We start from the raw sequence: 177,047 nt of genomic DNA on the forward strand, positions 1-177,047 counted from the left end.
AGATGTCCTCCAATGCCCAGTACACCCGCCGGGAGGACTCGCTGACCGTGACGAAAAGCCGGCAGTTGGTGGTCCGGCCCGGTGGCGACACCAGCAGGAGCGGGGTCCACGCCGTTCGCACCTGAGCGCAGATGATCTGCCCCTGGTCCAGCCGGGCGACGTCGGAGAGGTATTCGGCGTACCGGCCGGCGATGCGCCGGGCCTGCACCGGCGTGAGCTGGCGGGACGACCGCAGATCGGTCAGCGCCTCGGTCAGCGCCGGTGACTGGTAGCGGCGTAGCGTCGGGCGCAGCAGGTTCTCCGGGTACAGGTGGACGAGCATCGCCGACCGCCAGGTGGCGTAGGACCCGATCCAGCGCCAGTCCTCGTCGAACGTCGGCGCTTCCAGGGCCAGGTCGGGGTATGCGTCGTGCGCCTGCCCGGTGCGCACCGACCAGAGCAGGGTCAGCAGCGTGTCGATGGCGTGTGCGACCCGGGTGGTCCGGCGGATGCCGGACTCGGCCGTGTCGACCAGCAGGTGGTCGGTGACCCACCGCGCCCCGGCGCCGAGCCCGGGTTGGGTCGCCGGCACCGGCAAGGCCGCGAGCAACTCGTCGCGGTAGCCGGGCAGCGTGGCCTGTTCGGTCCGCGCCACCGCGTCCAGCACCGCGGCGAGCACGGCGTCGTGCTGGTCGGTCCTGGCCCGCACGGTTGCCCGCCACGACCGCCTTTCCGTGTCGCGGACCCGCCAGGACCGCGGGGACGTCGGCGTCCAGGTCTCGTCCGGCAGGACGAAGCTATCCGGTCCGAGACGGACCCGGTCGGCAGCGGCGGTGTCCTGCTCGCCGGCCTGCCAGGCGCCGAAGCGGCGCTCTTTCACGCAGCGCAGGAGGATGTCGATCAGGTCGTCGATCTCGGTGTCGAGCAGCGGGCTGCCCGCGGCGGCCAGGTCTCTGACTGCGAGCAGCCGTCGCCACGCGGCGAGATCCAGGCGTACCGGGGCGATCACGTCTCGCACCCGGAGCCCGAGCAGATCCGCGAGTCGCTCGGCTCGGGTGACCGGGCCGAGCAACCAAGCCGCGGCCAGGGTGGCGTCGAGGACTGCTAGCTGGGCGGGACTGGCCTGGTCTGGCGCCGCCATCAGCTCGGCCAGTTCCCGGAACGCGGACTCGGTCGAGAACCCCAGCTCGCCGGATATCACTTCGCGTGCCGCCGCGGCTGCCGGTCCGGTGGCGTCCAGGTCGGCCTGCAGCGTGGCGATCCGGCCCGCGTCCGGGCCGAACACCTCCTTGACCACGGTCGGCGCCGAGGTCGCGGCCCGCCGGGCGGCCAGATCGGCCCGCACGGCGGCCCGCTCGGCGTCCGTCCACAACCCGGCCAGCAGGGTCGCGTCGACCCGCTGCAGCCATCCGGAGCCGGTGTGATCTGCCAGGACCGCCCGCAGGGCGTCCTGGTGTGCGGTGAGCTCGCCCACCCGCTCGGCATGGCGCCGTTCGGCCGCGCAGCCGGGCCCGGGTGCGTTGCCGGTGCGGATGCTCTCCACCGGCACCAGATCGGGATCCACAGCCGGCGGCCGGCAACGGACCTCGAGCCCAATGAGCCAGGCCTGACGGTCCTCGACCGGTGACAGCCAGCGGGTCTGTGCGAGGCGCAGCACCTTCCAGAACGGCATCGGCCGCCCCGGCGGGTTCTCCTGGGCCAGCCAGACCGGGTAGAGCACGGCGGACTTCCGCGCGGTGGCGAGTGTGCGCTCGGCGTCCGCCCACCCGGGTCCGGTCGGAGTCAGGCCGTCACCGAAGACGGCGGTGACCTCCGCGAGCCGGCGGAACGCCGCCACGCCCACGTCGCCGAACGTCGCGCTGATCGCAGTGACGGCGGCGGCCACGGTGTCCGGATCCTGGTCGTCGAGCTCGCCCGACCGGGCCAGCACCCAGGCGGACCAGGTCAGCGCTCCGCCGGGGACCACCGAGCCGAGAGCGACGCGCAGCTGCTTCTCCCAGCCGTCGGGGCGCGCCCCGGTGACGGTGTCCGCGTTGCCGGCGAGTTCCTCGGCGCGGCGGGCCCACAGCACCCGGGCCTCGTCGCCGGCGACCGAGCGAGGCAGGTCGTCTGCGGCCACCCTTTCCGGGTCCACCAGTGGTAGCGGGGTGCCGGGCTCCGGGGGCCAGGCGCCCTCGGTGACCGGACGCGGGGTGACGACGAAGGTCGCGGCGTCCAACCGCACCGAGGCGGCGGCCTCCTCGGCCAGCCAGGCCGGGAAGGAGGACCGCCGGTGGGCCAGAGCCAGGATCCACCGGAACTCGGCCTGGTCGGCGGCGGTGAGCGGAGGCGCGGTGTCGCGCAGTGCGAGCAGGCGCAGGAACGCGTCGACGGGCAGGTGCAGTTCGTCCCGGACCGTAGCGGTAGCCGCGGCGCGTTCGGTAGCCGGTCCGGTGAGGATCGAGTCGGCGAGGGCGTCGAGGTCTGCGGTGGCCCCGGCCCATGGCGTTGCCAGATGCTGGGGATTGGACGTCCGCATCGACGTCAGGAGGTCGCCGGTGTCCGGGCCGATCTGCCGCAGGCCGGCCAGAACGCCGTCCAGCCAGGCCCGGCGGCGGATCCAGAGGTCGAATACGCCGTCCGGTGCCGCCTGGCCCGGGGTGGGCACGGGGAGCCGGAAGTCGTCGGGGCCGATCACGGCAGGGTCCACGATCGGCCGGCGGATCTCGCCACCGGAGGCAGCGCCAGGCCGGAACGGGTCGTCGGGTACATCCGCGGCGTCCCACTGCTCGCGCAGCCGACGCCATCTGTCCACCACGAGGGTCGGGAAGATCCGGACCTGTACGTCGGCGTCGGCGACGGCCTCCGGTAGCCCGAGGAGGACGCTGCCGGTAAGTCCGCTGTCGAGCACCTCGCGGAGCACGACGGGCCCGTCTGTGGGTCCTTCGCCCAGGGCGACGTCCTCGGTCCAGGCGGGGTCCCGGCAGGCGCGCACCTCCGCCTGCCCCGGCGTGGTGCGGCTCGCCCGCAGGTGGAGGACACCGTCGGGATCGGTGTTCGCGCAAGCCGGATCGGCCGACCAGCGCGCGCCGTTCACCCGCCAGCGACGCACCTGGCCGGCGCCGGTGCCCTCGACCAGGCCCTGGGACAGCCGATCGCGCCGGGTCGACGCGAGCCCGAACAGTGTCTCCAGCGCGGCCATGTCGACGGTGGCGGGATCGAGCAGCATGCGATCCAGCACGTCGGGCCGGCCGCCGGCCAGGCTCACACCGAGCCGTTCGGCCAAGGCCGCGCGTTCCGCGGCATCGGCACCCGCGGCCAAGCGCAGATCGTCGAACGACGCCCCCGCCTCCAGGAGGAGGGCCCGGTAGGCCGCGAACGCATACCGGGAACCGATCCCGGCTGGGACGACCGGGCTGAGATGCTGCCACCGGCCGGCGTCCGGGTCGTAGTCGAGGACCCAGATCGTGTTGGCCTCACCGATCGAGAGCACGAGTTCGTCCCGGTCGTCACCGTCGACGTCCGCCGCGACGACCGACCAGGCCGGCCACCGCCCGTCGGGCGTCCACTCGATGTCCGCGCCCAGCGGATGCCCGGGGATCGGCGAGAGGTGCGTCCACACGCTGTTGTCGTCACGGTGCATCACCCAGCCGGCGTCCCGGCGGTCCAGGCCCAGCCTCCGGTGGGTGAGCACGACGAGTTCGTCCCGGCCGTCCCCGTCGACGTCGGCGAGAACCGCGAGGTCGGCCGGCAACTGTTCGGGGCTGACGTCGGCGGCCGGACCGTCGGCGAAGTAGGGGTTCTGGTCGAACTGCGCCGGCGGGGTGTAACGCCACTCAATGAAACGGGTGGGTTCCGCGGCCGAGGCCGTCACCAGGTCCGGCCGGTTACTCGCGCTGACGCTGCCCACCAGCGCGTGCGCGGTCGGGCCCGGCAGGATCTGAACCACGTCGGCTTCCAGTGGCTGACCCGACGGTGCGACATGCGCCCACTGGCCGGGCGTCCCGCCGTACCGGAGTACCGCGATGAAACGGCTGTCCGGATCCTGCGGCACCGCGATGATCTCCTCGCGACCGTCGAGGTCGACGTCGCCTGCCGTCGCACGCCCGATCCGGGCGCGCGAGGGATTCCCGGGGGCAGAAAAGCAGGTGAAGGCCACGCCGGCCGCGTCACCGGGCGCCGTCAGCGAGACCCAGGCGTCCCCGACGAGGTCGTACACCCAGAAAGCGTCGAGGCGATCGCCGACGCCCCCGACGTCCGGCGGAGCGGTACCGAAGGCCACGAACTCGTCCAGCCCGTCACCGTCGACATCAGCCGCCAGTGCCCCGGTCACCGATCCGACGGGCAGCACGAGGTCGGCACCGGGACCAACACCCGGTCCGGGCCCCACCCGGATCCACGGGTCCTGCCCCGGCGCGACGCCCGGGTCGAACTGCAACACCCAGTACGCCGCACCCGCCGATCCGTCGATCGTGACCGCGACAGCCAGCTGGTCCCGGCCCAGCGAGTCGGCCCGGAACCGGCCGGCGAAACCGGCGATCGCGTGCGTCCCGAAGGGCAGCAGCAGGGCGGCCCGCCTGGCGTCCCCACCGGGCCGCAGGTGCTGCCAACGCCGCACCGCCTGGTCGTAGTGAAGAACCCACAGACCCGACCGCGCCGGCTCCCCCTGCGTCACCCACTCCTCGTCGAAGCCGAGCACGAGTTCGTCCCGCCCATCTCCGTCGACGTCCGCAGCGACGACGAAGGTGACCCGGTGGCTCAGCGGCGAGACCGCAGCATCCGGCGCTCCCGGTAGCTCGCGGCCGATCAGCTCCTCCATGCTCTCGACGACCAGCCTGACCTGGGAGACCTCTTCCTCCGTGGCGGGGCAGTCCAGGGGCAGATCCGGCAGCGGCTGGCACAACATCCGAGACAGGCCACCGAGCGTCTGCTGGATTCCGGTGTGCGTCATCCGGCCGCTGAGGTATCCGACCAGGTCCGCAAGGTACGCCGACGGGCTGGTGGCAGCCCGGCAATCCTCACAGCCACACTCCTCGACCTCCACCGGCGGAGCAACCAGCCCCGGTGGCACCGGCGCACCGTTGGCCGCCGTGACTCGCGCCCCCGCCACGAGTGCGGACGCGATCCTTTCCTGGACGCCCTCGCCCCTTCGCGTCTCCTGCTCCAGACGCGCTGATTGCTCCTGCGTGTCTTCCGCGACGACGGTCACCATCGCCGGCCCATCGCCAGCCGACGGCACCTGCCGCCCACCGTCGTGCGCCACCAGCCCCACGGCGGCGACACCCCCCGGCCGAAGGCCCGGGACACCCACACGAAACGCTTCAGCGCCCGGTATGCCGGAATCTGCGGGTCGTGCCTCGACATCGTTGACGGCCTCACCGTCAACGGTCACCACCGCATCGAGAAAAGACCCACCACCACCACCGACCACGAGTACGAGAAGGTCGAAGGGTGCACCCGGCGAGGGAACCGGTGCCTCGCACATCATTCGCAAACCATCGGATTCCGCGTACACGTCGCCCCCCGGAGTCTCTCCGTCGGCTGGAAGGCCGCACGCTCCATAGTGGTACAACCAACCGACGCTGGAAACTGTTCATGACCTTCCGTGGAAAGGCGCGTGAAAGCAAACCGGGCAAGCGCACGCATAGTCGCCGACCTCCATGCCGCCCGCCGTCGAACTCCGCATCATCGACGGCGACCGTCCAACGCCCCCATCCCGGGGTGCGAAGTACCACCTGTGCAGGTCGTCGGAAGCGAACGTCAAGGTCAGCCCTCGGATCTGAGCAGCTCAATGGCCTGAAGAACGTCGATGCGGTGCGCAGAGTTCTCTCCAGCCAGGGGCACGTCACAGAACTGTGCAGTGCCAGTAGGCACGCTGATCATCGAAGCCACGGTTCCGCTGGCGCCGCCGCGAAGTCGGCGATGATAAAAGCAAAGGTAGCGTCTCCGCAGCACCTACCGGCGTAAGCATATCCACCTCAGGCGGGCGCTGCTGGGCCGACGACCAGCAGCAAGCAGGACGGGGCTACGGCGGATCACCGGCGACGTCGACCTCGGGTATGCCGACCGTCGGCAGCCAGTCAGCCGCGAGGCGCGTGCATAATGACGGCGACCTCGGGCAAGGCAGATGAGGTCGTAGCGGTCGGGCCGGAACTTTGTCTACCAGCATTGCCCAGCCGAGCGATCCGGCGACGAACGCTCAGCCCGTAGGCAGCAAGGTCCGGCTAAATCCAAACAATCCGGCTGGAAAGTGGCGACGAATCCGTGGGCGCCGACTGCGGCGATGGCGACGCCGATCCATCACAAGCCTTTGTGTTCGCGGACGCCCCGCCAGTGCCGCAACTCCGACCTATGATCTCGCAACTGCTCGTGGGAGTATCCCGCCCGGTTCACAAGGCTTATCGCCGTCCTCTATGCCGCACCTCGCGGTCTTCGAGGCGCAGCAGGCCCGCAATCTGCTGATGGACCTCGACGACCAGGTCCACCGGTTCCGGTTCTTGATCCGCGACCGCGACACGAAGTTCACCACGGCGTTCGACGCCGTGTTCGCTGCGGCCGGCATTGAGGTGGTGAAGATCCCGCCACGGGCGCCGAAGGCCAACGCCTATGCCGAACGGTGGGTCCGCACCGTGCGCGGCGAGTGTCTGGATTGGACGTTGATCTGGAACGAGCGGCAGCTGCACCGGGTGCTGACCGAATACCTGCGGCACTACAACGGGGTGCAGCCACACCGTGCCCTCGACCTGCAGCCGCCCGTCCCAGTCCGCGTGGTGACCACCATCGGTCCCGCTCCCGCGCCGGCGGCTGTCCGGCGGGTCGACGTGCTCGGCGGGCTGATCCACGAATACCAGCGTGCCGCCTGAGCCTGTCGCTCGCTGGGGCTGCAGCTGGTCCGTTCCCGGCCCCGGCGGCCTGGCAAAGCCGGTGGTTATCCATGGGCCTGTACGCGAGCATCGCGCCGCGGCGCGCAGACCCAGCCGACGCTACGTTTCCGAGGGCGACCCATGCCGCCTCGCCATGCACCTCACGATCGATTCGCGAACTGGCACCCCACAAGCTGTGTACACCGCTGTAGACGCCCTTGTTGTAGTTCGCGATCCGCTCCTCGGCGAGCCGTGATCACCTTCCTTCCCCACGACGTCTTGCCGGCGACGTTCGTCGGCCCGTTGGTGATCTCCTGGTTGTCGCCTGCCTCGAAGATGAGAGTCTTGTCGTTGACCATTCCTTGGAGCGTCGCCCCGGTGAGGCAGTCTGCCTGTAGCTCGTAGCGCATGTCTTAAAGCTGGGTTTGCAGCTGGCCTTGGACCTTTGTGAAGTAGCTAGGGCACTCGGCTGAGTGCGTAGCTCACTGGCCGGCACGCGAGGGGAGGATCGGCGCCACTTCCTTCATGACCTTGGGAAGATCCTCGGGTCTGGCGCGCTTCACGATCATCGACACGAGGATGATCCGCTCGGCTGCATGGATTGCCACGGCGACGATGCGCACGGCGAGAAAGGCACCCGCGATCCACGGGCTGACCTGGAAAAGTGGCTCAAGCTCCGCGAGCCGCATCGATCTACTCCCTCACTCGGTCTGGCCGAGTGAGGCGCGTAGGTCTCAGCCCGACCAGCACGCATCCACGTAACTGGCGAAGCTGAGGTCCCGCGCCCGACTTTTCTGCAAGATCTCAGTGGTGCGAGTGGCGTGATGAGGATCCACGCCACGTGGAGCTGGGCGGCTCCCTGCTGATCAAGCAGGTACCCCGCCTGAGGGGAGGAATCGCAGACTTTCGCAGTCGGGTCACGAAAGCCCACAGGTAGTCCCTTAAGCAAGGCGACCACCATCTTGCCGAAGCCGCCGTCCTGGTGGCTCCTGGCAAAGACACGATGAGGATAGCGTCCGATCGAGTGTTCTCGCCAGCACCCCTAGACGAGTAAGTCGTAATGGGTTTAGTGGTCGTAGGCGATGAGTGACCTGGTCACGGGCTGGCTGGTTGCGCGGTTGTGCCAGATGGCAGCGGTCATCGCGAGCAGGCGCTGAGCGATGCGGGCACCGACACCTTCGATTGAGCGTCCGCCGTGTAGTTCGAGGTCGAGTTGGCCTTTCAACGTGTTGTTGACCGATTCGATCAGCTGCCGGACCGGTTTGAGCAGGTGTTCGTCCGGTCGTGGGGTCCGGTTGCGATACGAGGGTCGCAGCAGCCGGATCCCACGTTCGGCCAGCCACCGGTCAAGTTCGGCGGAGATGTATCCCTTGTCCGCGATGATCAACTGCCCGGTCCGGGCGGAGAACAGGGCAGGGTTCTCTTCCAAGATTGCGGTCAGGGCCTGACGGTCGTCGACCCTCGGGCTGGCCAGGCTCCAGGCGATCGGCAGACCGGACGGGGTGCACACCAGATGCAGGCGCAGGCCCCAGAACCAGCGGGAGTGCGACGCGCAGTAGCCGTATCCGGCCCAGCCGGCCAGGTCCGAGCGTTGCGCGGTCGGTCTGGAGCGGCCGCACTCGACCGGCGTGGAGTCGGTGACCCATACATCGTCGTGCCACAGATCGGTGTCCGCCGCGACGACCCGAATAGCTCGCTTGAGAAGTGGTAACGCCGCCCGTAGCCGTTTGTTGTAGCCGGACTGGCCCGGCAGGTAGGGGAACGCACCGGGCAGATGCGCGGGTAGGAACCGCAGCCATCGCGCCTCGGAACGGACCCCGAGCAACGCTTGGGCCACCGCGATCGTCAGCAGTTCGGCATCCGAGAGCCTCGCAGGGCGACCCACCCGCCGTGGACGCCCGAGCCAGTCATCGATCTTCACGTACAGTGCGGTCAGAAGGGTGTTGATGTCTGTCTTCACAAACGGATCATCGACACCCTTCACCACGCCCACAACTCAGGGGTAGTTAGGACTTACTCGTCTAGACGGACGACCAGTAGACGCCAGCGTGCGGCGCCGTGCTGCTACGCTCTCGCTCGTAGCGATCCGCTGGGAGGAACCCCGGGCAGAGCACTGGAGTTTCTATGGAGATGGCGCTCGTTACGGTGTCGCTCGTCTTGACGAGCGGGACCATCGCGGCTACCGCACTGTTCGCCGTGCTGACGAAGGACGGTGAACGGAGGGCAGCCGCGATAAGAGTGCTCGGGATGCTGCTGCGAACGCAGCGGCGCCAGTAGGTGAGGCGGGGACGGCTGAAGCTGGCCGTCCCTTCTCATTGCGAGACTGTGGTTGAAACGCCCGAAAGATGCAAATCCTGCAGCGGGGTCAGTCGGCCAATGGGCGACAAATGCACAAGGGGTCACTGCAAGATAGGTTACTGTCTATATGAGTGCAACACGCGTCTACCCGCGCACTCCCTACCACATATATGACATGTGTGCGCGAGCTTCCTGCGGTGGTAGTGCTGCCGCAGCGGGGTGTCTTCGTGGGCAGCAGTGACGATCCGGCGCCAAGGGTCGAGCACCGCTACGTCTTGGTCGAGGATTCGTTTACGCAGGTTACCTGCCGGTACGAGGGCTCCGTCGAGTTGCCCGCGGGCTGAGCCCGATCACTGACACCCTCGGTGTACAGGTGTCCTGGCCGCGCCATCGGCGGGAGGGCGCGGCGCGTCATCCGGCCTGCGTGGCCTGCGCCCCGCGTTGGAGCATTGGCGGTACACAGGTGGGCACAAACTCCGGCTGGTATCGACGACAGTAGGTTGATGAGCCAGCGACGTGGCCGTTCAGCCGCAAACGCGGCCACGTCGCCGTCAACGCACGGATTTGCCGAGTTGAGTGCACTCGATCTGCATATAGGATATTTCGGCACTGCGCGGGCGTAGTCCTCGATCGAGTTCTTTGGAACGTATGGCGTCTGGTCGCGCGGTCAGTGCCCGAAGCGGCCGACAATAAGGCGAAGACCGACTTTCCGGGCAGGTGCATCAGGTCCGGCTAGCGGAGGCATGCGGCGCCTAACATGGTCCACAATGACTGCATGAGTCGATCGGGGCGACGCGTCATCACGGAGCGCTGCTTGTCGGCGGCCTAATAGTAGGTGCTCTCGGCGTGGCGTTTGCTGCTTGCCGCAGAGGGCGAGAGGAAATGGGCAACAATGGACTCCGGTTCGCTCTTACCTGGCCGTCACGATGGTTCGGCGCACCCGACTAATCGCCGTCCCTCTTCACAACCTTGGCGGCTATTGCGACCTTTCCGCCCGTGACAGTGTGAGGCCTTTGCGCCACCTCGCGAGGTGACCTTCGTTCTCTACTCACCGACAGTCCACTCTCGATGGACGACGATAGTCGATGCCTGCAAATTAGAGACGTGACGCGGCGGCAGATAAGGGCGGCAAACTATCCGCGCCAGCTATCGACACCGGCGCGTCCTATGTGGAGTAACGAAGGACCTTTGTCGTGCCCGTCTCCGTCGTGTAACGGCCCACGAAACGAGTCACATCAGCGCTGCGTGAACCTCTTCGAGGAAACGAGGTTCACACTCTAGGTGAGAGAGTCGGCACGGTACGTGTTGTGCGACACGCGAGAGCGAGGCGCTTGCGCAACGAGGGCCTATCGGGTAAAAAATACCTCGTTGGGAGGTCTGGGCGGGCATACATCAGTGGTTCCCGGCCATCTCTATGTGGCTGGAGCGTGATGGCAATGCTTGGCGCAGGCAAGCAAAACTCATGGGCGACGATCGTTCGGCGTTTGGGAGTTTCGCCTCGGGAGCGATGCAATACCGATGTGACTTGTCCCGATATTTTTGAGCTTGGGGACGGCACATTCGCTGTCATTGGCACGGATGTAACGGAAAGGTTATCCGGCTGCCTACCGCCAGACGCGGCACGAGGCCCCCATGAACGCATAGTCGCCATCACCCGTGAAACGCTGGTGATGGCGCGGTCTGACATTCCTGAGAAATAGTCCATTAGGCCACGTCGGTTAGCGTTTCTGGCTTCAACTGTTCCCACTCGTTGGCAGGTTGGTCGTTGGAGGATCCCGACCGCCACAGATTCGCTTGTTCCAGCACGGCTTCGTACTCATCGCAGATCTCGCCAGCAAGTCTTGCGAACATGAACTCTGATCCACCGGGAACCAGCACCGAGTTGCGCGCCCTAGCGGTCGTCTTCCAGAAGTCTCGCATTAGAGGGCTTCTAAAGACGTACCTAAGTGCGCCGCGCACCTCGTCGTCACTATAGACGCTAATAGACCATTGCAGCCGAATGTGCTGCAGAATCAGATTCGCATAGATGTATTGGCGACGGCGCTTCAGTGGGGCATCGGTTCCATATATTGGCCATACTTCGGCCAGGTCTGGATCGTCGAGGGCAATCTTCTGCAGATCAACATGAAGACGGCGAAGGTTAGCCTCTGTACTTCGATGTAGTTCCGCCTGTGTCAGGCTAAGTGATTCTCGCTGGGAGGCGAGTTCGACCCGCTGGCCTTTGAGCTCATGGAATTGCATCCAAAATGTGACGACAAGGGCTGCGCATGCGAAGCCAGAAAATATGGTATTCAATACTCCAAACGACTCGCCAATGCTGCCCCAAACTGCCCAGGTTGTGGCAGCTTCGTCGCCTTCCAACTTTGCAACCAGTCCGAGGCCCGCCAGTACGATCGCGCCAGCCAATGCGGCGACGGCTGAGGTCCAGAGAAAGGCGCGGATCAAGGACCAGCCTGGCCGTCTTCTGCGTTTTGTGGCGGTCATGAAGCTACTCCCTTCTCCGCCCGAAGTTGATCGGTATGCGCACTATGCCCCAGCCGCAAGGTTTGATCACCCTCACAATGATCCCGAAATTGCGTATCGCAATTTGCGCGGATCGCAACCGTTGCGGGTCGACTCTGGGCAATACACGCCGACCGCGACAATCCACGGGCAGTCTCCATACCTAATGATGCCATCAGCCCAGCTGTGCGACCTACGGCTGCTAGACATAGGAGCATGAATGAGTGGGAAATTGGCAGGCCAACTGCAGCCATATCGCAGAGCGCCATAACGCGGTGAGGAGGTTTGCCAATCGACTCCTGTCGCCGACCTTACGATCTCTATGAGTTGATCCTATGATCTCGACTTGGTGACCTCGTCGGAAGACAGATCCTTGAGGCATGTCGACAGCAAGGATGGTCGGCGTTCTGATCTGCCGCGATCAGGGCGGTGTGGGATGTTGGGACGCGAGGGTGGTGCGGGCTGTGCTTGTGCTGCCGGTGCTTGGTCGTGACCCGGCTCTCGCTGACGGCCGGGTCACGGCCACGTGGAGTAGGCGCCTTCGACCGTGGGTGTGGCGGTGGTGATGGTCGTGTGGCGGTTGGGCGAGCGGTGACCGAGCCGAGTTCGGTCGGCCAGTTCGTGTTCGCAGCGGCCGGGTGAGCGATCTCCGGCCTGCCATTCGGCGCCGATCGCGAGGCTGATGGTCGGCGTGCTCTCGTAGCACGGATCGTTGAGTTGATCGTCCGATCAGATGCCTGGAGGGCAGGCGTCAGGGTGGCGGCTCGGCCGTCCGCCGCCTTGACGGTGCGCTGGGACTGGGTCGGCGAGCGTTGGGACTGGCCTTTCACGCGGCTGGCCGGCTCTGCGTGGCTGGCCGTTGTTTCGGGACATTGTGGGAAGTCGGTGGGTGCTGCTATTGGTGATGGGGGTACCGGGATCGGGATAGTGTTCGCGGAAATCGTTGTGTGTGGAGGTGTGGGTCGTGGCGCGGCAGGTTATCGAGACTTTGATTGACGACCTCGACGGCAAGGCTGCCGAAGAGACGGTGAGGTTCGGTATCGACGGGGTGGACTACTCCATCGATCTGTCGGGCCGCAACGCGAGCAAGCTCCGGTCGCTGCTGTCTACCTATCAGGACGCCGGTACCCGTTTGGGTCGGTCGACGGTGTCGGGTCACGGGCGGCGTGAACCGGTTGGTGGCCGGCGGGCCGGTGGCCGCGAGGAGAACCGGGCCATCCGGGAGTGGGCTGCCAAGCAGGGCAAAGAGCTGTCGGAGCGTGGCAGGATCCCCGCCGCCATCGTTGAGGAGTATCGGGCCGCTAGCCGCTAGGTGGCTACGTGTGGATTAGGTCCGACTTCGCAGGGACCGTGCCGCGGTGCGGCAGGCTGCGTCGAGTACGGCAGTTCAACGCGGGATCTGGCCTCTAGGTGGAAGGCCAGGTCTCGTCCACTCGGTCTGTCCGCGGTCGCTGTTCCCGTCGCCGGTAAGATCATCATTGTGGCCCGGCGATTTGGCCCAGGCGAGTCGCCCAAAGCAGCGGCTGTGGTCCGTTGCCCCTTGCTCGGTACGAGTGGCGGGTGTACGCCGAGAGGGTTGACTACTGCACGCAGGAAGACGCCTGTCGTGCGTTGCTCGGCAGCCGGTTGACGAACTCCTTCTTCGTCGGGTTCGCTCCGGTGAACACGACGACCAGGTAGCACTTGGACGGGTTTCGGTCTACCGGCTTGCTGTGGAACCTGTACGGGCTCGGGTGGCCGGTGAACTCTTCGAGGGCGTAGTAGTTCGTCGTCTCGTGCTCACCGACGCCGGTGAGCCGCACGAAGACCCAGGGACGGTCGGTGTCTGGGGCACGGCAGCCGTAGGACGCCACGACATCGAACGCCTCCTGCGTCGGCTCGATCCTCACCTCCGCCTGGAACAATCCAGAACAGATCTTCAACGGGGGCGGCGGCCCGACGCTGGCAGAAGGCGTTGTCGAAGGTGACGACGGCGGCGGCTCGGACGTCGATGTCGGCGACGTCGACGGCGCCGCGGACGTCGGTGCCGCAGGTGTCTGGTTCTGCGGTCCAACGGTGGGTGACCAGGACGTACCCGTGCCCGAGCCGGATTGCGACTTGACGGGTCGGCTGTCGAGCATCCATCGGGCTCCTGCGGTGCCACCGGCGCCCAGGAGGAGCGCCCCCAAGATCAAGGCTGCGAGTAGGCGAAACGACAGAGAGGCGATCTGCCGTCCGCGGCTCGTCGTCCACCAAACGCCGAACACGACCAGCCCGACGGCTAGGACGATGAGCAGCGTCACGAGCAGCGTTTGCCACGTCGACGAGACCAACTGGGCAACGCTGGCGATGGCACCGAACACGGCGAAGGCAGCGCTCAGAAACGCGGCCTGTCTCTGCGTCACCCTCCGGCGCGCGGGTGGACTGGTGCCGCTGGCGTCAGTGTGGTCGGGAGCTCCGTCGCCAAGACCCTGATCCGCGCTCAAGGGTTCTCCAACACATCGATCCGCAAGGCCTGGCCGACAGGATGAATCGCTGTAGCACAAATCCTGCGGACAGCGTGTGCGCCGCCATCCACCTCGACCTCAACGGTCCGAGCCTGAGGTGTCCAAGATCAGAGGGCAGTCCCACGATCGGCACCCGCCGATTGGGTCAGGCCGCCAGAGTGTATGGGGGACCGCCGCCCCGTATGGCGCCTCAACGCTCGGTGTCACGAGTCATCCGCAGCATCCGCTCATGCCGAGAACCGCGCACCCGATTTTGGTGAGAGCGGTTCCTATGATCATGCAGTGATTAGCGTACGGGCGATCGTGTGTCACTAAACTGTCAATACTCCTGACGTCAATTTGTCAAGTGCGACCATCTGTCGAGCGTCGTTGCATGTTGTAGTGTCAACCTGAACGCTTCGTTGCCGACGCTGCCGCTAGGCTGATCGAAGCGAATGGCCTTGCATCCACTCAGCTAGACCTCTTGTTCCATCGCTTACCGAGAGTGAGATGTCATGTATCGCAAGAGGAGTCCGGTTCCTGGAGCACTTCTTCCAGTAGCTCTTGTCGTCGCCATTGTCATCCTGCTAGTGGCGCTCCTCTTCTAGCGTGAGAGGTCGAGGAGATATTCGAATCTGGGCGACGCCGACCCTCTTGGCGATCTTCCTGTCGCTCGCCGTGGCATACGCATATAAAAATGGAGTCTTTACCGGGGCTTGGCTTCGCGCCAACAAGGACTCGGTCACGTCGTTCGGCGTTCTCGCCAGTACCTGCACTGTGGTCGCGGGTGGCATGCTGTCGTACATCAGGTTTTTTCGAGGGCGGACTCTCGTACGGCGCGCAGAACTTTCTGTGGATGTACGTGTTCTCGAATCGCCTGATGGAGCTCTTTTTCACTTTGTAACCGTCACCGCTAAGAATATCGGTACTGTAGCCTTGATAGACCCGAGATTGTCATTGCAGACGGAAGCATGGTTGAGTGACAATAGTATTGCTCACTCCGAGATTGGGTTCGACGGTTGGTTCGAAGTGTCAGATCATGGGCTCTCGCGAGGTAATAGATTTGCCGCGGTTGACACTGGTGAGGTTGCAGAATTCTCTCTGGAAAAGACTTTCGAATCCTCCGTCTGGGCGGTTCGCTACGTTGCCATCTTGGAGGTAGGAAGGCTTTCTTGGTCGAAGCATGAAGTCGTCGAGAATGTGAAGAAGACGGGGTAGGCCCCTGTTCGAGAAGCTTTGCGCCTATGCGCACATCTGCCGCGATCGGGGCGCCGGGTGTCCTGCGTAGGCTGCCAACCGGGCGGCGGCCAGGACAGCGAGAAGCAACGCGGCTAGGAGCCCGGCCGCCAAGTCGGTGCAGGCTGCGCGTCCACCGCTGGTACTCGCACCTATCGACGGATGCCCGATCCGGACCAGGTTATGGGCGTCGACCATCAAACCAGTTCGGTTGCCGTGGTCGCCGAGCACGTGGACGTTCGCCGTCATGCAGTCGCGGGGCTGGACATGCGTGCGCACGCTCGGACGTGCCAATCGCCCGCCAGTAGCGAACAGGCCGGCCTAATGTATGTGTCCGCCTTGGCTGTGTGGTCGGAGGATTAGATCATGGGGACCGACCTGGTAGTTGGCGGTGGCCGTCTTGACCGCTGTCTCGTGGACGCCGACAAACTGCTCTGTGACTATCGAACCGACGACGGCCTGCGGTATCTGGACTGGAGGCCGACCACGGATCCGGATCGGCTGATGCCGGAGGATCTCGCTGTTACGATCCTGATCAACTCGCGGGTCGGGCCTGCGGCTTTCAAGAGCGTTCAGGATCGAGGCGTCGACCTGGATCTTGAAGGGCTTCCCGACATGCCGCTGGCCCAGACCTCCCTGGAAGTCCGCGGCAGGGTCGCGCGTCTGATTGCCGACGTCGCGCAGTGGAAGGGATTCGCTGCGTCGGTTGCCACGAAGGTCCTACACAAGAAGCGGCCTCAACTCATACCGATCCTCGACAACCAGGCGATCTTTGGCGCCTACATGAATCCGCGATGGCCTGAAAGGCGGTCGTTAGTGGACAGCGTGTACGCCGAGAGTCGTATCGCCGAGGCGCTGGAGTGGATCTGGACGGATCTGACGCGGCGGGAGAACGCGGACGCTTGGACTCTCTTGTCCGCGCTTGAACCGGGGCGATCAAGGATCGAATTGTTCGACATGATCTGGTGGGTGAATTTTCGGCGTATAGAACCGGTGCGTCCAGCGTCCCCAGTGTGAGCTGTTGTTCGAGTGCGGGTGAGGCGATTCGACGACTTCCGGCATGATCTTGGCGTCCTCATCTGCCGCGATCCGCTCGCTACTGAACGTAGCGGCGGCTGGCTGCACGACGCCGCGCTGTCCGACACCGAGGCCGGGCTGCGCAAGCTGTTCGACTTTCTCGGTTCGCGTCGACCGCCTCTATAACATCGTCAAGATCTACGGCATGCAGCATGACGGTCTGAAGAGCGCCTATCGAGCGATTCCAGAGCACGCGTGCTTGGATCATGAGTACACGGCGCGTACCGCGTCGACGAAGTCCTGCCCGCGTGTTGACGGCGGTCCGTCCTTGGTGGGAAACAGGTCGGTGCGTAGCGTGTAGGTGAGTTCGAGTTGGACGCCGGCGCTGTCGGCGTCCTTGTTGACGAAGTTGTCGATCGAGGTGCCGGCGATGTCGGCGGGTGCGGGCTGGACGACGGTGAAGTCGGCGGCGCGCAGAGCGGTGGCCAGTTCGGCGCCGGTGGCGGTGTCCCGCCCGCCGATGTAGACGGTCGAGCCGGCCTTGGAGGTGCCGTGCACGGACAGCGCGTGGGTGCGCTGGGCGATCAGGATCAGGCACTGCTCGACGTCCCAGTTTTCGCTCGTGACGTGCAGCCGAGGGTGGTTCTGACCGGCTGGCAGTTTGCCCTTGAACTGGCACTGGGTGTGCTCGGCGCCGGCGATCGCCGCGGCGATCTCACTCGTTCGCGGCTCGATCGCGCCACCGTGTGGTGCGACGACGATCAGCGGCGAGCCGGTGATCGTCCAGGTGAGGTCGTACGCGACGCCTTCCTGCTCGACCTTGCGTAACGCCGTCATGGACGGGTACTCCGCGACGCTGCCCGTCGCGGCGGTGTGCCGGGTTGGCGCACGCTCTGCCTGGGCGCCGCTGGAGCCGTTGAGCAGCACGAGCAGGCCCGCGAGGACGCAGGGGATCCATCGCGCGGGTTGGTTCATGGTCATGGTGACCTCCGTGGTGCTCGGACGGGACGGCCGTCTTACCGGCAGACGTCGACGTATGGTTCGCCTGCGGCGTGTATGTCCCATTCCTCGGGGGTGAGGCCGCCGGGTTGGCTGCACAGGCTCCGGATTGGTTCGGTGTAGAGGGTGGGGTCCCACAGCTGTACCGTGCCGTCGCGGCTGCCGGTGGCGAGTTGCTGGCCGTCTGGGCTGAATGCCACCGCGTAAATCGCTCCCTTGTGGCGGGTCAAGGGTGCGCCGACGGGTCTGCCAGTGGCCGGATCCCATAGCCTCAGGGTCTCGTCCTCGCTGCCAGTGGCCAATAGGCGCCCGTCGGGGCTCAGCGCGATGGTGTACGCCGGCCATGGGTGCCCGGCCAAGGGCGCGCCCACCGGTCTGGCCGTGGCTGGGTCCCACAGCCGTACCGTTCCGTTGTGGCTGGTGGTGGCGAGTAGTCGCCCGTCCGGGCTCAGCGCGACTTCGTAAATCGGTCCGTCGGGGCTGGCGATGGGTGCGCCGATGGGTTGGCCGGTGTGGGTATCCCAAAGCCGGACCGTGCTGTCGGCTTCGATGCCAGCGGTTACCAGGCGCCCGTCGGGGTTGAACGCGACGGCGCTGATGGACCGTGCGGGGCCTTGGAGGGCAGTAGCGACGGGTTTACCCGTGCTGGGATTCCGCAGCCGCACTGTCCCGTTGCCGTGTCCGGTGGCCATGAGCTGTCCGTCCGGGCTGAACGCCACCCCGAAGGCGTCGGAGGCCTCATTGCCGTGGGGCCCGACGGGTTCGCCGTTTGCGGGGTTCCACACCCACATTTCCCCGTGCGGGCCGCCGGTGGCGAGGAGGCGTCCGTCCGGGCTGAACGCCGCGGCACGGACCGGACCGCTGTGGCGGGTCAAGGGTGCGCCGGCGGGTTCATGGGTGGTCGGATTCCACAGCCGTACCGTCCCGTCTTCGCTGCCGGTTGCGAGCAGGCGTCCGTCCGGGCTGAATGCCACGGCGCGCACACGCCCGGTGTGGCCTCTCATCGGTTCGCCGACAGGAAGGTCATTGGTTGGGTTCCAGAGCAGCGCACGGTCGGCGTCGCCGACAGCCAGGAGGCGCCCGTCCGGGCTGAATGCCAATGCGGGTGCCCAGCCGTCGGTGCTGCCCGTGGGCTGGCCGACGGCTTCGGCGGTGGCCAAATTCCATAGCCGCATCGACCCGTTGCTGCTTCCGGTGGCCATGAGCTGCCCATCCGGGCTGAACGCCATCGCGTTGACCTGTGTGGCGTGCCCGGTCGGGGGCGTATCGACGAGTCTTCCGGTCACCGGATTCCATAGCCGGATCGTGCCTGCCTCGCTGCCGGTGGCCAGCAGCCGTCCGTCCGGGCTGAACGCGATCGCGTGTACCCGCCGGGGGTGTCCAGCGTTGGGTGCACCGACGGGTTTTCCGGTGGTCGGGTTCCAGAGTATGGTTCCTGCCTCGCCGCCGGTGGCCAGCAGCCGGCCGTTTGGGCTGAAGGCGAGCGTGCGGACCCATCCGTTGCCGGTCAGTGGGTTGCCGACGGGTTGGCCGGTTGCGGGGTTCCAGAGTCGCGCGGTGCCGTCGCTGCTGCCTGTTGCCAGCAGGTCTCCGTCTGGGCTGAAGTCGACCGCGTCGACTTGTTTGGTGTGACCGGTCAGGGGTTTGCCGACGGGTCTACCGGTGGCGGGGTTCCAGAGTCGTACCGTGCCGTCGCTGCTGCCGGTGGCCAGCAGGCGTCCATCTGGGCTGAACGCCAGCGACTGCACCGGGCTTCGGTGGCCGAGGACGCTGCGGTAGTTGGCCAGGGCGGCAGTAGCCGCGTCTGCCGCTTCCGGCGTGGGTGCCACGCGTAGGGCGGCGGCCGCCAGCTTCTGGGATCTCACCTGGTCCACACCGCTCATGGACAGGCTCTGCGCGGCGAGTTGGCGAGACAGGGCCAGTGCGTGCTGCTCGTTGGCACGGGCCTCGTTTCTGTTGGCGATGAACGCGGCGCTCGCGGTCAGGACCATCAGCACGGTCATGGCGGCCGCGATGGCACTTGAGATATGGCGGCGACGGCGGCTGCGGCGTTCGCTGGCCGTGAGGAACTCGACCGCCAGTGGGTCGACGCAGAGATGGCCGGTCGGGTCGCTGCTCCAGCGATTGACGGCCTCGCGGACGGCGAGAAGTTGACTGCCGCGGTACAGGTAGGACGGGTCGCTTCGGCGGTTGTCCCAGGCGTGCACGTCATCGACGAGCGCACGGTGCAGAGCCTGGTCGGTAAGGCTGGGTTGGAGCCATTCCCGCAGTCTGGTCCAGGAGCGCAGCAACTCCTCATGGGCGATGGCGACAAGGTCGTCGTCAATGCGGGTGATCAGCCGCTGCGCGATGAACGCCTCCAGCACGGTGTCCAGGTCGGTATCGGTGCAGGCGGCAGCGATCCGCAGCGCCGCGCGGGTGCTTGGCCGGCGGGTGAGCCGCCCGCCCGCCGCGTTGGTGAGGTGGGTGAACACCCTGCGCGCAACCTCGCGATGGTGTGCCGTCAGCGCGTGAAAGACGCGCTCGGCGCTGGTCTGCACGATGGCGGCCACCCCGCCGGTGCGGCGGTAGCCGGTCACGGTCAAGTCTTCGGCCTGATCGCAGGGCCACATGACGAACATGACCTGGGACAGCAGCGGCAGCGCGCCGTTGTCGAAGCCGGTCGGCAGGCTCCGGTCGCGCAGGTCGTCAAGCAGGATGGAGGTCAATTCTTCGGGAACGCGCCGGTCGGCTTCGGCGGCCGGGCCGGTGATCGCCTCACGGAGCTCGGCCTCGTTCATCGGACCGACGGTGAACGGGCCGGCCTCGACCGCTTCCCGCAGCGGTGCGAATGCCAGGGCCTGGTCGAGGAAGTCGCCGCGGAGCCCGGCGACGACGAGCGCGGCCGGTTTGCCGTCCGGTAGGGCCGGGGCGGTGGCCATGGCGTGCACGGCGCTCAGGAATACGTTCTGCTGGACGGGATCGATGTCGAGAGTGAACAACTCCTCCAGCTGGTCGATCACCAGCACCAGCCTGGGTGGCTCACCGGCGGCGTCAGCTGTTGACGAGGCTTGGCCGGCCAGCAGGTGGGCCTGTTCGGGATGCTTGGCGAGGCTCTGGTAGACGGTGATGGCGTCGGTGCTGGTGAGGTCGGCCAGGTGGGTGGCCAACTCGCGCACCGGGTCGGCCGTCGGCGTCATAATCCGTCGCGGCCAGGAGCGACAGCCGGGTACCACCCGGTCGTCGGCGAGGGCCGCCAGCAGCCCGGCTCGCAGCAGCGAGGACTTGCCCGCACCGGAACACCCCAGAACGACCAGCACCCCGGCATCGGCCGACTGTTTGGCAAGGCGTTCCACCAGGCGGGCGGTCAGTGCGCGCCGGCCGTAGAACACCGCGGCATGACGTTCCTCGAACGGCAACAAGCCACGGTACGGGCAGCCGTCCCAATGCGGGGCGCCACCCGTTTCGGATGTCTCAGCTGAGGACGTGGGGCGGGGTGGGAGGTCGTTATGGGCGTCCAGTTCGCCCCGGAGGATCGCTTGATGAAGGTGCTGCAACTGCGACCCCGGGTCCACGCCGAGCTCATCGACGAGACGGCGGCGAATCGAGGTGTAGTGCGCCAGAGCATCGGCGGTGCGGCCCAGGGCGCAGTGGGCCCGCATGAGGGCTGCGGCGAATGGCTCGACGAGTGGATATGCGCTGCTCAGCTCGGTCAACAGGCTGATGACCGCGCTCGGGTTGCCGACGGACAGCTCGGCTTGCGCCCAAACCAGCACGGCGTCCAGGTACTGCTGTTGCCACGCGTCACGGACCGATGCCGTCCATTGCCCTGGGATGCCGGCAAGGGGGTCGCCGCGCCAGAGGTCACAAGCCTGCCGTAGTGCCTCGACCCGTTCGTGATCTGCCCGGTCGGGCTGGCGGGCCCACGCCACTTTGTCAAAGAAGCGGATCACGTCCACCTGCGAAGGTTCGACGTCGAGCACGTAGCCGCCCGAGCGGTACACGATCGGCGTCCGTGTCGAATCCCCTTCTTGCAGGACCCGGCGCAGCCGACTGATCAACACGTTCAAGGTGTGCCGGGCTCCTCGGGGCGCCTCGTCCCACACCCGGTCGATCAGCGTCTGCACGGTCACCATCCGTCCGGCATCCACGGCCAACGCCGCTAGCAGCCGCTGCTGCTGAGGAGGCCCGACCGGTGTAACCCGCTCTTGGGCACACACCTCCACCGGACCCAATAACCGGATCTCTACCGCTTGACCGATCATCCGGAACCGATCTCCCATTGATTGGCCGTTAAGAATGCATTGATTGTCCGGCCTAGCTCGGGCCGCAGCCTTCTAAGTGTCGACGAATCGACAATTCTCGCGTCAATCCATCGGTCGTGTCCAGTCATGACCACGGAATGTGGCAGCGATCGTTCGGCGGGCCATTCGGCGAATGTCTGGATTAGGAGGATCAATGAATCGCAGGAGATCTGTATGGGGGGCGAGGTCCCGGATTCCTCGCGTGCCACGTAGCCGCGGAGGCAGGGTACTCGCGGCTGGATTGTCCGTGGTCCTGGCGGTGACGATGGCGGACTGGGTGGCCAGGTCGGCAGCCGCAGCTCCGAAGCCACCTATCGCGCCTGCGCCGGCCGAACTGCCGCCGTTGGAACGGGCGGACGAGGCGGCGGCATTGGTGACCGCGCGGTTGACGAAAAGGACGGTCCGGATCGCGGGGATGACCTCTGAGACCTCCGAGTTCTGGGCGCACCCGGACGGCCGTGTGGAAGCCAAAATCCACCTGGGGCCGGTGCGGATACGGGACGAGCAGACCGGCGGCTGGAAGCAGGTCGACTTTTCGTTAGCGTCCCGGGCCGACGGGTCCGTGACGGCGAAGGCGCATCCGGCGGGCCTGCGCCTGTCCGGTCAGGCAGGCGATGGTGAGCATGATCTGGTGACGGTGACCGGCGACGGCGGGACGGTCTCGCTGGGCTGGTCAGGTCGGCTGCCGGCGCCGGTCCTGGCGGGCACGACTGCGACCTATCCAGAGGTGCGCCCAGGTGTGGACCTGGTTGTCGAGTCGACTCGTACGGGTTTTGAGCAGTACGTGGTGGTCAAGAACCGGGCGGCTGCCGCCGAGGTTCGCAACCTCTCGCTGCCCTTGCGGAGCTCCGGGCTCACCCTGGTGGACGACCGCCGTGGGGGCTTCGGGATCCGCAGCCGCGCCGGCACGACGGTGGGGGTGTCACCGCCGCCGCTGATGTGGGACGCGCGGGTCGATCCACGCTCCGGTGAGCGCGTGCGCCGGGCGGCGGTCGCGAAGAAGGTCAGCTCGGCTCGAGCGGGTTCGGTCGCCGTGACGCTGACTCCGGACCAGAAGTGGTTGGCCGACCCGGAAACGGTGTTTCCGGTGACTATCGACCCGGCAGTCACCCTCAATCCAGACTTCGACGCGTTCGTGCAGTCGGACTACACATCGGACCAATCCGCGGCAACCGAACTGAAGGCTGGCACCTTCGACGGTGGTACGACCAAGGCCAGGTCGTTCGTTCGGTTCACCGGGTTGGACTGGTTGAAGGGCAAGCAGGTGCAGGCCGCGACGATCTACCTGTGGGAGCACCATTCGTGGTCCTGTACGCCGGCGCGGTGGGAAACCTGGGAAGCGGCGTACGTCAACTCGTCGGCACGGTGGACCAACCAGCCGCAGTGGCGCAAACTGCTCGGCTACACCACAAGCACGAGAGGGTACAACTCGTCCTGCGCCGACGGCTGGGTCAACTCGTCGGTGACCGGCGCGTTCGCCGACCACGCCACCGGAGCGACCTGCTGCACCGTGAACATCGGCATCCGGGCTACCTCCGAGACCAGCAACCTCGGCTGGAAAAGGTTCAACTCCTCCGAAGGCGCGAAAGCCCCGTACGTGAGGCTGACCTACCAGTCGCCGCCGACGGTCACGGCCCGGGCGACGGTGCCTTCGCTTCCGTGCGCGTTGAACCCGAACACGCCCTACGTCAACACCAAGACACCGCAACTGCGGGCGCGGATCACCGACGCCGAGGGCTCCCCGGTACGGGCCGAATTCAAGTGGCTGACCGGCGGAGGCACTCCCATCGGCAGCGCCATCGTCGGCCCCGGCGCCTCCGGCTCCTGGCTTTCCACGACCGTGCCGGCCGGCGCATTCGCCGAAAACGGCACCTACTCCTGGCATGTACGCGGCAACGACGGCCTCGCCGACGGCGCCTGGACCGGCTACTGCGCGATGAGAATCGACACGATCGCCCCGTCCGCGGCACCGACGGTCTCGTCCACGACCTATCCAGCCGATCAATGGTCAGCGGCCGCGGGAACGGCAGGCACATTCACCTTCGGCGCCGCTGGGGTAACCGACGTTGCGGCCTACGAGTACGGACTGAACGTCAACCCGCCGAACCAGACGGTCAACGCATCCACTCTGGGCGGGGACGCGACCGTCTCGATCACGCCGGCCGCGGACGGCCCGCAGACGCTCTACGTGCGGTCCCGCGACCGGGCCGGAAACCAATCGGCGATCCAGGAGTACGCGTTCAGCGTGGGTTCCGGTGCGGTGACGGCGCCGAAGGAAGGTGACATCACCGCGGCGAAAACCGCGATCACCGGTGTCAGCCAGGCGACCGCGACCGGGGTGACGTACCAGTGGCGCCGTGGCGACGCCGACACCTGGCTGAACCTGCCCGCCTCGCACCTCACCGTCGCCGAGGGCGGTGGCCCGGTCACCTGGCCGGTGCCGACCAGCGGAGCCGGCACGTTCCCGAAGCTGAACTGGGACATCGAGGCAACCTTGGCCGCCACCGATCCGTACTCCATCCCCCGCGACGGACCCCTGCAACTACGCGGCGTCTTCACTGGCGGAACGGGCGGCACGTCCAGTCCGGTGAAGATCACCTTCGACCGGAACCAGGCGTCGGCTGCCTCGGAGGAGATCGGGCCTGGTTCGGTCAACCTGATCACCGGGAACTACACCGTGTCCGACACCGACGTGTCAGTCGACTCCTTCGGCAGCGACCTGACGGTCACCCGCTCCTACAACACCCGACGGGCCGCCGAAACGGACGCGGCGAACATGTTCGGTCCGGGCTGGGTTTCCGGCGCGCTGGTGGAGGAGGCGGAGTCGCCGTACACCTCATTGACGGTGTTCGGATCGCTGGTACAGGTCGGGCTGCCGGACGGTGAGACGATCGGTTTCACCAAGCGCACCACGACCGTCTTCGACCCCGAGGTCGGGATGGAGTTCCTGAACCTGACCTACACCAGCGGCAGCGACTCCTACACGCTGACCGACGAAGACGGCAACACCGTTCTGTTCACCCGGATCACCGGCACCACTGCCGGCAAATACTTCCCGGCCTCGGTGACCGTACCCGGCAGCAACCAGACCACCACCCTGAGCTGGGAGAAGGCGACCGTCGACGGTAAGGAGGTGGTCCGCCCGACTCGGATGCTGGCGCCTGTGGCGGACGGGGTGAACTGCGCGACCTTGACCCGGGGCTGCCGGGCGCTGAGCTTCGCCTACGCCACGGTGACGACGGCGACCGGCACCGACGAGTCGGCGTGGGGTGACCACCTAGGTCGGGTGAAGGAGATCTCCTTCACCGCGTGGGATCCGGACCTGGCCACCCCGGCGATGCGGACCGTGTCGATGATCCGGTACGCGTACGACAACGCCGGCCGGCTGCGGGCGAGCTGGGACCCACGCCTTGACTGGAACGACGCCGGCACTATGCGGCAGCTGCGGGAAACCTACGACTACACCAGCGACGGGATCCTCATTGTCGTCAAGCCGGTCGCCGAGGAACCGTGGCAGTTCAGCTACACCACCATCCCGGGTGACCCGGGAGCGGGCCGGCTGTACAAGGTGACCCGGTCGGCGCTGGCCGCCGGCACCGCCACCCAGACTGTGGTCTACAAGGTCCCGGTCGCCGGCGCGGGCGCGCCGTACGATCTGTCGTCGACGCAGACCAACCGGTGGTCGCAGCCGGAGGGGCCGACGGACGCCACGGCCGTCTTCCAAGCCAACCAGGTGCCGACCGGCGATCCGGGCGCAGGCATTCTGCCGTCGTCGTATGAGCGGGCCACAGTCACCTACCTGGACGCGAACGCCCGGGAGGTGAACGCGGCGACGCCGGGCGGTCACATCACCGCCACCTGGTACGACCAATGGGGCAACACGGTACGGACGCTGACCGCTGGCAACCGTGCCGACGCGTTGAACGCCAGCCCGATCGACGATGTGGCGGCCGAAAGCATGCTCGCCCGCAGCCGCTCCACGCTCAGCACCTACTCGGCTGACGGGCAGAGGCTCACGAGCACGATGGAGCCGGAGCACGACGTCGTACTTCCCACAGGCGTCACCGTACGCGGCCGCCAGCGCACGGTGAACATCTACGACGAGGGGGCACCAACCACCGGTGGGCCATACAACCTGATCACCAAACAAAGCGTGAGCGTCCAAACCTGGGACGCGGGCGGTGTCGAAAGTGACCACGACACGCGGACCACTACCACCATGTACGACTGGGGTCTGCGCCTGCCGACGGTGGTGACCGTGGACCCGGGCGGGCTGGCTCAGGCGACCCGGACCTCGTACGAAGCGATCACCGGCTTGGCCACCTCGACGACCGCGCCAGCTGGTGGCACCAGCACCACCACACCGGCCACCCGCAAGACGGTCTACTACCGGGCGACCTCCGGATCCGGCTACGCCGAATGTGACCTGAAGCCAGAATGGGCGAACCTGCCCTGCCGGGTCCAGCCGGGTGGGCAGGCCGCGTCCGGGCCGGAACTGCCGGTCACGGTCACCACGTACGACATGTTCAACCAATCCCGGGTCGAGACCGAGAAGACCAGCGCTGGCACGCTACGGACCACCACCACGACGTACGACGGCGCCGGTCGGGCGTACGAGACGAGCGTGTCGGTGGCGTCTGGGCTGGGCACAGCGGTGCCGATCACCCGGAACGTGTACGAGCAGGCGACCGGGCGGCTGCTGCGGGTGCAGTCGGTGGTCAGCGGTCTGGCGACGGCGCAGGTCATCAAGGCGTACGACACCCTGGGCCGGCAGACGTCGTACACCGACTCCGACGGGGTCACCTCGACCACCACGTACGACCTGCTCGGCCGGGTGGCGACCAGTAACGACGGGAAAGCCACCCGGACGTACACCTACGACGGCGGCACCGAGCGGCGAGGCCTACTGACCTCGGTGAACGACTCGCAGGCGGGAGCCTTCTCCGGTAGCTACGACGCCAACGGTCACATGTTGTCGGAGTCGTGGCCCAACGGCGTGCAGGTCACCACGGAGATCGACGAGACCGGTACGCAGGTCGGGATGACCTACGTCAAACCCGACTGTGGGGCCGCGGACTGCACGCTCTACACCGAGTCGGTGGTCGAATCAGCGCACGGCCAATGGCGTAAACGGTCGTCCAGCCTGTCGGAGCAGGAATACAGCTATGACCAGGCGGGACGGCTCACCTCAATCCGGGACACGATCGGCGGCCAGTGCACCACCCGGTCGTACGGGTTGAGTACCTCGTCGAACCATGCCAGCCTCACGGAGTACGATCCGGCGGCCGATGGCGCCTGCCAGACGGCGACCGTGGCCGCGTCGCGAACCTGGACCTACGACACTGCAAACCGGGTGGACACGTCTGGCTACGTGTACGACGCCCTGGGCCGGACGACCACTGTCCCGGCGGCCGACACGGCAAGTTCCGGCGGTGGAAACGTCACGGTCGCCTACCACTCGACGGATCTCGTGGACACGATCACCCAGGGAGGCCGGACCACCGACTACACCCTCGATGTGACGGGCGAGCGGGTGCGATCCTGGACCGACAACGCCTCAGGCACCGCTGTGCAGTCCGTGCATCACTACGACGGGAACGAGGACAGTCCGTCGTGGACACAAGAAACGGCAAACCGGTACACCCGGCCGGTCACGGGCGTGTCGGGGATGACGGGCATCTTCGACAGCGAGAGCGGACAGGTGGAGTGGCAGGTCGCAAACCTGCACGGTGATCTGGTGGCGGCGATCCATGCCGATGACGAGGGCCTGTCCCGCACCACCGAGGCCACCGAGTACGGCACGCCACGCGAAGCCGAGGACGTCGGCGCGCAGCGATACGGATGGCTCGGCGCCAAACAACGCGCCGCTGACACCCCATCCGGCATCATCCTGATGGGCGTACGCCTCTACAACACGGCCACCGGCCGCTTCCTACAAACCGACCCAGTCCCTGGCGGAAGCTGCAACCGGTACGAATACACCTGCGCAGATCCGCCTAACAAATTTGATCTGGACGGCAAGCGATGGTGCAGCGACTGGCGATGGGTCTGCCGGAAGTACAGCAGTTACAAGACGAAGTATAACCGGTATCGCGCTGGAGCCCGATACGGACACAAAAGGTTTCGATCTGATTTTCGACACAATCCCGGCTGCTATTTCGGTACGTCAGGGGTTGGTTGCCCTCGTGTTCAGCTTGCGAGGTACATTCTCGCAATTGCACTGAGCAGGGCGGAATATCGGGTTTGCAAGATCTACGCCAATGGTCCGTCGTTGCTTATATCCGGGTCGGCATCCGGATATGGCGCCGCAGCGATGAGATGGGGCTGGAGGGGAGCCCGGTTTGCCGGGCGGGCCGGATGGGTCGGCTGGACAGCGGAAGCGTACTGTTTCCTAAAGATCAAATATGGAAGACGCTGATGAGGGTCAGGCTTGGGCCAGGCTCTTCCTGGTCGTCATCGTTCTGTGGGCCCTTTCGCTGAATCTAGAACTATGGCTAGTTGGGTGGATGCCATTGGATACCAGCCTGTTCCTGGATCGACGCCTGTTCTTCCTGGTTGACGTACCTTAGCCTTAAACTCGCCCAAATGATGAACCTTCTGGGCAGTAGCAACGAACGCTTTGGGGCCAGAACCGACAATTGTCGATCTGGCCCAAGGGTTCACCGGCTCCGGAGCCTGCGCCGGCGGGTTGGCGGGCCCGGTTCGGGCAGGTAGAGCAGAGTGCTCTAGCGAGGATGCTCACGACGTCGTGGTCGTCCGGTCCGCGGGAAGCGTTGTGGCTGTCATCGCGTTTGCTCCTTGCTCCACAATGGTCGGACGCAAACCGGGCCGCGGGCGGTTCAACGATCTGAGATCCTGCGTGGCACAGAACATTCCGGTAGCGCCGATCAGCCAACGACCGCCACTTTCGAGCAAAAGGCGACCGCGCTCTTTGAACAGCCTTCCAGCCATCGGCCAGGTGATCCCACACAACCTCGGGCCTTGACCTAAATAGTCGACGTCTCATTACAACGCCGCGACTAATCCGAATTGCGTCGGTTGAAATGCCCCGTTTCTGCATGAATTCCGCAAGCTCGAGTAACTCTCCACGCAACCCTAAAAGATTCTTCGATGGCCTTCGCTCGTTCCTTGTCCGCGGCCGACGCCTGCGCCGCAATACTCGATCTTGCATCGTCCTCAAGTCCCATGCGACAACAAAGGGCGAATTTGTTCGGGATCGTCAGCGGAAATGACAGATACTTGACTAGCAACGCACTCCTCTGCCGCGATCCGGGCGCGGATCGGCCGGTTGTTCCCGCTGGTAGGACAGAAGGTCAGGGTGTTCTAACTCCAGCAGCGTGACCGGTCTAGCCCGCTGCGGATACCTCGGACTTGTCTCTGCGATCTACTAGGTAGGCCGCCAACGGTGACCACTTCTAGGACGCTCTTGCTATCCGTGCGCCCTCGGTTCGCCAACGCCATTCTGTCCGGCGTCAAGACAGTGGAGCTGCGTCGCCGCCCGGTCAACGCCCGGCCGGACACGCCGATCATCCTGTACGCCGGCAGCCCCACCATGGCGATCGTCGGCACCGCCCGCCTCCGCGAGATCCAGACCTCAAGCCCGAGACCGCGTGGCGGCACCACCGCCACGCGCTCAGCCTGGACCGGTCGGAGTTCGACGACTACCTCGAAGGAGCCGAACACGCCCATCTGCTCCTGCTTCACTCCTTCTCCACCGCGTCTGCGCCCTCGACCAGCCACTGCCGCTGCACGAGCTGCGGCAGCAAGGCCAGTTCCGACCACCCCCAGAGCTTCCGCTACCTCGCCCACGCCGACCCCAGCCCACTCCGCACCCTCGTCGCCGCGACCAGCCGGGCCAGGGGAGACCGTGGGGAGACCATCCGTCCCGACACGGTGCGGAAGCCGGTGACACACCGCAACACACCACCGGCCACCCCACCAGCCACAACGACACGGGGCAGAATCAAGCGTCATACCGCGATATCGAAGATCGTGGACTCTTAATCCGCGGGTGCCGACTACGGACGTCGCCTCCCTCGTCGGTGTCCGCGGCGAGGCCGATACCGACGAGGCCGTTGGCCTCGGCCGCCGGGCGGTCGCCGCCGCTCAACTGCGCATTTGCGCTGGTACGCGTCTGGCCGTGAGTGGGAGGGGTCGGTGGTAGCTGTTGCGGTAAAATCTGCGGCTTTTCAGGCGAGGGCCGCGACCGCGCGGATCGCGCAACGGCAAGGCGACGCCGCATGGCGGCCAGACGTCCGAGGAGCCCTTGAGGCCCGCCGAAGGCTAACTCTCATAGCCGAAGAAAGTGCTTCGATCCCTGAAACGGCTTGTTAAGAGGGGATAAAGGTGCCTGTCCAACCATTCGGCGGGGACTCACGTGTACGCCGCCGGCTCAGGCTTCTCCGGTGCAGTGGCCACTATGGTTCGCCGGGTTCCCAGGCGCACCAGGCCTCTGCCAAACGCAGCGTTTCCGGGTCTGCCCGCGACGCGTGCGGACCGGAAACGTCAGTGGCCACCCACTAGCGAGCATGTCCCAGTTGATGCGGCCCGCAACGTTTCGTAGTGGTCAGATTGCCTTGAGTGACATAATGCCCGATGTCGTCCGAGGCGGTTGGGACGAAGAGACAGGAAGGTGACAGTTGGTAAGCTCCAGCGGCTTCTTGCCGGGGCGAGGTACCCTCCGTAGGTGCAGCCTTTTCCGACCTTCGCTGCAGCATTGCAGCAGGTAACACGGGATGTCCTCAAGGAGGGCAGGCTCGTGAACGGCGTCACCGATCCGTTGTCGGTCGGTTCGTCCTTCAGGCGAGCCCCTCGCCCGTTTCGGGAGATCCAAGCCTACTCCTTTACGCTAGACCATCCTGAGCAAGTTTTGTTTGCGTCGGCGGTTCGGCCGCTCTCGTTGCCCTATGCTCTGGCAAATATTCTATGGACCGTCACTGGCGACGATACCGTTGCTGGTATCAGATTTTGGAACGATCGAGCCGCCGCCTTTACTGATGACGGGGTGCGCGTTAGAAGCGCACTGGGTCCGCGTCTGTTCGGCGCTGCCCAACAATTTGCGGTTACACTTCAGCGTCTGCGCGCAGATCGTGCGACGCGACGTGCCTTGGTGCTAATGGTTGAGTCAAAGGACTTGACGACTCCGACGCGCGACGTGCCGTGTATGATGGGCCTGCAATTGCTCCTTCGAGACGACAGGCTCGACGCGGTTGCTACGATGCGCTCTCAGTCGGCGCTCATGGTTATGCCATATGACGTGGCGCTGCTAACCACAATTCAAAGACTGCTCGCGGCCGAACTCGGGATCGCGCCAGGTAGGTACATGCACTTCGCTGCTTCAATGCACATCTATGAAGACGAACTCGACGTCGCGACGAGCGTAGCGGAGGAAGATCTCACGCCGAAAGTGCTTCCACACCCTGGATCTCTCCAAGAGTTGCAATCCATCGGGGCTGTGAAGAACGAGATCGAACGTGAGTCGGTTGAAGAACTAATACGTAGATCCAAACAGATCGGCGGAAGGGTTCATGACGAAGATACGCTCGGCGGAATGGCCGAGTCTGTTCTGCTCGGCCATGCATTGCTAAAGTGCGGACGGGTGGGTGACGCCCTGGTCGCGTGGGGGCGAGCCGGCGATCTTGGCCGGCTTTGCGCGATGCGCGTAGACCTGAAGGAGCGGGATGCGGCGCATAAGATCTCAGAACCCGAGGATGATAGACGCGGGCCTACTGGGTAAGTCAGAAATACTTAAGCGGCTTGAGGCCGATCAGATCATCCGCCACGGTACGTGGGATCGGTCCCAATTGAAGGGCGCCGGATACGACGTTCGAATGGCCTCTGACCTTCTATTCATCACGGACCCAGACGGCGAGCCGGTCAAGTACGCTGTGGGTGAGCATCGCATCGATCCGGTGATCCTGCAGCCTTCGTCGGTCGCATTAGTGTCAACAAAAGAGAGGTTTGCATTTCCTTCCGACATCGGAGCGCACGTAAGCGTCAAGTGGAGTTGGGCTAGAAAGGGAGTGCTGGTACTAACTGGAGGCTTCGTAAATCCGGGATTTGGCTTCGAGTGGATTGGCAGTCGCTTGGAGAAGTCGCCAGACGAGCGACTTCACTTTTTGATAGTTAATGTCGGCTCTGAGCCTCAGACGTTGATACCAGGCATCACTGCACTTGCGTCGTTGCAGTTTGCAACTATTGTTGGAGAGTCGGGCAATTTTCCGGCTGACTCGACTCAAGAACTAATTAGCACAAAATATGCGGCAGATGCCCCAAATAGGGCACTATCTCTGTTTCCGCAGTTGGTCGAGCAGAATGAACGCTTGAATAGACTGTCTCACAGACTCGAACGCGTCGAACACGGTACCGCCCCGCTAGTGACATTCGGCGTTTATCTGCTTGCCGTGACGTTTCTTGGAGTATTGCTTAACGCGGGGATTACGTTCGCTTCGGACGAACGAGTAGTGAAGCTGTCCGAAGAAATACCGAGAACTTGGCCGTTCGCGTTGGTTGCAATATGCGCGATGGGAACCGTCGCCTTGATCGTTAAAAAGATCTTAGATGTAGTCATCGCGGCGCTGAATGCCTACTCCCGCTCGCCCCGCAGAAGCCGTTAGTAGGATCTCCTCGCCGTCCCTGTCGCATCATGCGCCAACGGCAGCAATTTCTGTCGATAGCTGAATACCGCTACCTACCTGCACAGCGTCCGGAGTCAACCATGGGCAGGCTACGGTGCACCGGGCGCTGGTCCGCAACGGCCTGGTGCGGGAGGGGAGCAGCACCATCCGTGCAAGCACAGCCGTGGCAGCGGGAAACCCGATGCACCTGTGGCAGCTGGACACACCAGGCCAGCCAACGCGTCACCGCTCGCCTCCACGGACACCTCGTGCACGTCATCGCCGGCGGTGTCCTGGCCAAGACGCTGCCCCACCCATTCCCGTTTGACCAACGCGGGCAATCTGCGCGGCGCCCGCATCGCCACCACCGAACTCGCCGCACCACCGGCCGGACCGGTCCAAGTCGAACGCCGCGTCCTGACCGACGGCATCGTGATGGTCACCCGCCAACGCATCCGTGTCGGGCGCACCCAGGCCGGCAAGCTCCTCACCATCCTCGTCGAGGACACCCACCTGCGCGTCCTGCACAACGGCGAAGATCTCGCCCTACACCCACGGCTCGAATACCGACCCCGTCACCCGGTTCAGGGCCTACCAAACCGACTCAGCCACCAGCTGATCATGTCAATCATGTCCCGCAACCAATCTGTCCAGCATCTCGCGAAACCGCACACGGCACGTACAACCTCCAGCACAAGCCGGGTCGGACGATGTTCACAGTCACCGCCCTAATTTGGACGAAGCGCTTCGAGGCTCCGACGAGCCGTCGTTGCGCTGGACACCTCATCCTCTCCCGTCCCGAGGCTCCATCCTGTGTGGCTCCGCGTCGCCCCGAAACGAGGTGATCTTGGCGTCCTGGTCTGTTGCCGGCGTGCTGGCGTTCCGGGCGTGCTTCGGCTGAGGGCTCTGCCCGGCCATCGCAGAGCCTCCTCTCGTTCTGTCAGTTGTCCGGGTCGAGCCCGTGCCGCCGTATCCGCTCGGCGATGTCGCCCTTTCCCTGCTTCGCGAGAACCGTGATCCAGGCATTCGCGGCGTGAGGTGTGCCCGCGTCAACCTCGGCGCGCAGGTCATCCGCGCTGCGCTGCTCGAGTAGGAGGTCGACCAGCCGCCATGCCGCGTCGCCGTCGCCGGCATCGGCACGGGCACGCAGAAGCTCGATCGCCTCGCCGGTGCGATCTCGCTCCATCAGCAGGTCAGCCAGGCGCCTCGCCGCTGAGCTGTCGCCGGCTTCGGCCCGAACGCGTAACTCGTCGGCGCGGCCCTGCTTTGCGAGGAGGTCAGCCAACTGCCACTCAGCGTCGCTGTAGCGTGCATCGGCCGGGGTGCGCAGAACCTCGATTGCATCGTCGATGCGGTCCTGCTCGAGTAGGAGCTCGCCAAGCCAGCTTCGCGCGTAGCTGTCGCCTGCACCGGCACGGGCACGCAGTTCGTCGACGCGGTCCTGCCCGACCAGCAGGTCTATCAACTGGCGCAGAGCCCACCAGTCGCCAGAGTCAGCCCAGGCTCGGAGTACCTCGATCGCTTCGGCAGTGCGATCTTGCTCCACCAGGAGGTCGGCTAGCTTCAACGCGGCGTTGCGGTCGCCGGCATCGGCACGGGCACGCAGAAGCTTGATCGCCTCGGCAGTGCGATCTCGTTCCACCAACAGGTCGGCCAGCCGCCCTGTGGCTAAGCTGTCGCCGGCCTCGACCGCGGTGTGCAGAACCTCGATCGCCTTGCCTGTGCGGCCCTGTAGGACCAGCAGTCTAGCCAGCCGCCGGGCAGCCGAGCTGTCCCCGGCCTTGGCCCATGCGCGCGCGCTTTCGATCGCCTCGCCAGAGCGGCCCTGCATGACCAGCAGGTCGACCAGCCGCCACGCAGCGAAGCTGTCGCTAGCATCGGCACGTGCACGCAGTTCGTCGATGTGGCCCTGCACGCTCAGCAGGCCGGCGAGCCTCTGGGCAGCGGAGGGGTCGCCTGAGTCGGCTGCGGTGCGCAGAACCTTGATCGCCTCGTCGAGGCTGCCCTGCTGGACGAGCGGGTCAGCCAGCCACTGGGCCGCGAAGCCGTCGCCGGCATCGGCACGCGCACGCAGTTCGTCGACGCCGCCCTGCTCGACGAGCAGCTCAGCCAGCCGCTGGGCAGCGAGTCTTTCGCCACCATCGGGGCTGTCGTCTGAGTCGGCTGCGATACGCAGAACCTTGATTGCCTCGTTGACGTCGCCCTGCTCGAGGAGCAGCTCAGTCAGCCGCTGGGCAGCGAGGCTGTCGCCGGAGTCGACTGCGGTGCGCAGAACCTTGATCGCTTCGTCGACGTTGCTCTGCTCGACGAGCAGCTCAGCCAGCTGCCCAGCAGCGTTGGTGGCGGCGTGGAGCCCGAGATTGATTAGGCGCTGGTAAATAGAGGTGGCGTGGATCAAAAGCAGCCGGTCAGTGGCGCTTTGCTCTAGGCCCATGAGGTCACCGAGATGATTGGTGTTTTCGATGAGGGCTTCCCAAGTGATTCGAGGCAGAGGTTCGGTGCGTCGCTGCCGGTTCAGCCGCTGGAGGAGGTAGTCGGTGACGGTGTAGCCGATTACGGTTCGCCGGTCGGGGCTGTTGATCGGGACGAGGGGTGCGGTCGCCTTGTCTTGACGGCGCTCCTGGCTGGTGAGCTCGTCGAGGTCTGCTGGGAACCACGTGTCATCGGGGTGGACGGTGGTCAGGTAGCCGCGGGCGGCGGCGCAGAGCAGCGGCTCGGTGAGCGGCGTTTGGATGCCGACCCGGCGGGCATCGGCGGCGGCGTGCAGGATGGCCCGCTGGGTGGTGGTGGCGCGCTGGTAGCGGCCTATGAGTTCTCGGGCGCCGGCGAGGGCTTCGGTCACGTTGTAGTCCGGGTCGGCGACGGCCTCGGCGAGCCGAGGGTCCTGGACGGCCAGGCGGGCGGCCTCGGTCTGTTCGTGGGGGAGAAGGGGTCCAACCGGATTTCGTGGAGCCGCTGGTCGGTGAGGATGTCCACGGCTTCGGGTAGCGGGGGCGCCGCTGGCCTGTGGCGTCCGCGTCGTCGTCACGCAGCACAGTGGCGTATTGCGGCCAGAGGGTGCCCAGGATGACGACCGGCGTTGGGGCGTCCAGCAACTGCCGCACGGCGGCGGCCGTGATCGGGGTGCCGCTGTTGATGAGGTATGGGCCGGGTAGGAAGCGCTGCAGCTCGTCGAGCCACACGATTAGCTTCGGGAGTTTGAAGGTGGCCTCGGCGATCGTGTTGACCAGTTCGCCGTTACCAAGGTCGGGGGCCAGTACGGCGAAGTCTGGCAACTCTTCGCGGGCGGTTTCGTACAGCAGCCGGGTCTTGCCCACGCAGGAATCGCCGACAAGGATCAGGAATCCGCCGCCGCTGCGGGCCTGGCGCATCCGGTCATGGAGCTGTTCACCCTTGTCACGCTTTATGAAGGTCGGCAGGTCTGGATGCAGGCCCCGGTCGCCCGTCCACCGGCCGACCAGACGCCGCCACCACGGATGAACAGCGGCGGCGGGTGGGGTGTCGATCGCGGGATGCACCCGCAGAGCCAGCGCTGCGGTCCGGCGGTCGCCGATCCGCGCAAGGCCCTCCCGTCGGCCCAGAAAACGGCGCAACTGGTCGGCGGCCCGCCGCTGTCGCAGCACCCACGGCAGGAGCAGCGCCGAATCCTGGCGGCTCTGCCGCAACTGCGCTATGCCGAGTACGAAAAAGATCAGCAGCGAAGCACCGCCCACCAGCATGCTAACGACGCTGCTGATCTGATCCTTGGCTTCAAGATCGGCGTCGAGGAACCGACCGACCGCCCGCGCCGCCTCCGGCGCCCACCACCAGCCAGATACGCCAAGCACGCCTACGCCGACCGCCAGCCATAGCGGCCACCGACGGCGCGGGCGCACGCCACGCGGGAGCTCAGACACCGCTGGCCGCCGGTGCCGAGTCAGACAGGCGGTGCCTGCTGGACAATTCCAGCCGCCTATCTCTGCACGGCAGCACAGACGGCAAGAACAGCGGGATCCGTACATACCGGCACGCGCCGGCGAGCACGACCGTCCGGCCAGCGTCGGGCACCTCTTGCCACATCAACGGGTTGACGGACAAGAGCGGGCTGCGCAGCGCCGGCAACAAGGCACTTTCGCTCACCAAGGGCAGCGTTCCACCGGTCTGGGCGACATCCGAGAAATAGATGGTCCGGTGTCGGGCCGCCCCGAGCTGCGGGCACGCGCCTTTTGTTTGCAAGATCATCAGTGCCGGCCAAGGGTCGCACTCGGCTTCGAAAAGCCACCCGGGGGCGTGCAGCGCTGCGTCGACCGTGGTGGCGAACATCGGCTCGACGGATGGCGGGAGCGCGGCACGGGAAGTTCGCCGCATGCCGCCATCGTCCGGCCATGGCCCCTTACGAGATGTGCGAATTCAGCGAGACGAATCGGCCGGAATCAGGTCTCGGCTTGCGGCGGAGGCCTTCGTTGGTCACTCGCCGCAGGTTCGCACCGCTTCCCTCTCAGTGCGTCGTCCGCATTCAGCGCGCCGCCTCGGCAGCGTCCGTGGCGTTCGATGTGGGTCTGGCGGGCACTTTGGCGGCATCCGTGCCTGTGGGGGTGTTCACCAACGTGGTGACGGGCTGGCTACGGGTGTGAGATACCCTGCACCGGGGTCTGCATCGACTGGGTCCAATTCTCGTGTCAATGGCCCGCTGCCAGTGGGACGGTGGATCAAGGGGTGGTCGTGATGACCGAGGTAGTCGCACGGTGCCCGGATTGCGGTGAGTCGGTGCGGGAGGTCAGGGCCGGCGAGACCGCGCTCGCGAACCATGGCTACATGCCAGACGCTCCAGCGTATGACCCGGATCAGGTAGTTGCTTATGAGTGCCTCGACGATGGGATGTTGGCGCCGGCTGCGGTTGTTTGGTCGTGAAGGACCTCGGGGGACGACGAGCCGGAGGGGACCGTGGCCCGCTCTTAACCCGCGGTTCGGGTTCGAGTCCCTGGCGGCGCACCACCTCTACCAGCAAAGACGCCCCTTGCGGAGTCATTTCAAATAGCCCGAGGTCGGGCCTGGGCGAGCGCGGCTGCGTCGTTGACCCCGTCGCCGACATCGCGACGCCCTTGCAATCGTCCTGCAGGCGCTTGACCACGTCGACCTTGCCGGCCGGCAGCACGCCGGCGACCACCTGGTCGATGCCCACTTCGGCCGCTACGGCCTTGGCGACCGTCGGGTTGTCGCCGGTGAGCAGCACGGGGTGAGGCCGAGCCGGCGCAGCGCTGCCACCGCCGCGCGGCTGGTGGGTTTGACCGCGTCAGCGACGGCCAGGACCCACGGGCGCGGCCGTCCCACGCCGACGGCGATGCCGCGCCTCGACCGTACCCCGCACCCCGGACGCGCTGCCGGATCGATCAGAATGCTTGCCGCCGTGGCCCAGCCGGTGAGGGACCGCTACCCGCGCCGCCCGGTCGCGTCCGGATAGGTGCCTTCGAGAAGCGATGGCTATCGCGTATCAGCCTCGTGGGGGCGCCGACCTGGGGTATCTCGCCGTCACGGTATGTGTTCAACGGCGCCTGTGCAGGCGCTAACAATGACGTCGTGAGATGTCAGTGACGGTCGGGCAGCGTCGCGATGTGACGTCGCGTCCTACGGACAAATCACGGACAAATGATCAAGGGCTTGATCGCCAAGCTCAGTGATCAAGCCCTCTAGCTGCGGAAACTTGGTGGGCGATACTGGGTTTGAACCAGTGACCTCTTCCGTGTCAAGGAAGCGCGCTCCCACTGCGCCAATCGCCCGTATGTGATGCGAGGTGGAGACGGGATTTGAACCCGTGTACACGGCTTTGCAGGCCGTTGCCTCGCCTCTCGGCCACTCCACCGAGGTGACCCCCGACGTCTTGTCGCGGCCTCACTCCGAGCGGACGACGGGACTCGAACCCGCGACCCTCACCTTGGCAAGGTGATGCGCTACCAACTGCGCTACGTCCGCACTGCCAGCCGGGATGTTTCCCGGTGACGGATGAGAACTTTAGCCCAGTCCGGAACCAACTGCCAACTCGGTTCCCCCTCGGCGCGTCGCACCTCAGGGGCGGGTGCCCAGCGCGTACCGGAACGCGTTCACCAGCCGGTACCGGCCTGCCGCGTCGCGGTACGGGCGGGCGGCGGCCAGCACCACCGGGGCGCGGGCGGCCATCGTGGCCCCGTCCTCGCCCAGCAGGACGCCGCGGACCAGCGTGTCGCCGTCGTGGGCGTGCCAGGGCATCCGCACGAGGCCGGCGGCCACCACCCGCAGGCCGCCCTCGGTGAGCAGGGCTTCCAGGCCGCCCTCGCGCCGCAGCTCGCCGTCGGGCAGTGGCTCTTCGTCGTCGGCGCGAGCTACCGCCTCCTCGATCACGTTCAGGTCGTTTTGTGAACCTTCCGCCCAGTTCGCGACTGCCACGTAACCGGACAGGCGGGTGACGCGGGTCATCTCGGTGAGGGCGTCCAGCGTGTCGTCGGCGAACTGGAGCGCGTTGACCGACACCGTCACGTCGAAGGTGCCGTCCGGCCAGGGCAGCCGCTCGGCTCCGCCGCGGCGGAGGTCGGCGGCGGGCAGCCGCGCGCGGGCGTACTCGACCATTCCGGGCGCGGGATCCACGCCGGCGATGTCGAGGCCGCGGCCGGCCGCGTACGCCAGCAGGTCGCCGGCGCCGCAGCCCACGTCGAGCAGGCGGGTGCCCGGGCCGGCGCCGGCCGCGTCGAGGATCGCCCGCCAGGCCGGCTCGGGGTACCCGCCCCACAGCTCCGCCCAGCCCTGCGCGACCGTCGACCACCGCTGTGGATCAGCTCCATCCATGCCGCCAAGACTGCCAGCGGCTCAAAGAGGGCGCTTCCCAGACGGCGCCGCCGGTCATATGATTGCACTGTGAGTGCAAATACATGGGAGGCGGCCGAGCTGCGGTCCCTCGCCAAGGAGCTGGTGGCCCGGCATCCGGTCGACGGTGACCCGCTCGCGTTCCTGCGCGCCCGCTTCGACGCCGGGCTGGCCTGGGTGCACTTCCCGGTCGGCCTCGGCGGCCTGGGCGCGCCCCGCGCGCTGCAGTCGGCGGTCGACGAGGAGCTCGCCGCCGCGGGCGCGCCGGACAACGACCCGGGCCGGATCGGCATCGGCCTCGGCATGGCCGCGCCGACCATCCTGCGGCACGGCACGCCGGCACAGCAGCGGCGCTTCCTGCGTCCACTCTGGACCGGGCAGGAGGTGTGGTGCCAGCTGTTCAGCGAGCCCGGCGCCGGGTCCGACCTGGCCGCCGTCGGCACCCGCGCGGTCCGCGACGGTGACGCCTGGGTGGTCAGCGGGCAGAAGGTCTGGACCTCCCTCGCGCACAAGGCGCGCTGGGCGATCCTGCTGGCCCGCACCGACCCGGACGCCCCCAAGCACCAGGGCATGACCTACTTCGTCTGCGACATGACCGCGCCCGGCGTCGAGGTGCGTCCGCTGCGGCAGATCACCGGCGAGGCCGAGTTCAACGAGGTCTTCCTGACCGACGTGCGGCTCCCGGACGACCTGCGGCTCGGCGCACCCGGCGAGGGCTGGGCGGTCGCTCGCACCACGTTGATGAACGAGCGGGTGGCGATCGGCGGCACCCCCGTGCCCCGCGAGGGCGGGCCTATCGAGCCGCTCGTGCGGGCCTGGCGCGAGTGGCCCGAGGTGCGCACCGCGGGCCTGCACGACGAGCTGATGCGGCTGTGGGTGCGCGCCGAGGCGGCCCGGCTGACCGGCGCCCGCCTGCGCCAGCAGCTCGCCGCGGGCGAGCCCGGGCCGGAGGGTTCGGCGGTCAAGCTCACGCACGCCATGCTCACCCAGCGGATCACCGGCCTGGAGCTGGAGGTGCTGGGCGAGGCCGGCCTGCGGCACGACGACTGGACGCTGCGCCGGCCCGAGCGCACCGACGTGCTCGACCGGGCCGCCACCCATCGATACCTACGGGCCAAGGGCAACTCGATCGAAGGCGGCACCTCCGAGGTGCTGCGCGGCATCATCGCCGAGCGCGTGCTGGGACTGCCCGCCGAGCCGCGCACCGACACCACCGTCGCCTGGAAGGACCTGCCGCGATGACGGCGATGCCCGACCTGCTCTACGACGAGTCCGAAGAGGACCTGCGGGCCAGCCTGCGCGCGCTGCTGTCCGATGTGGACCGCTGGCCGGCCGCGCTGGCCCGGATCGACGGCGGCGAGCCGTACGACGCGAAGCTGTGGCGGGTGCTCGCCGGCGAGATGGGACTGGCCGGGCTGCTCGTGCCCGAGGGGCACGGCGGCGCCGGGGCGGGGCACCGGGTCGCCGCGCTGGTGCTGGAGGAGTTGGGCAGGGCGGTCGCGCCGGTGCCGTACCTGGGCAGCGCCGTCGTCGCGACCACCGCCCTGCTCACCTGCGGCGCCACCGACCTGCTCCGGCCGCTGGCCGAGGGCGACGCGGTCGCGGCGCTGGCCGTGCCGTTCTCGCGGTCGCCCTACGACCGGGCGCTCTACGACCGGGTCGCGGAGCGCGACGGCGGCCTGCACGGCACGATCACCAGCGTCGCCGACGCGCTGCCCGCCGACATCCTTCTGGTACCGGCGGCGGACGGGCTCTGGGCCGTCGACGCCGAGGCGCCGGGAGTGACCCGCACGCCGGTGGTCTCGCTCGACGCCACCCGCCAGCTGTGCGACATCACGCTGGCCGGGGCGTCCGGGCAGCGCATCGCGGGCGCCGAGACCGGCCGCGTCGCGGTGCGCGCAGCGTTGACCACGGGCGCCGCCCTGCTCGCCTCCGAGCAGCTGGGCGTCGCGTCCTGGTGCCTCGAGACCACCGTGGCGTACGTGAAGGAGCGGCGCCAGTTCGGCCGCCCGGTCGGCTCGTTCCAGGCGGTCAAGCATCGCCTCGCGGACGTCTGGGTGGACGTGACGCAGGCCCGGGCGGTGGCCCGCTACGCCGCTGCCAGCGCCGGTGAGCCCGGTGGCGAGGCGGAGGTCGCGGCCGCGCTGGCACAGGCGCACTGCGCGCCGGTGGCCGTGCACGCCGCGGAGGAGTGCGTGCAGCTGCACGGCGGGATCGGCTTCACCTGGGAGTACCCGGCACACCTGTACCTGAAGCGGGCCAAGGCGGCGGCTATCGCCTTCGGCACGCCGGATCGGCACCGCGCGGCCCTCGGGCAGCTGGTCGACCTGCCCGCCGCGTAACGAGCGCGTAACAGGGGATTGGACGACCCGATCCAAGAAACTACACTCCTTGTGTAATTACCTGGTGAGGTGAGCAATGGCGCTGGCGTTGCACGGCATCACCGCACGCTTCGGCGGCCTTGTCGCGCTCGACGACGTTTCGATGCGGGTCGAGCCCGGCCGGATCGTCGGTGTGATCGGGCCCAACGGCGCCGGCAAGACCACGCTCTTCAATGTCGTGTGCGGGTTTGTGACGCCGTCCTCCGGCTCGCTGACGCTCGACGGCGCGCCCCTGCGGCCCCGGCCGCACCGGCTCACCGCGCATGGCATCGCCCGCACCCTGCAGGGCGTCGGGCTCTTCGACGGCCTGACCGTGCTGGAAAACGTGATGGCGGGCGCGAGCCACACGGCCCGGGCCGGCTTCGTCCCGGCGCTGCTCGGCCTGCCGCGCAGTGACCGGGACGAGCGCCGCCTGCGCGAGCTGGCGATGCGGTGCCTTACCGAGGTGGGCGCCGCGGAGCACGCGGCCGCCGCGCCGGCCACCTTGCCGTACGCGGTGCGCAAGCGGGTCGCGCTGGCCCGCGCCCTCGCCGCCCGACCGCGGCTGCTGCTGCTCGACGAGCCGGCCGGCGGCCTCGGCGCCGAGGAGGTCGAGGAGCTGGGCCAGCTCATCCGGTCGCTGCCCCGGCAGAGCGGTGGGGAGTGTGCCGTCGTGCTGGTGGAGCACCACATGGATTTGGTGATGGCGGTCTGCGACGAGATCGTCGTGCTCGACTTCGGCCGTGTGGTGGCCGCCGGCACTCCGGACGAGGTCCGGGACAACCCGGCGGTGGCCGAGGCATACCTGGGCGCCGATGTGAGCACAGTGGACGCGGAGGCACCGGCGTGAGCGAGACGTCCATGTTGGAGGTTCGCGGGCTTGTCGCCGGCTACGGTGCCGCGCCCGTCCTCAGGGAGGTCGACCTGACCATCCCCCGCGGCGCCATCACCGCGGTGCTGGGTGCCAACGGGGCGGGCAAGACCACCCTGTTGCGTACCCTGTCGGGGCTCCTGAAACCCACCGCGGGCCGGATCGTCTTCGACGGCCAGGACCTGCGCGGGGCCAAAGTGGAGCATCTCGTGCGGCGCGGGCTCGCCCACGTGCCGCAGGGCCGGGGCGTCGTCGCCGAGCTGACCGTCGAGGAAAACCTGCGCCTCGGCGGGCTGTGGCGCGGTGACGCCGCCGGGCTGCGCCGGGACGTCGCCGAGGCGTACGAGACTTTTCCGGCCCTGGCCCGCCGGCGAAAGCACAGTGGACACCAGCTCTCCGGCGGCGAGCGGCAGATGCTCGCGCTGGCCCGCGCGCTCGTCGGCCGGCCCCGGCTGCTCCTGCTCGACGAGCCGTCGCTGGGCCTCGCTCCGCGGGTGACCGCCCAGATCATGGCGCTGCTGCGGCGCCTGCGCGACGCCAGCGGCCTGACCGTTCTGCTGGTCGAGCAAAACGTGCGCGGTGCCCTTTCGGTCGCCGACGACGGCGTGGTCATGTCGCTGGGCCGGATCGCCGTCACCGCCTCCGCCGAGCGGCTGCGCGACGACGCCGCCCTCCGCCACGCGTACCTCGGATTCTGAAGGGAGGGAGCCGGGTGGACCGGTTCGTGTTCCTCACGTTCGACGGGCTGTCCCGCGGCGCGGTGTACTCCGCGTTCGCGCTCGCGCTCGTGCTCATCTGGCGCGGCGCCCGGATCGTCAACTTCGCCCAGGGCGCGATGGCCATCGCCACCGTGTACGCGGCGTACAGCGTCACCTCGGCGACCGGCTCGTACTGGCTCGGCTTCGGCGCCGCTCTCCTTTGTGGACTGGCGCTGGGCGCCGTGGTGGAGCGGGGCGTGATGCGCTTCGTCGGGCACGCCTCGCCGCTCAACGCGGTCATCGTCGCGCTGGGGCTCGTGCTGGTCATCCAGGCGGTGCTCGGAATGCTGTACGGCAACGAGTACCGCCCCGCCGAGGCGCCGTTCAGCCGCACCGCGTTCACCGTGGGCGGCCTCGCCTTCCTGTCCCGGTACGACCTGTTCGTCTTCGCCGCCGTGGTGGTGTTGATGGTGGGGCTCGCGCTGCTGTTCACCCGCACCCCGGTCGGCCTGCGGCTGCGGGCCGCCGCCTTCGCGCCGGAGGTCTCCCGCCTGCTCGGTGTCAACGTGGCCGGCATGCGGACGCTGGCCTGGGCGCTCGCCTCGGCGGTCGGTGCCCTTGCCGCCATGCTCATCGTGCCGACCGGACTCGGCCTGCACCCCACGTCGATGGACCTGGTCTTCGTCACCGCGTTCACCGCGGCGGTGGTGGGCGGCCTGGAAAGCCCGCTGGGCGCCGTCGCCGGCGGGCTCGCCGTCGGGCTGCTGCTTTCCTACGTCAGCGGGTACGCGGGCGCCGAGATGAGTCCCGTCGCGGTGCTGCTGCTCCTGCTGGCGGTGCTGCTGGTGCGCCCCTCCGGGCTCTTCTCGACGGTGGCGGCGAGGCGGGTATGAAGTCCACAGTGGTGCGCCACCTGGCGCTGACGATCGCGGCCGCGGCCGCGCTGCTCGCCCTCACCTACGGGCTGGAGCCGTTCCGCAACTACCAGCTCGCCACCGCCGCGGCGTACCTGTGCGCGACGGCGGGCCTGACCGTCCTCACCGGACTGAGCGGGCAGCTCTCCCTCGGCCACGGCGCGCTGATGGCCACCGGCGCCTACCCGGTCGCCCTCGCGCAGAACGAGTTCCGCGACCGGGACATCAGCGGTGGCTGGGTGCTGCCGGTCTCGCTGTCGATCGGCGTGGCCACCGCGCTCGTCGCCGGGCTGGTGGTCGGCCTCGCCGCGGCGCGGCTGCGCGGGCCGTACCTGGCCGGTGTCACGCTCGCCGTCGCGGTCATCGTGCCGGCGCTCACCACCGCGTTCGACAGCGTCTTCAACGGCGACCAGGGCTTGTCCGTCTACGTCGCACCGCCGCCGATGTCGCTCGGCTACGACTTCCCCTACGAGCGGTGGCAGGCCTGGATCGCGCTGACCGGCGCGCTGCTGGTCATGTTCCTGCTCGCCAACCTGCTGCGCAGCCGCTACGGCCGGCACTTCCGGGCGGTCCGCGACGACGAGGTGGCGGCCCGGCTGGCCGGCATCAACGTGGCCCGTACCCAGGTGCTCGCGTTTGTGGTGAGCGCCGCCTGCGCAGGGCTCGGCGGCGGGCTGCTGGCCGTGCTGGCGCAGAGCGTGTCACCCGGCGCGTTCTCGCTGACGCTGTCGCTGTTCCTCGTCATGGCCGTCGTGATCGGCGGCCTCGGCCGCCTTGCCGGCGCGGCCTGGGGTGCGGTCCTGCTCGTCCTGCTCCCGGAGGCCAGCCACTCGGTCACCGAGGCGCTGTCGCTCTCGCCGTCGGCCGCCCAGCGGCTCGACGGCAACCTTCCACTGGCGATCTTCGGCATCACGCTGGTCGCCGTCATGCTCCTCGCGCCCGGCGGCGTGCAGGGCCTGCTGTCCCGCGCCGCCGGACTGCGCCGCAGGACCCGGGGTTGGTCCGACCCGGGCGCGGAGCGACAACACAGCGCCGGGCGGTGAGCCCCGCCGCCGGCGAATTACGCCGTGTGACCACAGAGAGGTGGGTACCGATGCAGCTCAAGCAGGTTCTGGCCGCCGGCGCGTCCGTCGCGCTGGTGCTTGCCGTCGCGGCGTGCGGCGGCGACGACGGAGGCGGTGGGGGTGGCGCGGCGGTGCCGGGTGTCACCGACACCGAGGTCGTGGTCGGCACGCACATGCCGCTCACCGGCCCGGCTTCGGCCGGGTACTCGAAGATCGCCCCCGCGACGAAGGCCTACTTCGACCATGTCAACGCCAACGGCGGCGTGCACGGTCGCAAGATCACATACAAGATCATGGACGATGGGTACAACCCGGCGAACACCCAGCAGGTCGTCCGCCAGCTCGTCCTGCAGGACAAGGTCTTCGCCATCCTCAACGGGCTGGGCACCGGCACGCACACCGGCGTGCTCGACTTCCTCGCCAGCAACCGGGTGCCCGACCTGTTCGTCGCCTCCGGCAGCCGCAGTTGGGACCAGCCGGACAAGTACCCGGGGACGTTCGGCTTCAACCCGGACTACACGGTCGAGGGCAAGATCCTGGCCACCTACATCCAGAAGAACTTCCCCGGCCAGAAGGTCTGCTTCCTCGGCCAGGACGACGACTTCGGGCGGGACAGCCTGCTCGGCATCGAGAAGATCCTGGGCGCGACCGGTGTGGCGGTGAAGCAGAAGTACGTCACCACGGAGCCCAACGTCGCCCCGCAGGTCGGCGCGCTCAAGGCAGGCGCCTGCCAGGTCGTGATGCTGGCGACCGTGCCACCGTTCACCGCGCTCACGCTCGGCACCGCGGCCCGGCTCAGCTTCCGTCCACAGTGGGTGGTGTCCAACGTCGGCGCCGACTACACCACAGTGGCCGGCCGGCTCGGCGAGGCCAAGGGCCTGCTGGAAGGCATGCTCGCGGTCAACTACCTGCCGTCGCAGTTCGACCTGGACGACCCGTGGACAGCGCTCTTCAAGAAGATCAATGACCAGTACAACGGCAGCGCCGAGTTCGACGGCAACATCGTGTACGGCATGGCGGTCGGCTACCTGTTCGTGCAGGCGCTGCAGGCCGCCGGCAAGGACCTCACCCGCGAGGGCATCATCGAGGCCGTGGAGAAGGGCGGGTTCCGCGGGCCGGGGCTCGCGCCGCTGCGCTTCTCCGGAGACGATCACTCCGGGTACGGTGGGCAGCGGATGACCAAGGTCACCGGGACCACGCAGGAGTACTTCGGCCCCATCTACGAGACGGACGAGGCCGACGGACCGGTCAAGGAGTACGCCGACCAGCCGCCGGCCCCACCGGCCAACGGCATCCCAGCGGCGTAGCGGCCGGGGCGGCGCCCGCGCGGTCCGCTCCCGCAGCGCGGGCGTCGCCAGACCAACCTCAAGGAGTACACAGTGGATGGAGCGGGCTTGCGGCTCGCCGGCGCCGTCACGGTCGTGACCGGCGGTGGCTCGGGCATCGGTGCGGCCCTGGCGCGCCGCTTCGCCGAGCGGGGCGCGGTGGTGGTCGTCAACGACGTCGACGCCGACGCCGCCCGCGCGGTCGCCGAGCGGGTGGGCGGTGTCGCGCTGCCCGGCGACGCGGGCGACCCGGCGGCGGTGGCACAGCTCGTGGCGACCGTGTGGGAGCGGTACGGCGGGCTCGACCTCTTCTGCGCGAACGCGGGCGTGGCCGCCGACGACAGCATCGGCGACCCGGACGCCGCGTGGGAGCTGTCCTGGCGGGTCAATGTGATGGCACACGTGTACGCCGCCCGCGCGCTGCTGCCCCGCTGGCTGGACGCCGGGCGGGGGCGGCTGCTTGTCACCGCGTCGGCGGCCGGACTGCTGACCATGCTCGGCGGCGCGCCGTACGCGGTCACCAAACACGCGGCGATCGGCTACGCGGAGTGGCTGCGCGCGACGTACCACCACCGGGGCGTCACCGTGCAGGCGCTGTGCCCGCAGGGTGTCCGCACACCGATGCTGGACCGCGCCGGCCGGGCCGGCGCCGCGCTGCTGGAACCGGACGCGATCGGCGCCGACGACGTGGCCGACCGGGTGGAGGAGGCCCTGGCCGGCGACCGCTTCCTGGTGCTGCCGCACGCCGAGGTGGCCGAGCACTACCGGCGCCGGGCCACCGACACCGACCGCTGGCTGCGCGCCATGAACGGCATCCAGCGTTCACTCGAGGCACCCGACCAGAAGGGCGACCCAGGCCCTGTTTGAACAGGATTGTCGAGGCCGCCTGGGCCCGGTGCAGCCCGGCAGGGACTTTCCAAACAGGGCCTAGACTCGGGCACATGACGGAGGCGCGGGTGGACGGCCGGACCGCGCGCGCGGAGCGCACCCGGCGGGCGATCGTGGAGGCCCACCTCGCCCTCATCTCCGAGGGCGACCTGCGGCCCACCGGCGAGCGGATCGCCGAGCGGGCGGGCGTCTCCCTGCGCACCCTGTGGATCAACTTCAAGGACATGGAGACGCTGTTCGAGGCGAGCGGCATCCAGGTGCTGGAGCGGCAGGACGCCGAGTTCATTCCGGTGCCGGCGGACCTGCCGCTGCGGCAGCGGGTCGACGCGTACTGCCGCCAGCGGGCCCACCTCATGCAGATGTTCGCGCCGATCTTCAAGGCCGCGGCCATGCGCGAGCCGACCTCACCCCAGCTGCGCCGCAACCGGGCCAAGCACATCGGCCGGGTGCGGCGCGAGGTGGAGGATCTGTTCGCCCCGGAGCTGGAGCTCGCCGGCCCCGGAGCGAGCGAGCTTGTCGACGCCCTCGTCGCGTCCAGCATGTGGCCGGCGTGGTCGATGTTCCGCGACGGGCTGGGGCTGGACGTCGAGGGGCGCGGCGGGCGATGACCCGCACGGTCTCCGCTCTGCTGGTCACCGCGATAGCGGCGAGCGTCGGCTGAGCCGGCGGGCCCGCCCGGCGGTCAGCTCATCCGCGAGCGGAGCATCTGCTTGCCCTGCTCGGCACCCTTGCGGCTCTCGCCCTGCGCGCGCCGGAAGAAGTCGGCGAGCTCGGTGTCGCCGTCACGCTCCGCGTCCTGGATGTACGTTTCCAGCCGCAGCGCGTTGCTCAGGCACGCCTCGGTGAACCAGATGATGTTGTAGTCCTTGTCCTTCGTACCGGTAGCTTGGCCGGTCTCCTGAATCGTCGCCATACCTACGCCCTACCCCGGCAAGGCCGATCTATGCGTCAGAGCCCTTCGAAGGGCGCCGCGTACGTGAACGGTCCGCGCAGGCGTGACTGGTACGCACCCAGCGGGCGGGCCTGGAAGTGCTCGCCCCACTCCGCGACCGGCGGCGTGATGCCCAGCGCGGCGGCCGGCCGAAACCCGAAGCGCGGGTAGTAGTCCTTGTGGCCGAGCAGCACCACGAGCGGCTCGTCCAGCGCGTCGGCGGCACCGAGCACGGCGTGCATGAGCGCCGAACCCACGCCGCTGCGCTGCTGGGACGGCACGACGCCGAGCGGGCCGAGGCCGAGCGCCACCGGCTCGCCGGCGATGCTCGCCCGGGTGCAGACGACGTGCCCGGCAAGCTCGCCGCTCGGGTCGGTGCAGACCAGTGACAGCGCGGGCAGCCAGGCGTCGCTCGCCCGGAGGGCGTCGACGAGGTCAGCCTCCACCGGCGGGCGGTCGGGCTGCTCCGGGTGCCCGAAGGCCGCGGCGTGGACGGCCCGGATCGCGGTCGCGTCGTCAGGGGTCTCGCGTCGGATGAACATCGGCGTCACGGTAGCGCCCCACGGGCTGGGGCGCAGCCGGTTTGACAGGGCGGCGAAAGCGATCTGAAAGGGGCCTGTCCGACACTTCATGACCGCGGGAAAACCCGATGGGAGGGCGGTCAAGGTACGGGCCACACGGGTCACCCAGTCGTCTTCGTGGCCGGCACGATGGGCCTGGACCCGGCCGGAGCGGCTGGTTCCACACTGGAGGAGCAGCTCAGGCTCGTCTGGGGCACCTCCGCGCGATCCTCGCGGACGCGGATCGAAATCGAGGTCATCGCCGCGGCCTGATTTGTGCAACGCTGCTCCCCGCTCGCGCGTCTTTGGTGCGGGAGGGTCGTCCGACGGGGGAGCGGAGACGGTGATGCGGCTGCCTGGACCGCTGGTGCGCATCGCGCCGGCGGTGGGTGTGTACATAGGACTGCACGTCGCCGGCCTGGTGGTGCTCGCCCTCGTCCAGGACAAGGGCCCGACCGACCTGCTCTCCGTGCTGGGGCACCGCTACGACTCCCTGTGGTACGAGCGGATCGCCAACGACGGGTACGGGCCGACCGCGCCCAAGTCGTACGCCATGTTTCCGCTGTTCCCCGCCATGATCGCGGTACTGGCCCCGGTGACGCCCGGTCCAACGTGGACGGCGGGGCTGGTGATCTCGTGGATCGCCGGCATCGTCGCCGCCGGCGGCCTCTTCCAGCTCGGCAAGCATCTGCGCGACGCCCGCACCGGCCTGCTGCTGGTCGCGCTGTGGGCCGTGGTGCCGCACGCGGTCATCGAGGTGACGGGGTACACGGAGAGCCTGTTCACCGCCTTCGCCGCCTGGGCCTTGTACGCGCTGCTGAGCCAGCGATGGGTGACCGCCGGCGTGCTGACGCTGCTCGCGGGGCTGACCCGCCCTTCGGCCTCCGCGCTGGTGGTCGCGGTCGGGCTGGCCGCCGGCGTGGCGGTCCTGCGCCGCTGGGACGGCTGGCGGCCGTGGGCGTGTGGCGTGATCGCGCCGGTCGGCTTCGTCGGGTACATCGCCTGGGTCGGCCTGCGCACCGGCCGGCCGGACGGCTACTTCTGGGTGCAGCGGCACCGGTGGGGCGCCAAGTTCGACGGCGGCGTCTACACCGCACAGGCCGTGTGGGGCTACCTGAGCCGCAAGTCCGACCTCGCCTTCTACGCCTGCGCCTTCGTCCTGCTGGTCGCGCTCGTGCTGATGGTCGTCCAGCTCGCCGAGCGGTGGCCGTGGCCCTTGGTCGTGTACAGCGCGGTGCTGCTCGTCACCGTCATCGGCACGGCCGGTTACTTCCACTCCAAGGGCCGGCTGCTGCTGCCCGCGTTCACGCTGCTGCTTCCGGTGGCCGCGGGCCTGGCCAAGGTGCGCAACCGCAACGTGTTCCTGATCGTCGGTGCGCTCGCGTGCAGCTCGGCCTGGTACGGCTCGTACCTCATGCTGATGTGGCGCTACTCGCCCTAGCGCCAGCTCCGTTCTCGACATCCTCGCAGGATCTTTCGCCGGGAGCCGCGACGGCAATGACTCTTGACATTGTTAGTCAACTTTACTTACCGTTCTCCATCGATACCCCTCGCATCGACGGAGGAGACTATGGCGAAGGTGCGCATCCTGTTGGCGGCGCTCCTGGCGCTGGGCGTAGGCGCCACCGGCATCGTGCTGGCCGCGCCGGCACAGGCCGCCGCGGTGACCGCTACGTTCAGCAAGGTGCAGGACTGGGGCTCCGGGTACGAAGCCAAGATGACCATCACGAACGGCACGGGCTCGACGGTCAACGGATGGACGGTCGCCTTCGACCTACCGGCGGGATCGGGTGTCGGCAGCTACTGGGACGCGTTGTTGACCAGCTCGGGCAACCGGCACACGTTCCGCAACCGGGAGTACAACGGGACGCTGGCGGCGGGGGCGAGCACGACGTTCGGCTGGATCGGGCGCGGCTCGGGCGTGCCGGCCGGCTGCACGGTCAACGGCGCGCCGTGTGGCGGCGGCCCGGCGCCCACCACGCCACCACCCACCTCGGTGCCGCCCACGTCGGCACCGCCGACCTCGGCTCCGCCCACGACCCCGCCGCCCACCGGCGGGACACCGGTGGCCACCAACGGCCAGCTGCGCGTCTGCGGCACCAAGCTGTGCAACCAGCGGGGCACCCCGGTCCAGCTGCGGGGGATGAGCACGCACGGCATCCAGTGGTTCCCCAACTGCTACAGCAGCGCCGCGTTCGACGCGCTGGCCACCGACTGGCGGGCCGACGTGGTGCGGATCAGCATGTACGTGCAGGAGGGCGGCTACGAGACCAACCCGCGCCTGTTCACCGACCGGGTGCACAGCTACATCGAGCAGGTCAGCGCCCGCGGCATGTACGTCATCGTGGACTGGCACATGCTCGACCCCGGTGACCCCAACTACAACCTGTCCCGCGCCCGCACGTTCTTCACCGAGATCGCGCAGCGGCACGCCGGCAAGCCCAACATCATCTACGAGGTGGCGAACGAGCCGAGCGGCGTGAGCTGGTCGTCCATCAAGTCGTACGCCGAGCAGATCATCCCGGTGATCCGCGCGCAGGACCCGGACGGCGTCGTGCTGGTGGGAACGCGGGCCTGGTCGTCGCTGGGCGTCTCGGAGGGCTCCAACGAGAACGAGGTCGCGAACAACCAGGTAAACGCCACCAACATCATGTACACGTTCCACTTCTACGCCGCCTCGCACGGCCAGAACTATCTGGACACCCTGTCGCGCGCGGCCGACCGCATCCCGATGTTCGTCACGGAGTTCGGCACCCAGACGTCGAGCGGTGACGGGACGAACGACTTCAACCGCGCCCAGCAGTACCTGAACCTGATGGCCACGAAACAGATCAGCTGGGTCAACTGGAACTTCTCCGACGACTCCCGCACCGGCGCCGTCTTCACCACGGGCACCTGCCCGAACGGCCCGTACGCCGGCACGAGCCGCCTCAAGCCGGCGGGCACCTGGATCCGGGACCGGATCCGCAACCGCTGAACAGGCATAACGGCGGGCGGGAGCCGGTTTCCCGCCCGCCAAAGCGGGGATGTCACAACTTCGGGTGCCGCAGAGTCTTGGGCTGAGGACATGCGTGCCGCGCGGAGGGAGAAGCTCATGCGGGTCTTTGTGACGGGAGCGACCGGGGCGCTCGGCCGGCATCTCGTGCCGGGGCTTGTCGCGGCGGGCCACCAGGTCACCGCCACCACGAGGTCACCCGGCAAGGTCGCGCAGCTGCGCGCGGCCGGCGCCGAGCCCGTGATCGTCGACGGGCTCGACCGCGAGGCGGTGATCACGGCGGTGCTCGCCGCCGAGCCGGACGTGATCGTGCACCAGATGACCGCGCTCGCGCAGATGCGCGGCCTCAGGAACGTCGACCGGGTGTTCGCCGCCACCAACGAGCTGCGCACCCGGGGCACCGACAACCTGCTGGCGGCCGCGGCGCGGGCGGGCACCCGCCGGGTCGTCGCGCAGGGCCACAACTTCGTGTACGAGCGTTCCGGCGGCCCGATCAAGACCGAGGAGGACCCGGTCGTCGCGCGGCCGATCCGGTCGGCGGAGCGGACCATCGCCGCGATCAAGTACGTGGACCGGACCGTGCCGCAGACCGCCGAAGAGGGGATCGTGCTGCGCTACGGCACCTTCTACGGCCCGGGCGCCTCGGATCCCATGGTTGAGGCCGTGCGGAAGCGCCAGCTGCCGATCATCGGCGGCGGGACCGGGATCTGGTCGTTCATCCATACCGCCGACGCCGCGGCCGCCACGCTCGCCGCGATCGAGCGCGGTACCCCCGGCGTCTACAACGTCGTCGACGACGAGCCGGCGCCGGTCGCGCAGTGGCTGCCGTACCTCGCCGAGGTCGCCGGCGCGAAACCGCCCGTGCGCCTGCCCGCCTGGGTCGGGCGGCTGCTCGCCGGCGAGTTCGTGGTCGCGCAGATGACCGAGGTGCGCGGCGCCTCGAACGAGAAGGCGAAGAAGGAGCTGGGCTGGGAGCCGCGCTTTGCGAGCTGGCGGGAAGGCTTCCGCGACTGGGTCAAATGATCGCGCGGTGGGCGCCCCGCCCGGTGCCCACCGTGTCCCCTGAGCCCCGCGCCGCACGTGTGGCGCGGGGCTCGCTTGTGCGCGCCTCTTAACACGAGTCCCAGCACATACGCCGCTGGTTGAGCTGGAGTTCTCAAATGATGTTCTGTTGACACCAACATTGCGACGGTGTTCCAATGGCAACACTTAGCCGGCGGGTAGGGACGTCCTCCCCTCCTCGCCACCCTCCCTAGGGAGTCGCTCGATGAAGACTCGAACCCTCGCAGCCGGCGCCTGCGCCGTACTGCTCGCCGCCACCCTGGCCGCGTGCTCCGACAGCGGCTCCGACACAGGCGGCGGGTCTGGTGTCACCCTCACCTACTGGGCCAGCAACCAGGGCGCCAGCCTCGACAACGACAAGGAGATCCTGACGCCGGAGCTGGAGAAGTTCACCCAGCAGACCGGCATCAAGGTCAAGCTCGAGGTGGTCCCCTGGTCCGACCTCACCAACAACACGCTCTCGGCCGCGGTCAGCGGCCAGGGCCCCGATGTGCTCAACATCGGCAATACGAACGCGGTGACCTTCCAGTCCACCGGCGCCTTCTACCCCTTCGACGACGCGGCGCTGCAGAAGATCGGCGGCAAGGACCACTTCGTCAGCTCCGCCTTCGCCACCGCGGGCGCGGCCGGGAAGCCGCCCACCTCGATCCCGCTGTACAGCCAGGTCTACGCGCTGTACTACAACAAGAAGCTCTTCGCCGACGCCGGCCTCACGCCCCCAAGACCTGGGAGGAGCTGATCGCGGCCGCGCAGAAGCTGACCAACCCGGCGCAGAAGAAGTGGGGCATCGTGATCCCCGGCGCCACGGTCAACTCGAGCATGCACTTCTCGTTCATCTTCAGCGAGCAGAACGGCGGCTCCGCGTTCGACGCCTCCGGCAAGCCGACGTTCACGTCGCAGGGGATGGTCGACGGCGTCCGGCAGTACGTCGACCTGGTCAGCAAGTACAAGGTCGTCAACCCCAGCGCCGCGCAGTACAGCGAGACCGCGCAGGCGGCCGGTGACTTCGCGCGGGGCGACGCGGCCATGTACATGGCGCAGACCTCCGGCATCAACGTGCTGCAGCAGAACGGCATGACGCCCGACCAGTACGGCATCGTGCCCATCCCGGCGCCGGCCGGCAAGCAGCAGATCGGCAGCTTCGTCGCCGGCTCCAACATCTCCATCTTCAAGAACACCAAGCACCTCGACGAAGCGATCGAGTTCGTGAAGTTCATGACCAGCGCCGAGGAGCAGCAGATCCTCAACAAGGCGTACACGTCGCTGCCCGCGGTCAACGGCGTGCCGGCCGCGTTCACCGACGACAAGGAAAAGCTGGACGCGTTCACGAACATCCTGGCCGACCACTCCAAGCCGCTGCCGCTGATCTCGGGCGTGCAGGCATTCCAGGCGAACGTGGGCGGCGCGGTCGTCGGCCTGATCGGCAAGGCGGCCACCGGCGCGACCATCTCCGACCAGGACATCCGGAGCGCGCTGGAGCAGGCCCAGCAGAAGATGGCCACGACGAAGTGAGCCGGCGATGGCCATGACGCACACCGGGCGGCCCACCCAGACACCCATGGGTGGGCCGGCCCCGGCCGTTTCCGCGGCGAAAACCCGCCGGAAGTGGTTCACGTGGCGCAAGAGCACGCCGTACCTGCTGATCCTGCCGGCCGTGCTGCTGGAGCTGCTGATCCACGTCATCCCGATGGTGGTCGGGATCTGGATGAGCTTCATCGAGCTGACCCAGTTCTTCATCACCAACTGGGGCGAGGCGCCCTTCAGCGGCCTGGACAACTACAAGATCGCGCTCGACTTCTCCGGCCCGCTGGGCTGGCAGATGCTCCGCTCGTTCGGGCTCACGCTCGCGTTCACAGTGCTGACGGTCGGCATCTCGTTCGGCTTCGGCCTCGCGGCGGCGCTCGCGCTGCAGCGCTTCGGCCGGGGGCGCGGCCTGCTCCGCACGCTCTTCCTGATCCCGTACGCGCTGCCCGCGTACGCCGGCATCATCACCTGGAAGTTCGTCCTGCAGCGGGACAACGGCCTGCTCAACGAGCTGCTCGCCAGCCTGCACATCACCGGCGACCGGCCGTTCTGGCTGATCGGCAGCAACGCGTTCGTCTCGGTGGTCATCGTCTCGATCTGGCAGCAGTGGCCGTTCGCGTTCCTCATGATCATGGCGGGCATGCAGGTCATCCCGACGACGTCTACGAGGCGGCGGCCATCGACGGCGCCGACACCTGGCAGCAGGTACGGCACATCACGCTCGGCATGATGCGGCCGATCAACGCGGTGCTCGTGCTGCTGCTGTTCCTCTGGACGTTCCGGGAGTTCAACACCCCGTTCGTCCTCTTCGGACCGACCCCGCCCGAGTCGGCCGACCTGCTGACCGTGCACATCTACAACAGCTCGTTCATCACCTGGAACTTCGGCCTCGGCTCGGCCATGTCGGTCCTGCTGATGCTCTTCCTGATCCTGGTGGCCGGGCTGTGGGCGCTGTGGAACCGGAGGGTGAACCGCGATGCGTGAGCAGCTGTCTTTCCGGATCTTCCGCTGGGTGGTGCTGATCCCGCTCGGCCTGTTCACGCTGATGCCGCTCTACGTGATGGTCACCTCGGCGCTCAAGCCGCTGCAGGACGTGCAGGGCGCGTTCGAGTGGTGGCCGTCCAACCTCACGCTGCGGCCGTTCGTCGACATCTGGTCCACGGTGCCGCTCGCGCAGTACTTCGTGAACAGCCTCATCGTGACCACCGCGGCCACCGTCTTCAGCGTGATCATCGCGGTCTTCGCGTCGTACGCGATCTCCCGCTACCGCTTCCGCGGGCGCGGCGCGTTCTCCGGCGTGGTGCTGTCCACGCAGATGTTTCCCGGCGTGCTCTTCCTGCTACCGCTCTTCCTCGTCTTCGTCAACATCGACAAGACGCTGGGCTTCACGTTCCTGTACCAGACCCGGCTCGGCCTGATCGTCACCTATCTGACCTTCACGCTGCCGTTCTCGATCTGGATGCTGGCCAGCTACCTCAACGGCATCCCGCGCGACCTCGACGAGTCCGCGCAGGTCGACGGCGCGTCGGCGCTCGGCGCGCTCTTCCGGATCATCCTGCCGAGCGCGCGGCCCGGCATCATCGCCGTCGCGGTGTACGCGTTCATGACCGCGTGGGGCGAGATCCTCTTCGCCTCGCAGCTGACAAACAGCGACTCCCGCACGCTCTCGATCGGCCTGCAGAACTACGCCACCGAGACGAACGTGTACTGGAACCAGGTCATGGCCGCCGCCCTCGTGGTGAGCGTGCCGATCGTCGCCGGCTTCCTCATCCTCCAGCGGTACCTGGTCGCCGGCCTGACGGCGGGCGCGGTGAAGTAGATGTCTCCCGAGGTCATCTGCGTCGGCGCCGTCACCGTCGACACGATCGCCGTGGTCGACCGGGCACCGGGCCCGGACGGCCGGGTCGTCGCCGAGCCGTTCACGGTGGCTGGCGGCGGTCCGGCGGCGACCGCGGCGGTCACCCTGGCCCGGCTGGGCGTGCCCGTTGGTTTCTGCGGCGTAGTGGGCGACGACGCGGAAGGCGCGCTCAGCCGGGCTCTCCTCGAGCAGGCCGGTGTGGACACGACCTGGCTTGCCACCCGTCCCGGCGTACCCACCGCGCGAAGCATGATCGTGGTGTCCCGGGAGCAGGGCACCCGCATGATCGTCACGACCCCGTCCGCGCCGGTCGACGTGCCGCCGGGTGCGGCGCCGTGGCTGCACGCCGACCAGGCCGGGTACCCGGCCGTCCGCGGCCACACCGGCGCGCGGCGGAGCCTCGACGGCGGCAACCCCGTCCCGGGCCTTGTCGCGTCCGGCCTCGACCTCTACGCCCCGTCGGTCGAGGCACTCACCGCGGCGTTCCCCGCACCGACCCTCGCGGACAGCATGCGCGCGGCCGGCGCCCGCCAGGTCGTGGCCACCGCCGGCGCCGACGGCTGCTACGTCCTCGTGGACGGCGAGGCGCGGCACGTGCCGCCGGTCGCCGCACCGTCCCTGGTGTCCACGATGGGCGCCGGCGACGTCTTCCACGGCGCGCTGCTGGCCGGCCTGGTCCAGGGGCGTTCGCTGCTGGAGGCGGCGTGGCGGGCCAACGCGGTGGCGGCGCTGTCCTGCCGCGCCCTCGACGGCCGCACCGGCATCCCGGACGCGGACGAGACCGAGCGCTTCCTGTCCAAGGTGGAGACATGACGAGTAACCAAGTGATCGCCAATCCCGCGGCGGGCGAGCTGCTCGACCCGCTGCGTGCGGCCGAGGGCGGGTTCGCCATGCTCGCGCTCGACCAGCGCGAGTCGCTGCGCCGGATGTTTCCGCTGGTGGACGGCGCGGAGGCGGGTGACGACGCCCTGCGCCGCTTCAAGGCGACGGCGGCGCGCGTGCTGTCGCCGTTCGCCTCGGCGGTGCTGCTCGACCGGCCGTACGCGGTCACCGACAGCCGGCCCGACACGCTCAGCCCGGCGTGCGGCTTCATCCTCGCCGCCGACGACCTCGTGCAGCCGCCGGGCGAGGCGGTCGTGGACACGCACCTGGACGCCTCGATCACCCCCGAGTTCGTCAAGCAGGTCGGTGCGAACGCGCTGAAGCTGCTGGTCGTCTGGCGCGCGGACGGCCGCGAGCGTGAGCGGGCCGAGCTGGTGGGCGCGTTCGTGACCCTGGCCCGCGAGGCGGGCGTCGCGAGCCTCGTCGAGGCGATCGCCCGCCCGGCCGACGGCGAGGCGTGGGCCAGCCAGGCGCAGCGGCACGAGGCGATCCTCGACGCGGCGCGCGAGATCGCCCCGCTGGGCGGCCTGATCTACAAGGCCGAGGTGCCGGGCTACTCGCCGGGTGACGTTTCCCAGGTGCGGGAGCACGCCGAGCGGATGACCGATATCGTGCCGGTGCCCTGGGTGGTGCTCTCGAACGGCGTCGCGCAGCCCGACTTCGCAGGCGCGCTGCGCGAGGCGTGCCACGGCGGGGCGAGCGGCTTTCTCGCCGGCCGCGCGGTCTGGGCCGACACGGTGGCCGACCCGGACACCGACGGGGCGCTGGCCGGTCGATCGGTCGAGCGGCTGCGCGCCTTGAGCGCGATCGTGGCGGAGGTGCGGGGATCGTAGTGTCACGGGTGAATGACAGCGAAACTGGGGAGTGCAGGCGATGAGCACAGTGGAAGAGAGCTTCCGGTACACCTCCGCGCCCGAGCGGCGCGAACGGCTCGTGCAGTTCATCGCGGAACACGGCTACTGCACGATCACCGAGCTGTCCAAGGCGTTCGACGTCTCCGAGATGACCATCCGCCGGGACGTGCTGCGCCTCGTCGAGCAGGGCAAGGTGCGCGGGTTCCGCGGCGGGGTCGGCTCGCTGTCCCGGCAGGAGATGGAGGGCAGCGACTACCGGCTGCGCGACATGAAGATGGCCGAGGCCAAGCAGGCCATCGCGCGCCGGGCGATCGAGATGGTCAACCCGGGCTCGGTCATCGCGATCGACGCCGGTACCACCGGCCACCAGGTCGCCGAGCTGCTGCCGAACGACCGCGGGCTGACCGTGGTGACCCACTCGTTTCCGGTCGTCTCCAGCCTGATCGGCAACTCCGGCACCGAGGTGATGTGCCTGGGCGGGCTGCTGCACGCGGAGTCGCTCTCGTTCGACGGGCCGTCCACGCTGGCCGCGATCTCCAACCTCCAGGTGGAGACGCTCTTCCTGGCCGCGAGCGGCATCGGCGACCGCGGCGCCTTCTGCGGCAACGGGTTCGACGCGATCACCAAGCGGGCGCTGATCGAGGTCGCCGACCAGGTGGTGCTGCTCGCCGACTCGTCCAAGTTCTCCACCTCGGCGATGGTGAAGATCTGCGGGTGGGCGGCGATCGGCACGATCGTCATCGACGACGGCATCACCGAGGAACACCAGCGCATGCTCGAAGCACAGGACGTAGAAGTGATCACGGTGTCCACCAAGGAGGCACCGTCGGTGGCGGCGGCCTCGTGACGGCACGGCACCGGATCGCGGTCATCGCCGGCGACGGCATCGGCCAGGAGGTCGTACCGGCCGCCGTGCGATGCCTGGACGCGGTGGCCGAGCGGCACGACATCGCGTTCGACTGGCACCACCTCGACTGGGGCTCCGACCACTACCGCGCGCACGGGCGCATGATGCCCGTCGACGGCCTCGACATCCTCGCCGGCCACGACGCCATCTTCCTCGGGGCGGTCGGCGTCCCGGACATCCCCGACGTACACACGCTGTGGGGCCTGCTCATCCCGATCCGCCGCGCGTTCGCCCAGTACATCAACCTCCGCCCGGTCCGCACCCTCCCGGGCGTACCCTCGCCGGTCTTCTCCCGCGACCCCATCGACCTGGTGATCGTGCGGGAAAACAACGAGGGCGAGTACTCCGAGGTCGGCGGCCGCGTCTACCAGGGCTCCGCCGACGAGATCGCCATCCAGGAGTCGGTCTTCACCCGCCGCGGCGTCGAACGCGTCGCCCGCTACGCGGCGGCCCTCGCCGCCGGCCGCCGCGGCCACCTCACCTCGGCCACCAAGAGCAACGGCATCGTGCACACCATGCCCTTCTGGGACGAGGTGGTGCGCGACGTGCTCGCCGACTTTCCCGACGTGACCGCGCGCCAGGAGCTCGTCGACGCGCTGGCCGCCAGCCTGGTGCTGCACCCCGAGCGGTACGACGTGATCGTCGCCTCCAACCTCTTCGGCGACATCCTCTCCGACCTGGCCGGCGCGGTGGCGGGCTCGATAGGCTGCGCGCCGAGCGCCAACCTCAACCCGCCGGGCGAGCACCCGTCGATGTTCGAGCCGGTGCACGGCTCCGCTCCGGACATCGCCGGCCAGGGCATAGCCAACCCGATCGGCCAGATCTGGAGCGGCGCCATGATGCTGGACGCGCTCGGCCACGCCGCCGCGGCCGCCCAGCTCATCACCGCCTTCGAGGCGGCACTCGCTTCCGGCACGCGCACCCGCGACATCGGCGGCACGGCCACAACCGCCGAGGTGGCCGCCGCCGTGGTCGCCCACCTCGGCCCCAGCTGACGCCCCGCCGTCCTTCCTCAAGCACACGGGCCCCGGCCCGCGCCACCTGCGGACCGCGCCGACGCCCCGGCCGTCCTCGCTCAGGCAGACGTTCCCCGGCCCGCGTCACCTGCGGACCGCATGCTCCCGCGGGCACCGCTGCGGCCGGCGGCTCGCTCGGCGCTCGCCGAAACCCCGGCCTCCGCTGCCGGGTCCGCGCGCCAAGCCCACCAGCGACTCATCCGAGCGGGATGCGGCTGCCTCAGAGGCGGTGCGAGGAAACAAAATCAGGGATGGTGCTGGGATCTTGACGCCTAGTCCTGGGTGAAGGCGGTGTCGAAGCGGGCGTGCGGCGGGTCCCACAGCAGCGACCGCACGAAGGACAAGGCCCTCGGGGCGCCGTCCAGGCGGCTCATGCGGGCGTCCTCCCACTCGATCGAGATCGGGCCCTCGTAGCCGATCGCGGCGAGGGCGCGGAACGCGTCCTCGAAAGGGACGTCGCCCTGGCCGGCCGAGACGAAGTCCCAGCCGCGCCGGGGGCTGCCCCACGGGAGGTGCGAGCCCAGGCGGCCGGCGCGGCCGTCCTTGGCGCGGATTCTCGTGTCCTTGCAGTCGACATGGTAGATGCGGTCGGCGAAGTCGACGATGAAGTTGGCCGGGTCGACGTCCTGCCACATCATGTGGCTGGGGTCCCAGTTCAGGCCGAACGCGGCGCGGCGGTCGATCGCCGCAAGTGTGCGCGCGGTCGTCCAGTAGTCGTACGCGATCTCGCTGGGGTGCACCTCCAGCGCGAAGCGCACGCCCTCGCTGTCGAAGACGTCCATGATGGGGTTCCACCGGCGGGCGAAGTCGGCGTAGCCGTCGTCGATGACCTCTTCGGGGACCGGCGGGTACATGGCGACGTACCGCCAGATCTTGGAGCCGGTGAAGCCGGTGACCACGCCGGCGCCCAGCTTGCGGGCCAGGATCGCGGTCTTCTTGACCTGCTCGGACGCGCGGGCGCGCACACCCTCGGCGTCGCCGTCGCCCCAGGTGCGGGAGCCGGCGATGTTCTGGTGGCGGAAGTCCAGCGGGTCGTCGCAGACGAGCTGGCCCTGCGCGTGGTTGGACAGCGCCCACACGCCGAGGCCGTGGCGGTCGAGGATCTCCTTGCGGCCGCGCAGGTACGCCTCGTCGGACAGCGCCCGGTCGACGTCGAGGTGCTGTGACTTGCAGGCGATCTCCAGGCCGTCGAAGCCCCAGCCGGCCGCCAGCTCGCACACCTCCTCGAACGGCAGGTCGGCCCATTGGGCGGTGAAGAGGGTGACGGGGCGGGTCATGAGACGGGAGTCTCGTGTACGCGGGCTATCGCGTCGCCCAGGATCCGCGGGAGGTCGCCCTCCGGGATCGTGAACGAGGTCTCGTCGTCGATCGCCAGCGGTGCGCCGAACACCACCACACCGGCGCCGATCCGCGGGCAGCCGACCGCCTGCTCGATGGAGAGGCCACCGACGGCCTGTACGGGCAGGGTGGTCGCGGCCACGATGCCGGGCAGGTCGGTGAGCGGGGAGAGCTTGAGCTCGCGGTGCATGTTGCGGTGGTCGTGGCCGATGTGGTGCAGCACCATGCCGACGCCCAGCTCCTCCAGGCGGCGCGCCTCGGCGACGCGGTCGGGTGCGGCCATGTCGTCGCCCATGACCAGCAGGCCGTACGCCTCGCCGGCCTCGCAGACCCGCTGCACGGTGGCGTCGTGCGCGCGGCCCATCACCACGACGGCGTCCGCGCCGGCCTCGGCGTACATGGCCGCCTCGCCGTAGCCGCCGTCCATGATCTTGAGGTCGGCGACGAGCGGGTGGTCGGGGTACTCCTTGCGCAGCGCACGCACCGCCCGCGTGCCCTCGGCGAGCACGAGCGGCGTGCCGATCTCCAGCCAGTCGGCGCCGGCCTCGACAGCGATGGCGGCCATCCGCAGCGCGTCGTCGAGCGTCTTGAGGTCGAGGGAGACCTGCACGATCCCATGGGTGAGATCGGAGCGCTTGAGCCCCCGGATGGACGTGGTCATCGGTAAGCCTCCAGAGCCCGCACCCGGACCTCGGTCGAGCCGCCGAACCAGCGGTCCCGCGCCTCGCGCAGGAACGCGGCCGAGGCGGCCAGCTCGTCCAGGCCGTTGACGCCGTCTTCGATGCTGATCCAGCCGTCGTACCCGGCGTCGACGAGGATCGAGAAGATCTTGTCGTAGTCGTTGAGCCCCTGCCCGATCACGCCGTGCTTGAGCGAGGCGTAGTCGGCCGGCGCTGAGCTTGCCGCGCTCGCTTCGCTCGCTGAGGCCCCCGGGCGGCCGGCGCCATCCGGCCTCGTCGCTGCGCTCCTCGGACCGGATCCCGCCAGCCCCGGCGGCGCGGGCTCCCGGTAGCGGTCGGACGCCTGCATGGTGATCACGCGGTCGACCACGCTGCGCAGGAAGTCGGGCGGGTCGGCGCCGGCCACCAGCGCGTTGGACGGGTCGAACTGCACGCCGAAGTGCTCGCGGTCGGGGATCCGGGCGAGCAGCGCGCGGAAGACGTCGGGCGCCTGTGCGAACTCCACGTACGCCCAGCCGGTCGCCTTGTAGTGGTTTTCGATCGCGAGCCGGATGCCCAGCTCGGCGGCGAGCGGGAGCAGTGAGGTGATCGCCTCGGCGGCCCAGTCGAGGCCCTGCTCCAGCGCGACCTCCGGATGTGCCTGGCCGCTCAGCACCCGGCACACCGCGCCCGGCCCGCCCAGCCGCGCGGTCGCCCGCATGTGTGAGGCGTGCCGCTCCACCTCGCGGGCCCGCTCGTCCCGGTCCGGGTGTGTGAAGTCGGGGGAGGCGCACATCATCGGCATCGCGAAGCCGGCGTCGGTGATCGCCTCGCCGACCCGGTCCAGGTACGCCCCGCCGCTGTCCCACAGGAAGCCGGTGTGCAGCTCCAGCCCGTCGACGCCGAGCGTGCGCGCCTCCTCGATCCACTCGAAGACCGGCTTGGTGCGGCGGACCACCATCTCGTGCAGGTCGCCCTTGGGGAAGGCCGCGATCCTCATGAGGTGAGACCCTAACACCAAAAGATGAGAGGAAGCGTACAGACTTTGAGTCGATTCTGAACTATTGTTGGGCCGAGTCGAGCATTCTGGAAGGCTGTGCCCATGAAGGCGTTGGTCAAGTACGCGGCCGCCGACGGTGCCTTGGAGGTGCGTGACCTGCCCGAGCCGGTCGCAGGCCCGGGCACCGTGCTGGTCCGGGTGCACACGGTGGGCGTGTGCGGCTCTGACATCCACATGTGGCACAACACGCAGAGCAAGAGCTCGGTGGGCGTACTCCCGGTGACGCTCGGACACGAGTCGGCCGGCGTGATCGCGGCCGTGGGCGACGGCGTGACCGGCTGGGCCGCCGGCGACCGCGTGGTGTGCGAGACCGCCGCCTCGATCTGCGGCGTGTGCGCGCTGTGCCGCTCCGGCCGGTACAACCTGTGCCCCTGGCGCGAGGGGTACGGGCTGAAGCGGGACGGGGCGATGGCCGAGTACATGGTGGCCGAGCCGCGCGTGCTGCACCGCATTCCGGAGAGCGTGAGCTTCGGCGCGGCGGCGATGACCGAGCCGTACGCGGTGGCGTACAACGCGGTGGTCGAGCGCGCCGAGATCAACCCCGGCGACCTCGTCGTCATCCAGGGCGCGGGCGCGATCGGGGTGCTCGCGCTGGAGGTCGCGATCCTGCGCGGCGCCGGCACCACAGTGGTGCTCGGCACCGACATCGACGCGGAGCGGCTCGACAAGGCCAAGGCGCTCGGCGCCGACCACGTCCTCGACATCACCCGCGAAGACCCTGTCGCGCTGGTCGCCTCGCTGCACGACGGGCTCGGCGCCGACCTCGTGGTGGACGCGACCGGCGTGAGCGTCGCGCTGGAGCAGGGCATGCGGATGGTCCGCCCGGGCGGCGCGATCGCCAAGGTCGGGTGGGGGCCGCAGCCGCTCGGCTTCACCATCGACCCGCTGGTGAAGAAGGCGGCCACGCTGTACGGCTGCTACTCGCACACCTGGCGCACCTGGGAAAACGTGCTCCGCCTCTTCGCCGACGGGCGCCTCCACCCCGAGCGGGTGCTCGGCGGGGTGTACCCGATCGAGGAGTGGGAAGAGGCGTTCTCCGCCATGCAGCGTGGCCAGCACGTGAAGTCGGCGCTGCGCATGCCGTGGGCGGCGCGGTGAACCCCCTCCGGCTCGGTATCGTCGGCCTCGGTGCGGTCGCCCAGGCGGTGCACCTGCCGCTGCTGGCCAAGCGACCCGACCTCTTCACGATCGCGTCGATCTGCGACCTGTCACCCGAGGTGACCGAGGTGCTCGGCAGCCGTGTCGGAGTGCCCCGGTCGCGGCGATTTCACGTACTCGATGAAATGCTGGACCACGGTGGCCTGGACGCGCTGATGGTGCTCGCCCGCGGGTCGCACACCGCGCAGGTTTTGGCGGGTTTCGAGCGGCGGCTGCCGGTCTTCTGCGAAAAGCCGCTGGCCTACACCACCGCGGAGGTCGACCGCATCATCGCGGCCGAGCCCCACCTGGGCGTGCCGGCGATCCTGCTGGGCTACATGAAGCAGTACGACCCGGCGGTGATCGAGGCGGCCCGCATCCTGGCCGACGTCGACGACATCCGCAGCATCGAGGCGTCGGTGCTGCACCCGACCGGCGCCTCCCAGCTCGCGCTGGCCCGCGTGGTGGGGCCGAGCGCGCCGGTCGCCAACCCGGCCGGCGCCGCCGAAGACGCCGAGCTGTGGCGCGCGGCCGTGGGCGAGGCGGACGAGGGCACGTGGCGGGCGTACCGCGGTGCGCTTGTCAGCAGCCTCGCGCACGACCTGTCGATCATGCGGAGCTTCGGCGCGCCGCCCGCCACGATCGAGTACGTGGACATCTGGCGCCAGTCGTCCCGCCACGCCGTCCGCGACGTGGGACGCGACCGCAAGTCGTTCGGCGAGCACCCGCCCTCGATCTCGGCGGTGGGCACGCTGGCCGGCGGTGGGAGGTTCAGCCTGGCCTGGCACTACCTGCCCGACTTCCCCGCGTACCGCGAGACGGTGCGCGTGGTGCATGGCGCCGGCACGGTCGAGCTCGTCTTCCCCTCGCCTTACCTGTTGCACGCGCCGACGGAGCTGACCGTGACTACGCTGGACGGCGACGCCGAGCGGCGGGTGGTCCGCCGCAGCACGACGGAGGCGTTCGAGACGCAGCTGGAGGCGTTCCACGCCATGGTCCGTGAGGGCACACCGCCGCGGTCCGGCCTCGCCGCCGGCCGCGCCGACGTCCTGGACTGCCAGCGCATCCTGGCGGCCTTCGCGGGCCGCACCGGCGCCGTCGTGGGCGGCGAGGTCGGCAAGCTGGTAGGGGAGTTGGTTCGGTGAGTGACCGGATTCGAGCGGCGATCATCGGGTACGGGCTGGCCGGGCGCGTCTTCCACGCGCCGCTGATCAGCGCCGACCCGGCCTACGAGCTGGCCGGCATCGTGACCGCCAACCCCGACCGCTCCTCCGCCGCCGCCACCCTCTATCCACAGGCGCGGATATTCTCCACAGTGGACGACCTGCTCGCCGCCGACGACATCGACCTCGTCGTGGTGGGCGCGCCGACGCCGGACCACGCGGCCGTCGCGACCCGCACGGTCGAGTGCGGCCTCGCCACCGTGGTCGACAAGCCGCTCGCGGTCAGGAGCCTGGAGGCGGCCGAGCTCATCGAGCTGGCATCGCTGCGGGGCGTGCCGCTCACCGTCTTCCAGAACCGGCGCTGGGACGGCGACTTCCTCACCGTGCGCAAGCTGCTGTCGCAGGGCGCGCTCGGCGACGTGTGGCGCTTCGAGTCACGCTTCGAGTGGAACAGCACCCGCCCCCGTCCACAGTGGAAGCAGGAGACGCCCGGCGTCGACGGCGGCGGCGTGGCGTACGACCTGGGCGCCCACCTCATCGACCAGGCCGTCCAGCTCTTCGGCCCGGTCGCCTCGTACTACGGCGAGCTCGACCGCCACCGCCCCGGCGCTGTCAACGACGACGACAGCTTCATCGCGCTCACCCACACCTCCGGCGTACGCTCCCACCTGGCGATGAGCAGCATGGTCGCCCAGCGCGGCTTCCGCTTCCGGGTGCTGGGCTCGACCGCCGCGTACACGAAGTGGGGCCTGGACCCCCAGGAGCCCCAGCTGGCCGGCGGAATGTCCCCACTGGACGAGGCCTTCGGCGTGGAGCCCGAAGACGCGTGGGGCAAGCTCGGCCGCGACGCCGACGCCACGCCGCTCCCGACCGAGCGCGGCGCGTACCGCGAGTTCTACGCCCAGCTCGCGGCCTCGTTGCGCGGCGGGGGCCCGCTGCCGGTCGACCCGCGCGACGCCCTCGTGGCGATCGGTATCATCGAGTCCCTGCACACCCAGCAGCCCTGATCGCCAGAGGAATATTTGCCCGCGTCCGCGTCAGCTGTGGACCGCATGCTCCCGCGGGCACCGCTGCGGTCGGCGGCTCGCTGGCGCTCGCCGAGTGCTCCGACCTCCGCTGCCAGGTCCGCGCGACAAGCCCACCACAGAGCCGCCGCCGTCTACCGCGCTGGCCTTGTCCTCATCGCGTCCGTCAAGCGGCACCGCAATCGAGATCTTGGTGGGTTGGTGCGCCTCGACATTCGGAGTTTCGTCGTCTGGAGTCACCGCCTCACCCTCCGCGGTCGCCCAGGAGCCCGATCCGGTAGATCTTGGCAAGTTAGCGTCGAAATGGCGCGCTAACTCACCAAGATCTGGAAGCTCACACCGCCTCCACCTGATCGGCAGTCACTGACCGCGACGACGGTGCCAAACCGCGGGCGGACTCGCGCACTCCCGCCTCGAAAGATCTGCAGAAGCACGCCCGCGGAGGGTGAGGCCGCGGGAGCAACGGTCCGGACCACGACGGGCGTCGCGGTAGCTCGCGTCTGGTTTTGGTCTCTAGATCGTGCGGGCGTACGGGTCGTAGTCCTCGGGGATCGGCTCGGTCCTGGGGGCGCGGCTGCGCACCGCGACCGGGGCACCGCGCTCGATGGACTCGGTGATCGCGGCCATCGTGTCGAGTACGTGGTAGGCGAGCTCGCCCGACGCCCTGTGCGGCACGCCGGCGCGGGCCGCGCGGGCGATGTCGAGGGTGCCCAGGCCTCGGCCGGCGATCGGGCCCGTGGCCGGGACAAGCGTGGGTTCGCTGTCGCTCTTGCGGCGGATCGTGAGGTCGCCGTCGAAGTGGTTGGGGTCGGGGATGGTCAGCGTGCCCTCGGTGCCCACGATCTCCACGTGCCCCACCCGGCGGTGCGGCGAGTCCCAGCTCAGCACGCTCGTCGACGCGCCGCCCTCGACGAACTCGGCCAGGAACGTCACGTGCGTCGGCACCGCCGCGGTGATCTGCTCGCCGGTCCTGGCGCCGGTCAGCAGGGTGCGGACCGGGCGGGCGGTGCGGCCCAGCGCCACCACCGAGCGGAACGAGCCGAGGGACTGGGTGAGCGCGGTCAGGTAGTACGGGCCCATGTCCCACAGCGGGCCGGCGCCGCGGGACAGCAGCACCTCGAGGTTGGGGTGGTCGTCGACCGGGCCGGGGACCTCAAAGAGGGTGAGGCCGGTCAGCGGCTGCCCGATGTCGCCGCGGTCGATGATGCGCCGCGCGGTCTGCAGGCCAGCCCCGAGGAACGTGTCCGGCGCGCACCCGATCCGCCGGCCGGTCGCCGCCGCGGTCTCCAGCAGCTCGCGGCCGCTCGCGCGGTCCAGCGCGAGCGGCTTCTCCGACCACACGTGCTTGCCGGCCCGCATGGCGGCGAGCGACACCTCGGCGTGGGCGGCCGGGATCGTCAGGTTGACGATGATGTCGACGTCGGGGTGGGCGAGTGCGCGCTCGGGCGGGCCCCATTCGGCCACGCCGTACGCCTTGGCCTGCTCGGCCGCCTTGTCCTCGAAAAGGTCGGCGATGATGCGCACCTCGAGGTCGGGAAAGCTGGTGAGGTTGTCGAGGTACTGGCCGCTGATCCGCCCGGCGCCGATGACGCCGACGCCCGTGGGTCCGCTCATGCCGCGGTCCTCGGGCGCAGGTAGTCGAAGCTGGCCGCGATGCCCTCGAAGATGTCGCCGGCGTACTCGTCGAACTCGACCGCGCCCGCCTCCACCTGAGGCGTGGTGGCGATGATCTCGTCGATCGGCAGCTTGCCGCGGCCGGCGGGGAGCTGCTGGGTGTTGTCGCGGCTGATCGGACCGTCCTTGAGGTGCAGGAAGCGCACCCGGTCGCCGAGGCGGTCGAGCAGCGCGAGCACGTCCTCGCCGCCGACTGCGACCCAGTACACGTCGATCTCCAGCACGACCTCGGGGCGCAGGTCGTCGGCGAGGACCTCCAGCGCGGTACGCCCGTCGAACCGCCGCTCCAGCTCCCACCAGTGGTTGTGGTACCCCACGCGCAGCCCGTGCTCGGCGGCCGCGTTGAGGCCGGCGGCGATCGTCGCGACGTCCGCGCGGGAGGTCCAGTGCTCCTCCGGGATGTACGTGTCGATCACGGCGGTGGCGCCCAGCTCGCGTGCGGCGGCGAACACCTCCTCGACGTCCGGCACCTCGCGCCCGGGCAGCGCGACGAGCGGCGACGTGAAGGTCGGCACGCCGAACCCGTGCTCGCGCACCGCCCGGGCCAGCTCCGGCCCGCGCGCGTAGAGCTTGTGCGAGGCCTCGACCTGCCGGTAGCCGATCTCGGCCACGCGGGCGAGCGTGCCCGGGAGATCATCGTCGAGGGCATGGCGGACGCTGTAGAGCTGCAGCGAGAGCGATTGCAGAGCCATGTTCGGAGGCTAACAGATATGTGTGCTGGCAGCACCATGTCATGTTACGAAGCGAGCACCTCGGTGAGCTTGCCCGTCCGCACGTCGTACACGAACCCGCGCACCTTGTCCTTGTGCGGGATGAACGGGTCGGCCTGGATGCGGCGGATCGACTGCCGCACGTCCTCCTCCAGGTCGCCGAACGCCTCCGCCGACCAGTCCGGCTTGAGCCCGGTCTCGGCTTCGATCGAGGCTTTGAAGCCGTCGTCGGTGAACGTGAGCATCCCGCAGTCGGTGTGGTGGATCAGGATGATCTCGGTGGTGCCGAGCAGGCGCTGGCTGATCGCGAGGCTGCGGCGCTCGTCGGCGGTGACCACGCCGCCCGCGTTGCGGATGACGTGCGCGTCGCCCTCGGTGAGCCCGAGCAGGCCGTACGGGTTGAGACGCGCGTCCATGCACGCCAGCACCGCGACGCCGCGGGCAGGTGGGAGTGGCAGGTCGCCCTTGTCGAAGGACTGTGCGTAGCGCTCGGCGTTGGCGAGCAGCTCGTCGGTGACCGTCATGCAATTACTCTACTGACTCGATAGGAGTAGTGGGTAGATCGATATATACATTTAGGTTTATCAATGTTACGGTGAGCCATGGCCACCACCACGCCCTGGCTGCCGGGGTGGCCGGCGGTCCGGCCGCGCCGACGCGCGGCAGGTGCCCGCGCCATCCCGGCCCCACCCGGCCCACTTCTGGCGCGCGGCGAGCGCGTGCTGTTCGACCGTGGCGGTGTGATCGCCACGGACCGCGCTCTCTACTGCGGCGCCGCTGTCGACGACGGCCCGGTCGGCGACACGCGCGGCCCGGACCGCGCCCTCGCCACCGTGGCCGGCGCCCCGTTCCCGGACGGCGTTCTGCGGGTGGGCGGCACGAGCCCGGCCGGCGGTGCGGGGGAGTGGACGCGCCTCGGGTGGGAGCGGATCGCCCGCGCCGACCGCCACGAGCGCGGCCTCGTCCTGACCGCCTGGGCACCCGGCCTGCCGCCACGCACGATCATCGACGTCGCGCGGGCGACCCGCCTGCTCGCGCTCGCCCGCGAGCGGATCGCCTGGACGACGCTGATCGCCACCCGCGTCGAGATCGCCGGCCGCCCGGCCCGGATCGCCGCCCGCCGGGCCCCCGCAACGGACGAGGTCCTGTGGCTCGTCGCGCTCGACCCGGCGGTCGGCTCGACCGCGGACGTCCGGGCCGAGTTGGAGGAGGCGCTGGCCCGCCTGCGCCGCGAGTTCGCCGGCCGCTAGGCCAGCGCTCGGGGTCCGCGGCGGGGCGCGCTCACGACCGCGGAGGTCCGGGGCGAGTTGGAGGAGGCGCTGGCTCGCCTGCGCCGCGAGTTCGCGGCGGGGCGCGCTCACGACCGCAGTGGCGACGGGTCGTCCCGCACGCGGCTGTAGAGGTATCCGTCGCACCAGCGGCCGTCCCGGAACTCGCAGGCGCGTACCACGCCCTCCAGCGCGAAGCCCGCCTTCACCAGCGATTTCTGCTCCGCGATGTTTTCCGGGTGGGTGCCGGCCTGGATCCGCTGGACCGGCGTGTGCGTGAACAGGTAGTCGCACAGCATCGCCTGCGCCCGCCAGCCGATCCCGCGCCCCCGCCACTCGGGCAGCAGGGCGATGCCGATCTCCCAGTGCTTCGTCGGGCCGCCGAAGTCGCGCAGCGCCCAGCTCACGAACCCGGCCGCGACCCGCTCCCGCTCCACCTCGACCATGAGCCGGCTGCTCTCCGCGCCGAGGAAGCCGTCGACCGCGAAACGCCGCACCGGCGCCTGCGGATCCTTGAAGCCCGTCCAGTCCAGACCGATCAGCCCCGGCTCGGTCGCAAACCGCTGGAACATCACCAGGTCTTCCTCGGCCACCGGCCGCAGCCGTATGGAGACCTCGTCCATCTCCCCATCAGACCGCAATGTCCGGTGCGAGGCCAACCCCGACGGCGCCTCAGGTGAGCGTCGCGCGGGCCAGGTCGCCGGGCTCGGTGCCGGCCTGGGCGACCACCTCGCCGGCCGGGCTCACGACGGACGACCGGCCGGCCGTGGTGTCGAAGCCGCCGCCGGTCGGGCCGGCGAAGCTGGCCACCGCGACCCACACGCCGTGCGTGGTGGCCGCGCGGTGCGCGCGTTCGGCCAGCACGCCCGCGTCGTCCTCGGCGACGCCCGCCACGTAGGCGTCGATGCCGAGCGCGGCCGTGTCCGCCGCGTGCTGCGGCACGCCGGTGTCCTTGCAGATCGCGAGGCCCAGGCGCCACCCGTCGATGTCGATCGCGGCCGGCTTGTCGCCGCGGACGAACCGGGCGGGCTCCGCGCCGGCCAGGTTGATCTTCCGGTACGCCACCGACACGCCGCGGCCGTCCACCGCCAGCATCGCGATGTGCGGGCCGTCTACCGGGGCGCCGGCGAGTGCCAGCGTGCCCGACGCGGCGCACGCCTCGACCAGTGGGGCGAGCCGCGGATCGGTGATGTCCACAGTGGAGGCTTCAAGCTCGTACCCGGTGAGGGACAGCTCGGGAAAGACCACCACGCGCGTGCCCGCGGCCCGGACCACCGCGGCGTGGGTGGCCACGTTCGCGGCGACGTCGTGCGAGACGATGTGCGGCTGCGCGACGGTGATGGTCAGCGGCTCTCTCATGCGAGCAGGCTAGCCACTCAACATTTCCGCCAGCGCCGGGTTTTCGATGCCGGCGGCGAGCAGGCGGGCGGAGCCGAGCGCGTTCGGGTCGCCGAGGCGGTGCCGGTGCAGGTGTGCGCGCACGACGAGCTCGCCCAGGTCGCACCGGGCGGCAAGCGATGACAGCGAGCCGACGAGGGCCTCGGCGCGTTCGCGTTCGCCGTGCTCGATGGCGGTGGCGGCGGCCGCGTCCAGCACGTAACCGTGCACCCACTGGTAGCGGTCCGGCACCGCGGAGCAGCGCCGCCGCGCCTCGCCCATCCACTGCGCCGCGCCCGCCCGGTCGCCGCGCGCGGCGTGCAGCCGGCCGAGCCCGCGTGCGGCCATGCCTTCCCAGCACGGGTCGTCGACCTGCAGGGCGAGCGTCCAGGCCCGTTCCAGCGTGTCGGCCGCGGCGTCGGCGTGGCCGGCGGCCAGGTCCAGCTCGGCGTGCAGCGCCTGCGGCCAGGGCAGGAACGCCATCCACCGCTGCTCGTGGATCAGCGCCAGCGACAGGTCCAGCGCGGCGGTCGCCTGGCTGCGTTCACCGCGCAGCACATGGGCGCGGGCGAGCACCGACAGCGACCACGCCTGCTGCCGCTGGTCGCCGGCGCTCGCCGCACGCTCCGCCGACTCGCCGAGCTGGGCGAGCGCGGTGGGGTAGTCGCCGCGGTCGGAGGCGTTCATCCCCCGTACGCCGAGGATCGCGGCGAGCTCCGCGTCGGTCTCGGCGAGCGCGGCCGCGCGGGCCAGCCAGGTCTCGCCGGTACGCCGCCGCCCCGCCTGCACCTCCACGAAGCCGAGCTGCCGGTGCGCGGTGACCGCGGTGGCGCGGTCACCGGCCCGGCCGGCCAGCTGGATGGCCTCTTCCAGGACAACGGCCCCTTCGTTGTCCCGCCCCCGTACCGCGTGCACAAGCGCACCCCGAGCGCGCACAGCGCCTGCCCTTGCACCGCGGCGTCGCCGGACCGCGCCGCCTCGGTGACCGCGCGACGCAGGCACTGCAACCCCGCGTCCACGGCACCGGCGGCGATCGCCGCCCGGCCGGCCTCCAGCTGGCTGAGCGCGGCGGCCCGGCCCCTGAGCGGGGAGACCATCGCCGACTCCGGCCCCACGTCGGCGGCCTCACGCAGTGCCGCCGACGCCTCCTGTCCCAGCTCCCGGCGCAGCAGGTCCTCACCGACCGCGATCTGCCGCAGTGCCGCGGCCCGGTCGCCGGCCACGGCGAGGCTGCGTACCAGCAGCTCGTGGTTGCCCTCTTCGAGCGGGTTGCGGGCAACGGCCCGGGCCGCGTACCCGACCGCCTCGTCCGCCGCCCCGCCGGCCAGCAGTGCGACCGCCGCCTGGCGCAGCCGCGCCTCGACCGCGGCGGAAACCCGGTGCCGCTCGACCAGCAGCCACGACTCGAACTCAAGGCAGGCCGGCAGGCTCACCCCTTCGAGCAGCTCACCGCCGAGGTCGAGCAGCGGGGACGGGTCGCCGTCCGGATCCGCCAGCAGGTGTACGTCCACCGCGATCCCGCCATCGAGAGCGGTGGAGACCGGATCTCCCACGAACGCGGCGGTGCCCCCAGCGACCGCCGCAGCTCGGCGAGTGTCCACCGCAGCGCCCCCAGCGGGTCGTCGGCGTCGGCGAAAAGCAGCTCGGCCAGGTGCCGCCGGCTGGGCGGGCGCTCGGCGAGCAGCAGGTAGCTCAGGAGCGCCCACGCCTTGCGGCCGCGCGGCGAGCGGGCCGGGCTGCCGTCCACGTCGATGGACGGCGGTCCGAGCAACCTGACGATGTACACGACCGGATTATCCGCGCACGACGCCGACGGATTCGAGGTAATCGGCCGGCGCCGCGACCGTGCCGTCGTTGGCCCGGTTGAAGCGGACGGCCACCTCGGCCAGGTCGATCGCGAACCGCTCCCGGTCCTGCTCCGGCAGCGTGCCGGCGAGCCGCGTGATCGGGCCGTAGAACTCCCGGAACCACTGCGAGAAGTGCTCGGGGGAGTGGTACCGGAACGTGTAGGTCCGGCCGGTCAGCGCGGTCCACTCCACCCGGTCGCCGAAGAGGGCGGCCAGGTGCTCGGGCGTACCCCACAGCGTCGGCGGGCGGACGCCGGCCGGCGGCGGTGCCCACTTCGCGACGGTCTTGAAGAGGTCGCCGATCATGCCGGTCGGCGTCCAGCAGGCCAGCGCGATCTTGCCGCCCGGCTTGGTGACGCGGACAAGCTCGTCGGCCGCCCGCTGGTGGTCCGGCGCGAACATCACGCCGACCGTGCTCGCCACCAGGTCGAACGCGCGGTCCGGCACCGGCAGGGCCTCGGCGTCACCCTCCTTGAACATCACGTCCAGGTGCTCGGCGGCCGCCCGCTCCCGGCCCTGCTCCAGCAGGTTGGCCGCGTAGTCGACGCCGGTGGCATCGGCGAAGCGGCGGGCGGCGGCCATCGCGGCGTTTCCCTGGCCGCAGGCGACGTCGAGCACCTTCTGGCCGGCACGCACGTCGGCCGCCTCCACGAGCAGCTCGGCGATGATCTGCAGGGTGTTGCCGACCCGCGGGTAGTCGCCGGTCTCCCAGCCCGCCCGCTGGTTCTTCTTGATCGTCTCGAAGTCGATGGTTGTGCTTGTCACGGTGTTCTCCTTGCGTGATCTTTCCACTGCGTGATCTTTCGACTCAAGGAGACCGGCCGACCGTGTGACGGGGCGTGTGACGGCTCTTACGGGTATCCGACAGCGCGTGCCGGCGCCTCGACCGTGAGCACGCGACCGGCGCGCGAGCCGTCCTGCGGCGGCGGCCACGGCGCGGTGGTGACGAAGAGCGTGGTGCCTTCCGGCCCGCCCAGGATGCAGGCGAACGCGCCCTGGTCGAATGTGACGGTCCGCAGCACCTCGCCGCCCTCGCGCAGGCGCACGCAGCGCTGGCCGGGCACGTCCGCGTACCAGAGCGCGCCGTCGGCGTCGAGGCAGATGCCGTCCGGGAAGCCGCCGGGCAGGTCCGCCCACACCCGCCGGTTGGCGAGCCCGCCGCCGTCCAGGATGTCGAACGCGGTGAGCCGGTTGCCGTACGACTCGGCGACGATCAGCGTGCGGTTGTCCGGCGTGACCGCGATCCCGTTGGCGAACTCGAACCCGTCCGCCACCTCGCGCACCTGCCCGTCCGGCGTGACGAGCGCGACGATTCCGGGCGCCGGCTCACCGACGCCGAACTCGAACCCGATGTTGCCGACGTAGGCGTTGCCCCGCCCGTCGACGGCCATGTCGCTCCACGGAAACGGCGACAGGGGAGCAAGGTCCGCGTGGGTCACCCACGAGCCGTCCGGCTCGCGGCGCAGCAGCTTGCCATCCAGCGACGAGACGACGAGGAACCGCCCGTCCGGCAGCCAGCCCAGACCCATCGGCATTCCCGGTACGGAGACGACGACTTCGCTCTTGCCGTCGAGATCCACGCGAACGACCTCGTTGGCGCCCATGTCGGACAGCCACAGCCACCCGTCGTACCAGCGCGGCGACTCGCCCATCGCGAGCCCGGTCAGCAGGGTGTTCATCGGTTCCTCCCGTGTGTTTGGGCCTTCTCTCACCCGGGACGTAGAAGCCGGCTCCCGCTTTTCGACACCTACCGGCCGACGAAATGTGTGGGGACCCGGCCGTGCCAGGGTGCCGCCTGCTCGAGCTGGGCGGCCACGCGGAGGAGGAGGCCCTCGCGCCCGTAGCCGGCCACGAGCTGCACGCCGATCGGCAGGCCCTCGCGGCTCTGGCCGATCGGGAGGCTGATCGCCGGGTGGCCGGAGATGTTGAAGGCGGCGGTGAACGGGCCGTACTCGAAGATGCGCCGCAGCCACGAGCGGGCCGTGTAGTCCGGGTTGTCGTAGTCGAGCGTGCCGTGCGGTGCGGGCAGCTGGGCGAGCGTGGGGGTGACCAGCAGGTCGTACCGGTTGAGGAAGAGGCCGACCGGGCGGGTGACGCGGTGCTGGGCGTCGATCGCGCGGATGAGGTCGAGCGCGCTCGCCGCCTCGGTCTCGGCGATCACGCGGCGGGACACGGCCTCCAGCAGCGCGGTGTCGGGGCGGCGGGGTGCGCTCAGCATCGCGCCGCCGGTGCCGTAGACGCCCAGCATCGCGGCCTCGACAAGCGCGTCGGGGTCCACGGTCGGGCTCGCCTGCGTGACCTCGTGGCCGAGCAGCTCCAGCAGCTTGGCGGCGGTCTCGGCGACGCCGGCGACCTGCGGGTCCACCGGCGTGCCGGACCAGGCCGCCGTCGTCAGCGCCACCCGCAGCCGGCCCGGGGCGGCGCCCACCTCCTCGGCGAACGGGCGGGGCGGTGGCGGCGCGAAGTACTTGTCGGCGACCGCGGGTGCGCTGACCGCGTCGAGCAGGTGGGCGGCGTCGCGGACGGTGCGGGTGAGGGCGAACTCGACGATCAGGCCGAAGCCGACCTCGCCCGCCGCCGGGCCGGAAGGCGTGCGGCCGCGACTGGGCTTGAGGCCGACCAGGCCGCAGCAGGCGGCCGGGATGCGGATGGAGCCGCCGCCGTCGTTGCCGTGTGCCAGCGGCACCGCGCCGGCCGCCACCAGCGCGGCCGCGCCGCCGCTCGAGCCGCCGACGCCGCGGGCCGGGTCCCAGGGGTTGCGGGTGACGCCGTAGCGCAGGGACTCGGTGGCGAACGTGAGGCCAAGCTCGGGAGCGGTGGTCTGGCCGAGCGTGACCAGGCCGGCCGCGCGGAAGCGGGACATGAGGTCGTGGTCGACCATCGCGGTGGCGCCGCGGATCGCGCGGCTACCCAGCGTGAACGGCACGCCTCGGGCGACCGGCCCGCTGTCCTTGACGAGAAACGGCACGCCGCCCAGCGGGCCGCCCGGCTCGTGGTCCAGCGCGGGCGCGAAGAGGGGGAGGGTGAGCGCGTTGAGCTCGGCGTTCGCCTCGTCGATGGCCTCACGGGCCACGTCCTCGACCTCCGCGGCGGTCACGTCGCCCGAGCGGATCAGCGCGCGGAGGCCGACCGCGTCGAGCGTCGCGTACTCCCGCGGGTTCACGGTGCGTAGGCAGCCGCGAGCTTGTCCATCGCCGCGTCGAAGCGGGGGTCGACCCGACGGCGGGCCGGGTCTTCGTCGTGCCAGGCCACGATCTCGCGGGCGCCCTGGTGGAACGGGATCGTCGCGACGAAGCCCGGCACAAGGCCGCGCAGCTTCGCGTTGTCGAACACCATCGAGTGGGCCTTGTCGCCGAGCAGGCCCGCGCCCCAGTCCGGGTCTTCGGCCGCGATCGCGTCGGAGGGCACGTGCACGATCCGCGGCTCGACGCCCGCCGCGGCGGCCAGCTCGTACGCGATCTGGTCCCAGGTCAGCACGTCGTCCGAGGTGATGTGTACGGCCTCGCCGACCGCCCGCGGGTGCCCGAGCAGCGGCACGAACCCGCGCGCGAAGTCTTCGTGATGGGTGAGCGTCCACAGTGAGGTGCCGTCGCCGTGCACGACGACCGGCTTGCCCTGCCGCATCCGCTCGACGATCGTCCAGCCGCCGTCGAAGGGGACGAGCGTGCGGTCGTACGTGTGCGAGGGGCGCACGATCGTGGCCGGGAAGCCGCTGTCCCGGTACGCCGCGACGAGCAGGTCCTCACACGCGATCTTGTTGCGGGAGTACAGCCAGAATGGGTTGCGCAGCGGCGTCGACTCCACGACCGGCACCCGCGCGGGCGGGGTCTGGTATGCCGAGGCCGAGCTGATGAAGACGTACTGTCGGGTGCGGCCGGCGAACGCGGTGAGGTCGGCCCGCACGTGCTCGGGCGTGAACGCCACCCAGTTGACCACCGCGTCGAAGTCGAGGTCGCCGAGCGCGGCCGCCACCGAGGCGGGGTCGCGCACGTCCGCGCGGAGGACCGTGGCCTCGGGCGGGAGCGGGCGGTGGGTGGTGGTGCCGCGGTTGAGGACGTAGAGGTCGATGCCGCTCGCCACGGCCAGACGCGATGACGCGGAGCTGATGATGCCGCTGCCGCCGATGAAGAGCACCCGGAGATCACCCACGCCGCCACCTTAACGCTGATCCCCATGCCGAGTGCGAGGAAATATCATGTCCCGGATCTTGATCGCGAACGGTCCACTGTAGAGAGGAACCCCTGATGGGTGTCACCCGCAAGGATGCGTTGCGAATTCTCGGCGGTACCGGCGTGGCCGCGGCGGCTGCCGCGCTCGCCCCCGGCTCCGCCGCCGCGGCGTCCGGCGTGATCCGCCGTGACGTCTGTGTGATCGGTGGTGGCGCGAGCGGCGCGTACGCGGCGGTCCGCCTGCGCGACCTCGGCCACAGCGTGGCGGTGGTGGAGCGGGCCGGGCGGCTGGGCGGCCACACCGAGACCTACCACGACCCGCTGAGCGGCGGCAGCACCGACATCGGCGTGCTGATCTACCACGACATCCCGCTGGTCCGCGAGTTCTTCGGCCGCTTCGACGTGCCGCTGGTGCGGTACACGGGCCAGGGCGGGACGGCCAACCACTACGTCGACTTCCGCACCGGTCTCGTGGTGCCGGGGTACACGCCGCCGGCGCCGGCCGCGCTGCCCGCCTACATCGCGCTGCTGCAGCGGTACCCGTACCTCGACGCGGGCTTCGAGCTGCCCGATCCGGTGCCGGCGGACCTGTTGCTGCCGTTCGGTGAGTTCGCGGTCAAGCACGGGCTCGAGTCGATACTGCAGCTGCTCAACGGGTACGCGCAGGGCCTGGGCGACATCCTGCGCATCCCGGCGGTCTACGTGCTCAAGAACGTGAGCCTCAGCGTGATCAACAGTGTGCTCACCGGCTCGCTCCTGATCACCGAGCGGCGCGACAACAGCGAGCTGTACGAGAAGATCACCGCCCACCTCGGCGCGGACGTGCTCCTCGGCGCGCGCGTAACGCAGGTGCACCGCGGCACGCACGGCATCCAGGTGCGGGTGGCCACGCCGCACGGCCAGCGGGTGATCCAGTGCCGCAAGCTGCTGGTCACCGCCCCGCCGCTGCTGTCCACTTTCGACGGTTTCGACCTGGACGCCACCGAACGGGGCATCTTCGGCCGCTTCCGCCACCACCACTACTGGACCGCGGTGGCCCGCCTGTCGGGCATGCCGCCGGGCGTCTCGCTCGTGAACGTCGGCGCGGACACCCCGTACAACCTCGCGCCCCTGCCCGGCTGGTACGGCCTCACCGTGACCGGCGTGCCCAACCTGTGGGGCGTCAAGTACGGCAGCGCCGCGCCGGTGAGCGACCGCGCGGTACGGGACGCGATCGTGGCGGACATCCGGCGGCTGCGCACGGCCGGCTCGTACCCGGTGGAGCTGGCGGGCCTGGAGATCTTCAAGGCGCACAACCCGTTCGAGCTGGTGGTGGGCGCCGGCGACGTCGCGGGTGGCTTCTACCGCCGGCTGTACGGGCTGCAGGGACGGAACGGCACGTTCTACACGGGTGCCGCGTTCCACACGCACGACTCGTCGCTGTTGTGGCGGTTTACCGAGGCGCTGCTGCCCCGCATCGCCAGCCATTGACGGCTCGCTTTTTCTTTTAGTAAGGTTTCCTTCTAGTTCTTGGGCGGCGCGTTCGCTCATTGTCGGCACGGCCCCGTTGGAGCATTCATGAAGATGCGCAAGCTCGGCCCGATGCTCATCGCCACCGTCCTGACCACCGCCGGCCTGGTCGCCGTCACGCCAGCGGCCGCGCTGGCCGCCCCGACCGACTGCACGATCTCGTTCAACGCCAGCCCGCGCAGCGTGCAGAGCTACTGCGCGAGCGGCACCGGCGAGCACCGCATCCACATCGTCGTGCGCCACTTCCTGCCCGAGGTCGGCCGCATCCCGGCCGCGGGCGAGTGGGCCCCGGTGGGCGGCATCTCGATCACCGGCTACCCGCCGCACACGATCGAAAGTGTCTGGATCGAGACGCGCGGCTGATCCCGGACCGTCCCCACGGCCCACCGCCGCCACCTCGTTTCAGGTGGACACCGGCCCGCCCGACGACGCGCGGGCCGGTGTTCGCACGCAACCGCCGCGACGACCGTCCGGCGCCGCCGGCGGCAGGCTTCGAAAACACGAGACTTCGGGCTACCGCGACGGGCATCGCGGTAGCCCGCGTCTGGGTTGGGTTTGGATTTGTTGAAGGCTAGGCCGGCGAGTTGTGCTGCACGGACTCGATGATGCCGGTCAGGCGGTCGTACCGGTAGACGGTGACCGGCGACGTGGCGCCCAGCACGGTCGTGACGAGGCCGCCGAGGCGGGCGGCGTCGTGGTGGGCGATCCAGCGCCACGCGCGGCCGTCGCGGTAGACGCGGACCGCGCGGTCGAAGCGGTCGTCGTCGGCGACGATCGAGTAGCGCGGGCCGCCCGGCGCTTGGATGTCGAGGCCGCCGCCGGGGCGGATGGTGAGCGTGACGACGAGGTCGCCGGCGGCGTCGTGGATGCGCGCCGGCGCGCCGGTGGCGAACGTGCTGCGCCCCTGCCCCTGGATGTCCATTCCGTTTTGGGTGATGCGGCCCTGCTCGTCGAGCAGGAGGTGCGGCACGTGGGCCTTGGGTGCGCCGAATGTGCGGCCCGGGTAGTACGACAGGTGCCAGTGCGGCGGGTTGTCGGGGTGCAGCAGGTTGTTTGTCTCGAAGCCCATCAGCGCGAAGAAATGCCCGCGCCGGCGCGCGGCGGCGGCCAGTCCCGAGTCCTGGAGGATCGCCTCGGCGGCCACCATGAAGTTGGTCGCCGCCTTGACCTCGGCGGCCGGCCACTTGACGCGGGCCCAGTAGCCGGCGGCGCGGTCGGGGTCGTTGTGCTCGATCCGCCAGTACACGCCGCTGGCGGTCTTGCCGCTCGGGTGGCTGAAGACCTGGAGCGTGGCCTGGGCGGCACCCGCCGAGGAGGCGGTCACCGCCAGCGTGAACGTGATCCGCCACGGGTCGTCCGGATCCACGGCGACCGCGAGCCGCCTGTTTCCGGCGACGACCGCCGCCACCGGCACGCCCGGCCACCGCACCGAGACCTTGACGCGCGCGCTGCGTGGACCCTTCACAAAGGCGTAGAACTCCGCCCGGCTGGCCACCTGGTGCTGCGAGCCGGCGACCCGCGTGTAACCCCTCGGCAGCGCGATCTGCGGCGCGCCGGGTGTGCCCGGCGTGGCCCTGACCACCCGGAACGAGGCATACGTCATCGGTGCGGCAGCGATGGCCGGCGCCGGTGTGGAGGCGATCACCAGCAGCGCGGCGAAGAACAGGACGCGCAACCCCCGCGGTCTTGACGCCACTCGATGAATATAGCGGCTCGCGGCACCTGCTGGTGTCCACCGTGGACATTTCGCCGGCCACGGTGGACACCAGCGGGTGGATCAGGGGCGGGTGCGGAGCACGTGTGCGGTGACGGCGGCGGCCCAGGTCCAGATCACGGCGCCACCGGCCAGCATCCAGCGGTAGTCGTCGACCGCGAACGTTACGCCCGTCAGGGCGAGGTCCGCGACGACAGCGCCGATCGAGTACGCGGCCCAGCCGCGACGGCCCTCGGCGGCGAACCGGCGGGCGAAGACGAACGCGGCGGCGATCAGCGCGATGGCGGCCACGGCCGGCGCGATGCCGTGCAGCACGCCGTGCCAGCTGAGCTGCTCGGGCGCGCCGTCGGGGGTGCCGACCGGGAAGCCGTACGCCGGGTCGGCACTGAAGACGCCACCCCAGACGAGGCCCACGCCGTACGTGCCGATCAGGATCGGGCCCCACGTGCCGGCCCGGGTGCCGCGCAGGGCCCGACGGAGCCCGAACGCGGAGGCGAACGCCAGCACGCCGCAGGCCACGAAGTTGGTGATCTGGATCCAGCCGAGGTCACCGAGGGCGAGCAGGCTCAGCGGGTGCCGTCTCGGGTCGAAGCCGTCGCGCGTCAACGCCTGCGCCAGGACCGTGACGACGAAGACGGGCCCGGCGAGCACGCCGGCGGTGAGCAGCGCGTTCGTCCGGCTGGGCGTGGCTACGGCGGCGGGGGTGGTGGCGATCTGGGTCATGTCCGGTTCCTCTCTCGCAATGTTCTGTGCCGGGGTAGACCGGCCGCGTCGCCGTAACTCATCGCGAGATCCATGCTGATTTTGGATAAGTCGTTGTCGGAGGTCTCGGGTAGGTTGGGGCCGAATACGGCCGATGGGGGGTTCACCATGGGTGAGGCCACGAGTGTGGTGGGCGTCGAGTCGCGCCTGGAGGAGTACCGGACGGAGCTCAACGGCTACTGCTACCGCATGCTCGGCTCGGCGTTCGAGGCCGAGGACGCGGTCCAGGAGACGATGGTGCGCGCCTGGAAGGCGTATGACCGGTTCGAGGGGCGTTCGGCGCTGCGTTCCTGGCTGTACCGGATTGCCACCAATGTCTGCATGGACATGCTCGGCAGCGCCCAGCGCCGCGCCCGCCCGATGGAGCTCGGCCCGTCCGCCAAAACCCGCGAGGTCACCGAGGTCGTGACTTTGCCCGAGCAGGTGTGGGTGGGCCCCGTGCCGGACAGCCGCGTCGTGCCCGACCGCAGCGACCCCGCCGACGTGGCCGTGGCCCGCGACTCGATCCGCCTGGCGTTCGTCGCCGCGCTCCAGCACCTGCCGCCCAAGCAGCGCGCGGTGCTGATCCTCCGCGAGGTGCTCGCCTGGTCCGCGCAGGAGACCGGCGAGCTGCTCGGCCTCACCGTCGCCTCGGTCAACAGCGCGCTCCAGCGGGCCCGGGCGACCATCTCGTCCGTCGACATGACCGGCGACCGGCTCGAGCCGCTCGACAAGGACCAGAGCGACCTGCTCTCCCGCTACGTGCAGGCGTTCGAGGCGTATGACATGGCCTCGCTCGCCTCGCTGCTGCACGAGGACGCGACGCTCTCGATGCCGCCGATCCCGCTCTGGTTCCAGGGCCACGACGAGATCGCCCAGTGGATGCTCGGCCCCGGCGCGCCGTGCCGCGGCTCGCGGCTCATCCCCACCGTGGCCAATGGCCTGCCCGCGTTCGGGCAGTACCGGCCCAGTGGGCCCAACGGCGAGCACCGGCCGTGGGCGCTCATCGTCCTGGAGATCTCAGGCGGAAAGATCGCCGGGATCAACTCGTTCCTGGACGTCGAGCGCGTCTTCCCGCTCTTCGGCCTCCCGGCCAGCCTCGACGAGCTCGACTGACAGCACCGGCAGCACCTCGCTCAGGCCGGTGAGCAGCAGCAGGTCGCGCAGCCGAGGGTGCACGCCGTAGAGCCGGATGCCGCACCCGAGGCGCCGTGCCATCAGCTGCAGCCGGGCGAGCACGTCGATCGTGCCCGCGTCGGGGCTGGTTATCTGGCGCACGTCGCAGACGACAACGTCCGCCGGGCTGTCCCGCACGATCGACGCCAGGTGCTCGCAGAGCACCGGTACATCGGCGCGGCAGGCCGACGGGCCCACCACGAACACGGGCGCGCTCATGACGGACCTCCAGTCGCCGGGATGCGGGTACATACGTTGAGACCGTCCGGCACGCGGAAAATCATCGCGCCGAAGAAAACTGGCGCGCGGCGATGAGTTCGGCCGGCCCCGGCCGTCTGACCCCCTGACAGAGCGATCAACGATCAAGGGGAACGCCAATGAACCCGCAGGCCCTTCGGCAGCGGTTCGCCGGTCAGGTGCACCTGCCCGGCGAGCCCGGATACGACGAGAACCGCCGCTCCCTCAACCCCGCCGTCGACGCCCGCCCGGCGGTCATCGTGGAAGCCGCGAACACCACCGACGTGCGTACCGCGCTGGTCACCTCCCGCGCCCTCGACGTGCCGTTCTCGGTGCAGGCCACCGGCCACGGCACCCACACGGCAAACGACGGCGGCATCCTGGTCCGCACCGGCGGCCTGGCCACCGCGCTTGTCGACCCGGACCGCCGGATCGCCCGGGTCGGCGCCGGCACGCGGTGGGGCGCCGTGCTCGCCGCCGCCGCCCCGTTCGGCCTGGCCCCGCTGTCAGGTTCGTCGCCGGACGTCGGCGTCACCGGGTACACCCTCGGTGGCGGCGTGGGCTGGCTCGGCCGCCGCCACGGCTTCGCCGCCGACAGCGTCGTGCGCGCCGAGGTCGTGACCGCCGACGGCCGTACCGTGACCGCGAGCGCCGACCGCAACCCCGACCTCTTCTGGGCGCTGCGCGGCGGTGGCGGCAACTTCGGCGTGGTGACCGCGCTGGAGTTCCGGCTCTACCCGGTCGCGCGGGTGTTCGCCGGCGCCGCGTACTTCGCCGCCGACAACGCCGCCGAGACGCTGGCCTGGTACCGCGACTGGGCCGCCACCGCGCCCGACGAGCTGAGCACCGCCGCGCTGCTGCGCCGCATGCCCGATTCACCCGAGGTCCCCGAGGCGGTGCGCGGCCGCCGAGTGGTCATGATCAAGGCGATGTACGCCGGTGACGCCGACCAGGCCCGCTGCCTGCTGCGTCCACTGTGGAACGCGGCCGGTCCCGTGCTGCACGACGACATGCGCACCATGCGGTACGCCGACGCCGCGATGGGCGGTACCCCGGCCCGCTACCTGGACCTCTTCCCGACCCTGCCCGACCCGGTGCTGCGCGTGCTGGCCGGCGCGCACGAGGACGGCCTCGCGTCCACCGTGGAGATCCGCCACTGGGGCGGCGCGATGGCGGCCCCCGGTGCAGACGCGGGGCCGGTGGGGCACCGCGACATGCCGTTCTCGGTGATCGTCGACGCGTCGGTGCCGGCGCTGACCTCGGCCCTGCGCCCGTACGGCAGCGGCGCCTCGTTCCTCAACTTCCTCGCCGACCCGGGGCGCACCGCGAGCGCGTACACCCCGGCGAACCTGCGGCGCCTGCGCAGCGTGAAGGCCGCCTACGACCCGGACAACGTGTTCCGGACCGGCCACAACATCACCCCAGACGTTCACCCGGCGGCCCGCCTGGCGGCACGCTGACAGCCGTACCGTGGCGGTCGTGGCCCAGGCCGCGGCCGCCCGACGGTGCCCGCTGATCGGGCCCTTGAGTGGACAGCCGAAATCTAGCTATATAGAGTTTGGGCATGACGCGTTCCCGGCGCCCTTCGGCGCAGACGGTCGCGGTGCTGCTCGCGCTCGCGGAAGAGCCCTCCGCCTGGCGCTACGGCTACGAGCTGTGCCAGCAGGTGGGGCTCAAGGCCGGCTCGATGTACCCGATCCTCATCCGCCTTGCCGACCGCGGCCTGCTCGACACCACCTGGGAGACCTCCCCGCCGCCCGGCCGCCCGCCCCGCCACCTCTACCGGCTGACCGGGCCTGGCCTCGACCTCGCCGCGGAGCTGGCCGCGGAGACGCCCGAGCCGCGCGCCCAGCCCCGCACCCTCCGCCTCCGCCCCGAAGGCGCGTGACCGGCGGATCGGCGCTTGAGCATTGTCCCGAAACCCGCGCGACACGCCGTGCGGAGCGCGGTTTTCGGGACAACGATCATGCTCGACGGGGCCAGCCGGCGGAGGCCGAGCGGCTCGCAATGACGCCACGATGACGGGCCGGTGCGACGCTGCCCGCGGTCGCTCGAACGGGCGGCCGTCGGTCCGGAGGGGAGCGTCATGAGAGCACGCGCGAGGGCGGCACTGTGGGTGGTCGCTGGTCTGATCGCGGCCGGTACCGCGTCGGCGGTCGGTGCGCCGGCGCAGGCGGTGGACGTCTGCGACGTCGACTTCGGCCTGTACATCGCGGGCACGGAAAGCGCCGACTACCTTGTCGGCACCAGCGGCCCGGACCTGATCCGCGGCTACGGCGGCGACGACGTCATCGAGGGGGGCGGCGGCAACGACACGATCATCGGCGGGCCCGGCAACGACCTGCTGATCGGCGGGCCCTGCGACGACACCATCAAGGGCAACGAGGACAACGACCAGCTCGTCGGCTTCGACGGTGACGACGAGATCAACGGCAACCTCGGCGACGACCTGATTCTCGGCGGGCCCGGCGCCGACACGATCGACGGCGGGCAGGGCAACGACGAGTGCTCGGACGAGCCGTCCACCGACGTCAGCTACATCATCTACCTGATCAACTACGTGCCGACCTATCCATGCTGAGCCGGGCGGCCGGCGACAGCCGGCCTGCCCCGGTGAGCCGGGGCCGCCCACCCGACTGCCGTCCGACGACGTCGCGGCGGAGGCCCGCCCGGCGCGCAGGATCGTCGCCGTCGGCACCGGGGCGTCGATCGAGCGCATCGCGCCGGCCCACCGCGCGAACGCCCGCTGCGCCTCGCCGTGCCGCCCGGCCACGCGCAGCACCTCGACAAGCGCGCGGTGTGCCGGCTCGTCGTACGGGTCGGCCACCAGCAGGCGCACAAGCGTCGTCGCCGCCTGGTCCAGGTCGCCCGCCCGGCGGCACAGCTCGGCAAGCTCGCGCAGCGCGCGCAGCCACACCGCGCGGGCCTCCTCGCGCAGGCCGTCCGCCCACGTCTCGTACGGCTCGTCGTCGAACGCGTCGCCGCGGTAGGCCGCGTCCACCTCCGCGAGGATCTCGCGGGCCCGCTCGGCGTGCCCCTCGCGGGCCAGGCGCAGGCCGTGCGCGGCGTCGCGGAGCAGGTCCTCCACGTCGAGGGTCACCCGCCCGACGTCGAAGCAGACCCCGGCGGGATCGGCGCGCAGGTAGTGGTCCGCCGGCCGCTGCCGGCTCGGGTCGAGCACGTTGCGGACCGCGGACAGCAGTACCGACAGCCGGTGTGCCGTCCGTGCCGCGTCGTCGTCCGGCCACAGCAGCTCGCACAGCTCGCCCCGCGGCACCGGCCGACCGCGGCGGGCGATGAGGATCTTGAGTAGCGTGCGGGCCTGCCGCGAACGCCACGCCGGCAGCGGCACCGGCTGCCCACCGACCACCACGTCGAAGCGTCCCAGCACGCACACCCGGACCGGCGCCGCCTCGACCGGCAGCAGCGGCGCGCCATCCACGGCCGGCACACCGAGGGCGACCAGGCGTTTCGCCGCCTCCCGCGCCGCCCACCGCTGCGGGCCGTCGGCGCCGGGCAGCCGGCCGAGGAGTACCCGCACGCGGTCGGCCGCCGGCTGCGCGCCCGCCCGGCACCAGATCGCCTCCGCCTCGGCGAGCGCCGTGCGTGCCGGCCCCGCCTCGCCACCGACCGCGGCCGCCAGTTCGAGCGCCTCGGCGAGCACGTCCGCCTGGCGGCACTCCCGCGCCGCCGCGACGGCTCGCGTGGCACACCGTCCCGCCTCGGCCGCGTCGCCGCACGCCAGCGCCACCCATCCGTGCGCGAGGTGCGCCTGCGCCGCGAAGCCCGGCCCGGTCGCCATCCGGTTGTCCGCCGCCGCGCTGGCCGACGAGGCCGCCTCGCGCGCCGCGTCCGGCTCGCCGCAGTCGACGAGCACCCGGGCGAGGCCGACCAGCGCGGGCACGAGGATCTGCAGCTCGGCGTGGCCGCGGGCCAGCTCGGCCGCCTCCTCGAACGCGATCCGCGCCTGCTGCCGCCGCCCGAGCAGGCGGTTGACCTCGCCGAGCCCGTACAGCCCGGGTGCCGTGCGGCTCAACCCCGCGCGGTGGGAGACCTGGATGGACCGTTCGAAGTGGAGGGTCGCCTCGTCGTACCGCCCCAGCCTGGTCAGCGCCTCGCCGGCGTTGTGCAGGGCCGTCACCAGTACACCCGGCGGCCCGCCCACCTCGGCGGCGCGCACCGCCCGGGCCGCCACGCGCAGCGCCTGCGGGTACCGGGCGTCGCGCAGCAGGCAGTCCGCCTGGTTGGCGAGCAGGCGGGCCTGGCGCACCACGTCGCCGGCCCGCTCGGCGGCGGCGAGGGCGCGGGCCAGGTGCTCGTCACGGCGTACGCCCACGGCGATGTGCGCGGCCGCCAGATGCGCCGCCGCCCACGCCCGGTCGTCACCGGCCAGCTCCGCGGCGGCCAGCGCCTCGGCGGCGACCGTGGCCGCCCGCTCGGTCTCGCCGAGCACCACGAGGACGGTCGCGCGGCCGGCCAGCACCTGGACGCCGTCGCCGCACGTACCACCGGCGACGCGGTCGAGGATGTCGAGCGCGCCGCGGTAGTCGCCGCGCATGTAGTGCAGCATCGCGGCCCGCCAGGCGAGTGCGGCGGGCCAGCGCCCGTCGCGCTCCGCCTCGGCCACCAGCGGTGCGAACGCGCGGGTCGCGCCGGCCACGTCACCGGCCATCCGCAGGGCGTCGGCGCGCAGCAGGCGCAGCCGCGGGGTACGGCGGGCGGGCGGCAGCGCGTCGACAAGCCGGGCCACTTCGGGGCCGCCACCGGCCGCCAGCATCTCGTCGCCGCGCGCCTCGACAAGCGCAGCCGCGCGCTCGTCGTCGCCGTCCGCCGCGAAGGTCTGCGCCGCCGCAAGGGGGTGGCCGTTGTCCCGGTACCACCGCGCGGCCTCGGCCCGCCGCCCGCGCCGCGCTGTCCCGGCCCGGTGCGCGACGACCGCGCGGATCACCGGCACGACCCGGAGCGCGCCGGGGCTGCGGTCCGGCACGACCACCCCGGCGGCCGCCAGTCCGCGCAGCGCGGCGGCCATCGCGCCGGCACCGTCCTCAGTGGATCGTTCGAGTGCCGCGCACAGCGGCTCGGACAGCGGGCCGAGGTCGGCGACCGTGTCGAGGAAGTGCCCGGCCGGAGCCGGCAGCTCGGCGAGCACCTGGTCGCGCACCCACGAAGCGCCCGCCGTGCCCGGCTCGGAGAGCGCGGCCAGCAGGTCGTGCCGCCCCGCGCCGGCCCGGTCGAGAGCTGTGCCGGCGAGGTGCACGAGGGCCGGCCAGCCGGCGGTCAGCTCGTACGCCAGGTAGGCGAGGTCGGCGTCACCCACCCCGTGCTCGTCGCGGAGCGTGCGGAGCACCTGGTCACGGGAGAGCGCGAGGTCCGCGGGGCCGCGCTCGGTGACCGGGCCGGGGAGCGCGGCCACCGCCTCCGGCGCCAGTGGGCGGCGAGCGGCCAGCGACACCCGCACGCGGTCGCCGAGGCCGGCCGCCCAGCGGGCCAGCCGCACCTGCTCCGCGGCGCTGAGCCGGCAGACGTCGTCGACGCCGATGTCGAGAGTGGACACTTCGGAGAACGCGGGCACCACAGCGCACGCGCTCTCCAGCGCCGTCGTCTTGCCGTATCCGGCGGCGGCGACCATGACGAGACAGCCGGGGGGTGCCACGCAATCACTATCGACGGCCATGCACCGGTCGGCCGTGGGGCTGTCGCGTAGCCGACGCGACGTATCTGAGCCGTACCCCCGCTTCTCGCGCGCTCCCCGGACCCCGTGCCCCGGGGAACGCGCGAACCCCCGACCCGTAGAGGCTCCCGACCACCCCTCAGCACCGGGTCAGCATGGCGTCATCGTTTGCTCCCGCGCCCGGCGGCCGGCGATGATGCGCCCATGGACACGGGGGAGATCGCCATGCTGCGGCTCGTCGCGCAGCGTGTGGCCGGGCCGGGCCACACCGGCGCCTCGGCCGCCGTGCGCTGGCTGGCCGCCGCGCAGGCGCAGGACCACGGCGGCGCGATCACCTCGGTCGCCCTCCGCACCGCCGGCGGCACGCGCGCCGGCGTGGAGGCGGCCTTCGACCGGGGCGAGGTGGTCAAGTCGTGGCCGCTGCGCGGCACACTCCACCTTGTCGCGGCCGAGGACCTGCCGTGGATCCTCACCCTCGGGGCGCCGCGTGTGATCGCCAAGACCGCCGCCCGCCGCGCCGGGCTCGCACTCGACGACAAGACGATGGGGTACGCGAGAGAGCTCACACAGGCGTCGTTGCGTGGGCGCCGCTCGGTGCGCCGGGACGAGCTGCTCGCCGTGTGGGAGGCGGCCGGCATCTCCACCGCCGGCCAGCGGGGCTACCACATCCTGCGCCACCTCGCGATGACCGGCCTGGTGTGCTTCGGGCCGGTGGGCGGCGGCGAGCAGCTTGTCGTGCTCGTCGACGACTGGGTGCCCCGGCCGCGCCGGCTCGACCGGGAGGAGGCGCTCGGCGAGCTGGCCCTGCGGTACTTCCGCGGGCACGGGCCGGCCACCGTCAAGGACTACGCCCGCTGGGCCGGCCTCACCGTCGCCGACGTCAAGGCGGGTCTCGCGCTCGCCCGTCCCGAGCTTGCCGCGACCCGGGCCGGCGATGTCGAGTACCTCATGGATCCCGCCACCCCCGACCTGCTCGCCGCCCACCGCGCGGAGGCCCGGGCGGTGCACCTCCTGCCCGGCTTCGACGAGTACATGCTCGGCTACGCCGACCGTTCAGCCGCCCTCCCCGCCGCGTACGCCGACCGCATCGTGCCCGGTGGCAACGGCGTCTTCCAGCCCACGGTCGTCAGCGGCGGCCAGGTCGTCGGCACCTGGCGCGCGGCGGGAAAGGCGGGGCGGCGGGAGGTGGCGGTGACCCCGTTCACGGCGTTCACGGCGGCGGTGGCGTCGGCCATCCCCAAGCGGTACGCGGACGGTCCCTTCCCGCGGTGATATCCTGAGCCGGTGAACGCGTTCTCAGCCCAGGTGATGATGCCCCGCTAGCGGGGAGACTCCGAGCTGGACGCACGAGGCCCCCGAGTCGGGGCCTCTCTTCATGTGCGCGGGGCCCCGGTCCTCTTCCCAGGAGGTTCCGATGACCGCTCCGACCTACTACGTGACGACCACGATCCCGTACGTGAACGCCCGGCCGCACCTCGGCTTCGCCCTGGAGCTGGTGCAGGCCGACGTGCTCGCGCGGCACCGGCGCCAGCGCGGCGACGCGGTCCGCTTCCTGTCCGGCACCGACGACAACTCGCTCAAGAACGTGCTCGCCGCCGCGGCGGAGGGAGTGTCCACACAGGAGCTGGTGGACCGCAACGCGGGCGCGTTCGAGGCGCTGCGCGATCCGCTGGGCCTGTCGTTCGACGACTTCATCCGGACCAGCCGCGACCCCCGACACCGCCCCGGCGTGGAGCGGCTGTGGCGGGCCTGCGCCGAGGCCGGCGACCTGTACCGCAAGCACTACGAGGGCCTGTACTGCGTGGGGTGCGAGCAGTACTACACGCCGGCCGAACTCGACGGCGGCCGCTGTCCCGAGCACGGCACCGAGCCGCAGCGGGTGGCCGAGGAAAACTGGTTCTTCCGCCTGTCCCGCTACCAGGACAGCCTCCTCGCGCTCATCCGCGACGGGCGGCTGCGCATCGAACCGGCCGCGCGGCGCAACGAGGTGCTCGCCTTCGTCGAGGCGGGGCTGGAGGACTTCAGCATCTCCCGCTCGCACACCCGCGCCCGCGGCTGGGGCATCCCGGTGCCCGGCGACGAAAGCCAGGTCATCTACGTGTGGTGGGACGCGCTGGGCAACTACGTCACGTCGCTCGACTACGGCGGCGCGGGCGAGGACTACGAGCGCTGGTGGGCGCGCGGCGACCGGCGGGTGCACCTGGTCGGCAAGGGAGTGTTGCGCTTCCACGCCGTGTACTGGCCGGCGATGCTGCTGTCGGCCGGCGAGCCGCTGCCCACGGACGTGCTGGTGCACGACTACCTGACCGCCGAGGGCAAGAAGATCAGTAAGTCCTCCGGCGCGGTCGTGGATCCGGTCGCCCTGGTGGAGGGCTACGGCGCGGACGCGGTCCGCTGGTGGCTGCTGCGCGAGGTCCCGAGGGTCGGCGACGCGGACTTCACGGTGGCGCGGCTGACCGCCCGCTACGAACGGGACCTCGCCAACGACCTCGGCAACCTGGTCAACAGGGTCGTGAGCATGGTCCACCGTTATCGCGGCGGTGCCCCTGGCCGGTACCACCTGAATGAGGCCGACCCCCTGGTGGCCGCGTGGCGCGCGGCCCCCGGGCGAGTGGACGCGGCGCTGGCGGATTTTGACTTTCGGCTGGCGGCGGCGGGGGTGTGGCGCGTGGTGGAGGAGGCCAACCGCTACGTCGAGGAGACCCGGCCGTGGCAGCTCGCGCGCACGGACGGCGAGGCGCTGGACCAGGCCCTCGGCGTGCTGCTGGCCGCGTGCCAGGCGGTCGGCGAGCTGCTCGCGCCGTTTCTGCCGGACGCGGCCGCGCGGATCACCGCCCAGTGCACCCCCGTCGACGGCCGCCTGCCCGAGCCACGACATTTGTTTCCGCGGCTGTCCTCTTGAGGCGGCCCCGTTCGTCGTAGGGCAAGGGAGCAAGCGACGAAGGAGGAACCATGCGGTACATGATGCTGGTGACGGCCGACGAGTCGGTGGAGCTGGGCGAGGAGGCCGGCAACGCGGTCACCGAGGCGGCGATGAAGTGGGTCGCGGAGATGGACGGGCGCGGGGTGCGCGTGCAGGGCAACCGCCTCCGCCCGACCGGCGACGCCACGACGGTGCGCGTGCGCGACGGCGAGGTGCGCCTGGTCGACGGGCCTTTCGCCGAGACCGCGGAGCAGGTCGCGGGGTACGACATCATCGAGTGTGCCGACCTCGACGAGGCGATCGAGGTGGCGTCGAAGCACCCCGTGGCGAGGTACGGGGCGATCGAGGTGCGGCCGTTCTGGGACTGACGCCGGGACGGCTCAGGTGGCGCGGCGGTAACCGTACGTCTCGTGCTTCTTCGTGAAGCCCAGCGACTCGTACAGCCGCCGCGCCGCCTCGTTGTCCGCGTTGTGGTTGACCGTCACCGTCGCGATGCCGGCGCCCGCCATCCTGGCCATCGCCTCCACCATCACCGCGCGGGCGAGGCCGCGGCGCTGGAACGCCGAGTGCGTGCCCACCGGCTCGAAGTGGCCGATCCGGTTGCGACCGTCCACCCAGTACACGGTGAAGGCCGCGATCCGCCCGTCCGGCGCCACCGCCACGATCTCGCGCGCCGGGTCGTAGCCGGGGCGGGCCATCACCTCGTCGCGGTAGAGCGCGCCGGTCCAGTCTTCGCCGAAGGACGCGTTGCGCGCCTCGGCCAGCCCGTCCGCGTCCTCGACCGTCGCCGAGCGCACCGTGAAGCCAGGCGCCGCGGCCTCGGGGAGGGCCCCACCGAGCGGCCGCTCCCGCACGTCGTCCCAGACCCGGAAACGCGCGAAGCCGAGCCGCTCCAGGAGCGCGATGCGCGCGGTGTCGCAGTCGAAGACATCCGTGCCCACGTACGCCCGCGCGCTCACCCCGGCGGTCGTCTCCGCCGCGACGCGCAGCATCTGCTCCTCGGCCGCCGAGCCGCGCAGCGCCGGCGCCGCGAACACATCGAACGCCTCGCCGAACCGCCCGCTGATGCCCAGCCCCACGATGCCCGGCCCGTCTTCCCACACCTGGACCAGCTCACCGACGGGGCGGCGGCCGCGCAGATTCTCGTATATACGGTGGGGCAGCTCGCCGATGTGGTCATATCCGCACCGCCCGACCTCAGCGATCCACGCGGCGACGGTCTCCTGCAGCGGTAGCAGGTCGGCATCACGGTATGGGCGCATCCGCACGCTTCGGAGCCTAAATACCACCGGCCCGCCGGTCATGCCGTTTTCCGGCCGCGCCGCTCGCGCGCTTCCGCGCTCCGCGCTCCGCGCCCGCCACTCAAGATCCCAGCAAAATCCCTGATTTTGTCGTCAACTCGCGCGCGGCGGCAGTGCTCATCATTCGAAGAGGGAGTAGTGGCGGTTGGGGTCGGCGCGGTGGCGGATGCGGATGCGGCGGACGACGACCGCGATGTCGATCACAGCGACCACCGCGAGCGCGGCGGTGATGATCGCCAGCACCGGCTGGCCGGCCAGTGCCAGCAGCACGGTGAAGACGATCATGATGACGGCGCCGGCAGTGGCGAGAAGAAGTCGCAGGTTGAGGGCGCTGTACGCGTGTCCGACCGTCCCCCGCCGGCCGCGGGGCTGCCCGGGTTGTGTGGCCATGTTTTCCCGATACCCGATCCTATGGGTTCCACACTTGATAAATGATTTTGCACGGCCGCTACCTGCGATTACGTAGAAGATCGGAGTGAGGGATTGACAGGGGTAAGGTGCTCGCCGAGAATCTTGAGGGACTGCAGCGCCGCTGTCCAAATTGCCGATTTGAGTTTGGCCTGCGTCGTCCATTTCTCGTCGCCTGAAACCTTCTCCGAAGGGCGGGGACGCCGTGCGTGGTGGCCTATTGTGCTTGCCTTATCCTGCACTGTTACCGACGACAAGAGCGCAGGTCGCGGACGTGACACGCGATCTGTCGTATTCGGGGGTAATTGAAGCGCTCTTCGATCCCGGTCTATGGGATGGCGAGTGGTCGGACATTGTGGCCACCGAAGGTGACGACCCCGAGTTTGTTGAGCATGACCGTTATTTCCGGGTCACCCGTGCGAAACATAGACCAGCCTTCGCGTTTGTGCGAGGTCTCCTTCAAACGCATTCTTGGGTACACGAAAACGGCCTGGCCATGGGCCTTTCGATCGTTGATCCGGTGGAGTGGCAGGAGATGTTCGCGGGGCTGGACGCCCTGCTGAGGTACGCGGCAGGCGACCGCCTCAAAGAAGGCGTGCCGGTCGTCCTGCGCCCCGCTCCGCGCCACACCGCGACCGACTACGACCCCGAGCGGCGGTGGCTGATCGGCCACCAGTTCTTCTTCGCGCTGCTGCAGGGCGTGGTGGTCGGGCTCAACTGCTACCTGGAGGCCAGCGCGTCCGGCGACGGCGACCCGGACGGCGAGGCGGCCGCCGACGCCGACGCGGCGGTGCGGGTGGCGGCGGCGTTCATGCGCAGCTCGGCGGCGGCGATCAAGTTCACCTCCGACTTCGGCCCCCTCGACTACGACACGCTCGTCCGCCCGGCGATGAGCCCGCCCAGCGTGCGTGAGGGCTTCAGCGGGTTGCAGACGCGCGACCACGCCCACCTGATCAGCCTCTTCGCGCGGATGCGGGCGAGCGCGGCGGCGCACGGCGAAGGGCCGGCGAGCGAGGCGTTCGAGCAGTTCGTCGACGCGACCGTCACGGCGTACGAAGCCCACAAGTTCATCTGCGCCCGCTTCGGCGGCGACGTCCTGCCCAGCCTGCGGATGGCCGCCGCCTCCCGCGGCCGTACCACCCAGGCCGGCCTCACCGCACTGCGCCAGCTGATGCGGGCCCGCCTGTTCGCGCTGACCCCCGAGGGCACGCCGGCCCGCGCGGCCGTACCCACGTCGGTCCTCGGGTCCGAGCGTCCCGCCTCGATCGATCGGAGCCAACGTCGATGACAACCACCCAGGTCGGCATCGTCGGCGCGGGACCCGCCGGGATGCTCGTCGCCACTCTGCTGCGCCGGGCCGGCGTCGACTGCGTGGTCGTCGAGCAGCGCGACCGGGCGTACGTGGAGCAGCGTTCCCGCGGCGGCACCGTCGAGCACCGCGTGGTAGACCTGCTGCGCCGCCACGACCTCGCCGGCGGGCTGCTGAGCACCGGACAGGTGGAAAACAAGATCGAGTTCCGCATGGGCGGGCGGCGCTACCCCCTGCGGTACGACCCGATCGCGCAGGGGCGCAGCCACTACATCTACCCGCAGCAGTTTCTCGTGCGCGACCTCGTCGAGGCGTACCTGGCCGACGGCGGCGACCTCCGCTTCGAGACCCCGCCCGCGTGATCACCGGCATCGAGGGCAGCCACCCGCGGATCGAGGTGGAGAGCCCGGCCGGCGGCACCGAGGTCATCGAGTGCGAGGTGGTCGTCGGCGCCGACGGCGAGTACGGCGTCGCCCGCCGCACCGTGCCCGCCGGCGCGCTGCACACCTACGAGCACCAGTACGAGTACGCCTGGCTGGCCGTCCTCGCGCAGGCGCCGCCCTCCAGCGACTGCGTCATCAACGCCATCCACGAGTCGGGCTCGTGCGTGCACGTGCGCCGTACCCCCGAGGTGAGCCGCTTCTACCTGCAGTGCGAGCGCGACGACACGACGGAAGACTGGCCGGAGGAGCGCATCTGGAAGGAGATCCGGCTGCGCCTCGCGCTGGACGAGCCGTGGACCCTCCACGAAGGACCGATCCTCTCCACCGGCATGGTGCGCATGCGGAGCCTCGTCTGCGCGCCGATGCGGCACGGTTCGCTCTTCCTGGCCGGCGACGCGGCACACGTGGTGCCTCCGGTCGGCGGCAAGGGCTTCAACGTGGCGCTGGCCGACGCGGAGGAGCTCGCGCTCGCGCTGATGGACCGCTTCATCCGCCACGACCACGAGCGCCTCGACGGCTACTCCGAGACGCGGCTGGCGCGCATCTGGCGCATCCAGGAGTTTGTGCACTGGATGATGGACCTGGTCAACACGCCTGGCCTGGGCACGCCGACCGCGCCCTTCCTGCACCGGGTGCAGATGGCCCGGCTGGAGCGGATCATCGCCTCGCCGTCGTACGGCACGGCCTTCCTGGAGGACTACATCGGCTACTGGTGAGCCGCCCGTCGCGGTGGTTTGCCGGATCGACCCTGGCAAACCGCACGGTCAGCGCAGCACGTTCGTCGCGCGCCACTCGTCGCCGGTCGACAGCACCACCTCGTCGCCGGCCGCCACCGTGCGGGGTGTCGCGAGTGGACTGAACGCCTCCGTCGTCCACACCGAGTGCCCACCGCAGAGCAGCTCCTGCGTCCAGATCACGCCGCTGAGCCGGCCGGGCGTGGCGACCGTGAGCCGCACCTCGGGCGGAAAGCCGGTGAAGGCCGGCCCCGTGTAGTCGAACGTCGCGAAGTCGTGGCTCCCGGTCAGCACCCGCACGTCTTTGCGCGGGAAGCGGAGCGAACCCATCGTGGTGGGGGAGCGCCACTGTGGACGCACCGCGCTCTCCGGCCGGCTCGCCGACCGCGCGACGCCCTGCTTGGCGGCGTCGACCAGCGGCTGGAAGTCAAGCCCGTACGCCCCGCGCAGGCTGCCGGCTGCCTCGTCGAGGTCGGCCAGCTCGGTGGGCAGGTCCCAGTCGAGGCGGTCGCACCCCACCGCGCGGTAGCGCACGGCCTCGGGCAGCACTGTGGCGTCGTCGGCGCAGAACCGGTCACGGACCTCGTACACCATACGGGCGCGGTCCTCGTCGACCAGCGGGTTGTTGACGTGGATGAACGCGAGCAGCAGGTCGAAGCGGCGGCTCAGGTCGACGCCGGACAGCTCAAGCTGGGACAGGTCGCCCTCGACCACCGTCATCCGGTCGGTCAACCCGTTGTGCGCGGCCAGCGCCCGCGCCATCTCCACGTGGTGGCGGTCGACCGCCACCACCTCGCCCGCACCCGCGGACAGGGCCACAAAGGACAGCAGCCCACTGCCGGTGCCGGCGTCGAGCACCCGGGCGCCGGGCCGCACCGCGGCGGCCACCGCCCGCTGCACGGCGTGGCCGCGGTCGAGGCTGAGCAGCAGTCGCATGTGGAGGTCGACGGTGAACGGAATGTCGCCGGGCTTGGCCACGGATCCTCCATGATGGACGAACGAGGGTTCGCGTCGGTCAATGCTACCGTTGGCCCGGTGCGCGTGCTCTTCGCGGTCTCCCCGGGCATCGGCCACCTCTTCCCGACCGTCCCACTCGCCTGGGCACTCCGCGCTGCCGGCCACGACGTGCTGGTCGCCACCGCGGCCGAGAGCGTCGAGGCGGCGGCGCACGCCGGGCTCGCGACCGTCGACACCGCACCGGCCGGCGCCATCGCGGCGATCTTCGGCGCGGCCACCGGCCCACCCGACGAGCGCGCCCGCCGGATGAGCGAGCGCGGGCGGCGCATCGCCGAGGCCGGGCACGAGGTGCACGAGCTGCTGCTGCGCACGTTCGGCCAGGTCTCCGCGGTGACGGCCGCCGCGACCGTCGAAGCGGCCCGGCGGTGGCGGCCCGACCTCGTGGTCCACTCCCGGCTCCAGGGCGCCGGCCTGGCGGCCGCCCGCGCGCTGGGCGTGCCCGCCGTCGAGCACGGCTTCAGCCTCCAGAGCGAGCCCGACCTCGCGGCCCGCTTCCTGCCCCACCTCGCCGAGGCGTACGAGCGGGCCGGCACGCCACTCGCCCTCCCAGCCCGCCGCGCGGTCATCCACGTCGCCCCGCCGGAGATGATGCTGGGCCCGCGGGGCGAGGCCTGGTCTATGCGGTACGTGCCCTACAACGCCGGCGGCGGGCTCCCGGAGTGGCTGTGGCGGCCGCCCGAGCGCCCGCGCGTGCTGATCACGATGGGCACGGTGGTGCCGCGCCTGCAGGGCGTGGGCGGCCTCGCCCGGATGCTTGCCGCCGCCCCCGACGTCGACGCCGACTTCGTGCTCGCGCTGGGCGGCGATGCCGACCTGGCCCCGCTCGGCAAGCTCCCGCCCAACGTGCGCCCGGTCGGCTGGGTCCCCCTCCACCACCTGCTGCCCGGCACCGCCGCGGTGGTCCACCACGGCGGCTCGGGCACGACGATGGCCGCGCTGGCCGCCGGCGTGCCCCAGCTGATCCTGCCGCACGGCGCCGACCAGTTCATCAACGCGAGCGCCGCCGCCGACCTGGGCCTGGGCACCTGGTGCCCGCCGGCCGAGGTCGACGCCGGCACGGTCTCGAAGCTGCTGGCCGACGCCACGACCGCGGCGTCCGCGCGTGCGGCGGCCGCCCGGATGGCCGAGCTGCCGACCCCGGCCGACCTGGTCACCCGCCTGGCCGCCCTCGCGCGGGCGAGCGACGCCTGACGATCAGCGGATGACCGCCTCCACCTCCACCTCGACGAGCCAGCCCGCCACCGGCAGGCTGGCCACCTCGATCGTGGTGCGGGACGGCCTGGCGCGGTTGGGGACGTGCGGCGGCGCCGGCGGCGCGGTGCCTAGCGGCACCGGCACCACGGCGCCGCTGACGAGGTCGATGTTGGCGAAAAACTGGCGGTACGCGCGGTTCCACCCCGCATAGTCGGCCGACGGTGAGCCCGGCGCGTTGTCCAGGAAGACGCGCATCGAGATGACGTCGCCGACGTCGAGCTTTACCGAGGCCAGGTTTTCGGCGATGCGGGCCAGCGCGTTCCAGCTCTGCGCCTCGGTGATCGTGACGCCGGCCGGCAGCGCGGCGCCGGGAAACTGGGCCGGGTCGATGTACGCCTCCGGCGTCCCGGCCGGCGCACCGGTGTTGCGGGCTGCCGGGCCGGTGCCGCTGCTGCGGTAGAGCGCGACGAGGCCGCCGACGCTCACACCGTTCGCGATGAGGGGGTTGCTCTGCCCGGCGGGCAGGTTGGGCTCGACCTCGGTCGGCCGCAGCCGGGAGCGGCCGCCGTGTGCGGACGCGGGGGCGGCCACCGTGGCGGAGACCGCGGCGGTGGGAAGGGTGACGGCCAGGAGCCGGCGGGACATGCGCATGGTTGACCCCTTAGCTGGACAGGACGCGGGTGTGCAGGTCGGTGACGACCTTGCGGGCGGACTCGAAGGCGCCTGCCTGCCAGGCGATGTAGTAGCTGAGGTGGTCTCCGGCGAAGTAGACGTTGCCGTCCGGCTCCAGCAGCCGTCCATAGTGGCCGCTCGTGCGGGAGGGCCACGAGACCCAGCCGCCCTCGCTGTACCGCGTGCGCCGCCACGCCACCGAGAACGCCGTCTCCAGCTCGGTGCGGTACTTCTCGCCGTGGATCTTCACGCCCTGCTCGATCGCGCGGGCCTGGCGCTCGGCAGGCGTGAGCGCGCTGTACGCGTCCGCGTTGCCGCCGAAGTTGTAGTAGCCGACCACGATGCCCTTGGCGCCGTGGTAGCCGTACGACGGATACCAGATCGTCGAGAGGTCCAGGTTGGTGTTGGTGATGCCGGAGTAGATCTTGTCGTCCTCCTCCCACCACCGCCGGCCGTACTGAAGCCCGATCTTGCCGGTGCTCACCGGCTGCGCGTAGGCGAGCGCGTCCTTGACCGCCGGCGTGAGGTTGGACGGGATCTTCACGAGCACCTGCGGCGGGATCGTGCAGACGCAGAAGTCCGCCGACGCGACGCTCAGCCGCCCGCCGGGTCCGGTGTAGACGACCTCCACCCCCGAGCCCTTGTCGGTGATCGAGCGCACCTCCGCCCCGTACGTGATGCGCTCGCCGCCGACCGCGTCCTCCAGCGCGTACGCGATGCGGTCCATGCCACCCACCGGCTGAAACATCAGCATGGCCTGGTCCCAGCCGAACTCGAACGAAAAGTACTGGCCCACCCCGCTGGCCAGCACGTCGGAGAGGGCGTACGGGGGCAGGTTGGGCGTGCCGGCCTCGGTGCCGGCGCCCGGGTCGACGAGGTAGCCGCGCCGCGTGCTGCCGGTGTACTTCCAGCCGTCCGCCCGCCCGCCGATCGACCCGAAGTTACGCAGGAACGCGAGCAGCCGTTCCTTGTCGTCGCTCGTGAGCTGGCCGTCCAGCGCGCCCTGGTCGGTGGCCTTGGCGAGCAGTTCCGAGACGTACCCGTAGACGTCGGCCTTCGCGGTGCGGTGGCGGATCGGGGTGGCGGACAGCGCGCCCACGCCCTCGTTGTAGTAGTAGCCGTCCGCGTTCTGGTTGCCGAACATCTCGATCGGCACACCCAGCTCGCGGCAGTAGTCGAGCGTGACCATGTGCTGGGCGATGCGGGCCGGCCCCGCGTTCAGGTACTGGCCCTTGGCGTAGCGGGCGCGCTGGGTGTGGCCGTCGAGGTCGGTTTCGACGGTGCCTCCGCGCACCGTCCAGTTCCGGCCGCCGGGCCGCTTGCGCGCCTCCAGGATGCGTACCTTGTAGCCGGCCTTGCGCAGCTCGTACGCCGTGGCCAGGCCGGCGATGCCGGCGCCGAGGATCAGGACCGACCGGTGCGCGCGGCCCGTGAGCGTGAAGTCGGACTCGCGTGGCGCGCGGAAGGGCGGCGACGCGTGCGCGGGCGCCAGGCCGAGCGCGCCCATCGTGCTGTAGAGGACACCCGCTCCGCCGGTCACTCCGACGGCTTGGAGAAACTGTCTGCGGGTCTGTGGAATGGCCACCATGTCTCCTCTCGATCGGAGGCCCATCGACGGGCCTCATGATCAACGAGGAAACATTCGCAACGATCTGTTTCAAGAGCGTTAGTACGTCGTAACGACTGCCTGCCTTGTCCGGTCCTGTCGTGGCAGGACCGGACCTTGTCGTTACCTGCGTTGTGGCGCGCGGTCCAGGAGTGGGTCGACGTCCGCACGGGGAAGCATGTACGGAGCGGTCAACGTGTCCACCCCGGTGCCACGGGCGCTGTTTGGCCGGTAGGTCACCGTGGCGGCTCTGGGGAGACCGTCTCGACGACGCCGGCTCGCCACGTGCCACCGCGGTAGACCCACACACGGTCCGCAGGACTGTAACTGTCCGTAGGGGCCACGGCTTTCGGATCGCGCTTGGTTGGATCGATGGTTGGGGCGGGCATGATCTACTCCCAGCAGGTGGTTTTGGCTTCGTGATGGCGATTGGGACAGAGGGGTGTGCCCCGCGAACCGGTGGCGGCCCGCGCTTCCGTCACAAAACGTGAACGACCTTGCACTAGTAGCACAGAGTTATCATGCCTATTGGCCCTTGCAGACGCAAGGGCCGATGCACGTGCAGATGATCTGATCGAACCCTGGTGGCCGGGCCCCAAGCCCGTACCCAGGCCGATGAGAAAGACGTCGATGAGCCAGATTGTCAACGGCACACCTGCCGGCCAACTGCCGACTGTCGTGTGGCGCAAGAGCGGCCGCAGCAACCCCAGTGGAAACTGCGTTGAGGTGGCCGAGCTCCCCGGCGGGGCCGGGATCGCGATCCGCAACTCGCGCGATCCGGAGGGGCCCGCGTTGATCTACACCATGGAGGAGGTCGCCGCGTTCATCCTCGGCGCGAGAGATGGGGACTTCGACCACCTCCTGACCTGAGGGGAGTCGGGTGGTCCACTGACCGTAGGGGGTGGCCGCGGCCACGGCCAGCCCCTTGGGCAAGACTCGCCAATGATGAACGAAACGGGGATCCTCGTCGCCAGACGGTCATGGCATGCTTACCCCCGGCAGCGAGTGAGTCGCGGGAGGGCAGCGTGACGACAGGGCCGGAGGCCGGGGCCGGCGGGCCGACCGTGCTGCGGATCCTGCTCGGTTCACAGCTGCGGAAGCTCCGCGAGGCCAACGGCGTGACCCGCGAAGCCGCCGGGTGGGAGATCCGGGCATCCGAGTCCAAGATCAGCCGGATGGAGCTCGGCCGGGTCGGGTTCAAGGAGCGGGACGTGGCCGACCTCCTCACGCTTTACGGCGTAAACGACAAGACCGAGCGCGATGCCCTTCTGGCCCTCGCACGCCAGGCAAACGCGCAGGGTTGGTGGCAGCGCTTCAGCGACGTGCTGCCCAACTGGTTCCAGGCCTACCTCGGGCTGGAGTCCAGCGCCGCGATGATCCGGACCTACGAGGTGCAGTTCGTGCCCGGCCTGCTGCAGAGCCGCGAGTACGCGAGGGCCGTCGTGATGATCGGCCACGGCGCCGCCGGCCTCGACGAGATCGACCGCCGCGTCGACGTGCGCATGGCCCGCCAGCAGCTGCTCACCCGCCCCGGCGCGCCCCACCTGTGGGCCGTGCTGGACGAGGCCGTGCTACGCCGCCCGATCGGCGGCCGCACCGTCATGCGCACCCAGATCTCCGCGCTGATCGACGCCACCAAGCTGTCCAACGTGACCATCCAGGTGGTCCCCTTCAGCGCCGGCGGCCACGCGGCGGCCGGCGGCGCCTTCTCGATCCTGCGCTTCCCCGACGCCGAGCTGCCCGACGTGGTCTACATGGAGCAGCTCACCAGCTCGCTCTACCTGGACAAGCGCGACGACGTCGACCAGTACGCGGCGGCCATGGAGCGCCTCTGCGTCGAGGCCGAGCCGCCTGACCGCAGCATCGCGCTGCTCGAGCGCATCCTCCACGAGTACGACCGCGACGTGTAGCCCATCCCTCTTAGATGTGAGCTACCGCGACGTCCGCGGTGGTCCGGACCGTTGCTCCCGCGGCCTCACCCTCCGCGGTCGCCCAGCTCACCCCAAAAGCTTTGATAGCGCGGCTCGCCGCGCAATCCGCAGATCGTGGTACGGATCCGCCTCCACAGGGGCAAATGCCTACCACGCTCACCGCAGCCCCACCCAACGCCGAATGGTCACCCACGGTGACGAATCCCGGCGACTGCGAAGGCTCGGCGAACGACCCGCCTCGCCGGCGTTCGTGTGCCGAGCGGGCGCGGCATGCCCAACCCGACCGGGCACCGTGCCCGCGCCTGGGCAAGCTGCGCAGGGATCCTTGATCATTCGGCCGAGGCCGGAGCCCAGGGTGCTCTCGGGGCCGCATGATTACCCGACCTCGGCGGCGAGTGTGCAGCACTGTGGACGGACGCCTATGGGCACCCCTGTGGTTGCCGGCGAGCTCCGGCACTCGCCGCCAACCGGTCGCCGCCGCTGCGCCCGCGCTGCGAGCCGGACCCGTGCGGGTGCTGAGCGGACCGGGTGGCCGAGGCCCCGCGCTAGGAGCCCGACACCGTGGCGAGCTGAGTGGTCCCGGGGCCGCGCGGAGCCCGAGCGCGTGCGCGAGTTGAGTGGCCGGGTGGCCGGGCCTGCGCTACGAGCGGGGCCGTGCGCGAGCCGAGCAGGCCGGGGCTGCGCGGCGAGATCGACCGCGGGCGCGAGCCGAGCGGCCGGGTGGCCGGGGCCGCGAGACGGGCCCGGCCCCGGTCCTGGCCGCGGCGGGGTGAGCTCGCGCACCGCGGAGGGTGAGGCTGCGGGAGCAACGGTCCGGACCACGACGGGCATCGCGGCAGCTCTCTAAATGGGCACAAGTTCGACGCAGGAGATCGACGGCATCGGCAGGTCGAAGGCGACGGCGGCCGTGCGGTCCTTGACCTTCAGCACGCGCGACGGCTCGGCCGTCTCCACGCGGTCGGCCTCGCGGAGGGCGGCCCACTGCCGCTCGTCCGGCCAGTCGCGGCCCTCGCTGATCGTGCGCCACAGGGCCGCGATGTTCGAGTGGCGGGCGTCGACCCGCCAGTGCGTCATCCGGTACGCGGCCGCTGGCAGGCCGGTCACGTCGATCGTGACGGCCCGGTCAAGCTCCGGATCGCCGTCGGCCTTGGTGTGGTCGAGGGTCGCGTTCCAGAGCAGCACCGTGACCACGCCGTCGCCCGACCTTGCCGCCCACGCCTCCACCAGGCCACCCGCGCCGTCGCCGGAGAGGGCGACCGGCAGCTCCGTGTCGCCGAGGCGCTGGGCTAGCGCGAGCGCCCAGTACTTCGGCTTGGCCAGGTTGCCGACCGTGAGCAGCCCGAACCCGCCGTGTGTCAGCCGCGGCGGCCGGCCCAGCTCCTCGAAGTGGTCGGAGGCTACCCACGGGGCGAGCGCGTCCACCCGCCCGGCCGCCGAGCGCATGCCGCGGAGGAGGAAGGTCGCCGCGAAGACGGTGTCGTTCACCTCGCTGCCGTGCGTGGCGGTCACGCCCCACTCCGTCCACAGTAGAGGGCGGTCGCCGGCGAGCGGGCGGAGGTCTAGCGGCGGGCTGCCGTACGTGTGGGTGGAGACGAAGTCGACCGGCGACTCGCGGGCCAGCTGGTCCTCGATCCACCCGACCGCGGCCGAGGCCGGGCCGCCCACGTGCAGCCCCGGGTCGACGGCCTTCACGGCGCGGGCGCTCTCGTCGTACAGCCGCCAGAACTCGGCCGGCGTGCCGGACCAGAAGACCGACAGGTTGGCCTCGTTCCACACCTCGAACCACCAGTTGTCGCGCACCTCGTCCAAGCCGTACCGCTCGACGAGATGGGCGGTCAGCTCACGCACCAGCCACGACCACTGGTCCCAGTCGCGCGGTGGCGAGATGATCGCCTGGTACGCGAAGACGGTCCGCGACGGGTCGCTGGCCAGGTCGCGCGGCATGAACGACAGCTCGACCACCGGCCGCATGCCCAGCTCCAGTACGGCGTCGTAGACCCGGTCCACGCCGCTGAAGTCCAGCCGCGGCCGCCCGTCGACGAGCCGGTACACGCCGAGGTCGTCGCAGAGGATGGCGTGAGCGCGTACCTGCTGGACGCCCAACTCGTCGCGGACCCGGCGCAGCGCCTCGCGCAGCTCCGCGCCGATCGGCCGGCCGCCGCTCGTGTCCGCGCAGAGCAGGTGGCTCAGGTGCTCCGAGCCGACCATCGCCCGCCACGGCCGGTGCAGCGGCCCGGCGTCCCCGTCGGCGGTCACCTCGACCCGCACCGCCGCGTCCCCGCCGGTGTGCGCGGCAGCGGAGGCGGGCACGCTGAGCGGACCCATCGAGGTCACCGTGCCGAGCGGCGCGACCGCGTACCAGTACTCGCGGAACGGCTCGCCGGTGGTGTCCGCGTACGGGCCGTGCGGCACCGCGAGCACGTCACCGCCGCCGTGGTCCACCGGCTCGTACGGGCCGGTTGAGGCGGTGGCGCGGTGCACCGCGTACCCGATCGCGCCCGGCACCGGCTCCCATGCGAGCGTCACGTGGCCGCGCCCACCGGTGGCGACGAGCCCCGCCGGCGCGGGCAGGTCCGCCGGCACGATCTCGCCCGGTGCCCGGTCCTGCGCGCCACCCGCCCCCATCAGCTGCGCCCACCGCTCCCGGGCGACATCTTCGACCGTCATGCTGCCTCCTGGTTCGCTCGCTCGTGCGGCGCTGAAGGCGGCGTCTTCCTCCGCCGGCCCGAAACCCCGACTTCGTCGGCGGGCCGGCTCCGTCCAGACGCCGCCGCGCCAACTCGCTCGCTCACTGGGGCCTCACGTTGAAGGTTTCCATGGCCATCAGCGGGCGCAGCGCGCGCTCGATCTGCGGCGTCACGAACGCGCGGTGGATCGAGCCGTTCCCCAGCTCGTTGCCGATCGCGCCGAGGATCATCGCCTGGTCGAGCGCCAGGTACCGCTTCGCGACCGTGCCGCTGCGCACCGCGACCGCGTCGTAGAAGCCGCCCGGGCCGTACGCGCCGAGGTTGGCCCGCATCTTCGCCAGGTTGTCGAGCACCGCGCGCTTGGCGTACGGCAGCGCGAGGAACGCCGCGTGCGGGGTCACCACGCCGTCACCGTAGGTCGGTGCCGGTCCGGCGGGGCGGCAGTCGCCGAAGCCGCCGTCGTAGTTGGACGACTCCACGTCGGACGGGTAGCCGCCAGGGTCCATGCCCATCGCGTCAACGCCCCACACCCGGTAGCCGCCGAACGGGTCGGAGGCGGGGGAGAAGCCCCAGTAGCCGTACTTCGCGTCGCGCAGGCCGTGCTCGATCTGCCCCGCCACGGTGGCCGGGTGGTTGCGACCCCAGCTGCGCGGCCCCCACTTCGCCTCGGGCACGAACAGGTCCGGCATCAGGGCCTCGAACATGTCCCCGCCCCAGCTCGGCACGAACTGGATGCCCCGGTACGTGTACGAGCCCTCGAAGACCGGAACGCCGAGGTGCGTGGTCTGGAAGCCGGTGGGCTGCTGCTCCAGCCAGTCCCAGTCGCACGTGGCCGGGAACGTGCGCTGCGTGGCGAAGTAGTGCGCGGGCGGGATCTGCCCGAACGCGATGCCGAGGTAGCTGGCGATCCGCGGCTCGGTCACCGCGATGTCGTAGTGGTTGCACGTGTACCAGACGTCGGGCCCCCGGTCGCGGTAGTTGCCGACCACTGAACATTCGGTCGGCGGGGTGTCCCAGAAGCCGCCGCGGATGAGCCCCGCCGGGAAGTCCTCGCCGCGCGCGTCCGGGTTGTAGTAGAAGCCGAAGTCCATCGGCGCGAGCAGGCGGCCGGCGAGCGCCCGGTGCTCGGGAAAGGCGTTGCGCGCCACCACGAGCGCCGCCGCCAGCCAGCCGTTGTCCACGCTGGACAGAAATGGCGTGCGCGGGGTGCCGTCCTCCGGCCACGTGGTGATGACCGTGCCGGTGCGCGGGTCGTACCAGTTGTAGAACATGCCGGAGTCGTCGTGCCGGTCCAGCCGCGACAGCCCGCGCAGCGCGGCGCCGACCACGGTGGAGGCCTCCCGGCGCGAGATCACGCCGACGTCCCGGGCGGCGACGGCCGACCACATCAGGCCACCGATGTTCGTCGGCGACGTGTACGCCGAGCGGCTTCCCGGAGCCAGGTCGCCGCCGATGTTGTCGGCCGGCAGGCCGGTGGCCGGTTCCACCATGGCGACCATCGAGCGCCAGGTGTCCTTCGCATAGGTGTGCAACACGTTCGGTGCGGCGGCCGCGGGAGCGGCGGGTAGGAGGAGAAGAGCCAGGACAACGGCGAGAAGTCGTCGCATGGAAAGCCTCACTTGAGTCCGGTCGTCGCGATGCCCCGCAGGAAGTGCCGCTGGAGCAGGACGAACACGATGACCACGGGCAGCAGGACGGCGACCGCACCGGCGAGCACGAGCCCGAAGTCGATGCGGTTCTGGCCCACGCTGTAGAGCGCGAGCGCGACGGGGAGCGTGTACTTGTCCTCGGTGGTGGCCACGACAAGCGGCCACAGGAAGTTGTTCCAGGAGGCGAGGAACGTGAGGATCGTGAGCGTGGCCAGCGCCGGGCCGCACAGTGGCAGCACGATCCGCGCGAAGATGCGCAGCTCGCCGGCACCGTCCACTCTGGCCGCCTCGATCAGCTCGTCCGGAATGGACAGCAGGTACTGCCGCATCAGGAAGACGCCGAACGGGGTGGCCAGGAAGGGCAGGATCAGGCCGCCGTACGAGTTGACCAGCCCGAGGTTGCTGACCATCACGAACTGCGGCACGAACGTCACCATGCTCGGCACCATCAGCGTGCCGAGCACGACGACGAAGAGCGCCCGCTTGCCGGGGAAGCGCAGCTTGGCCAGCGCGTAACCGAGCAGCGAGCAGAAGACGAGGTTGCCGAGGGTGGTCAGCACCGCGACGATCGCCGAGTTGGCGAACGCCTGCGGAAAGTCCAGCCTGGACAGCAGCTCGCGGTAGTTGTCGAGGGTGAAGACCTCCGGCCACCAGGTGGCCGGGATGCGGCGGATCTCCGACTCCGGCTTCACCGACGACAGCGCCGCCCACAGGAACGGGCCGACGACCACCAGGATCCCCGCGCCGAGGATTGTGTACAGCGCGGCGCGCGCGACCAGATCTTTGCGTCGCATGTCAGTCCCTCGATCCCAGGAGCCGGAACTGGAGCACGGACAGGCCCACGATGGCGGCGAAGAGCACGTAGCTGACCGCCGCGGCGTAGCCGTAGTTGCCGAAGCCGAACTGGTTGTAGATGTGGTACGAGACGGACAGCGTCGAGTCGAGCGGCCCACCCCGCGTCATCACCAGCGGCTCCTCGAAGAGCTGCAGGTAGCCGATGCTGGTGACCACGCCGCCGAACAGCAGCGTGGGACGCAGCAGCGGCACGGTGATGTGGCGAAACTGCGCCCACCGCCCGGCACCGTCCAGCTTGGACGACTCGTACAGCTCGGCGGGGATCGCCTGCAGCCCGGCCAGGAAAATCACCATGAGAAAGCCGAAGTTGCGCCAGACCGCCATCGCGATGATCGACGGCAGCGCGAGGTCGGGGTCGCCGAGCCAGTTGGGCCCCTCGACGCCGACCAGGCGTAGCGCGTTGTTGACCAGGCCGGCCTCCGGGTCGAGCAGGAAGCGCCAGACCACGGCGAGCGCCACGATGCTGGTCACCACCGGCAGGTAGAAACCGACCCTGAAGACCGTGCGGAAGCGGACCAGGCCGGAGTTGAGCGCACTGGCCGCGGCCAGCCCGACCGCCATCGTGAGCGGCACACCGACGACCACGAAGACCGCCGTGTTCAGCGCGGCCCGGCGAAACTGCGCGTCCTCCAGCAGGCGGGTGTAGTTGTCAACGCCGACGAACTCCACCGCGAACGGCGTCCGCAGGTCGGTCGAGCGCAGGTCGGTCACGCTCATCACCAGCGACGCCACCACCGGTACCGCCATGAAGAGCAGAAAGAGCAGCGTGAACGGGGTGGCGAAGGCCCAGCCGGCCAGCCCCTGGCGGATCCGGTAGGGGCGGCCGGCACCGGCAGCGGCATCCGCCCTGGCCGGTGCCGGTGCCGGTGCTGTCGCGGTGGCCACGGTCAGGCTCCGGTGCCGATGCCGCTGGCCTTCTGCTGCATCGCCTTGGCGGCCTGCGCCGGATCCTCACCCGCTTTGGCGACCTTCTCCACCTCGCCGTCGATCACCGCGGCCACCTGCTCCCAGGTGGGAATCGCCGGCGGTGACTTGGCGTCCTTGAGCTGCTCACCGAAGGTGGACAGGAACGGGTCGCCGGCGAGGCTCTGGTCGTTCCAGGCGCTCTGCACCGCGGGCAGGTCGGAGACCGCCTGGTACCACTTGATCTGCACCTCGGGCCGGCTCAGCCAGGAGACGAACTTCCAGGCCGCGTCACGGTTCTTGGCGTCCTTGAAGACGGCGAGGTTGCTGCCGCCGACGAACGAGGTGGCGGACTGCTTGCGCGGCATCGCGGTCACCGCGAACTTGTCCTTGAACCCGGCCCCGCCCTGCTCGTTGAGCAGTCCGATGTGCCACGGCCCGGAGATGAACGCGGCCAGCGAGCCGTTGATGAAGCTCTGCTCCAGCGCGCCCTGCAGCGACAGGTCCGTCGGCGGCGAGAGCTTGTCGGTGAAGAAGGACTGGTAGTACGCCAGCGCCTCGGTCATCTGTGGACTGTCCAGTGTGAACCTGTCCCCGTCGGCGAGCGTGGCGCCGTTGGACCAGGCGAACGGCATGAGGCTCTGCCAGCTCCCGGTGCCGCCGGGCTGCAGGTTCATGCCCCATTTCGCGCCGCCCTTGTCCCGCATGGCCGTGGCGAAGGACTTCAGCTCGTCCCAGGTGGTCGGCGCGGTCACGCCGGCCTTGGCGGCAAGGTCCTTGCGGTAGTAGATGAGCCGGGTCTCGACGTACCAGGGCACGCCGTACGACGTGTCGTCGACGACCGTGGTGTCCCAGGCGCCGGGGAAGAACGCGCCCTTGTCGGCGGCGCCCTCCGGCGTCGGGTCGAGCGCGCCGGTCTTGGCGAACTCGCCCATCCACGTCGAGCCGAGCATCGACACGTCCGGCGTCTGCTTGCCGGCGATCGCGCTGGCGATCTTCTGGTGCGCGGCGTCCCACGGTACGGCCGTCACGTTGACCTTCGCGTCCGGGTTTTCCGCCATGAAGTCCTGGGCGAACGCGCCGAGCTTCTCGCCCTCGGTGCCCATCGCCCATACCGTGATCTCGCCGGTCGCCTTGCCCTCGGCCACCGGCGCGGCGGCGTCCTCGCCGCCGCCGGAGTCGCGGCCGCAGGCGCCGACCAGCAGCGCGGCGACCAGCACCGCGGCGGTGCCCAACCGCCGATGCGTTGTCATCTTTCACTACCTCCCGGGGGTGGGGTGGGTACCGCAGCTGCGGCGGACCGTGAGCTGCGTGGGAAGGACCTGGCTGCGCACCGCGAGGCGCGAGCGCGGCCGGTCCGAGGCTCGCTCGGTGATGCGGTCGTGCAGCCAGCGCGCCGCGGTGGCACCCAGCTCCCGCATCGGTTGGCGGACGGTGGTCAGCCCGGCGAACCGGGCCGCCATCACGTCGTCCCAGCCGGTGACCGCGAGGTCGTCCGGCACGTTCAGGCCGGCGTCGGTCGCCGCCGTGTGCACGCCGAGGGCCACCTCGTCGTTGGCGCAGACCACGGCCTGCGGCGGGGTGCGCCGCCGCAGCAGTGCCTCGGCCGCGGTACGGCCGGCCTCGATGTCGAAAGAGCAGCGCACGGGGGCCGGCACGGCCACGCCCGCGGCACGCAGCCCGGCGGCGAAGCCGGCGTACCGGCCGGCGACGTCGGGGGAGTCGTCCGGGTCGCCGACGAAGGCGAACCGCCGGTGGCCGTGTGCGAGCAGGTGCTCGGCCAGCTCGCGCGCGCTGCGCTCGTTGTCGGTGCGGATGGTGTCCACTGTGGAGACGGGGTCGCGGGCGACCAGCACGAGCGGCGGCCCGCTCGCGGCGATGCGCTCCACGACGTCGTCGCCGACGGTACGGCCCATGACGACCATGCCGTCGACCCGGTTGGCGAGCTCCAGCACCTGCGCCGCCGCGTCCCGCCGGCCGTGCGTGGCCAGGATCAGCACGCTGCGGCCGAGGTCTGCGGCGACCTCCTCGTAGCCGAGGACGACCTCGGCGTAGTACGGGCCGACGAGGTCGGGGAACACGATGCCGTTGGCCGCGTGCTGCCCCTCCGCGAGGGAACGCCCCAGGCGGCTCGGCGTGAACCCGAGCTCCTCGACGGCGGCGAGCACGCGGGCGCGGGTCTCGGGCGTGACGAGATTGGAGTCCCGCATCGTCCGCGACACGGTCGCGATGGAGACACCGGCCCGCTGCGCCACCTCGTAAATGGTGACCCCGGTGCGCCGCTTTGAAAGCGCTTTCATCGCCACGCGTCGGCCAGTACCCCGGGTCAACGGGTGTCAAACCTCAGCCGAGAAGATTTATCCGGTCCAGCCTCGGCGCCCAGCCGTCCGGGTTGCTGAAGGTCAGGTTGTTCCGGCCGCCGACGAGCGAGATCGTGAACGTCCGCGACGCGACGACGTCCCAGCCGCCGCTCGACGGGAACGACAGCTTGAAATGCGTCTCGGTGTTGATCGAGAGGATCGCGAACCGGTCCTCGCCGCTGACGTAGTCGACGGTCAGCGCGTACCGGTTGGTGGCGGGCACGTCCACCTCGGTGAACGAGACGAGCCCCGCCCGCCGGTCCGGCCCGCTGCCGATGTTGCGGACGATCCGGCCACCGGAGGCCGCGCGCAGCGACAGCACCTCGGCGCCGCCGATCAGCGCGGCGTCCTCCGCTTCGTAGGAGCGGGTGAACGGCCCGGGTGCCGCCGGCGCCTTCTTCGCCCGGGACGGGGTCGGCGACGGGGCGGCCGCCCCGATCTCCTGGTCCCCGCTCGGCGGCGGCTCCTGTGGCGGCGCGGTCGGCAACGCCAGCCCTTGCCCGCCAGCCGGCGGCCTGCCGCCGTCGGGGGAAAGCATGGCCACCGCCGCGACCGCGAGCGCCAGCAGCCCGACCGCCGCCAGCCCGAGCCACGCCCGCTGGCGTGCCTGGCCGGGCGCGACCAGCTCGCCGAAGCGGAGCCGTCCCGCGTGGACGTACCGTCCGACCCCCGCCACCACGTCCACGCCGGCGCTGGCGGCCCGCCTGCGTGGACGTGGCGGTGGCACCGGTGCGGACACCGGCGCGTCGAGGTCGACCGCCGGCGCCTCGTAAGCCGCGGGCGACTCCGGCGCCGCGTGCGCCGGACCCGCGCGCCGTCTCCGCGCCGGTGCCGTCCCCTGACCGGCCCCGATACGAGCGGGCGGCAGCCATCCACCGACCCGCAGCCGGTCCATACCCTCGCGATCCGCAGTCATATCCGCACCTCGCCTGGTCCCCAAAGGTCAGATACGGTGCGCGGCGATTATCGGATCAAATCGCGTCAGGTATAAATTCCCGGCGGCGGATCCCAGCCGGACAGGACGTTGGCGCCGATCTCGATGTGCTTCCAGTCCACCGGGTCGTGGAGTGCCAGCGTGCGGGCATCCCGCCAGTACCTGTCGAACCCGGTGCCGGTGCGCGTCGCGCTGGTCCCCATCAGGGCAAACGCATCGGTCGACGCGGCCAGCGCCGCCTTGGTGGCGGCCGACTTCGCCGCGAAGATCGGCACGGCCAGCTCGGTCCGGCTGATCTCACCCCGCTCGAACGCGTCCAGCAGGTCACCCGCCGACATCGTCAGCGCGTACGCCGCCGCGAGGCCCGCGGCCAGCTCGCCCGCCAGCCGCCGCACGACCGGGTCCTCGGCGGCACTGTCCACACCGGCCGGCGGCCACGGCCGGGCCCGCGACGCGACGAAAGGTGCGGCCGCGCTCAGCGCGCCGATCCCGATCCCGACGAGTACCGCGGCGAACCCGGCCTGGTAGCGCAGTGAGTTCTGCGGCAGTGGGGCGCGGCCGGGCAGGCTCGCCCGCAGCGCCGGATCGGTGCGAACTTGGCGGAACGTCACCGTCCCCGAGTCGGTGGCGCGCTGGCCGAGCATGTCCCAGTCGCGGTGGACCGTGACCCCGGCGGCGTCGCGCGGCACGAGGTTGAGCTGGAGCCCGAGAAGGAAGTCCTCCGCCACGCCCTCAGCCGCCGGGTTGAACGCCCACACCGCGATCAGGTCCGCCTCGGCCGCGCCGGTCGTGTAGATCTTCTCGCCGTCCACAGTGAACCCGCCGTCGGGGTGGGGCGTGGCGATCGTGCGCCACGGGTCGTCCACCTTGCGGCCCGACTCCGCGACCGCCAGGCCGAGGATCGCACCGTCGCGGATCCGCGCGGACAGCAGCGGCCGCAGCTCGTCCGGACAGTAGACGAATATCTCCCGGGTCAGCTCGTCGTGCACCTTGAAGATCTGCGCGACCGACGAGTCGGCGGCGGCGATCCGCACCTGTGCCTCCAGCGACGCGCGATGGGAAGCGCCGAGCCCGCCCCAGTCCTCCGGGAGTCCACTCTGGAGGATGCCGCTGCGCTTGAGCGCGGCCACCGACTCCGAGGGGTACCGCCCGGCGGCATCAGCCGCGGCGGCGGCCGGCGCGACGTCGGCGTCGAGGACCTCCTGCAGCGCGGCCAGCGCCGCGAGCTCGTCTGGCCGGAAGTGCGCGCCCGTGGGCGCGGGGATCGCCGCGCCGAGCAGGCCGCGGAGCGTCTTGGCGGTGGTCACGCCGCCCAACCCTACCCGTGTTGATCGCGGCGGTTTCGAAGCTTCGACAACCCCCAAGGGTTTCGCGTTTTTTGAATCTATTGACTTGGAAATTGGGGAGGATCACTCTTCCGACCAGACACGGGGTTTCATCCGGGGAGGAAATGATGCGGAAGAGACCTTATCTTCGCGCGCCCATATTTGTTGGGCTGGTCGTCCTTACCACCGTCGCGGCTCCGGTCGTGACCCCGTTCGCCGCGGCGGACGTGTCCACATTGGCCGTACCGTTCGCGGTACAGAGCCTCGACGGTTCCGGCAACAACGTGGCCAACCCCACGTGGGGGCAGGCCAACCAGCCGTACTCGCGGGTCGCCGCCGCCCGGTACGCGGACGGGCGCAGCCAGCCCGTGAGCGGCCCGAACTCCCGTTACATCAGCAACCGCGTATTCAACGACGTGGCCCAGAATGTGTTCTCCGAACGCCAGGTAACGGCCTGGGGATGGACCTGGGGTCAGATTCTCGACCACACCTTCGGGCTCCGTCTGGGACGGGCGCCCGGCGATCCGGCAGGGGAGACGGCAAACATTCCCTTCAATGCCAACGACCCGCTGGAAGAGTTTGAGAACACGCTCGGATTCATTCCGTTCGTACGCTCCGATCCGGCTCCCGGCACCGGCGTGACAAACCCCCGCCAGCAGGTGAACACCAACCCGTCGTACATCAACGGCTTCCCGATCTACGGCGGCACCAGCGCGCGGCTGGACTGGCTGCGCGAAGGCTCGAACGACGGAAACCCCGCCAACAACAACGCCCGCCTGCTGATGCAGGGCAACTACCTGCCGCGCGCGAACGCACGGGGCAGCGCGTCGACCGCACCGCCGATGGAGGTCGACGGGATCCTGCGGGCAAACCCGGCCAGCGCGATGGTCGCCGGCGACGTACGCGCCAACGAGAACCTGTTCCTGACCGCGACGCACACGCTCCTGGCCCGCGAGCACAACCGGATCGTCGGCCTGCTGCCGGCGTCGCTGTCCGAAGAGGACAGGTTCCAGATCGCGCGGCGGGTGGTGATGGCCGAGCAGCAGTACATCACGTACACCGAGTGGCTGCCCGCGATGGGCATCAGCCTGCCCGCGTACTCCGGGTACAACCCGGGCATCAACACGGCGCTGTCCAACGAGTTCGCCACCGTCGGCTACCGCGTGCACAGCCAGATCCACGGCGAGATGGAGATCGCGACGGACGCGAGCCGGTACACGGCCGCCCAGCTCGCCGCGTTCGAGGCGCAGGGCATCGAGATCGTCCGGGAGGGCGACGAGGTCGAGCTGGTCATCCCGCTCAACCGCGGCTTCTTCAACCCCGCCCTTGTCCCGTCGATCGGGCTCGGCCCGCTGCTGCAGGCGATCGGTGGCGAGCCCCAGTACAAGAACGAGGAGATGATCGACAACCAGCTGCGCAGCGTGCTCTTCCAGATTCCGGTCTCCGGCAACCCGGAGTGCCTGGACGGCGAAGGGCTGCCGGAGTGCTTCGACGCGGTACTCGACCTCGGCGCGATCGACGTCGAGCGGGGCCGGGACCACGGCATGCCGACCTACAACCAGCTGCGCCAGGCGTACGGCCTGCCGGCCCGCACCTCGTTCACCCAGATCACCGGCGAGGCGAGTGCCGCCTTCCCGCCCGGTACCGGCGTCGACAACCCGGCCAGCCTCGGTTTCCCGCAGCTGTTCGACGTCTTCAACGCCGAGGTCGACCAGGCCGACGAGGACGCGGTGGAGGGCACGCCGGTGCGGTTCAACCGGGCCAGCCCGCTCGCCGCGCGGCTGCAGGGCATCTACGGCAGCGTGGACAGTGTGGACGCTTTCGTGGGCGCGCTGGCCGAGCCGCACGTGGCGGGCACTGAGTTCGGCGAGCTGCAGCGGGCCATCTGGACCCGCGAGTTCCAGCGGCTGCGCGACGGCGACCGCTTCTTCTACGCCAACGACCCCGCTCTGCAGTACATCCAGAGCACCTACGGCATCGACTACCGCCGCAACCTCGGCGACCTCATCGCGCTCAACAGCGACATCCCTCGCGCCGAGCTGCCGAAGAACGTGTTCTTCGCCGAGGGCGACGTGCCGCCGGCCGCATGCCGGGTCACGTACCGGCAGGAGAGTCAGTGGAGCACCGGTTTCCAGGTCACCATGTCCATCACCAACGCCGGCTCCACGCCGGTACCGGACGGGTGGACGCTGCGCTTCGTCTTCCCGAACGGGCAGCAGATCACCCAGCTCTGGAACGGACTCGTCGCTCAGGACGGGGCGCGCGTGCCGGTCACGAACGCCGGCTGGAACGGCACCCTCGGCCCCGGCCAGACACTCGGCGGTGTCGGGTTCAACGCGACCTGGAGCGGAGTCAACAACCGGCCGGCGGCGTTCTCCCTGAACACCACGGCCTGCACGACCGGGTGATCAGATCAGCTGGCCGCGGCGGCGGTGCTCGACGGCCCGGATCAGCGCCCTGCTGACCTGACCGAACTCCTGCCCGTCACCTGTCTCGAAAAGCAATGTGGGCCGACTCCCGTAGTCGGCCCACATCTGGTAGCTCGCCGGCCAGCGCCGGCAGCTGAACATCATGACCCCTAACGCTGCGGCCGCCGCGAGCGCGGCGATGACCCAGGCGAGCGGTGTGCTGAACACCAGCGCCACGGGTGCCGCGACCCCCATCACGGCGAGGCCCAGGTAAAGGGAGCTGCGGGCCGGGGAGGGCAGGGGCCCGCGGGCCCGCTCGAGGTGGTGCAGCTCGGCGATCATGAACCGGCTGCCGTGCACGACCAGCCACTTGTCGGTGACGGCGACGCCACGCTGGTGGTAGTAGGCGGTGAACCCGGGTGACCTGCCCGGACGGCTGAGGTGATCGACGCTCATGCTCTCACTATCAGGCGCCAGGAGTCGGATGGCAATAGAGCAATCTGCCACATGGCAGATTACACCCGCGCGAGAGCTACAAGCTGTCCATTGCGCGGTATATGCGCTGTTCCGAGATGGGATAAGCGGTGCCCAGCGCCTGCGCGAAGAGGTTGATCCGCAGCTCCTCGATCATCCAGCGGATCTCGTGGAGCGCGTCGCTCGGCGGCACCTCCCGCCGCAGCTGGGCGTACTCCCGCTGGATCTCCTCGATCACGCGGACCTGCTGCAGGTCGCGCTGGGGATTCTGCGGCAGCCGCTCCAGCCGGCGCTCGATCGCGGTCAGGTAGCGGACCAGATCGCCCATCCGCCGCTGGCCGGTCGCGGTGACGAAGCCGCGGTACACCAGCGCGGAGAGCTGGGCCCGCACATCGGCGAGCGAGGGCATGAGGTCGAGGCGCGTGGTCGTCTTGAGGCGCTGCTCCACCTGGTACGCGGCGGCGAGCACCCGCCGCACCTGGCCGAGCACCGTGACGAGCCCGTCCACGTACCCGCCGCGGACCGCGTCGCGGAGCTTCGCGAAGCCGTCCTCGTCCCACGCCGGGCCGCCGGCACCCGCCATCAGCTGGTCGACGACCGCGCCGGCCGCGTCGTCGAGCAGGTCGGCCACGCCCTGGTGCGGGTTGCGGCTGAGCGCCAGCTTGTCCTCGTTGGACAGCCGGCCCTGCATGACCTTCGCGGGGGAGGGCAGGCCGATGAGCAGCAGGCGGCGGGTGCCGGACCACATCGCGTACCGCTGCTCAGCCTCCGTCTCGAAGACGCCGACGCCGACCGCGTCGCCCTCGTCGACGAGCGCGGGGTACGCCGTGACCGCGTAACCGGCGCGCTCCTGCTGGACGGCGCGGGGCAGCGTGCCGACGTCCCACGCGCGCAGGCCGCGCCGGGTGATGCCGGGCGCCGCCGCGGTGACGGTCTCGCGCACCGTCTCCCGCAGCCGGTCCTGGAGCGCGGTGAGGTCCTTGCCCTCGGCGAGCATCGCCCCGCTCTCGTCCTCCACCCGAAACGTCATCCGCAGATGGTCGGGCACCTTCGAGATGTCCCACGCCTCGCGCGGCACCGGGGTACCGGTCATCCGCCGCAGCTCCCGCTCCAGCGCCTCCAGCAGCGGCCCGTCCGCGGCCATCCGGGAAAGCGCCGCGCGGGCGTAGTCGGGAACCGGTACGAAGTTGCGCCGCATCGGCTTGGGCAGCGAGCGGATCAGCGCCACGACAAGCTCTTCGCGCAGGCCCGGCACCTGGCGGTCGAAGCCCTCCGGGCGCAGCCGGGACAGCAGTGGGAGTGGAATGTGGACGGTGACGCCGTCGGCACCGGTGCCCGGCTCGAACTGGTACGTCAGCTTGAGCGCGAGCTCGCCCTGCCGCCACTCGTCGGGGTAGTCGGTCGCCTGCACGGTGCCGGCCCGCTCGTTGATGAGCATGGCCTTTTCGAACGTGAGAAGGTCGGGCTGGAGCTGCCGGGTCTTCTTCCACCAGCTGTCGAAGTGCCGCGCGGACACCACGTCGGCGGGCAGGCGCTGGTCGTAGAAGGCGAACAGCGTCTCGTCGTCGACAAGGATGTCCCGCCGGCGGGCCCGGTGCTCCAGCTCCTCGACCTCGTCGAGCAGCGCGCGGTTTTCCCGGAAGAACGCGTGGTGGGTCTCCCAGTCGCCCTCCACCAGCGCGTGCCGGATGAACAGCTCGCGGGCCAGCGGCGGGTCGATGCGGCCGAAGTTCACCTTGCGGCCGGTGACCAGCGGCACGCCGTACAGCGTGACCCGCTCGACAGCCATCACCGCGCCCTGTTTCTTCTCCCAGTGCGGCTCGCTGTAGCTGCGCTTGACGAGGTGGCCGGCGAGCCGCTCCACCCACTCCGGCTCGACCTTGGCGACGATGCGCGCCCACAGCCGCGAGGTCTCCACAAGCTCGGCGGCCATCACCCACTGCGGCTGCTTCTTGAAGAGGGCCGAGCCGGGGAAGATGCCGAACTTGGCGCCGCGCGCGCCCAGGTACTCGTGGCGCTGGGTGTTTTTCAAGCCGACGTGCGAGAGCAGTCCACTGAGGAGTGACAGGTGGACCCGCTGCCCGTCGGCCGGGGGCGCCTTGGGCGGTTTGACCGCCTGGCGCAGCTGCCCGTACAGGTCCTGCCACTCGCGCACCCGCAGGTAGTTGAGGAACTCGTTGCGGCACAAGCGGCGGAACTGGCTGGACGACAGCGCCTTCTGCTGCTCCTCGACGTACTTCCACAGGTTGAGGTACGCCAGGAAGTCCGACTCCTTGTCGACGAAGCGGGCGTGCTTTTCGTCGGCGGCCTGCTGGTGGTCGGTCGGCCGCTCGCGTGGGTCCTGGATGGACAGTGCGGCGGTGATGACCAGCACCTCGTGCACGCAGCCGTTGCGCTCGGCCTCCAGCACCATGCGGCCGAGCCGCGGGTCGACCGGCAGCTGGGCGAGGCGGCGGCCGAGCTTGGTGAGCCGCTCCCCGTCGAGCGCGCCGAGCTCGTGGAGCAGGTCGACGCCGTCCTTGATGTTGCGGCGGTCCGGCGGCTCCACGAAGGGGAACGCCGCCATGTCGCCCAGCCCCAGCGCGCGCATCTGCAGGATGACCGAGGCGAGGTTGGTGCGCAGGATCTCCGGGTCGGTGAACTCGGGGCGGCTCAGGAAGTCGTCCTCCGAGTACAGCCGGATGCAGATGCCGTCGGAGGTGCGGCCGGAGCGGCCCTTGCGCTGGTTGGCGGAGGCCTGGGAGACGGGCTCGATCGGCAGGCGCTGCACCTTGAGCCGGTGGCTGTACCGGGAGATGCGCGCGGTGCCCGGGTCCACCACGTACTTGATGCCGGGCACGGTGAGCGAGGTCTCCGCGACGTTGGTGGCGAGCACGACGCGGCGGCCGGTGTGCGACTGGAAGACGCGGTGCTGCTCGGCGTGGGAGAGGCGCGCGTAGAGGGGGAGGATCTCGGTGTGCCGCAGGTCGTGCTTGCGCAGGGCGTCGGTGGTCTCGCGGATCTCCCGCTCGCCGGAGAGGAAGACGAGGATGTCGCCCGGACCCTCGGCGACGAGCTCGTCGACCGCGTCGAGGATGGCCTGGATCGGGTCCTGCTCGTCCTCCGGCGGGCGGTAGCGGACCTCGACGGGGTACGTGCGGCCGGAGACCTCCACGATCGGGGCGTCGCCGAAGTGCTTCGAGAAGCGCTCCGGATCGATCGTGGCGGAGGTGATGATCACCTTCAGGTCGGGCCGCCGGGGCAGCAGCCGTTTGAGGTACCCGAGGATGAAGTCGATGTTGAGGCTGCGCTCGTGCGCCTCGTCGATGATCAGGGTGTCGTACTGCCGCAGCATCCGGTCGTGCTGGATCTCGGCGAGCAGGATGCCGTCCGTCATCAGCTTGACCAGTGTGCCGTCGCTCACCTTGTCCGAGAAGCGCACCTTGTATCCGACGGTGCTGCCCAGCGGCGTGTCCAGCTCCTCGGCGATCCGGTCCGCCACCGTCCGCGCCGCGATCCGCCGCGGCTGGGTGTGGCCGATCAACCCCTCGACACCCCGCCCCAGCTCAAGACAGATCTTGGGCAGCTGGGTGGTCTTGCCGGAGCCGGTCTCGCCGGCCACGATCACGACCTGGTGGTCGCGGATGGCCGCGAGGATCTCGTCTTTCTTCTGGCTGACCGGGAGTGCCTCGGGGTAGCTGATCTCCGGCACGCTCTCTCGGCGAGCGGCCAGCCGCAGGTCCCGATCCATGTCCCGACAAGTTTATCCCGCCTGGCCAGCGCATTTTCCTGGCGCGGCACGGGGCGGGTGCGGGCCGCCTGGGGAATGCGGTCCGCACCCGGCGCGGTCAGCTGATGTTGAAGAGGGGGCCGGTGATGGTGAGGCCGAGCTCGTCGCCGGCGAACGAGAACAGCGCGAAGAGCATGAGCGCCGCGCCGCCCAGTGCGATGTCCTTCTGGAACTGGATCATTTCAACCTGCCGCCCCTGCGGGTCGGACTCCTTCCAGAACGGGTGCATGAGCAGCGCGGTGGGAATCAGGAAGATGACCAGCAGCAGGGCGCCGAGGTCCGCCCAGATGCCGAGCAGGACCATCAGCCCGCCGGCGCCGATGATCAGGCCGCTGACCAACGTCGCGGCGAACGCCTGTGGCACGCCCTTGCTGGACGCGTAGCCGGCCATCGCCTTGGTCTGGGTCAGGTGGCCGACCGCCGACCCGATAAAGAGCGCCGAGAAGAGGATGCGACCAATGAGAACCAGTATGTCCATGCCTACCTCCATCAACGGAGACGACTGCGACGAATACTCTTGACCGATCAAGTATCCGCTCGTCAAGTACTTGGTTCAAGTGATGGCCGTCGTTGGATCGGTGTCCTGACCTGGTGGCCTCTTAGAGACATGTCGCGTTTGCGCACGCGCACAGCTAGTGACCTGGGCGGCGACGGGTTGCAGACTTTCGGACTGGCGCCCCCACAAAGGAGCAGCGGCCCTGTGCCGAAGGCAAAGCGGGTGGTCCTCGCGGTTACCGCCGCGGGGGCTCCCTAGCCGGCTCCCTTACCGGTCGGCTCGCGCGAGCACCAGGTACGCCATCCCGAGCAGGCCGCGGTAGACGCAGACGTACTCGCGGAGTCGGGCGTCGAGCTCGCAGCGGACCTCGGTCGCGCGTGCGCCGTCCGGGTGGTGCAGCAGCCACTCCTGCCGGCCGGCCAGCGCGGTGGACTCGAAGTCGTCCCATTCCCGCTGGTCAGCAGTGCTCAGGTGGAGGACCCGCCAACCGCGGGCGCGCACCCGCTCGACAAGCTCGGGCAGTGGCGTGATCTCCTCGCCGAGCAGCTCGGTCGCCTCGATCGTGGTCGGGCGCTCCCAGAACGCCTCGCCGAAAAGCAGGCGGCCGCCCGGCCGGACCAGTCGCGTGAGCCCGTCGAGGGCGGCGACTGTGCCGCCGAAGCCCTGCGCGGCACCCACGCACATGACCCGGTCGGCGGGGTCCTGCCAGGTCGCCGCCCCCTGCCGCGCGAACGTCACCCGCGCGTCGAGCCCGCGCTCCTTGGCCAGGGTGCGGGCGCGGTCGACGGACGGGCCGTCGGTGTCGACGCCGGTGCCGGTGGTGTGCGCCCCGCCGGCGTCCACCGCGCGGAGCAGCAGCTCGCCCCAGCCGCATCCGAGATCCAGCACGTGCGCGCCGTCCGGGACGGCGAACCGCTCGACGAGGAGGGCGCCGTGCGCCTCCGCGAGCGGGGTGTTCCACCGCATGCGGGCGTAGCGGACAGTGGCGAGATCATCGGTGACCGACACCTCGTTCAGTCTGCCAGGCTGGGCACCAGCGCGCTTTTAGTTGGGACTCCAGTCCAACATCACGCCGTTGTAACGTTTTAGGAGCCCCATTGACGTCGATGTAACGCGACCATAACCTGGGCCAGGCAAGCGCTTACCTGTGGGCGCACCTCACTCGGGCCTCGGAGGTCTCACATGGGCGTAATGAAACGGTTCACCACCGTTCTCGCCGCCGCGTCGCTTGTTTTCGCCGGCGCGGCTTGCGGCGGTGGCGACGAGGCGGAGTCGGGGCCGGTCACCCTGCGTTACTCGTGGTGGGGTAACGCCGACCGGGCCGCGCTGGTCCAAAAGGCGATCGACCTCTTCCAGACGAAAAACCCCAACATCAAGGTGACCCCGAGCTTCCAGGAGTTCGAGGCGTACTGGCAGAAGATGGCCACCGATACGGCCGGCGGCAACGCGCCGGACGTGCTCCAGATGGACTTCGCCTACCTGCGGGAGTACGCGGAACGCGGCGTGCTCTACGACCTCAAGAAGCAGGAGGGCAAAAACCTCGACACCGGCGACCTGCTCGAAGGGCTCAAGGGCGCAGGCGAGGTCGACGACGGGCTCTTCGCCGTGCCGGTCGCGGGCAACACGTGGGGCTACGTCTACAGCCCGGCCGCGTACGCCAAGGCCGGCGTGCCGGAGCCGAAGCTCGGCTGGACGTGGAACGACTACCGCACCGCGATGGAAAAGATCACGAAGAGCTCCGGCGGCAAGATGTACGGCGGCGGCAACTACATCGGCACGTACTACAACCTCGAGGTGCAGCTGCGCCAGGAGGGCAAGCTGCTCTACACCGAGGACGGCAAGCTCGGCTTCGACAAGCCGCGGCTGGCGAAGTTCTTCAACGAGGGCAAGCAGCTCGCCGACGCCAAGATCGTGCTGCCGGTCGAGAAGGGCGTGCAGATCAAGCCGAAGTTCGCGCTCGAGCTCGACCTGATCGCCGGCGACCTGGGCTGGGACAACTTCATGGCGCGGTACGCCGCCGCCACCAAGACCGAGCTCAAGCTCGGCCCGGTGCCCAGCGACAACCCGGCGCAGCTGGGGCAGTACCTCAAGCCCTCGATGCTGATGAGCGTCTCCGCGAAGTCGGACCACCCCGAGGAGAGCGCGAAGCTCATCGACTTCTTCATCAACGACCCCGAGGCGGGCGCGATCCTCGGCGCCAACCGCGGCATCCCGGCCACCAACGCCCAGCGTTCGGCGGTCAAGCTGGAGGGTCCGTTCGCGGCCGTCGCGGCGTACGAGGAGAGCATCAAGGGGCAGCTGGAGAAGGCGCCGCCCGCGCCGCCGAAGGGTGCCGGCACGATCGAGCAGGCGTTCATCCGGGTCTCCGAAGAGCTCCAGTACGGCCGGATCAGCGTGGATCAGGCGGTGGACCAGTTCTTCACCGAGGCCGCCGAGACACTCGAGTCGTAGCGGGATGGCAACAACGGCACCAACGCGCCGCAAGGTAGCCACAGGACAACCGGCGGGCCCGCGCACACGGGCCCGCCGGCCTGGCGACGGCCTCGCCGGCTACCTCTTCCTGTCGCCGTGGATCCTCGGCGTCCTGCTGCTGACCCTCGGCCCGATGATCACCTCGCTCTACCTCTCCTTCACCGACTACAGCCTCTTCACCTCGCCCGAGTGGGTCGGCCTCGACAACTACAAGCGGATGTTCGAGGACGCGCGGTGGCGGGGTTCGGTGCAGGTGACCGCCATCTACGTCGCGGTCGCCGTGCCGGTGAAGCTGGCCGCCGCGCTCGCCGTCGCGCTGCTGCTCAACAACAAGCGCAAGGGGCAGGGCTTCTACCGGGCGGCGTTCTACGGCCCGTCGCTGATCGGCGCGAGCGTGAGCCTGGCGATCGTGTGGAAGGCCCTCTTCACCGACGACGCGGTGGTGGACCGGGCGCTGCGCGCGGTGGGCATCAACACCGGCGGGTGGGCCGGCAACCCCGACTTCTCCCTGCTGATGCTGGTGCTGCTCGGCGCCTGGCAGCTGGGCGCGCCGATGGTCATCTTCCTGGCCGGCCTCAAGCAGGTGCCGGTGGAGCTGCACGAGGCGGCGCACGTCGACGGAGCGGGGCGGTGGCGGCGATTCCGCTCCATCACGCTGCCGATGATCTCGCCGGTGGTCTTCTTCAACCTGCTGCTGGAGACCATCAACGCGTTCCAGGTCTTCACGTCGGCGTACATCGTGGGCGGTCCCAACGGCTCGCCCGCCGGCACGACGCTCTTCTACACCATCTACCTGTACGACCGTGGCTTCTCCGACTTCCGCATGGGCTACGCCTCGGCGATGGCGTGGATGCTGCTGCTGGGTGTCGGGCTCATCACGCTGTTCCTGTTCCGCACGGCTCGCGGGTGGGTCTACTACTCGGGGACAAACGATGAAACTGTCCACTGTGGCGTGGCACGCCGGCGTGATCGCCGCTCTGGCGATCGTGCTGTACCCCATCGTGTGGGTCGTGGCCGCGACCTTCAAGCCGTCGGCCGACATCATCGGCAGCCTCAGCCTGCTGCCGACCGAGCCCACGACCGCCAACTACGAGCGGGCCGTCGAAGGCATCGCGAGCATCAGCATCGGCCGCTTCTTCTGGAACTCCACCCTCCTCGCCGTACTGTCCGTTGTGGGCACTGTCGCCTCGTCGGCGCTCGCCGGTTACGCGTTCGCGCGGCTGCGCTTTCGGGGGCGGGGCGCCATGTTCGCCCTGATGATCTCCACGCTCCTGCTCCCGTTCCACGTGTTGATCATTCCGCAGTACGCCGTCTTCCAGAAGCTCGACCTCATCGACACGTACGTGCCGCTGCTGATCGGCAAGTTTCTCGCCGCGGAGGCGTTCTTCGTCTTCCTGATGGTCCAGTTCATGCGGACGATCCCGCACGAGCTCGACGAGTCCGCGAAGATCGACGGCGCCGGGCACTGGGGCATCTTCTGGCACATCATCCTGCCGCTGGCCCGCCCGGCGCTGATCACCACCGCCATCTTCACGTTCATCTGGAGCTGGAACGACTTCTTCGGCCCGCTCATCTACCTCAGCACGCCGGACAAGTACCCGCTGCCGCTGGCCCTGCAGCTCTTCGTCGACGAGGCGTCCGGCTCCGACTTCGGCGCGCTGATGGCGATGTCCATGCTGGCGCTCGTGCCGGTCATCCTCTTCTTCCTGTTCTTCCAGCGCTTCCTGGTCGAGGGAGTCTCCACGTCGGGGCTGAAGGGATGAGGCGCTTCGTCCTGTTCGGAGAGTGCCTGCTGGCCGGGCTGCTCACGTTCGCGCTCGCGCTGCCGCTCGTCACGCTGCTGCCCGCGCTGGCGGCCGGCTGCGCGCACATCCGGGCCCATGTGGACGGTGAGACGACCTCGGTGCGTGCCTACTTCGCGCGCTTCGGCGACGCGTTCCCGGGAAGCGTCCCGTTTTCGCTCGCGGCGGTGGCGGCGTTCGCGGTGGTCACTGTGGACGGTCTGCTGCTGCGCTCCGCGGTGCCCGGCGGCGCCTTCGTCGCCGCATTCTGCGGCTTCGCGGCGGCGGCCCTGTCGGTGGTCCTTCTCCGCGCGGCGGCCACCTGGTCGCCCGGCAGCTCCTGGCGCCATCTGGTACGCGAGGCCGCGGCTCGCGCCGCCACGAGCGATCCGTCGGGATCCCTGCTCCTGGTGATGGCGCTCGCGCTGCTCGTGATCGTCACGTGGCAGCTGCTGCCACTGGCGGTGCCGATGGTTGGCTGCGTGCTGATGGCCGCCGTGGCGGTCGAACGCCGTTACGCGCTAATCCTGGCCAGCCGATAGCGTGTCGAGGATCTGCTGGCCGAACTTGGCCAGCTTGGCCTCGCCCACCCCGCTCACCGTGCTCAGCGCGGCGAGCGTCTTCGGCGACTCGGCGGCGATCTGGCGGAGTGTCGCGTCGTGGAAGATGACGTACGCCGGGACGCCCTGCTCCTTGGCTGTCGCGGCGCGCCACGCGCGGAGCCGCTCGAAGACCGGCGCGGCCTCGGGCGGCAGCTGGGTGGCGGCCGCGGCGCCCGCCCCGCCCCGCGACCGGGCCGCCTTCGCGGTGGCGACCCTTTCCGGCTCGCGGCGCAGCTTGACCTCGCGCTGCTTGCTCAGCACCGCCTTGCTCGCCTCGGTGAGCGCCAGCGTGCCGTAGTCACCCTCGACCGCGAGCAGCCCTTGGGCCAGCAGCTGGCGCACCACCGCGCGCCACTCGCTCTCGCTCAGCTCGGTGCCGATGCCGAAGACGGAGAGCTGGTCGTGGCGGTGCTGCGTGACCTTGTCGGTCTTTTTCCCCAGCAGGATGTCGATCGACTGCGTGGCGCCGAAGCGCTGGCCCCGCTCGCGGTGCAGGCGCAGCACCGTGGAGAGCAGCTTCTGCGCGGCGATCGTGCCGTCCCACGACTCCGGTGGCGCCAGGCAGGTGTCGCAGTTGCCGCAGGGGCCGCTCTGCTGCCCGAAATACGCCAGCAGCTGCACCCGCCGGCACTCGACGGTCTCGCACAGGGCGAGCATCGCGTCGAGGTGTGCGGCGAGGTTGCGCCGGTGGGCGAGGTCGCCTTCTGAGCCGTCGATCAGCTTGCGCTGCTGCACGACGTCCTGCAGCCCATACGCCAGCCAGGCGGTCGACGGGAGCCCGTCGCGGCCGGCCCGGCCGGTCTCCTGGTAGTAGCCCTCGACCGACTTCGGCAGGTCGAGGTGGGCCACGAAGCGCACGTCGGGCTTGTCGATGCCCATGCCGAACGCGATCGTCGCGACCATGACCAGCCCGTCTTCGCGCAGGAAGCGGGACTGGTTGGCCGCGCGGGTGCGCGCGTCGAGGCCGGCGTGGTACGGCAGGGCGGTGATGCCGTTTTCCACCAGGAACTCGGCGATCTTTTCCACCGAGGCGCGGGAGAGGCAGTAGACGATGCCGGCGTCGCCCGCGTGCTCCGTGCGCAGAAGGTGGAGCAGCTGCCTGCGGGGCTCGTTTTTGGGGACGATCCGGTACTGGATGTTGGGCCGGTCGAAGCTCGCCACGAAGTGGCGGGCGCCTTCGAGCTGGAGGCGCTTGGCGATCTCGGCGTGGGTGGCGGACGTGGCGGTGGCGGTGAGCGCGATGCGCGGCACGTTCGGCCACCGCTCGTGCAGCATCGACAGCGCCAGGTAGTCAGGGCGGAAGTCGTGGCCCCACTGCGACACGCAGTGTGCCTCGTCGATCGCGAAGAGCGCGATGTTTCCGCGGTCGAGCAGCCGCTGCACGCCGGGCGTGCCGAGCGCCTCGGGCGCCAGGTAGAGCAGGTCGAGGTCGCCGGCGAGGAAGCTCGCCTCGACCGCGCGGCGGGTGTCGAAGTCGAGCGTCGAGTTGAGGAAGTCGGCCCGCGCACCGAGCGCGCGCAGGGCGTCGACCTGGTCCTGCATGAGCGCGATGAGCGGGGAGATCACCACGGCGGTGCCCGCGCGGACCAGGGCAGGAATCTGGTAGCAGAGTGACTTGCCACCGCCGGTCGGCATGAGCACGAGCGCGTCGCCGCCCCCGCTCACGTGCTCGATGATCTCGCGCTGGTCGCCTCGGAAGGCGTCGTATCCGAAGACCCGGCGAAGGACGCCGAGCGCCTCGGTCTCAAGATCTAGGGCGGGAGCCACCCGGAGATTCTACGGCGGTCCGCCGCCCGGGTCAGGCCGCCGCGTCGTAAGCCTCGGCGAGCCATGCCCGTACGTCGTCGTCGACATCCTCCAGACGGGTGAGCTTCACGATGTTGGCGGTGCGGTCCGCCGAGATCCGCATCGTGCGGGAGATCCTGGGATGGTCGATGCGACGAGGTAGTTCGAGGTTGAGCGACAGGCACCGCGCCTTCGGCCGGACCTCGGCGAGCTTCCGCTCGCGTTTGAGGAAAACCCCAACCGTGACAGCGTCGGCGTGTACATCGCCCAAAGTGGACAGAAAATCGACCAGCGCGTCGTAGATTTCGCGATATGCCGGCGGCCAGGGTGCGAAGCACTCGTCGACGGTCATACCCGGAATGCACACATGCGACTGGTGAGTCCGCCCGAACTCGCGGTCACACCGTGGACAGATCCAACGGCTCATCGATCGTGATTTTAGCCGCGGCAGGGCCGAAGGGGTGATTGACACCTACCGCGTGTAACAGGAAGCTCACGCGTGGACGACCTTCAAAATAGAGGAGGCGCAATGAGGACAGCACGGTTGGCGACAGCCTGCGTGCTCACTCTGGTGGGTGCGCTGGCACCCGCCATACCAGCGCAAGCACAGGCGCCGTCGCGACCCGGCGGCCAGGACAAGCTGGAGGTGTACGTCGGGACGCTCACACCGCAACAGCTTGAGACCACCCGCTCTGCCGGCGTGGACCTCCACGAAGCGGCGGTTTCGACGGACAAGTCCGGCAACTCCGCAGTTGAGTTGGTGCTCAGTGGACACCAGGCGAGGAAGCTCGCGTCCAAGGGCGTGAAGCTTTCCCCGAAGAAGGTGGAGGGCAAGACGGCCTCGCAGGCGCTGCGCGAGCAGGCCGCCGAGGGTTGGTCCGCCTTCCGCTCATACAGCGAGCCCGGTGGCATCCGTGACGAGGTCACGTCGACCGCCGCCCGCTACCCCAAGATCGCTAAGCTGGTGACGGTCGGCAAGTCGCTCAACGGGCAGCCGATCCTCGCCGTCAAGGTGACCAAGGGCGCCAAGGCCCTGCCCGACGGCAAGCGCCCGTCGACCCTCTACATGGGCGCGCAGCACGCCCGTGAGTGGATCACGCCCGAGATGGTCCGCCGGCTGATGCACCACGTGCTCGGCTCGTACGGGACGGACGCCGAGATCACCAAGCTCGTCGACACCACCGAGCTGTGGTTCCTGCCCGTGGCCAACCCGGACGGGTACGACTACACGTTCACCGAGGGCAACCGGCTGTGGCGCAAAAACCTGCGCGACAACGACGGTGACGGCCAGATCACCACGCTCGACGGCGTCGACCTCAACCGCAACTTCGGGTACAAGTGGGGCTACGACAACGAGGGCTCCTCGACCGACATCGCGAGCGACACGTTCCGTGGCACCGGGCCCAACTCCGAGCCCGAGACGCAGGCGCTCGACCGCTTCTTCCGCAGGGTCGGCTTCGAGTTCCTCATCAACTACCACTCCGCCGCCGAGCTGCTGCTCTACGGCGTCGGGTGGCAGCAGGCCACGCCCACCCCGGACGACGAGATCTACAAGGCCATGGCCGGCGACGACGCCCACCCGGCGGTCCCCGGCTACGACCCGGACATCTCGGCCGAGCTCTACATCACCAACGGCGACACCGACACACACGCGACCGTCAAGTACGGCACGCTCGGCTTCACGCCCGAGATGTCGACCTGCACGACCGTGTCCGCCTCGGTGCCGGACGACGAGTGGGAGCCGGAGGAGTGCGTCAGCGACTTCATCTTCCCGGATGACGAGGAGCTGATCGCCACCGAGGTCGCGAAGAACATCCCGTTCGCGCTGGCGGTCGGCAAGTCGGCGGTGGACCCGGACGACCCGGTCTCGGTCGTCGGCCGCAGCACCCCCGACTTCGTGGTCGACAAGTTCGACGTCTCCAACGGCCGCACCCAGCCGGTCGCCACGATCGCCCGCCGGGCGCTCAAGGACGTCCACATGCACTACGTCATCAACGGCGCCCGCCCCAAGACGGTGGACGTACGGGAGTGGCGCGGTGGCGAGAAGTACGGCGACACGCACGACGACTACTACGCCGAGCTGCGCGGCAAGGTCACCGGTGCCAAGCCGGGTGACCGGGTCGAGGTGTGGTTCACCGGGCGCAAGGCGAAGAGCGGCGTGGTGGCCAGCGAGCACTTCACGTACACGGTCGGCGCCGACATCGGCGGCGACGTGCTCGTGCTCGCCGCGGAGGACGTGACCGGTCTCAGCCCGGTGCAGGGCGTGACCACCGCCAAGTACGCCGACGAACACGTCGCGGCGATCAACAAGGCGGGGTACTCGACCGACGTCTACGACTTCGACACCCAGGGCCGCAAGGCCCCCACCACCTCGGCGTGCTGTCGCACTACAAGGCGGTGGTCTGGGAGACCGGTGACGACGTCATCATGCGGTCCCAGGGGCAGGTGCCCGGCACCACCACGAGGTCGGCGCTGGAGACCGAGCTCAACGTCCGCGACTACCTGAACGAGGGCGGCAAGGTCCTCGTCGGCGGGCAGAACGCGCTGCTGGCACAGGGTGCCAACGGTGCGTACTTCTACAACCCCGCCGCGCCGCCCGAGTGCACCGACCCTGACGACGTGGCCTGCCTTCCGCTGGTGAACGACTTCCCGCAGTACTGGCTGGGTGCGCACACCTACGTCAGCGGCGGTGGCACGGCGCCGGACGGCACGCACTACCCGATCCAGGGCACCGGGCCGCTGGCCGGGTGGAATGGCACGCTCAACGCCGAGGGCTCGGCCGGCAACCAGGCGCACACCGCCTCGTTCCTGCCGACGTCCAGCTTCCTGCCGCCGGACGAGTTCCCGCAGTTCACCAGCGAGATCGCGGGTGACTGGCAGCGGCCGGGCGCGGCGCCGTTCGACCCGCTGACCGGCTCCTGGTACGTCTACAGTGGCCAGTCCGACCAGTCGTACAAGCGGCTGGCGCGCACGGTCGACCTGACCGGCGCGACAAGCGGCGAGCTGCGGTTCTGGACCTCGTACGACACCGAGGCGGAGTGGGACTTCCTCTTCGTCGAGGCGCACGAGGTCGGCACCGACGCGTGGACGACGCTGCCGGACGCCAACGGCCACACCGGCACCGAGACCGGCGAGAGCTGCGCCTCGGGCTGGGTGCCGCAGCTGCACCCGTTCCTCGCCCACTACCAGGGCGCGGACTGCTCGCCCACCGGCACGACCGGCACGTGGAACGCGGCCACCGGCCCGTCCGGCGGCTGGGTGGAGTGGTCGGTCGACCTGTCCGCGTACGCGGGCAAGCAGGTCGAGCTCTCCATCTCGTACGTGTCCGACTGGGCCACGCAGGGCCTGGGCGTCTTCATCGACGACGCGCGCGTCCTCGTAAACGGCGCTGCGGTCGCGGAGACCTCGTTCGAGACGGACCTGGGCGGCTGGACGGTTGCCGGCCCGGCGCCGGGCTCCGACCCCAACAGCGGCGACTGGACCCGCACCCAGACGGCGTTCGAGGAGGGCGGCATCGTCGTCACCCCGGACACCGTCTACACCGGGTTCGGGCTGGAGGGCCTCGCACCGGCGGTCCGTGACGACCTCGTGAAGCGGTCGCTGGACCACCTGCTCGGCTAGTCCCAGCTCCACAGTGGAATGACGAAGGGCCCGCGCGCACGGCGCGGGCCCTTTCGTCGCCGTCCCCTCGCGCGGATCACGTCAGCCGAGCACGCGGCGCGCCAGCTCGCGGCCGGCGCGGCGGAGGGCGGACAGGTCGTGGTCGAGCAGGCGGCCGGCGCGCTTGACGACGCGGCCGTCGACCAGCACGGTGTCCACGTCGGACGGCGTGGCGGCGACCACGGCAGCGGCGGCGCCGGGGCGGGGCAGGCCGCGAAGCAGGACGAGGTCGGCGTGCTTGCCCACGCAGACGGTGCCGACCAGGTGGTCGAGGCCGATCGCCCGCGCACTGTCCACTGTGGCGGCGGCGAGCACGCCCGCGGCGGGCGGCATCGCACCGGTGCGCAGGCGCTCGGTGCGGAGGGTGTCGCGGAGGGGCTCGAAGAGGTCGGCCGGCGCGTTGACGACCACGTCGGTGCCGAGGCCGGGGCGGGCTCCGGCGTCGTGGAGCCGGCCGTACGCCGAGGCGCCGTGTCCCATCGTGGCCTCGACCACCGGTGTCACGGTGACGCCGGCTCCGGTCCCGGCCAGCAGCTTCGCGTCGCCGGCGGTCACCGCGTTGAGGTGCACGAGGTGGACGTGGCGCTCGAGCAGGCCGGCGTCGTGCAGGGCGCGGACGGCGGGGCCGCCGGCGTGCATCGTGACCGGCAGGCCCAGGCCCCGCGAGGCATGGATCGCTCGCTCGGTTTCGCCGCGGTCCCCGTACTCGATGCCGAGGATGGCCAGGCCGGCGGAGACCGTGGCCGGACCGCGGGCGATGCGCCGCGCGAAGGCCTCGTGGTCCGGGTGGACGTGGCCGACGACGGCGCGGATGCCGGCGGCGGCGAAGGCGTCGCGGACGGCGTCGGTGTGCGCGGCGGTCGTGGTGGTGTTGCTCCAGTCGAAGACGGTGGTGATGCCCGCGTCGAGCGCTTCGGCGGCGCCGAGGCGGGTGGCCAGCTCGGCGTCGGCGGGCGTGTAGGCCGCGAGGATGGGGCCGAGCAGCGTGCCCAGGTAGTCGGGGAGCGTCATGTCGGCGCCGGTGCCGCGCAGGGGCGCCTGCCAGACGTGGCGGTGGCCGTCGACAAGGCCGGGCATGACGACCATGCCGGCGGCGTCGATGACCGTGGCTCCCGGCGGTGCGGACAGGCCGGGCGCGACCGCGGTGATCACGCCCCGCTCGACCAGCACGTCGCTCCCGGCCAGCTCGGGGCTGCCGTCGCCGGGCACCACATGGCCGGCGGCGATGAGGATCTCGGACATCTCTTACCTCCAGAGAAAGCTTTCTCAAAAGCTATGTTGAAAGCTTTCTCCACACAAGGCGATATCCTGATCTCGTGAGCAGGGACACCACCGACGTGATCGCGGCGGCCTGGGCGCGCGAGCTGCCCGGCGTCGTCGGCACCGAGCTGGAGCTGGCCAAACGCGCCGGGCGGCTCTCCGCGTTGCTGACCGAGCGCGTCGAGGCCGCACTTGGCCGGCTCGGCCTGACCAAGGGGGAGTACGAGATCCTCGCCGTGCTCCGCGCGGCTGGCGCCCCCTTCCGCCTCCGCCCGGCGGACCTGTCCCAGCGGCTGCTGCTCTCCTCCGGCGGCACCAGCAACCTGCTGCGCCGGCTCACCGCGGCCGAGCTCGTCGAGCGGGAGGAAAACCCCGCCGACGCGCGCAGCTCGTGGGTGCGCCTCACCCCGCGCGGCATCGAGACGGCCGAGGAGGCGGTGCGCGCGGCGACGGCGGCACAGGCGAGGCTGCTGGGCCAGGTGCCGGAGCAGACCACCCGCGCCGCGATCGACGCCCTCCGCGCGCTGCTGCTCGCGCTAGGCGACGCCGCCTGAGCCGGCCCCGGCGTCGGGGTGGGGCGCGATCGCGGTAGCCGTTCAGAAGATCGTGGTCGTTTTGCTGCCACTGCAGGGGCAGCTCGAGGCGGGAGAGCTCTCTACGTGGTGGTGCGGCCGCCGATCAAGGAATTCGGTGCGTCGATGCGCTCGTCGAAATCTCGAACGCCGCGTCCCGCGGCGAGCCCACCCCGGCGGACCGCAACGGGCGGAAGCTCACGCACAGCGGAGGGTGAGGCCGCGGGAACGCACCCCAAGAAAACGCTCCGCTGCGCTCCACGTTTCCCCGGGGCCCCGCGCAACGGTCCGGACCACGGCGGACATCGCGGCAGCTCACAGCCGTTTTGGGTTTGGGTTTTCGAAGAATGAGGACCCGACCCGCTAGCCGGCGGCGACCGACACGACGCGGACGGCGGCCGCGCCCAGCTCGTCGGACTCGGCCAGGTCGACCTCGGCCGTGATGGCCCAGTCGTGGTGGCCGGCCGGGTCGTCGATGATCTGGCGGACGGTCCAGCGGTCGCGCCCCTGATCGATCATGAGTAGCGCGGGGCCGCGGGCGTCGGGGCCAGTGCCGATGTCGGTGTGCTCGGCGAAGTACGGCTCGAGCGCCACCTCCCACGCCTCGGCGTCCCAGCCGGCCTCGGCGTCGAGGGCGCCCAGCTCGTCCCAGCGGCGCAGCGCCGCCAGCTCGACCCGGCGGAAGAGGGCGTTGCGCACCAGCACGCGGAAGGCGCGCGCGTTGCGGGTGACAGCCGGCGGGCGCTCGTCGACCGCGACCTCGGCGGCGACGCCGTCGGTACCGCCGCGCAGGCGCTCCCACTCGTCGAGGAGGCTGGAGTCGACCTGGCGTACCAGCTCGCCCAGCCACTCCACGAGGTCGATGAGCTCCTCGGTCTTGGCCTCGTCGGGCACCGTCTGGCGCAGCGCCTTGTACGCGTCCGCGAGGTAGCGCAGCACCAGCCCCTCGGAGCGGGACAGGCCGTAGAAGGCCACGTACTCGGTGAAGGTCATCGCCCGCTCGTACATGTCGCGGGCCACCGACTTCGGTGAGAGCTGGTAGTCGGCGACCCAGGGGTGGCCCTTGCGGTACGCCTCGTAGCCCACCTCCAGCAGCTCGGCCAGCGGCTTGGGGTGGGTCACCTCTTCGAGCAGGTCCATCCGCGCCTCGTACTCGATGCCGTCGGCCTTCATCGCGGCCACCGCCTCGCCGCGCGCCTTGAACTGCTGGGCGGAGAGCACCTGCCGCGGATCGTCCAAGATGGACTCGATGACGGAGAGCACGTCGAGGGGGTACGTGACGGAGTCGCGGTCGAGCAGCTCGATGGCGGCCAGCGCGAACGGCGACAGCGGCTGGTTGAGCGCGAAGTCGAACTGCAGGTCCACGGCCAGGCTGATCGGTGCCCGGGTGACGACGCCGGCGGCGAGCAACGCCCGGTACATGGCGATGGCGCGGCGGATGTGCCGGCGCTGCGTCGCGCGGTCGTCGTGGTTGTCGGTCAGCAGGTGCCGCATGGCGGCGAACGCGTCGACCGGCCCGCCCTCGCCGGTGCGGACCTTGCCGGGGCCGAAGCGGCCGATGACGTTGAGCAGCATCGAGTGGCTGACCGCGAAGCTCGACGTGAGCGGCTCCGGCTCGGCCTCGACCAGCCGGTCGAACGTCGGCTGCCCCCAGCCGATCGAGCCCTCCGGCGGCCTTTTGCGCACCACCTTGCGGCGCTTCTTCGGGTCGTCGCCGGCCTTGGCGAGCGCCTTCTCGTTTTCGATGACGTGCTCGGGCGCCTGCACCACGACGGTGCCCACCGTGTCGTAGCCGGCCCGGCCCGCGCGCCCCGCGATCTGGTGGAACTCGCGCGCTTTGAGCAGGCGGGTCTTGGTGCCGTCGTACTTGCTCAACGCGGTGAACAGCACTGTCCTGATTGGAACGTTGATGCCGACGCCGAGCGTGTCCGTCCCGCAGATCACCTTGAGCAGGCCGGCCTGGGCGAGCGTCTCCACGAGCCGGCGGTAGCGGGGAAGCATGCCGGCGTGGTGCACGCCGATGCCGTGGCGGACCAGCCGGGAGAGTGTCTTTCCGAAGCCCGCGGTAAACCGGAAGCTGCCGATCGCCGCGGCGATGGCGTCTTTCTCGCCGCGGGTGGCGAGGTTGACGCTCATCAGCGCCTGCGCCCGCTCCAGCGCGGCCGCCTGGGTGAAGTGGACGATGTATACCGGCGCCTGGTGGGTGGTGAGCAGCTCTTCGATGGTCTCGTGCAGCGGCGTCGTCACGTACGAGAAGAAGAGCGGGACCGGCCGCGCGGCCGAGCGGACGACGGCGGTGGTGCGGCCGGTGCGCCGGGTCAGGTCCTTTTCGAAGAACGAGACGTCGCCGAGCGTCGCGGACATCAGCACGAACTGGGCCTGCGGCAGCTCCAGCAGCGGCACCTGCCACGCCCAGCCCCGGTCGGGCTCGGCGTAGAAGTGGAACTCGTCCATCACGACCACGCCGACGTCCGCCTCGGCGCCCTCGCGGAGCGCGATGTTGGCGAGGATCTCCGCGGTGCAGCAGATGATCGGCGCGTCCTCGTTGACGCTGGCGTCGCCGGTGAGCATGCCGACGTTGTCAGCGCCGAAGGCGTCGCAGAGCGCGAAGAACTTTTCCGAGACCAGCGCCTTGATCGGCGCCGTGTAGAACGTGGTGCGGCCCGTGGCGAGCGCGGCGAAGTGCGCGCCCAGCGCGACGAGGCTCTTGCCCGAACCGGTGGGGGTGCTGAGGATCACGTTGGCGCCCGAGACGATCTCGATCAGCGCCTCTTCCTGGTGTGGGTAGAGGGCGAGCCCCTGGTCGGCGGCCCAGGCCGCGAACGCGTCAAAGGTGGCGTCGGGCCCCGGGTCGTCACGGGGATGAGGTCGGTGAGCGTCATAGCTCGTCAATGGTGCCAGGTTTACAGCCAACCGCGTTCGCGCGCCTGCCACCCGAGCTGGAGTCGTGACCGGGAGTGGGTGAGCTCCATCAGGTGCTGCACGCGGCGCACCACCGTGCGGCGGCTCACGCCCAGCCGCGCCGCGGCCGCCTCGTCGGTGAGCCCGGCCACCAGCAGCGACAGCAGCTGGCGGTCGGCGGCGGTGGGACCGTCGTCGGCGGTCGGCTCGTCGTCGTCGCCGAGCGCGAGCGGCGTGGCAACCGCCCAGATGGTCTCAAAGAGGGCGATCAGCGCGTCCAGCAGCCCGCACGGGTGCACCAGCAGGGCGGCGTCGTGGGCCGCCGTGGCGTACGCCAGGGGCAGCAGCGCCAGCTCCCGGTCGGCGATGGCCAGCTTGGTGGGCAGCGTCTCGACGAGCCGTGCCTGCTCGCCGGCCCGCAGGTGGGTGGCGGCCGCCGTGGTCATGCCGGGGTCGGCGAGGGCGGTGGCGTCGTACACCGCGCGGTAGCTCACGCCGGCGGCCTCGCGGTCGAGCTGCGTGCGGTTGACGCCGGTGGGCTTCGCGTACGGCGGGGCGACAAGCACCCGCATCTCCTTGCGGGCGGTGCGCTGCACCCGGTCGAACGCGCGCCCCACGGCCGCCCGGCCGGAGACGATCTCGATCAGCTCCTCGGTGCTCCGGCTGGCCACGAGGTGCTCGGCCTCGTCGGCGAGGCGGAGCGCGGCCTCGCGGGTGCGCTCCAGCTCCTCCATGCGGCGCCGCACGAGCTGCTCCACCGCGAGGTCGGGCGGCACCGGCACGACCCGCTCCTGCGGGGGCGGGGTGCGGTGCACGAGACCCTTGCGCTGCAGGCCCGCCACCGCCCGCCGGGCGCCCGCCGCCGTGAGGCCGATCCGATCGGCCAGCTGGGGGAGCGGGGCGCTGCCCTGGCGCACCAGTGACAGGTACGTGGACTCCTCCGCGGCGCTCAGCCCGGCGGCCTGGAGCACGGCACACATCCCTCGTTGACGCATCTGCGACATGGCGCAGCTGCGCTGACCGTAGATCCTTTACCGCCCACATGACAAGTGTGAGGCTGATCGCGGCCTCCGCACGGACTGGCCGGGGCCGAGCCCCCTCTGGCGCACGCCATCCTCGGCCCCAGCCACCGGCCGCGCCGCGACTGTCCACACTGGCCGCTTGTCGCCGGCCCACCGCCGCTCATCGCGTGTCCCCCGCCGCTCGGCGCACCTGTTTGACCTCTCGCGCTGATCGGTATGCTGTTTGGAAAATCCATGCTCAACGATGCTTGTCTGCTCCTCACCAGGGGGCGTTTATGGGCAGTGGAAATGTGCCGGGACCCAGCCGTATCGCTGTGTGCTCCGGCGACCAGCTCCGCCGCGACGCGCTCGCGGCCTATCTCGGCACCCTGCCGGACTTCACACTCGTCGGCAGGGTCGCCGGTGGTACCGAGATCATCCCGCTCGCCGAGGCGCAGCGGCCGGACATCGTGCTGCTCGACGGCGGGCCCCGCCCCGTCGACCGCCTGCCCGCACTCCGCACGCTCCACGAGCGGGTGCCGGGCATCGCGGCGGTGCTGGTGTACGAGCAGCTGTCGACGGCGGAGTTCGCCACCCTGCGCGACGCCGGGCTGGCCGCGCTCGTGCCGTACACGCACGGCCTCGGCGGCCTTCTCGCCGTGCTCCGCGCGATCCCGGCCAGGTCTTGGCTGGCGGGAAACGGCGGCCCGCTCACCGCCCGCCAGCGCGAGATCCTCCTGCTGCTGCGCTCGGGGCACCAGGTCCGCGAGATCGCCGACCTGCTGTCCATCAGCGAGGGCACTGTGGAAAACCACCGGCGCCGGGTGTACGCGAAGCTCGGCGGGCTGCCACCACCCGCCGGCGCCCGACCGGCGTCGGGCGAGCGGAGCGCGGAGCCACCGTTGCCCGTGGGACGCCCGGTGCTGGCGGTGGCTGTGGGGACTACGGGACCGGTGCTCGACAGGGTGGTCACCACGCTGATCACGCACCGGCTCGCGGTGGTCCGCGAGCACGGTCCCGAGGCGGTCGCCCAGGTGCACTGGCTCCGCACCCACCGCGGGCCGGTGGTGCGGGTGCTGGTCAACCCGACGGTCGACCAGGTGCAGGCGGGCGCGGCGCTGGGCTGGACCGCGGTCATGGTGCACGACCAGCCGGTCGACCGGCGCGGGATCGCCGAGGCGGTGGCGCACGGGATCCACGGCATGGTGGCGTCCGGCGACGTCGAGCACCAGCTCGTGCCGGTGCTGCACCTCGTGGCGGCCGGCTACATCGTGCTCGATCCCACCGCGAGCGGGGTCTTCACCGACGCGCTGACCGGCCGCTCAGGCTCGGCGTCGGCATCGCCGTCGGCGGAGTCCGCGTCGCCTTCGCCCGCTCCGGCGCCGCGTGCCGGCGGGCTGGGTGCGCTCTTCCGGGTGCCGACCGTAGCGTTTACTTAGGACTGTCTACTGTGGCCCAGCGACCCGGCGGAAGGACAGGTCGAAGATCTGCCGGCCGGCCTCGACACCGCGCTGCTCGAACTTTGTGACCGGGCGCGCGGCAAGGCGGGGCGCGAACCCGTCGTGCTCGTTGCCGAGGCCCGGGTCGGCGCTCAGGGACCCGAGCATGGCCTCGGCGTACTCGGCCCAGTCGGTCGCGCACAGCAGCCGGCCGCCCGGGGCGAGCCGCGAGCGCAGCAGCGCCACGTGGTCAGGCTGGAAGAGCCGGCGCTTGTGGTGGCGCGCCTTCGGCCACGGGTCGGGGAAGAACGCGTGCACCGCGGCCAGGCTCTCCGGCGGCAGCATGTGGCGCAGCAGCATGACCGCGTCGCCGAGACCGACGCGCACGTTGGTCAGGCCGCGCTCCTCCACCACCGCGAGCAGGTTGGCCACGCCCGGCGTGTGCACGTCGACGGCGAGATAGTCGCGGGCCGGATCGGCGGTCGCCATCTCGATCGTCGCCTCGCCCATGCCCGAGCCGATCTCCAGGACCACCGGCGCGCTGCGCCCGAAGAGGGTCGCGAGGTCGAGCCGGGCGGTGGGCACCTCGGGGATGGCCACTCCCCAGAGCGGCCAGAGCCGGGTGAGCGCGTCGGCATGGCGGCCGCTTATGCGGCCGCGGCGTGGGTGAAAGGTCCGAACACGCGCGGGATGAGCAACAGAGGTCATGACGCCGACAAGGATACGGCCCCGGGGTGGCCGGGCCGCCGCCCCCGCCGCGGCTGTGCACCGCGGGAAGAGGGGGAGCGGCGGCCCGGGGCTGTGCCGGTTTGGCTCGCTTCACTCGCTGGGCGCACCCCGGGAGGCAGCGGTGCGCTCCCGGGTGCCGAGGAGCGCGCCGGCCACGACGTGACGGGGCCATCCGGCCTCGTCGCCGCGCCGCACGGACCGGATCCGGCCGGCTCTGCGCGGCAGAGGCGGTCAGGCGACGGCGGTCCACATCGCGGCGAAGGCGGCTGCCTCGCCGGTCAGCCAGCGCTCCACCTCCGCGGGCTTCGACGACGGGTCGGGGCGGTGGACCGTGCCGCGCCGGACGTCGACCACGACCGGGTCGGCGTGTGGGAGGACCTGGGGCATGTGGCGGGACATCAGGTGGAGCGTGGCCAGCAGCGCCTCGTCGGTCGGCGGGTCGGGGTCGAAGTGCAGGCGGACGGCCTCGGCGCGGCCGTCGTCGTAGCGCAGGCCGAGGTGCGGGTTGACCTTGATGGACAAGCCGCCGAGCACGCCGAGCGCGTCGCGGGTCTGTGCCAGGCCCACCGTGGCCGGGTCGCCGAGAGTGCCCAGGTAGGCGAGGGCGCCGGGGGTCAGCGCCTCGTAGAGCGGGCGCCAGCGCGGCCGGACCTGGTCGACCGCGGCGGTGAGCTGGGAGCCGCCGGTGCGGAACTGTATGTCGGCCTTGAGCGCTTTGACCAGCGTGCCGTGCGGGTTGAAGCCGGAGCCGGACTCGCGCTGGCGGCGCAGGCCGGAGACGAAGGTCGCCTTGCGCGGGCCGGTGCGCCCGACATACCGGGTGAAGGCGAGCAGCGTGGCATAAGGGGGAGGGGTGCCGGTCACAGCAGTCTCCTAACTGGCCCTGACGATACTACCGAAAGTGACGAGCCGTGTTCGTACACACATACTAATCCGACGGTACGACAAACTTAGTTCCTGAACCGGTTGAGCTGTGATGTATCCACATGTTTCAATGCAGCCCATGTGGAGAAGGTCCCTGCTCGCCGGCCTGACGGCCGTCGTCGCGCTCATCGCTGCCCAGCAGGTGACGGCCGCCCCGGAGGCCAGCGCGGCCGCCGCGGTGCGGGTCATGCCGCTCGGCGACTCGATCACCGGTTCGCCAGGCTGCTGGCGCGCCATCTTGTGGAACCGGCTGCAGAGCAGCGGCCTCACCAACGTCGACTTCGTCGGCACGCTCCCGCCACAGGGCTGCGGCGTGGCCCACGACGGCGACAACGAGGGGCACGGCGGCTTCCTGGCCACGAACGTCGCCGACCAGAACCAGCTGGTGGGGTGGCTGGCCGCCACCCACCCCGACATCGTGATGATGCACTTCGGCACCAACGACGTGTGGAGCAACCGCTCCAACGACGTCATCCTGGCCGCGTTCTCCAAGCTCGTCGACCAGATGCGGGCCAGCAACCCGAACATGCGGATCCTGGTCGCGAAGATCATCCCGATGGGCACAAGCCAGTGCGCCGAGTGCGGGCAGCGCGTGGTGTCGTTCAACAACGCGATCCCGGCCTGGGCCGCGAGCAAGACCACGAGCCAGTCGCCGATCACCGTGGTCGACCAGTGGGCCGGTTTCAACACCGCCACCGACACGTACGACGGGGTGCACCCCAACGCGGCCGGCGACCAGAAGATGTCGGACAAGTGGTACCCGGCGCTCGCGGCCGCGCTCGGTGGCGTGACCCCACGACCGGGCCGCCCACCACCGCCCCGCCGACCACCGCGCCGCCCACGACGGCGCCGCCGACCACCGCGCCGCCCACGACCGGGCCGCCGACCACCGGCCCGTCGACGGGCTTCGGGTGCACGGCGACGTACCGGATCGCCGGCCAGTGGCCGGGCGGCTTCCAGGGTGAGGTCACCGTGCGCAACAACGGCACGACGGCGACCCGCGGCTGGACCGTGCGCCTGACCTACGCCAACGGGCAGCAGGTCAACCAGATGTGGGGCGGCTCGTACACGCAGAGCGGATCCACTGTGACCGTCACGAACGCCGGCTACAACGGCGCGATCGGCCCCAACGCCACGGCGACCTTCGGATTCATCGCGAGCTGGACCGGCAGCAACACGGCACCCACTCCCACCTGCACCGCTTCGTAGAAACCGGCGGCGCCGCGTCCACCCGGGCCGGACCACCCTCCGAGAAGGCGACTTGAAGGACGCCTCGATCACGGGGAGAATCCGACCATGGGAGGACGCGGCGCCATCGCAGCGGCCGCCGCCGTCGTGGCCGTGGTCCTGTCCACCGCGGCGCCCGCGCGCGCCGCGGCTACCTACGTCGAGCTCAACCCCGCGACCGTCCAGGCTGGATATCTGGTCGGCATCCGCGCGAGCTGCGACGACAACACCAAACCGGCCACTGTGGAGTCGGAGGCGTTCGGCGAGGTCAAGGTGTACCCCCAGTTCGACGTGCTGACCGCGGCCGTCACCGTGCCCGCCGAGAAGGATGCCCGCCGCTACACCGTGCGCCTGTCCTGCGAGGGCGGCGAGTCGGCCACCGCCCGGCTCAACGTGCTGGAGGGCGGGCGGCCGAGTGAAGGCCCGGCGACCGGGTTCGGCGGCATGGCCGACGACGGTTCGGGCGGCCTTCTGGTCGGCGGCGGCGTTGTCGCGATCGCCGTCGGCGCCCTGCTCGGGGTGTACACATTGCGCCGGCGCCGCGCCGAGACGACCTGACCGATGGCCGCGTCGCGGTTCACCGGTCCCATCGCCATCGTGGTCGCGCTGGCCGGCGTGCTTGCCGTCGGCGCCGGGCTGACCGAGGAGACCGGTCTCTGGGAGGCGCTGTCCGGCGACTCCACCCCACCGCCGCGCGAGTTTCCGGTGCTCGACCCGAGCCGGCCGATCCGCATCGAGATCCCCTCGATCGACGTCAAGGCGCCGGTGCACGGCGTCGGCCTCGCGGGCGACGGCTCGATCTCGGTGCCCTCGCTGCACCGGCACAACGAGGCCGGCTGGTACGACCGCGGCCCCACACCGGGCGAGTTCGGACCAGCGGTGATCGTCGGCCACGCCGACACCAAGGACGGCCCGTCCGTGTTCTTCTCCCTGCCCAAGCTCAAGGCCGGCGACAAGATCGAGATCACCCGCCGGGACCGTTCCATCGCGATCTTCGAGGTCAACTCGGTGGAGCGCTTCGGCAAGTCCAAGCTGCCCGCCGACCGGGTGTACGGCGACTACACGCGACCCGGCCTGCGCCTGATCACGTGCGGTGGCCAGTGGGTGGGCGGGAGCATCGGGTACCAGGACAACATCGTCGCGTTCGCGTCGCTCGTGGAGACCAAGAACGCGTGATAGATTGACGGCGATCGCTGTATACGCAGCCGCGGGGACCAGCTCAGCAGCTAGGAGATCGCCGTGCGTACCCGAATCGTCATCGCCCTTGCCGCCCTCGTGGCGACCGCCGGCGGTGCTGGCGTGGCCGTCGCGGCCAATGCCGGCGCCGATGGTCCGATAACCACCCTCGCCAACGGCAACTTCAACTGGTCCGCCCCGCAGGTCGCGGCGAGCGGGCTCACCGTTCCGTGGGGGCTGGCCTTCCTGCCCGACGGCAGCGCACTGGTCAGCGAGCGCAACAGCGGCCGGGTCCTGCGCATCCCGCCCGGCGGCGGCTCCGCGCAGCAGGTGGCCACGATCAGCGGCGTCTCGGCGACCGGTGAGGCCGGCCTGCTGGGGCTCGCGGTCTCGCCGACGTACGCCCAGGACGGCTTCATCTACGCGTACTTCACCTCCGCCTCGGACAACCGCATCGTCCGCTTCACGCTGGCCAACCCGCAGACCCAGTCGCCGATCCTCACCGGGCTGGCCAGGGCGAGCATCCACGACGGCGGGCGGATCGCGTTCGGGCCGGACGGCATGCTGTACGCCGGCGTCGGCGACGCGGGCAACACCGCCAACGCGCAGAACGCGCAGAGCCGCAACGGCAAGATCCTGCGGATGCGGCCGGACGGCAGCACCCCGACGGACAACCCCACCGCCGGCTCGCTCGTGTACAGCCTCGGCCACCGCAACGTGCAGGGCCTGGCCTGGGACTCGTCCGGGCGGCTCTACGCCAGCGAGTTCGGGCAGAACACGTGGGACGAGGTCAACTACATCGTGCCGGGCGGCAACTACGGCTGGCCGACCGTCGAGGGGCGGGCCGGTGACTCGCGCTTCCGCGACCCGATCGTGCAGTGGACCACCGCCGAGGCGTCGCCCAGCGGCGCGGCCATCGACGGCAACGCGCTCTTCGTCGCCGCCCTCCGCGGCACCCGGCTGTGGCAGGTCACGCTGAACGGCAGCGGCGGCGTCACGGGGAGCCCGACCGCGCGGCTGCAGGGGCAGTTCGGGCGGCTGCGCACCGTCGCCGTCGGCCCCGACGGCTGGCTCTGGGTCACGACAAGCAACCGCGACGGCCGCGGCCAGCCCGCCGCCGACGACGACCGGGTGCTGCGCTTCCCGCCGGTGGGCACCGTGACCACGCCGCCAACGACGCCGCCAACGACGCCACCCACGACGCCGCCGACCACCCGCCGACGACGCCACCCACCACGCCGCCGACGACTCCGCCCACGTCGCCGCCGGTGAACGGCAGCTGCACGGTGGCGTACCAGGTGAACCAGTGGAGCAACGGCTTCACGGCTAACGTGACGATCACCAACCGCGCCGCGGCGATCAACGGCTGGTCGCTCACCTGGACATTCGGCGGCAACCAGCAGATCACCAACTCCTGGAACACGCAGCTGACACAGAGTGGCACCGGCGTGACCGCGCGGAACGTCGGGTGGAACGGCGCGATCCCGACGAACGGCAGCCAGACGTTCGGTTTCCAGGCCAACTACAGCGGTACCAACAACCGGCCGGCGGAGTTCCGTCTAAACGGGACGGTCTGTACCAACGCCTGAGCAACGCCGGTACGTCCGACTCGCGTCTGTCTATGTGGGTGGGCCGCTCGGTCCACTCACGACAGAACGGGGAGGACACGTTGAACAGAAGACTGCTGCGCCTGCTCACGGTGGGGGCGGTGCTGGTGGCGACGGGAGGCGGCGCGGTGGCCGCCAACGCGGAGCCCGCCGCACCGCCCCTTCGCCTGGCGGCCGCGACCGGCTCGGTGACGCTGGACCGCTACCCCGGCGAGGGCGTGTGGCTGGAGCTCCCGACGCACATCGTCGCCGGTGCGACACCGTTCGAGGTGCGGGCCAAGCGCGCGTCGTACGCGGACCCGATCGTGGTCAAGCAGGTCACGGCCTCGGGCACCAAGCGGCTGCCGGCCGGCCTGGTGGAGCGGTTCACCGGGTTCAGCGGCTTCACCCACCTGCGGATGGTGGACTCGACCGGCGCGGTGGTCGTGGAGCGGGACGAGACGTGGTGTCCCAGCGGCGAAAGCGTGCGCACCCGGCCCGACGCGCCGGACACCTCGCCGTACCCGAGGTCCTGCTCGGGCAACCCGTTCACTCTGGGCGGCGTGTGGGGGATCCAGGCCGGCTGGAGCGTGCCGGCGTCCACCCCGTGGTACGACTCGGAACCGGTCGACCTCGCCGAGGGCACCTACACCGCGACGGTCACGGTGAACCCCCGGTACAGCAAGCTCTTCGGCATCCCGGCCGACCAGTCGAGCGCGACGGTGCAGGTCACGGTCCGCGACATCGACTTCGACAGGCCGCGGCGGGTCGCGCCGGACGAGGCCGGCGAGCACGCCGCGCACGCCGCGGGCGGCACCGGGTCGCCGTTCACGCCAGCGGCCGTCCGCCCGGCCGGCGCGGGCAAGGTGCCCGCGGGCCCGAAGCCTGACCTGCGCTCGCTGCCCGCGTGGGGCATCGAGATCGGCGCGTACGACGGCGAGGAGGGGCACGACTACCTCTCCTTCAACGCGACGGTGTGGGTGGCCGGGCAGTCCTCACTCGTGGTCGACGGCTTCCGGCGCACCGGCGAGGACATCATGGACGCGTACCAGTACTTCTACGACGCGGACGGCAACCAGACCGGGTACGCGCAGGTCGGGACGATGGAGTGGGACCCGCGCGACGGCCACAACCACTGGCACTTCACCGACTTCGCCCAGTACCGGCTGCTCGACGCCGACCAGCAGGTGGCGGTGCGCAGCGGCAAGGAGGCCTTCTGCCTGGCCAACACCGACGCGGTCGACTACACGCTCGCGCGGGCCAACTGGCGTCCGGACAACACGGAGCTGCACACGTCCTGTGGTCGGGAGAACTCGATAGCGGTGCGCCAGGTGCTCGACGTGGGCAACGGTGACACCTACGCCCAGTACCTGCCGGGGCAGTCGTTCGACATCACCGACCTGCCCAACGGCACGTACTACGTGGAGGTGGCCGCCAACCCGGAGGCCAAGCTGCACGAGTCCAACCGCACCAACAACGCCTCGCTCCGCAAGATCATCCTCGGTGGCGAGCCGGGTGCGCGGACCGTGGAGGTGCCGCCGCACGACGGCGTGGCGGGCTGATCCACCCTGCCCATGGTCACCCCGCCAGGCAGACTGGCGGGGTGACTACCACGCTGGCGATCGACTGTGGCGGGGGCGGCATCAAGGCGTCCGTACTCGACGAGGCGGGCACGATGCGCGCCCAGCCGGTGCGGGTGCCCACGCCGTACCCGCTGCCGCCGACCCTGTTCGTGCAGACGCTGAGCGACCTGGCGGGCAAGCTGCCTACCGCCGACCGGGTCACCGTGGGGATGCCGGGCATGATCAGGCACGGCGTGGTGGTGGCGACCCCGCACTACGTGACGCGCAACGGTCCGCGTACCAAGGTGGATGTGGACCTTGTCGGGCAGTGGGCCGGCTTCGACGCGCGGACCGCGCTGAAGGACGCCTTCGGCCTGCCCACCCTGGTGCTCAACGACGCCGAGGTGCACGGTGCCGGCGTGGTCGCCGGCACCGGCCTCGAGCTTGTCTTCACGCTCGGCACCGGGCTCGGCTGCGCGCTCTTCGACGGCGGCATCCTCGCGCCGCACCTTGAGCTGTCCCAGGCGCCGGTGCGGTGGGGGATGAGCTACGACACCTACATCGGCGAGCACGAGCGACGCCGCCTCGGCGACGCGTTCTGGTCCCGGCGGATCCGGGCGATCGTCGACGGCCTCCGCCCGGTCTTCCTGTGGGACCGCCTCTACATCGGTGGCGGCAACGCTCGCCGGATCCGGCCCGAGCAGCTGACCCGCATGGGTGACGACGTGGTGATCGTGCCGAACACCGCGGGCATCATCGGCGGCGTGCGGGCCTGGTCACTGACCCGACCCTGAGTCTCCCGACTTGCCCTGCTCGGCGAGGAAGCGCTCCAGCTCGGCACCGAGCTCCTCGGCCGTGGGCAGCGGGCCGCTGTCCGCGAGGAGGTTGGCGCCGCGCTGGCGGCCGCGGGTGAACGCGTCGTACTGCTCTTCCAGGGCCCGCACCAGCTCGGCCGCCTCGGCGGTCTGCGCGATCTGCTGGTCGATGTCGGCACGCACCGACTCGGAGGCCTGGCGCAGGCCCTCGGTCGGCAGCAGGAGCCCGGTGGACTTGGAGACCGAGGTCAGCAGCTGCTCGGCGGCCGGCGGGTATTCGGCCTGGGCCAGGTAGTGCGGCACGTGGGCGGCGAAGCCCATCGCGTCGTGCCCCTTGGCGCCCAGGCGGAACTCCAGCAGGTGGCCGGCACTCCCGGGGACCTGGACCCGCTGCAGCCACGGCTCGTAGCCCGCGACGAGCTCGCGCCGGGTGCCGTGTGCGGTGATGCCGGTCGGGCGGGTGTGCGGGACGGCCATCGGGATCGCGTTGAGCCCGAGGGTGAGGCTGACGCCGAGCTGCTCGACCACCTCGATCAGCGCGGCCACGAGACGCTCCCACTGCAGGTCCGGCTCAGGGCCGGTGAGCAGCAGGAAGGGCGTGCCGGCGTCGTCGTGCAGCAGGTGCAGCTCCAGCCTGGGCGCCTCGTACGACTCCCAGTGGTCCTCGATGAAGATCATCGGAGGGCGGCGGGAGCGGTAGTCGAGCAGCTGGTCGATGTCGAAGGTCGCCACCGGGCGGGACTCGAGGGTCGAAAGCAGGTGCTCGCGGGCAAGGCGCACGGCGTTGCCCGCATCGACGAAGCCGCTCAGCGCCTGCACCAGGACCGGCCGGCCCAGCTCGGGCATGTCGTCGACCAGTTCGTACAGGTCACGCGGATCGAGCACCGGTCCTCCTCGGGACGATTGCTTACTCCGTAATTAAACCCCCGCGACCCAGGCGTCGATTCCCGCCGCGAGCCGCCGCTGTACCGCCGCCGGCGCCGCCGAGGCCGCCACCGACTGCCGCGCGAGCTCCGCCAGCTCGGCGTCGGTGCAGCCCAGCTCGTGCCGGGCGATCTCGTACTGCCGGTGCAGGCCGCCCGGGAACAGCAGCGGGTCGTCGCTGCCCAGGGCCACCGGGACGCCGGCGTCGAGCAGGGTACGCAAGGGGAGTGCGGTGAAGTCGGCGATGACGCCGAGCGGTGGGTATGACGTGGGGCACACCTCCAGCGCGACGCCCTTCGCCGCGAGCAGGTCGAGCGTGCCGGGGTCTCCCGCGGCGGTGACGCCGTGGCCGATCCGGTGCGCGCCGAGCATTGTCACGCAGTCGCGGACGTGCCAGGCCGGCTCGTAGAAACCGGCGTGCGGCACGGCCAGCAGCCCGGCGTCCGCCGCGATCCGGAAGGCCGGCGCGAAGTCGGCCACCCGCCCGCGGCGCTCGTCGTTGGAGAGTCCGAACCCGACCACACCGGCGCTCGCGTACCGCGCGGCGAGTGCGGCCACCTCCTCCGCGACGGCCGGCGGGCGGGCCCAGCTCGCGGCCAGCACGATCCCCATCGCGCGGCCGCGGGCGCCGGCCAGGACCGCCTCCACCACGGGCTCCAGGCCGCCGAGCCGCTCGGCGTAGGACGTGGGGTCGACCTGCAGTTCCAGCCATCCCGCGCCGTCCGCCTCGTCGCCCGCGGCGGCCTCGGCCACGACGCGGGCGATGTCGTCGGCGGTACGCAGGGCGGCGCGCGCCGCGTCGTAGCGGGTCTGGAACGCGGCCCACCCGTGCGCCATCCCGGGCGTGAGCGGCGGCGGTACCGGCACGCCGTAGAGATCCGCGAGCTCCGCCAGGGTCTCGGGGCGCATCGAGCCGGTCAGGTGGAGGTGGAGGTTGGCCTTCGGCAGGTGGCGGAGGTCACGCACCCGCCTGACCCTAGCCGCACGACCGGCAACTACAGTGCGTCCACTGCCGACTACGGGGTGTTGAAATCCGTTCCCCCGTACGGATTGCGGTGAGTTGAGGGGGCATCCGCCGAACGTACGAGGTCGAGGTATGTCGCTCTTTGATCATTGAACTTGGAGGATATCTACCCTCATGTCAGGACTCTCTGGGCATACCCGACTTGCCGGTCTGGCGAGGTTCTTGCCGTGAGGCCCGTTCGTGACGCTCGGTGACCGTTTTGGCGGCCCGCTGAAGTGGTGGGCGTCACAAAATCACTGTGTGTGATCGGGGGAAGGCCCTCTAAGGTCGCCTGATGCGTGACGACGACACCAAGTTCCCCCAGTCCGCCGCCGCAGCGAGCACCAACCGTTCGGCTGATGGCGGGTCCTCCGTACGGCACCGTGCCTCTCGTGAGCTTCACGTTCCGTCATGGGTACGCACGTTGCCCTCAGTAGTCGAGGAGCGCGCGAAGCGGTGGGCGACCGATGCGCCCGCGTGGCTGCGCTCCCGTGACTGGTCGCAGGTACGCGCCCAGCTGAACTCCCGCAAGCTCCGCGTCACCGTGGCCACCGGCATCATCGGTGTGCTCGGCTTCGCCGCGTTCGCGGAGACCGGCGCCGCCACCAGCGGCCCGGTGACCGCCCTCTCCCCGATGGCCGCGGCGCACGCCGAGGCGCAGCGTGCCGAGGCCGCCGAGGCCCCGGCTTCCCGTGCCGAGCGCGCCGACGCCGGGTCGGCCAAGGCGGCCGGCACCGAACAGAAGAAGTCCACGAAGGACGGTGCCGCGGCGCAGAAGCCGGCGGCGAAGGCCCCCGCCGCCGTCCAGAAGCCCGCGCCGAAGAAGGCGCCCGCCAAGCTCGCCCCCGTCGCCGGCCTCTCGCAGGTGCAGACCGAGAACGCCGCCGCGATCGTGCGGGCCGGCGCCAAGAACGGCGTGCCCCAGCGCGGCATGGTGATCGCCGTGGCGACCGCGATGCAGGAGAGCACCCTGCTCAACCGGGCCAGCGAGGTGCTGCCCGAGTCCAAGCAGTACCCGCACCAGGGCACCGGCTGGGACCACGACTCGGTCGGCCTCTTCCAGCAGCGCACCAGCTCCGGCTGGGGCCCGGTGGCGAGCCTGATGCAGCCCGAGTACGCCGCGACGAAGTTCTACCAGGGCCTCATGCAGGTGCCCGGGTGGGACACGATGCCGCTGACCTACGCCGCGCAGGCCGTGCAGGTCTCGGCGTTTCCAGAGGCGTACGCGAAGCACGAGGGTGCCGCGAACGCCGTCGTGAAGGCGCTGCTCCAGCAGGGCGTCGCCAACGGATGACCCCCGGGATGAGCGAGGGGTGGTCGGCTCCGGGCACTATGGAACGACCCCCCTCGCCCCCCGGAGGCATCCGTGACCGAACCTCAGCCGCCGGCCGCGGCGTCAGAGGAGCCAACCGCGGAAGACGGACCCACCGAGCCGCCAGCCGGCTTGTGGGACCGCATGAAGAGCGACCCGCAGTACGCGCCGGAGCATCTTGCCCTTGAGGCGGTCCGGCGCCTCGGTCCCGAGGCGAAACGCTGGGCCGAGCAGTCGCGGGCGCGGCAGCCGGACGTACCCCCGGATGAGCTGGCGCGCCGCGCCACCCGCCGCTTCGTCAACCTGGCCCGCCTCTCCGGCGCGGTCTCCGGCGCCGCCGGTCTGCCCGGCGCGGTGGTCGACGTGGGCGTGCTGGCCTGGACCCAGGCCAGGATGGTGCTGCACGTCGCCGCCGCGTACGGGATCGACCCGACGCACAGCGACCGGGCCACCGACCTGCTCGTCCTGCAGAAGGTGCACAAGGTCGCCGAGACCGCGCGCACCGCGCTGGGCGTGGCCGCGGGACGCGAGCGGGCCGGTGCGCTCTTCGGGCAGCCGAGCGCGGCCGGCCGCACGTTTCTGCGGCTCAGCGTAAAGCTGGCCCAGATGGCCGGCGTCGGTGCCGCGAAGCGCATGGTCGCCAAGGTGGTGCCGGGGGCCGGCGTCGTCTTCGGCACCTGGGCAAACTCGGCGGCGACCAAGGACCTGGCCCAGCGCACGGTGGCCCTCTACCGCCAGGCGCCCCGGGTGCCTAGGCAGCGAAGCGGCGAGGGTATGTGACCTCGGCGAGCTTGCCCTGACCGTCCGAGTCCGGATGAAACCAGTCGACGCGGTTGATCATGTCGAGGGTGAACCGGACCCGGTGGGCGGCACCGCCGTCGTAGGTGCACTGCTTGCCGTACGCCTTGCAGGCGGCGGCGAGCTGGCCGTTGTACGCGTCGACCCGCTTGGCCACCGCGGCCCGGCGGTCGACGTCGGCCTCGGCCATCGAGGTCGGGTTGGCCAGCAGCGTCGGGCAGGTGCCGCGCGCCCACGCCTTCACCGCTCGATCCTCCTTGTGCCCGATCTCCCAGAGGCGGTTGAGGTCGGGGATGCTCACCACCAGCACGCGCGCCTTGGGCAACCCGCGCTTGAGACTGCCGAGGGCCGCGTCGAGGTCCTGCCGGAAGCCGGCGACCGGCGTCATGTCGCCGAGCGCGCCGCGGCAGGCGTCGTTGGCTCCGATCAGGACCGTCACGTACTCCACCTTGGCGCGGACCGCCTTGTCGGCCTGGGCACGCAGGCCGGAGACCCGGGCGCCGGCCTCGGAGTAGTTGTGCGCGTGTCCCTTGATCGCCTTGTTGTCCTCGCGCAGCCGGCGGTAGTGGCTGTTGACAAGGCCGCTTTCGCCGGTCGACCACGACTGTCGGCCACACCTGGCGAACGTGATGCAGGCGCCGTGCCCAGCGGTGATCGAGTCGCCCAGGGCGGCCATCGACGACGGAAGCTTGCTGGTGGACGGCTTGGTGGTGGCGCTGGGCCGCGCACCCGCGCCACCCTCTTCGCAGGCCAGGGCCAGGATCGCGGCCAAGGCGAACAGGATGGTCGTCCAGCGTCGGCGCATCGCGGCATCCCCGATGTCTCGGTGGCGGACAGCAACGGCCTGACTACTTTAACGAACGACCGGTGTGTGCCGGAGCCCCCATCCGCTGAACTCCCGCGCGGCTGAGGTGACACGCCGATCGCCGCATAAGCTTCAGCGCATGGATGGGCTGGGCGAGATCGTCGCGCTGGTGGCGATCGCGGTTATCGGCACTGCTTTGGCCCGCAAGCTGGGGCTGCTGGCGCCGATCGTGCTGGTGATCGCTGGGCTGGGCATGTCGTTCCTGCCGTTCGCGCCCGAGGTGCACCTCGAGCCGGAGCTGGTGCTCGTCGGCATCCTGCCGCCGCTGCTCTACGTGGCCGCGATCGAGATGTCGGTGCCGGCCTTCCGGTACAACCTGCGACCGATCCTGCTGCTCGCGGTGGGACTGGTCGTCTTCACCGCGTTCACCGTCGGCACGGTGCTGCACCTGCTGCTGCCCGAGGTGCCGTACTCCCTCTGCGTGGCCCTCGGCGCGGTGGTCGCGCCGCCCGACGCGGTCGCCGCCACCGCGGTGGCCCGGCGGATCGGGCTGCCCCGGCGGCTGGTCACGATCCTCGAAGGCGAAAGCCTGGTCAACGACGCCACCGCGCTGGTGATGCTGCGGGTGTCCGTCGCCGCCGCGACGGGTGCCGCGGTCGGCTTCTTCGACGTGGCCGCCGACGTCGCGCTCGCCGCGGGCGGCGGCATCGCGATCGGTGCGGCCGGCGCGCTGCTGATCGCCTTCCTGCACAAGCAGATCAAGGACCCCTTGATCGACACGGCGCTGTCGCTGCTCACGCCGTTTCTGATCGTGCTGCCGGCCGAGGCGGTGCACTCGTCGGGCGTCGTGGCCGTGGTGGTCGCCGGGCTCTACCTCGGCCACCGGATGCCCACGCTGATGTCCGCGGCGTCCCGGCTGCAGACCGACGGGTTCTGGCGGATCGCCCGGTTCCTGCTGGAGGGCATGGTCTTCCTGCTGGTGGGGCTGCAGCTGCGCGAGATCGTGCGCGACCTGGACGAGCCGTGGACCGAGGTCGTGTGGGTCACCGCGGTGGTCGTGCTCACGCTGATCGTGGTGCGGTTCGTGTGGGTCTTCCCGGCGACCTACGCCGCGCGGCTCGTGCCCCGCATGCGCCAGCGCGACCCGGTGCCCTCGGCCAGCTACCCGGCGGTGATCGGCTGGGCCGGGATGCGCGGGGTGGTGACGCTGGCGGCCGCGCTCGCCCTGCCGGAGACCAGCGAGGTGGAGTACCCGCGGGAGCTGTTCGTGTGGCTCGCGTTCGCGGTGATCGTGGTGACGCTTGTGGTGCAGGGCGCGACCCTGCCCTGGTACGCGCGGCGTCTCAAGGTCCCGCCGGACGACCCGACGCAGGACACGCTGGCCGAGGCGGCGATACAGAACAGGGCCAGCCGCGCCGCCCGCGACCGGCTGGACGAGCTCGCCGAGGGCGCTCCGCCCACCACCGTCGAGCGGCTTCGGGAGCTCGCCGACCACCGCAACAACAAGGCATGGGAAAGGCTGGGTGGCGGTACGGAAACGCCGTCCCAGGCGTATGGTCGGCTGCGCCGCGAGATGATCGACGCGGAGCGCGAGGTGTTCCGTACCGCGCGCGACGAGGGACGCATCGCCGAGGAGGTGCTCCGCCGGGCCCAGCGCGACCTGGACCTGGAGGAGTCTTTGCTGCAGCGAACGACGGAGGACTGACCGTAATGAGCACCTGTACGCATCTCGCCGAAGCCGGCACCGTGGAGCCGCAGAGCACGGAAGGCTGCCAGGACTGCCTGGAGTCCGGCCACCGCGACTGGGTGCACCTGCGGCTCTGCCTGACCTGCGGCCGCGTGGGCTGCTGCGACTCGTCGCCGGCCAAGCACGCGAGCGCGCACTTCCGCGAGACCGGCCACCCGGTGATCAAGTCTTTCCAGCCGGGCGAGGACTGGCGCTGGTGCTTCGTGGACGAGCAGCTCGGCTGAGTCCCGCCTCGCGTCACGGCACCAGGGGGCGGACCTCCTGGGCGATGAAGCGGATGAAGGACTCCAGGTCGGGGTCGTCCGGCGTGGGCTGGAGGACGACGGTCGTGGCGCCCGCCTCGGCCCAGGCGGCGATGGCGTCGGCCATCTGCTGCGGGGTGCCCGTCACGCTGCGTTCGGCGATCGACTCGTAGCCCCACTTCACGCGCTCGGCCTCCAGGCGTGCGGCGGCGTCCGGTCCGGTGGCGGCGTGGATGCTGACCACGATCGGGTGCGGGTCGCCGGCGCCCTCGCCCCGGCGGGCGCGGCCCTCGTCGACGAGCGCCTTGGCCCGGCGGACCTCGTCGGGGGAGGTGCCGCCGGTGAGGAGGGTGCCGTCCGCGATCTCGCCGGCCAGGCGCAGCGACCGCGGGCCGACCGCGCCGACGAACAGCGGCGGACGGGTGTTGGGTGGCCAGTCGAGGGCGACGCCGTCCAGCGACACGTATCGCCCTTTCGTGGTGACCCGGTCGCCGCCGAGCAGCGCGCGCAGCGCCGTGCCGTACTCCCGGAGGAGGGTGACCGGCGACTCGGCCCGCGCGCCGACCTGGCCCATCCAGTCCTGCACGCCGTGCCCGATGCCGACGAGGGCCCGGCCGGGGAAGAGGCGGTCGAGCGTGGCCACCTCCATCGCCGCCAGCGCGACGTTGCGCAGCGGAACAGGCAGCAGGCCCATGCCGACCCGGAGCCGCTCGGTCCAGGCCAGGGCGGCGGACATTGTCGCGATGCCACCCTCCAGGAAGCAGTCCTCCCACAGCCACAGCTCCTCGAGGCCGGCCTCGTCGGCGGCCTGTGCGACGGAGCGCAGGCGCTCGGGCGGGAGGTATGGCAGGTACACGGCGCCGAGAGTCGTCATGCCGAGATCTTGCCTCACCCTTCCGACAACTCCGAGATCAGCTCGCGCTCGCGCGCCGGGCTGAGGCCGGCCTTGCGCGGGCGGTCCAGGCCCTGCTCGCGTTCCCAGGCGAGGGTGTCGGCGATGACCTGCTCGCGCGGGCGGTGGCGCAGACCCGCGGCCACGGCGGCGGCGCCGCTGCGGGCGTTGAACGACTCCCACCCGTCCGCGGCGATCCACATCGCCAGGGACTCCTCGCCCATGTACTCGGCGACGCCGTGCGACCGCAGCCAGGCCGACTCGGCGCTGACGACCGGCCCCTCGTGCCCACCGACCGCGCGGGACAGTGCGATCCACTCGCCGAGCGGGACCGCCGGGCCGACCGCGTCGTACGTGCCGGTCGTGCCCGCCTCGGCCGCGCCCAGCAGCCACGCGGTCAGGTCGCGTACGTCGACCACCTGGGTCGACTGGTCCGGCGCGTCGGGCACCAGCATCGGCGCCTCCCGGTCGCGGGCGGCGCGGGCCACCCAGTAGCCGGTGCGGTCGGTGTGGTCGCCCGGCCCGCCGATCAGCCCCGAGCGGGCGATCAGCAGCCGGTCACCGGCCGCCGCGACGCTGGCCCGCTCGCAGGCCACCTTCGCCTCGCCGTAAAGCCCGCGGTCGACCGTGTCCAGGTCGGTCGGTGGCAGCAGCGGGGCGGACTCGTCTGCGCCCGGCGTGCCGTGGTCGGCGTACACGTTTCCGGAGGAGACGTACGTCCAGTGGCGGGCCCGCGGGGCGAGCGCCTCCAGTGCGCCGCGCACGAAGCCGGGCTGCCACGAGACGTCGAAGACCGCGTGCCAGTCGCGGTCGCTCAGCGCCTCGTAGGCGTCCGGCGCGCTCCGGTCGGCGGCGACAAGCGTCGCGCCCTCGGCCACCTCGCCGCTCTCACCCCGCGCGAGGCACGTGACCGCGTGCCCGCGGGACAGCGCCTCCCGCGCCAGCTCGCGACCCAACCATGCCGTGCCACCCAGGACCAAGATCTCCATGGGACCAGACAACCAGGCGGGTACCTGCCGGCCCAGCCCTGTTCACCCAGAGCGCAAGCGCTCCTCCAGTACCTGACCAGGCCATTCGCCCACAGCGAACGGCTCGGTGGCGGTGAAGCCCTGCCGCTCGTAGTACCGCACCAGCGCCCTGTCGTCCCCGGCGTAGCAGTCCACCCGCAACAGGTGGGCGCCGTGCGCGCGAGCAATCGCGCGGGCGTGGTCGAACCTCTTTCACGACACCGTCCGGTCCACGACACCATTCGTTACCCCGGTCCGTGTCAGCTGCGGACCGCATGCTCCCGCGGGCACCGCTCCGGCCGGCGGCTCGCTGCGCTCGCCGAGGTCCCCGGCCTCCGCTGCCAGGTCCGCGGGACAAGCCCGAGTCCGGGGCTCGCGCCCGCGCGGGGTTTGGATTGTGAAGCGCGGAGGGTGAGGCCGCGGGAGCAACGGTCCGGACCACCGCGGACGTCGCGGTAGCCCAAAATCGCTTCGGACCTGGATCCTGCCTGGACCGCGGACGTGCCAGCTACAGGCGGGCGATGAGCAGCGCGGACACCAGGAGGGAGAACCAGTGCAGGGCCTGGTCGGCCACGTACATGCCGCAGACCGGCGAGGTCTGCTGGGCGAAAACGGGAGAGCCGGTCAGCCGCAGCAGCCGGCGCACCGGCGTGCGGCGGTCGAGGATCGCGTGGCTGACGATGCTGAACGCGAAGCCCGCGGCCACACCGACCGGCGAGAGCGGCAGCTCCAGCGTGAACGCCGTGCCGGCCAGCACCGCCCCGGCGGTGAGGTGGTAGCTCAGCAGGTGACCGGCCATGGCCCGCAGCCCGGCCCGCCCCTTGGCCGCCTTGTTGTCGGCTTGCTTGTCGGTCTGCGCGATATGGTCGCCGAGCTGGTGCCCGATCAGTAACGCGAGGAGAGCCACCCCGAAGGTGGCTTGGATGGTCAGTTGCTCGGCGCTCATCATGGCATCCTGCGTGACGGCTCAGGTTCCATCAGCGTGGTAGCTGACAGTTCCGGGATTTGTGGCAGACCTTTCCCTCGGGTTTCGAGTGTGATCTAAGTGGGGATAGGGCCGCATGACACAGACGGCCGCCGATAGATTTCCGACCCGGCACCTGCCGGGCGTGACCGTACGAGAGCTGCCGGCCCCGCCGCGGTCGCCGTGGCGGGTCATCGGCCCCGGGGTGGTGGCGGCCGGCGTGGGCCTGGCCTCCGGCGAGTTCGTGCTGTTCCCGTACATCGCGTCGCAGGTCGGGCTTGTCTTCCTGTGGGCGGCGGCGGTCGGCATCATCACCCAGTACTTCCTGAACATGGAGATCGAGCGGTACACGCTCGCCACCGGGGAGACCGCGCTGACCGGATTCTCCCGGTTCTGGCGCCACTGGGGCCTGGTCTTCGCGATCATGGTGTACTTCGCGAACCTGTGGCCCGGTTGGTCCACGAGCTCGGCGACCATGGTCACGTACCTGTTCGGCGGCGACGCCACCTGGATCGCCGTGGGCATGCTGCTGGTCATCGGTGCCGTGCTCACGCTCGCGCCGGTGGTCTACACCGCGCTGGAGCGGGTCGAGTTCGTCAAGGTCGCGCTCGTCGTGATCTTCATCGTGGTGGCGATCGCGTTCGCCATCTCGGCCAGCGCGTGGAGCGACCTGCCGGACACGGTGACCTCGCCGGCCTTCCCGACCGAGCTCGGCTTCGCGCTCATGCTCTCCGCCCTCGTCTTCGCCGGCGCGGGCGGCGGTCAGAACCTCTGCCAGAGCAACTGGATCCGGGACAAGCGCTACGGCATGGGCGCGTACGTGCCGCGCCTGGTCAGCCCGGTCACCGGCGAGGAGGAGGCGGCGCCCGGCGGTGGGGGGTACGTCTTCGAGCCGACCGAGGAGAACCTCGGCCGCTGGCGGCGCTGGTGGAAGCTGGCCAACCAGGAGCAGCTCGCCACGTTCGTCCTGATCTCGTTCGTGACGATCGTGCTGATGTCCCTGCTCGCGTACTCCACCGTGTACGGCGTGCCCGGCCTGGAGAACGGCGTCTCGTTCCTGGAGGTCGAGGGCGAGAAGCTGAAGGAGCTGGTGGGCGGCTGGTTCGGCACGCTCTTCTGGGTCATCGGGGCGCTCTCGCTCTTCGCCGCCTCGATGGGGATCGTGGACTACACCAGCCGGCTCGCGGCCGACGTGCTCAAGACCTCGTACCTGCGCCACGTCTCGGAGAGCAAGCTCTACTTCGGACTCGTGTGGGGGCTCGTGGCGATCGGCTGCGGCATCCTGATCGCCGGCTTCGACCAGCCGCTGCCGCTGCTCGTGATCTCCGCCTGCGTCGGCGGCCTGATGATGTTCTTCTACTCGATCCTGCTGCTGGTGCTCAACCGCAAGGTGCTGCCCAGCCAGATCCGGCCGCGCGCCTACCGGGTCGCGGCTCTCGTCTGGTCGGTGGCGCTCTTCGGCGTCTTTTCCGCGCTCACCGTCTGGCAGCAGGGCGACAAGCTGCTGGACTGGCTGCGCTGAGCATGCGACGGGGGCGCGCCCCAAACGCGCCCCCGGGTCGTCATGCGTGAGGCCGCCTACACGATCTCCTCGGGGCGTGGCTTGCGGACCACGTCCCGGTACTTCGGATGGCTGGCCCCATAGAGCGCGAAGTTGAGCTTGGCCTCGCTCAGCGTGAGATCGCCGTTGGGCCCGCCCACCGCGACGAAGGCTCCCGGATCCGCCTGTGACGGGTCGGTCCAGAAGCAGACCGGGCATGTCACGCACCCGGTCCGGTAACCACAACATGGACAGCGGCTTATCACCGATGCCTGACCCTTACCACCCACGCGCCCTAGCCTTTCACGCCACCCGTCCCCGGCGTAACCCGGGGACGGGTGGCTATATGGGCGATCTTCAGGTGCACGTGGCTCCGTTGACGGTGAACAAGCCAGGTGACGGGTTGGGTCCGTTGGTCGTCGCATTGAAGCCGAACGTCTTCGACGCGCCCGGCTCGATGCGCCGGTTGTGCGACTGGTTCTTCGCGGTGACCGTGGCGCCGGACTGGGTGGTGTCGGCCAGCCACGACTGGGTGACCTTCTGTCCACCTAGGAACGCCCACCGCAGCGACCACCCGTCGATCGCGGCGGTGCCGGTGTTGGTCACCGTGACCTGGGCGGTGAAGCCACCGGTCCAGGTGCCGTGCACGACGTAGCCCACCCGGCAGCGGGTGGCCGGCGCGGGGCCGCTCGCTCCCTGGTCGGCCAGGAACGAGGAGACCCAGGCGAGTGCCGAGTTCCAGTTGATGGCCACCTCGTTTGTCGCGTACGACTCGATGTGGTCGACGTAGCAGAACATCGGCTGGCAGCCGTCGAGCAGCTGCTTGGCGTACGGGTCGTCAAGCCCCGCGTTCGCCCCGCCCGCGATCGAGCCGGCCGGCGGGTGCGGCAGCGACGCGTCCGCCTGGTTGGCGAAGATCCGGCTGTGCTGGTTCTGCGACGACTTCTCGCCCCACCCGGTCACGTACGACTGGTTGAGCGCGTTGCGGCCCAGGATGTAGTCGATGCCCTGGATGGCGCCGTCGCGGTACTTCGCGGCTCCCGACAGGTCGAACGCGGTCGCAAGTACCACCATGTTGTTGAGGATGTTGCTGTTGGCCCCCAGAAGTAGGCGCCGCGGTGGCCCGGCATCGGCAGGCCGTACGCCTGTCCCGCCTGGGTGGTCAGGTACGCGTCCGCGGCGGCCAGCACCGAGGCCCGCAGCCGGTCGCGCTCGGCTGCGGCCAGTCCACTCGGGACGGTGGCCAGGTCGAGCCGGCCGAGCGCGGCGGTGCTGCCCCACCCGAAGCCGGTCGAGCCGAAGACGTCCGCGCTGGTGTGGTGCGGTGAGGCGGTCAGGTCGGACAGGTACGGCGCCTCGCCGGTGGTCAGGTACAGCTCGGCGGCCGCCCAGTAGAACTCGTCGGTCACGTCGTTGTCGCTGTACGAGCCGCCGCCGTTGCCGTCCTGCGGGTCCGCGTACACGGCCGGGTTGGCCTTGGCCGCCGCGTACGCCGTCTTGGCCGCCGTGAGCGCCTTGGCCGCGAACGCCGCGTCGTACGGCGCGAAGAGGCGGGCACCCTGCGCGGCGGTGGCGGCGAGGTTGAGCGTGGCGGCCGTGGACGGGCGGTGCAGCTCGCGCTGCTGCGGGTCGTCCTCGGGCTGCATCGGGATGCCGGTCCAGTTGGCGTCATGCATCTTGTGGTGCGCCATGCCGGCCAGCGGCTTGCCGGCCGGTACCTGCATGCGGATCAGGAACTCCAGCTCCCACCGGGCCTCGTCGAGCACGTCGGGCACCCCGTTGCCCCGCTCGGGCACCCGCAGGCTGCTGTCGGCGAGGGCGGCGCCGCCGCCGGCGGTCGGTGCGGTCTTGGTGCGCTCGAACGTGCCGAGCAGCTGCGCGGTGGCGATGCCGCCGTTGACGACGTACTTGCCGTGGTCACCCGCGTCGTACCAGCCGCCGCGCACGTCCAGCCGGTAGTCGCAGACCCCGGGCTGGCAGGGCACGTCGGTGTCGCCCTTGTTGGGCGCGACGCCCAGGTGGCCGGCGGGACGCGCGTACTGCTCGCCGATCAGCCCGCCGTCGATCTCGATGCCGCTGCGCTGGGCGTAGAAGAACTGCAGCGAGTCCGAGCGGAGCTGCTTGAAGACGTCGGCGGAGATCGCGAACGGGTGGCTCGTCTCGCCGTCGGCGGTCAGCGTGTAGTCGGAGCCCGCCGTCTTGAAAGCGGTGAAGTCCACGCTGTGCACGTTCTGCCCGGAGGCCTGGTCGGTGCCGCGCGGCGTGGTCTGGCCGCTGGCCACCACGGTGCCGGCGCCGTTCTTCAGCTGCCACGGCAGCGCCTCGGTGGCGGTGGTGACGACCGTCGCGCCCTTGGGGCCGGACGGGAGGTACCCGACCTGGTTGACCCGCACGCGCGGGCCGGTCTCCGGCACGTATGGCGGCTCCTCCTCGCCGCCGAGCAGCGAGACGTTGTCGAGGCAGAAGGTGTACGCCTCGGCGTTGCCACCGACCTGGAAAGCGACCTGCGCCTGCTCGGTGTCGACCGGCGAGGTGAAGGTGAACTCCAGCCGCTGGGTGTCGGCGGTCAGCGCGACGTCCCTCGACAGGTACGAGGTGTACGGGTCGACGCCGAGCTGCACGGTTGCGCGGACGGTGGCGCCGGGCGCCGCGGAAGCGTCGAACGAGAACGTGTACGCGGAGTCGGCGACCAGCGTCACGCCGTTCTGCCCCACGCCCCCGTCCCACGGGTTGGCGAGGCCACCGGGCACCTCGGAGCAGTTCCGGCCGTCGACAACCGCCGTGGAGGTGGTGCCGTAGGAGTACCAGCCGGAGGTCCCGTCGTCGAAGTCACCGTTTTCGATCTGCTCGGGCGCGCCGCCGCCGGTCGTCTCGCTGGTGAGCGAGACGTCGTCGAGGCAGAAGGTGAACGGGTCGGCCGAGCCGCCGAGCTGGAACGTGAAGACGCCGTTGTCGGAGTCGAGCGAGCCGCCGAAGTCGTACGTGAAGGTCTGCGGCGTGGCGGTGAGGGCGACCTCGCGGGAGAGGACGGTCGTGTACGGCACCTCGTCCAGCTGGACGTTCGCCCGGATCGTGACCGGTGCGGTGGCCGAGGCGGTGAAGGTCAGCCGGTACGCGTCGCCGTCGACCAGCGGGATGTCACCGTGGCCGATGCTGGCGTCCCACGGGTTGGCCTGGCCGCCGGGCACCTCGGCGCAGAGGCGGTCGTCCACGGACGCGATGGGTGTGTTGGCGGTGGCCCACCAAGGCGTGGTGTTGCCTTCGAACGTGCCGTTGTCTATGTGCTCGACCACTTCGGCATGGGCGGTGGCGGTGAGTGCGGTAGCGGTCAGGAGAGCTGCGGACAGGACCGCGAGGATGGCGGTGATGGGGCGTCGGGTCACGGTGGATCCCTTCGGCATTTCTTCCGAGCGCGATGGGAGCGCTCCCATTGGCCATCGATGTTGCCAGCGCGTTTCGCTGATGTCAATCGATGTCTTGTCCGCCTCCGCCGGCGGTGATCGACTTTTCGCTCGGGCCGGGAACAAATAGGAATTTGACCCCATAGCGGGTGCGAGCGGTGATCTACTAGAGACATCCAAACGTCGTCCTGGCAGGCTCCCAGCCATGACCCTGAAGCTGCGCTACGCGGCGGTGAGCGACACCGGCTTGATCCGGAGCGCTAACCAGGACTCGGTGCACGCCGGACCGCGCCTGCTCGCCGTCGCCGACGGCATGGGCGGGATGGCCGCCGGCGACCTGGCCAGCCGCATTGTCATCGAGTCCGTGGCGCCGCTGGACCGGGAGATTCCCGACGACGGGTTGATCGACGCGCTGCGCGAGGCGCTCGCCACGGCCAACGGCCGGATCCGGGAGGCCGTCGCCGAGGACCCGAGCCGCGACGGCATGGGCACCACGCTCACCGCCGTGCTGTTCACCGGCACCGCCCTGGCGCTCGGGCACGTCGGCGACTCCCGCGCGTACCTGCTCCGCGAGGGCCAGCTCCAGCAGATGACAAGGGACGACACGTTCGTACAGATGCTTGTCGACGAGGGCGTGATCACGCCGGAGCAGGCCAGCCACCACCCGCGGCGGGCGGTGGTCACCCAGGCGTTGCAGGGCGGCGACGCCACCCCGGCGTACACGTTCATGCGGCCGACCGCCGGCGACCGGTGGCTGCTGTGCAGCGACGGCCTGTCCAATGTGGTCAGCGCGGAGACGATCCAGGAGACGCTGATCGGCTATCCGGAGCCCGGTGACTGCGCCCGGCGGCTGGTGGACCTCGCGCTGCGGGCCGGCGGACCCGACAACATCACCGTCGTGATCGCGGACGTGACCGACGAAGACTGAGCGCGGCGCCGGGCCTGCCAAGGGATGCGTTGACCGGATACCGTTCCGTCCATGCATCCCGGCCCGCCACCCCCGCCACCGCAGCGGCCGCCCACACCCCCTTCCAGCCAGGTCGGCGCCACCCTCCCGATCCTCGTCGGCGGCCTCGCGCTGCTGCTGATCGTCGGCATCATCGCCGGCGCGATGATCGTCTCGTCCAATCTGGAAAACGGCGACAGCCCGCGGCCGCCGGTGGCCGCGTCGGCGCCCGCCACCTCGGCGCCCGCGTCGCCCGAGGCCCCGTCGGACGCGCCGTCGGAGGAGCCCTCGGCCTCGCCGTCGCCCGAGCCGTCCACTTCGGAGGATCCGCTGCACGACTCGTGCCTGATCGGCACGTGGCGGGAGACTTCGCACGACAGCGACACGACGATCGACGGCGTCAAGATGCGGCTGCACAGCGCGGGTGCCATCCAGCATTTCAAGGCGGACGGCACGCTCACCGTCAACTACGGCGACCGCGGCATCAACGCGCGCGCCAAGGTCAACAACCGCACCTACGAGGTCATCTCGATCGGCCGCCTGAACTACAACTGGCAGACCAACGGCGGCCAGATCCTCTACAGCAACGCGAAGGCCACGGGCACCGTGATCTGGCGGCAGAGCGGCCGGGAGACCGGGCGGACGGCGCTGAGCGGCAGCATCGACCCCGAGCGGTACACGTGCAGCGGCGACTCAATGCGCGAGTTCGGCCCAACCTGGACGATCGAGCTCCAGCGGATCAACAACGCGCCGCTGTGAGAAACGGCCGCCACTCCCGCACGCTCACGACGCTCACGCCCGCGGTCGCCACGTAGGGGTCGGCCGTGAGCAGCTCGCCGACCTCGGCCTCGCCCGCCACGTCGAAGACGATCACCGCACCCGAGTCGTCAGCGAGCGGCCCGGCCATCACCACCACGCCCCGCGCGTGCAGGCCGGCGAGGTGCTCCCGGTGGGCGGGGCGGGCCGCCATGCGCTCCGGCGTCTCCCGCAGCGCCAGCTCCACGATCCACATGCCCGGCGACGCTACGGCGGCCGCGCGCGGTCGCGCTGTATCACTTGATACATGAACTCGCTCGCCACGATCCCGGCGTTCACCGCGCTGGCCCCGGACGCCCTGGAGGCGCTGCGCGCGGCGAGCCACGACGTGACGTACCCGCCGGGCGCCGTGATCCCCCGCGACGGCGCGGTGCTGCTCCTGCTGGCGGGCGTGGTGGTGGGCACCCACGCGGACGCGTCCGGCGCCGAGGTGTGGCCGGCGCGCTGGGAGGCCCCGGCGATCGTCGACAAGCCGGCCACGCTGGCGCCCGCGGTGGGCACCCTCGTCGCCGCCACACCCTGCCGCGGCCGCCGCCTGCCCGCCGCCGCGTTCCTGCGCCTGCTGGACGACGAACCGGCCGTGCGCCGGCACGTACTGGCCCGGCTCGCGGCGGACACAGCCGACCTGCGCCAGCGCCTCGCCGAGGCGACGACGCTGCCGGCCGTGGGCAGGGTGGCGGCCTTCCTGCTGGCGACCGGCGCCGGTGCGGGCCAGACCGCCTGGCGCGGCTCGCAGGAGGCACTCGCCCGCCAACTCGGCCTGAGCCGCGTGACCGTCAACCGCGCCCTCCGCCAGCTGGCCAGCTCCGGCGCGGTCGCGGTCACCCCACGCGGCATCGCGCTGCTCGACCCCATCGCCCTGAGGACCCCAACCCCGAAGCAGCAGTGAGCTACCGCGACGTCCGCCGTGGTCCGGACCGTCGCTCCCGCGGCCTCACCCTCCGCGGCTGGCTCAGCTCACCCCAAAAGAGTACGGTCGGGGCTCTGTTTGTGGAGGCTCTGGAGCTGGGCGCACCAATGCGCCCAGCCTGGACGCTCCCGCGGCCTCACCCTCCGCGGCTGGCTCAGCTCACCCCAAAAGAGCAGGGTCTGGGCTTTGTTTGTGGAGGCTCTGGAGCTGGGGCGCGCCAAATGCGCCCAGCCTGGGCGCATTGGCGGCTACGCCCTCCGCCCACGCTCGGCAGCCTTTGTGATCGTGGACGTTCGTGGCCCTCGGAGGGGCACTGGACGTCCACGATCTGCGAGGGGCGTGTATTGCAGGCGTGGACGGTGACCCGGACGCCCCGCCCGCCGCGGCTTTGCGCGGTGCAGGCCGAGGTGGGGCTGTGACCGCGCGCGGAGGCTGCGGGTCGTGACGGGGGTGTGGAGGGTGCGGGTCGCGACTGGGCGCGCGAAGGGCGGGCTGTGACCGCGCGCGGAGGCTGCGGGTCGTGACGGAGGTGCGGGTGCCGGTCGTGACTGCGGTGCGGTGGATCCCCTCCGCGCATCTGGTCGGCACCACCCGCCCGGTCATCCGCGACCTGGGCGCAGGCAGCGGGTCGATGAGGACGCTGGCTGGCTGCGGGTCGTGACGGGGCGTGGAGGCTGTCGATTGTGACGGCGGTGCGGCGGGTGCCGGTCGTGACGGAGGTGCGGAGGGTGCGGGTCGTGACGGGGCGCAGAGGGTGCGGGTCGTGACTGGGGCGCGCGGACGGCGGGGCTGTGACCGCGCGCGAAGGCTGCGGGTCATGACGGAGGTGCGGAGGGCGCGGGTCGTGACCGGGTGCGGAGGGTGCGGGTCGTGACTGGGCGCGCGGAGTTCCGGGCTGTGACCGCGCGCGGAGGCTGCGGGTCGTGACGGGGCGCGGAGGGTGCCGGTCGTGGCGGAGGTGCGGACGGTGCGGATCGTGACTAGGGCGCGGAGGGGCGTGACCAAGCGCGGAGGGTGAGGCCGCGGGAGCAACGGTCTGGACCACGACGGGCGTCGCGGTAGCTCGCTGCTTCTGGGAAATGGTCTGGAGCGGTCAGCGGTCGAAGCGGCAACAGGCGATCACGGCCGCCGACTCGCCGGGGAGGTCGGCCGCGTCGTGGACGAGGACGAGGCCGGGCTCGGTGGCGGCCAGCACCGTGCGGGCGGTGCCGTGCAGGTTGATGCGCTGGGGGGTGCGGCGCAGGTTGGCGACCACGACGCAGGTGCCGCGGCGGATGGCCAGGAAGCTGCCGCCGTGCCACACCTCGCTGCGGCGCAGCACCGGCGAGGCCAGGCCGGGCTGGCTCTTGCGCAGCGCGATCAGCCGGCGGTGCAGGTCGAGCATGTCGCGGTGCTCGGCCTTGTCGAGCTCCGACCAGTCGAGGGCGCCCAGCGTCGAACCCGCGTCGGGCGTGAACGGCACCCTCGCCGCCCACTCCTCGCCCATCTGCAGCACCGGCGTGGACGGCGCGGTGAGCAGCAGCGTCGCGCCGATGCGGAGCAGGCCGGGGGAGAAGGCGGCGGTGGGGCGGTCGGTGCGGAGGACCGTGGAGAAGCCGGCGCGCAGGATGCCGAACAGCTGCTCCAGCGAGCCGAACTCGGACCTGTAGTCGCGGTCGAGCGCCGGGATGCCGGCCGCGCCGCCTGGTGACGGGGCGAGCAGCTCGGGCAGGTCGGAGCCGGGGCCGGGGATGAACCGCGCGCCGGCGAGGCCTGAGCCGGCGATCAGGGCGAGCGGCCGCCCCAGGCCGATCGAGAGGGCGGAGACGGCGGTGGAGAGCTCGTCGAGCAGCAGCATGGCGTCGCGGTCGATGAGCGTGTGCGCGGCGTCCAGGCGCACGCCGTCGGCGTGGTAGTCGCGCAGCCACATCAGCACGTTGTCGGTGATGAAGCTGCGCATCCCCGTGCCGTGTGGGCCGTCCAGCGCGAGCGAGTGGCCCCAGGTGTTGGCGACCTCGGCCAGGTACGGCCCGATGCGGTGCGTGCCGGCGCCGGGCTGGAGATGGTCGTACGCCAGGTCGAGCACCACGGCGATGCCGCGCGCGTGGCACGCGTCGACGAAGCGCTTCAACCCGTCGGGGCCGCCGTACGACGGGTGCGGCGCGTACCAGCAGGCGCTGTGGTGGGCGGAGCCGCGCTCGACGTTGACCGGGTGCAGCTCGACCGCGTCGACACCCAGGTCGGCGAGGTGGTCGAGGCGGGCGATCGCCGCGTCGAACGTGCCGTCCGGGGTGAAAGCACCCACCCGCACCGAGTAGATGACACCGCCGGACAGGTCACGCCCGGTCCACTCGCCGTCGGTCCACGGGAAGGCGGCGTGGTCGTAGGTGCGGCTGGGACCGTGCACACCGAACGGCTGCCAGCGCGAACGCGGGTCGGGCAGCGGCTCGTCGGAGTCGTCCAGCAAGTACATGTAGTCGGTGCCGTGTGCGGCACAGTCGACGTTTGTGCGCCACCAGCCACCGGCGTCGAGCGCCATGGAATGGTCTTTTCCGTCGATGCGGACGCGAAGCCGGGAGGCCTCCGGCGCCCACACACTGAATCGCGTCATCATGTGGCAGCCACCAAGAGCGCTACTGGGTAGGCGGACAGCACTTCGGACATCGGCACCTGCCGGGCCTGCCACGTGCGTCCCGTCAACGCGTCGGTCCAGCGCCCCGGAGCCAAAGCAAGCTTAGTGCCGCCCCAGCCCCCACGAAATGCCAACCTCGCCGGCAACCTGGTGGCCACCGCCACAACGCCGCCCCGATCGAACGCGACCGCGTGCTCGGCCGCCGGCCCCTCCACCGCCACCGGTGAATACCCGGTGAACGGGCGTTCACGCCTGGCCCGCAGCACCCGGCTCGTCACGAGCAGCTTGGCCGCCCCGCTCTCCTCCACCGGCGGCAGCCACCCGGCGTCGATGCGGGCGAGCAGGTCACGCCGCAGGGCGAAGTCGACCGGCCGGCGGTTGTCCGGGTCGACCAGCGAGTTGTCCCACAGCTCGGTGCCCTGGTACGTGTCCGGCACACCCGGCATCGCGAGCTGCACCAGCTTCTGGCCGAGCGAGTTGGACCAGCCGTGCGGCGTGATGCTCTTGACGAATGCCGCGATGTCCGTGCGCAGCCCCTCGTCGTCGTAGGCCTTGTCGACCACCGCGTGCATCTCCGCCTCGAACTCGCGGTCCGGGTCGCCCCAGCTCGTGGAGACGGCTGCCTCGCGCGCCGCCTTCTCCAGGTAGGCGTGCAGCCGCTCCCGCTCGATCGGCCACGCGCCGGCCACCGTCTGCCAGAGCAGAAGGGCAAGACCGGGGTCCGCGAGGGGCGCGGCCTTGCTCCACCGGCGCAGCGTCGCGGCCCATTCCGCCGGCATTTCCGCGAGTACGGCGAGCCGCGCGCGTACGTCCTCGGACCGCTTTGTGTCGTGTGTGGACAGCGTGGTCATCGAGTGTGGACAGTCGCGCTCGCGCACGGCGGCCGCGCGGTGGAACGCCTCCGGCGTCACGCCGAAGCGCCTCGGGTCGCCGCCCACCTCGTTCAGCGCGATGAAGCGGTTGTACCGGTAGTAGGCGGTGTCCTCGACGCCCTTGGCCATCACCGCGCCGGTGTACTGCTGGAAGCGCACCGCCAGCTCGTCCGCGGGATCGCCGAGCCGCGCGGCGACCGCGTCCAGCGCCTCGGCAAGGTCGGCGCGGCGGCGGCCGGCCTCGACCCGCGCGGCCGCGAGGTGGCGGGCGCCGCTGGGCAGGTACGAGCGGTAGACCTCGAAGCAGGCGGCCAGCTCGGCGAGCGCCTCCGCCGCGCGCGGCACCTCCGGGGCGAGCCGGGCCAGCCGGTCCCGCTCGGCGGCCAGCAGCGTGTTGGCGATCTCCACCTTCGACCGGTACGCGACGTCGGCGAACGTGACGCTGCCGGCGAGGCGGCTCAGCGTCTCCTCACCCTCCGGGTCGACGAAGAGGCCGCACACCTCGCCCAGCGCGTCGTACCCGGTCGTGCCGTCCACCGGCCATGAGCGGGGGAGGCGTTCACCAGGCTCCAGGATCTTCTCCACCAGCAGCCACGCGGACGGTGCCGCCGCGCGCAGCCGGGCCAGGTAGGCGCCCGGGTCGCGCAGCCCGTCCGGATGGTCCACCCGGATGCCGTCGGCGTCCCACCGCAGGATCTCCGCGTGCGTCGCGTCGAACACCTCCGGGTCCTCGACGCGCAGGCCGGCCAATGTCGACACCGCGAAGAAGCGGCGGTAGCCCGGCCCCTTGCGCCACGACACGAGCCGGTAGTGCTGGCGGTCGTGCACCTCGCGCGGTTCGCCGCCGCCGGTGCCGTCAGCGATCGGGAAGCACTGCTCCTGGTACACGAGCTCCTCGCCGACCACCTTGAGGTCGTCGAGCGCCGCGGGGTCGTCGGCGAGCACGGGGAGCCGGATCCGGCCGCGCGCCCAGTCGATGTCGAACCACCCCGCGTACGGAGAGTCCTGGCCGCGGCGCAGCACGTCCCACCACGCCGGGTTGGCCGACGGCACCGCGACGCCGGCGTGGTTGGGCACGATGTCCACCACGAGACCCAGGCCGGCCGTCCGGAGGGCCTCGCGCAGCTGGTCGAGCGCCGCCGGGCCGCCCAGCTCCGGGTTGACGCGCGTGTGGTCCACGACGTCGTACCCGTGTGCGGAGCCGGGCGCGGCGGCGAGCAGCGGCGCGGTGTAGAGCTGGCCGACGCCGAGCGCGCTGAGGTAGTCGGCAAGCTCGGCGGTCGCGAGCAGGTCGAAGTCCGGCCGCACCTGGATGCGGTACGTCGGGCGCGGCCGGGCGGCCATTACAGCGCCCGGTCCAGCACGAGCAGGGATCTCTCGGTCACCAGCACCTTGGCGTCGGCGCCGAGCATCTCCGGGCTCACCGGGCCCGACTCGGAGGTGTCGATGACCGTCTGCCACTTCTCGCCGTACTCCTCCGGCGGCAGCACGAACTCGACCGGCTCGTGGTGGCCGTTGAAGCAGAGCAGGAAGGAGCTGTCCGACTGCCGCTCGCCGTACCGGCCGCGCTCGCGGATGCCCTCGCCATTGACGAAGACCGCCAGCGCGCCGATGTCGCTGTCCCAGTCGGTGCCCTGCATCTGCCGCCCGTCCGGCGTGAACCACTCCATGTCCGCCACCGGTGTCGCCGCGCTGCGCGTCTTGACCGGGTCGCCGGTGAAGAAGCGGCGGCGGCGGAAGACCTTGTGGCGGGCCCGGAAGGCGGTGAGGTGGCGGACGAAGTCGAGCAGCCGCTCGTCCACGTCCTCCCAGTCCACCCACGAGAACTCGTTGTCCTGGCAGTACACGTTGTTGTTGCCCCGCTGCGTGCGGCCCAGCTCGTCGCCGTGGCTCAGCATCGGCACACCCTGCGAGAGCAGCAGCGTGGCGAGGAAGTTGCGGCGCTGCCGGGCGCGCAGCGCGAGCACGTCGGCGTCGTCGGTGGCGCCCTCGACGCCGCAGTTCCACGAGCGGTTGTAGCTCTCGCCGTCGCGGTTCTCCTCACCGTTGGCCTCGTTGTGCTTGTCGTTGTACGACACGAGGTCGGTGAGCGTGAAGCCGTCGTGGCAGGTGACGAAGTTGATGCTGTGGAAGGGGCGGCGCCCGTCGTCCTGGTACAGGTCGGCCGAACCGCTGATGCGGCTGGCGAACTCGGCGAGCACCGGCTGCGAGCGCCAGAAGTCGCGGGTGGTGTCGCGGAACTTGCCGTTCCACTCCGTCCACAAGGGAGGGAAGTTGCCCACCTGGTAGCCGCCCGGCCCGATGTCCCACGGCTCGGCGATGAGCTTGACCCGGCTCACCACCGGGTCCTGCTGCACCACCTCGAAGAACGTGGAGAGGCGGTCGACCTCGTAGAACTCGCGGGCCAGCGCGGCGGCGAGGTCGAAGCGGAAGCCGTCGACGTGCATCTCCTGCACCCAGTACCGCAGGGAGTCCATGATGAGCTGGAGCGTCTGCGGGCCGCGCATGTTGAGGCTGTTGCCGCACCCGGTGTAGTCCATGTAGCTCTGCGGCGCGTTGTCCGCGAGCCGGTAGTACGCGGCGTTGTCGATGCCCTTGAAGCCGAGCGTGGGGCCGAGGTGGTTGCCCTCGGCCGTGTGGTTGTAGACCACGTCGAGGATGACCTCGATGCCGGCGGCGTGCAGCGCGCGCACCATGCCCCGGAACTCCTGCACCTGCTGCCCGAGGTGGCCCATCGCCGAGTAGCCGTGGTATGGCGCGAAGTAGCCGATGGTGTTGTAACCCCAGTAGTTGCGCAGCCCGCGCCCGTCGAGGTGGTGGTCGTGGATGAACTGGTGCACCGGCATCAGCTCGATGGCGGTCACGCCCAGCCGGGTGAGGTGGTCGATCATCACCGGGTGCGCGAGGCCCGCGTACGTGCCGCGCAGCTGCTCGGGGATGTCCGGGTGCCGCCAGGTCAGGCCCTTGACGTGCGCCTCGTAGATGAGCGTGTCGTGGTACGGCGTGCGCGGCGGGCGGTCGTTGCCCCAGTCGAAGTACGGGTTGACCACGACGGCCTTCGGCACGAACGGCGCCGAGTCCACTTCGGACATCCGCTCGGGGTGGGCCAGGTCGTACCCGTACAGCGCGGGATCCCACCGCACGTCGCCGTCGATGGCCATCGCGTACGGGTCGAGGAGCAGCTTGTTGGGGTTGCAGCGGAGCCCGCGTCCCGGGTCGTACGGACCGTGGACGCGGAAGCCGTAACGCTGGCCCGGCTCGACGCCGGTCAGAAAGACGTGCCAGACGAACGCGTCGACCTCGGGCAGCTCGATGCGCCGCTCAGTGCCGTCCGCGTCGAACAAACAAAGTTCAACCGCCTCCGCCACCTCTGAATAGAGGGCGAAGTTGGTGCCTACACCGTCGTATGTGGCGCCCAAGGGGTACCGGCGCCCAGGCCACACCAGCATAGCCACACAGTACGGCCTGGCCTGGGCATTTGATCGTGAAAGGCACGTGATTCGATAAACGGTTTAAACCAGCTCTTCTTGGGTTAGCGATAGCCGCTCACGTCTGCCGGCTTGCCCGCGTCCTGCACCTCCACGATGTAGCGCCAGGCGTCCGGCCGCGAGCCGTCGACGTCGGTGAACCCATACACCTGAGCGAGCCCGCCGCTGGACAGCGACTGCCCGCTCCACCGCGCCCGGTCCGGGTCGGCGGCGAGCGCGGCCACCGCCCTCCCGACGAACGCCGGCGTCTCGGAGATGGCGAAGTGCGGCTCCTTTTCCAGCGCGTCGCCCCAGGTCTCCTCGGTCACCTCGAAGTGCTCGAGCATCAGCTCCGAACGCAGCCAGCCCGGCGTGAGCGAGACCGCCGTGCCGCCGAAGGGCCGCAGCTCCTCGGCGAGCGCGAAGCCCATCCGGTTGACCGAGACCTTGGCGAGGTCGTAGAAGAACGAGACCCGGTAGTTGGCCGCGTTGTACGCCGTCGTGCCGTCGGTCACCTCGACCACGAGCCCGCCCGGCCGCCGGGTCAGCAGAGGCAATGCCGCGTGGCTGGTGACGATGTGGGTCTCGATCGCGAGCCTGAGCGTGCGCAGCCCTTTGTCGAGGTCCTGCGCCCACATCTGCCGCTCCCAGGTGACCATGTTTTCGGCACCCCAGATGTCGTTGACCAGGATGTCGAGCCGCCCCTGCTCCCGCTCGATGCGCGCGACCAGCTCCCGCACCTGGTCGCGCTCAAGGTGGTCGACCCGCACGGGGATGGCCACCCCACCGGCCCGCTCGACAAGCTCGGCGGTCTCTTCGATCGTCTCTGGCCGGTCGTACTCCGAGCGCTGCGCGCGGGTCGACCGCCCGGTCACGTAGACGGTGGCGCCCGCGGCCCCCAACTCCGTGGCGATGCCCCGCCCGGCGCCCCGCGTGCCACCCGCGACGAGGGCGACCTTGTCCGTCAAGCTCTTCGCAGTCATCCCGCGATCGTCACACGCCCCTCCGACAGAAACCGCCGCGCGAGACCGACCTGCGCGGAAGTCGCCAGCTTCAGCAGCCACGGCCCGACGAAGAGCATCACCGGCGCGGGCGCGAAATGCAGCGCGGCGGCGCCCAGCCATGAAGGCCCGCCCCAGTTTTCGGAGAGGTCGTCTCCCCAATAGACGACCGGGTAGGACACCCAGTAGGGCAGCAGCAGGCACAGGTAGCCGAAGAAGGCGCCGACGAGGAGGCCGGTGGGGAGGCTGGCCAGCGCATAGCCGGCCGAACGCGGCCACGCCGGGCGGGCCGGCGGCGGCAGCGGCGGACCGGGGACGAGGCGCGCGCGGGCCCGCTCCAGGCCGCCGCCGGCGCCGGCGAGGAGCGGCACGAAGAGCAGGACCGCGGCGAACGGCGACAGCAGCGCGTAGGCCAGGCGCCGCAACGTGCGAACGGTGAACGGCCGCCGGAAGAAGGCTCCCATGCCGCGCACGCTATGGCGCCACACCGCCCTCGGGCGTCATCCCACGGTGCGATCCTCGCCGTACTCCTGCTGGCGTACGGCGAGGCGGCTGCGGCGGCGGCTGTAGGCGAAGTAGACGACGAAGCCGATCGCCATCCATGCCAGGAAGCGCAGCCAGGTCTCGACCGTGAGGAAGAACATCAGGACCAGGCAGGCCAGCAGCGACAGCACCGGGATCAGCGGCATCAGCGGCAGGCGGAACGCGCGGGGCAGGTCGGGACGGGTGCGTCGGAGAACCACCACGCCGATCGAGACCAGGACGAACGCGAAAAGCGTGCCGATGTTGACCAGCTCGGCCAGCTCGGCGAGGGGGATGATGCCGGCCAGTACGGCGACCACCACGCCGACGATGATGGTGATGCGGTACGGGGTGCCGAAGCGGGGATGGACGATCGACAGCGGGCGGGGCAGCAGCCCGTCGCGGCTCATCGCGAACGCCACGCGGCTCTGCCCGAGCATCAGGATCATCATCACGGTGGTGAGGCCGGCGAGCGCGCCGACCGTGATGAGGTTGGCGAAGAACGGCTGGTCCACCGCCCGGAACGCGGCCGCCAGCGGGGCCGCCTCGTCGAGGTCGGTGTAGTTGCGCATGCCGACCACCACCAGCGAGACCGCGACGTAGAGGACCGTGCAGATCAGCAGCGAACCGATGATGCCGCGGGGCAGGTCGCGCTGGGGGTGCTTGGTCTCCTCGGCCGTCGTCGCCACGATGTCGAAGCCGATGAACGCGAAGAAGACCAGCGCGGCCGCCGCGAAGATGCCGCTGACGCCGAAGTTGGCCGGCGCCTGGCCGAACACGGTCTCCACGAGCGTCGCGTGCAGCCCGGAGGTGTCGGGCGCCGGCTCGGACGGCGGGACGAACGGCGTGTAGTTGTCGCGCTCGATGAAGAAGGCGCCAGCGATGATCACGAACAGCACGACCGCCACCTTGATGGCGACGACCACCTCGTTCACCCGGGAGGAGAGCTTGATCCCGGCCACCAGCACGGCGGTGAGGACGAGGACGATCAGGACGGCGGGCAGGTTGAACGCGCCGTCTTCGCTGCTGGCTATCGCGCTGGGCAGCTCGACGCCGATCGTGTCGAGGAAGACGGCGAGGTACTGCGACCAGCCGACCGCGACGACCGCCGAGCCGATGATGAACTCGAGGATGAGGTCCCAGCCGATGATCCACGCGACAAGCTCGCCGAGCGTCGCGTACGAGAACGTGTAGGCGCTGCCCGCCACCGGCACCGTGGAGGCGAACTCGGCGTAACAGAGAGCGGCAAGCGCGCAGGCGATGCCAGCGATCACGAAGGAGAGCGCCACGGCGGGGCCGGCCGTGGTCTTCGCGGCCACCCCGGTCAGCACGAAAATGCCGGTACCGATCACGACGCCGACCCCGAACACGGTGAGGTCGAGAGCGGACAGCTCCCTGCGCAGCCGGTGCTCAGGCTCCTCCGTGTCCCGGATGGACTGCTCCACGGGTTTCGTGCGGAAGACGCTCATCACACCATTTCACCCCAGGAAGCGGCCTTCCGCCGGGTGAGCCGGGATCATTGCGCGATCAGTCGAGGACCTCGACGGCCACGGTGGCGGTGTCGCCCTCGCCCAGGGACTCGGCCTTGCGGACGGCGCGCTTGACGGGCAGCACGTAGGCCCCGCGGACGCTGTCCGGGAAGACCGACGTCGTCCAGGTGCTGCCGCCGATCGTGACGCGCACCCGCACCGAGCCGAAGCCGCGCCGCGGGCCGGTCGCCGCCGCGCGGTCGCGGATCTCGTCGGACGCGTCGACGGGCAGGGTGACGAAGGTCCAACTGTCGTCTCGCCGGGCGTCCCAGATCCACAGCTCGGCGTCGAATTCCACCAGCACGCCTGCCACCATCACACACGGGTCCGACACTCGCGCAGAGCGACCGGAAGGTCGCGTGCCGTTATAGGTGGGCTGCTGGCCTTTGATCGAATCATTCTTTCATGTCATTCACGTTGTCCCGTGCCTCGGCGGGACGTATCCCGAATGTACGGACGGTTGTGCCTCCCTGCCGGGACACGGCGCAAACCAGAATTGATGTCGCCGATCCGAATAAAGATCCACCGGCCCCCGATGAAAAGGACAAATGAGATGACCTCAACACGACCAGGCAACGGTTCGGACGTGGTTGCCAGCCCGTTTTTCGTGATCAGTTGTGAGAACGACTGGGTCCACGTATACGACAGCGTGCGCAGCATGCTCCACGCCACCGACCTGGGCTCGGGCCACCCCGGCGCCCTGGAGTTCTTCGACGTCGAGGGCCGCCGGCTCGCCCCGGTGTTCGACGGTGTGTGGGCGCTGTCCGGCCTGCGGCACACCGGTGAGCGTGCGAATGAGATTCGCGTCCAGCGGCGACTTCGCGCGGTCGTCCAGTCACTGCGCGCCACCGTCGACGAGCGGTTGTCGAAGAGTGAAACGTCGTTTACGCGCGCGCAGGTGCTGGCTTCGCTTCCCAAGCTGAATGGCGAAGGACTCGCCGAGTGTTTTATCCTGCTCTCCACGAACTTCGGCGACGGCAATGGCTTGATCGGCGACGAAGTCCGCACCCTGGACAACGGCAGTTTCCTGCATAACCTTTTCTGCCATCCCTGATGGGTTGACAGCCAGTCAAGTCGCTGACCCGGGGGGAGTCGGTACATGGTTTCAAGAACACTGCCGTCACCACGCCTTATTGTCACGATGGCCGCGGCAACGGCCATCGTGGCATTGGTGTGGGTCGGCGAGGTCGTCGACAGGCATGCCGCGCCCCCGGCCTCGATCCTGTTGAACGCGCTCATCGCCGTGTTCTTCGGCTTGATGGGCGCCCTCGTGCTCCAGGGCAAGCCCCGCCACCTCGTCGGCCGGCTGATGGCCACCGCCGGCGCGGTCTCCGCCGTGTCGGTCCTGGCGGCGAGCTGGGCGAGCTGGCTGCCCGCCGCGTGGCTGAGCCGCTGGCTGTGGGCCGTGCCGTTCGGCCTGATCTTCCTCGCGCTTCTGGTGTTTCCGGACGCGCGGCTGCCGACCAAGCGCTGGCGCCCTGTCGCGGCGCTGATCATCGTGGGCTCGACCGTGGCGGCTCTCGGGATGGCCGGCGCGGCTCTCGACCATCCGCGAGACCTCCTCGCCGGCGTGGACCGGGAGCTGACACCCCGCGCGGCGACGCTGATCACCGTCGCGCGGCTGGGTGCGGTCCTCACGATCATCGGCCTGCTGGGCGCGTTCGTCGCGCTGTTGCTCAGATGGCGCCGGTCGGGCGGTGAGACGCGCCAGCAGCTGGCCTGCCTGCTGCCCGCCGGCGCGGCGCTCCTGCTCGCGCTTCCTCTCGAAGCGCTCGGTGTACCCGGGGTGTGGCTGGTCGTGGCGGCCGTGGTGCCGGTCGCGATGACGATCGCCATCCTGCGTTACCGGCTGTACGAGCTGGACCGCGTCGTCAACCGGAGCATCGTCTGGCTCCTCATGAGCGCGCTGCTGCTCGTGGTCCTGGCCCTGGCGCTCGCGCTCCTGCGTGAGACCTTCGTCGGCGACAGCGACTCGACGGCGTCGGCGGTGGCGACGGTCGTCACGCTCCTCGCCGTCGGCCCGCTGCGCAGCCGTGTCCAGCGCGTCGTCGACCGCCTCCTCTACGGCAATCGCGACGAGCCGTACGAGGTCATCACGCGCGTGGGCGATCTCCTGCGGCGCACCATGGACCCCGACTCGGTGCTCCCGCAGCTGACCGCGGACATCGCCGACTCGATGCAGGTGCCCTACGTCGCGGTCGAGCTCGACGAGCCCGACGACGAGCCGCGGGTGGTGGCCGAGCACGGCAGGCGAGCCGAGCCGGTGGCGTCGTTCGACATGGTGGCGCAGGGCAAGAAGTTCGGAAAACTGCTGGTCGCGCCGCGCAGCGAGGGCGGCAGGTTCACCCCGCGCGAGCGCCGCCTGCTCGAGGAAGCGGCGGTCCAGGCCGCGGTCGCGGCGGCGACGATCCGGCTCATGAACGAACTGCAGGACTACCAGGAGCGGCTGATCATGATCCGTGAGGACGAGCGGCATCGCCTGCGGGACGACCTGCACGACAGGGTCAAGCCGGCGCTGACCGGCATCACGATGAAGGTGGAGCTGGCCCGGGAGCACGTCCGCAAGCCGGACCGGGTCAGCGCCGTTCTCGGCGAGGTCATGGAAAACCTCGTGCGCACGCAGGCCGACCTCGACCACCTCGTCAGCCAGCTCCGCCCGCAGGCGCTGGAGCGAGGGCTCGCGGTCGCGCTCGCCGGACGATGTGAGGAGTTCAGCGGTCCGGCTCTCTCGGTGCGGCTGGAGATGCGCCAGAATCTCGACGGGCTGCCCGCTCCGGTCGAGGAGGCGGCGTACCACATCCTTGGCGAGGCGCTGAACAACGTCGTCAAACACGCCAACGCCAGGACGTGCCAGGTCACCGTCGCCAGGGACCGTTCATTGACGATCGAGGTCGTCGACGATGGCGTCGGAATCGGATCGACGGCAGGTCACGGTGTGGGACTCGACTCGATGCGCGACCGCGCGGAGCGGCTCGGCGGCACGTGTCGCGTCGCCGCGGCGCAGCCGCGCGGCACGTCGGTTCGGGTCGAACTACCCATCGGGCTCGTGGCCGAACGCACGAACGGCTGAGGGCAGGTCGTGGCGCGGTCCCACCACATCACGGGAAACGCGGCTACGATGCCTGGCGGTCACCCTGGCGTACTGGTTCGAGACAAGGGTGTAATCGTGGTCCAAGACTCGCGTGTCCTCATCGTGGACGATCACCCCACGCTGCGCGAGGGTCTCCGTGCCTGGTTGGTGGAGCAGGACTGGGTCGCAGACGTGATCGAGGCCGCCACCGTGCAGGAGGCACTCAGGGAAGCCACACACCACCAGGTGAACGTCGTTGTGATGGACGTGGCGCTCCCCGATGGCGACGGCATCGAGGCCGTCGCCAAGCTCGTGCAACGGCTTCGGGACGTCAAGGTGCTCGTGTTGACGTACAACGGCGACGACGAGCAGGTCCACCGGGCCCTCAAGGCCGGAGCACATGGGTACGCCCGCAAGGACACGAAGACGAAGGACCTTGTCGCGATCCTGCGCGCCGTCGCGTGCGGCTCGTTCGTCCTCGGTCCCGAGGTGAGCACAGCCTTCCTCGGCAACGTGCGGCGGGCCCGGGTGCGCCTGCCGGAGCCGTTCGACAAGCTCACCGAGCGGGAGCGGGAGATGCTCGGCGCCTTGGTGCGCAACGAGTCCGTCGAAGAGATCGCCAGGCACCTCGGGCTCAGCGGCAAGACGATCCGCAACCTGCTCTCCAACGACCTCTACCGCAAGCTCGGCGTGGAAAACAAGTTTCAGGCCGTACGCCTCGTGCGCGACCGGGGCGTCGAAAAGGCGCTCTGACACGCAACCGCCCCTACGCCGGGACGCCCATCCCTGGAGCCGGGACTACGGCGCGGGCCACAGTGCTGCCATGACCTCCCAAGGCGTGCGGAAGGCCGCCAACGCCGTGGCGCTGCTCGACCGGCACCTGATCCGCGCGACGGGCTCGGACCTCGCGCTTCGCAGGTATCGCGGCCTGCTCCGGGAACTCTGCCTCCTCGCTCTCGTGCTGGTCTTCGGCGGTGCGGTGCTCCTCGCCGGGATCGTCGTGGTGGTGCGGATCGTGGACCTGTCTCCGTGGGTGGCCGGTGGCTTCGGCGTCATGGGAGCCGGGACGGCGGTAGCCGTCGGACGCGTGCGCGACCGCCGCCGTCGCGCCTCGCCGCGCGCGCCGGGAGGCCGCGGCTCCCGAACAGCGGCGACAGGGCAGCCACGACGGCGAGGAGCAGCACGGTCACGCCGACGGTGACGGCGGCCGCCGCCCCACCGCGGCCGCCGGTCACGCTGGCCAGTAGCGCCCCGATGACGAGGGCGGCACCGGCCACCGCACCGGCGATGGCCACCCGCGTCACCTCGGCTCTGGCCTTTGCGGTGAGCCCTTCCCCCGTGGTCATCGCCTTACGGTACGGGCAAACCAGAGCGGGCGGTGTTGGAAACCTTACTCACCGCGAAGCTTGTTCGCGGTTGACAACCACTCGTGGTCAGAGGGAGGCGAAGAACGCCGCGATGTCGCGGGCCAGGAGGTCGGGCGCTTCCGCGGCCGCGAAGTGGCCGCCCCTCGGCATGGGGGTCCAGCGGCGGATGGCGAAAAG

At 70.4% G+C, this 177,047-nt stretch carries 145 protein-coding genes, 3 tRNA genes and 8 pseudogenes (1 of these 156 only partly in view); 78 read left to right on the forward strand and 78 right to left on the reverse strand.

The genetic code is table 11. The annotated features are described in order from the left end of the window. Window positions 1-4,909, reverse strand: the 5' portion of a protein-coding gene (locus Phou_RS48045) for a Tc toxin subunit A-related protein (RefSeq protein ID WP_173071095.1). It extends 4,163 nt beyond the left edge of the window; only the first 4,909 of its 9,072 coding nucleotides appear in the window; it begins with the start codon at window positions 4,907-4,909; the stop codon falls past the left edge of the window. A 1,462-nt stretch (window positions 4,910-6,371) separates the two neighbouring features. Here Phou_RS48045 and Phou_RS48050 point away from each other — a divergent pair. Further along, window positions 6,372-6,821 (forward strand): integrase core domain-containing protein, encoded by a 450-nt coding sequence (locus Phou_RS48050; RefSeq protein ID WP_173071097.1) that lies wholly within the window; start codon window positions 6,372-6,374, stop codon window positions 6,819-6,821. 161 nt (window positions 6,822-6,982) lie between these two features. Here the strand turns inward: Phou_RS48050 and Phou_RS48055 are convergent, their stop codons facing one another. From Phou_RS48055 to Phou_RS48065, 3 genes are all read right to left on the reverse strand, one after another. Then, window positions 6,983-7,231, reverse strand: a complete 249-nt coding sequence (locus tag Phou_RS48055; RefSeq protein ID WP_173071099.1) for a hypothetical protein — start codon at window positions 7,229-7,231, stop codon at window positions 6,983-6,985. Window positions 7,232-7,303: 72 nt separating this feature from the next. Further along, window positions 7,304-7,510, reverse strand: a complete 207-nt coding sequence (locus Phou_RS48060) for a hypothetical protein (protein ID WP_173071101.1) — start codon at window positions 7,508-7,510, stop codon at window positions 7,304-7,306. A 377-nt stretch (window positions 7,511-7,887) separates the two neighbouring features. After that, complete coding sequence (locus Phou_RS48065) at window positions 7,888-8,781, reverse strand: IS982 family transposase (protein ID WP_173071573.1); 894 nt, start codon at window positions 8,779-8,781, stop codon at window positions 7,888-7,890. A 164-nt stretch (window positions 8,782-8,945) separates the two neighbouring features. Here Phou_RS48065 and Phou_RS51950 point away from each other — a divergent pair, with 164 nt between their 5' ends. Further along, a complete protein-coding gene (locus tag Phou_RS51950; protein ID WP_218579629.1) occupies window positions 8,946-9,098 on the forward strand; it encodes a hypothetical protein in 153 nt (50 codons plus the stop codon). Between the two features lie 1,725 nt (window positions 9,099-10,823). On the opposite strand, the gene Phou_RS48070 is transcribed toward Phou_RS51950, so the two are convergent. Continuing rightward, complete coding sequence (locus tag Phou_RS48070; RefSeq protein WP_173071103.1) at window positions 10,824-11,603, reverse strand: DUF6082 family protein; 780 nt, start codon at window positions 11,601-11,603, stop codon at window positions 10,824-10,826. A 982-nt stretch (window positions 11,604-12,585) separates the two neighbouring features. Here Phou_RS48070 and Phou_RS48075 point away from each other — a divergent pair. Then, a complete protein-coding gene (locus Phou_RS48075) occupies window positions 12,586-12,933 on the forward strand; it encodes a histone-like nucleoid-structuring protein Lsr2 (RefSeq protein ID WP_173071105.1) in 348 nt (115 codons plus the stop codon). A gap of 268 nt (window positions 12,934-13,201) precedes the next feature. On the opposite strand, the gene Phou_RS48080 is transcribed toward Phou_RS48075, so the two are convergent. Then, window positions 13,202-14,086 (reverse strand): hypothetical protein, encoded by an 885-nt coding sequence (locus Phou_RS48080; RefSeq protein ID WP_173071107.1) that lies wholly within the window; start codon window positions 14,084-14,086, stop codon window positions 13,202-13,204. A gap of 654 nt (window positions 14,087-14,740) precedes the next feature. Between Phou_RS48080 and Phou_RS48085 the strand changes: the two genes are divergently transcribed. From Phou_RS48085 to Phou_RS48095, 3 genes are all read left to right on the forward strand, one after another. Then, the gene (locus Phou_RS48085; protein ID WP_173071109.1) at window positions 14,741-15,304 is read left to right on the forward strand and encodes a hypothetical protein; all 564 of its coding nucleotides are present in this window, start codon (window positions 14,741-14,743) and stop codon (window positions 15,302-15,304) included. Between the two features lie 384 nt (window positions 15,305-15,688). Further along, complete coding sequence (locus Phou_RS48090) at window positions 15,689-16,339, forward strand: DUF6308 family protein (RefSeq protein WP_173071111.1); 651 nt, start codon at window positions 15,689-15,691, stop codon at window positions 16,337-16,339. A gap of 18 nt (window positions 16,340-16,357) precedes the next feature. After that, window positions 16,358-16,525 (forward strand): hypothetical protein, encoded by a 168-nt coding sequence (locus tag Phou_RS48095; protein ID WP_173071113.1) that lies wholly within the window; start codon window positions 16,358-16,360, stop codon window positions 16,523-16,525. A gap of 78 nt (window positions 16,526-16,603) precedes the next feature. On the opposite strand, the gene Phou_RS48100 is transcribed toward Phou_RS48095, so the two are convergent. Both Phou_RS48100 and Phou_RS48105 read right to left on the reverse strand, forming a co-directional pair. Then, a complete protein-coding gene (locus Phou_RS48100; RefSeq protein ID WP_173071115.1) occupies window positions 16,604-17,320 on the reverse strand; it encodes a poly-gamma-glutamate hydrolase family protein in 717 nt (238 codons plus the stop codon). A 35-nt stretch (window positions 17,321-17,355) separates the two neighbouring features. After that, window positions 17,356-21,600 (reverse strand): nSTAND1 domain-containing NTPase, encoded by a 4,245-nt coding sequence (locus Phou_RS48105; protein WP_308785186.1) that lies wholly within the window; start codon window positions 21,598-21,600, stop codon window positions 17,356-17,358. A 121-nt stretch (window positions 21,601-21,721) separates the two neighbouring features. Here Phou_RS48105 and Phou_RS48110 point away from each other — a divergent pair, with 121 nt between their 5' ends. The 4 genes from Phou_RS48110 (at window position 21,722) to Phou_RS48125 (ending at window position 32,969) form a co-directional block, all read left to right on the forward strand. After that, the gene (locus Phou_RS48110) at window positions 21,722-28,039 is read left to right on the forward strand and encodes a DNRLRE domain-containing protein (RefSeq protein WP_173071118.1); all 6,318 of its coding nucleotides are present in this window, start codon (window positions 21,722-21,724) and stop codon (window positions 28,037-28,039) included. A gap of 2,268 nt (window positions 28,040-30,307) precedes the next feature. Beyond that, the gene (locus Phou_RS48115; RefSeq protein ID WP_173071121.1) at window positions 30,308-31,357 is read left to right on the forward strand and encodes a thymidylate synthase; all 1,050 of its coding nucleotides are present in this window, start codon (window positions 30,308-30,310) and stop codon (window positions 31,355-31,357) included. Further along, window positions 31,332-32,237 (forward strand): dCTP deaminase domain-containing protein, encoded by a 906-nt coding sequence (locus Phou_RS48120; protein ID WP_371872277.1) that lies wholly within the window; start codon window positions 31,332-31,334, stop codon window positions 32,235-32,237. The genes Phou_RS48115 and Phou_RS48120 overlap by 26 nt, the downstream gene beginning before the upstream one ends. Window positions 32,238-32,561: 324 nt before the next feature. After that, window positions 32,562-32,969 (forward strand): hypothetical protein, encoded by a 408-nt coding sequence (locus Phou_RS48125; protein WP_173069235.1) that lies wholly within the window; start codon window positions 32,562-32,564, stop codon window positions 32,967-32,969. Window positions 32,970-33,177: 208 nt separating this feature from the next. On the opposite strand, the gene Phou_RS48130 is transcribed toward Phou_RS48125, so the two are convergent. Next, window positions 33,178-35,079, reverse strand: coding sequence for a tetratricopeptide repeat protein (locus tag Phou_RS48130; protein ID WP_173071125.1), 1,902 nt, complete (start codon window positions 35,077-35,079; stop codon window positions 33,178-33,180). A gap of 535 nt (window positions 35,080-35,614) precedes the next feature. Here Phou_RS48130 and Phou_RS48135 point away from each other — a divergent pair. Further along, window positions 35,615-36,088 carry a hypothetical protein gene (locus tag Phou_RS48135; protein ID WP_173071127.1) on the forward strand — a complete coding sequence of 158 codons (474 nt, stop codon included), beginning with the start codon at window positions 35,615-35,617 and terminating at the stop codon, window positions 36,086-36,088. Window positions 36,089-36,125: 37 nt separating this feature from the next. Here the strand turns inward: Phou_RS48135 and Phou_RS48140 are convergent, their stop codons facing one another. From Phou_RS48140 to Phou_RS48165, 6 genes and pseudogenes are all read right to left on the reverse strand, one after another. Next, window positions 36,126-36,584 carry a hypothetical protein gene (locus Phou_RS48140; protein ID WP_173071129.1) on the reverse strand — a complete coding sequence of 153 codons (459 nt, stop codon included), beginning with the start codon at window positions 36,582-36,584 and terminating at the stop codon, window positions 36,126-36,128. Between the two features lie 680 nt (window positions 36,585-37,264). After that, window positions 37,265-37,549: pseudogene (locus Phou_RS48145) on the reverse strand (HAD-IC family P-type ATPase); the annotation flags it as partial. Window positions 37,550-37,918: 369 nt separating this feature from the next. After that, a tRNA-Val gene (locus Phou_RS48150) sits at window positions 37,919-37,993 on the reverse strand. A 12-nt stretch (window positions 37,994-38,005) separates the two neighbouring features. Continuing rightward, window positions 38,006-38,076 (reverse strand) — tRNA-Cys (locus Phou_RS48155). Window positions 38,077-38,113: 37 nt separating this feature from the next. Then, window positions 38,114-38,186, reverse strand: a tRNA-Gly gene (locus Phou_RS48160). 93 nt (window positions 38,187-38,279) lie between these two features. Beyond that, entirely contained in the window at window positions 38,280-39,032 is a 753-nt protein-coding gene (locus Phou_RS48165) for a class I SAM-dependent methyltransferase (RefSeq protein WP_173071131.1), read from the reverse strand. Window positions 39,033-39,101: 69 nt separating this feature from the next. Between Phou_RS48165 and Phou_RS48170 the strand changes: the two genes are divergently transcribed. The 9 genes from Phou_RS48170 to Phou_RS48210 all read left to right on the forward strand — a co-directional run bounded on the left by Phou_RS48170 (window position 39,102) and on the right by Phou_RS48210 (window position 47,778). Next, window positions 39,102-40,292, forward strand: a complete 1,191-nt coding sequence (locus Phou_RS48170) for an acyl-CoA dehydrogenase family protein (protein WP_173071132.1) — start codon at window positions 39,102-39,104, stop codon at window positions 40,290-40,292. Beyond that, entirely contained in the window at window positions 40,289-41,392 is a 1,104-nt protein-coding gene (locus tag Phou_RS48175; protein WP_246274746.1) for an acyl-CoA dehydrogenase family protein, read from the forward strand. Before Phou_RS48170 ends, Phou_RS48175 begins: the two co-directional genes overlap by 4 nt. Window positions 41,393-41,468: 76 nt before the next feature. Beyond that, window positions 41,469-42,260, forward strand: coding sequence for an ABC transporter ATP-binding protein (locus Phou_RS48180; RefSeq protein WP_173071134.1), 792 nt, complete (start codon window positions 41,469-41,471; stop codon window positions 42,258-42,260). 11 nt (window positions 42,261-42,271) lie between these two features. After that, a complete protein-coding gene (locus Phou_RS48185; RefSeq protein WP_173071136.1) occupies window positions 42,272-42,979 on the forward strand; it encodes an ABC transporter ATP-binding protein in 708 nt (235 codons plus the stop codon). 14 nt (window positions 42,980-42,993) lie between these two features. Then, window positions 42,994-43,872 carry a branched-chain amino acid ABC transporter permease gene (locus Phou_RS48190; RefSeq protein WP_173071138.1) on the forward strand — a complete coding sequence of 293 codons (879 nt, stop codon included), beginning with the start codon at window positions 42,994-42,996 and terminating at the stop codon, window positions 43,870-43,872. Further along, complete coding sequence (locus tag Phou_RS48195) at window positions 43,869-44,936, forward strand: branched-chain amino acid ABC transporter permease (RefSeq protein ID WP_173071140.1); 1,068 nt, start codon at window positions 43,869-43,871, stop codon at window positions 44,934-44,936. The genes Phou_RS48190 and Phou_RS48195 overlap by 4 nt, the downstream gene beginning before the upstream one ends. Before the next feature lie 50 nt (window positions 44,937-44,986). Then, a complete protein-coding gene (locus tag Phou_RS48200; protein WP_173071143.1) occupies window positions 44,987-46,264 on the forward strand; it encodes an ABC transporter substrate-binding protein in 1,278 nt (425 codons plus the stop codon). An 87-nt stretch (window positions 46,265-46,351) separates the two neighbouring features. Next, window positions 46,352-47,149: an SDR family oxidoreductase gene (locus Phou_RS48205; RefSeq protein WP_218579656.1), complete on the forward strand. Its 798-nt coding sequence runs from the start codon at window positions 46,352-46,354 to the stop codon at window positions 47,147-47,149. A 74-nt stretch (window positions 47,150-47,223) separates the two neighbouring features. Beyond that, the gene (locus Phou_RS48210; RefSeq protein WP_308785189.1) at window positions 47,224-47,778 is read left to right on the forward strand and encodes a TetR/AcrR family transcriptional regulator; all 555 of its coding nucleotides are present in this window, start codon (window positions 47,224-47,226) and stop codon (window positions 47,776-47,778) included. A 74-nt stretch (window positions 47,779-47,852) separates the two neighbouring features. Here the strand turns inward: Phou_RS48210 and Phou_RS48215 are convergent, their stop codons facing one another. Beyond that, window positions 47,853-48,083 (reverse strand): hypothetical protein, encoded by a 231-nt coding sequence (locus Phou_RS48215; protein WP_173071147.1) that lies wholly within the window; start codon window positions 48,081-48,083, stop codon window positions 47,853-47,855. 35 nt (window positions 48,084-48,118) lie between these two features. After that, on the reverse strand, window positions 48,119-48,643 hold the full coding sequence (locus tag Phou_RS48220; protein ID WP_173071149.1) for a GNAT family N-acetyltransferase: 525 nt from the start codon (window positions 48,641-48,643) through the stop codon (window positions 48,119-48,121). A 156-nt stretch (window positions 48,644-48,799) separates the two neighbouring features. Between Phou_RS48220 and Phou_RS54840 the strand changes: the two genes are divergently transcribed. From Phou_RS54840 to Phou_RS48275, 12 genes and pseudogenes are all read left to right on the forward strand, one after another. After that, window positions 48,800-48,934, forward strand: a complete 135-nt coding sequence (locus Phou_RS54840; protein ID WP_281365202.1) for a hypothetical protein — start codon at window positions 48,800-48,802, stop codon at window positions 48,932-48,934. Window positions 48,935-49,007: 73 nt separating this feature from the next. After that, on the forward strand, window positions 49,008-50,102 hold the full coding sequence (locus Phou_RS48230) for a glycosyltransferase family protein (protein WP_173071151.1): 1,095 nt from the start codon (window positions 49,008-49,010) through the stop codon (window positions 50,100-50,102). A 129-nt stretch (window positions 50,103-50,231) separates the two neighbouring features. After that, entirely contained in the window at window positions 50,232-51,638 is a 1,407-nt protein-coding gene (locus Phou_RS48235) for a cellulase family glycosylhydrolase (protein ID WP_173071153.1), read from the forward strand. Window positions 51,639-51,755: 117 nt separating this feature from the next. Beyond that, the gene (locus Phou_RS48240; RefSeq protein WP_173071155.1) at window positions 51,756-52,679 is read left to right on the forward strand and encodes an NAD-dependent epimerase/dehydratase family protein; all 924 of its coding nucleotides are present in this window, start codon (window positions 51,756-51,758) and stop codon (window positions 52,677-52,679) included. Between the two features lie 244 nt (window positions 52,680-52,923). Further along, window positions 52,924-54,230, forward strand: a pseudogene (locus tag Phou_RS48245) (ABC transporter substrate-binding protein). Between the two features lie 7 nt (window positions 54,231-54,237). Continuing rightward, window positions 54,238-54,972, forward strand: a complete 735-nt coding sequence (locus Phou_RS54140) for a carbohydrate ABC transporter permease (RefSeq protein WP_246274748.1) — start codon at window positions 54,238-54,240, stop codon at window positions 54,970-54,972. After that, window positions 54,921-55,226: a carbohydrate ABC transporter permease gene (locus Phou_RS51955; protein ID WP_246274827.1), complete on the forward strand. Its 306-nt coding sequence runs from the start codon at window positions 54,921-54,923 to the stop codon at window positions 55,224-55,226. The genes Phou_RS54140 and Phou_RS51955 overlap by 52 nt, the downstream gene beginning before the upstream one ends. Next, window positions 55,219-56,061: a carbohydrate ABC transporter permease gene (locus tag Phou_RS48255; RefSeq protein WP_173071156.1), complete on the forward strand. Its 843-nt coding sequence runs from the start codon at window positions 55,219-55,221 to the stop codon at window positions 56,059-56,061. Before Phou_RS51955 ends, Phou_RS48255 begins: the two co-directional genes overlap by 8 nt. After that, window positions 56,062-56,913: a carbohydrate kinase family protein gene (locus Phou_RS48260; RefSeq protein WP_173071158.1), complete on the forward strand. Its 852-nt coding sequence runs from the start codon at window positions 56,062-56,064 to the stop codon at window positions 56,911-56,913. It begins immediately after the preceding gene. Beyond that, entirely contained in the window at window positions 56,910-57,815 is a 906-nt protein-coding gene (locus Phou_RS48265; protein WP_173071160.1) for an aldolase, read from the forward strand. Before Phou_RS48260 ends, Phou_RS48265 begins: the two co-directional genes overlap by 4 nt. Window positions 57,816-57,855: 40 nt before the next feature. Next, a complete protein-coding gene (locus Phou_RS48270; RefSeq protein ID WP_173071162.1) occupies window positions 57,856-58,683 on the forward strand; it encodes a DeoR/GlpR family DNA-binding transcription regulator in 828 nt (275 codons plus the stop codon). Beyond that, window positions 58,680-59,738 (forward strand): tartrate dehydrogenase, encoded by a 1,059-nt coding sequence (locus Phou_RS48275; RefSeq protein ID WP_173071164.1) that lies wholly within the window; start codon window positions 58,680-58,682, stop codon window positions 59,736-59,738. The genes Phou_RS48270 and Phou_RS48275 overlap by 4 nt, the downstream gene beginning before the upstream one ends. Before the next feature lie 293 nt (window positions 59,739-60,031). Here the strand turns inward: Phou_RS48275 and Phou_RS48280 are convergent, their stop codons facing one another. From Phou_RS48280 to Phou_RS48290, 3 genes are read right to left on the reverse strand one after another with little or no spacing between them, the layout of a single operon-like run. Beyond that, on the reverse strand, window positions 60,032-61,036 hold the full coding sequence (locus Phou_RS48280) for a sugar phosphate isomerase/epimerase family protein (protein WP_173071166.1): 1,005 nt from the start codon (window positions 61,034-61,036) through the stop codon (window positions 60,032-60,034). Next, complete coding sequence (locus Phou_RS48285) at window positions 61,033-61,758, reverse strand: orotidine 5'-phosphate decarboxylase / HUMPS family protein (protein ID WP_173071168.1); 726 nt, start codon at window positions 61,756-61,758, stop codon at window positions 61,033-61,035. Before Phou_RS48285 ends, Phou_RS48280 begins: the two co-directional genes overlap by 4 nt. Then, complete coding sequence (locus Phou_RS48290) at window positions 61,755-62,756, reverse strand: sugar phosphate isomerase/epimerase family protein (RefSeq protein WP_173071170.1); 1,002 nt, start codon at window positions 62,754-62,756, stop codon at window positions 61,755-61,757. The genes Phou_RS48285 and Phou_RS48290 overlap by 4 nt, the downstream gene beginning before the upstream one ends. A gap of 102 nt (window positions 62,757-62,858) precedes the next feature. On the opposite strand from Phou_RS48290, the gene Phou_RS48295 reads away from it, so the two are divergent. The 3 genes from Phou_RS48295 to Phou_RS48305 are packed head-to-tail and all read left to right on the forward strand — an operon-like array spanning window position 62,859 to window position 66,123. Beyond that, the gene (locus Phou_RS48295; RefSeq protein ID WP_173071172.1) at window positions 62,859-63,914 is read left to right on the forward strand and encodes a zinc-dependent alcohol dehydrogenase; all 1,056 of its coding nucleotides are present in this window, start codon (window positions 62,859-62,861) and stop codon (window positions 63,912-63,914) included. After that, complete coding sequence (locus tag Phou_RS48300) at window positions 63,911-65,098, forward strand: Gfo/Idh/MocA family protein (RefSeq protein WP_173071174.1); 1,188 nt, start codon at window positions 63,911-63,913, stop codon at window positions 65,096-65,098. The genes Phou_RS48295 and Phou_RS48300 overlap by 4 nt, the downstream gene beginning before the upstream one ends. After that, window positions 65,095-66,123 carry a Gfo/Idh/MocA family protein gene (locus Phou_RS48305; protein ID WP_173071176.1) on the forward strand — a complete coding sequence of 343 codons (1,029 nt, stop codon included), beginning with the start codon at window positions 65,095-65,097 and terminating at the stop codon, window positions 66,121-66,123. The genes Phou_RS48300 and Phou_RS48305 overlap by 4 nt, the downstream gene beginning before the upstream one ends. Before the next feature lie 531 nt (window positions 66,124-66,654). Here Phou_RS48305 and Phou_RS48310 read toward each other — a convergent pair. Genes Phou_RS48310 through Phou_RS48320 form a run of 3 tightly spaced genes read right to left on the reverse strand, consistent with a single transcriptional unit; the run spans window position 66,655 to window position 69,049 of the window. Beyond that, on the reverse strand, window positions 66,655-67,755 hold the full coding sequence (locus tag Phou_RS48310) for a Gfo/Idh/MocA family protein (protein ID WP_173071179.1): 1,101 nt from the start codon (window positions 67,753-67,755) through the stop codon (window positions 66,655-66,657). Continuing rightward, window positions 67,752-68,507: a sugar phosphate isomerase/epimerase family protein gene (locus tag Phou_RS48315; protein WP_173071181.1), complete on the reverse strand. Its 756-nt coding sequence runs from the start codon at window positions 68,505-68,507 to the stop codon at window positions 67,752-67,754. Before Phou_RS48315 ends, Phou_RS48310 begins: the two co-directional genes overlap by 4 nt. A gap of 44 nt (window positions 68,508-68,551) precedes the next feature. Beyond that, entirely contained in the window at window positions 68,552-69,049 is a 498-nt protein-coding gene (locus Phou_RS48320; RefSeq protein ID WP_173071183.1) for a beta-class carbonic anhydrase, read from the reverse strand. Between the two features lie 78 nt (window positions 69,050-69,127). On the opposite strand from Phou_RS48320, the gene Phou_RS48325 reads away from it, so the two are divergent. Then, window positions 69,128-69,775, forward strand: coding sequence for a hypothetical protein (locus Phou_RS48325; protein ID WP_173071185.1), 648 nt, complete (start codon window positions 69,128-69,130; stop codon window positions 69,773-69,775). Between the two features lie 107 nt (window positions 69,776-69,882). Here the strand turns inward: Phou_RS48325 and Phou_RS48330 are convergent, their stop codons facing one another. From Phou_RS48330 to Phou_RS48370, 9 genes are all read right to left on the reverse strand, one after another. Further along, window positions 69,883-70,416, reverse strand: a complete 534-nt coding sequence (locus Phou_RS48330; RefSeq protein WP_173071187.1) for a GNAT family N-acetyltransferase — start codon at window positions 70,414-70,416, stop codon at window positions 69,883-69,885. A 49-nt stretch (window positions 70,417-70,465) separates the two neighbouring features. Continuing rightward, the gene (locus Phou_RS48335) at window positions 70,466-71,152 is read right to left on the reverse strand and encodes a carbon-nitrogen hydrolase family protein (RefSeq protein WP_173071189.1); all 687 of its coding nucleotides are present in this window, start codon (window positions 71,150-71,152) and stop codon (window positions 70,466-70,468) included. Between the two features lie 9 nt (window positions 71,153-71,161). Then, complete coding sequence (locus tag Phou_RS48340; protein ID WP_173071191.1) at window positions 71,162-71,965, reverse strand: hypothetical protein; 804 nt, start codon at window positions 71,963-71,965, stop codon at window positions 71,162-71,164. Continuing rightward, the gene (locus Phou_RS48345; RefSeq protein WP_173071193.1) at window positions 71,854-72,681 is read right to left on the reverse strand and encodes an AfsR/SARP family transcriptional regulator; all 828 of its coding nucleotides are present in this window, start codon (window positions 72,679-72,681) and stop codon (window positions 71,854-71,856) included. Before Phou_RS48345 ends, Phou_RS48340 begins: the two co-directional genes overlap by 112 nt. Next, window positions 72,600-72,956, reverse strand: a complete 357-nt coding sequence (locus Phou_RS48350; RefSeq protein WP_173071195.1) for an AfsR/SARP family transcriptional regulator — start codon at window positions 72,954-72,956, stop codon at window positions 72,600-72,602. Before Phou_RS48350 ends, Phou_RS48345 begins: the two co-directional genes overlap by 82 nt. A 7-nt stretch (window positions 72,957-72,963) precedes the next feature. Next, the gene (locus Phou_RS48355; RefSeq protein ID WP_173071197.1) at window positions 72,964-73,782 is read right to left on the reverse strand and encodes a class I SAM-dependent methyltransferase; all 819 of its coding nucleotides are present in this window, start codon (window positions 73,780-73,782) and stop codon (window positions 72,964-72,966) included. 86 nt (window positions 73,783-73,868) lie between these two features. Further along, on the reverse strand, window positions 73,869-74,696 hold the full coding sequence (locus Phou_RS48360) for an SMP-30/gluconolactonase/LRE family protein (RefSeq protein WP_173071199.1): 828 nt from the start codon (window positions 74,694-74,696) through the stop codon (window positions 73,869-73,871). A 68-nt stretch (window positions 74,697-74,764) separates the two neighbouring features. Continuing rightward, complete coding sequence (locus Phou_RS48365) at window positions 74,765-76,180, reverse strand: amidase (RefSeq protein WP_173071201.1); 1,416 nt, start codon at window positions 76,178-76,180, stop codon at window positions 74,765-74,767. Continuing rightward, window positions 76,177-77,166 carry an NAD-dependent epimerase/dehydratase family protein gene (locus Phou_RS48370; protein WP_173071203.1) on the reverse strand — a complete coding sequence of 330 codons (990 nt, stop codon included), beginning with the start codon at window positions 77,164-77,166 and terminating at the stop codon, window positions 76,177-76,179. Before Phou_RS48370 ends, Phou_RS48365 begins: the two co-directional genes overlap by 4 nt. A gap of 95 nt (window positions 77,167-77,261) precedes the next feature. Between Phou_RS48370 and Phou_RS48375 the strand changes: the two genes are divergently transcribed. Together Phou_RS48375 and Phou_RS48380 are read left to right on the forward strand one after the other, a co-directional pair. Further along, window positions 77,262-78,656, forward strand: a complete 1,395-nt coding sequence (locus Phou_RS48375; protein WP_173071206.1) for an FAD-dependent oxidoreductase — start codon at window positions 77,262-77,264, stop codon at window positions 78,654-78,656. Window positions 78,657-78,743: 87 nt separating this feature from the next. After that, window positions 78,744-79,058 (forward strand): hypothetical protein, encoded by a 315-nt coding sequence (locus Phou_RS48380; RefSeq protein WP_173071208.1) that lies wholly within the window; start codon window positions 78,744-78,746, stop codon window positions 79,056-79,058. A 208-nt stretch (window positions 79,059-79,266) separates the two neighbouring features. On the opposite strand, the gene Phou_RS48385 is transcribed toward Phou_RS48380, so the two are convergent. Further along, window positions 79,267-80,391 (reverse strand): hypothetical protein, encoded by a 1,125-nt coding sequence (locus Phou_RS48385; RefSeq protein ID WP_173071210.1) that lies wholly within the window; start codon window positions 80,389-80,391, stop codon window positions 79,267-79,269. 81 nt (window positions 80,392-80,472) lie between these two features. Continuing rightward, window positions 80,473-81,132, reverse strand: coding sequence for a DUF998 domain-containing protein (locus Phou_RS48390; RefSeq protein WP_173071212.1), 660 nt, complete (start codon window positions 81,130-81,132; stop codon window positions 80,473-80,475). Between the two features lie 147 nt (window positions 81,133-81,279). On the opposite strand from Phou_RS48390, the gene Phou_RS48395 reads away from it, so the two are divergent. Continuing rightward, window positions 81,280-82,266 (forward strand): sigma-70 family RNA polymerase sigma factor, encoded by a 987-nt coding sequence (locus tag Phou_RS48395; protein ID WP_173071214.1) that lies wholly within the window; start codon window positions 81,280-81,282, stop codon window positions 82,264-82,266. On the opposite strand, the gene Phou_RS48400 is transcribed toward Phou_RS48395, so the two are convergent. Continuing rightward, complete coding sequence (locus Phou_RS48400) at window positions 82,171-82,545, reverse strand: STAS domain-containing protein (protein WP_173071216.1); 375 nt, start codon at window positions 82,543-82,545, stop codon at window positions 82,171-82,173. The two genes, Phou_RS48395 and Phou_RS48400, sit on opposite strands and share 96 nt — an antisense overlap. Window positions 82,546-82,703: 158 nt before the next feature. Between Phou_RS48400 and Phou_RS48405 the strand changes: the two genes are divergently transcribed. After that, window positions 82,704-84,023 carry an FAD-binding oxidoreductase gene (locus tag Phou_RS48405; protein WP_173071218.1) on the forward strand — a complete coding sequence of 440 codons (1,320 nt, stop codon included), beginning with the start codon at window positions 82,704-82,706 and terminating at the stop codon, window positions 84,021-84,023. A 626-nt stretch (window positions 84,024-84,649) separates the two neighbouring features. After that, window positions 84,650-85,144: a calcium-binding protein gene (locus tag Phou_RS55965; RefSeq protein WP_345510074.1), complete on the forward strand. Its 495-nt coding sequence runs from the start codon at window positions 84,650-84,652 to the stop codon at window positions 85,142-85,144. Window positions 85,145-85,306: 162 nt separating this feature from the next. Here Phou_RS55965 and Phou_RS55200 read toward each other — a convergent pair. Beyond that, window positions 85,307-88,237, reverse strand: a pseudogene (locus tag Phou_RS55200) (BTAD domain-containing putative transcriptional regulator); the annotation flags it as partial. A gap of 201 nt (window positions 88,238-88,438) precedes the next feature. On the opposite strand from Phou_RS55200, the gene Phou_RS48415 reads away from it, so the two are divergent. From Phou_RS48415 to Phou_RS48425, 3 genes are all read left to right on the forward strand, one after another. Further along, complete coding sequence (locus Phou_RS48415) at window positions 88,439-89,506, forward strand: winged helix DNA-binding domain-containing protein (RefSeq protein WP_173071222.1); 1,068 nt, start codon at window positions 88,439-88,441, stop codon at window positions 89,504-89,506. Window positions 89,507-89,648: 142 nt separating this feature from the next. Beyond that, entirely contained in the window at window positions 89,649-91,136 is a 1,488-nt protein-coding gene (locus Phou_RS48420) for a methionine--tRNA ligase (protein ID WP_173071224.1), read from the forward strand. 50 nt (window positions 91,137-91,186) lie between these two features. Next, window positions 91,187-91,525: a YciI family protein gene (locus tag Phou_RS48425; protein ID WP_173071226.1), complete on the forward strand. Its 339-nt coding sequence runs from the start codon at window positions 91,187-91,189 to the stop codon at window positions 91,523-91,525. Window positions 91,526-91,537: 12 nt separating this feature from the next. Here the strand turns inward: Phou_RS48425 and Phou_RS48430 are convergent, their stop codons facing one another. Both Phou_RS48430 and Phou_RS48435 read right to left on the reverse strand, forming a co-directional pair. Further along, window positions 91,538-92,419 carry a GNAT family N-acetyltransferase gene (locus Phou_RS48430; RefSeq protein WP_246274831.1) on the reverse strand — a complete coding sequence of 294 codons (882 nt, stop codon included), beginning with the start codon at window positions 92,417-92,419 and terminating at the stop codon, window positions 91,538-91,540. Window positions 92,420-92,578: 159 nt separating this feature from the next. Next, complete coding sequence (locus Phou_RS48435; protein ID WP_173071230.1) at window positions 92,579-92,848, reverse strand: DUF6343 family protein; 270 nt, start codon at window positions 92,846-92,848, stop codon at window positions 92,579-92,581. A gap of 373 nt (window positions 92,849-93,221) precedes the next feature. On the opposite strand from Phou_RS48435, the gene Phou_RS48440 reads away from it, so the two are divergent. The 3 genes from Phou_RS48440 to Phou_RS48450 are packed head-to-tail and all read left to right on the forward strand — an operon-like array spanning window position 93,222 to window position 95,334. Next, entirely contained in the window at window positions 93,222-94,154 is a 933-nt protein-coding gene (locus Phou_RS48440) for a 3-methyl-L-tyrosine peroxygenase-related protein (RefSeq protein ID WP_503827022.1), read from the forward strand. Next, window positions 94,151-94,537, forward strand: a complete 387-nt coding sequence (locus Phou_RS54845) for an FAD-dependent monooxygenase (RefSeq protein WP_173071235.1) — start codon at window positions 94,151-94,153, stop codon at window positions 94,535-94,537. The genes Phou_RS48440 and Phou_RS54845 overlap by 4 nt, the downstream gene beginning before the upstream one ends. Continuing rightward, window positions 94,534-95,334, forward strand: a complete 801-nt coding sequence (locus Phou_RS48450) for an FAD-dependent monooxygenase (protein WP_173071237.1) — start codon at window positions 94,534-94,536, stop codon at window positions 95,332-95,334. The genes Phou_RS54845 and Phou_RS48450 overlap by 4 nt, the downstream gene beginning before the upstream one ends. A gap of 48 nt (window positions 95,335-95,382) precedes the next feature. On the opposite strand, the gene Phou_RS48455 is transcribed toward Phou_RS48450, so the two are convergent. Continuing rightward, the gene (locus Phou_RS48455; RefSeq protein ID WP_173071239.1) at window positions 95,383-96,330 is read right to left on the reverse strand and encodes a 50S ribosomal protein L11 methyltransferase; all 948 of its coding nucleotides are present in this window, start codon (window positions 96,328-96,330) and stop codon (window positions 95,383-95,385) included. 57 nt (window positions 96,331-96,387) lie between these two features. Here Phou_RS48455 and Phou_RS48460 point away from each other — a divergent pair, with 57 nt between their 5' ends. Next, window positions 96,388-97,560 (forward strand): nucleotide disphospho-sugar-binding domain-containing protein, encoded by a 1,173-nt coding sequence (locus Phou_RS48460; protein WP_173071241.1) that lies wholly within the window; start codon window positions 96,388-96,390, stop codon window positions 97,558-97,560. A 3-nt stretch (window positions 97,561-97,563) separates the two neighbouring features. On the opposite strand, the gene Phou_RS48465 is transcribed toward Phou_RS48460, so the two are convergent. Together Phou_RS48465 and Phou_RS48470 are read right to left on the reverse strand one after the other, a co-directional pair. Beyond that, window positions 97,564-98,214 carry a Rid family hydrolase gene (locus Phou_RS48465; protein WP_218579631.1) on the reverse strand — a complete coding sequence of 217 codons (651 nt, stop codon included), beginning with the start codon at window positions 98,212-98,214 and terminating at the stop codon, window positions 97,564-97,566. 10 nt (window positions 98,215-98,224) lie between these two features. Continuing rightward, window positions 98,225-99,820 carry a flavin monoamine oxidase family protein gene (locus Phou_RS48470; RefSeq protein WP_218579632.1) on the reverse strand — a complete coding sequence of 532 codons (1,596 nt, stop codon included), beginning with the start codon at window positions 99,818-99,820 and terminating at the stop codon, window positions 98,225-98,227. 651 nt (window positions 99,821-100,471) lie between these two features. On the opposite strand from Phou_RS48470, the gene Phou_RS48475 reads away from it, so the two are divergent. Both Phou_RS48475 and Phou_RS48480 read left to right on the forward strand, forming a co-directional pair. After that, window positions 100,472-100,711: a DUF397 domain-containing protein gene (locus Phou_RS48475; protein WP_173071245.1), complete on the forward strand. Its 240-nt coding sequence runs from the start codon at window positions 100,472-100,474 to the stop codon at window positions 100,709-100,711. 155 nt (window positions 100,712-100,866) lie between these two features. Next, window positions 100,867-101,751 (forward strand): Sco1979 family transcriptional regulator, encoded by an 885-nt coding sequence (locus tag Phou_RS48480; RefSeq protein WP_246274750.1) that lies wholly within the window; start codon window positions 100,867-100,869, stop codon window positions 101,749-101,751. Between the two features lie 864 nt (window positions 101,752-102,615). On the opposite strand, the gene Phou_RS48485 is transcribed toward Phou_RS48480, so the two are convergent. The 8 genes from Phou_RS48485 to Phou_RS48520 all read right to left on the reverse strand — a co-directional run bounded on the left by Phou_RS48485 (window position 102,616) and on the right by Phou_RS48520 (window position 112,467). Beyond that, complete coding sequence (locus tag Phou_RS48485; RefSeq protein WP_173071249.1) at window positions 102,616-104,439, reverse strand: GH39 family glycosyl hydrolase; 1,824 nt, start codon at window positions 104,437-104,439, stop codon at window positions 102,616-102,618. Between the two features lie 121 nt (window positions 104,440-104,560). Then, window positions 104,561-106,066, reverse strand: a complete 1,506-nt coding sequence (locus Phou_RS48490; protein ID WP_173071251.1) for a glucoamylase family protein — start codon at window positions 106,064-106,066, stop codon at window positions 104,561-104,563. Window positions 106,067-106,074: 8 nt separating this feature from the next. Continuing rightward, complete coding sequence (locus Phou_RS48495; protein ID WP_173071253.1) at window positions 106,075-106,902, reverse strand: carbohydrate ABC transporter permease; 828 nt, start codon at window positions 106,900-106,902, stop codon at window positions 106,075-106,077. A 1-nt stretch (window position 106,903) separates the two neighbouring features. Continuing rightward, window positions 106,904-107,848 (reverse strand): carbohydrate ABC transporter permease, encoded by a 945-nt coding sequence (locus Phou_RS48500; RefSeq protein ID WP_246274752.1) that lies wholly within the window; start codon window positions 107,846-107,848, stop codon window positions 106,904-106,906. A gap of 2 nt (window positions 107,849-107,850) precedes the next feature. Next, window positions 107,851-109,119, reverse strand: a complete 1,269-nt coding sequence (locus Phou_RS48505; RefSeq protein ID WP_173071255.1) for a sugar ABC transporter substrate-binding protein — start codon at window positions 109,117-109,119, stop codon at window positions 107,851-107,853. A 6-nt stretch (window positions 109,120-109,125) separates the two neighbouring features. Then, the gene (locus Phou_RS48510; protein WP_173071257.1) at window positions 109,126-110,166 is read right to left on the reverse strand and encodes a LacI family DNA-binding transcriptional regulator; all 1,041 of its coding nucleotides are present in this window, start codon (window positions 110,164-110,166) and stop codon (window positions 109,126-109,128) included. Window positions 110,167-110,209: 43 nt separating this feature from the next. Beyond that, a complete protein-coding gene (locus Phou_RS48515; RefSeq protein WP_173071259.1) occupies window positions 110,210-111,142 on the reverse strand; it encodes a carbohydrate-binding protein in 933 nt (310 codons plus the stop codon). 65 nt (window positions 111,143-111,207) lie between these two features. Then, window positions 111,208-112,467, reverse strand: coding sequence for an acyl-CoA dehydrogenase family protein (locus tag Phou_RS48520; protein WP_218579633.1), 1,260 nt, complete (start codon window positions 112,465-112,467; stop codon window positions 111,208-111,210). Between the two features lie 221 nt (window positions 112,468-112,688). On the opposite strand from Phou_RS48520, the gene Phou_RS48525 reads away from it, so the two are divergent. Further along, entirely contained in the window at window positions 112,689-114,893 is a 2,205-nt protein-coding gene (locus Phou_RS48525) for a peroxidase family protein (protein WP_246274754.1), read from the forward strand. Here the strand turns inward: Phou_RS48525 and Phou_RS48530 are convergent, their stop codons facing one another. The 4 genes from Phou_RS48530 to Phou_RS48545 form a co-directional block, all read right to left on the reverse strand. Next, a complete protein-coding gene (locus tag Phou_RS48530) occupies window positions 114,894-115,349 on the reverse strand; it encodes a DUF6232 family protein (protein ID WP_173071263.1) in 456 nt (151 codons plus the stop codon). 76 nt (window positions 115,350-115,425) lie between these two features. Then, a complete protein-coding gene (hrpA, locus tag Phou_RS48535) occupies window positions 115,426-119,097 on the reverse strand; it encodes an ATP-dependent RNA helicase HrpA (protein ID WP_173071265.1) in 3,672 nt (1,223 codons plus the stop codon). A gap of 97 nt (window positions 119,098-119,194) precedes the next feature. Beyond that, a complete protein-coding gene (locus tag Phou_RS48540; protein ID WP_173071267.1) occupies window positions 119,195-119,614 on the reverse strand; it encodes a DoxX family protein in 420 nt (139 codons plus the stop codon). Between the two features lie 285 nt (window positions 119,615-119,899). Further along, window positions 119,900-120,640 carry an SAM-dependent methyltransferase gene (locus Phou_RS48545; protein WP_218579634.1) on the reverse strand — a complete coding sequence of 247 codons (741 nt, stop codon included), beginning with the start codon at window positions 120,638-120,640 and terminating at the stop codon, window positions 119,900-119,902. A gap of 183 nt (window positions 120,641-120,823) precedes the next feature. Here Phou_RS48545 and Phou_RS48550 point away from each other — a divergent pair, with 183 nt between their 5' ends. The 4 genes and pseudogenes from Phou_RS48550 (at window position 120,824) to Phou_RS51970 (ending at window position 124,427) form a co-directional block, all read left to right on the forward strand. Further along, window positions 120,824-122,083: an ABC transporter substrate-binding protein gene (locus Phou_RS48550; protein WP_173071269.1), complete on the forward strand. Its 1,260-nt coding sequence runs from the start codon at window positions 120,824-120,826 to the stop codon at window positions 122,081-122,083. Between the two features lie 238 nt (window positions 122,084-122,321). Further along, window positions 122,322-122,933 (forward strand): annotated as a pseudogene (locus tag Phou_RS54155) (carbohydrate ABC transporter permease); the annotation flags it as partial. A 103-nt stretch (window positions 122,934-123,036) separates the two neighbouring features. Next, window positions 123,037-123,867, forward strand: a complete 831-nt coding sequence (locus tag Phou_RS51965; protein WP_218579635.1) for a carbohydrate ABC transporter permease — start codon at window positions 123,037-123,039, stop codon at window positions 123,865-123,867. After that, window positions 123,864-124,427: a hypothetical protein gene (locus tag Phou_RS51970; protein WP_218579660.1), complete on the forward strand. Its 564-nt coding sequence runs from the start codon at window positions 123,864-123,866 to the stop codon at window positions 124,425-124,427. The genes Phou_RS51965 and Phou_RS51970 overlap by 4 nt, the downstream gene beginning before the upstream one ends. Here Phou_RS51970 and recQ read toward each other — a convergent pair. Together recQ and Phou_RS48565 are read right to left on the reverse strand one after the other, a co-directional pair. Continuing rightward, a complete protein-coding gene (gene recQ / locus Phou_RS48560) occupies window positions 124,407-126,254 on the reverse strand; it encodes a DNA helicase RecQ (protein WP_173071274.1) in 1,848 nt (615 codons plus the stop codon). The two genes, Phou_RS51970 and recQ, sit on opposite strands and share 21 nt — an antisense overlap. A gap of 31 nt (window positions 126,255-126,285) precedes the next feature. Then, complete coding sequence (locus Phou_RS48565; RefSeq protein ID WP_246274756.1) at window positions 126,286-126,624, reverse strand: DUF5655 domain-containing protein; 339 nt, start codon at window positions 126,622-126,624, stop codon at window positions 126,286-126,288. Window positions 126,625-126,801: 177 nt separating this feature from the next. On the opposite strand from Phou_RS48565, the pseudogene Phou_RS48570 reads away from it, so the two are divergent. Then, window positions 126,802-129,893: pseudogene (locus Phou_RS48570) on the forward strand (M14 family metallopeptidase). A gap of 81 nt (window positions 129,894-129,974) precedes the next feature. Here the strand turns inward: Phou_RS48570 and Phou_RS48575 are convergent. After that, window positions 129,975-131,174 carry an amidohydrolase family protein gene (locus Phou_RS48575; RefSeq protein WP_173071278.1) on the reverse strand — a complete coding sequence of 400 codons (1,200 nt, stop codon included), beginning with the start codon at window positions 131,172-131,174 and terminating at the stop codon, window positions 129,975-129,977. Between the two features lie 74 nt (window positions 131,175-131,248). On the opposite strand from Phou_RS48575, the gene Phou_RS48580 reads away from it, so the two are divergent. Then, window positions 131,249-131,746, forward strand: coding sequence for a MarR family winged helix-turn-helix transcriptional regulator (locus Phou_RS48580; RefSeq protein WP_173071280.1), 498 nt, complete (start codon window positions 131,249-131,251; stop codon window positions 131,744-131,746). Between the two features lie 381 nt (window positions 131,747-132,127). On the opposite strand, the pseudogene Phou_RS48585 reads toward Phou_RS48580, so the two are convergent. Both Phou_RS48585 and Phou_RS48590 read right to left on the reverse strand, forming a co-directional pair. After that, window positions 132,128-134,646: pseudogene (locus Phou_RS48585) on the reverse strand (DEAD/DEAH box helicase). A 21-nt stretch (window positions 134,647-134,667) separates the two neighbouring features. Then, window positions 134,668-135,636 (reverse strand): TrmB family transcriptional regulator, encoded by a 969-nt coding sequence (locus Phou_RS48590; RefSeq protein ID WP_173071284.1) that lies wholly within the window; start codon window positions 135,634-135,636, stop codon window positions 134,668-134,670. 365 nt (window positions 135,637-136,001) lie between these two features. Between Phou_RS48590 and Phou_RS48595 the strand changes: the two genes are divergently transcribed. After that, window positions 136,002-137,105 carry a response regulator transcription factor gene (locus Phou_RS48595; protein ID WP_173071286.1) on the forward strand — a complete coding sequence of 368 codons (1,104 nt, stop codon included), beginning with the start codon at window positions 136,002-136,004 and terminating at the stop codon, window positions 137,103-137,105. Window positions 137,106-137,111: 6 nt separating this feature from the next. Here the strand turns inward: Phou_RS48595 and trmB are convergent, their stop codons facing one another. Beyond that, entirely contained in the window at window positions 137,112-137,813 is a 702-nt protein-coding gene (trmB, locus tag Phou_RS48600; protein WP_173071288.1) for a tRNA (guanosine(46)-N7)-methyltransferase TrmB, read from the reverse strand. Window positions 137,814-138,065: 252 nt separating this feature from the next. Further along, a complete protein-coding gene (locus Phou_RS48605) occupies window positions 138,066-138,698 on the reverse strand; it encodes a hypothetical protein (RefSeq protein ID WP_173071290.1) in 633 nt (210 codons plus the stop codon). Window positions 138,699-138,837: 139 nt separating this feature from the next. Here Phou_RS48605 and Phou_RS48610 point away from each other — a divergent pair, with 139 nt between their 5' ends. From Phou_RS48610 to Phou_RS48640, 8 genes are all read left to right on the forward strand, one after another. Continuing rightward, the gene (locus tag Phou_RS48610) at window positions 138,838-139,779 is read left to right on the forward strand and encodes an SGNH/GDSL hydrolase family protein (protein ID WP_246274758.1); all 942 of its coding nucleotides are present in this window, start codon (window positions 138,838-138,840) and stop codon (window positions 139,777-139,779) included. Further along, window positions 139,731-139,967 carry a cellulose binding domain-containing protein gene (locus tag Phou_RS54160; protein WP_246274760.1) on the forward strand — a complete coding sequence of 79 codons (237 nt, stop codon included), beginning with the start codon at window positions 139,731-139,733 and terminating at the stop codon, window positions 139,965-139,967. The genes Phou_RS48610 and Phou_RS54160 overlap by 49 nt, the downstream gene beginning before the upstream one ends. 87 nt (window positions 139,968-140,054) lie before the next feature. After that, window positions 140,055-140,543: a hypothetical protein gene (locus tag Phou_RS48615; RefSeq protein WP_173071292.1), complete on the forward strand. Its 489-nt coding sequence runs from the start codon at window positions 140,055-140,057 to the stop codon at window positions 140,541-140,543. A gap of 3 nt (window positions 140,544-140,546) precedes the next feature. Beyond that, the gene (locus tag Phou_RS48620; protein WP_173071294.1) at window positions 140,547-141,161 is read left to right on the forward strand and encodes a class F sortase; all 615 of its coding nucleotides are present in this window, start codon (window positions 140,547-140,549) and stop codon (window positions 141,159-141,161) included. Between the two features lie 63 nt (window positions 141,162-141,224). After that, a complete protein-coding gene (locus Phou_RS48625) occupies window positions 141,225-142,433 on the forward strand; it encodes a PQQ-dependent sugar dehydrogenase (protein ID WP_173071296.1) in 1,209 nt (402 codons plus the stop codon). Further along, window positions 142,430-142,750 carry a cellulose binding domain-containing protein gene (locus tag Phou_RS48630; protein WP_173069237.1) on the forward strand — a complete coding sequence of 107 codons (321 nt, stop codon included), beginning with the start codon at window positions 142,430-142,432 and terminating at the stop codon, window positions 142,748-142,750. Before Phou_RS48625 ends, Phou_RS48630 begins: the two co-directional genes overlap by 4 nt. A gap of 80 nt (window positions 142,751-142,830) precedes the next feature. Then, a complete protein-coding gene (locus tag Phou_RS48635; RefSeq protein ID WP_246274762.1) occupies window positions 142,831-144,309 on the forward strand; it encodes a lysyl oxidase family protein in 1,479 nt (492 codons plus the stop codon). 41 nt (window positions 144,310-144,350) lie between these two features. Further along, on the forward strand, window positions 144,351-145,103 hold the full coding sequence (locus Phou_RS48640; protein ID WP_173071300.1) for an ROK family protein: 753 nt from the start codon (window positions 144,351-144,353) through the stop codon (window positions 145,101-145,103). Here the strand turns inward: Phou_RS48640 and Phou_RS48645 are convergent. Both Phou_RS48645 and add read right to left on the reverse strand, forming a co-directional pair. After that, entirely contained in the window at window positions 145,086-146,009 is a 924-nt protein-coding gene (locus Phou_RS48645) for a proteasome assembly chaperone family protein (RefSeq protein WP_173071302.1), read from the reverse strand. The two genes, Phou_RS48640 and Phou_RS48645, sit on opposite strands and share 18 nt — an antisense overlap. Before the next feature lie 33 nt (window positions 146,010-146,042). Further along, the gene (gene add, locus Phou_RS48650) at window positions 146,043-147,014 is read right to left on the reverse strand and encodes an adenosine deaminase (protein WP_246274764.1); all 972 of its coding nucleotides are present in this window, start codon (window positions 147,012-147,014) and stop codon (window positions 146,043-146,045) included. A gap of 461 nt (window positions 147,015-147,475) precedes the next feature. Between add and Phou_RS48655 the strand changes: the two genes are divergently transcribed. Further along, window positions 147,476-148,345: a hypothetical protein gene (locus Phou_RS48655; protein ID WP_173071304.1), complete on the forward strand. Its 870-nt coding sequence runs from the start codon at window positions 147,476-147,478 to the stop codon at window positions 148,343-148,345. Window positions 148,346-148,417: 72 nt separating this feature from the next. Then, window positions 148,418-149,143 carry an EcsC family protein gene (locus Phou_RS48660; RefSeq protein WP_246274766.1) on the forward strand — a complete coding sequence of 242 codons (726 nt, stop codon included), beginning with the start codon at window positions 148,418-148,420 and terminating at the stop codon, window positions 149,141-149,143. Here Phou_RS48660 and Phou_RS48665 read toward each other — a convergent pair. Next, window positions 149,115-149,966, reverse strand: a complete 852-nt coding sequence (locus Phou_RS48665; protein ID WP_173071306.1) for an SGNH/GDSL hydrolase family protein — start codon at window positions 149,964-149,966, stop codon at window positions 149,115-149,117. The genes Phou_RS48660 and Phou_RS48665 overlap by 29 nt on opposite strands. Window positions 149,967-150,105: 139 nt before the next feature. Here Phou_RS48665 and Phou_RS48670 point away from each other — a divergent pair, with 139 nt between their 5' ends. Beyond that, entirely contained in the window at window positions 150,106-151,671 is a 1,566-nt protein-coding gene (locus Phou_RS48670) for a Na+/H+ antiporter (protein WP_173071308.1), read from the forward strand. 5 nt (window positions 151,672-151,676) lie between these two features. Beyond that, window positions 151,677-151,937 carry a UBP-type zinc finger domain-containing protein gene (locus Phou_RS48675; RefSeq protein ID WP_173071310.1) on the forward strand — a complete coding sequence of 87 codons (261 nt, stop codon included), beginning with the start codon at window positions 151,677-151,679 and terminating at the stop codon, window positions 151,935-151,937. Window positions 151,938-151,950: 13 nt separating this feature from the next. Here Phou_RS48675 and Phou_RS48680 read toward each other — a convergent pair whose 3' ends face one another. The 3 genes from Phou_RS48680 to Phou_RS48690 form a co-directional block, all read right to left on the reverse strand. Beyond that, window positions 151,951-152,829 carry an LLM class flavin-dependent oxidoreductase gene (locus tag Phou_RS48680; protein WP_173071312.1) on the reverse strand — a complete coding sequence of 293 codons (879 nt, stop codon included), beginning with the start codon at window positions 152,827-152,829 and terminating at the stop codon, window positions 151,951-151,953. Between the two features lie 14 nt (window positions 152,830-152,843). Further along, window positions 152,844-153,836 carry an NAD-dependent epimerase/dehydratase family protein gene (locus Phou_RS48685; protein ID WP_173071314.1) on the reverse strand — a complete coding sequence of 331 codons (993 nt, stop codon included), beginning with the start codon at window positions 153,834-153,836 and terminating at the stop codon, window positions 152,844-152,846. 526 nt (window positions 153,837-154,362) lie between these two features. Then, window positions 154,363-154,800 carry a DUF3307 domain-containing protein gene (locus tag Phou_RS48690; protein WP_173071316.1) on the reverse strand — a complete coding sequence of 146 codons (438 nt, stop codon included), beginning with the start codon at window positions 154,798-154,800 and terminating at the stop codon, window positions 154,363-154,365. 115 nt (window positions 154,801-154,915) lie between these two features. Between Phou_RS48690 and Phou_RS48695 the strand changes: the two genes are divergently transcribed. Beyond that, window positions 154,916-156,340: an Nramp family divalent metal transporter gene (locus Phou_RS48695; protein WP_173071318.1), complete on the forward strand. Its 1,425-nt coding sequence runs from the start codon at window positions 154,916-154,918 to the stop codon at window positions 156,338-156,340. A 56-nt stretch (window positions 156,341-156,396) separates the two neighbouring features. Here Phou_RS48695 and Phou_RS54165 read toward each other — a convergent pair whose 3' ends face one another. From Phou_RS54165 to Phou_RS56130, 3 genes and pseudogenes are all read right to left on the reverse strand, one after another. After that, complete coding sequence (locus tag Phou_RS54165) at window positions 156,397-156,648, reverse strand: CPCC family cysteine-rich protein (RefSeq protein WP_308785208.1); 252 nt, start codon at window positions 156,646-156,648, stop codon at window positions 156,397-156,399. A gap of 67 nt (window positions 156,649-156,715) precedes the next feature. Further along, window positions 156,716-159,213 (reverse strand): annotated as a pseudogene (locus tag Phou_RS48705) (glycoside hydrolase family 9 protein); the annotation flags it as partial. A 129-nt stretch (window positions 159,214-159,342) separates the two neighbouring features. Continuing rightward, window positions 159,343-159,966, reverse strand: a pseudogene (locus Phou_RS56130) (carbohydrate binding domain-containing protein); the annotation flags it as partial. On the opposite strand from Phou_RS56130, the gene Phou_RS48710 reads away from it, so the two are divergent. Together Phou_RS48710 and Phou_RS48715 are read left to right on the forward strand one after the other, a co-directional pair. Further along, window positions 159,965-160,687, forward strand: a complete 723-nt coding sequence (locus Phou_RS48710; RefSeq protein WP_173071322.1) for a PP2C family protein-serine/threonine phosphatase — start codon at window positions 159,965-159,967, stop codon at window positions 160,685-160,687. The pseudogene Phou_RS56130 and the gene Phou_RS48710 overlap by 2 nt on opposite strands. Window positions 160,688-160,738: 51 nt before the next feature. Further along, complete coding sequence (locus Phou_RS48715) at window positions 160,739-161,464, forward strand: hypothetical protein (RefSeq protein WP_173071324.1); 726 nt, start codon at window positions 160,739-160,741, stop codon at window positions 161,462-161,464. Here Phou_RS48715 and Phou_RS48720 read toward each other — a convergent pair. Next, window positions 161,445-161,717: a YciI family protein gene (locus tag Phou_RS48720; RefSeq protein ID WP_173071326.1), complete on the reverse strand. Its 273-nt coding sequence runs from the start codon at window positions 161,715-161,717 to the stop codon at window positions 161,445-161,447. The two genes, Phou_RS48715 and Phou_RS48720, sit on opposite strands and share 20 nt — an antisense overlap. Window positions 161,718-161,768: 51 nt before the next feature. On the opposite strand from Phou_RS48720, the gene Phou_RS48725 reads away from it, so the two are divergent. Then, complete coding sequence (locus Phou_RS48725) at window positions 161,769-162,410, forward strand: Crp/Fnr family transcriptional regulator (RefSeq protein WP_173071328.1); 642 nt, start codon at window positions 161,769-161,771, stop codon at window positions 162,408-162,410. Window positions 162,411-162,951: 541 nt separating this feature from the next. Next, window positions 162,952-163,092: a hypothetical protein gene (locus tag Phou_RS48730; RefSeq protein ID WP_173071330.1), complete on the forward strand. Its 141-nt coding sequence runs from the start codon at window positions 162,952-162,954 to the stop codon at window positions 163,090-163,092. A gap of 432 nt (window positions 163,093-163,524) precedes the next feature. Here the strand turns inward: Phou_RS48730 and Phou_RS48735 are convergent, their stop codons facing one another. The 7 genes from Phou_RS48735 to Phou_RS48765 all read right to left on the reverse strand — a co-directional run bounded on the left by Phou_RS48735 (window position 163,525) and on the right by Phou_RS48765 (window position 172,737). Continuing rightward, on the reverse strand, window positions 163,525-164,949 hold the full coding sequence (locus tag Phou_RS48735) for an alpha-amylase family glycosyl hydrolase (protein WP_246274775.1): 1,425 nt from the start codon (window positions 164,947-164,949) through the stop codon (window positions 163,525-163,527). A 71-nt stretch (window positions 164,950-165,020) separates the two neighbouring features. Next, entirely contained in the window at window positions 165,021-167,258 is a 2,238-nt protein-coding gene (gene treY, locus Phou_RS48740; protein WP_173071332.1) for a malto-oligosyltrehalose synthase, read from the reverse strand. Continuing rightward, window positions 167,258-169,363, reverse strand: coding sequence for a glycogen debranching protein GlgX (gene glgX, locus Phou_RS48745; protein ID WP_173071334.1), 2,106 nt, complete (start codon window positions 169,361-169,363; stop codon window positions 167,258-167,260). The genes treY and glgX overlap by 1 nt, the downstream gene beginning before the upstream one ends. Window positions 169,364-169,446: 83 nt before the next feature. Then, window positions 169,447-170,364: an SDR family oxidoreductase gene (locus tag Phou_RS48750; protein WP_173071336.1), complete on the reverse strand. Its 918-nt coding sequence runs from the start codon at window positions 170,362-170,364 to the stop codon at window positions 169,447-169,449. Next, window positions 170,361-170,846 carry a hypothetical protein gene (locus Phou_RS48755; RefSeq protein ID WP_173071338.1) on the reverse strand — a complete coding sequence of 162 codons (486 nt, stop codon included), beginning with the start codon at window positions 170,844-170,846 and terminating at the stop codon, window positions 170,361-170,363. Before Phou_RS48755 ends, Phou_RS48750 begins: the two co-directional genes overlap by 4 nt. A 36-nt stretch (window positions 170,847-170,882) precedes the next feature. Continuing rightward, window positions 170,883-172,373 carry an amino acid permease gene (locus Phou_RS48760; protein WP_173071340.1) on the reverse strand — a complete coding sequence of 497 codons (1,491 nt, stop codon included), beginning with the start codon at window positions 172,371-172,373 and terminating at the stop codon, window positions 170,883-170,885. 58 nt (window positions 172,374-172,431) lie between these two features. Next, complete coding sequence (locus Phou_RS48765; protein ID WP_173071342.1) at window positions 172,432-172,737, reverse strand: DUF1905 domain-containing protein; 306 nt, start codon at window positions 172,735-172,737, stop codon at window positions 172,432-172,434. A gap of 249 nt (window positions 172,738-172,986) precedes the next feature. Between Phou_RS48765 and Phou_RS48770 the strand changes: the two genes are divergently transcribed. The 3 genes from Phou_RS48770 to Phou_RS48780 all read left to right on the forward strand — a co-directional run bounded on the left by Phou_RS48770 (window position 172,987) and on the right by Phou_RS48780 (window position 176,256). Beyond that, complete coding sequence (locus Phou_RS48770; protein WP_173071344.1) at window positions 172,987-173,487, forward strand: hypothetical protein; 501 nt, start codon at window positions 172,987-172,989, stop codon at window positions 173,485-173,487. An 87-nt stretch (window positions 173,488-173,574) separates the two neighbouring features. Then, complete coding sequence (locus tag Phou_RS48775) at window positions 173,575-175,503, forward strand: sensor histidine kinase (RefSeq protein WP_173071346.1); 1,929 nt, start codon at window positions 173,575-173,577, stop codon at window positions 175,501-175,503. A 96-nt stretch (window positions 175,504-175,599) separates the two neighbouring features. Continuing rightward, a complete protein-coding gene (locus Phou_RS48780; protein ID WP_173071348.1) occupies window positions 175,600-176,256 on the forward strand; it encodes a response regulator transcription factor in 657 nt (218 codons plus the stop codon). 299 nt (window positions 176,257-176,555) lie between these two features. Here the strand turns inward: Phou_RS48780 and Phou_RS48785 are convergent, their stop codons facing one another. Beyond that, on the reverse strand, window positions 176,556-176,849 hold the full coding sequence (locus Phou_RS48785) for a hypothetical protein (RefSeq protein ID WP_173071350.1): 294 nt from the start codon (window positions 176,847-176,849) through the stop codon (window positions 176,556-176,558). Between the last annotated feature and the right edge of the window lie 198 nt (window positions 176,850-177,047).

This window comes from Phytohabitans houttuyneae, from assembly GCF_011764425.1.
Lineage (GTDB): Bacteria > Actinomycetota > Actinomycetes > Mycobacteriales > Micromonosporaceae > Phytohabitans > Phytohabitans houttuyneae.

Excerpts from the sequence above, each read along its gene's own strand:
- Phou_RS48210 (WP_308785189.1), top strand. The coding sequence starts at position 47,224 with ATGACGGAGGCGCGGGTGGACGGCCGGACCGCGCGCGCGGAGCGCACC.
- Phou_RS48405 (WP_173071218.1), top strand. The coding sequence starts at position 82,704 with ATGAACCCGCAGGCCCTTCGGCAGCGGTTCGCCGGTCAGGTGCACCTG.
- Phou_RS48615 (WP_173071292.1), top strand. The coding sequence starts at position 140,055 with ATGGGAGGACGCGGCGCCATCGCAGCGGCCGCCGCCGTCGTGGCCGTG.
- Phou_RS48390 (WP_173071212.1), bottom strand. The coding sequence starts at position 81,132 with ATGACCCAGATCGCCACCACCCCCGCCGCCGTAGCCACGCCCAGCCGG.
- Phou_RS48260 (WP_173071158.1), top strand. The coding sequence starts at position 56,062 with ATGTCTCCCGAGGTCATCTGCGTCGGCGCCGTCACCGTCGACACGATC.
- Phou_RS48465 (WP_218579631.1), bottom strand. The coding sequence starts at position 98,214 with ATGCGCATGTCCCGCCGGCTCCTGGCCGTCACCCTTCCCACCGCCGCG.
- trmB (WP_173071288.1), bottom strand. The coding sequence starts at position 137,813 with ATGACCTCTGTTGCTCATCCCGCGCGTGTTCGGACCTTTCACCCACGC.
- treY (WP_173071332.1), bottom strand. The coding sequence starts at position 167,258 with ATGGCCGCCCGGCCGCGCCCGACGTACCGCATCCAGGTGCGGCCGGAC.
- Phou_RS48320 (WP_173071183.1), bottom strand. The coding sequence starts at position 69,049 with ATGACGGTCACCGACGAGCTGCTCGCCAACGCCGAGCGCTACGCACAG.
- Phou_RS48360 (WP_173071199.1), bottom strand. The coding sequence starts at position 74,696 with ATGAACACCCTGCTGACCGGGCTCGCGATGGGCGAGTCGCCGCGCTGG.
- Phou_RS48420 (WP_173071224.1), top strand. The coding sequence starts at position 89,649 with ATGACCGCTCCGACCTACTACGTGACGACCACGATCCCGTACGTGAAC.
- Phou_RS48295 (WP_173071172.1), top strand. The coding sequence starts at position 62,859 with ATGAAGGCGTTGGTCAAGTACGCGGCCGCCGACGGTGCCTTGGAGGTG.
- Phou_RS48395 (WP_173071214.1), top strand. The coding sequence starts at position 81,280 with ATGGGTGAGGCCACGAGTGTGGTGGGCGTCGAGTCGCGCCTGGAGGAG.
- Phou_RS48380 (WP_173071208.1), top strand. The coding sequence starts at position 78,744 with ATGAAGATGCGCAAGCTCGGCCCGATGCTCATCGCCACCGTCCTGACC.
- Phou_RS48090 (WP_173071111.1), top strand. The coding sequence starts at position 15,689 with ATGGGGACCGACCTGGTAGTTGGCGGTGGCCGTCTTGACCGCTGTCTC.
- Phou_RS48325 (WP_173071185.1), top strand. The coding sequence starts at position 69,128 with ATGGCCACCACCACGCCCTGGCTGCCGGGGTGGCCGGCGGTCCGGCCG.
- Phou_RS48510 (WP_173071257.1), bottom strand. The coding sequence starts at position 110,166 with ATGAAAGCGCTTTCAAAGCGGCGCACCGGGGTCACCATTTACGAGGTG.
- Phou_RS48720 (WP_173071326.1), bottom strand. The coding sequence starts at position 161,717 with ATGTGGATCGTGGAGCTGGCGCTGCGGGAGACGCCGGAGCGCATGGCG.
- Phou_RS48180 (WP_173071134.1), top strand. The coding sequence starts at position 41,469 with ATGGCGCTGGCGTTGCACGGCATCACCGCACGCTTCGGCGGCCTTGTC.
- Phou_RS48475 (WP_173071245.1), top strand. The coding sequence starts at position 100,472 with ATGAGCCAGATTGTCAACGGCACACCTGCCGGCCAACTGCCGACTGTC.
- Phou_RS51965 (WP_218579635.1), top strand. The coding sequence starts at position 123,037 with ATGAAACTGTCCACTGTGGCGTGGCACGCCGGCGTGATCGCCGCTCTG.
- Phou_RS51970 (WP_218579660.1), top strand. The coding sequence starts at position 123,864 with ATGAGGCGCTTCGTCCTGTTCGGAGAGTGCCTGCTGGCCGGGCTGCTC.
- Phou_RS48755 (WP_173071338.1), bottom strand. The coding sequence starts at position 170,846 with ATGGGAGCCTTCTTCCGGCGGCCGTTCACCGTTCGCACGTTGCGGCGC.
- Phou_RS48335 (WP_173071189.1), bottom strand. The coding sequence starts at position 71,152 with ATGAGAGAGCCGCTGACCATCACCGTCGCGCAGCCGCACATCGTCTCG.
- Phou_RS48230 (WP_173071151.1), top strand. The coding sequence starts at position 49,008 with ATGCGGCTGCCTGGACCGCTGGTGCGCATCGCGCCGGCGGTGGGTGTG.
- Phou_RS48490 (WP_173071251.1), bottom strand. The coding sequence starts at position 106,066 with ATGCGACGACTTCTCGCCGTTGTCCTGGCTCTTCTCCTCCTACCCGCC.
- Phou_RS48270 (WP_173071162.1), top strand. The coding sequence starts at position 57,856 with ATGAGCACAGTGGAAGAGAGCTTCCGGTACACCTCCGCGCCCGAGCGG.
- Phou_RS54140 (WP_246274748.1), top strand. The coding sequence starts at position 54,238 with ATGGCCATGACGCACACCGGGCGGCCCACCCAGACACCCATGGGTGGG.
- Phou_RS48530 (WP_173071263.1), bottom strand. The coding sequence starts at position 115,349 with ATGAGCGTCGATCACCTCAGCCGTCCGGGCAGGTCACCCGGGTTCACC.
- Phou_RS48055 (WP_173071099.1), bottom strand. The coding sequence starts at position 7,231 with ATGCGCTACGAGCTACAGGCAGACTGCCTCACCGGGGCGACGCTCCAA.
- Phou_RS48750 (WP_173071336.1), bottom strand. The coding sequence starts at position 170,364 with ATGACTGCGAAGAGCTTGACGGACAAGGTCGCCCTCGTCGCGGGTGGC.
- Phou_RS48695 (WP_173071318.1), top strand. The coding sequence starts at position 154,916 with ATGACACAGACGGCCGCCGATAGATTTCCGACCCGGCACCTGCCGGGC.
- Phou_RS48315 (WP_173071181.1), bottom strand. The coding sequence starts at position 68,507 with ATGGCTCTGCAATCGCTCTCGCTGCAGCTCTACAGCGTCCGCCATGCC.
- Phou_RS48100 (WP_173071115.1), bottom strand. The coding sequence starts at position 17,320 with ATGACCATGAACCAACCCGCGCGATGGATCCCCTGCGTCCTCGCGGGC.
- Phou_RS48680 (WP_173071312.1), bottom strand. The coding sequence starts at position 152,829 with ATGACGACTCTCGGCGCCGTGTACCTGCCATACCTCCCGCCCGAGCGC.
- Phou_RS48220 (WP_173071149.1), bottom strand. The coding sequence starts at position 48,643 with ATGTTCATCCGACGCGAGACCCCTGACGACGCGACCGCGATCCGGGCC.
- Phou_RS48235 (WP_173071153.1), top strand. The coding sequence starts at position 50,232 with ATGGCGAAGGTGCGCATCCTGTTGGCGGCGCTCCTGGCGCTGGGCGTA.
- Phou_RS48290 (WP_173071170.1), bottom strand. The coding sequence starts at position 62,756 with ATGAGGATCGCGGCCTTCCCCAAGGGCGACCTGCACGAGATGGTGGTC.
- Phou_RS48430 (WP_246274831.1), bottom strand. The coding sequence starts at position 92,419 with ATGCGCCCATACCGTGATGCCGACCTGCTACCGCTGCAGGAGACCGTC.
- Phou_RS48310 (WP_173071179.1), bottom strand. The coding sequence starts at position 67,755 with ATGAGCGGACCCACGGGCGTCGGCGTCATCGGCGCCGGGCGGATCAGC.
- Phou_RS48675 (WP_173071310.1), top strand. The coding sequence starts at position 151,677 with ATGAGCACCTGTACGCATCTCGCCGAAGCCGGCACCGTGGAGCCGCAG.
- Phou_RS48770 (WP_173071344.1), top strand. The coding sequence starts at position 172,987 with ATGACCTCAACACGACCAGGCAACGGTTCGGACGTGGTTGCCAGCCCG.
- Phou_RS48485 (WP_173071249.1), bottom strand. The coding sequence starts at position 104,439 with ATGACGGTCGAAGATGTCGCCCGGGAGCGGTGGGCGCAGCTGATGGGG.
- glgX (WP_173071334.1), bottom strand. The coding sequence starts at position 169,363 with ATGCTGGTGTGGCCTGGGCGCCGGTACCCCTTGGGCGCCACATACGAC.
- Phou_RS48265 (WP_173071160.1), top strand. The coding sequence starts at position 56,910 with ATGACGAGTAACCAAGTGATCGCCAATCCCGCGGCGGGCGAGCTGCTC.
- Phou_RS48135 (WP_173071127.1), top strand. The coding sequence starts at position 35,615 with ATGGAGCTGTTCACCCTTGTCACGCTTTATGAAGGTCGGCAGGTCTGG.
- Phou_RS48775 (WP_173071346.1), top strand. The coding sequence starts at position 173,575 with ATGGCCGCGGCAACGGCCATCGTGGCATTGGTGTGGGTCGGCGAGGTC.
- Phou_RS48165 (WP_173071131.1), bottom strand. The coding sequence starts at position 39,032 with ATGGATGGAGCTGATCCACAGCGGTGGTCGACGGTCGCGCAGGGCTGG.
- Phou_RS48070 (WP_173071103.1), bottom strand. The coding sequence starts at position 11,603 with ATGACCGCCACAAAACGCAGAAGACGGCCAGGCTGGTCCTTGATCCGC.
- Phou_RS48670 (WP_173071308.1), top strand. The coding sequence starts at position 150,106 with ATGGATGGGCTGGGCGAGATCGTCGCGCTGGTGGCGATCGCGGTTATC.
- Phou_RS48725 (WP_173071328.1), top strand. The coding sequence starts at position 161,769 with ATGAACTCGCTCGCCACGATCCCGGCGTTCACCGCGCTGGCCCCGGAC.
- Phou_RS48215 (WP_173071147.1), bottom strand. The coding sequence starts at position 48,083 with ATGGCGACGATTCAGGAGACCGGCCAAGCTACCGGTACGAAGGACAAG.
- Phou_RS48710 (WP_173071322.1), top strand. The coding sequence starts at position 159,965 with ATGACCCTGAAGCTGCGCTACGCGGCGGTGAGCGACACCGGCTTGATC.
- Phou_RS48435 (WP_173071230.1), bottom strand. The coding sequence starts at position 92,848 with ATGGCCACACAACCCGGGCAGCCCCGCGGCCGGCGGGGGACGGTCGGA.
- Phou_RS48565 (WP_246274756.1), bottom strand. The coding sequence starts at position 126,624 with ATGACCGTCGACGAGTGCTTCGCACCCTGGCCGCCGGCATATCGCGAA.
- Phou_RS48280 (WP_173071166.1), bottom strand. The coding sequence starts at position 61,036 with ATGACCCGCCCCGTCACCCTCTTCACCGCCCAATGGGCCGACCTGCCG.
- Phou_RS48050 (WP_173071097.1), top strand. The coding sequence starts at position 6,372 with ATGCCGCACCTCGCGGTCTTCGAGGCGCAGCAGGCCCGCAATCTGCTG.
- Phou_RS48505 (WP_173071255.1), bottom strand. The coding sequence starts at position 109,119 with ATGACAACGCATCGGCGGTTGGGCACCGCCGCGGTGCTGGTCGCCGCG.
- Phou_RS48060 (WP_173071101.1), bottom strand. The coding sequence starts at position 7,510 with ATGCGGCTCGCGGAGCTTGAGCCACTTTTCCAGGTCAGCCCGTGGATC.
- Phou_RS48240 (WP_173071155.1), top strand. The coding sequence starts at position 51,756 with ATGCGGGTCTTTGTGACGGGAGCGACCGGGGCGCTCGGCCGGCATCTC.
- Phou_RS48330 (WP_173071187.1), bottom strand. The coding sequence starts at position 70,416 with ATGGACGAGGTCTCCATACGGCTGCGGCCGGTGGCCGAGGAAGACCTG.
- Phou_RS48760 (WP_173071340.1), bottom strand. The coding sequence starts at position 172,373 with ATGAGCGTCTTCCGCACGAAACCCGTGGAGCAGTCCATCCGGGACACG.
- Phou_RS48620 (WP_173071294.1), top strand. The coding sequence starts at position 140,547 with ATGGCCGCGTCGCGGTTCACCGGTCCCATCGCCATCGTGGTCGCGCTG.
- Phou_RS48785 (WP_173071350.1), bottom strand. The coding sequence starts at position 176,849 with ATGACCACGGGGGAAGGGCTCACCGCAAAGGCCAGAGCCGAGGTGACG.
- Phou_RS48175 (WP_246274746.1), top strand. The coding sequence starts at position 40,289 with ATGACGGCGATGCCCGACCTGCTCTACGACGAGTCCGAAGAGGACCTG.
- hrpA (WP_173071265.1), bottom strand. The coding sequence starts at position 119,097 with ATGGATCGGGACCTGCGGCTGGCCGCTCGCCGAGAGAGCGTGCCGGAG.
- Phou_RS48690 (WP_173071316.1), bottom strand. The coding sequence starts at position 154,800 with ATGAGCGCCGAGCAACTGACCATCCAAGCCACCTTCGGGGTGGCTCTC.
- Phou_RS48540 (WP_173071267.1), bottom strand. The coding sequence starts at position 119,614 with ATGGACATACTGGTTCTCATTGGTCGCATCCTCTTCTCGGCGCTCTTT.
- Phou_RS54845 (WP_173071235.1), top strand. The coding sequence starts at position 94,151 with ATGACAACCACCCAGGTCGGCATCGTCGGCGCGGGACCCGCCGGGATG.
- Phou_RS48610 (WP_246274758.1), top strand. The coding sequence starts at position 138,838 with ATGTGGAGAAGGTCCCTGCTCGCCGGCCTGACGGCCGTCGTCGCGCTC.
- Phou_RS48575 (WP_173071278.1), bottom strand. The coding sequence starts at position 131,174 with ATGTCCGAGATCCTCATCGCCGCCGGCCATGTGGTGCCCGGCGACGGC.
- Phou_RS48105 (WP_308785186.1), bottom strand. The coding sequence starts at position 21,600 with ATGGGAGATCGGTTCCGGATGATCGGTCAAGCGGTAGAGATCCGGTTA.
- Phou_RS48120 (WP_371872277.1), top strand. The coding sequence starts at position 31,332 with ATGATAGACGCGGGCCTACTGGGTAAGTCAGAAATACTTAAGCGGCTT.
- Phou_RS48515 (WP_173071259.1), bottom strand. The coding sequence starts at position 111,142 with ATGACTGCGGATCGCGAGGGTATGGACCGGCTGCGGGTCGGTGGATGG.
- Phou_RS48665 (WP_173071306.1), bottom strand. The coding sequence starts at position 149,966 with ATGCGCCGACGCTGGACGACCATCCTGTTCGCCTTGGCCGCGATCCTG.
- Phou_RS48140 (WP_173071129.1), bottom strand. The coding sequence starts at position 36,584 with ATGCGGCGAACTTCCCGTGCCGCGCTCCCGCCATCCGTCGAGCCGATG.
- Phou_RS48685 (WP_173071314.1), bottom strand. The coding sequence starts at position 153,836 with ATGGAGATCTTGGTCCTGGGTGGCACGGCATGGTTGGGTCGCGAGCTG.
- Phou_RS48285 (WP_173071168.1), bottom strand. The coding sequence starts at position 61,758 with ATGACCACGTCCATCCGGGGGCTCAAGCGCTCCGATCTCACCCATGGG.
- Phou_RS48415 (WP_173071222.1), top strand. The coding sequence starts at position 88,439 with ATGGACACGGGGGAGATCGCCATGCTGCGGCTCGTCGCGCAGCGTGTG.
- Phou_RS48185 (WP_173071136.1), top strand. The coding sequence starts at position 42,272 with ATGTTGGAGGTTCGCGGGCTTGTCGCCGGCTACGGTGCCGCGCCCGTC.
- Phou_RS48425 (WP_173071226.1), top strand. The coding sequence starts at position 91,187 with ATGCGGTACATGATGCTGGTGACGGCCGACGAGTCGGTGGAGCTGGGC.
- Phou_RS48495 (WP_173071253.1), bottom strand. The coding sequence starts at position 106,902 with ATGCGACGCAAAGATCTGGTCGCGCGCGCCGCGCTGTACACAATCCTC.
- Phou_RS55965 (WP_345510074.1), top strand. The coding sequence starts at position 84,650 with ATGAGAGCACGCGCGAGGGCGGCACTGTGGGTGGTCGCTGGTCTGATC.
- Phou_RS48715 (WP_173071324.1), top strand. The coding sequence starts at position 160,739 with ATGCATCCCGGCCCGCCACCCCCGCCACCGCAGCGGCCGCCCACACCC.
- Phou_RS48400 (WP_173071216.1), bottom strand. The coding sequence starts at position 82,545 with ATGAGCGCGCCCGTGTTCGTGGTGGGCCCGTCGGCCTGCCGCGCCGAT.
- Phou_RS48550 (WP_173071269.1), top strand. The coding sequence starts at position 120,824 with ATGAAACGGTTCACCACCGTTCTCGCCGCCGCGTCGCTTGTTTTCGCC.
- Phou_RS51950 (WP_218579629.1), top strand. The coding sequence starts at position 8,946 with ATGGAGATGGCGCTCGTTACGGTGTCGCTCGTCTTGACGAGCGGGACC.
- Phou_RS48200 (WP_173071143.1), top strand. The coding sequence starts at position 44,987 with ATGCAGCTCAAGCAGGTTCTGGCCGCCGGCGCGTCCGTCGCGCTGGTG.
- Phou_RS48195 (WP_173071140.1), top strand. The coding sequence starts at position 43,869 with ATGAAGTCCACAGTGGTGCGCCACCTGGCGCTGACGATCGCGGCCGCG.
- Phou_RS48375 (WP_173071206.1), top strand. The coding sequence starts at position 77,262 with ATGGGTGTCACCCGCAAGGATGCGTTGCGAATTCTCGGCGGTACCGGC.
- Phou_RS48735 (WP_246274775.1), bottom strand. The coding sequence starts at position 164,949 with ATGGCGCTCGACGCCGGTGGCTGGTGGCGCACAAACGTCGACTGTGCC.
- Phou_RS48255 (WP_173071156.1), top strand. The coding sequence starts at position 55,219 with ATGCGTGAGCAGCTGTCTTTCCGGATCTTCCGCTGGGTGGTGCTGATC.